This is a genomic window from Streptomyces musisoli (assembly GCF_016741855.1).
In the GTDB taxonomy this organism is placed as follows: Bacteria; Actinomycetota; Actinomycetes; order Streptomycetales; family Streptomycetaceae; genus Streptomyces; species Streptomyces musisoli.
In genome coordinates this window covers 1-206,343 of record NZ_JAERRH010000013.1, presented here as the reverse complement: position 1 = coordinate 206,343, position 206,343 = coordinate 1, and the positions used below count along the sequence as shown (strand labels likewise).

159 protein-coding genes, 1 tRNA gene and 6 pseudogenes are annotated in these 206,343 nt (G+C 73.5%); 85 read left to right on the top strand and 81 right to left on the bottom strand.

The genetic code is table 11. The features are described from left to right. From JK361_RS42870 to JK361_RS29050, 5 genes are all read right to left on the bottom strand, one after another. Nucleotides 1-897 (bottom strand): beta-ketoacyl synthase N-terminal-like domain-containing protein (locus tag JK361_RS42870; RefSeq protein WP_443732168.1); only part of this gene is annotated, 897 nt, incomplete at its 3' end. Then, complete coding sequence (locus JK361_RS41470; protein WP_236053723.1) at nt 894-16,619, bottom strand: SDR family NAD(P)-dependent oxidoreductase; 15,726 nt, start codon at nt 16,617-16,619, stop codon at nt 894-896. The genes JK361_RS42870 and JK361_RS41470, both read right to left, overlap by 4 nt. A gap of 67 nt (nt 16,620-16,686) precedes the next feature. Then, on the bottom strand, nt 16,687-21,441 hold the full coding sequence (locus JK361_RS29060) for a type I polyketide synthase (RefSeq protein ID WP_201823536.1): 4,755 nt from the start codon (nt 21,439-21,441) through the stop codon (nt 16,687-16,689). Beyond that, nucleotides 21,441-27,035: a type I polyketide synthase gene (locus JK361_RS29055; RefSeq protein WP_201823528.1), complete on the bottom strand. Its 5,595-nt coding sequence runs from the start codon at nt 27,033-27,035 to the stop codon at nt 21,441-21,443. The genes JK361_RS29060 and JK361_RS29055 overlap by 1 nt, the downstream gene beginning before the upstream one ends. 780 nt (nt 27,036-27,815) lie before the next feature. Continuing rightward, nucleotides 27,816-28,820, bottom strand: a complete 1,005-nt coding sequence (locus JK361_RS29050) for a 2-dehydropantoate 2-reductase (protein ID WP_201823515.1) — start codon at nt 28,818-28,820, stop codon at nt 27,816-27,818. Between the two features lie 62 nt (nt 28,821-28,882). On the opposite strand from JK361_RS29050, the pseudogene JK361_RS29045 reads away from it, so the two are divergent. Together JK361_RS29045 and JK361_RS29040 are read left to right on the top strand one after the other, a co-directional pair. Beyond that, nucleotides 28,883-29,154, top strand: a pseudogene (locus JK361_RS29045) (antitermination regulator); the annotation flags it as partial. 89 nt (nt 29,155-29,243) lie between these two features. Next, complete coding sequence (locus JK361_RS29040) at nt 29,244-29,768, top strand: GNAT family N-acetyltransferase (protein WP_201823513.1); 525 nt, start codon at nt 29,244-29,246, stop codon at nt 29,766-29,768. A 138-nt stretch (nt 29,769-29,906) separates the two neighbouring features. On the opposite strand, the gene JK361_RS29035 is transcribed toward JK361_RS29040, so the two are convergent. The 3 genes from JK361_RS29035 to JK361_RS29025 form a co-directional block, all read right to left on the bottom strand. After that, nucleotides 29,907-30,602, bottom strand: a complete 696-nt coding sequence (locus JK361_RS29035) for an NAD(P)-dependent oxidoreductase (RefSeq protein WP_201823511.1) — start codon at nt 30,600-30,602, stop codon at nt 29,907-29,909. Nucleotides 30,603-30,806: 204 nt separating this feature from the next. Beyond that, a complete protein-coding gene (locus tag JK361_RS29030) occupies nt 30,807-31,742 on the bottom strand; it encodes an RNA polymerase sigma-70 factor (protein ID WP_201823502.1) in 936 nt (311 codons plus the stop codon). Further along, on the bottom strand, nt 31,739-32,671 hold the full coding sequence (locus JK361_RS29025) for an NAD-dependent epimerase/dehydratase family protein (RefSeq protein ID WP_372448745.1): 933 nt from the start codon (nt 32,669-32,671) through the stop codon (nt 31,739-31,741). The genes JK361_RS29030 and JK361_RS29025 overlap by 4 nt, the downstream gene beginning before the upstream one ends. A gap of 233 nt (nt 32,672-32,904) precedes the next feature. Here JK361_RS29025 and JK361_RS29020 point away from each other — a divergent pair, with 233 nt between their 5' ends. Then, nucleotides 32,905-33,408: an NUDIX hydrolase gene (locus JK361_RS29020; protein WP_201823495.1), complete on the top strand. Its 504-nt coding sequence runs from the start codon at nt 32,905-32,907 to the stop codon at nt 33,406-33,408. A gap of 195 nt (nt 33,409-33,603) precedes the next feature. Here JK361_RS29020 and JK361_RS29015 read toward each other — a convergent pair whose 3' ends face one another. Beyond that, a complete protein-coding gene (locus JK361_RS29015; protein WP_201823492.1) occupies nt 33,604-34,047 on the bottom strand; it encodes an ester cyclase in 444 nt (147 codons plus the stop codon). A 309-nt stretch (nt 34,048-34,356) separates the two neighbouring features. Between JK361_RS29015 and JK361_RS29010 the strand changes: the two genes are divergently transcribed. The 3 genes from JK361_RS29010 (at nt 34,357) to JK361_RS29000 (ending at nt 37,175) form a co-directional block, all read left to right on the top strand. After that, nucleotides 34,357-35,013, top strand: coding sequence for a maleylpyruvate isomerase N-terminal domain-containing protein (locus tag JK361_RS29010; RefSeq protein WP_201823489.1), 657 nt, complete (start codon nt 34,357-34,359; stop codon nt 35,011-35,013). A gap of 295 nt (nt 35,014-35,308) precedes the next feature. Further along, complete coding sequence (locus JK361_RS29005) at nt 35,309-36,265, top strand: MerR family transcriptional regulator (protein ID WP_201823598.1); 957 nt, start codon at nt 35,309-35,311, stop codon at nt 36,263-36,265. A 250-nt stretch (nt 36,266-36,515) separates the two neighbouring features. Continuing rightward, the gene (locus tag JK361_RS29000) at nt 36,516-37,175 is read left to right on the top strand and encodes a hypothetical protein (protein ID WP_201823485.1); all 660 of its coding nucleotides are present in this window, start codon (nt 36,516-36,518) and stop codon (nt 37,173-37,175) included. Nucleotides 37,176-37,298: 123 nt separating this feature from the next. Here JK361_RS29000 and JK361_RS28995 read toward each other — a convergent pair whose 3' ends face one another. Continuing rightward, a complete protein-coding gene (locus JK361_RS28995) occupies nt 37,299-37,643 on the bottom strand; it encodes an ArsR/SmtB family transcription factor (RefSeq protein ID WP_201823481.1) in 345 nt (114 codons plus the stop codon). 135 nt (nt 37,644-37,778) lie between these two features. Between JK361_RS28995 and JK361_RS28990 the strand changes: the two genes are divergently transcribed. Beyond that, complete coding sequence (locus JK361_RS28990; RefSeq protein WP_201823597.1) at nt 37,779-38,756, top strand: quinone oxidoreductase family protein; 978 nt, start codon at nt 37,779-37,781, stop codon at nt 38,754-38,756. Between the two features lie 49 nt (nt 38,757-38,805). Here JK361_RS28990 and JK361_RS28985 read toward each other — a convergent pair whose 3' ends face one another. Next, complete coding sequence (locus tag JK361_RS28985; RefSeq protein WP_201823479.1) at nt 38,806-39,702, bottom strand: NAD(P)-dependent oxidoreductase; 897 nt, start codon at nt 39,700-39,702, stop codon at nt 38,806-38,808. Nucleotides 39,703-39,950: 248 nt separating this feature from the next. On the opposite strand from JK361_RS28985, the gene cpt reads away from it, so the two are divergent. Beyond that, nucleotides 39,951-40,484, top strand: coding sequence for a chloramphenicol phosphotransferase CPT (gene cpt / locus JK361_RS28980; protein ID WP_307787340.1), 534 nt, complete (start codon nt 39,951-39,953; stop codon nt 40,482-40,484). A gap of 34 nt (nt 40,485-40,518) precedes the next feature. Here cpt and JK361_RS28975 read toward each other — a convergent pair whose 3' ends face one another. Then, a complete protein-coding gene (locus JK361_RS28975) occupies nt 40,519-41,754 on the bottom strand; it encodes a CPBP family intramembrane glutamic endopeptidase (protein ID WP_201823477.1) in 1,236 nt (411 codons plus the stop codon). A gap of 413 nt (nt 41,755-42,167) precedes the next feature. Between JK361_RS28975 and JK361_RS42165 the strand changes: the two genes are divergently transcribed. From JK361_RS42165 to JK361_RS28960, 3 genes are all read left to right on the top strand, one after another. After that, entirely contained in the window at nt 42,168-44,519 is a 2,352-nt protein-coding gene (locus JK361_RS42165; protein ID WP_201823475.1) for a sensor histidine kinase, read from the top strand. After that, complete coding sequence (locus JK361_RS28965; protein WP_502961473.1) at nt 44,510-45,175, top strand: response regulator; 666 nt, start codon at nt 44,510-44,512, stop codon at nt 45,173-45,175. Before JK361_RS42165 ends, JK361_RS28965 begins: the two co-directional genes overlap by 10 nt. A gap of 122 nt (nt 45,176-45,297) precedes the next feature. Beyond that, nucleotides 45,298-46,047 (top strand): SDR family NAD(P)-dependent oxidoreductase, encoded by a 750-nt coding sequence (locus JK361_RS28960; RefSeq protein WP_201823471.1) that lies wholly within the window; start codon nt 45,298-45,300, stop codon nt 46,045-46,047. Nucleotides 46,048-46,068: 21 nt separating this feature from the next. On the opposite strand, the gene JK361_RS28955 is transcribed toward JK361_RS28960, so the two are convergent. The 4 genes from JK361_RS28955 to JK361_RS28940 form a co-directional block, all read right to left on the bottom strand. Then, a complete protein-coding gene (locus JK361_RS28955; RefSeq protein ID WP_201823469.1) occupies nt 46,069-47,136 on the bottom strand; it encodes a YihY/virulence factor BrkB family protein in 1,068 nt (355 codons plus the stop codon). Nucleotides 47,137-47,385: 249 nt separating this feature from the next. Then, a complete protein-coding gene (locus JK361_RS28950; protein ID WP_201823467.1) occupies nt 47,386-47,988 on the bottom strand; it encodes an Rv1733c family protein in 603 nt (200 codons plus the stop codon). Nucleotides 47,989-48,279: 291 nt separating this feature from the next. Continuing rightward, on the bottom strand, nt 48,280-49,116 hold the full coding sequence (locus JK361_RS28945; RefSeq protein WP_201823465.1) for a TIGR03943 family putative permease subunit: 837 nt from the start codon (nt 49,114-49,116) through the stop codon (nt 48,280-48,282). Beyond that, a complete protein-coding gene (locus tag JK361_RS28940) occupies nt 49,113-50,150 on the bottom strand; it encodes a permease (RefSeq protein ID WP_236053721.1) in 1,038 nt (345 codons plus the stop codon). The genes JK361_RS28945 and JK361_RS28940 overlap by 4 nt, the downstream gene beginning before the upstream one ends. Before the next feature lie 273 nt (nt 50,151-50,423). On the opposite strand from JK361_RS28940, the gene JK361_RS28935 reads away from it, so the two are divergent. From JK361_RS28935 to JK361_RS28925, 3 genes are all read left to right on the top strand, one after another. Continuing rightward, nucleotides 50,424-51,236, top strand: a complete 813-nt coding sequence (locus JK361_RS28935) for a serine hydrolase (RefSeq protein ID WP_201823463.1) — start codon at nt 50,424-50,426, stop codon at nt 51,234-51,236. Between the two features lie 246 nt (nt 51,237-51,482). Further along, nucleotides 51,483-51,707 carry a response regulator transcription factor gene (locus tag JK361_RS28930; RefSeq protein WP_201823461.1) on the top strand — a complete coding sequence of 75 codons (225 nt, stop codon included), beginning with the start codon at nt 51,483-51,485 and terminating at the stop codon, nt 51,705-51,707. A 127-nt stretch (nt 51,708-51,834) separates the two neighbouring features. Next, nucleotides 51,835-52,248, top strand: a complete 414-nt coding sequence (locus JK361_RS28925) for an SRPBCC family protein (protein ID WP_201823459.1) — start codon at nt 51,835-51,837, stop codon at nt 52,246-52,248. A gap of 284 nt (nt 52,249-52,532) precedes the next feature. On the opposite strand, the gene JK361_RS28920 is transcribed toward JK361_RS28925, so the two are convergent. Further along, nucleotides 52,533-54,071 (bottom strand): hypothetical protein, encoded by a 1,539-nt coding sequence (locus tag JK361_RS28920; protein ID WP_201823590.1) that lies wholly within the window; start codon nt 54,069-54,071, stop codon nt 52,533-52,535. Between the two features lie 563 nt (nt 54,072-54,634). Between JK361_RS28920 and JK361_RS28915 the strand changes: the two genes are divergently transcribed. The 8 genes from JK361_RS28915 to hypA all read left to right on the top strand — a co-directional run bounded on the left by JK361_RS28915 (nt 54,635) and on the right by hypA (nt 61,143). Continuing rightward, nucleotides 54,635-56,137, top strand: coding sequence for a hypothetical protein (locus tag JK361_RS28915; protein ID WP_201823458.1), 1,503 nt, complete (start codon nt 54,635-54,637; stop codon nt 56,135-56,137). Between the two features lie 123 nt (nt 56,138-56,260). Further along, nucleotides 56,261-57,349 (top strand): NADH-quinone oxidoreductase subunit B family protein, encoded by a 1,089-nt coding sequence (locus JK361_RS28910; protein WP_201823455.1) that lies wholly within the window; start codon nt 56,261-56,263, stop codon nt 57,347-57,349. A 76-nt stretch (nt 57,350-57,425) separates the two neighbouring features. Beyond that, a complete protein-coding gene (locus JK361_RS28905) occupies nt 57,426-59,219 on the top strand; it encodes a nickel-dependent hydrogenase large subunit (RefSeq protein ID WP_201823452.1) in 1,794 nt (597 codons plus the stop codon). After that, nucleotides 59,212-59,763, top strand: a complete 552-nt coding sequence (locus JK361_RS28900; RefSeq protein WP_201823449.1) for a NifU-related iron-sulfur-binding protein — start codon at nt 59,212-59,214, stop codon at nt 59,761-59,763. The genes JK361_RS28905 and JK361_RS28900 overlap by 8 nt, the downstream gene beginning before the upstream one ends. After that, a complete protein-coding gene (locus tag JK361_RS28895) occupies nt 59,760-60,356 on the top strand; it encodes a DUF5947 family protein (RefSeq protein WP_201823446.1) in 597 nt (198 codons plus the stop codon). Before JK361_RS28900 ends, JK361_RS28895 begins: the two co-directional genes overlap by 4 nt. 20 nt (nt 60,357-60,376) lie before the next feature. Beyond that, a complete protein-coding gene (locus JK361_RS28890; protein WP_201823443.1) occupies nt 60,377-60,583 on the top strand; it encodes a hypothetical protein in 207 nt (68 codons plus the stop codon). Between the two features lie 61 nt (nt 60,584-60,644). Continuing rightward, a complete protein-coding gene (locus JK361_RS28885) occupies nt 60,645-60,794 on the top strand; it encodes a hypothetical protein (protein ID WP_201823440.1) in 150 nt (49 codons plus the stop codon). A 7-nt stretch (nt 60,795-60,801) separates the two neighbouring features. After that, nucleotides 60,802-61,143, top strand: a complete 342-nt coding sequence (hypA, locus tag JK361_RS28880) for a hydrogenase maturation nickel metallochaperone HypA (protein WP_201823437.1) — start codon at nt 60,802-60,804, stop codon at nt 61,141-61,143. A 45-nt stretch (nt 61,144-61,188) separates the two neighbouring features. Here hypA and hypE read toward each other — a convergent pair whose 3' ends face one another. The 12 genes from hypE to JK361_RS28820 all read right to left on the bottom strand — a co-directional run bounded on the left by hypE (nt 61,189) and on the right by JK361_RS28820 (nt 76,095). Beyond that, nucleotides 61,189-62,283, bottom strand: a complete 1,095-nt coding sequence (gene hypE / locus JK361_RS28875; RefSeq protein ID WP_307787339.1) for a hydrogenase expression/formation protein HypE — start codon at nt 62,281-62,283, stop codon at nt 61,189-61,191. Beyond that, complete coding sequence (gene hypD, locus JK361_RS28870; protein ID WP_201823434.1) at nt 62,276-63,421, bottom strand: hydrogenase formation protein HypD; 1,146 nt, start codon at nt 63,419-63,421, stop codon at nt 62,276-62,278. Before hypD ends, hypE begins: the two co-directional genes overlap by 8 nt. Continuing rightward, nucleotides 63,418-63,708 (bottom strand): HypC/HybG/HupF family hydrogenase formation chaperone, encoded by a 291-nt coding sequence (locus JK361_RS28865; protein WP_184971967.1) that lies wholly within the window; start codon nt 63,706-63,708, stop codon nt 63,418-63,420. Before JK361_RS28865 ends, hypD begins: the two co-directional genes overlap by 4 nt. 3 nt (nt 63,709-63,711) lie before the next feature. Next, entirely contained in the window at nt 63,712-66,132 is a 2,421-nt protein-coding gene (gene hypF / locus JK361_RS28860) for a carbamoyltransferase HypF (RefSeq protein ID WP_201823432.1), read from the bottom strand. Then, entirely contained in the window at nt 66,129-66,854 is a 726-nt protein-coding gene (hypB, locus tag JK361_RS28855; RefSeq protein WP_201823424.1) for a hydrogenase nickel incorporation protein HypB, read from the bottom strand. Before hypB ends, hypF begins: the two co-directional genes overlap by 4 nt. 60 nt (nt 66,855-66,914) lie before the next feature. Beyond that, nucleotides 66,915-67,493, bottom strand: a complete 579-nt coding sequence (locus JK361_RS28850; protein WP_201823421.1) for a hydrogenase maturation protease — start codon at nt 67,491-67,493, stop codon at nt 66,915-66,917. After that, the gene (locus tag JK361_RS28845; RefSeq protein ID WP_201823418.1) at nt 67,490-69,199 is read right to left on the bottom strand and encodes a hydrogenase maturation protein; all 1,710 of its coding nucleotides are present in this window, start codon (nt 69,197-69,199) and stop codon (nt 67,490-67,492) included. Before JK361_RS28845 ends, JK361_RS28850 begins: the two co-directional genes overlap by 4 nt. Before the next feature lie 65 nt (nt 69,200-69,264). Further along, nucleotides 69,265-69,633 carry a hypothetical protein gene (locus JK361_RS28840; RefSeq protein ID WP_201823415.1) on the bottom strand — a complete coding sequence of 123 codons (369 nt, stop codon included), beginning with the start codon at nt 69,631-69,633 and terminating at the stop codon, nt 69,265-69,267. Between the two features lie 249 nt (nt 69,634-69,882). Next, nucleotides 69,883-70,410 carry a hypothetical protein gene (locus tag JK361_RS28835; RefSeq protein WP_201823412.1) on the bottom strand — a complete coding sequence of 176 codons (528 nt, stop codon included), beginning with the start codon at nt 70,408-70,410 and terminating at the stop codon, nt 69,883-69,885. 387 nt (nt 70,411-70,797) lie between these two features. After that, nucleotides 70,798-72,417 carry a type 1 periplasmic-binding domain-containing protein gene (locus JK361_RS28830; protein WP_201823409.1) on the bottom strand — a complete coding sequence of 540 codons (1,620 nt, stop codon included), beginning with the start codon at nt 72,415-72,417 and terminating at the stop codon, nt 70,798-70,800. A 5-nt stretch (nt 72,418-72,422) separates the two neighbouring features. Then, nucleotides 72,423-74,591, bottom strand: a complete 2,169-nt coding sequence (locus tag JK361_RS28825; protein WP_201823406.1) for an amino acid adenylation domain-containing protein — start codon at nt 74,589-74,591, stop codon at nt 72,423-72,425. 241 nt (nt 74,592-74,832) lie between these two features. Then, nucleotides 74,833-76,095, bottom strand: a complete 1,263-nt coding sequence (locus JK361_RS28820; protein ID WP_201823403.1) for an FAD-dependent oxidoreductase — start codon at nt 76,093-76,095, stop codon at nt 74,833-74,835. Between the two features lie 181 nt (nt 76,096-76,276). On the opposite strand from JK361_RS28820, the gene JK361_RS28815 reads away from it, so the two are divergent. The 4 genes from JK361_RS28815 (at nt 76,277) to JK361_RS28800 (ending at nt 80,388) form a co-directional block, all read left to right on the top strand. Further along, nucleotides 76,277-76,768, top strand: a complete 492-nt coding sequence (locus JK361_RS28815; protein ID WP_201823400.1) for a DUF1360 domain-containing protein — start codon at nt 76,277-76,279, stop codon at nt 76,766-76,768. A gap of 246 nt (nt 76,769-77,014) precedes the next feature. Further along, nucleotides 77,015-77,449: a DUF2267 domain-containing protein gene (locus JK361_RS28810; protein ID WP_201823396.1), complete on the top strand. Its 435-nt coding sequence runs from the start codon at nt 77,015-77,017 to the stop codon at nt 77,447-77,449. Between the two features lie 431 nt (nt 77,450-77,880). After that, complete coding sequence (locus JK361_RS28805; RefSeq protein ID WP_201823393.1) at nt 77,881-79,056, top strand: AI-2E family transporter; 1,176 nt, start codon at nt 77,881-77,883, stop codon at nt 79,054-79,056. 183 nt (nt 79,057-79,239) lie between these two features. Then, nucleotides 79,240-80,388, top strand: coding sequence for an FUSC family protein (locus JK361_RS28800; protein WP_372448744.1), 1,149 nt, complete (start codon nt 79,240-79,242; stop codon nt 80,386-80,388). A 22-nt stretch (nt 80,389-80,410) separates the two neighbouring features. Here the strand turns inward: JK361_RS28800 and JK361_RS28795 are convergent, their stop codons facing one another. The 3 genes from JK361_RS28795 to JK361_RS28785 form a co-directional block, all read right to left on the bottom strand. Next, on the bottom strand, nt 80,411-80,989 hold the full coding sequence (locus JK361_RS28795; protein ID WP_307787338.1) for a molybdenum cofactor biosysynthesis protein: 579 nt from the start codon (nt 80,987-80,989) through the stop codon (nt 80,411-80,413). A 42-nt stretch (nt 80,990-81,031) separates the two neighbouring features. Next, entirely contained in the window at nt 81,032-82,207 is a 1,176-nt protein-coding gene (locus JK361_RS28790) for a PP2C family protein-serine/threonine phosphatase (RefSeq protein ID WP_201823390.1), read from the bottom strand. Nucleotides 82,208-82,432: 225 nt separating this feature from the next. After that, nucleotides 82,433-83,260, bottom strand: coding sequence for an alpha/beta fold hydrolase (locus tag JK361_RS28785; RefSeq protein WP_201823381.1), 828 nt, complete (start codon nt 83,258-83,260; stop codon nt 82,433-82,435). Between the two features lie 69 nt (nt 83,261-83,329). Between JK361_RS28785 and JK361_RS28780 the strand changes: the two genes are divergently transcribed. Further along, on the top strand, nt 83,330-83,860 hold the full coding sequence (locus JK361_RS28780) for a MarR family winged helix-turn-helix transcriptional regulator (RefSeq protein WP_201823379.1): 531 nt from the start codon (nt 83,330-83,332) through the stop codon (nt 83,858-83,860). 15 nt (nt 83,861-83,875) lie between these two features. On the opposite strand, the gene JK361_RS28775 is transcribed toward JK361_RS28780, so the two are convergent. The 5 genes and pseudogenes from JK361_RS28775 to JK361_RS28760 form a co-directional block, all read right to left on the bottom strand. Next, nucleotides 83,876-84,718, bottom strand: a complete 843-nt coding sequence (locus JK361_RS28775) for a lysozyme (protein WP_201823375.1) — start codon at nt 84,716-84,718, stop codon at nt 83,876-83,878. Between the two features lie 85 nt (nt 84,719-84,803). Then, nucleotides 84,804-86,660, bottom strand: a complete 1,857-nt coding sequence (locus JK361_RS28770) for a M1 family aminopeptidase (RefSeq protein ID WP_201823372.1) — start codon at nt 86,658-86,660, stop codon at nt 84,804-84,806. Nucleotides 86,661-86,884: 224 nt separating this feature from the next. Beyond that, nucleotides 86,885-87,538 carry a maltokinase N-terminal cap-like domain-containing protein gene (locus JK361_RS28765; protein ID WP_201823370.1) on the bottom strand — a complete coding sequence of 218 codons (654 nt, stop codon included), beginning with the start codon at nt 87,536-87,538 and terminating at the stop codon, nt 86,885-86,887. Between the two features lie 38 nt (nt 87,539-87,576). After that, a pseudogene (locus JK361_RS41455) lies at nt 87,577-87,776 on the bottom strand (spherulation-specific family 4 protein); the annotation flags it as partial. Between the two features lie 30 nt (nt 87,777-87,806). Beyond that, the gene (locus JK361_RS28760; RefSeq protein ID WP_201823368.1) at nt 87,807-89,423 is read right to left on the bottom strand and encodes an adenosine deaminase family protein; all 1,617 of its coding nucleotides are present in this window, start codon (nt 89,421-89,423) and stop codon (nt 87,807-87,809) included. Between the two features lie 473 nt (nt 89,424-89,896). Between JK361_RS28760 and JK361_RS28755 the strand changes: the two genes are divergently transcribed. Both JK361_RS28755 and JK361_RS28750 read left to right on the top strand, forming a co-directional pair. Beyond that, the gene (locus tag JK361_RS28755; protein ID WP_201823366.1) at nt 89,897-90,184 is read left to right on the top strand and encodes a DUF5133 domain-containing protein; all 288 of its coding nucleotides are present in this window, start codon (nt 89,897-89,899) and stop codon (nt 90,182-90,184) included. Nucleotides 90,185-90,351: 167 nt separating this feature from the next. Continuing rightward, nucleotides 90,352-91,269: an SGNH/GDSL hydrolase family protein gene (locus JK361_RS28750; RefSeq protein ID WP_201823364.1), complete on the top strand. Its 918-nt coding sequence runs from the start codon at nt 90,352-90,354 to the stop codon at nt 91,267-91,269. A 138-nt stretch (nt 91,270-91,407) separates the two neighbouring features. On the opposite strand, the gene pgm is transcribed toward JK361_RS28750, so the two are convergent. From pgm to JK361_RS28735, 3 genes are all read right to left on the bottom strand, one after another. Next, nucleotides 91,408-93,048, bottom strand: coding sequence for a phosphoglucomutase (alpha-D-glucose-1,6-bisphosphate-dependent) (gene pgm / locus JK361_RS28745; RefSeq protein ID WP_201823362.1), 1,641 nt, complete (start codon nt 93,046-93,048; stop codon nt 91,408-91,410). 111 nt (nt 93,049-93,159) lie between these two features. After that, nucleotides 93,160-93,999, bottom strand: coding sequence for a chitosanase (locus JK361_RS28740; protein WP_201823359.1), 840 nt, complete (start codon nt 93,997-93,999; stop codon nt 93,160-93,162). 316 nt (nt 94,000-94,315) lie between these two features. Further along, nucleotides 94,316-95,848 (bottom strand): MFS transporter, encoded by a 1,533-nt coding sequence (locus JK361_RS28735; protein WP_201823578.1) that lies wholly within the window; start codon nt 95,846-95,848, stop codon nt 94,316-94,318. Between the two features lie 207 nt (nt 95,849-96,055). Here JK361_RS28735 and mgrA point away from each other — a divergent pair, with 207 nt between their 5' ends. From mgrA to JK361_RS41450, 5 genes are all read left to right on the top strand, one after another. After that, complete coding sequence (gene mgrA, locus JK361_RS28730) at nt 96,056-97,099, top strand: L-glyceraldehyde 3-phosphate reductase (protein WP_201823356.1); 1,044 nt, start codon at nt 96,056-96,058, stop codon at nt 97,097-97,099. Between the two features lie 126 nt (nt 97,100-97,225). After that, nucleotides 97,226-97,399, top strand: a complete 174-nt coding sequence (locus JK361_RS28725; RefSeq protein ID WP_201823354.1) for a hypothetical protein — start codon at nt 97,226-97,228, stop codon at nt 97,397-97,399. Nucleotides 97,400-97,631: 232 nt separating this feature from the next. Further along, nucleotides 97,632-98,117, top strand: coding sequence for a cation:proton antiporter regulatory subunit (locus tag JK361_RS28720; protein ID WP_201823352.1), 486 nt, complete (start codon nt 97,632-97,634; stop codon nt 98,115-98,117). Between the two features lie 5 nt (nt 98,118-98,122). Then, the gene (locus JK361_RS28715) at nt 98,123-99,358 is read left to right on the top strand and encodes a cation:proton antiporter (protein WP_201823350.1); all 1,236 of its coding nucleotides are present in this window, start codon (nt 98,123-98,125) and stop codon (nt 99,356-99,358) included. A 40-nt stretch (nt 99,359-99,398) separates the two neighbouring features. Further along, entirely contained in the window at nt 99,399-100,166 is a 768-nt protein-coding gene (locus JK361_RS41450) for a DedA family protein (protein ID WP_236053719.1), read from the top strand. A gap of 10 nt (nt 100,167-100,176) precedes the next feature. Here the strand turns inward: JK361_RS41450 and JK361_RS28710 are convergent. Both JK361_RS28710 and JK361_RS28705 read right to left on the bottom strand, forming a co-directional pair. Beyond that, nucleotides 100,177-101,178 (bottom strand): annotated as a pseudogene (locus JK361_RS28710) (ANTAR domain-containing protein); the annotation flags it as partial. Between the two features lie 518 nt (nt 101,179-101,696). Then, nucleotides 101,697-101,867, bottom strand: a complete 171-nt coding sequence (locus JK361_RS28705; RefSeq protein WP_201823346.1) for a hydrophobic protein — start codon at nt 101,865-101,867, stop codon at nt 101,697-101,699. 156 nt (nt 101,868-102,023) lie between these two features. On the opposite strand from JK361_RS28705, the gene JK361_RS28700 reads away from it, so the two are divergent. Together JK361_RS28700 and JK361_RS28695 are read left to right on the top strand one after the other, a co-directional pair. Beyond that, entirely contained in the window at nt 102,024-102,197 is a 174-nt protein-coding gene (locus tag JK361_RS28700) for a CsbD family protein (protein WP_201823344.1), read from the top strand. Between the two features lie 269 nt (nt 102,198-102,466). Continuing rightward, complete coding sequence (locus tag JK361_RS28695; protein WP_201823341.1) at nt 102,467-102,916, top strand: ATP-binding protein; 450 nt, start codon at nt 102,467-102,469, stop codon at nt 102,914-102,916. 18 nt (nt 102,917-102,934) lie between these two features. Here the strand turns inward: JK361_RS28695 and JK361_RS28690 are convergent, their stop codons facing one another. Both JK361_RS28690 and JK361_RS28685 read right to left on the bottom strand, forming a co-directional pair. Further along, a complete protein-coding gene (locus JK361_RS28690) occupies nt 102,935-105,367 on the bottom strand; it encodes a SpoIIE family protein phosphatase (RefSeq protein ID WP_372448747.1) in 2,433 nt (810 codons plus the stop codon). Between the two features lie 148 nt (nt 105,368-105,515). Further along, complete coding sequence (locus JK361_RS28685) at nt 105,516-109,781, bottom strand: HAMP domain-containing protein (RefSeq protein ID WP_201823338.1); 4,266 nt, start codon at nt 109,779-109,781, stop codon at nt 105,516-105,518. A 441-nt stretch (nt 109,782-110,222) separates the two neighbouring features. Here JK361_RS28685 and JK361_RS28680 point away from each other — a divergent pair, with 441 nt between their 5' ends. Further along, nucleotides 110,223-111,308, top strand: coding sequence for a 4Fe-4S dicluster domain-containing protein (locus tag JK361_RS28680; RefSeq protein ID WP_201823335.1), 1,086 nt, complete (start codon nt 110,223-110,225; stop codon nt 111,306-111,308). 127 nt (nt 111,309-111,435) lie between these two features. After that, complete coding sequence (gene nrfD / locus JK361_RS28675) at nt 111,436-112,434, top strand: NrfD/PsrC family molybdoenzyme membrane anchor subunit (protein WP_201823575.1); 999 nt, start codon at nt 111,436-111,438, stop codon at nt 112,432-112,434. An 87-nt stretch (nt 112,435-112,521) separates the two neighbouring features. Here the strand turns inward: nrfD and JK361_RS28670 are convergent, their stop codons facing one another. Next, nucleotides 112,522-113,106, bottom strand: a complete 585-nt coding sequence (locus JK361_RS28670) for a DUF4232 domain-containing protein (protein WP_201823333.1) — start codon at nt 113,104-113,106, stop codon at nt 112,522-112,524. Between the two features lie 325 nt (nt 113,107-113,431). On the opposite strand from JK361_RS28670, the gene fdh reads away from it, so the two are divergent. Then, complete coding sequence (gene fdh / locus JK361_RS28665; protein WP_201823330.1) at nt 113,432-116,695, top strand: formate dehydrogenase; 3,264 nt, start codon at nt 113,432-113,434, stop codon at nt 116,693-116,695. Nucleotides 116,696-116,910: 215 nt separating this feature from the next. On the opposite strand, the gene selD is transcribed toward fdh, so the two are convergent. After that, nucleotides 116,911-117,924: a selenide, water dikinase SelD gene (gene selD / locus JK361_RS28660; RefSeq protein ID WP_201823328.1), complete on the bottom strand. Its 1,014-nt coding sequence runs from the start codon at nt 117,922-117,924 to the stop codon at nt 116,911-116,913. A 37-nt stretch (nt 117,925-117,961) separates the two neighbouring features. Between selD and JK361_RS28655 the strand changes: the two genes are divergently transcribed. The 7 genes from JK361_RS28655 to JK361_RS28620 all read left to right on the top strand — a co-directional run bounded on the left by JK361_RS28655 (nt 117,962) and on the right by JK361_RS28620 (nt 123,579). Next, nucleotides 117,962-118,054 (top strand) — tRNA-Sec (locus tag JK361_RS28655). A gap of 261 nt (nt 118,055-118,315) precedes the next feature. Then, complete coding sequence (locus JK361_RS28650) at nt 118,316-119,344, top strand: tyrosine-type recombinase/integrase (protein ID WP_201823325.1); 1,029 nt, start codon at nt 118,316-118,318, stop codon at nt 119,342-119,344. Between the two features lie 568 nt (nt 119,345-119,912). Beyond that, nucleotides 119,913-120,551 carry an HAD family hydrolase gene (locus JK361_RS28640; RefSeq protein ID WP_201823321.1) on the top strand — a complete coding sequence of 213 codons (639 nt, stop codon included), beginning with the start codon at nt 119,913-119,915 and terminating at the stop codon, nt 120,549-120,551. Nucleotides 120,552-120,623: 72 nt separating this feature from the next. Further along, complete coding sequence (locus JK361_RS28635; RefSeq protein WP_201823319.1) at nt 120,624-121,805, top strand: helix-turn-helix domain-containing protein; 1,182 nt, start codon at nt 120,624-120,626, stop codon at nt 121,803-121,805. A 501-nt stretch (nt 121,806-122,306) separates the two neighbouring features. Next, nucleotides 122,307-122,549: a hypothetical protein gene (locus JK361_RS28630; protein WP_236053718.1), complete on the top strand. Its 243-nt coding sequence runs from the start codon at nt 122,307-122,309 to the stop codon at nt 122,547-122,549. Next, the gene (locus JK361_RS28625; RefSeq protein ID WP_201823317.1) at nt 122,546-122,884 is read left to right on the top strand and encodes a hypothetical protein; all 339 of its coding nucleotides are present in this window, start codon (nt 122,546-122,548) and stop codon (nt 122,882-122,884) included. Before JK361_RS28630 ends, JK361_RS28625 begins: the two co-directional genes overlap by 4 nt. Beyond that, on the top strand, nt 122,881-123,579 hold the full coding sequence (locus JK361_RS28620) for a hypothetical protein (RefSeq protein ID WP_201823315.1): 699 nt from the start codon (nt 122,881-122,883) through the stop codon (nt 123,577-123,579). The genes JK361_RS28625 and JK361_RS28620 overlap by 4 nt, the downstream gene beginning before the upstream one ends. A gap of 413 nt (nt 123,580-123,992) precedes the next feature. Here the strand turns inward: JK361_RS28620 and JK361_RS28615 are convergent, their stop codons facing one another. The 6 genes and pseudogenes from JK361_RS28615 to JK361_RS28590 form a co-directional block, all read right to left on the bottom strand. After that, nucleotides 123,993-126,230, bottom strand: a complete 2,238-nt coding sequence (locus JK361_RS28615; protein WP_201823312.1) for a SelB domain-containing protein — start codon at nt 126,228-126,230, stop codon at nt 123,993-123,995. Between the two features lie 398 nt (nt 126,231-126,628). Continuing rightward, nucleotides 126,629-127,996, bottom strand: a pseudogene (gene selA / locus JK361_RS28610) (L-seryl-tRNA(Sec) selenium transferase); the annotation flags it as partial. Between the two features lie 236 nt (nt 127,997-128,232). Continuing rightward, nucleotides 128,233-129,249, bottom strand: a complete 1,017-nt coding sequence (locus JK361_RS28605; protein WP_307787342.1) for an MASE1 domain-containing protein — start codon at nt 129,247-129,249, stop codon at nt 128,233-128,235. Nucleotides 129,250-129,552: 303 nt separating this feature from the next. Further along, nucleotides 129,553-130,383: a PP2C family protein-serine/threonine phosphatase gene (locus JK361_RS28600; RefSeq protein ID WP_201823302.1), complete on the bottom strand. Its 831-nt coding sequence runs from the start codon at nt 130,381-130,383 to the stop codon at nt 129,553-129,555. A 99-nt stretch (nt 130,384-130,482) separates the two neighbouring features. Then, nucleotides 130,483-130,803: a hypothetical protein gene (locus tag JK361_RS28595; RefSeq protein WP_201823299.1), complete on the bottom strand. Its 321-nt coding sequence runs from the start codon at nt 130,801-130,803 to the stop codon at nt 130,483-130,485. Between the two features lie 170 nt (nt 130,804-130,973). Continuing rightward, nucleotides 130,974-131,666, bottom strand: a complete 693-nt coding sequence (locus JK361_RS28590) for an alpha/beta fold hydrolase (RefSeq protein ID WP_201823296.1) — start codon at nt 131,664-131,666, stop codon at nt 130,974-130,976. A 213-nt stretch (nt 131,667-131,879) separates the two neighbouring features. Between JK361_RS28590 and JK361_RS28585 the strand changes: the two genes are divergently transcribed. Continuing rightward, the gene (locus JK361_RS28585) at nt 131,880-133,325 is read left to right on the top strand and encodes a glyceraldehyde-3-phosphate dehydrogenase (RefSeq protein WP_201823294.1); all 1,446 of its coding nucleotides are present in this window, start codon (nt 131,880-131,882) and stop codon (nt 133,323-133,325) included. A gap of 75 nt (nt 133,326-133,400) precedes the next feature. On the opposite strand, the gene JK361_RS28580 is transcribed toward JK361_RS28585, so the two are convergent. The 4 genes from JK361_RS28580 to JK361_RS28565 form a co-directional block, all read right to left on the bottom strand. Next, complete coding sequence (locus JK361_RS28580) at nt 133,401-135,347, bottom strand: collagenase (protein WP_201823292.1); 1,947 nt, start codon at nt 135,345-135,347, stop codon at nt 133,401-133,403. Nucleotides 135,348-135,536: 189 nt separating this feature from the next. Then, a complete protein-coding gene (locus tag JK361_RS28575) occupies nt 135,537-136,904 on the bottom strand; it encodes an alkaline phosphatase PhoX (protein ID WP_201823291.1) in 1,368 nt (455 codons plus the stop codon). Between the two features lie 231 nt (nt 136,905-137,135). Next, complete coding sequence (locus tag JK361_RS28570) at nt 137,136-138,089, bottom strand: LysR family transcriptional regulator (protein WP_201823289.1); 954 nt, start codon at nt 138,087-138,089, stop codon at nt 137,136-137,138. A 435-nt stretch (nt 138,090-138,524) separates the two neighbouring features. Further along, the gene (locus tag JK361_RS28565) at nt 138,525-139,412 is read right to left on the bottom strand and encodes an NAD(P)-dependent oxidoreductase (protein WP_201823287.1); all 888 of its coding nucleotides are present in this window, start codon (nt 139,410-139,412) and stop codon (nt 138,525-138,527) included. 78 nt (nt 139,413-139,490) lie between these two features. On the opposite strand from JK361_RS28565, the gene JK361_RS28560 reads away from it, so the two are divergent. The 3 genes from JK361_RS28560 to JK361_RS28550 all read left to right on the top strand — a co-directional run bounded on the left by JK361_RS28560 (nt 139,491) and on the right by JK361_RS28550 (nt 141,880). Further along, nucleotides 139,491-139,841, top strand: a complete 351-nt coding sequence (locus JK361_RS28560) for a winged helix-turn-helix transcriptional regulator (RefSeq protein WP_201823284.1) — start codon at nt 139,491-139,493, stop codon at nt 139,839-139,841. A 266-nt stretch (nt 139,842-140,107) separates the two neighbouring features. Further along, nucleotides 140,108-140,680 carry a TetR/AcrR family transcriptional regulator gene (locus JK361_RS28555; protein ID WP_201823281.1) on the top strand — a complete coding sequence of 191 codons (573 nt, stop codon included), beginning with the start codon at nt 140,108-140,110 and terminating at the stop codon, nt 140,678-140,680. A gap of 33 nt (nt 140,681-140,713) precedes the next feature. After that, on the top strand, nt 140,714-141,880 hold the full coding sequence (locus JK361_RS28550) for a GDSL-type esterase/lipase family protein (RefSeq protein ID WP_201823279.1): 1,167 nt from the start codon (nt 140,714-140,716) through the stop codon (nt 141,878-141,880). Nucleotides 141,881-141,893: 13 nt separating this feature from the next. Here the strand turns inward: JK361_RS28550 and JK361_RS28545 are convergent, their stop codons facing one another. Both JK361_RS28545 and JK361_RS28540 read right to left on the bottom strand, forming a co-directional pair. After that, nucleotides 141,894-142,544, bottom strand: coding sequence for a class F sortase (locus JK361_RS28545; protein WP_201823276.1), 651 nt, complete (start codon nt 142,542-142,544; stop codon nt 141,894-141,896). Nucleotides 142,545-142,697: 153 nt separating this feature from the next. Next, a complete protein-coding gene (locus JK361_RS28540) occupies nt 142,698-143,285 on the bottom strand; it encodes a hypothetical protein (RefSeq protein WP_201823274.1) in 588 nt (195 codons plus the stop codon). A 234-nt stretch (nt 143,286-143,519) separates the two neighbouring features. Here JK361_RS28540 and JK361_RS28535 point away from each other — a divergent pair, with 234 nt between their 5' ends. Both JK361_RS28535 and JK361_RS28530 read left to right on the top strand, forming a co-directional pair. Further along, on the top strand, nt 143,520-144,785 hold the full coding sequence (locus JK361_RS28535; RefSeq protein ID WP_236053717.1) for a Vgb family protein: 1,266 nt from the start codon (nt 143,520-143,522) through the stop codon (nt 144,783-144,785). Nucleotides 144,786-145,083: 298 nt separating this feature from the next. Continuing rightward, complete coding sequence (locus JK361_RS28530; protein ID WP_201823272.1) at nt 145,084-145,962, top strand: SCO6745 family protein; 879 nt, start codon at nt 145,084-145,086, stop codon at nt 145,960-145,962. 275 nt (nt 145,963-146,237) lie between these two features. On the opposite strand, the gene JK361_RS28525 is transcribed toward JK361_RS28530, so the two are convergent. Beyond that, nucleotides 146,238-147,449 (bottom strand): cytochrome P450, encoded by a 1,212-nt coding sequence (locus JK361_RS28525; protein ID WP_307787337.1) that lies wholly within the window; start codon nt 147,447-147,449, stop codon nt 146,238-146,240. Continuing rightward, nucleotides 147,446-148,156 (bottom strand): cyclodityrosine synthase, encoded by a 711-nt coding sequence (locus JK361_RS28520; protein WP_307787336.1) that lies wholly within the window; start codon nt 148,154-148,156, stop codon nt 147,446-147,448. Before JK361_RS28520 ends, JK361_RS28525 begins: the two co-directional genes overlap by 4 nt. 218 nt (nt 148,157-148,374) lie before the next feature. Here JK361_RS28520 and JK361_RS28515 point away from each other — a divergent pair, with 218 nt between their 5' ends. The 10 genes from JK361_RS28515 (at nt 148,375) to JK361_RS28470 (ending at nt 158,818) form a co-directional block, all read left to right on the top strand. Continuing rightward, nucleotides 148,375-149,211 carry a fructosamine kinase family protein gene (locus tag JK361_RS28515; protein WP_201823545.1) on the top strand — a complete coding sequence of 279 codons (837 nt, stop codon included), beginning with the start codon at nt 148,375-148,377 and terminating at the stop codon, nt 149,209-149,211. A gap of 155 nt (nt 149,212-149,366) precedes the next feature. Next, nucleotides 149,367-149,558, top strand: coding sequence for a putative ATP-grasp-modified RiPP (gene tgmA / locus JK361_RS28510; RefSeq protein ID WP_201823270.1), 192 nt, complete (start codon nt 149,367-149,369; stop codon nt 149,556-149,558). A gap of 17 nt (nt 149,559-149,575) precedes the next feature. Next, a complete protein-coding gene (tgmB, locus tag JK361_RS28505) occupies nt 149,576-150,559 on the top strand; it encodes an ATP-grasp ribosomal peptide maturase (RefSeq protein ID WP_201823268.1) in 984 nt (327 codons plus the stop codon). Between the two features lie 35 nt (nt 150,560-150,594). After that, on the top strand, nt 150,595-151,482 hold the full coding sequence (locus JK361_RS28500) for a Gfo/Idh/MocA family protein (RefSeq protein WP_201823266.1): 888 nt from the start codon (nt 150,595-150,597) through the stop codon (nt 151,480-151,482). Between the two features lie 474 nt (nt 151,483-151,956). Then, nucleotides 151,957-153,060, top strand: coding sequence for a PP2C family protein-serine/threonine phosphatase (locus JK361_RS28495; RefSeq protein WP_201823264.1), 1,104 nt, complete (start codon nt 151,957-151,959; stop codon nt 153,058-153,060). A gap of 340 nt (nt 153,061-153,400) precedes the next feature. Further along, entirely contained in the window at nt 153,401-153,868 is a 468-nt protein-coding gene (locus JK361_RS28490) for a hypothetical protein (RefSeq protein WP_201823261.1), read from the top strand. A gap of 399 nt (nt 153,869-154,267) precedes the next feature. Continuing rightward, nucleotides 154,268-155,509: a serine hydrolase domain-containing protein gene (locus JK361_RS28485; protein ID WP_201823259.1), complete on the top strand. Its 1,242-nt coding sequence runs from the start codon at nt 154,268-154,270 to the stop codon at nt 155,507-155,509. Nucleotides 155,510-155,951: 442 nt separating this feature from the next. After that, nucleotides 155,952-156,572, top strand: coding sequence for an L-threonylcarbamoyladenylate synthase (locus JK361_RS28480; protein ID WP_201823255.1), 621 nt, complete (start codon nt 155,952-155,954; stop codon nt 156,570-156,572). 142 nt (nt 156,573-156,714) lie between these two features. Then, nucleotides 156,715-157,470 carry a dienelactone hydrolase family protein gene (locus JK361_RS28475; RefSeq protein WP_201823246.1) on the top strand — a complete coding sequence of 252 codons (756 nt, stop codon included), beginning with the start codon at nt 156,715-156,717 and terminating at the stop codon, nt 157,468-157,470. A 148-nt stretch (nt 157,471-157,618) separates the two neighbouring features. Next, nucleotides 157,619-158,818 carry a glycoside hydrolase family 64 protein gene (locus JK361_RS28470; RefSeq protein ID WP_201823245.1) on the top strand — a complete coding sequence of 400 codons (1,200 nt, stop codon included), beginning with the start codon at nt 157,619-157,621 and terminating at the stop codon, nt 158,816-158,818. A gap of 60 nt (nt 158,819-158,878) precedes the next feature. Here the strand turns inward: JK361_RS28470 and JK361_RS28465 are convergent, their stop codons facing one another. Next, nucleotides 158,879-161,278, bottom strand: coding sequence for a M4 family metallopeptidase (locus JK361_RS28465; RefSeq protein WP_201823243.1), 2,400 nt, complete (start codon nt 161,276-161,278; stop codon nt 158,879-158,881). A 346-nt stretch (nt 161,279-161,624) separates the two neighbouring features. Here JK361_RS28465 and JK361_RS28460 point away from each other — a divergent pair, with 346 nt between their 5' ends. The 5 genes from JK361_RS28460 to JK361_RS28440 all read left to right on the top strand — a co-directional run bounded on the left by JK361_RS28460 (nt 161,625) and on the right by JK361_RS28440 (nt 166,245). After that, a complete protein-coding gene (locus tag JK361_RS28460; protein ID WP_201823241.1) occupies nt 161,625-162,440 on the top strand; it encodes an SAM-dependent methyltransferase in 816 nt (271 codons plus the stop codon). Then, nucleotides 162,440-162,637: a cupin domain-containing protein gene (locus JK361_RS42665; protein ID WP_372448743.1), complete on the top strand. Its 198-nt coding sequence runs from the start codon at nt 162,440-162,442 to the stop codon at nt 162,635-162,637. The genes JK361_RS28460 and JK361_RS42665 overlap by 1 nt, the downstream gene beginning before the upstream one ends. A gap of 162 nt (nt 162,638-162,799) precedes the next feature. Next, the gene (locus tag JK361_RS28450) at nt 162,800-164,317 is read left to right on the top strand and encodes a metallophosphoesterase family protein (RefSeq protein WP_201823239.1); all 1,518 of its coding nucleotides are present in this window, start codon (nt 162,800-162,802) and stop codon (nt 164,315-164,317) included. A gap of 67 nt (nt 164,318-164,384) precedes the next feature. Beyond that, nucleotides 164,385-165,437: an LLM class flavin-dependent oxidoreductase gene (locus JK361_RS28445; protein WP_201823237.1), complete on the top strand. Its 1,053-nt coding sequence runs from the start codon at nt 164,385-164,387 to the stop codon at nt 165,435-165,437. Between the two features lie 196 nt (nt 165,438-165,633). Continuing rightward, the gene (locus JK361_RS28440) at nt 165,634-166,245 is read left to right on the top strand and encodes a DNA polymerase ligase N-terminal domain-containing protein (protein WP_201823235.1); all 612 of its coding nucleotides are present in this window, start codon (nt 165,634-165,636) and stop codon (nt 166,243-166,245) included. Nucleotides 166,246-166,263: 18 nt separating this feature from the next. Here the strand turns inward: JK361_RS28440 and JK361_RS28435 are convergent, their stop codons facing one another. The 4 genes from JK361_RS28435 to JK361_RS28415 all read right to left on the bottom strand — a co-directional run bounded on the left by JK361_RS28435 (nt 166,264) and on the right by JK361_RS28415 (nt 170,744). Further along, nucleotides 166,264-168,591 carry a SpoIIE family protein phosphatase gene (locus JK361_RS28435; RefSeq protein WP_201823232.1) on the bottom strand — a complete coding sequence of 776 codons (2,328 nt, stop codon included), beginning with the start codon at nt 168,589-168,591 and terminating at the stop codon, nt 166,264-166,266. 52 nt (nt 168,592-168,643) lie between these two features. Beyond that, entirely contained in the window at nt 168,644-169,111 is a 468-nt protein-coding gene (locus JK361_RS28430) for a peroxiredoxin (RefSeq protein ID WP_285440290.1), read from the bottom strand. Then, the gene (locus tag JK361_RS28425; RefSeq protein ID WP_201823540.1) at nt 169,108-169,488 is read right to left on the bottom strand and encodes a DoxX family protein; all 381 of its coding nucleotides are present in this window, start codon (nt 169,486-169,488) and stop codon (nt 169,108-169,110) included. The genes JK361_RS28430 and JK361_RS28425 overlap by 4 nt, the downstream gene beginning before the upstream one ends. A 398-nt stretch (nt 169,489-169,886) precedes the next feature. Next, nucleotides 169,887-170,744, bottom strand: coding sequence for a LysR family transcriptional regulator (locus JK361_RS28415; protein WP_201823229.1), 858 nt, complete (start codon nt 170,742-170,744; stop codon nt 169,887-169,889). Nucleotides 170,745-170,897: 153 nt separating this feature from the next. Between JK361_RS28415 and JK361_RS28410 the strand changes: the two genes are divergently transcribed. The 3 genes from JK361_RS28410 to JK361_RS28400 all read left to right on the top strand — a co-directional run bounded on the left by JK361_RS28410 (nt 170,898) and on the right by JK361_RS28400 (nt 174,038). Continuing rightward, on the top strand, nt 170,898-171,710 hold the full coding sequence (locus JK361_RS28410; RefSeq protein ID WP_372448746.1) for an EamA family transporter: 813 nt from the start codon (nt 170,898-170,900) through the stop codon (nt 171,708-171,710). A gap of 262 nt (nt 171,711-171,972) precedes the next feature. Next, the gene (locus JK361_RS28405) at nt 171,973-172,731 is read left to right on the top strand and encodes an IclR family transcriptional regulator (protein ID WP_201823224.1); all 759 of its coding nucleotides are present in this window, start codon (nt 171,973-171,975) and stop codon (nt 172,729-172,731) included. A gap of 98 nt (nt 172,732-172,829) precedes the next feature. After that, complete coding sequence (locus tag JK361_RS28400) at nt 172,830-174,038, top strand: PP2C family protein-serine/threonine phosphatase (RefSeq protein ID WP_201823221.1); 1,209 nt, start codon at nt 172,830-172,832, stop codon at nt 174,036-174,038. Between the two features lie 446 nt (nt 174,039-174,484). On the opposite strand, the gene JK361_RS28395 is transcribed toward JK361_RS28400, so the two are convergent. After that, nucleotides 174,485-174,910 carry an ATP-binding protein gene (locus JK361_RS28395; RefSeq protein WP_201823217.1) on the bottom strand — a complete coding sequence of 142 codons (426 nt, stop codon included), beginning with the start codon at nt 174,908-174,910 and terminating at the stop codon, nt 174,485-174,487. Between the two features lie 189 nt (nt 174,911-175,099). On the opposite strand from JK361_RS28395, the gene JK361_RS28390 reads away from it, so the two are divergent. The 3 genes from JK361_RS28390 to JK361_RS28380 all read left to right on the top strand — a co-directional run bounded on the left by JK361_RS28390 (nt 175,100) and on the right by JK361_RS28380 (nt 178,562). Further along, entirely contained in the window at nt 175,100-175,867 is a 768-nt protein-coding gene (locus tag JK361_RS28390) for an IclR family transcriptional regulator (protein WP_201823214.1), read from the top strand. A gap of 44 nt (nt 175,868-175,911) precedes the next feature. Next, on the top strand, nt 175,912-177,420 hold the full coding sequence (gene glpK, locus JK361_RS28385) for a glycerol kinase GlpK (RefSeq protein WP_201823212.1): 1,509 nt from the start codon (nt 175,912-175,914) through the stop codon (nt 177,418-177,420). Between the two features lie 158 nt (nt 177,421-177,578). After that, nucleotides 177,579-178,562, top strand: a complete 984-nt coding sequence (locus JK361_RS28380; protein ID WP_201823538.1) for an ATP-dependent DNA ligase — start codon at nt 177,579-177,581, stop codon at nt 178,560-178,562. A 275-nt stretch (nt 178,563-178,837) separates the two neighbouring features. Here JK361_RS28380 and JK361_RS28375 read toward each other — a convergent pair whose 3' ends face one another. The 9 genes from JK361_RS28375 to JK361_RS28335 all read right to left on the bottom strand — a co-directional run bounded on the left by JK361_RS28375 (nt 178,838) and on the right by JK361_RS28335 (nt 189,290). After that, nucleotides 178,838-180,868, bottom strand: coding sequence for a TerD family protein (locus tag JK361_RS28375; RefSeq protein ID WP_201823197.1), 2,031 nt, complete (start codon nt 180,866-180,868; stop codon nt 178,838-178,840). A gap of 215 nt (nt 180,869-181,083) precedes the next feature. Then, nucleotides 181,084-181,698 carry a TetR/AcrR family transcriptional regulator gene (locus JK361_RS28370; RefSeq protein WP_307787334.1) on the bottom strand — a complete coding sequence of 205 codons (615 nt, stop codon included), beginning with the start codon at nt 181,696-181,698 and terminating at the stop codon, nt 181,084-181,086. 47 nt (nt 181,699-181,745) lie between these two features. Then, entirely contained in the window at nt 181,746-182,648 is a 903-nt protein-coding gene (locus tag JK361_RS28365; RefSeq protein ID WP_201823194.1) for a 3-hydroxybutyryl-CoA dehydrogenase, read from the bottom strand. 34 nt (nt 182,649-182,682) lie between these two features. Further along, nucleotides 182,683-183,855 (bottom strand): acyl-CoA dehydrogenase family protein, encoded by a 1,173-nt coding sequence (locus tag JK361_RS28360; protein WP_201823191.1) that lies wholly within the window; start codon nt 183,853-183,855, stop codon nt 182,683-182,685. Nucleotides 183,856-183,904: 49 nt separating this feature from the next. Further along, nucleotides 183,905-185,077 (bottom strand): acyl-CoA dehydrogenase family protein, encoded by a 1,173-nt coding sequence (locus JK361_RS28355; RefSeq protein WP_201823189.1) that lies wholly within the window; start codon nt 185,075-185,077, stop codon nt 183,905-183,907. A 102-nt stretch (nt 185,078-185,179) separates the two neighbouring features. Then, complete coding sequence (locus JK361_RS28350) at nt 185,180-187,234, bottom strand: acetate--CoA ligase family protein (protein ID WP_201823186.1); 2,055 nt, start codon at nt 187,232-187,234, stop codon at nt 185,180-185,182. Nucleotide 187,235: 1 nt separating this feature from the next. Further along, nucleotides 187,236-187,427, bottom strand: coding sequence for a ferredoxin (locus JK361_RS28345; protein ID WP_201823185.1), 192 nt, complete (start codon nt 187,425-187,427; stop codon nt 187,236-187,238). 91 nt (nt 187,428-187,518) lie between these two features. Then, nucleotides 187,519-188,793, bottom strand: a complete 1,275-nt coding sequence (locus tag JK361_RS28340; protein WP_201823183.1) for an NADH-ubiquinone oxidoreductase-F iron-sulfur binding region domain-containing protein — start codon at nt 188,791-188,793, stop codon at nt 187,519-187,521. After that, complete coding sequence (locus tag JK361_RS28335) at nt 188,790-189,290, bottom strand: hypothetical protein (RefSeq protein WP_201823182.1); 501 nt, start codon at nt 189,288-189,290, stop codon at nt 188,790-188,792. The genes JK361_RS28340 and JK361_RS28335 overlap by 4 nt, the downstream gene beginning before the upstream one ends. Before the next feature lie 353 nt (nt 189,291-189,643). Between JK361_RS28335 and JK361_RS28330 the strand changes: the two genes are divergently transcribed. The 8 genes from JK361_RS28330 (at nt 189,644) to hemC (ending at nt 198,737) form a co-directional block, all read left to right on the top strand. Then, nucleotides 189,644-190,819 carry an aromatic ring-hydroxylating oxygenase subunit alpha gene (locus JK361_RS28330; RefSeq protein WP_236053715.1) on the top strand — a complete coding sequence of 392 codons (1,176 nt, stop codon included), beginning with the start codon at nt 189,644-189,646 and terminating at the stop codon, nt 190,817-190,819. A 177-nt stretch (nt 190,820-190,996) separates the two neighbouring features. Next, the gene (locus JK361_RS28325) at nt 190,997-192,124 is read left to right on the top strand and encodes a polyamine ABC transporter substrate-binding protein (RefSeq protein ID WP_201823178.1); all 1,128 of its coding nucleotides are present in this window, start codon (nt 190,997-190,999) and stop codon (nt 192,122-192,124) included. Between the two features lie 3 nt (nt 192,125-192,127). Next, nucleotides 192,128-193,027 carry an ABC transporter permease gene (locus JK361_RS28320; RefSeq protein ID WP_201823176.1) on the top strand — a complete coding sequence of 300 codons (900 nt, stop codon included), beginning with the start codon at nt 192,128-192,130 and terminating at the stop codon, nt 193,025-193,027. Next, the gene (locus JK361_RS28315; RefSeq protein WP_236053714.1) at nt 193,024-193,905 is read left to right on the top strand and encodes an ABC transporter permease; all 882 of its coding nucleotides are present in this window, start codon (nt 193,024-193,026) and stop codon (nt 193,903-193,905) included. The genes JK361_RS28320 and JK361_RS28315 overlap by 4 nt, the downstream gene beginning before the upstream one ends. A 4-nt stretch (nt 193,906-193,909) precedes the next feature. Continuing rightward, nucleotides 193,910-194,989, top strand: coding sequence for an ABC transporter ATP-binding protein (locus tag JK361_RS28310; protein WP_201823175.1), 1,080 nt, complete (start codon nt 193,910-193,912; stop codon nt 194,987-194,989). Between the two features lie 24 nt (nt 194,990-195,013). Further along, a complete protein-coding gene (locus JK361_RS28305) occupies nt 195,014-196,333 on the top strand; it encodes a flavin monoamine oxidase family protein (protein WP_201823173.1) in 1,320 nt (439 codons plus the stop codon). Next, nucleotides 196,326-197,759 (top strand): aminobutyraldehyde dehydrogenase, encoded by a 1,434-nt coding sequence (locus JK361_RS28300; protein WP_201823171.1) that lies wholly within the window; start codon nt 196,326-196,328, stop codon nt 197,757-197,759. The genes JK361_RS28305 and JK361_RS28300 overlap by 8 nt, the downstream gene beginning before the upstream one ends. A 42-nt stretch (nt 197,760-197,801) precedes the next feature. Further along, nucleotides 197,802-198,737 carry a hydroxymethylbilane synthase gene (gene hemC, locus JK361_RS28295; protein WP_201823169.1) on the top strand — a complete coding sequence of 312 codons (936 nt, stop codon included), beginning with the start codon at nt 197,802-197,804 and terminating at the stop codon, nt 198,735-198,737. Nucleotides 198,738-198,906: 169 nt separating this feature from the next. Here hemC and JK361_RS28290 read toward each other — a convergent pair whose 3' ends face one another. The 3 genes and pseudogenes from JK361_RS28290 to JK361_RS41440 form a co-directional block, all read right to left on the bottom strand. Beyond that, nucleotides 198,907-199,431 carry a hypothetical protein gene (locus JK361_RS28290; RefSeq protein ID WP_201823168.1) on the bottom strand — a complete coding sequence of 175 codons (525 nt, stop codon included), beginning with the start codon at nt 199,429-199,431 and terminating at the stop codon, nt 198,907-198,909. A 190-nt stretch (nt 199,432-199,621) separates the two neighbouring features. Next, nucleotides 199,622-199,789 (bottom strand): annotated as a pseudogene (locus JK361_RS28285) (ABC transporter permease); the annotation flags it as partial. Between the two features lie 123 nt (nt 199,790-199,912). After that, a pseudogene (locus JK361_RS41440) lies at nt 199,913-200,055 on the bottom strand (MarR family transcriptional regulator); the annotation flags it as partial. Nucleotides 200,056-200,343: 288 nt separating this feature from the next. Here JK361_RS41440 and JK361_RS28280 point away from each other — a divergent pair. Then, nucleotides 200,344-201,141 carry an RNA polymerase sigma factor SigF gene (locus JK361_RS28280; protein ID WP_201823166.1) on the top strand — a complete coding sequence of 266 codons (798 nt, stop codon included), beginning with the start codon at nt 200,344-200,346 and terminating at the stop codon, nt 201,139-201,141. A gap of 2 nt (nt 201,142-201,143) precedes the next feature. Here JK361_RS28280 and JK361_RS28275 read toward each other — a convergent pair whose 3' ends face one another. Then, complete coding sequence (locus tag JK361_RS28275) at nt 201,144-201,458, bottom strand: ANTAR domain-containing protein (RefSeq protein ID WP_201823164.1); 315 nt, start codon at nt 201,456-201,458, stop codon at nt 201,144-201,146. A gap of 127 nt (nt 201,459-201,585) precedes the next feature. Here JK361_RS28275 and JK361_RS28270 point away from each other — a divergent pair, with 127 nt between their 5' ends. Next, nucleotides 201,586-202,395 carry a VOC family protein gene (locus JK361_RS28270; RefSeq protein WP_201823161.1) on the top strand — a complete coding sequence of 270 codons (810 nt, stop codon included), beginning with the start codon at nt 201,586-201,588 and terminating at the stop codon, nt 202,393-202,395. A gap of 59 nt (nt 202,396-202,454) precedes the next feature. Here the strand turns inward: JK361_RS28270 and glgX are convergent, their stop codons facing one another. Both glgX and JK361_RS28260 read right to left on the bottom strand, forming a co-directional pair. Next, the gene (glgX, locus tag JK361_RS28265) at nt 202,455-204,587 is read right to left on the bottom strand and encodes a glycogen debranching protein GlgX (protein ID WP_201823159.1); all 2,133 of its coding nucleotides are present in this window, start codon (nt 204,585-204,587) and stop codon (nt 202,455-202,457) included. A 23-nt stretch (nt 204,588-204,610) separates the two neighbouring features. Continuing rightward, complete coding sequence (locus JK361_RS28260) at nt 204,611-205,126, bottom strand: pep a2 (protein WP_201823156.1); 516 nt, start codon at nt 205,124-205,126, stop codon at nt 204,611-204,613. A 303-nt stretch (nt 205,127-205,429) separates the two neighbouring features. Between JK361_RS28260 and JK361_RS28255 the strand changes: the two genes are divergently transcribed. Together JK361_RS28255 and JK361_RS28250 are read left to right on the top strand one after the other, a co-directional pair. Further along, entirely contained in the window at nt 205,430-205,729 is a 300-nt protein-coding gene (locus JK361_RS28255) for a DUF5133 domain-containing protein (protein ID WP_201823154.1), read from the top strand. A gap of 108 nt (nt 205,730-205,837) precedes the next feature. Then, nucleotides 205,838-206,343 (top strand): maltotransferase domain-containing protein (locus tag JK361_RS28250; RefSeq protein WP_201823153.1); only part of this gene is annotated, 506 nt, incomplete at its 3' end.

The window sequence follows — 206,343 nt, the reverse complement described above, 5'->3', positions numbered from 1 at the left end:
CACCGCGGAACCACGCAGGACGGCCAGCACGTCGTGGCCGTTGCGGCGGGCGTCGCTCAGCCGCTCGAGGACGAGGACGCCCAGCCCCTCGGAGAAGCCGGTGCCGTCCGCGTCGTCGGCGAACGAGCGGCAGCGGCCGTCCGGGGACAGGGCGCCCTGCCGGCTGAACTCCACGTAGGTGCCGGGCGAGGCCATCACCGTCACTCCCCCGGCCAGCGCCAGGGTGCACTCGCCCTGCCGCAGCGACTGGGCGGCCAGGTGCAGCGTGACGAGCGAGGAGGAGCAGGCGGTGTCGACGCTGAGCGTCGGGCCCTCCAGGCCGAAGGTGTAGGCGACGCGTCCGGAGACGATGCTGCCGGAGCCGAAGCTGCCGAAGTAGTCGTGGTACATGACGCCCGCGAAGACACCGGTGCGGCTGCCGCGCAGCCCGGCGGGGTCGATGCCGGCGTTCTCCAGCGCCTCCCAGGAGCCTTCGAGCAGCAGCCGCTGCTGCGGGTCCATGACGAGGGCCTCGTGCGGGGCGATACCGAAGAACGCGGCGTCGAAGTCGCCCGCGTCGTGCAGGAATCCGCCCTCGCGGGTGTAGGAGCGGCCGGGTGTGCCCGGGGCCGGGTCGTGGAGGTCCGGGTCCCAGCCGCGGTCGTCGGGGAACCCGGTGATGCCCTCCCCGCCGTCCGCGACCAGCCGCCATAGATCCTCGGGGGACCGGACACCGCCCGGGTAGCGGCAGGCCATGCCGACGATCGCGATCGGTTCCCGGGCGGCCGCGGTCAGGGCGCGGTTGCGTTCCCGCAGCCGCTCGGTCTCCTTCAGCGAGGCGCGCAGCGCCTCGACCATCCTGGTGTCCGGCTTCTCGGACTCGGCCATGGTCCTCTTCCTTGTCGCGGGCGTCGTCACAGGGCGTCGTCGTCCTCGACGAGGTCGTCGAGCGCCATGCTGATCAGGCTTTCGGCGTCCATCGCGTCGATCGACGCGCGGGCGGGTCCGCCGGCCGGCGCCGGCTCCGTCGCGGGCCGCAGTCCGGCGAGTTCGAGCAGGCCGTCCAGCAGGCCGGCCTCGCGCAGCCGCCCCACGGGGATGGCGGCGAGCGCGGCGCGCACGGTGTCCTCCTCGTCGCGCGGGCCGTCGCCGGTGCGCGGGGCCAGTTCGGCGGCGAGGTGGCCGGCGAGGGCGAGCGGCGTCGGGTGGTCGAAGACGAGCGTGGCGGTGAGCCGCAGGCCGGTGGCCTCGTTGAGCCGGTTGCGGAACTCGACGGCGGTCAGCGAGTCGAAACCGAGGTCCTTGAAGGGCAGTTCGTTCTCGAACTCCTCCACGCCGAGGACCGACCTGGCCTCGTCCCGGACCAGCCGCAGCAGCCGTTCGGTGCGTTCTGCGGGGGCGGTGTCGGCCAGTTCGCGGCGCAGTGCCGAGGCGGCGGCGGGCGCCCCGGTCCCGGGACGGCGCGGCGTGCGCACCAGGGAGCGCAGCAGCGGGGCGACGCGGGCGGCCTCGCGGGGGGCGAGGTCGAGGCGGGCCGGCAGCAGGACCGGTTCGTCGCGGCCCACCGCCGTGTCGAACAGGGCGAGCCCGGCCGCCGCGTCGAGGGCCGGCACGCCGGCGGAGGCGATGCGGCGGGCGTCGGTCTCCCCGAGCCGGTCGGCCATGCCGCCGCTGCCCGCCCAGGCGCCCCAGGCGAGCGAGACCGCGGGCAGGCCGAGCGAGCGGCGGTGTGCGGCGAGGGCGTCGAGGAAGGTGTTGCCGGCGGCGTAGCCGCACTGGCCGGGGCCCCCGAGCAGTCCGGCCGCGGAGGAGAACAGCACGAACGCCGTCAGGGGCCGCTCCCGGGTCAGTTCGTGCAGGTTCCAGGCGGCGTCCAGCTTCGGCCGCAGCACGGCGTCCAGCCGCTCGGGGGTGAGCGAGGTGAGGACGGCGTCGGCGAGCACGCCCGCGGTGTGCACGACCGCGGAGACCGGGTGGTCGTCCAGGGTCCGGGCGAGGGCGGCGCGGTCGGCGGCGTCACAGGCGACGACGGTCACCTGCGCACCGAGCGCGGTGAGTTCCTCGCACAGCTCGGCGGCTCCGGGTGCCCCGGGCCCGCTGCGGCTGAGCAGCACCAGCCGCTCGGCGCCGTGCGCGACGACCAGGTGCCGGGCGACCAGCCGGCCCAGGGCGCCGGTGCCGCCGGTGACGAGGACGCCGCCGGAGAGGCCGGCCGGCCCGGGCTCGGCCAGGCGCGGGGCGCGCACCAGCCGGGGGATGCTCACCGCGCCGTCCCGCAGCGCCAGTTGGGGCTCGCCGGCGGCGACCGCGGACGGCAGCAGGCGCCGGGAGGCGTCCGTGTCGTCCAGGTCGGCGAGGACCAGGCGGTCGGGGTGCTCGGACTGGGCGGAGCGGACCAGGCCCCATGCGGCGGCGGCGCCGGGGTCGGTGACGTCGCCGGGGCCGGTCGCTCCGTGTGTCGCCACCACCAGGGCGGTGTCGGCGAACCGGGCGTCGGCCAGCCAGCCCTGCACCAGGGCGAGCAGCTCGCCGACGCCGGCCCGGACCGCGTCCGCGGTGTCGCCGCCGGCGTGCACGACGACCAGGGTGTCGGGGGCCTGCGCGGCGGCCTCGGTCAGGTCGGCGGCGACGTCGACCTCCGCGACCTCGCCGGCCAGGGCGGCCGCCAGCCGTGCGCGGCCGGGGCCGAGTACGGTCCACCGCCCGGCCTGCGGCACCGCGGACACCGGGACGGGCGGCCAGTCGAGGGCGAACAGGTCGTCGTGGCCGCCGGCCGCGGCCGCGGCGATCCGGTCCGGGTTCACCTCCCGCAGCGTCAGCGACGCCACCCGTGCCACCGGCCGGCCGGTTCCGTCGGCGGCCTCGATGCGCACCGCGCCGGTGCCGGCCGGCGCGATCCGCACCCGCAGGGTGGTCGCGCCCCGCTCGTACAGCTCCACGCCGTTCCAGGCGAAGGGCAGTGTCATGCGCTCCTCGGCGCCCGCGCGCAGCCCGATGGCGTGCAGGGCGGCGTCGAACAGGGCCGGGTGCAGGGCGAACGTGTCCGCGTCGGCGGGCAGTTCGACCTCGGCGAAGGTCTCGTCGCCGTGCCGCCAGGCCGCGCGCAGCCCCTGGAAGCGTGGGCCGTACTCGGCGCCCAGCTCCGCCAGCCGCTCGTAGACGCCGTCCAGGCCGACCGGTTCGGCGCCGGGCGGCGGCCAGGCGGTGAGGCCGGGGCCGGGCCTGTCCCCGGCGGGGCGCAGGACGCCGGTGGCGTGGGTGGTCCACGGGTCGCCGTCGGCCGCGGCGGCGTACACGCAGAAGGCGCGGGCGCCGGTCGCGTCGGGCTCGCCGACCGTGCACTGGAGGCGTACGGCGCCGTCCTCGGGCAGCACCAGTGGTTCGGTGACGGTCAGGTCCTCCACCGAGCCGCAGTCGACGCGGGCACCGGCGGCGAGGGCCATCTCGACGAAGGCGGTGCCGGGCAGCAGCGGCACGCCGCCCACACTGTGGTCGGCAAGCCACGGATGCCCGGCGAGGGAGAGCCAGCCCGTGTACAGGGTGCCGTCGGCCCCGGCGAGTTCGACGGCGGTGCCGAGCAGCGGGTGGTCGGCGGCGGGCCGCGGCAGGGCGAGGTCGCCGGTCATCCAGTAGCGGTCGCGCCGGAAGGCGTAGGTGGGCAGGTCCGATCCGTCGCGGTGGGGCAGCAGGGCCGTCCAGTCGACGGCACGGCCGTGCACGTGCAGGGCGGCGAGCCCGGTGAGCAGGGCCTCGGTCTCCGCGCGGTCCTTGCGCAGCAGCGGTACGACGGCCGTCCCGTCGGGCAGGCACTCGGCGGCCGCCACGGTCAGCGCGCTGCCCGGGCCCACCTCGGCGAAGTGCCGGGCGCCGGCCTCGTGCAGGGCGGTGACGGCGTCGGCGAAGCGGACGGCCTCACGGGCGTGCCGCACCCAGTAATCGGGCGTGGACAGCTCGCCGGGGGCGGCCGGAGCGCCGGTCAGGGTGGACACCAGCGGGATGCGCGGCGTTCCGTACGACACCGATGCGGCGATCGACCGGAACTCCTCCAGCATCGGCTCCATCAGGGCCGAGTGGAATGCGTGGCTGACGGTCAGCTCCCTGGTGCGCTCGAAGCGGGCGGCCAGCGCCCGGACCGGCCCGGCGGGGCCCGAGAGCACGACGGACGCGGGCCCGTTGACGGCGGCGATCCCCACGCCGTCGCCCAGCAGGGGCCGGACCTCGTCCTCGCCGGCGCGTACGGCGATCATCGCGCCGCCCCGGGGCAGGGCCTGCATCAGGCGGCCCCGGGCGGCGACGAGGGTGCAGGCGTCCTTCAGGCCGAGGACGCCGGCGGCATGGGCGGCGGCGAACTCGCCGACGGAGTGTCCGGCGAGCAGGTCGGGCCGGACGCCGAACGACTCCAGCAGCCGGTACAGGGCCACTTCCACGGCGAACAGCGCGGGCTGGGTGTACTCGGTGCGCTCCAGCAGCTCGGCGGAGTCGAGTACGTCGGCGAGCGGCCGGCCGAGCAGCGGGTCGAGGTGGGCGCGGACCTCGTCGAAGGCGGCGGCGAAGGCGGGGAACGCGGCGGCGAGGCGGGTGCCCATGCCCGGCAGCTGCGAGCCCTGGCCACAGAAGAGGAAGGCCAGCCGGCCGTCGGTGGCGGTGCCGAGGACGCCGGTCGGCGGGGTGCGGCCCTCCGCCACGGCCCGGACGCCCGCGGTCAGTTCGTCGCGGGTGCGGCCGAGGACGGCGGCGCGGTGGCCGAGCCGGGTGCGGGCGTGGGCGAGCGCGCCGGCGAGGCGGTGCGGGTCGGTGTCCGGGGCGGTGGACAGGTGCTCCAGCAGCCGGGCGGCCTGGGCGCGCAGGGCGTCCGGGGTGTGCCCGGAGAGCAGCCAGGGCACGGTCCCGGCCGCGGGGGCGCCGGCCGCTTCGGCGGGGGTTTCGGCGGGGCTCTCGGCGGGCGGCGCCTCGACGATCACGTGGGCGTTCGTGCCGGAGATGCCGAAGGAAGAGATGCCCGCGCGGCGCGGGCGGCCCGGGTCGGGCCAGGGGCGGTTCTCCGTGAGCAGCCGGACGTTGCCGCCCTCCCACTCGACGTGCCGGGACGGCCGGTCGATGCCGAGGCTGGCCGGGAGGGTCTCGTGGCGGAGGGCCTCGACCATCTTGATGACACCGGCGACACCGGCGGCGGCCTGGGTGTGGCCCAGGTTGGACTTGACCGAGCCGAGCCACAGCGGCTGGTCCTCGGTGTGCTCGGCGCCGTAGGTGGCGATGAGCGCCTGGGCCTCGATGGGGTCGCCGAGGGTGGTGCCGGTGCCGTGGGCCTCGACGACGTCGACCTCGGCCGCCGGGACACCGGCCGCCTCCAGGGCGCGGCGGATGACCCGCTGCTGTGCGGGACCGTTGGGGGCGCTGATGCCGTTGGAGGCGCCGTCCTGGTTGACGGCGGTGCCGCGCAGCACGGCGAGGATCCTCCGGCCGTTGCGGCGGGCGTCGGAGAGCCGTTCCAGCAGCAGGACTCCGGCGCCCTCGCCGAATCCGGTGCCGTCGGCGGCGTCCGCGAAGGGCTTGCAGCGGCCGTCGCGGGACAGGCCCCGGTGCCGGCTGAACTCCACGAAGGTGCCCGGGGTGGCCATGACGGTCACTCCGCCGGCCAGCGCCAGGGAGCAGTCCCCCTGCCGCAGCGACTGGGCGGCCAGGTGCAGCGCCACCAGCGAGGAGGAGCAGGCCGTGTCGACGGACAGGGTCGGTCCCTCCAGGCCCAGGGTGTAGGCGATCCGGCCGGAGACCACGCTGCCGGAGCCGAAGCTGCCGAAGTAGTCGTGGTACATGACGCCCGCGAACACGCCGGTGTCGGAGCCGCGCAGGCCGGCCGGGTCGATGGAGGCACGCTCCAGCGCCTCCCAGGAGGTCTCCAGGAGCAGGCGCTGCTGGGGGTCGGTGACCAGGGCCTCCTCGTCGTCCATGGCGAAGAAGCCGGGGTCGAAGTCGGCGGCGTCGTACAGGAAGGCGCCGTGCCGGGTGTAGCTGGTGCCGGGCCGGTCCAGTGTCGGGTCGTAGAGGTTCTCGACGTCCCAGCCGCGGTCGGCGGGGAACTCGCCGATGGCGTCCCGCCCTTCGGCCACCAGCCGCCACAGGTCCTCGGGCGAGGCGACGCCGCCGGGGAAGCGGCAGGCCATGCCGATGACGGCGATCGGTTCGTCGGCGGCGACGCCTCGCACAGCGGTGCGGGCGGGTGCCCCGGTGAGGCCGCCGGTGAGTTCGCCGAGCAGGTGGCGGGCGAGTTCGGCCGGGGTGGGGTGGTCGAACACCAGGGTGGCGGGCAGCCGCAGGCCGGTCGCGGAGGTGAGCCGGTTGCGCAGTTCCACGGCGGCCAGGGAGTCGAAGCCGAGTTCCCGGAAGGCCAGGGTGCGGCCGACGTCCTGCGCGGAGCGGTAGCCGAGGAGGGTGGCGACATGGTTTTGCACGAGTTCGGTGAGGAACGGTTCGCGCTCCGCCGGCAGCAGGCCGGCGAGCCGGTCCCGCAGGGCGTCGGCGCCGCCGGCCGCGCCCGGTCCGGTGGCCGCACCGGCCCGGCGTACGGGCACGAGGGCGCGGAACAGCGGGGCCAGGTCCTCGCCCTGGGCGCGCAGGGCGGCCAGGTCCAGTTTCACCGGCAGCACGGCGGGTTCGGCTCCGCGCACGGCGGCGTCGAAGAGGGCGACGCCTTCCTCGGTCTCCAGGGGGGCGACGCCGCCGCGGGCGATGCGTGTGCGGTCCGTCTCGTCGAGGGTGCCGGTCATGCCGCCGGTCTGCGCCCACAGCCCCCAGGCCAGGGAGTGCGCGGGCAGCCCGAGGGCCCGGCGGTGCACGGCGAGCGCGTCGAGGTAGGCGTTGGCGGCGGCGTAGTTGGCCTGGCCCGGCGAGCCGAGGGTGGCGGCGGACGACGAGAACAGCACGAACGCCGAGAGGTCCAGGTCCGCGGTGAGTTCGTGCAGGTTCCAGGCGGCGTCGGCCTTCGGCCGGAACACCGTGTCGATCCGGTCGGGGGTCAGGGAGGTGAGGACGCCGTCGGCGAGCACGCCGGCCGCGTGCAGCACGGCGGTCAGCGGCCGGTCGGCCGGTACGGCGTCCAGCACGGCGGCGAGCGCGGCGCGGTCGGCGACGTCGCAGGCGGCGCTCGTCACCTCGGCGCCGAGGGCGGTGAGTTCGGCGACGAGGTCGGCGGGGGCGCCGCCGCGGCTGAGCAGCAGCAGGTGCCGGACGTTGCGCTCGGCGGCCAGGTGGCGGGCGATGATCCGGCCCAGCGCGCCGGTGGCACCGGTGAGCAGGACGGTGCCGGAGCCGAGCCCGCCGCTCCGGACGCCGTCGCCGGCCCACGCGGAAGCGTCGGCCGCCGAATCGGCACCCTCCGTGGCACGCGCGGGCTCTCCAGCCCCCGAGCCGGTGCCTTCGGTGCCCGGCACAGGACCGTCGGCCGGCAGGGCGTCTCCTTCCGTGCCCCGCGCAGGCCCGGCGGCCCGCGATCCGGGCTCGGTGCCGCGCACAGGCCCGGCGGCCGGCAGGGCACCGCCCTGCGTGCCGGACACGGGCTCGGTGCCGCGCACAGGCCCGGCGGCCGGCAAGGCACCGCCCTGCGTGCCGGACACGGGCTCGGCAGCCTCCGAGCCGGTGCCCTCGATGTCCGCGGCCGGGCCCGGGGCCTCGGTGGTGACGCGGGTCAGCCGCGGGGCCAGCCAGGTGCCGTCGCGGAAGGCCAGGTGCGGCTCTCCGGTCGCCACCGCCTCGGCGAGGCGTTCGGCGTCCGGCTCCTCCCCGGCCTCGACCAGCACGATGCGGCCGGGGTTCTCCGACTGGGCCGAGCGGACCAGGCCGCCGGCCGCGGCCCCCGCCGGATCGGTGCCGGTGACGACGACGAGAGGGGTGTCGGCGAGGCGTTCGTCGGCCAGCCGGGAGCGCAGCGCGTCGAGCACCGTGCCGACGGCCGCCCGGGTCTCGGCCGCGCTCACGCCGGCCGGGGCTCGCAGCACCTGCGGCGCCGGAGCGGTCCCGGCCGCCGCCGGGGCCGGCACCCAGTCGACCCGGTACAGGGCGCCCGCGCGGGCCGGGCGGACCGCGACGGCCGCCGTCCCGGTCCGCAGGGGCCGCAGGGTGAGCGATTCGACGGCGGCGACGGGCGCGCCCGTGGGGTCGGCGAGCGTGAGGGCGACGGTGCCCTCGCCGGTCGGCCGGACCCGGACGCGCAGCGCGGTCGCGCCGGTGGCGTACAGCCGTACCCCGGACCAGGCGAACGGCAGCAGGGCCTCGTCGCCCGCGGCGTCGGTGAGGCCGACCGTGTGCAGGGCGGCGTCCGACAGGGCCGGGTGCAGCCCGAAGCCGTCGGGCGCCGCGTCGGTGGCGACCTCCGCGTACAGGCCGTCCTCGGTGCGCCAGGCGGCACGCAGCCCCTGGAACAGCGGCCCGTATCCGAGGCCGAGGGCGGCGAGTTCGTCGTACAGGCCGTCGAGCGGGACGGGTTCGGCGGCCTGCGGGGGCCAGGCGGTGAGCAGGTCGGCGGTTGCCGGGAGGGTTCCGGTCGGCGCGAGCAGGCCGTCGGCGTGCCGGATCCACGGCAGTTCCTCGTCGGGGCTCTCCGGACGCGACCAGATGGTGACCGGGCGCGTCTGCCCGTCGGGCGCCCCGACGACGACCTGGAGCTGGACGGCGCCGTGCTCGGGCAGCACCAGCGGGGCGTGCAGGGTGAGTTCCGCGATGTCGCCGCAGCCGACCTGGTCGCCCGCGCGCAGGGCCAGTTCCAGGTGCCCGGTGCCGGGGAAGAGCAGCCGTCCGCCGACGCGGTGGTCCTCCAGCCACGGCTGGGTGCCCGGGGACAGCCGGCCGGTGAGGACGGCGCCCTCGCTGTCGGCGCGCACCATCGCGGCGCCGAGCAGGGCGTGGTCGGTGGGGGCGAGGCCGGCGGAGGTGACGTCGGCGGCGCTCGCGGTGCTGTCGAGCCAGTACCACTCGTGCTGGAAGGCGTAGCCGGGCAGCGGAACCCGGCGCGGGCGGCGGCCCTCTGCGACGGCCGCCCAGTCGACGCCGGCCCCGTGGGTGAAGGCCTCGCCCAGCGCGGTCAGCAGCCGGTCCCGGCCGCCCTCGTCGCGGCGCAGGGAGCCGACGGCGGCCACGGCGTCGTCGGTCTCCTGGATGCCGACGGTCAGCACCGGGTGCGGGCTGGACTCGATGAACAGCTGGTGCCCGTCGGCGACGGCGGCGCGCACCGCCTGCTCGAACAGCACGGTGCCGCGCAGGTTGGTGTACCAGTAGCCGGCGTCGAGTTCCGTGGTGTCGAGCGGGCCGCCGGTGACGGTCGAGTAGAACGGCACCCGGGCGGCGCGCGGTTCGATGCCGTCGAGGGCCTCGGCGAGGCGCTCGCGCAGGGTCTCCACGTGGGCGCTGTGGGAGGCGTAGTCCACGGGCAGCCGCTTGGCGCGGACCTTTTCCGCGCGCAGCCGGGCGAGGAGTTCGTCGAGGGCGTCGGCGTCGCCGGAGACCACGGTGGAGGCGGCGCCGTTGACGGCGGCGACCGACAGCCGGCCGTCCCAGGCGGCGAGCCGGGCGCGGACCGCGTCGGCGCCCTCGCCCACGGACATCATGCCGCCCGAGCCGGACAGCAGCTCGGCGATGGCCCGGGAGCGCAGCGCGACGACGCGGGCGCCGTCCGCCAGGGACAGGGCACCGACCGCGCAGGCGGCGGCGATCTCGCCCTGGGAGTGGCCGATGACGGCGGCCGGGGTGACGCCGTACACGCTCCAGGTGTGCGCCAGGGACACCATGACGGCCCACAGCAGCGGCTGGACGACGTCCACGCGGTCCAGGCCGCCGCGCAGCTCGGTGTGGAAGTCCCAGTCGGTGTACGGCGACAGGGCGGTGGCGCACTCGGCCATGCGGGCGGTGAAGACCGGTGACTCGTCGAGGAGCCGGGTGGCCATGCCGGACCACTGGGAGCCCTGGCCGGGGAAGACGAACACGGGCCGGGCGCGGCCGGGCGCGGTGCCCTGGGCGAGGTTGCGGGCGGTGGTGCCGCCGGCCAGTGCGGCGAGGGCGCCGCGCAGTTCGGCGGTGTCGGTTCCGGTGATCGAGGCGCGGTGGGCGAAGCGGGCGCGGCCGGTGGCCAGCGACCATCCGATGTCGGAGGGGTCGAGCCGGGGGTGGGTGTCGAGGTGGCCGAGGAGGGCGGCGGCCTGGTCCGCGAGTGCGGCGGGGGTCTTGGCGCTGAGCAGCCAGGGGACGGCGGGGCCCCGGGGTGCGGTGTGCTCCGGCTCGGCGGGGGCGGGCGGCGCCTGTTCGAGGATGACGTGGGCGTTGGTGCCGGAGATGCCGAACGAGGACACACCGGCCCGGCGCGGCCGGCCCGTGGCCGGCCACTCCCGTTCCTCCGTCAGCAGCCGCACGTTCCCCGCGTCCCAGTCGACCTTCGTGGACGGCTCGTCCACATGCAGGGTCCTCGGCAGCACACCGTTGCGCATCGCCATGACCATCTTGATCACACCCGCCACACCCGCGGCGGCCTGCGTGTGCCCGATGTTCGACTTCACCGACCCCAGCCACAACGGCTCCGCACGACCCTGACCGTACGTCGCCAACAACGCCTGCGCCTCGATCGGATCACCCAGCGTCGTACCCGTACCGTGCGCCTCCACCACGTCGACATCCGCGGTGGTGAGGCGGGCGTTCTCCAGCGCTTCGAGGATGACGCGTTCCTGGGAGGGGCCGTTGGGGGCGGTGAGGCCGTTGGAGGCCCCGTCCTGGTTGACGGCGGTGCCGCGGACGACGGCGAGGACCTCGTGGCCGTTGCGGCGGGCGTCGGAGAGCCGTTCCACGACCAGGACGCCGACGCCCTCGCCCCACACGGTCCCGCCCGCCGCGTCGGCGAACGCGCGGGTCCGGGCGTCGGGGGCGAGCGCGCCCTGCCTGCTGAACTCGATGAACGTCTCCGGGGTGGCCATGACGGCGACACCGCCGACCAGCGCGAGGCCGGACTCGCCCTGCCGCAGCGACTGGGCGGCCAGGTGCAGCGCCACCAGGGAAGAGGAGCAGGCGGTGTCGACGGAGAGCGACGGGCCCTCCAGGCCGAGGGTGTAGGCGACGCGTCCGGAGACGATGCTGCCGGAGCCGAAGCTGCCGAAGTAGTCGTGGTACTGGACACCGGCGAACACGCCGCTGCGGCTGCCCTTGAGGCTGTGCGGGTCGATGCCGGCGCTCTCCAGCGCCTCCCAGGACGTCTCCAGCAGCAGCCGCTGCTGCGGGTCCATGACGAGGGATTCCCTCGGGCTGATCCCGAAGAACGCGGCGTCGAACCCGCCGGCGTCGTGCAGGAATCCGCCCTCGCCGACGTAGGAGGTGTCGGGCCGCTGCCGGGTGGGGTCGACGATGCGGTCCACGTCCCAGCCGCGGTTGGCGGGGAACGGTGTGATGGCGTCCGTGCCGTCGGCGACCAGCCGCCACAGGTCCTCGGGGGTGCGCACGTCGCCCGGGTAGCGGCACGCGAGGCCGACGATCGCCAGCGGCTCGTCCGCAGGGGGCTGCACCGCGCGGGGGCCACGGCGGGCTCCGGTGCGGGCGCCGTCGACGAGGGTGCCGAGGTGGGCGGCGAGCGCCTCCGGTGACGGGTGGTCGAAGACGAGGGTGGCGCTCAGGCGCCGGTCCAGCTCGGCGGAGAGCGCGTTGCGCAGCTCGATGGCGGCCAGCGAGTCGAAGCCGAGGTCCTTGAAGGCCCGGTCGGTCTCGACGGCGTCCGGGTCCGCGTGCCCGAGCACGGCGGCGACGTGGCCGCGGACGGTGTGCATCAGCGCCTCCGCCCGTTCCTCGTCCGCCAGGGCGGCCATGCGCTCGGCGAAACCGGCGTCGGCGCCCTCGGCGGCGGCCTCCCGCCGCACCGGGCGGCCCGCCAGCGCGTGGAAGACCGGTGCGAGGCCGCTGCCCTGGGCGCGCAGCGCGGGCAGGCTGAGCCGCACCGGTGCCAGGGCGGGCCGGCCGGCGCGCAGGGCCCGGTCGAACAGCTCGGTGCCTTCCTCGGCCGACAGCGCGGTCATGCCGCCGCGCGCCATACGGGCGCGGTCGGCCTCGTCGAGGGAGCTGGTCATGCCGCCGGAGGGGGCCCACGGCCCCCACGCCAGCGACAGCGCGTGCGCGCCCCGGCAGTGGCGGTGGACGGCGAGGGCGTCCAGGAGGGCGTTGGCGGCGGCGTAGTTGCCCTGGCCCGGGGCACCGACGGTGCCGGCGACGGACGAGAACAGTACGAACGGCACGCCTTCGGGGACCAGTTCGTGCAGATGGAGGGCGCCGAGCGCCTTCGGTGCGAGGACGGTGTCGAGCCGCTCGGGGGTGAGCGAGGAGACCACGCCGTCGTCGAGGACGCCGGCGGCGTGGACGACCGCGGTGAGCGGATGGCCGGCCGGGATGCCGGCCAGGACGGTGGCGAGGCCGTCCCGGTCGGCGACGTCGCACGCGTACGCGGTCGCCGTGGCGCCGAGGCCGGCGAGTTCGGCGACCAGTGCGTCGGCGGCGCCCGACCGGCTGACGAGCGCGAGGTGGCGGACCCCGTACGCGGTGACCAGGTGGCGGGCGAGCACCGGTCCGAGGCCGCCGGTGGCGCCGGTGAGCAGCACCGTGCCCTCGGGGCCGAGGGCGGGCTCGGTCGCGTCGGCGGGGATTTCGGCGCGTGTCAGCCGGGGGGCGTGGGCGGTGCCGGCGCGCACCGCGAGCTGCGGTTCGCCGGAGGCGAGGGCGGCGGGCAGTACGGCGTCGGCGTCCGTGCCCGGTGCGAGGTCGAGCAGCACGAACCGCTCCGGGTTCTCCGACTGCGCGGACCGCACCAGGCCCCATACGGCCGCTCCGGCCAGGTCCGGTACGTCCTCCCCCGCGACGCTCACCGCGCCCTCGGTGACGACGGTGAGCGGGCGGGGGTCGTCGTCCTGGAGGGCCGCGAGCGCGGTGTGCAGCGCCTCCCGTACGGCGGCGGCATCCGTCCCCGGCGCGGTGCGCAGCACCCGGTGGCCGGTGCCGGGGGCGTCGGCGGCCAGGGGCACCGGCCGCCAGTCGAGGGCGAACAGGGCGTCGGCACCGGTGCGGCGGGCCGCGCGCAGGCCGGCCAGGGGGCGGGAGGCGAGGGAGGTGACCGTGGCCACGGGGGCACCGGTGGCGTCGGCGAGGTCGACGGCGAAGGCGTGCGGGCCGGTGGGCACGAGCCGGGCGCGGAGCACGGAGGCGCCGGCGGCGTGCAGGGTGACGCCCGCGAACATGAAGGGCAGCCGGGCGGTGTCGTCGGCGGATCCGTCGCCGAGCAGGGCCAGGGAGTGCAGGGCCGCGTCGAAGGCGGCCGGGTGCAGACCGAAGCGGGGCGCGTCGGCGGCGGGCCGCTCGGGCAGCCGTACCTCGGCGAACACCTCTTCGCCGCGCCGCCAGGCGGCCGTCAGGGCCTGGAAGACGGGCCCGTACTCCAGACCGGCGGCGGCGTGCCGCTCGTACAGGCCGTCCGTGTCGAGGGGTTCGGCGTCCTCGGGGGGCCAGGCGTCCAGGCGGGTGCCCGGGGTGTCGCCGCGTGCGGCGAGGAGACCGGAGGCGTGCAGGGTCCAGGCCTCGTCGGCGGGCAGGCTCTCGGCGCGGGCGTGGATGTGCACCGTACGGGCGCCCGACGGGTCGGGTGCCCCGACGGCGACCTGGACGCGCACGCCGTCGTCCGGGGGCAGCACCAGCGGTACTTCCAGGGTGAGTTCCTCCAGGTGGCCGTAGCCGACCTGGTCGCCGGCGCGGACGGCCAGCTCGACCATGGCGGTGCCGGGGACGACGACCGAGCCGCCGACGACGTGGTCGGCGAGCCAGGGGTGGGTGCGCACCGACAGCCGGCCGGTGAGCACGGCGCCGTCGGAGCCGGCCAGAACGGTGACCGCGCCGAGCAGCGGGTGGTCGGCGGCGTCCAGGCCGGCGGAGCCGACGTCGGCGGCCGGTGCGTCCGCCTCGGGCCAGAACGGCTCGCGCCGGAAGACGGTGGTGGGCAGGTCGACGGTGCGGGCGCCGGTGAACAGCGCCGTCCAGTCCACTGCTGCCCCGCCGGTGTACAGCTGGGCGAGGGCGGTAAGCAGGGTCTCGGTCTCGTCGCGGTCGCGGCGGCCGGTGGCGGCCAGGACGGCGTCGGTGTCCGTGCCGGCGGCGGCCAGGCACTCGCGGGCCATGGCGGTCAGCACGGCGTCGGGGCCGACTTCGAGGAAGCGGGTGACGCCCTCGGCGGCGAGGGCGCGTATCCCGTCGTGGAAGCGGACCGCCTCGCGCACGTGCCGCACCCAGTGGTCGGGCGTGGTGATCTCCTGGCCGGCGAGGGCACCGGTGACGTTGGAGACCACGGGGACGGTGGCCCGGTGGAAGGTCAGGGACTCCACGACCGCCCGGAAGCCGGCCAGCATCGGCTCCATCAGCGGCGAGTGGAAGGCGTGCGACACCTTCAGCCGCCGGCTCCTGCCGAAGCGGGCGGCCACCGCCTCCGCCTCGTCGGCGTCGCCGGAGATCACCACGGAGGAGGGGCCGTTGACGGCGGCGATGCCGACCCGCTCGGTGAGCAGCGGCCGGACCTCGTCCTCGGCGGCGCGGACGGCGATCATCGCGCCGCCCTCGGGGAGTGCCTGCATGAGCCGGCCGCGCGCGGCCACCAGCGTGGCCGCGTCCTTCAGGTCCAGCACGCCCGCGACGTGGGCGGCGGCGATCTCTCCGACGGAGTGCCCGGCGAGGTAGTCGGGGATGAGGCCCCAGGACTCCAGCAACCGGTACAGGGCGACCTCGAAGGCGAACAGCGCGGTCTGGGTGCGGGCGGTGCGGTTCAGCGGCTCCGGGTCGTCGCCGAGGACGAGATCGCGCAGGTCGTCGTCGCCGTACAGCGCGCAGATCTCGTCGAACGTCCGGGCGAACACGGGGAAGTGTGCGTACAGCTCGCGGCCCATGCCGGCGCGCTGCGCTCCCTGCCCGGTGAACAGGAAGGCGGTCTGCCCCTTGCGGACGCGGCCGGTGGCCGCGCCCGGACCGCCCTCGGCGACCCGGGTCATGGCCGTGACCAGCGCGTCGCGGTCGGCGCCGAGGACGACGGCCCGGTACCGGTGGGCGGTGCGGGTGGCGGCGAGGGAGTGCGCCACGTCCACCGCGTCGAGTTCGCCGACGGCGGCGGCCAGGCGGGCGGCCTGTGCGCGCAGGGCGTGTTCCGTGCGGCCGGAGACCACCCACGGCACCAGCGGCGGCGCGGTGCGAGGTCCGGGTTCGGCCGGTTCCCCGGCGGGGGCCTCTTCCAGGATGGTGTGCGCGTTGGTGCCGCTGGCGCCGAAGGAGGATACGGCGGCCCGGCGCGGGCGGCCGGGGTCGGTCCAGGGCCGGTTCTCCGTCAGCAGCCGCACCCGGCCCTGGCTCCAGTCGACCTTGGTGGACGGCTCGTCGGCGTGCAGCGACCTGGGCAGCACGCGGTGCCGCATCGCCATGACCGCCTTGATGATGCCGGCGACGCCGGCCGCGGCCTGGGTGTGCCCGATGTTGGACTTCACCGACCCGAGCCACAGCGGGGCGTCCTCGGGCCGGTCCTGTCCGTAGGTGGCGAGCAGCGCCTGGGCCTCGATGGGGTCGCCCAGGGTGGTGCCGGTGCCGTGCGCCTCCAGCAGGTCCACGTCGGCCGGGCCGAGCCGGGCCCCGGCCAGCGCGGCCCGGATGACGCGTTGCTGGGACGGCCCGTTGGGGGCGGTCAGGCCGTTGGAGGCGCCGTCCTGGTTGACGGCGGAGCCGCGGACGACGGCGAGGACCTCGTGGCCGTTGCGGCGGGCGTCGCTGAGCCGTTCCAGCACCAGCATGCCGGCGCCCTCGCTCCAGCCGGTGCCGTCGGCGGCGTCGGCGAAGGACTTGCAGCGCCCGTCTTGGGCGAGGCCGCGCTGCCGGGAGAAGGCGATGAAGTTGCCCGGCGTGGACATCACGGTCGCGCCGCCCGCCAGGGCGAGGGTGCACTCCTCGTCGCGCAGTGCCTGGACGGCGAGGTGCACCGCGACGAGCGCCGAGGAGCAGGCCGTGTCGATGGTGACGGCCGGTCCCTCCAGGCCCAGGGTGTAGGAGATGCGGCCGGAGATCACGGCGGCCAGCACGCCGGTGCCGAGCGCGGCCTCGCTGTCCCGTGTCCGTGCCAGCAGGTCCTTGTAGTCCTGGCCGTTGGTGCCGGCGAACACCCCGATCCGGGCGCCGTGCACCGAGTCGGGGGCGATCCGGGCCCGTTCCAGGGCCTCCCACGACACCTCCAGCAGCAGTCGCTGCTGGGGGTCCATCGCGACCGCCTCGCGGGGGCTGACGCCGAAGAAGTCGGGCTCGAAGCCGGCCGCGCCGGTGAGGAACCCGCCGCGGGTGACGTAGGTCCTGCCGGTGGCGTCCGGGTCGGGGTCGTAGAGCGCGTCGACGTCCCAGCCCCGGTCGTCGGGGAAGTCACCGATGGCGTCGGTGCCGTCGTGGACGAGCCGCCAGAACTCCTCCGGCGTGGTCACGCCGCCGGGGAAGCGGCAGCCCATCCCGACGATGGCGATGGGTTCCCGGTCCTGGGTCTCCACCTCGCGCAGCCGCTGACGGGTCTGGGCCAGGTCGGCGGAGACCCGCTTGAGGTAGGAGAGCAGCTTTTCGTCGTTGGTCATCGGGTGTCGCCACTCCTGTGCGAAGAGGTGGACTGCGGTGGGGCCGGGGTGTCGTGGGAGGGTCGCCTCACGCCGAGCCGAGTTCGTTGTCGATGAAGGCGAAGACGTCGTCGGCGGAGGCGTCCTCCAGTCGGCCGGCGACGGCGGCGGCGTCCTGGCCGAGGGTCTTGTTCAGCTCGGTGAGCAGCGACTGGAGGCGGGTGGTGACGCGGCTCAGCTGGATGTCCTCGGCGGTGAGGTCGCCGAGCCGGGCCGCGACCCGGTCGAGTTCGGCGACGACGGAGTCGACGGAGGTGTCGGCGCCCGCGAGTTCGGTGCCCAGGTGCTTGGCGAGGGCGGCGGGGGTGGCGTAGTCGAAGATGAGCGTGGCCGGCAGCGGCACACCGGCGGCGCTGCTGATGCGGTTGCGCAGGTCGACGGAGGTGAGGGAGTCGAAGCCGAGGTCGCGGAAGGCGGTGGCCGGCTCGACGGCGTCGGCGTCCGCGTAGCCGAGGACGGCGGCGGCCTGGCCGCACACCAGCTCCTGGAGGGCGCGCTCGCGTTCGCCGCCGGTGAGACCGGCGAGTTTCCCGGCGAAGCCGTCGACCGCATCCGCTTCGGCGGACCCGCCGGTGCCGCGCCTCGCCTCGGGCAGCGAGGACAGCAGGGCGCTGGGCCGGGACGAGGTGAAGGCGGGCGCGAACACGGACCAGTCGACGTCGGCGACGGTGACGGTGGTGTCGCCGCCGTCCAGGGCCCGTTGCAGGGCGGTGAGCGCGCGGTCGGGGGCGAGGAGGGACATGCCCATCGCGCGGGCGGCCGACCGTACGGTGCCGTGGGCGGCCATGCCGTCGCCGCCCCAGGGGCCCCAGGCGACCGAGGTGGCGGGCAGCCCGGCCGCGTGCCGGTGTTCGGCGAGGGCGTCGAGGTAGGCGTTGGCGGCGGCGTAGTTGGCCTGTCCCGCGCCGCCGACGGTGGCGGTCAGGGAGGAGAACAGCACGAATGCCGACAGGTCCAGGTCGGCGGTGAGTTCGTGCAGATGGCGGGCGGCGTCGGCCTTCGGGGCGAGGACGCCGGCGAACCGTTCGGGGGTGAGCGCGTCCAGGACGCCGTCGTCGAGGACACCGGCCAGGTGCATGACGGCGGTGAGCGGGTGCTCCCGCGGTACGGAGTCCAGCAGCGCGGCGAGCGCCCGGCGGTCGGCGACGTCGCAGGCGGCGAGGGTCACCTCGGCGCCGGTGCCGGTGAGTTCGCGGACGAGGTCGGCGGCGCCGGGCGCGTCCATGCCGCGGCGGGAGGTCAGCAGCAGGTGGTCGGCGCCCTGGGCCGCGAGCCATCGGGCGACGGCCGCGCCGACGGCGCCGGTGGCCCCGGTGACCAGGACCGTGTCGGACGGCTTCCAGGGGGTGCCGGCGCGGGCCGGGGCGTGTTCGAGGCGCCGGCCGTAGGCGCCGGTCTCGCGGATGACGACCTGGTCCTCGCCGCCGGCGTCGCGGAGCAGCGCGGCCAGCCGGGCGACGGTGTGCGGGCCGGTCTCGGCGGGCAGGTCGACCAGGCCGCCCCAGCGGTCGGGGTGTTCCAGGGCGGCGACCCGGCCGAGGCCCCACACGCCGGCCTGGGCGAATCCGGTGACGGGGGCGGCGGTTCCGTGGGCGACGGCGTCGCGTGTGACGCACCAGAGGGGGGCGGTGATCCCGGCGTCGCCGAGGGCCTGCACCAGGGCGGCGGTGGCGGCCGGTTCGGTGCCGGGTGCCAGCAGGGACAGGACGCCGTCGACGCCGTCCCGGCCGGCGAGCAGGGCGGCCAGCTCGGCGCGGCCGGCGGCCTCGGGCACCGTGAGGGTGTCGACGCGCAGCCCCCGGTCGCCGAGGCCGGTCAGGACGTCGGTGGTCCACGGGTCGTCGCTGGCCGGGACGACGGCGAGCCAGTGGCCGCCGAGCGCCGGGGTGGCGGCGGGCGCCAGCGGCTCCCAGGCGACGCGGTGACGCCAGCCGTCGGCGGTGGCGTGGGCCTGCCGCTGCTCGTGCCAGGCCGCGAGGGCCGGTACGACGGCGGCGACGGACGTCTCGTCGGTGACGCCGAGCGTGGCGGCGACGGCGGTCACGTCCTGGTCCCGGACCAGCTCCCAGAACGGGTCGGCGGCGTCACCGCCCGCGCGGGCCGCCGCGGAGCGCTCGGCCTGAAGGATGGGGGCGTCCGCCCAGTGCCGGTCGCGGCGGAACGGGTAGGTGGGCAGGTCGACCTTGCGGCCCCCGGCGAACACGGCGGTCCAGTCGGGGCCGGTGCCGGTCAGGTGGAGGCGGCAGAGGGCCTCGACGAGGGCGGCGTCCTCGGCACGGTCGCGGCGCTGGGTGCCGATGACGTCGGGGACGACGTCCTGCGCCAGGTTGGTGAGGACCGAGTCGGGGCCGACCTCCAGGAAGCGGGTGGCGCCCTCGGCGGCCAGCGCGGTGAGCCCGTCGTGGAAGCGGACGGCCTCGCGGACGTGCCGTACCCAGTAGTCGGGCGAGGTGAGTTCGCCGGCCGGGCGCCCGGTGACGTTGGAGATCACCGGCAGGGCGGGCTCGTGGAAGGTGAGGCCCGCCAGCACCTCGCGGAACGCGTCGAGCATGGGGTCCATGCGGCGGGAGTGGAAGGCGTGCGACACCTTCAGCCGGGTCGTCTTCTCCACCTGGGCGGCGACGGCGAGGACGGCGTCCTCGTCGCCGGAGATCACCACCGCGTGCGGGCCGTTGACCGCGGCGATGTCGACGCCGTCGGTGAGCAGCGGCACGACCTCCGCCTCGGCGGCCCGCAGTGACACCATCGCGCCGCCCGCGGGCAGTTCCTGCATCAGCCGGCCGCGGGCGGCGACCAGGGCGACCGCGTCGTCCAGATCCAGGACTCCGGCGGCGTGCGCGGCGACGATCTCGCCGATGGAGTGTCCGGCGAGCAGGTCCGGGCGGACACCCCAGTGCTCCAGCAGCCGGTACAGGGCGGTCTCGAAGGTGAACAGGGCCGCCTGCGTGTACAGGGTCTGGTTCAGCGGCGCGGTGGCTGGGTCGGCGTCCTCGTCGAACATCACCTCGCGCAGCGGACGGTCCAGGTGTGCGTCGAAGGCGGCGCAGATCTTGTCGAAGGCGGCGGCGAACACCGGGAACGCGGCGTGCAGGGTGCGGCCCATGCCGGGCCGCTGGGAGCCCTGGCCGGAGAACAGCATGCCGAGCCGGCCCGGTTCGGGGGCCGCCACGGCGGCCTGGCTGCCGTCGGCGACGGTGCGCAGGGCGGCCAGCAGTTCGTCGCGGTCGCGGCCGGTGACGGCGGCGCGGTGGGGGAACAGGGCGCGCGTGGTGGCCAGCGAGTGGCCCACGTCGTACGGGTCGAGGTCGCCGGCGACGGCGAGGAGCCGTTCCGCCTGGCGCCGGACGGCGTCGGAGCCCTTGCCGGACAGCACCCACGGCAGGACGGGCAGCGCGGCGCGCTCCGGTGCGGCCGTGCCGGTCTCGGTGGGCGGCGCCTGCTCCAGGACGGTGTGGGCGTTGGTGCCGGAGATACCGAAGGAGGACACGCCGGCGCGCCGCGGGCGGCCGTCGGGGGTGTCCCAGGGCTGGGCCTCGGTGAGCAGCCGGACGTCGCCCGCGCTCCAGTCGACGGCGGTGGAGGGCTTCTCGACGTGCAGGGTGCGGGGCAGGGTGCCGTGGCGCATCGCCATGACCATCTTGATGACGGCGCCGACGCCGGCCGCGGCCTGCGGGTGGCCCATGTTGGACTTGATGGAGCCGAGCCAGATCGGCCGGTTCCCGGGCCGGTCCTGACCGTAGGCGGCGATGACGGCCTGGGCCTCGATGGGGTCGCCGAGGGTGGTGCCGGTGCCGTGCGCCTCGACGGCGTCGATGTGGTGCGGGGCGAGCCGCGCGTCGGCGAGGGCCTGCTGGATCACCCGGATCTGGGCGGGGCCGCTGGGCGCGGTGAGGCCGTTGGAGGCACCGTCCTGGTTGACGGCCGAGCCGCGGACGACGGCGAGCACCTCGTGGCCGTTGCGCAGCGCGTCGGACAGCCGCTCGACGAGCAGCATGCCGGCGCCCTCGGCCCAGGCGGCGCCCGCGGCGTCGTCGGAGAAGGAGTGACAGCGGCCGTCGGGGGACAGTGCGCGGCGCTCGCTGAACTCGACGAACATCTCGGGGCTGGCCATGACGGCGGCGCCGCCCGCGAGCGCCAGGGAGCACTCGCCCTTGCGCAGCGACTGGATGGCCGAGTGCAGCGCCACCAGGGAGGAGGAACAGGCCGTGTCCATGGTGACCGCGGGACCCTCCAGACCGAGGGTGTAGGCGATGCGGCCGGAGACGATGCTGCCGGAGATGGTGCCGCCGATGTAGTCGTGGTGCATCAGGCCGACGAAGACACCGGTCGGGGTGCCCTTCATGGTGGTGGGGTCGATGCCGGCCCGCTCGAAGGCCTCCCAGGTGACCTCCAGCAGCAGCCGCTGCTGCGGGTCGGTGCCGGGCGCGTCCTTGGGGCTGATGCCGAAGAACGCGGGATCGCACTCGGCGGCGTCGTGCAGGAAGCCGCCGTGGCGTACGTAGGTCTTGCCGGGGGCGCCGGGCTCGGGGTCGTAGATCGCCTCGACGTCCCAGCCGCGGTCGGTGGGGAACTCGGTGACGACGTCGATGCCCTCGTCGACGACGCGCCACAGGTCCTCGGGCGTGCGCACCCCGCCGGGGTAGCGGCAGCCCATGCCGATGATGGCGACGGGCTCGCGGTCCTGGTCCTCCAGCTCGCGTACGCGGCGGCGGCTGCGCTCCAGCTCGGTCGTGGCCCGCTTGAGGTAGTCGCGGAGCTTGCCGGCCGTGGCCGAGTCTTCCATCACAGGGCTCCCAGTTCGTTGTCGATCCTGGCGAAGAGTTCGTCGTCGCTGGCTTCCCGGAAGTCCTCCGGCGGTACGGGCGCGCCGGCGCGTCCGTGGGTGTCCTGCCAGCCGCGCAGCAGCGCTTCGAGGCGGGCGGCGACGCGTGCGTGGCTGCCGTCCTGGTCGGGCAGGGCGTGCAGGGCGGCTTCGAGGCGGTCCAGCTCGGCCAGCGCGGACCGGGTGAGGTCGGCCGGTCCGGGCACGAGGGCGGTCTTCAGGTGGGTGGCGAGGGTGAGGGGCGTGGGCTGGTCGAAGACGAGGGTCGCGGGCAGGGTCAGGCCGGTGGCACCCGCGAGGAGGTTGCGCAGTTCGACGGCGGCGAGCGAGTCGAAGCCCATCTCCTGGAAGGCGCGCCCGGGGTCGACCGACTCGGGCGAGGGGTGCCCGAGCACGCCGGCGACGTGGGTGCGGACCAACTCCAGCAGGGCGCGGTCGCGTTCGGGGTCGGGCAAACGCGCCAGCCGGTCGTGCCAGGAGTGGGCGGGGACGCCCGCGGCGGGATCGGTGCCGCGCCGCCGGGCGGGCCGGACCAGGCCGCGCAGCAGCGCGGGTACGCCGTCGGGCCGGGCGCGCACCGCGGCGGCGTCCAGGCGGACGGGCACCAGTACGGCGTCCTCGGCGCCGAGGCCGGCGTCGAAGGTGCGCAGTCCCTGGGCGGGGGTCAGCGGCGGCAGTCCGAGCCGGCGCAGCCGTTCCAGGTCGCCGGCGTCGATGCCGGCGCTCAGGCCGCCGGTGCCGGACCACAGGCCGTAGGCGAGGGAGACGGCCGGCAGGCCGAGGGAGCGGCGGTGGGCGGCGAGGCCGTCCAGGAAGGTGTTGGCGGCGGCGTAGTTGGCCTGGCCGCCGCCGACCAGCAGACCCGCGGTGGAGGACAGCAGGACGAACGCCGACAGGTCCTTGTCGCGGGTCAGTTCGTGGAGGTTCCAGGCGGCGTCCACCTTGGGCCGCAGCACCCGGTCGACCCTGTCCGCGTCGAGGGTGGCGAGGACGCCGTTGTCGACGACTCCGGCGGCGTGCACCACGGCCCGTACGTCGTGCTCGGCGAGCAGCGCGGCCAGTCCGGCCCGGTCGGCGGCGTCGCACCGGGCGAGGGTGACCTCGGCGCCCGACTCCGTGAGCCGGTCGCGCAGTTCGGTGGCGCCGGGGGCGTCCGCGCCGCGCCGGCCGGCCAGCAGCAGGCGCCGTACGCCGTGCTCGGTGACCAGGTGGCGGGCGATCAGGGCACCCAGTCCGCCGGTGCCGCCGGTGATCAGGACGGTGCCGTCCGGGTCCCAGGAGATCGGGCCGCCGGACTTGGCGCGGGCCAGCCGCGGCACCCGTACCTCGCCGTCCCGCACCGCGATCTCCGGTTCGCCGGAGGCGAGCGCGGTGGCGAGGGCGGGGCCCGTTCCGGTGCCGGTGCCGCTGTCGCTGTCGATCAGCAGGAACCGGCCGGGGTTCTCGGCCTGGGCGGCGCGTACGAGCCCGTGGAGTGGGGCGTGGCTGAGGTCGCCGGTCCGCAGCAGCACCGCGAGCCGGCGGTCGGCGTACCGCTCGTCGGCCGTCCAGGCGCGCAGGGCGTCCAGGGTGGCGTTGACCCGCTGCCGGACCAGGCCGGGCAGGTCCGCCACGGTGTCGGGGGCGGCCGGTACGGCCAGGACGACCAGGTCGGGCACCGGGCCCGCCGCGGTGAGGGCGGCCAGGTCGGCGTGGTGGGGCGCGTCGAGACCGGTGCCGGCCGGGACGGGGTGGCCGGGGTGGCCGATGTCGTCGGAGCGGCCGGTGTCGTCGTGGTCGCCGGTGTGGAAGTGGCCTGTGCGGTCGCGGTGAACGATGCCGTCGCGGTGGCCGGTGCCGTCTCGGTGAGCGGTGTCGTCGCGGTGAACGGTGCCGTCGCGGTGAGAGGTGTCGGTGCGGTGGCCGGTGTCGGTGAGGCCGCACACGGCCGGGGCGGGGGCGTCGGCGGTGGTCTCCGCGCCGGGTGCCGGGACGAGGTCCACCCGGTACAGCGGGTCGTCGCCGTCCCCGGCGAGCTGTTCGGCCGAGACGGGGCGGGCGACGAGGCTGCGCACGGTCGCGACGGGTGCTCCGGAGCCGTCGGCGAGGGCGAGGGTGACGGCGTCGGGGCCGGACGGGGACAGATGCAGGCGCAGGGTGCCGGTGCCCGCCGCGTGCAGCGTGACACCGCCCCAGGCGAACGGCAGCACCGCCTGACCGCCGGGCAGCTCCAGCAGGTTGACGTGCAGGGCCGCGTCCAGGAGGGCCGGGTGCACGCCGAACGCGGCGGCGGTGGCGCGGGCGCTCTCGGGCAGGGCCGCCTCGGCGAACAGTTCGTCACCGCGGCGCCACATGGCGCGCAGGCCCTGGAAGACCTCGCCGTAGCCGTACCCGGTGCGGGCGAGGGCGGGATACAGACCGGCCAGGTCGACGGGTTCGGCGTCCCGGGGCGGCCAGTCGGTCAGGCCGGCCGGGTTTCCCTCCTCGGCACCGGCCAGGACGCCGGCGGCGTTGCGGGTCCACGGAGCGTCGGGGGTGTCGGCGCGGCGGGACCAGACGGTCAGCTCCCGCCGTCCGTCGCGTTCGCCGCCGACGGCGACCTGTACGGAAAGCGCGCCCTGCTCCGGCAGGATCAGCGGTGCGTGCAGGGTGAGTTCGTCCACGGTGTCGCAGCCGGTGCGTTCCGCCGCCTGGAGTGCCATCTCGACAAAGGCGGTGCCGGGCAGCAGCACGGTGCCGTGCACGGCGTGGTCGGCGAGCCAGGGGTGGGAGGCGCGGGAGAGGCGGCCGGTGAGGACCGCTCCCCCGGTGTCGGGCAGGTCGGCCGCGGCGGTCAGCAGCGGGTGGCCGGTGGCGCTCTGCCCCAGGCCGTCGGCGTCGCCGCCGCCTGCGGTGGCCTCGAGCCAGAGGCGTTCGCGCTGGAAGGCGTAGGTGGGCAGGCCGGTGGGCCGGGCGGCGTGCGGGGCGAAGAACGCCGCCCAGTCCACGGCCGTGCCGGCCGCGTGCAGCCGGGCCACGGCCGCGACCAGGTCGCGTTCCTCGTCGCCGTCGCGGCGCAAGGCGGCGACGGTCACGCTGTCCTCGGGCACGCAGTCCACGGCCAGGGCGGTGAGGGCCGCGTCCGGGCCGACTTCGAGGTACTTCCGGACGCCCAGCTCGTGCAGGGCGGCCATGGCGGGGGCGAAGCGGACGGGCCGGCGCACGTGCTCGACCCAGTAGCCGGCGGTGGCCAGTCGGCCGGGGTCGGCGAGGGCTCCGGTGAGGGTGGAGACGATCGGGATCCGCGGCCGTTCGAAGGCGCACCGGGCGGCGGCCTCGGCGAAGCCGGCCAGCATCGGCTCCATCAGCGGTGAATGGAAGGCGTGCGAGACCGTCAGCCGCTTGCTCTTGCCGAAGCGGGCCGCGAGGGCCTCCACGGCGTCCTCGGCGCCGGAGACGACCACGGAGCGCGGGCCGTTGACGGCGGCGAGGCCGACCCGGTCGTCCAGGTGGGGGGTGACCTCCTCCTCCGTGGCGCGCAGCGCGGCCATGGCGCCGCCCGCGGGCAGGGCCGCCATCAGGGTGCCGCGTGCGAGCACGAGCCGGACGGCGTCCGGCAGGGACAGCACACCGGCGACATGGGCGGCGGCCAGTTCGCCGACGGAGTGTCCGGCCAGGTAGTCGGGGGTCACGCCCCAGGACTCCAGGAGCCGGTACAGGGCGACCTCGGTGGCGAAGAGGGCGGTCTGCGCGTAGTCGGTACGGGTGAGCAGGCCGGCGTCGGTGTCGATCACCTCGGCGAGCGGCCGTTCCAGACTCCGGTCGGCGAGCGCGCACACCGCGTCGAAGGCTTCGGCGTACACCGGGAAGGCCCGGCGCAGGTCCCGGCCCATGCCGAGCCGCTGCGCTCCCTGACCGGTGAACAGGAAGGCGGTCTTGCCGCCCATGCGGGTGAGCGGGGCCGCGGCGGCGAGCCGGTCGAGCAGTTCGCCGGTGTCCCGGCCGACCGCGACGGCGCGGTGCTCGAAGCGGGCGCGGGTGGTGGCCAGCGACAGTCCCAGGTCGGCGGGGCGGATGCCCGGGTGTGCGGCCAGGTGGTCGCGCAGGCGCTCGGTCTGTCCGGTGAGGGCCCGGCGGGTACGGCCGGAGACGATCCAGGGGAGCCAGGCGCCGTCCCGCACGGGCGGGTGGTCCGCGTCCTCGGCCGGGTCCGGCTCGGCGGGGGCCTGTTCGAGGATGACGTGGGCGTTGGTGCCGCTGATCCCGAAGGAGGAGACGGCGGCGCGGCGAGGCCGTCCGGTGGCGGGCCACGGGCGGCGCTCCAGGGCGAGTTCGACGGCGCCCGCGCTCCAGTCGACCTGGTCGGTGGGGGCGTCGACGTGGAGCGTCGGCGGCACCTCACCGTGCCGCATGGCCAGCACCGTCTTGATGATCCCGGCCACGCCCGCGGCGGCCTGGGTGTGCCCGAGGTTGGACTTGACCGAGCCCAGCAGCAGCGGCTCCGCGCGGTCCTGGCCGTAGGTGGCGAGCAGGGCCTGCGCCTCGATGGGGTCGCCGAGGGAGGTCCCGGTGCCGTGCGCCTCGACCACGTCGACGTCGGCGGCGGTGAGTCCCGCGCCGGCCAGCGCCTGCCGGATGACGCGCTGCTGTGACGGGCCGTTGGGCGCGGTCAGGCGGCTGCTGGCGCCGTCGGAGTTGACCGCGCTGCCCCGGACGACGGCGAGCACCGGGTGGCCGTTGCGCCGGGCGTCGGAGAGCCGTTCCAGCAGCAGCATGCCGGCGCCCTCGCCCCAGCCGGTGCCGTCGGCCGCCGCGGCGAACGCCTTGCAGCGGCCGTCCGGGGCGAGTCCGCGCTGCCGGCTGAAGTCGATGAACGTCTCCGGTGTGGACATGACGGTGACGCCGCCGGCGAGGGCGAGCGAGCACTCGCCCGACTGGAGCGCCCGTACCGCCCAGTGCACGGCGACCAGGGAGGAGGAGCACGCGGTGTCGACGGTCACCACCGGGCCTTCGAGGCCGAAGGTGTAGGCGACGCGTCCGGAGGCGATGCTGGCGGCGCTTCCGTTGGCGAGGTAGCCGTCGAGGTCGTCGGGTACGGAGGTGAGGCGGGTGGCGTAGTCGTTGTACATCACGCCGGCGAACACGCCGGTGCGGCTGCCGCGCAGGGAGGCCGGGAGGATGCCGGCCCGCTCGAACGCCTCGTGGGAGGTCTCCAGCAGCAGTCGCTGCTGCGGGTCCATGGCGAGGGCCTCGCGGGGGCTGATGCCGAAGAAGTCGTGGTCGAAGTCGGCGGCGTCGTGCAGGAATCCGCCGGTGCGGGAGTAGGTCCGGCCGGGCCGCGCCGGGTCGGGGTCGTAGAGGGCGTCCACGTCCCAGCCCCGGTCGGCGGGGAAGTCGGACACCGCGTCGGTGCCGGACGCGACCAGGTCCCACAGTTCCTCGGGAGTGGTGACGCCGCCCGGGTAGCGGCAGCCGATGCCGACGACGGCGACCGGGCCGTGTGCGCGTTGCTCGTTCTCGCGCAGCCGTCGCCGCGCCTCCCGCAGTTCCGCGGTCGTCCGCTTGAGATAGTCGAGCAGTTGCTCTTCGTTGTTCACCAGCGCGCCATCCGATCGAGATCGAAGTGAGGGCCTGGGCCGTGCGGATCGTCTCCGGACGGTTTCCGGTCCGCTTCCCCTCCGTTCTCGGAGGCTAGGCAGGCGGTGATGACGCAAGACACCCCTACGGCCCCCAGGACCCCTGTGGCCGGTAAGGGGTCCCTGGGGACGAGCCGTCTGTGACACGGTGGACGGCGTCCGGGCCCGTGCCGGGCGGCCCGTCCCGGCCGGTGTCAGACGGGCCGTTCGCGACGGTGCAGGACGGCGGTTCGCGACGCTGCAGGACGGGCCGTACGCGACGGTGTAAGACGGGCCGTTCGCGAGGGTGCTCGCCACGTTGCTCTCCGCGCGTCCGGCACGTCATGCCGGGCGGGGGCCGGTGACCTGCTGCTAGGGTGCGGCCGCCCGGTGCTCGGGGGACCGCGCCGCCGTGGTCGGCATGACACGCCGGATGCCGCGGCCGGGTTCCGGACCGGCCGCGGCATCCGCCACTCAGGGCACTCCCAAGGCCCGGCACACTGAGTGCCCGGCACGGGCGTGCGCATACGGAGCCGAACGGGTGATGTGCCGACGGCGGGCCGGGCACGGTCGCTCCTCCTGGCGCCGTACGACGCTTGGCGGTTTCTCACGGCCGAGCGTCCTGGCCGGTCGGCATGTGGTGATCCGTAGTCGCTCCCGAGGCCTGACCTCTCAAGACAGAGCCGGCCCCACATGCCTTCCCGCTCCGTGAAGCAGCACCGGTGCCGCCGAGGCCTCGGGATTCGCGGCCTCCGCGGGGGTTCAGCGCGCCGCGCGCAGTTCGGCGTGGAGTTCCGGTCCGGTCCAGGTGCGGGGCCTGGACTCCGCCTCGTGCACCAGGGCCGCGAGACGCGCGTTCGCGGGGGCGGTCCGTCCGTGGGCGGCGGCGAGGGCGACGATCTCGCCCTGCAGTGAATCGATCTCCGTGGGCCGGGAGCGCTGGAGGTCCTCCCACATCGAGGAGCGCGCGTGGGCGTCGATACGCAGGGCCGCTGCCGCCACCCGGCGGAAGAGGGCGTCGGGCAGCCCCAGCACGTGCGGGGTGACGCCGGGAGCGGTGGGGCCGAGGCGGGCGGGGGTGATCCCGGCGGCGCGGAAGGCGGCGAGGGCCTCGCGCTGGCAGAGGGCGAGGCAGCGGCGGTACGCCCGCCGGCCGAGCTGGTCGCGCAACGGCAGTCCCGAGAGGGCGTTGATCGCGTTGTTGAGGTTCATCAGCAGCTTGGCGTGCTGTACCTCGGACATGTCGGTGCGGGCCTCGATGGCCAGGCCCGCCTCGCGGAAGGCGGCGCCGAGCACGTCGTCGGGCTCGGTCATGAGCCTGCCCGGCATGCCCTGGTGCACGATGCCCGGCTCGGACTGCACCACGTTGTAGGGCACCATCCCGGCCAGGACGGTGTGGCCGGGGAGCACGGCGCGCAGGGTGGCGGGGTTGTGCAGTCCGTTCTGGAAGCTGACGACGACGGCACCGGGGGCGAGATGGGGGGCGAGGTCCTCGGCGGCGGCCTCGGTGCCGGCGCTCTTCACGGTGACCAGCACATAGTCGGCGCCGGCCGCTGCCTCGGGACCGGTGGCCGCCGTCAGCCGGTCCGGAGCGAGATGCACGGGCGGCCGGAGGGAGGTGCTGAGGGTGAGCCCCCGCTCGCGCAGCACGCCCATGGCGGCGGGCCGGCCGATGAAGGCCACGTCGTACCCGGCGGCGGCGAGGTGTCCGCCGAGGTGGCAGCCGATGCTGCCGGCGCCGAGGACGGCGAAGCGGGGCTTGGGCATGGGTGACTCCTGCGGGAGGGCCGGGCGGGCAGGGGTCAGCATGGACCAGGGGCATGCCGGCTGACCAGGCCCGGTCGCCGGGCGGTCGCCGGGATCCGGCTGCGCAACCTTGGCCCGCTTTCGCGCCCCGGGTCCGGGAACTGGGTGTGGGCAGCACGATGGGCTTCCTGCTTGTTCACCGAGGACGAGGATCCCGGCGCGCTGAACCTCTGCTCACGCCGGGCCGGCGCGCTCAACGACGCCAGCGAGACGACCGGCCGGCCGGCTGGCTGGCTGGCTGGCTGGCTGGCTGCTGGCCTCGCATGCCGCGGTGGCGTTCTTCAGCGCGAGCACCACATCAGGGCCGGCGGCGCGCGGTGATCTTTCCCTTCGCCCGGGCGGACGGCAGGATGGGGCGAAGGTGCCGCGCGACGGAGGGGAAACATGACCGATCAGTGGGTGAGGCTGGAACTGGATGTCGCCGCGTTCGACGCACCCCGGTTCGAGCAGTATCTGACCCGGTGTCAGGCGGCGGGCATTCGTCTGACCACCCTCGCCGAGCTGGGTGACACACCGGAACACCGCCGCGCACTGTACGAGTTGAACAAGGAGTGCTCCGCGGACATCCCCGAGCGGGGGGAGTTCTACTCGTACGAGGAGTACGCCGAACGGCGCTTCGCGTCCGCCGGTTACGACCCGCGGGGCGTCGTCGTCGCCCTGGACGGGGACGTGTGGATCGGCATGGCGGCCACGTCGGTCCACGAGGATTTCGTGTTCAACGAGATGACCGGCGTCCGGGCCGCCTACCGCGGCCGTGGCATCGCGATCGCCATGAAGACCTGGGGACTGCGCTTCGCCAGGGAGTACGGAGCGCCGAGGGTGCGCACGTTCCATCATCCGGCGAACGCGAACGCCATCGCCATGAACCGCAGGATGGGATTCGTGGACGCCGGCACCCTCGACGGATAGCACGCGTCCCGCCGGACGCGGTGGAGCGCACCCCGCCGGACGCGATGGAGCGCACCCCGCCGGACGCGATGGAGCGCACCCCGCCGGACGCGGTGGAGCGCACCGCGCCGGCGCCCCGGCGGGTCGGGGCCGGCCGGCTCACCTCCTGGCGAGTGCTTCGCGCCGGATCCACTGCATCAGGGTGGGGTTGTCCACGGTGGTGACGACGCCGACGGTGGTGCGCAGGTGCCTGTCGTCGTCGAGCAGGTCCAGCATGCTCGCGGCCAGGTCCACGCGCGCGGTGAACCTGCCGTCGGCGTGCCCCTCCACGAGGGAGTAGTCGGTGGCCGACGGCAGATGGTAGAGCCCGCTCGGGCGGACGATCGTCCAGTCCAGACCGCTGGCCCGGACCAGCGTTTCCATCCGCCGCATGTCGTCGTACAGCGTTCTGCCCAGCACCCGTGTCACATAGGGCAGGAGGACCCGGTTGAACAGGAAGCCGCCGTCGGAGTACGGGTGCGGGTCGACCCCGCTCGAACTGACGACGGTGAGCCGGCGGACCCGGTGCCGACGCATCGCGGCGACGATGTTGGCCACCCCCCGCGAATAGGTCCGGACGGGTTTCCTCCCCACGGGCACCCCGAGCGTCGACAGCACCGCGTCCCGTCCCGCCACGGCGGCGTCCACGGCCTCCGGATCGAACACGTCGGCGCCGAGTACGTCGAGTCTCCGGTCCCGCAGCGGAAAGGAGTCCGGCTGCCGGGTCACCGCGGTGACCCGGTGCCCGGCGGTGAGGGCCTGGTCCGTCAGCAGGCGGCCGGTGGGGCCGTTGGCCCCGAAGACGGTGATGCGCATGGCGGTTGTTCGTTCCCTCGTTGTCAGGCGTTCCGGTGGGTCGTCCGGGAGCGGCGCGGAACCGGCAGTATGCCCGCGCCGGTGTCAGGCGTTCCGGTGGGTCGTCCGGGAGCGGCGGGGTGTCCGCGCCGGTGTCAGGCGTTCCGGTGGGTCGTCCGGGAGCGGCGCGGAACCGGCGGGGTGTCCGCGCACCCCCGTGGGTGTTCAGTCCGGGGCGAAGCGAGCCCGCTGTGTTTCCCGCAGCACCGCCCAGGCGTCCGCGACGGGGCCCACGTGCCCGAGCTTGTCGGGGTTGCTCACCGTGCGGATCGTCTGGATCTGTCCGTCGAGGATGTCGAGGGTCCAGGTGTTGACGACCTTGCCGTCCCGGTCCCGGAAGATCGCGCCCGGCTGGCCGTTCACCTGGTGGGGCTCCACGACGCCGCCGATCCGGGCGAACGGCGGCAGGAGGGCGGCGAGCACCCGGGACACATCGTGGGCGCCGAAGAAGCCCTCGACCCACTGCGGGGCCTTGCCGCCGCTGTCCGCGACCAACCGTACGTCGGCGGCAAGCAGGTCCCGCACCCCGTCGACGTCCCCCTCACGGAAGGCGTCGAAGAACCGCGTGGCCAGTTCCTCCCGTTCGCGCCGGCCGGCCTCGAAGCGGGGCCGGTCCTCGGTCATGTGGCGCCGGGCGCGTACCACCAGCTGGCGGCAGGCCGCCTCCGAGCGTCCCACCGCCGAGGCGATCTCGGGGAAGCCGAAGTCGAACACCTCCCGCAGCACGAACACCGCCCGTTCCAGCGGGCTGAGGCGTTCGAGCAGCAGCAGGGCCGCCATGGACACCGAGTCGGCCAGCTCCGCCGACCGCTCCGGGTCCTCGTAGGGGTCGGCGAGCAGCGGTTCGGGGAACCACGGCCCGACGTACGCCTCCCGCCGGACCCGGGCCGAGCGCAGCACGTTGATGGAGATGCGCGTGACCACCGCCGACAGGAACGCCTTGGCCGAGACGGGGGACGTCGTGGACGCCTCGTAGCGCAGCCAGGTCTCCTGGACGGCGTCCTCGGCCTCGGTCACGCTGCCCAGGATGCGGTACGCGATCGAGAACAGCAGCGGCCGCAACTCCTCGAACTCCTCGGCCTTCTGCGCGGTCCGGGTCATGCCAGCTCCTCCTCGAAACCCTGCCGCCACGACGGGAAGCGCAACCGCCAGTCGAGTTCCCGCTTGGCCTTGGCGTTGGAGAAGCCCCGCCCTTCGGTCATCATCACGACCGCCTGGTCCCCGGCCAGCATCCGGGCCAGCCACACCGGGACCCGCATCGGCCGCTTCGCCCCCGCGCACGCCGCCAGATGGGGCAGCCACTCGTTCGCCGGGGCCGGTTCGTCGTCGACGATGTTGAACACGCCCCTCGCCTTCTTCTCCACGGCCAGCACGGTCGCGCTCGCCGCGTCGTCGAGATGCACCCACGAGCTGTAGCCGGTGCCCCGCCCGACCAGCGGGTACTGTCGCCTGCGCACCAGCTCGACCTGGTCGTCGACGGCACCCGGACCGTAGAACGCGCCGTAGCGCAGGACCGCGCCGCCGGCCGCGAGCACCACGTCCTCGACGTGGCCCAGCGCCTTCAGGCCCCTGTGTGCCGCCGTGCCCTCGAGGGTGTCCAGCGGATCCTCCTCGGTCTTCACCCAGCCGCCCTCGCGGATCCCGTTCCAGGAGGCGTAGCCCTGGGCGACGACATGGGACACACCGGTCGCCTCCGCCGCCGCCAGCAGATGGTCGGTCCCCTCGGTGCGCAGCCGGTTGGTGAGGGCGAACCAGCGGTCCGGATGCTTGATGTCCGGCTTGCCGGCGTGAACCATGGAGATCGCCGTCATCTGGTGCACGACGACGTCCGGCCGGGCCTTGGCCACCGCCTCGCCGACCGACGCCGCGTCGAGCCCGTCCATCACCGCCCCGTCCGCTCCCAGCCGGGCGATCGCGCCCAGCTTGGCGGCGCTCGTGGTGGTGGCCGTCACCTGATGGCCACGGGCCACCAGTTGCGGCACCAGCCGCCGCCCCAGCACCCCGGTCCCGCCTGCCACGAACACCCGCATGACCATCACCTTCCGTCGTGAGTAACTGTCTGCACCACCCGAGACAAGTCGGCCCCGCCGTCTGTGACATGCCGCGGGAAGAAGGCCGGGGCGAGCGGGCGGGACCGGTGCATGCGGCAGGCAACTCGGCTCCGGTACCTCCCCGTTGCGAAGAGCGTGGGCACCCTGGGACGCATGTTCCGGGGATCACGTGTCTCGTCGCCAGCGGGCCGCCCCGGCCTACGCTGTCCGTCATGCCCGCATACCACCAGCCGTTCGGCGTGGACCCCGACGTCGAGGTGCCTGTGCCCGCCCCTGGCGAGCTGTGGACCGTCGGTGCCGTCATCCTCAACCGCGACGGCGACGCCTTCGCCCAGAAGCGCAGCCCGCACCGCCGTCTCTTCCCCGACAGCTGGGACATCGTCGGCGGCCATGTCGAGCCCGGCGAGACCCTCCTCGAGGCTCTCGCGCGGGAGGTCGAGGAGGAAACCGGCTGGCGCCTGAGCCGTGTACGGCGGTTCCTGGGCGCCACGACCTGGAACGGGGACGACGGAGCCGGGCTCCGCCACGAGGCCGACTTCCTCGTCGAGGTGGAAGGCGACCTGGACCACCCCGTACTGGAGTGGTCCAAGCACTCGGCCTACGGCTGGTTCGGCCACGACACCCTCGAACGCCTCAAGGAGAACCGTGCGCCTGGCGAGTTCCTGATCCACGACCTCGTGGCACGAGCCCTGCGAGACCGTCCGTACGGGCCCTAGCAGACGGGCCCGTACGTGTCGTCCGCCTCGTGTCACCCGGCGAGCGTCCGCTCGGCCACGGGGAACTCACGGCTCCCGCACCACATGAGAGTCTTCACGGGCGACGCCGGCCGGCCCGCCGCGACGGCGGCGCGGGCGGGCGTGAGGGACCCGGATCCATGTGCCGTCACCGACCCGGCAGCCGCTCGGAGGAGGTCACTCCGGGCCGCCGGGGACCACGCCCAGCTGCCGCAGCTGCGCCTGGACGTCGACGACACCCCGGATCTCGACGATGCGGCCGTCCGCGAAGCGGATGATGAAGATCTCGCCGTACCGGACGGACCTGCCGGTGGGCGCGAGATCCCGGTACTCGCCACGATGCGTGCCCGTGACCGTGTTCCGGAAGACGACCTTGTCCCCTTCGGCGATGGTGTCCTCGACGTCGACCCGAAGGTCGGGGAACGCGCGGAACAGCACCTCCCACACCTGTTTCAGCGCCTGCGCCCCGGTCGTGCCCATCGGCACCGGCGCGTGGAAGAGCACGTCCGGATCGACGATCTCGTCGATGGTCTTGGAGACGATCTCCATGTCACCGGTGTTGACGGCGTCGTGCAGGCGGCCGAACACCGCCTTGTTGCGTGCTGCCTGGTCTGTCGGCATGTCGCTCCTTCTCGGGCCGGGGTACGGCATCGGGTGGCGGTCGCCGCCGGTGGCGATGCCCTCCCTCTACGACGGCGCGGCGCACCGGGATGTGACATCGGGCCGTCGCCCCGCGGGACTCGGGGACAACCCGGCACCGGCGCAGGCCCGGCTCCTCAGCCACCGGGGACGCGATGGCCGTCGTGACCCGGCGGGCCGTCGCGGCCGGACCCGGTGACGCCCTGCGGACCGTGGCCGGTATCGCGGCGAACACCTCGGGGCCGGGGGAAATGGGTCGAAGGGCCGGGCGGGCGCTGCTAGCTTGCGGCCGTGGATCTCTTCTCGCGCTCGTGGACGGCTTTGCGCACGGCGGTCGCCGAACTCCCCGACGAGGACTTCGCCCGGCCTTCCGGCTGCACCGGCTGGCTCGTCCGGGACCTGGTGTGTCACCTGGTCATCGACGCCCAGGACGTGCTGATCACCCTCGTGACGCCCGCGTCGGCGGAACCGACGCACGACGCGGTGACCTACTGGAACGTCACGGACACGCCGCCGGCCGGCGACGATCCCCTGGACGCGCTGACCGTCCGGCTGGCCGCCGCGTACGAGGAGCCGCGGCTGCTCAAGTTCCACCTGGACGACATCGGTTCCGCCGCGGGACGCGCGGCCGGGCTGGCCGAGCCGGGACTCCGGGTCGGCACCCAGGAGATGGTCCTCACCGTGGAGCACTACCTCTCCGCGTACGTGCTGGAGTGGACCCTGCACCACCTGGACCTGATCGCGCACCTCCCGGCTGCGGCGCAGCCACCCGCCGAGGGTCTCGCCCGCTCGCGCGCGATGCTGGAGGAGATCGCCGGGGCGGCCTTCCCCGCGGCGTGGTCAGACCAGGACGCGCTGCGGGTCGGCACGGGACGCCGCACCCCGACCGACGCCGAGCGGGCGGAACTCGGCCCGCTGGCCGGGAGGCTCCCACTCGTCCTCGGGTGAACGCGCGCGTGCGGACCTGCCGACGGTGGGGGCGGAGAGCCGACCCCGCCGATGAACGGCGGCCCACCGTGCGGGAGTCCCGCCACGAGCTGGAGAGGCACGTGTGCCACGGCAAGCGGAGCACCGTCCACCAGGCGTACGAGGACGGCGTGGAGGAGCGGCTCGGCGCGCTCGGCGAACGCTCCTGACACCTACTCGCCGGTCGTCCCGGGGTCTCCGCAGCAGCGCCCGGCTGGGGCCGGCTGCTTGACCTTGCCCCCAGGGGCAAGGTCTAGCGTGAGGCGACGTGAACGACATGACGATCAGCGAACTGGCACGCCGGGCCGAGGTGACGGTAAAGGCGGTGCGGTACTACGAATCCCTCGGGTTGATCACACCCGAGCGGCTCCCCAACGGCTACCGCACCTACACCGAGGACGACGTACGTCTCATCCGCGAGATCCGCACGCTGCACGGGCTGGGCATCCCCGTCGAGCGCACCCGGCCGTTCCTGGAATGTCTGGCGGCGGGCCGTGAGTACGCCGACGACTGCCCGGCCTCGCTGGCGAGCTACCGCGCGGCCATCGACGAACTGACCGAGCGCATCGAGGCGCTGACCGCCCGCCGCGCGACGCTGATCACCAGCCTGAACGCCGCCGCCCACCGGGGCAGCACGGCCGTACCGCCCGAGCGGACCGGAACCGGCGGCGAGAACCACCTGACGCTGCCCGCCGGTCTGCCCGTCCCCGAGGACGACGGCACCGCGGACCGTCTGCCCGGCACCCGGGTGCCACCGCTGACCCTGCTGACGACGGCGGGCAAGGAGGTCCGGCTGGAGGCGCTCGGGCCGGGGCGGACCGTGCTCTACATCTACCCGCTCACCGGCCGGCCCGGCACCGATCTGCCGGAAGGCTGGAACTCCATCCCCGGAGCCCGTGGCTGCACCGCGGAGACGTGCGGCTTCCGCGACCACTTCCAGGAACTGCTCGAGGCCGGTGCCGGGCGGGTTCACGGGCTGTCCAGCCAGGACACCGAGTACCAGCGGGAGGTCGTGGAGCGGCTCGGGCTGCCGTTCGACATGCTCTCCGACCCGGAACTCCGCCTGGCCGACACCCTGGGGCTGCCGACGTTCGAGGCGGGCGGGGCGCGGCTGTTCACACGGCTGACGCTGGTCGTGCGCGACGGGGTGATCGAGCACGCCTTCCACCCGGTGTTCCCACCGGACGCACATGCCGAGCAGGTTCTGACCTGGCTGCGCGAGAACCCCGTGTGAATCCCGTGGGTGACATGCCCCGCGACAGGCGGTGACCGCTCCCGCCCCCGCCTGTGGCTACGTCAGGCCGGCCGGAACGCGTCACCGTCGTGTGCGGAGGCACAGCCCGGCGCAGTGGTGCGCATGCCGACGGGCCGGGTACCAGGGCTGGAGCGGGCCGTCGGTCTGTCGTTCGCACCCCGACAACGGTGAAAACCGGTCGACCCGCCCGTATCATCCAGGTGTCGCACCGTCGGGAGCGGAGGAAAAGATGCCGGAAAGCGCTGGACCTGTCACCGAATTGGCCTCTCAGTACGTCAGCCAGGTGACCAACGACCTCGAGAACAACCTCAAGGAACAGGAACGGATCACGGCCGAAATCGCGGCCCTGCAGGCGCAGTTGGCCTCCTTGCAGCACGACCACGGCATTCTGCTGAACATGCAGCAGGCGCTCGGCGTCACCGCATCGGCCGGCAGCACGGTCGTACCTTCCCCCCGGAAGAAGAGCGGCGGTGCACGGCGCCCCGAGGCCAAGAAGCCGACGGCCAAGCAACCGGCGGTCAAGCAGCCGGCGGTCAAGAAGTCGACGGCCAAGAAGCCGACGGCCGCGCAGCCTGCGGCCTCTAAGGCGGCGGCGAAGAAGCCGGCGACTGCGAAGGCGACTTCCGAGCCCCAACAGCCCACGCTCATCGAACTCGTCCGCCGGCACCTGGCCGAGCAGAGCGAACCGCGCTCCGCCGCCGAGGTCACCGAGGCGCTGGGCCGGGCACATCCCGACCGCGGGGTTCAGACCAAGGTCGTGCGCACGACCCTGGAGAATCTCGTCGCCCGCAACCTCGCTCACCGCACCAAGCAGGGCTCGTCCGTCTTCTACACCCTCCCGGAGGAGTCCACGCAGGAGAAGACGGAGGGCACCGACACCGCCGAGTGACCCCGACCGCCTCTCGCACGCACCGGTGACCCTCGTGTCGTCGGCCCGGTGCCGGAAGTGGACGCACCCCGGCCGGCCGCCCCGCCGGGCGGCGATGCGGACACCGGTGCGTGAGGCGGTCGTTCAGTCGGCGGCGTCGTCGCCGAGGATCAACGCCAGCAGTCCGGGGAAGCGGGCGTCGAACTCCTCGCGGCGCAGCCGGTTGACCCGCCGCGGCCCCTCGTCGCGCTGCTCCACCAGCCCGGCACCGCGCAACACCGCGAAGTGGTGACTGAGCGCGGCCTTGCCCACCGGCACATCGAAGCTGCCGCAGCTGCGTGTCCACGCCGCGGATCCCGCCAGTTCGCGGATCAGCCGGATGCGCACGGGGTCGGCGACCGCGGACAGCGCGGTCAGCAGGGACACATCCACCGGATCCACGTGGACCGGCGCCGCACGGTGACCACTGCCCTCCGCCTGCTTCGGCATGCCCTTCTCCCCTCACTGCCCACACTCACCGGGACGCTCCGAGGTGTCCCGTCGCTTGCCGAGTGTTCGATGAACATCATACAGTCTCAGTGTTCGCTTTCCATTGAACACTCTGCGGAAGGGCGTGTGCTGCTCATGCGTGCGGTCGAGTTCCACGAGTACGGCGGTCCCGAGGTACTGAAGGTCGTGGACGCCGGGGTCCCCGAGCCGGGGCCCGGGCAGGTGACCATCGACGCCGCCTACACCGGCGTGAACTTCGCGGATCTCAAGGCACGCTCCGAGGGGTACCGGGTGTCGGCGCTGCCGTTCCGCCCGGGCCTGGAGGTGTCCGGACGGGTACGGGCCGTCGGCGCGGGAGTCGAGGGGCTGCGACCGGGCCAGGACGTCGTCGCGCTCGTCGGCAGCGGTGCCTACGCGGAGGTGGTGGCCGCCGACGCGGTGACCGTCTTCCCGCTCCCCGTGGGCCTGGACCTGCGCACCGCCGCCGCGCTGCCCACCGTCCTGCCGACGGCCCACGCCCTGCTCCACGAGGTGGGGCGGCTGAGCGCGGGCGAGACGGTCCTGGTGCACGGCGCGGCAGGCGGTGTGGGCACGGTGGCCGGACAGCTGGCCCGGGCGGCGGGCGCCGGTGCGGTGTACGGTGTCGCCTCCTCTCGGGACAAGGCTGACTACGCCCTGCGGCACGGCTACGACGAGGTGTTCACCGCCGACACGTTCGACGCCGACGTCCGCCGCGCCACCGGTGGGCGGGGCGTCGACCTGGTGCTCGATCCGGTCGGCGGCGAGACCCTGCGCCGGGGCCTCGACGCGCTGGCCGTCTTCGGCCGCCTGGTGTCCTTCGGCAACGCGAGCGGTGCCGAGCCGTGGCAGGTCGGACAGCCCGAGCTGTACGCACAGGGCCGTTCCGTCGCGGGCTTCTCCGTGCTGAACCTCGCGCAGTCCGCGCCCGGAGCGCTGCGCTCGCTCGCCGAACGTGCCTTCCGCACGGCCGTCGACGGCACGGTGCGGCTGCCCGTCACCGCCGAGTTCCCGTTGGCGGACGCGGCCGAGGCGCACCGGTTGATGGGCGGGCGCGCGTCGACGGGCAAGCTGCTGCTGCGGACGGCGGGCTGAGCCCGCGCCGCTGATGCGCGCCCCGGCCCCTGTCGCCCGCGGGGCGCGGTCACCGGGAGGGCCGGCCGTCGGCGTCGAAGCTGGCGAAGTAGGCGGCGGCCATGTCCTCGTCGGCGTGCCCCTGTGCGGCGGCCCGCTCCAGGCGTTCCGCGCTCGCGGCGGCCACGTCGAGGCGGACGCCGTGTTCTTCGCCCGCCCGGACGATGAGACGGGCGTCCTTGACGGCCGTGGCCACCGCAAACTGGGGCGGGGTGAGCCGGTCGCCGAGGATGAGTTCCGACTTGGCATGCAGGTATCCCATGTCGAGCGGGCCGCCGCCGATGGCGTCGAAGAAACCCTGCGGGTCCACGCCGAGCGCCTGCGCCAGGGCCAGCACCTCGCCGACCGCAGCCGTGGCCGCGATGACCCAGCTGTTGGCGACCAGCTTCAGCCGGGTCGCGGTACCGGCCGCGCCGTCGTCGCCGGTCCACACGGTGCGGGCACCGACCGCGTCGAAGACCGGACTCACGGCGGCGCGGTGCCCGGCCGGGCCCGCGGCGAGGACGAGGAGCCGGCCGTCCTCGGCCGGCTGACGGGTGCCCAGCACCGGCGCGTCGAAGAAGACCAGGCCGTGCTCGCGGGCGAAGGCGGCCAGGTCACCGATGCCCTCGATGCCGGCGGTGGTGGACTGCACCCAGGCGGCACCGGAGCGCAGCGCGGGGGCGGCCTCGCGCATGACCTCCAGCGCGGCCGGGCCGTCGTAGAGCATGGTCAGGACGACATCGGCGCCCTCCACGGCCTCGGCTGGGCTGCCGGCGACGTGCGCGCCGTCGGCGGCGAGCGGTTCGGCCTTGGCGCGGGTGCGGTTCCAGGCGCGGACGGTGTGTCCGGCGCGCAGCAGATTGCGGGCCATCGCGGCCCCCATGATGCCGGTGCCCAGGACGCTTACGGTGAGCTTGTCGGTCATGACGTGGCCTTCCTGAGGGGTGCCGGTTCGGCGGCCGGCCGGCCGATGTGTGTCTCGTGGCTGATGTGTGTCTCGTGGCCGAGGATAGGCGGCGCCGGGGCCGGGGCCGGGATCCCCGGCTCCGTGACACGCTCCGGCGCGCGGCGCGGCGCTGGTGACGCGCGGCGCGGGAGCGTGTCGGCCGCAGGGCCGGGGCGGGAGCGGGAAATGTGTTACCCCGCGGCCGAGGTGCTCCGTACCGTGGCACGGTGACGACTCAGGTGATCATTCTCAACGGGGGCTCCAGCGCGGGGAAGTCCGGCATCGTGCGCTGTCTCCAGGCCGTACTGCCGGACCCGTGGCTGGCGTTCGGGATCGACTCGCTCGTCGACGCGCTGCCGCCGAAGCTGCGCGGGCCGGACGGCGGCATCGAGTTCGCCGCGGACGGCGGAGTGCATGTCGGATCCGGTTTCCGCGCGCTGGAGGCGGCCTGGATGCGGGGCGTCGCGGCGACCGCCCGCGCGGGCGCCAAGGTCGTCGTCGACGATGTGTTCCTCGGTGGAGCGGCCTCCCAGCAGCGGTGGCGCGACGCCCTGGACGGGCTGGCCGTGCTGTGGGTCGGCGTCCGGTGTGAACCGGCGGTCGCCGCGGGACGTGAGATCGCCCGGGGAGACCGGGCCGAGGGCATGGCGGCGTCCCAGGCCGCCCTGGTGCACGAGGGGGTGTCGTACGACCTGGAGGTGGACACGACCAGCACCGAGTCCCTGGAGTGCGCGCGGACCATCGCCGCCCGCCTCGGCTGACCGGCGGACACCACTCGCCACGGCCGCGCACGGCTCACGAACGGTCCGTGCCGTCCTCCCCGGCGTGACGAGAGGCGGACGGAAGGCCGGCCGCAGGCGGAGATCCGGCCGCGGACGAAAGATGCGTGCCGGACGAAAGGTCCGTGCCGGGCGTCGGCTGCTCGGCCCAGGGCGTCGGTGCGGTCGTGGCCGCGCCGGGCCGGCCCGTCCACGGCGGGGCGACGGTCGTCGCCTGTCCCGGCCGGCCCGCCCAGGGCACGGGGGTGCCGGGGGCCGCCGGATGGCCCGCCCACTGCGCGGGCACCGGGACACCGCCGACGTACGGGTACCCCGGGGCGAACACCGGCGGCTGTGCGGGAGGCAGCGGGGCCGGGGCCGTGCGCTCCGTCCCGCGGCGGCGCAGCCACCAGGCCACGGCCACCGTGTACAGCGCGATGCTCAGCACGTCGAGCGCGACCACCTGCCAGTTCGCGTCGGCCGCGGTCTCGTCGCTCGCGAGCCCGTCGACGACCGCGGCCGAGACACCGAAGGCGAAGAGGTTGTTGACTGTGTGCAGGGCGATGGACGCCTCCAGACCGCCCGTCCGCCAGGTCAGCCAGCCCGCGCACGCCCCGAACACCACCAGGTCGGCGAAGCCCCAGGGGGTGCCCCAGCCGTGGGCGGCGGCGAACAGGACGGCCTGGGGCAGGAGAGCGGCCCACGGCGAGCGCAGGAACGCCCCGGCGGTCTGTGTCAGCCAGCCGCGGAAGACGTACTCCTCGGCGGCCGCCTGAAACGGCACCAGCACCAGCAGCATGGCGAGGGCCCGACCGAAGTCCGCCCATCCCGCCCACTGACTCTCCGGATCCCCGCCGTCCGCGGGCAGCAGGAGCATGCCGCCCATCGACAGAGCGACGATCGGTACGGCGGTCAGTACGCACAGCATGAGCCAGCGCCATCTCAGCCGTCCGGTCACGGACGAGACCGTGCCGGCCCGGCGTCCACCGATCCAGCGCACGGTCAGCAGCACGACGGGTATGCCCGCCGCGATCGTGAGCAGGTCCGTGGCGGTCCCGAGGACGGGTCCGAACTCCGGCCAGCCGTCGGCGTCCTCGCGGTAACCCATGCCGGAACCCAGGGCGGCGAAGAGGACCATGAGGACGACCAGGGTGACCAGGTACGCCCCGGCCAGGACCAGGGTGCCGACCAGTGGGCGCCACCATCCGTATCGCGGTGAGAGGCGGGCCAGGCGGTGGTACGGGAGCTGCTCGGCGAGCTGGGGCTGTGTCATGCCGTCAGCCTGCCCAAAGACCCCCGCGTACGCCATCGACCTGCGGCATGACCGGTGCCTCTATCTCTGGTTGGTGGCATCGCCGCCGGTGGGTGCCGCTGCCCGGCGGCCGGTGTCCGCGCCCCTGGCTGTCGCCGCTGCACGTGGTCGGTGTTCCACGCCCATGGCCGGTGCCCCGGACCGGGGCCGGTGTCTGCACACCTGGCCGGTGCCCCGGGCCATGGCCGGTGTGTGTTCCCGGCTGCTGCCGCTGCCCGCGGCCTGTGCCTACGCCTGTGGCTGGTGTCTCCACCCCGGCCGGTGTCTCCACCTCGTCTCCACCCCTGGTCGGTGTCTCTATCTCTGGTTGGGGACGGGCCTCCGCCTCCGGTCCGGTGTCTGCCGCGCGTCCGGCCTCTACGCTCGTCGGCGACATGGAGACGACACGCAACTGGCTTCTGCCCCTGCTGCTGGCCGCCGGGCAGGTCATCCTGCTGATGACGGGGGCGGGCCTGGACGACACCCCGGGCGCGCCCGCGCTCGCCGGCGCCCTGTGCGCGCTGGCCCTGGAGACCGCCGCGCTGGGGTGGCGACGCACCGCTCCCCTGCGGGCCCTCGCCTGCACCCTGGGGGCCGTGGTCCTCGGCACGCTCGCCTCGCCGGACGGCTATCTGGGGATCGGCCCGCTGATCGCCCTGTACTCCGTCGCCGTCCGCTGCCCCGTGCCGGTGACGGTGCGGGCCGTGGCCGCCGTCGTGGGCGTCGAGTGGGTGATGGCCGCCGTGCAGGAGGGTCCGCGGGCCGCGCTGCTGTCCGACATGGCCATCTCCCTGGGCGTGTACCTGGTGTGCGCGGGACTCGGCGAGGCACGGCGCCGGTTGCTCGCCGGCCGGATGACCGCCACCCTGCGGCTGGCCGGGGCGGAGCACGCACGCCGGCTGGCGGGCGACCACGAGCGCCGGCGTCTGGCCCGGGAACTGCACGATGTGAGTGCCCATCACCTCACCTCGGTCGTGGTGACCGTCGATGCCGCGCGCAGGCTCCGGGACGGCAGACCCGAACTGGCCGCCGAGGCGCTGTCGTTCGCGGAGCGCACCGGCACCGAGACCCTCACCGCGCTGCAACGGCTCGTGGGGCTGCTGCGGGACGCCGACCGCCCGGACCACCGGCCGATGAGCGGACGGATCGAGGAGCTGGTCGCGGGATTCGGCCGGCTGGGCCGTCCGGTGACCGCCCGGATTCCCGACGATCTGGCCGGTCCGGCGGCCGAGGCGGTCCACGGCATCGTCCGCGAGGCCCTCACCAACGCGCTGCGGTACGCGCCCGGCGCCGCCGCCCGGGTGCTCGTGCGGCGGGCGGACGGCCGGCTCGAACTGACCGTGGAGAACGCGCCGCCGCGCACCGCGCCGCAGGGTGCCGGGAGCCTCGGCGCGGGGCGCGGGATCTCCGGGATGCGGGAGCGGGCCGCCTCGGTGGGCGGCGAACTGACCGCCGGTCCCACGCGGGAGGGCGGCTGGCGGGTCCACGCCACCCTGCCCGACGGCGCGGCGCCGCGGCGGCCGTACGAGGACGGCTGGCGGCGTGACGTCCTGCGGGAGCAGCGGTTCGCCGACCCGGCTCTGGCGCTGGCCGCGATGGTCCTGCCGGTGTCCTGCGCGCTGGGCCTGTCGGAGGACTGGGCGGCGGCCGCCCGTCGCGCCGTCCTGCCGGCCCTCCTGGTCGTCTGCGGGCTGCTGGTGCTGCACGCGCTGCCCCTGCTGTGGCGCAGGCGAGCGCCCTGGGCCGGGTTCGTCGCCGTGCTCGCGACGGCCTGGCTGGGGCCGCCGGCCGTCGTCGTGGTGCCGCTGCCGTCTCAGGTCGCCCAGTTCCTCGTGGCCGGGACCCTCGTCGAGACGCTGGCCGTGTACGCGGTCGCCGCCTACGGGCAGGGGGCGGCCCGCACCTGGCCCGCCCCGGTCGCCGCGACACTCGGGGCCGGCGGGGCCGTCACGGCGGTGTCGTGGGCCGACGGCATGACGGGCGGCGAGCCGGTGAGCCCGGGCCTGGCCGTGCTGATGGCGTTCGTCCTGTACGTCGTGCTGGCCCCGGTGTTCGCCGCCGTGTGGGGCGCCGGTCTGCTCGTACGGCGTCGCAGGCTGCGGGCCGTGGCGTTCGACGACTTCGCGTTCGCCAGCTCGATGTGGCAGGCGGACCGGGCCGCGCAGGCCGAACGGCAGCGGCTGGCCGGGGCGTTGCGCGAGGCCGTGCTGGCGCACACGCGGGCGCTCGTCGGCGCGGCCCGGCGCGGGGACCTGGAGGAGGTGGCCGGCACGGCCAGGGAGGCGCTGGCCGCGATGCGGGAGATGCTGCACGGCCTCGGCGACGCCGGGGACGACGGGCCCGGCGGGCCGCTCTCACCGTCGCCGTCCGCCGCCGACCTCGACGCACTGTGCCAGGGGCTGCGTTCCGCGGGCCGTGACGTACGGCTGCGGGGTCTGCCGGAGGCGGCCCGGAAACTGCCGCCGTCGGTGCAGGTGTCGGTGTACCGGATCGTCGAGGCGGCGCTCGGCGCGGGTGACCCCGGACCGGCGCGGGTGACCCTGCGGCGGCGCCGCGGCACCCTGCGCATCACGGTGACCGGGGTACGACTCGCGGTCGCCGGCCCGGTCGCCGAGCGTCTTCGTGTGCAGGTCGCCGCGGGCGAGGGCCGGATGGTGTGCGAACCGGCCGGTACCCTACGGGTGTCGTTGCCGGCCGGAGTCGTTCCGGCCCCTGCCCAGGAGGTGTCCCCGTCGCCATACGCGTGATCGTCGTCGACGACCAGGCCGTGGTCCGGGCCGGGTTCGTCGCCATCGTGGACGCCGAACCCGATCTGACCGTGGTGGCGGAGGCCGGTGACGGAGCGACGGCGGTGTCGCTCGCTTCGGCGGAGAATGCCGACGTCGTCCTGATGGACATCCGGATGCCGGGCATGGACGGGCTCACCGCGACCCGTCTGGTCACCGCGCCGGCCGACGGGCCCCGGGTGCTGGTGCTCACCACGTTCGACCTGGACGAGTACGTCTACGAGGCACTGCGCGCCGGGGCCTCCGGGTTCCTGCTGAAGGACGCCCGGCCCGAGGAACTGCTGTCGGCCATCAGGGTCGTCGCGGCCGGCGACGGCATCCTGGCACCCGCCGTGACCCGCCGCCTCATCGACACGTTCGCACGTGGTGCCCCGCCCCCGACCGCCGCCGGCGGGCTCCTCGGCCGGCTCACCCAGCGGGAACGGGAAGTCCTGCTGAAGATCGCCACCGGTCTGTCCAACGCCGAGATCGGGGCCGAACTCGGCGTCACCACGGGCACGGTGAAGAGCCATGTGAACGCCCTGCTGTCCAAGCTGGGACTGCGCGACCGGGTCCAGGCCACGATCCTCGCCTATGAGACCGGCCTGATCAGTCCGGGCGGGATCCCGCGGGGCTGAGCGCGCGACCGCCCCGCCACGGCCGCCGAGATCGACGTCCGTGGCCGGGCGCGTGCCGGCCCGCCGAGGTCGACGTCCGATCCCCGCCGGTGCTTCCCGGGCGTGCCCGGTGGAATGAGGTCATGACTTCACGAGTGAACCTGAACGGCAAGAAGGTACTGGTCACCGGCGGCAGCCGGGGTATCGGCGCGGCGACGGCACGGCGCCTGGCCCAGGAGGGCGCGGACGTGGCCCTGACCTATGTGAACGGCAAGGACGCGGCCGAGGCCGTCGCACGGGACATCGAGGCGCTGGGGCGGCGAGCCGTCGCCCTGCGCGCGGACTCCGCGGACGCGGCCGAGGCGGCGGACGCGGTGCGCCTGGCGGCCGAGGAACTGGGCGGACTGGACGTGCTGGTGAACAACGCGGCCGTCGGTCTGATGGCCCCGCTGGACAGCCTGTCCACCGCCGACGTCGACCAGGTCCTCGCCGTCAATGTGCGCGGCGCGTTCCTGGCCGCCCGGTCCGCCGCCGCCCTCATGGCGGACGGCGGGCGGATCATCACCATCGGCAGCTGCGTCACCGCGCGGGTGCCGGGGCCCGGGGCCACGCTGTACGCGATGAGCAAGTCGGCCGTGGTCGGCCTGACGAAGGCACTGGCCCGGGAGCTGGCGGAGCGCGGTATCACGGCGAACGTGGTGCATCCGGGCCCGACCGACACCGACATGAACCCGGCGGACGGCCCGTACGCGGACGGCCAGGCGGCCATGACCTCGCTGGGCCGCTTCGGGACGGCCGACGAGGTGGCGTCCATGGTGACGTTCCTCGCGGGGCCGGAGGCCGAGTACGTGACGGGTGCCGAGTTCTCGGTGGACGGCGGCTACGCGGCCTGACGGGCGTGGAGGGCGTGCCCGTCAGGTTCCGTCCAGGCGGCGCACGTCCTCCTCGTTCCACTTCTTGGTGTCGCGCGGCTGGGTGTAGGGCTCGGCCGTGGGCGGGTGGCCGCCGGCGATGGCCCGCTGCCGTACGGTCTCCGCGTCGAACTCCAGGCCCAGCAGGATGGCCAGGTTGGTGATCCAGAGCCACACCAGGAAGACGATGACTCCGGCCATGGTGCCGTAAGTCTTGTTGTAGGAGGAGAAGTTGGCGACGTAGAAGGCGAACCCGGCGGAGGCGGCCATCCAGATCAGCAGGGCGAGGACACTGCCGGGGGTGATCCATCGGAAGCCCTTGACCTTGGCGTTGGGGGTCGCCCAGTACAGGATCGCGATCATCACGGTGACGAGCAGGACCAGTACCGGCCACTTCGCGATCGACCACACCGTCACCGCCGTGTCCCCGGCGCCGATGGCCTGCCCGGCACGCCGGGCCAGGCCGCCGGAGAAGACCACGATCAACGAGCTGGCCACGGCCAGGACCATCAGAGCGACCGTGACGCCGACGCGCACCGGCAGGATCTTCCACACGGGGCGGCCCTCGGGCATGTCGTAGACGGCGTTGGCGGCGCGGATGAAGGCGGCCACGTAGCCGGACGCCGACCACAGGGCCAGCACGATGCCGACCAGGGCCACGATCGATCCGGTCCCGGCGGTGCCCTGGAGCTGTTCCACGGCCCGGGTGACGATGTCCCGGACGGGGCCGGGGGCCAGGTTGCGCAGGTTGGCCAGCACTCGGTCGGTGACCGACCGGCCGGCGACGGCCAGCAGGGAGACCAGCACCAGCAGGGCCGGGAACAGGGCCAGGACGGCGTAGTAGGTGAGTGCCGCGGCCCGGTCGGTCAGCTCGTCGTCCCGGAACTCGCGCAGCGCGCCCCTGAAGACCGCGGCCCAGGCCTGCCGGGGCAGCTTCACCGGGGTGTCCGGCGCCCGCCGCTCGACCTCCTCGCCGGGACCGGCCTCCTCGGGCGCGGGAATCGGCGGCGCCTTGGTGTCGTCGGCGGCCTGCCGGTGGTGGTGTCGCAGTGGTACGTGCAGCTTCGCCATACCTGCCGGGTAACCCCGCGAGGCGACCTCAAGCCCCCGGCCGGCGGTTCTGCCTGTCCGGCCGGGGCGCATCAACCGGGCCTGGTGGAGGACACCGGCCGGGCCGCGCGGAGCGCGCCGTCCCGGCCGGTGGCAGGGCGCCGCACGGCGACGGATCGGTGCGCCCCCGACTGCGCCGTGGAGGTCGCGGAGGGGTCACCGGGAACCGGCGCCGCCGAAGCGGTGCCCGTCACGTCGCGTCGCCCGTGGTCAGCCCCTGCCTCCGCTGAAGTTCCCCCAGCGGGGGCCGATCTGCTTCCACTCCGCGTCCCACTCGGCCATGCGCCGCCGGATGAGCCGGTTGCGGACCAGCCATCCCGCGCCCCAGACCAGCGCGCCGGCCGCCGGGGCGACGAGGGCGCCGGTGAGGGCCGACTGGAGATCGGCCGCCGTGCCGGTGACGGGGGCGGGCACGACCCGGTGCGTCTGGTTCGTCCACACCGTCACCCGGCTTCCGGCCGGGGCGCCCGGGAAGACCTTGGCCCGGTCGGTGTGCACCGAGCCGTCCCTGTCCGTCCACCGCACGGCGGCCCACACCCGGCCGTCGTCGTAGCCGCCGCCGGTGGCCGGGGTCCGCGCCGCGCCGTCGGTGAGCACGGCGGACACGGGGTGCACCCGGGCCTGCCGCGCCGCGAACGCCGACTCGGAGGTCTGGACCGCCACCAGGCCCGCGACGACCCCGGCGACCAGGGCCAGCACCCAGCCGGCGAGGACGATCCACGCCTCGACGACATCGCTGTGCCGCCTGAGCGGGTTGCGCCGCCACCGCCACAGCCGCACCCGGGTGACCGTCGTGGGAGGTGTCCGTGTCATCGTCACCGCCTCCTCTCCCGCACCGGCGGCCCGCAACCGGGCACGGCCCCCGCGGTGTCCCGCACGCGGGTTCCCGGAGCGAGTGCCACGACACCATCCTGCACCTCTCGTCGCCGATCGTCCGCCGCAGGCGCGGACGCGTTCCCGGTCCGCGAGCCAGGGCCTCTCGTCCGGATCATGCCGGGCCCTCTGGCCCCGGCACCGCTCCCCCACTCCCGGCACCGCTCGAGCGGAAGGTGCCCCCCTCACCAGACCCCGCTCCCTGATCCGGCCTGGTCCGAGCGGAAGAGCCTAGGACGGGGTCAGCGGCAGGTCGTCGGTGAAGGCGTTCACCGGCCGGGCGATGGGTCTGGTGTCCCTGACGTCGAGTGCGGCCCGCGCGGTCCGCGTGCCCAGGGTGCCCCGCGGGTGCCAGGTGCCGGTCACCGCCAGCCAGGTGTCGGCGGGCGGCGTCTGCGTGCTGTACATGCGCACCTTGACCGTCTGCGAGTCCGCCGCACAGCAGGAGAAGATGATGCGGGTCAGGTACCAGGCACCGTCCTCACCGCCCGGGGTGACGAAACCGGTCAGCCGGACGCTGCGGCCTTTGACGGCCCGGCTGCGGTCCTGCTGGACGCGCTTGGTGAAGTCCGTGAGGGTCAGCGGCACGGGTGAGGTCGCGGGCAGGGGGGCGAACCCCTTCTGCACGGCGACCGGCTTGTCGTTGGCGCGGGCCGCGGTGTACGCGCCGAGTGCGGGTGGGGCGTACCAGAGCAGGCTGAGCGCGGGGACGAACAGCAGCCAGGCGACGCGCGGGGTGCCGGTGTGGTCGTGCCCGTGGGCGTGGTCGTACCCGTGGGAGTGCCCGTGCCCGAGCCCGTGCCCGTGCTCGTGCGGCCGGGCTTGGCCGTCGGCGTGATCGCTGTCGCTCCCGTGCATGTGCCCGGGGCCGTCGGGCGAGGGGTGCCGCCCCCCGCCGCGGGTGGCCGCGGCCGCCAGGCCGAGCAGCAGCAGGACGGCCCCGGAGACGATCAGCAGCGGACGCAGACCGGCCTTGACGTAGCGCAGGTAGATGTCGGTGAAGAGCGCCACGTGCAGCAGGCCGGTGCCGGTCAGCGCCAGGAGCAGGGTCTGGACGGGACGTCTCACAGCAGCGCGCCTCCGATCAGGACGCTCGCGGCGACCGCCACGACGGTGGTCGCCGTGGAGAACCGCCAGGCGAAGGCGCGGCCGAAGGTGCCCGCCTGGAGCGCGATCAGTTTGAGGTCGACCATCGGGCCGACCACCAGGAACGCGAGCCGGGCGGTCGGCGAGAACCCGGTGAGGGAGGCCGCGACGAACGCGTCGGCCTCCGAGCAGACGGCCAGCAGCACGGCGAGGCCCGCCAGGAAGAGCACCGACAGCCAGGGCGAGCCGGAGAAGGTGTCGAGGACGGAACCCGGCACGGTGACGTTGAAGGTGGCGGCGGCCATGGCACCGAGCACGAGGAAGCCGCCGGCGTGCAGGAAGTCGTGCTGGAAGCCGAGCCGGAACTCGGTCCAGCGGCTGTGGCCGTGCCGGTGGCCGGTGTGCCGGTGCCGCAGCAGGGGGCGCAGCCACTCCTCCCTGCCGAGCCAGAGCCACAGCCAGCCCATCACGGCGGCCGTGGCCAGGGAGGCGAGCAGCCGGGCGGCGACCATCGCGGGGCTGCCCGGGAAGGCGACGGCGGTGGCCGTGAGCACCACGGGGTTGATCGCCGGCGCGGAGAGCAGGAAGGCGAAGGCGGCCGCCGGTGTCACGCCCCGCCGGATCAGGCTGCTCGCGACGGGGACGGAGGCGCACTCGCAGCCCGGCAGGATCGCCCCGGCGGCACCGGCGACCGGCACGGCGAGGGCGGGCCGCTTCGGCAGCACCCGGGTGAACAGGTCGGCCGGTACGAAGGCGTTGATGGCGCCGGACAGGGCGGTGCCGAGGAGCAGGAAGGGGAGCGCCTGGACGGTGATGGCCAGGCTGACCGTGCGCCACGCCTGGACGGCCGGATGGCTCAGCCACTGGGTGCCGGTCAGGAGGAGCAGGGCCGTGGCAGCGCCGGTGAGCGCGAGGGCGGCGCCGAGCGGCCACGGCCGGATGCGGTGCACGGACGGACCGAGGGGTACGGCCGCCACGCCGTCCGCCACACCAACCAGTTCATCCGTTTTTTTCATGATCACTCCGGAAGTCGGTGTCTGGCCGACGATAAGCGAGGAGGAGGGCCCGGCCGCGCGTACACGCCACCGCGGAGCCGACCCGGCCGCACAATGCGCCCCATCGGCCGCCCGCCCCCGAGTCGTCTTCCATCGGACGCTCACCCGTGCTCCCCCGCCCGTGGGCCGCCCTGCGCTCATATCGGTGGCACTTCTCACAATCCGGGGCGAACCGGGGCCGGAGGTGACGGGCGCCACGTCGCCACGAGTACTTCTTGTCTACGTTCGTGACCCATGTCGTCCCGCATCTCCCGCACAGCACGGACCAGGACCGGCGCCCTCGCGGCCTCGGCCGCAGCCCTCCTGTCCGCCGGCCTCCTGCACCCGGCCCCGGCGGCCGCCGCCACGCCGCCCGCGAAGACCCCGGCACACGCCACGGCGGCGGTGCTCGACCTGGACGCGCCCGGCAGCACCCCCGTGGTGCGCGGCGCGGACCGGGCGTACGACACCGCCAGCATCGTCAAGGTCGACATCCTCGCGACGCTGCTGCTCCAGGCGCAGGACGAGGGACGGCGGCTCTCCGCGCGGGAACGGGACCTCGCCGAGCCGATGATCCGGCGCAGCGACAACGCGGCGGCCAACGCCCTGTGGCGGCAGATCGGCCGGGCCCCGGGGCTGGCGGCGGCCAACAAGCGGCTGGGTCTGACCGCGACGACGGGCGGGACCGGCACCAAGTGGGGTCTGACCCGGACGACCGCCGGTGACCAGATACGGCTGCTGCGAGCCGTGTTCGACTCCGGCGGCTCGGCACACAAGGGCTCCGGCGGGCTCGACGCGAAGTCCCGCGCCTATGTCCGCACCCTGATGGGCCGGGTCGTACCCGAGCAGACGTGGGGCGTCTCCGCGATCGGGGGCCCGGGATCCGGGAAGGCGCTGAAGAACGGCTGGCTTCAGCGCAACACGACGGGTCTCTGGGACGTCAACAGCGTCGGCCAGGTCACCGTCGCGGGGCACCGGTACCTCGTCGCGGTCCTGTCCGACGGCAGCGCGTCGATGAGCGACGGGGTGCGCCTGGTGGAACGGGCGGCACGCTCGGCGGTCGCCTGAGGGGCGCCGCCACCCACGGGGCCCGGGCCGGTGCCACACCGCGGCGGGGCTTCGGGCGGGGTGACGGTGACGCCCGCCCCGGCCGCCGCGGACCGCGGTGCGGCATGGACCGAAACCGCCTCCCGGCGCCCGTGACACGCCTGTGACAGTCGGCGGACAGTCCGATGAAGTCGGGCAAGCAATCTGGTGGAACAAGGGCAAATCGCCCTAAACGGACAGCCCCGAGCCGTTCCGCCGGAGGATCACATGAGCGCCACTCTCGCCCCGTCGCCCGCCGAGACCCCCGCCCTGGCTCCGCGTGAGCGCGAGACGCTCCGGCACATCGCGGCCGGCCGGACCTACCTGCAGACCGCCCGCCACATGGGACTGTCCACCCACACCGTGGACGCCTACCTGCGCCGCATCCGCGCCAAGTTCAACATCACCAACACGGCCGAGCTGACCCGCGTGGCGATCTCCCTGGGCCTGTGACGACGGGAGCCGCCGGCTGTTCGTGGCGGTCCGGCCGTCGCGGACGAGCCGGGGCCGGGGCTTTTCGGCCGACGCGGAAAGGGCACGCGGTCGGGGTACGACTTCCGACCGGAGGGCGGCACCCACGATGACCGAATACGAACGTTCCCGCACGATGCCCGCACAGCCCGAGCACGTCTTCGACCAGGCGGCGAACGTCGCCCAGCTCGACGAGTGGCTCCCGGACGCCCTGCACGTGGACGTCGAGACCCCGCCGGCCGTGACCGTGCACGCGGACCGCTCCGGCCAGGACATGCCGGCCCTGCTGCGTTCCCGGCCGGACCAGATGCGCATGGAGTGGGGCACCCGCGAGCAGGGCAGCTACACCGGCTGGCTCCAGGTGGCAGGCATCGGCAGCGGCGCCAGCGAGGTGACCGTGCACCTGTCCTTCTTCGACGACGGCCACGACCCGGGCGAGCAGGCGGTGTACGAGGCCCTGGACGGCAGCCTGCGGCGGCTGGAGGACCAGGTACGCATGCGGGTCGACCCCCCGGCCGGCTGACAGGCCGCGCAAGGCGCCCCGCCGTCCCCCGCCCCGCGGGGCGCCCGGTCGCTGAGTCGCACGTCGCACGGTCCCCCGGCGTCCGCCGCGCCCGGCCACGCCCGTCAAGCAGCACCGACGGCGTTCACGGGCGAGTACCCAGGCGCCGTGGCCCATCCCCGCGTCCGGTGGCGGTGGTCTGTCGCGGCGGGCGCCGGGCTGCCCCGGCGGTCACCCCGCGGCGGGCGCGGCCGCGTCTGCCGCGCGGGCGTGCCCTGCGCCGTGAGGCGCGTCCCGGTCGCCTGTCAGGTGCCGGATCCCAGTTGCCGCGTCGAGTAGGCGCACTCCGTGTAGACGTAGCCGGAGCGGAGCCTGGCGGTGTCCGAGGCCGGGGTCGCGGTACTGCCGCCGTTCGGCTTGTGCACGAAGTACGTGGTGCCCGTGGGCAGACTGACGGTCCGCTGCGGGTAGTGCCTGCCGCTGTCGTTGCAGGGCTTGAAGCCGGAGAACAGCGTGTCGGCGAGTGAGTACGACTTGCAGCCGGCGCAGCCCCGGAGGGTGAAACTGCCGGTGACCGGGCCGGTGTAGAGGACGGTGATGTCGTCCGGGCTGTCGTTCTTGACCGTGACGGAGATGCTCCCGCCGGAGGCCGTGGTGGGCAGCTTCCGGCCGGCCGCGGGGACCGTCCGGGCGACCTCGGCGGCGATCGCGATCTTCTGGGCGCGGGCCCGGTTCCTGTCGTGCACGTGGTCTGCGGCGAACCGCTCCATGGTCTCCTGCGCCGCGTCGAAATCGCCGTCCCGGTACTGGTCGACTCCGCAGGCGTACTCGCCGGCGTCGCCGCTGCGGCCGGCCCGGCTCGCGGCCTTCGCCAGGCGTCCGCCGGTGTCACCGGCCGACTCGGACAGGTCGCCGATCCGGGTGCCGAGCGTGCGCAACCGCTGGACGGCCGCGCAGGGTTCGCCGCCGCCGACGGCCTTCTCGGCCTTCTTCACCGCCGTGTCGACGGCGGGTGCCACCCCGGCCGCCGCCCCGGACCGCGGGAAGGTGTCCAGCAGGTCGCCGAAGCGGGTCACCCAGTCCGCCTCGCCCGCCGTCAGGTGCTCGGCGCCGCACTCGTACAGGGAGGTCGCGAGCCGGTCGTCGGGCCAGTCGGCCAGCGAGCCGAGCTGCTTCCTCGGCATGGTGCCGGGCACGGTGCGGAGGTACTTCAGCGGTGCTATGGCGTCGCAGTACTCGCGGTGGCCGTAGGCGGCGCCGACGGTCGTGTAGTAGGTCCGCAGGCTGGCGGGGACCTTGCGGGCCGCGCGGGAGCCGGGGTGCCGCACGGCGATGTCGCGGTAGACCTCCAGGGCCGTCCGGTAGTCCGGTGCGGCGGTGGCGAACGGCTGCCGCCCGCTCGTGGCGACCAGGTCGTCGGCGCGCTCCAGCCGGCCGAGGATCGCCTGCTCCACGGCCTCGTCGTGGGCGTCCTCGTACCAGAGGGCGCCACCGGCGGGAACGGCGAGCAGCAGCACGGCCACCAGCACCGCGAGGGGCGCTCTGCCGGGCCGGGCGAGCCGGGTACGCAGCCCGGCGAACCCGCCGTGGACGGCCGCCGCCGACAGGACCACGGCGTAGCCGGCGAGCGCGGCACCGGGGATGCCGTCGGCGTCCGCCGGGAGCGCGACGAACAGGAACGCGCCGGTCGCCGCCCAGCAGGCGGCCATCAGCACCGGGCGGCGCAGGAGGGCGTACCCGAGTCCGAGACCGCCGAGGTTGAGCAGGGCGGCCGCGGCGGCCCGCCAAGGGTCCGGCGGTGCGGGCGGCGGGCTCGCCGGCCCGGGTGGCGCATGCGGCGGCATGGGCGGCGGCACCGGTCCGTCGTACCCCTGGCCCGGACCGTACGGACCTCCGGACATGATGGCTCCCCCCGGTCAACTGCGCCCGCATGTCTGCGGATCCGCAGTGTACGGGCGCGGGCGCAAACCCGACAGACCGTGTGAAGAGCAGCAGACGGTCACCCGGGCCGAACGGTACGGTCCGGACGGCCGGTGCCGGCCCCGGCAGGTCACCGAGGCCGAGCGGGGCTCCGGGTCGGTCGGGGGCAGGGCGCGGACCCGGCCCGCGCGCACCAGGAAGGGCGCCCTGTTGCCACGCACACGGCGACCTGGGCGACGACGCGGCCCTGGTGGCACCGGAACGGCTGCCCGGGCCGCCGGTCGCGCGTCCCGGACACGGCCGCCCCCGCCCGTGACGGACCCGGCCCCGGACCTTTCTCCAGCCGGCCGCTTCCTCGTCGAGGGTTCCGGAACGCGGGGCCCGCCTCCCCTGTCCGGCCCAATGACGGTGCGCCGGAGGGGCGGGCCGGCGTGACCGGTGTGACCGTGGGGAGGGAAACGCGGACCACGAGTGACGAGGAGAGGGCGTGGTGAACGGAGTCGGCGAAGGCTGCGCGCGGCTGAGTGCCGTGGCGGACGCCGTGCTGTACGAGGGTTACCTGCTCTATCCGTACCGCCGGTCCTCGGCGAAGAACCGGGTCCGCTGGCAGTTCGGTGTACTGCTGCCCCGGAACTGGGTGGAGCGGGAGGAACCGGTCGCACCGGGGCTCTCCGGCTCCGCCGACTCCTGGTACCAGCAGACCGAGTGTCTGCTGCGGGTGCACCACGCCGAGGCTTCCGTACGGGTGCGGGTGCGGTATCTGCAACTCCAGCACAAGCAGGTGGAGGCGGCCGACGCGGACGGCGGGCATCGCCCGGTCGAGTCGTTGCGGACGGCCGACGGGATCACCCGGCTGTCCTTCGAGGAGGCCGTGCCCCGCGAGACCGAACTGGTGCTCACCCTGGAGGAGCTGCTGCGGGGCAGCACCACCGCCGTGGGAGCACCGGCCGGGGCGGAGTACGAGCCGCTGCCGGCCGGGGCGGGGCGGACGGTGCGGCGGCGCCGGGAGGTGCGGGCCGTGACGACGGCCGTGGCCGAGCCACTGGCCCCCGAGCTGTACCGGCTGCGGGTGCGCACCGAGAACTCCGGCGAGGCCCCGGACCCCGAGGCCCCGCGGGGTGCGGTGCTGGGGCAGGCGCTGCTCGCCACGCACACCCTCCTCGCCGGCGACGGCGTCGACTTCGTGTCGCTGATCGATCCCCCGGCCGGTCTCACGGAGCACGTACGCGGCTGCCGCAACGCGTTCACCTTTCCCGTGCTCGGCGGGGAACCTCCGAAGTCCGGCGGCGAGGACGGGGCGTCGGGCGCGTTCCTGCTCTCCGCGCCGATCATCCTCCCGGACCATCCGCAGGTGGCTCCGGAGAGCCCGGGTGACCTGCACGACGCGGCGGAGATCGACGAGATCCTCACGCTGCGCACCATGCTGCTGACCGACGAGGAGAAGGCCGAGGCGCGGGCCACCGATCCGCGGGCCGCCGAGATCGTCGACCGTGCCGACACCATGCCGCCCGAGGTGTTCGCGCGGCTGCACGGCACCATCCGCTCCCTGGCCCCCGCCCCGGCACCGGCCTCGGGCCGGCCCGCCTGGTGGCAGGAGGGCGGGGACGACGGGCTGACGCCCACGACGGACACCGTGCTGGTGGGCGGGGTGCCCGTGGGCGGCGGCAGCCGGGTGCGGCTGTGCCCGCGCGGCCGGGGCGCCGACGCCCAGGACATGTTCCTGGACGGGCGGTCCGCACAGGTCGCCGCCGTCTTCCACGACGTGGACGGCAGCGTCCACCTGGCCGTCACCGTCGACGACGATCCCGCCGCCGAACTGCACGGCTGGTACGGCCGGTTCCACTACTTCCGGCCCGACGAGGTCGAGCCGCTCGGCGTCGCGGACGCGCCGGATCCGCTGCGCCCGCCCCGCCCGCAGGCCCCGCAGGCCCCGCGGCCCGCGCGTCCGGCCGACCGCCCCGAGAAGGGACGGTCCGATGCGCACGCGTGAGAGGCCGGCCCGCCGCCACCGGGCGGTTCCCGCCCCCGACGAACCCCCCGCACCAACCCTCGCGGCCCCGCCGGCCGCGGCTTTGAACGGTTTTCGAGACCGGCTGCAACGGAGGCCCCAGACATGACCCCACAGAGCGGTTCCACCGAAGTCCGCGGCGAGCCCGGCGGGGCACAGGCGCGGGAAGGCTTCGACGAGATCACCATCCTCTGGATCTCGGAGGGCATGAGCTGCGACGGCGACACCGTGTCGCTGACCGCCGCGGGCCAGCCGTCCATCGAGGACGTGGTGCTCGGGCTGATCCCGGGCCTGCCGAAGGTGAACCTGGTCAACAAGGTGCTCTCGCCGAGCCTGGGCGGCGAGGACTTCCTCGCCCCGTACCGGGCCGCGGCACGTGGTGAGCTGGAGCCGTTCATCCTGGTCATCGAGGGCTCGATCCCGAACCAGAACATCATCGAGGGCGACGGCTACTGGACGTCGTTCGGCAACGACCCCGACACCGGTGAGCCGCAGACGCTCAACGACTGGATCGACCAGCTGGCGCCCAGGGCATGGGCGGTGGTCGCGGCCGGCACCTGTGCGACGTTCGGCGGCATCCACGCCATGGCCGGCAACCCGACCGGCTGCATGGGGCTCGCCGACTACCTGGGCTGGGAGTTCAAGGCGCGCTCGGGCCTCCCGGTCGTCAACGTGCCCGGCTGTCCGATCCAGCCGGAGAACTTCATGGAGACCCTGGTCTGGGTGCTCCAGCACGCGGCCGGTGCCGCTCCCCCGCCGCCGCTGGACCACATGCTGCGTCCGCAGTGGCTGTTCGGGAAGACCGTGCACGAGGGCTGCGACCGGGCCGCGTACTACGAGCAGGGCGACTTCGCGCGGGACTACAACTCGCCCAAGTGCCAGGTGAAGGTGGGCTGCTGGGGCCCGGTCGTCAACTGCAACGTGCCCAAGCGCGGCTGGATGGCCGGGATCGGCGGCTGCCCGAACGTCGGCGGCATCTGCATCGGCTGCACGATGCCGAGCTTCCCGGACGCCTTCATGCCGTTCATGGACGAACCCCCGGGCGGCACGCTGTCGACGATGGTGATCAGGCCCTACGGGGCGGTCATCCGACGGCTGCGCGGGCTGACCAACGACATGGTGAACCACGAGCCCAAGTGGCGCCACAACAAGCGCAAGCTGACCAGCGGCTACGACCCGCACTGGCGCGCGTGAACCCGCCGGTGACCGCGCCCGTCCCGCATCCCGCCATCACATCGCCGAACCCGAACAGCGAGGGGCAGTACCGCAGATGACCACCACCGAGTCCCGGCAAGCAGGACGCAAACCCGCCCAGATCGTGGACATGTCCTGGGATCCGATCACCCGGATCATCGGCAACCTGGGCATCTACACGAAGATCGACTTCGCCAACCGGGAAGTCGTGGAGTGCCACAGCACCTCGTCGCTGTTCCGCGGCTACTCGGTGTTCATGAAGGGCAAGGACCCGCGGGACGCCGGGTTCATCACCTCGCGGATCTGCGGCATCTGCGGCGACAACCACACCACCTGCTCCAACTACGCGCAGCAGATGGCCTACGGCGTCAAGCCGCCGAAGCTGGCCGAGCACATCACCAACCTGGGCGAGGCGGCGGAGTACATCTTCGACCACACGATCTTCCAGGACAACCTGGTCTTCGTGGACTTCTGCGAGGCGATGGTGAAGGCCACCAACCCGAGTGTGCTGGCCCGCGCCGAGCGCACCGACGCACCCCGCGGGGACGTGCACGGCTACCGCACCATCGCCGACATCATGAAGGCCTTCAACCCCTTCGAGGGCGAGGTCTACAAGGAGGCGCTCAAGGTCAGCCGGATCACCCGGGAGATGTTCTGCCTGATGGAGGGGCGGCACGTACACCCCTCCACGCTGTACCCGGGCGGCGTCGGCACGATGCCGCAGCCGAACACCTTCACCGACTACCTCAGCCGGCTGATGCGCGTCATCGACTTCATCAAGAAGGCGGTGGCGATGAACGACGACGTCTTCGACTTCTTCTACGAGGCCCTGCCGGGCTACGAGGAGGTCGGCAAGCGCCGCATCCTGCTGGGCTGCTGGGGCGCCTTCCAGAACCCGGACGTCGTCGACTACCGCTACGCGACGATGAACGAGTGGGGCCGGGCGATGTACGTCACCCCGGGCATCATCGTGGACGGCAAGCTGGTCACGAACAACCTCGTCGACATCAACCTCGGGCTGCGCATCATGCTGGGCAGCTCGTTCTACGAGGACTGGGTGAACGAGGACCCGTTCGTCACCCACGACCCCCTCGGCAACCCCGTCGACATGCGCCACCCGTGGAACCAGACCACGGTCCCGGTGCCGCAGAAGCGGGACTTCGAGGGCAACTACAGCTGGGTGATGAGCCCCCGCTGGCACCACCCGGAGACCGGCGACCGCCTCGCCCTCGACACCGGCGGCGGCCCCCTCGCCCGGCTCTGGTCGACCGCGCTGAGCGGCCTCGTCGACACGCCGTACGTCAAGGCGACCGGCGGCGCCATCCGCATCACCCTGCCCAAGGGCGAGAAGCTCCCGGAGACGACCCTGGAGTGGCGCATCCCCAAGTGGAGCAACACCCTGGAACGGGACCGCGCCCGGCCCTACTTCATCGCCTACGCCGCCGCCATGGCCCTTCACTTCCTGGAGGAGGCCATGGGCATGCTCAAGAGCGGCGACACGAAGGTGTACGAGAACTTCGAGGTACCGGACGAGGCGATCGGCTGCGGCTTCCACGAGGCGGTGCGCGGCGTCCTCTCCCACCACCTGGTGATCCGCGACAAGAAGATCGCCAACTACCACCCGTACCCGCCGACCCCGTGGAACGCCAGCCCCCGCGACATCTACGGCACGCCCGGCCCCTACGAGGACGCCGTCCAGGGCCAGCCGATCTTCGAGGAGAACGGCCCCGACGACTTCAAGGGCGTCGACATCATGCGCACCGTCCGCAGCTTCGACCCCTGTCTGCCGTGCGGCGTCCACATGTACATGGGCAAGGGCAGGACCCTGACCACCGTGCACTCGCCGACGTACGGAGCCGACCATGGCTGACGCCGCCGTGCGGCTGCCGGACCCGGTGGTGGAGGCGCGGCTCGCCCGCCTCGACGAGGTGCTGGCCGGGCTGGAGGCCATGCCCGGCCCCGCGCTGGAGGCGGTGCGGCTGCTGACCGAGGTCTACGGCGAGGCCCTAGCCCGGGTGCTGGACCACGCGGAGGAACCGCTGCGGGCGAAGCTGACGGAGGACGAGCTGCTCGGGCACCTGCTCGTGCTGCACGACATCCACCCCGAGCCCGTCGAGAGCCGGGCCGCCCGCGCCGTGGAGAGGCTGCGGCCGGCGGTGCGCGAGCGCGGCGGTGACCTGGTGTGGTCCGGCGTCGACGGGCAGGTGGCGCGGGTACGGCTGAGCGGCGGCGGATGCGGTTCCGGGTGCGGCGGCGGGTCGGCCGACGTCGTCGAGGCCGTACGGGCCGCCGTCCTCGCGGTGGCCCCGGAACTGGAGTCGGTCGAGGTGGTCACCGCGGAGCGCAAGGCGACCGCGGCGTTCGTACCGCTGAGCACGATCAAGCGCCGGGCCGTGGCCCAGGAGGCGCGGTGAGCGTGGACGGGGCCCTCGCCCGGGTGATCCGCTCCGCCGCCGGGCGCGCGGAGCGGGCGGAGGCCGAGGTGTGCGAGCTGTGCGCCGCGCCCGTGGCCGCGGAACACCCCCACCTGTACGACACCGGTGCCGCCGAGGTGCGGTGCGTGTGCCGGCCCTGCTCGGTGCTGTTCGCCGACGACGGGGCGGGCGAGGGCCGCTACCGGCTCGTGCCCCGGCGCCGGCTGCGGCTGCCGCCGGTCGACACGGCGGTGCTCGGGGTTCCGGTGGGGCTGGTGTTCTTCGTCCCGCGCGCCGACGGCACCGTCACCGCGCAGGGGCCGAGCCCGGCCGGTGCCATGCGCTGGGAGGTGGACGCGGCGGCCTGGCAGCGGCTGGCCGCCTCGGTCCCGCAGCTCGCGACGATGACACCGGATGTGGAGGCGCTGCTGGTGAACACCGTGCGCGGCCTCGACGCACACTGGATCGTGCCGGTCGACGACTGCTACCGGATGATCGCCCTGGTCCGCCGCGAGTGGCGGGGCCTGTCCGGTGGCGGCGAGGTCTGGCCGGCCGTAGAACAGTTCTTCAGGGAGCTGACCGAGCGGTCGTGAGACCCGGAAGGAGAACGGACATGGGCAGCATCCGAGTGGGCCGCCCCCAGGCCAAGCCCGACACGCCCTCCCACGTGCGTGGACTGCACCAGGGCAACAGGGGCCCCTACAAGCACCAGACCGGACACCACGCGGACGGCAGCTCCGACGCCCGCCGCTCCACCGGTGTCCACTGGAAACGGCATGACGCCCTGGTGGAGGACATGCCGAACATCTCGCCGGGATGAGAGAGCAGGAAGTGACGCCATGAACACGGCCATGCGAAGAAGAAGGAACGTGCGGACGGGGATGTCGGGACGGCAGCTGCTCGTGGCGCAGGCCGCGCTGGTCGGCGGCGTGCTCACGGCCCTCTTCGTCAAGGAGTTCCCGGGCATCGTGCGCGAGTTGCGGATCTACCGGATGACCGGAGGGCTGCGCGCCCACCGCCGGTACCCGTGAGGCCGGCGTGCACGAACTGTCGATCGCGACCGCGATCGTGGAGCAGGCCGGGGAGATCGCCCGGGCGGACGGCACCGGCGACGTGTCGTCGGTGACCGTCCGGGTCGGAGAACTGGCGGGGGTGGTGCCGGACGCGCTGCACTTCGCCTTCGAGGTGGCCCGCGACGGCACGGCCCTCGCGGCGGCCCGGCTCGTGGTCGAGCAGGTGCCCGCGCAGGCCTGGTGCGGGGAGTGCGCCGAGGAGTTCGCGGTCGGCATGCCCCCGTTCTTCTGGTGCCCGCGCTGCGACCGGCCGTCGCAGGAGCTGCGCAGCGGACGCGAACTGGAGATCACCGGCGTGGAGACGTGACCGGCCCCGCCTGCGCGGCGGGGCCGGTCACGGTCGGTGGGGCGGTCAGCAGATGCGGGGCAGCTGCTCCCCCAGCGGCAGATCCACCACCCGGGTGCCGCCGAGACCGGTGGCGACGACCACCATGCCCGGGTGCTCGGCCACGCACTCGCCGATGAGGGCCGCTCCGGCGCCCTGCGGGTGGGCGCGCATCGCCGCCAGCACGGCGTCGGCCTGCTCGGGGGGTACGAAGGTGACGAGCCGGCCCTCGTTGGCGACGTACAGCGGGTCCAGGCCGAGGAAGCCGCAGGCGTTGGCGACCTCGTCCGGTACCGGGATGGCCCGCTCGCGCAGCCGGACACCGGTGCCGGAGGCGCGGGCGATCTCGTTGAGGGACGCGCCGAGGCCGCCGCGAGTGGGGTCCCGCAGCACATGGACGTCCTTGGTGACCGCCAGCATCGCGGCCACGAGATCCGCCAGGGGCGCGGTGTCGGAGGCGATCTCGACCCCGAACTCCAGGCCCTCGCGGACGCTCATGATCGCCACCCCGTGCAGGCCGATCGGCCCGCTGACGATGACGGCGTCGCCCGGGCGGGCGCGCTGCGGGCGGATGTCCACCCCGTCGGGTACGAGGCCGATGCCGGCGGTGGTGACGTAGACACCGTCGCCGTGCCCGGACTCCACGACCTTGGTGTCGCCGGTGGCGACGGTGACACCCGCCGCCTCGGCCGCCGCGCCGACGGCCCACGCGACGCGCTCCACGACGGCCAGTTCCACGCCCTCTTCGAGGATGAAGGCGGTGGAGAGGTACGCGGGCCGGGCGCCGCTCATCGCGAGGTCGTTGACGGTGCCGTTGACGGCCAGGTCGCCGAGGCTGCCGCCGGGGAAGAACAGCGGGCGTACGACGTAGGAGTCGGTGGAGAAGGCCAGCCGGGCACCGCCCATTCCGAGGACGGCCGAGTCGGTGAGGGCGGCGAGCGTGGGGTTGCCGTAGGCGGGCGCGAAGACCTGCTCGATCAGTTCGGCGGACAGGGCGCCGCCTCCGCCGTGGCCCATGACGACGACCGGCTGGTCGCGCAGCGGCGCGGGGCAGGTCCAGTTCGCGGGGTCGACGGCCGGCTCTGCCGCCTCCGCCGTCGCTTCGGTGGCGAGGTCAGCCAACGGGGTTCATCTCCTCGCGCGGGATACGGGATCCCTGCCGGTCCGGGCCGCCGGTCATCCGGCGGTAGAGGTAGTAGGCGGCGCAGGCGCCCTCGCTGGAGACCATGGTGGCGCCGAGCGGGGTGCGCGGGGTGCAGGCCTTGCCGAACGCCTCGCACTCGGTCGGCTTGATCAGCCCCTGGAGGACCTCGCCGGCCCGGCACACGGCGGGCTCCTCGGTGCGGATGCCGGAGACGTCGAAGCGGTGCTCGGCGTCGTAGGCGCGGAAGGCGTCGGCCAGCCGCCAGCCGCTGGCCGGGATGCGGCCGATGCCGCGCCAGTTGCGGTCGGTGACCTCGAAGACCTCCTCGAGCATGCGCAGGGCCGCCGGGTTGCCCTGGTCGCGCACGGCGCGGGGGTAGGCGTTCTCCACCCGGTGCTCGCCGCGCTCCAGCTGGTGGACGGCGCGACGGATCCCTTCGAGGATGTCCAGCGGCTCGAAGCCGGTCACGACGACCGGCACGCGGTGCTTCTCGGCCAGGTCCGGGTATTCGGCGGTGCCCATGACGCTGCACACGTGTCCGGCGGCGAGGAAGCCCTGCACCCGGCAGGCGGGGGCCGTCATGATCGCCTCGATCGCCGGGGGGACCCGGACGTGGGACACCAGCAGGCTGAAGTTGTCCAGGCCGAGCCGGCGGGCCTGGTGCACGGCCATGGCGTTGGCGGGTGCGGTGGTCTCGAAGCCGATCGCGAAGAAGACGACCTGGCCGTCCGGGTTCCTGCGGGCGAGTTCGAGGGCGTCGAGCGGTGAGTACACCACGCGGACGTCCCCGCCCTCGCCCTTGACCCGGAACAGGTCTCGGTCGGTTCCCGGCACGCGCAGCATGTCCCCGAAGGAGCAGAAGATCACGTCGGGGCGGGCGGCGATCTCCAGGGCCTTGTCGATGACGTCGAGGGGTGTCACACAGACCGGGCAGCCGGGTCCGTGGATCAACTCCACCTGCTCCGGCAGGAGTTGGTCGATACCGTGGCGGATGATGGAGTGTGTCTGGCCACCGCAGACCTCCATCAGGGCCCAGGGCCGGGTGACGGTGGCCCGGATCTCGTCCAGCAGCCTGCGGGCCAGATCGGGGTCGTTGAACTCGTCGATGTACTTCACCGGGCCTCACTTCCGCTCTCCTGCCGGGCCGCCTGCTCCCAGGCGTCCCCGAACTCCTCCTCCAGCAGCCCCAGTTGCTCGAACAGCTCCAGAGACGCCCGGGCCGACTCCTCGTCGAGGCGCTGGAGCGCGAACCCGACGTGGACGATGACGTACTCCCCCACCCGGATGTCGGGCAGGTACTCCAGACACGCCTGTTTCTGCACTCCGCCGAAGTCGATCAGTCCGGTGAGCGGGTCGGCACGCTGGTCGATGGACACGACCTTGCCGGGCACTGCCAGACACATGGGTCACTCCGTCTCGTGGTTGTTTGCTGTTCCCGCGACCATCAGCTGGCCGAGAGCCAGTCCGCCGTCGCCCGCGGGGACCTCGCCGTGCCGCAGGACCGTGAATCCGTCCCGCGCGAGCAGGGCGGTGCACTCCTCCTCCAGCAGGGCGTTGACGAAGACGCCTCCGGTGAGGGCGACGGTGGCCAGGCCGGTCACCGCCCGGGCCCGGCGGCAGATCTCCGTGACGGCCCGGGCGACACCGCGGTGGAAGCGGGCCGCGAGGACCGGGGCGGGGAGGCCTCGGGCCTGGTCGTGGAGGAGGGCGGCCAGCATGGGGGCCGGGTCGATCTGCCATCCGCCCGCCCGGAACCGTGCGTCGAGGGGCTGACGGCGCACGGCTGGGCCGCGGACTGCGTGCGGTGGTGGTGCGGCCCTGAATCCGAAGGGATACGCGGCCGTGTCGTCGCCGGCCGCCTCCAGCGCCGCCGCCTCCAGTTCCATGGCGGCCTGCGCCTCGTACCCCGCCCGGTGGCACAGGCCGGCGAGCGAGGACACGGCGTCGAACAGCCGCCCCATGCCGGAGGTCGGCACGCAGGCCACCTGTCGTTCCAACTGCCTTCGCAGTACGGCGCGTTCGGTGTCCGAGCAGGCGGTGACGCTGGGCACCTCCGGCGCCCAGGGCAGCCCGGCGGCCCACAGCCGGGCCAGCGCCACCCGGCACGGGTTGGCCACACCGGCGTCCCCGCCGGGCAGCGGGGCGGGGGCAAGGTGTGCGAAGCGCCCGTAGCCGGTGTAGTCGGCGAGCAGGATCTCGCCGCCCCACACGGTGCCGTCGTCGCCGTACCCGGTGCCGTCGAAGGCGACGCCGATCACGGGTGTGCTGCCGTCGAGGCCGTGTCCGGCCATCGCGGAGGCGATGTGTGCGTGATGGTGCTGGACGAACACCGGTGCCCGCAGGCCGAGTTGGAGGGCACGGCCGCGCGCGCGCCGCGTCGAGCGGTAGCCGGGGTGCCGGTCCGCGGCCACCAGGCGCGGGGTGACGCCGGTGAGCCGGGCCAAGTGCCGTTCGGCCCGCTCGGCGGCTTCCAGGGTGGCCAGCTCGTCCATGTCGCCGATGTGCGGACCGAACCAGGCGTGCTCGCCCTCGCCCAGGCAGAGCACGTTCTTCAGGTCTCCGCCGACGGCGAGCGTGGGCCGGACCGGGACCGGCAGACGCAACGGGCGGGGGACGTATCCGCGGGAGCGGCGCAGTACCTGCTCGGTGCCGTCGGGGCGGACCCGGAGCAGGGAGTCGTCGCAGAACGCCGCGATGGGCCGGTCGTGGGCGAGCCAGGCGTCGGCGAGGCCGGCCAGCCGGGTCAGTGCCTCGGCGTCGTCGGTGACGATGGGCTCGCCGGAGCGGTTGCCGCTGGTCATGACCAGCACCCGGGGGCCGGGGGGATCACCGGGCAGCCCGAACAGCAGGGTGTGGACCGGTGTGTAGGGCAGCATGACGCCGACGTGCGGGCTGCCGGGGCAGACCTGGTCGGCCAGGCGCGGGCCGTGCGGGGGTGTGCGGCGGCGCAGCAGGACGATGGGGCGGCGGGCGCTGGTGAGGGCGGCCCGTTCCGCGTCGGTGACGACCGCGAAGCGCTCGGCGGTGGGCAGGTCCGCGCACATCACCGCGAAGGCCTTGCCGCCGCGCTCCTTGCGGTCGCGCAGGGTGGCGACGGCCCGGGCGTCGGTGGCGTCGCAGGCCAGGTGGTAGCCGCCGACGCCCTTGACGGCGACGATCCGCCCGGCGGCGAGCAGCGCCCGGGCCGTCGCGAGGGCCTCGGCGTCCCGGGCCGGGCGGACCCCGAGACCTTCGGCCGGGGTCAGCGCGAGGCGCGGGCCGCAGTCGGGACAGGCGACGGGCTGGGCGTGGAAGCGCCGGTCGGACGGGTCTGCGTACTCGCGGGCGCAGGCGGGGCACATCGGGAAGCCGGCCATGGTGGTGGCCGCCCGGTCGTAGGGCATGCCGGTGGCGATGGTGAAGCGGGGGCCGCAGTGGGTGCAGGTGGCGAAGGGGTGGCGGTGCCGGCGGTCGCCGGGGTCGGCCAGTTCGCGCAGGCAGTCGGCGCAGGTAGCGGTGTCGGGCGGGAGCTGGGTGCGTCCGGGGGCCCGTTCGGTGGAGCGGATGGTGAAGGGGCCCTTCTCGCCGGTGGCGGCCAGGTCGACGCCGTCGATGCCGGTCACGGTGGCGAGGGGCGGCGGCTGTTCGGCCAGCAGGGCGCAGAAGCGGTGCACCCCGTCCGCCGGGCCCTCGACCTCGATGAGCACACCGTCGCCGGTGTTGCCGACGAACCCGGCCAGGGAGAGCCCGGCGGCCAGGCGGTGCACATGCGGGCGGAAGCCGACGCCCTGGACGGTGCCGCGCACGGTGAGCCGGCGGCGGACCGGTCCGGTGGCCGGGGCGGTCATGCGACGGGTGCGGAGGGGGCGTGGTGGTGGCCGTGGGGGTGCGGGGCGAGGGGCGGCCGGTGCGCCGGCGCACCGTCGCGGGCGGCGAGGGCCCGCTCCAGCAGGGTGCCGACCCCGGCGCCGGTGCGGGCGCAGGACCGTACGATCTCCACGCCCGGGTTGACCCGGTGCACGTTCTCGTGGAACAGACTCTCGTCGAAGCCGGCCGGCCCGGCGAGGTCGGTCTTGGTGATCACGACCAGATGCGCGGAGCCGAACGCCGTCGGGTACTTCAGCGGCTTGTCCTCGCCCTCGGTCACCGCCATCAGCACGATCCGCAGGGTCTCCCCGAGGTCGTACGCGGCCGGGCAGACCAGGTTGCCGACGTTCTCCACGAAGAGCACGGAGGTGTCCGGCGGCAGCCAGCCCTCCAGCCGCGCGCGGACCTGCCGGGCCTCCAGATGGCACAGCCCGTCGGTGAGCAGCTGCTGGACCGGGGCGCCGGAGCGGGCCAGCCGGTCGGCGTCGTTCTCGGTGGCCAGATCCGCGGTGAGCGCGGCCACCGGGACGCCCTGCTCCACCGCCCGGGCCAGGACCCGGCCGAGCAGTTCGGTCTTGCCGCTGCCCGGGCTGGACAGCAGGTTGACCACGGTGACGCCCCTGCGGGCGAGGTCGCCGCGGAGATTCGCGGCCAGGTCGTCGTTCTTCGCCAGGACGGCCTGTCTGACGTCGGACCGGCACATGGGCGCTGCTCCTCGGATGCGGTGACGGAGGCCGGGCCGCGTCCCGTGCGGCCCGGGGGCTCACCGATCTTCGGGTCCGCCGGGCGCGATGCCGGGCAACGCAGCCGGGCGCGGGGTGCCGGATTCCATCGGGCGGCCCAACGGCGGCAGGGGCCCGGCGGGGTCGTCGAGCAGGGCGGCGACGATCGGGTGCAGCGCGTCCACGGCCCGGCCCACGGCTTCCCGCACCGGTGTGCTGAGGCCCGGGAGGAGGTCGTCGTCGCTCGGCAGGACGGCGGGTTCGCAGGCCAGGACGAGGACCCTGGGCAGCGGCTCGTCGCCCAGGTGCGTGGCCAGGGCCAGCACCTTGGCCGGGTCCATGCCGTGGGCCTCGGGCGGGACGGTGCCGTCGGGGGGTTCGGCCTCGACGAGGGAGAGGGTGCCGGGCCGGTGCCCGCGTGGGGCCGCGTCGACCAGGACGGCGGTGGCGAAGCCGGACAGCAGGTCGTAGGCGAGGTCCAGGCCGCGGATGCCGTAGTCGCGCACCCGTACCTCGGGCGGCAGGGGTCGGTCTTCGAGGGCGCGGATCACCTCGGGGCCGAAGGCGTCGTCGGCGAGGAAGATGTTCCCGACGCCGGCCACCAGCAGGCGCGGCGTCATCGGAGGTCTCCGGGGGCCGCGGCGAGGGGCCGGGGTGAGCCGCCGGGCGTCTTGCGGACGAAGGCCGAGCGCAGGGCGTGGTAGGGGGCCTCGGGGTCGAAGAAGACGGCGTGCATGCGGGCCAGTTCGTCCTCCCGGTAGCGGGCGAGGGGGCGCTCCCGCTCGTCCGCCGCGCGGGCCGCCGCCTTCTCGGCGAGCCGCCGGTCCAGGTCCGGGGCGGCGGCGAGTCCGGCCGCCAGCCGCTCGACCTCGGCCGCGAAGTCCCGCGGCGCGGCCGACACCAGCCGGTCCACGAGCCCGAGCCGTCCGGCGGTGGCGGCGCTGACCGGCAGCGCCTCGGTCGTCAGCCGGCCGGCCTGTTCGAAGCCGACGCGGCGCGGCAGGCTGTACGTCCAGAACTCCGAGCCGTACAGGCCCATGCGCCGGTAGTGCGGGTTGAGGACGACGCCCGTGCGGCACCAGACCTGGTCCGCGGCGAGGGCGAGCATGGCGCCGCCGGCCGCGGCGTTGCCGGCGAGGGCTGCCACCACCAGCCGGTCGGTGGTGCGCAGCACGGCCTCCACGAGGTCGTCGATGGCGTTGAGGTTGGTCCAGGACTCCTGGGCCGGGTCGGGGGCCGCTTCGACGACGTTGAGGTGGATGCCGTTGGAGAAGAAGTCGCGGGTTCCGCCGAGGACGAGGACGCGGGTGGGGCGGGTGAGCGCCTCGGTGTAGGCGGCCAGCAGCCTGCGGCACTGGTCGGTGCTCATCGCGCCGCCCGGGAAGGAGAAGGTGAGGAAGCCGACGTCGCCGTGCTGCCGGTAGCGGATGTCGGTCCAGGTGCGCCGGCCGGGCGGGAGTTCCAGCGGGGCGGGGTCCTCCGGCAGGTAGAGGCCGGGCGCGTACGAGGCGAGCACCGAGGCGGCGGGCCGGCGGAAGGGCGCGGGGTCGCCGGAGTTCTTGCGGGGACGCAGTTCCGGGATCCATACGGCGCCGTCCCGGGTGGCCCGGCAGACGGCGCCCGCGCGCCGGGCCAGCAGGGCGCCGGGCCGGCCGCGCAGCCGGTCCTCGGGGTGTCCGCCGTGCAGGAACACCTCGCGGCCGAGGAGGTCGTCCAGGACGCCCGGCTGGGAGTCGGCGCCGCGGAGTTTGAGCAGGACCGTCTCGGTGTCGTCGCGCTCCCAGTCGATCCGCCGCCGCTCCTGCCGGAAGCGGTCGCGCCAGACCACCGTGACCGAGTCGTCGGTCTGCGGGAGGGGCTTGTGGTCGCCCTCGGCGTAGCGCTGGACGGCCGTCAGGACGGCGGTGACCGCGGCGTCGGACGCCTCGTTGCGGTAGAGGTCGCTCTTGCCGACGGGCGGGACGGGGAACGGCTCGGCCGCCCAGATCGCCCCCGCGTCCATGGCCGCCTCGGCCTGGAGGACGGTCACGCCCCACTGCTCCGCCCGGCCGGCGATCGCCCAGTCCAGCGAGGAGGGGCCGCGGTCACCCGGCGGGCCGGGGTGGACGATCAGGCAGGTGTGCTCGCGCCACACGTCCTCGGGCAGGGCGGTCCTGAGCATAGGCGCGACGATCAGATCCGGGCACAGCTCGTGCGCGGCGGCCCGGACGAGGTCGGGGCCGTGCGCGGCCAGGACCACGTCCACCTGGTGTCCGTGGTCCGACAGTTCGGCGTACAGGCGCTGCGAGAGGCTGTTGAACGCGCTGGCGACGAGCAAAATGTTCATGTCATGGCATGGTCGTCGCTCGCGGGGATGCCGGGAAGGACCGCCGCGGCGTTTCGCCTGCCCGGTCAGGTCTCTTCCTCCATCCGGATCGCGTTGCGCAGATCCTCGAACGCCTGTCCCCGCTCGTCCTGGTGCGCCTCCAGCAGGGCCGCGGCGATCGCGTCCAGCTTGCGCTGGATGGCGTGCTCGGCGCGCATCTCGGCGTTCTTCAGCAGGGCCAGGAGCAGCAGGGTGACCGCCGTCATGGACTCGCCCGCGAGCAGCAGCAGCGGCAAGGGCAGGTGGGCGACGTGGGCGGCGACGAAGAAGCCGACGAACAGCAGGCAGAAGAGGAAGAACACCGGGGAGCTGGTGAAGTTCGAGGCGTACTCGGCGAACTGCTCGAACCGGCCGCGGCGGGCGCCGCCGCGGTGCACGGGATTCTTGAAGGTCATGACCGAGCCCTTCCCCGCAGCGGGCGAAGCCCGGTCACCGGCCGCCGCCCGGGGGCCGTCCGGCGGACGGCTCACGCGTCAGGTCCGCAGTACCCCCGCGGGGGCGTGCGACACCGGGGCCGGCCGGCGGTGGAGCGACGGAGCCGGACCGCCAGGGACCGCCCCGGAGCCGGACCGTCAGGGAGACCGCCCCGGGCTCAGGCCGCCAGGGACCCTCCCGGAGCCGGACCGCCAGGAACCGCCCCGGGCTCAGGCCGCCAGGGACCGTCCCGGGGTGAGGCGGACGAGGAGCTGATCGTGGTGCAGCCCGGCCACGGGGGCCATCAGGTCGGGGTGGCGGAGCAGGGCCGCGGCGCGGCGGTCGCCGTCGTCCGGGGAGAGCAGCCGGCGGAACTCGGCCGCGGTGTCCGCGGTGTGCTCGCCGTCGGCGAGTGCGGCGACGGCGAGAGAGGCCAGCTCGGCGTCGGTGAGCAGCACGGCGGCCCAGCTGGCCACGACCTCGTCCACCCAGGTGCGCCACGCCCACTCCTCGGCCGGGTGGTCGTCGGCGGGCTCCGCGCCGGTGATCCAGTCGAGGCGGGCCGCGCCGCCGGGACCCGCCATGGTGACCAGGCCGGCGTCGATCTCGGTGGGGTACCGCAGCCATGCGGCGGCCGTCACCGCCTGCCGGGCCTGCGCCTCGCACAGCGCGGTGGCGAGCGCGCCGCCGGAGGCCGGGTACGCGCCGGTCAGCCAGCGCGCCGTCGCGGCGATCAGGGGGGACAGATCAGTGAGCACAGCCGGGCCGTCCGAGGTGCGAAGGGGTACAGGGGCTCCACGCAACGGTAGCCCGGTGCCCGGCACGCCCGGGAGGGGATGCGAACCAGGTCATATGTGACCTGACCCACCCCGTCCGGCCGGCGGAAGCGCCGGTGGAACAAGGCCGAGGGGCAGAGGGCCACAGCCCACGAAGGAGTGCCGGGCCGGTGGCCGGGGGCGGTTGCTGCCAGGCAGCGGGGCCCGGGCCCACCGCGGTGCGCCGGGCCGGTCTCCGCCGCTGCCCGCCTCACGGGAGACGGGCAGCGCGAGCGGGCCCGCCGGCATGCGTGGCCGCCTGCTCACAGGGACAAGCCCAAGGGGCGGACCAGCGGGGAGCGCCGGGCCGGGGGCCGGGGGCGGCTGTTGTCAGGGGGTGCGGCTGGGGATGACGCAGTTCTTCGGCTGTTCCCGGCCCTCGGGCCAGCCGAGGCCGACGAACTTGAGCTTGCCCCGGCCCTGCCGGCCCGGGTCCAGCTCGACCACCGCGACCGGCTTGTCGTACGGGTTGCCTCCGCTCGTCAGGCAGATCAGGCCGCTCGTACCCGGTACCCGGTGCCGGGACTGGAGCTGCGACCACTCCCTGGCGACGTCCTCCAGCCCGGGCACCTTCGCGGCGCCGCCGCTCTGCACCTGGTGCAGTGCCGTGCCGATGGTGACCATGCCGTCGTACACGAGCATGGTCCGCGAGTCCTCCAGGTTCGGGACGGAGCCGAGATCCGTTCCGTCGCGGCGCGTGGTCTCGATCAGCTTCCGCAGGTTGCCCAGGGCCGCCTCGGGCTCGGTCAGGTACTGGGGCAGCTCGTCCGCGGTGGGCTCTCGATCGTGTCTCGCCGCCCACTTCTTCTTCCAGGCGGTGAGTCCGGTGCTCCAGGCGTCCGGGTGCGCGGGGGCGGCGTACTGCACCGTCACCCTCGCCTCGCCGTCCGTGCCGCGCAGCCGCTCCCAGTCCTTGGCCGTCATGTTCTGCCGCAGCGAGGCGGCGTCGGAGCCGCTGATGATGGTGTAGTGCCGGTTCTCGCAGCCCACCTGCGCGAGCTTGAGCGCGAAGAGCCGCAGGTGCAGCGTGCGGCCCGCGAAGTAGACGGTGTCGGCCTCGGTGTCGCAGATGTTGTTGGCTATCTGGGTGAACTGGTTGCCGGCCGAACCCGCCTCGTCGATCGAGGGGGACGCGAAGGACATCGCGGCGGGGCCGGGCGGCCCCTTCTCGTCGATGCCGCTGAACGCCTTGGCCAGCGACTCGTCGTAGCTGTCCGGACGGGTGTCGTAGACGAGCACGGTCCGGCGGTTCTCCCGGCCGCGTTCACCGTTGAAGTTGGCCAGCGCCTGGGCGACGTCGTGGTTGGTGGGGATGATCCGGGCCAGTCCGGGGAACCGCGACTTCGCCATCCCGTCCGCCCCGTCCTCGTTGGCGATCTGGTCGCCGGTGATCCGGGAGGCGAGCACGGGAATCCCGTTGTCCGTCAGCCGCCGGACGGCCTGCTCGGTGGCATCGAGGCTGAGGTTGAAGCCGGTGACGGCGCGCAGCCGGTCCGCCGACGAGCCGGCCATGCGCAGCAGGGTGTCCACGACCTTCGACTGATGCGCGTAGTCACGCCCCGGGTTGGCCAGCACCAGGCGGATCTTCGGCGGCTCCCCCTCGCCCCCGTTGGCCTGAAGCTGTCCCAGGTATGCCCCTTGCAGGTCGCTGCGTATCTGGCGCCGCAGCGCCGGCTTGTCCGACTGGAACGGCAGCATCATCGCCACCGTCACATGGGGCTGGTTCCCGATCTTCTTGTTCTCCTGCGCGATGGCCCGAACCACGGCGCCGATCTCCGGTGTGCCGAAGTCGTAGCCCGAGCCGTCGACGCCTATGCACTCGCCGCCGATCCGCTCGATCCCCTTGGCGCAGGTGTCGGGCCGCTGTAGGAAGGACCAGCCGGACAGGCCTCCCGCCACGAGCGCCGCGGCGATCAGCAGCGAGTAGAGGATCTTCTTCCACCTGGGCATCCCCGTTATCTCCTTCGCCCGAGCTGATCGGTGCAGGCGCAGCGCAGCAACGGCTGGTCGTTCTCGGCGAGGGCGCTCCAGTCGGTGGCCGTCCTGCCGAGTTGTCCGGCGCCGTCGAACTCCATGATCGAGAGGAGGTCCAGCAGCTTGGCGAGCGTGCGGGCCGTCTCCCTGCCGGTGGGCCTGGTGCGCTCCTCGCACAGCCACACCGCGTGCAGCAGCCGGCCGACGGTGCGGCGCAGCGCCGGGCCGTCCGCCGCCACCAGGCCCTGGGCGCGCTCCACCCGGGTGTCCGCCCCGCCCGGGTACGGTGCCTGGGCGATCTCCAGCAGCTCCGCGCACCATTCCCGCGGCCGGCCGGGCAGTGTGGCGGCCAGGTGGCGGACCACGTCGTCCACGCCGCCGGACACCAGGTGATGGTTCATCCGGTGTGCCATGACCGAACGGAACGCCCCTCCGCCGGGTGGCCCGTCGTCGGCCACGCGCCCGGTGTAGTGGTCCCGCAGCAGGTGGTGGTCGGCGTACCAGGCACCACCGTCGGGGAGCAGCCCGTACAGCCGGTGCACCAGCAGCTGGCGCAGCCCGAAGTCCCCGATGAAGTGCCGGTCGCAGCCGGGCCACCCGGTGTCGGTGAGCAGCTGCGACACATGATGTGCCGTCAGGCGGTGGACACGGCCGGACTGATGGTGGCGGAGCAGGACGTCGGCGCACTCCTTGTCGTGCGCCACGGACAGATGGGTGAGCAGATCGAGCCAGTGCTCGTGGTGCTCGGCCGGCAGCCGGACGGGCAGCTGCCCGAGGATCAGCTCCTCCAGCAGCACGTCGGCCACCGGCCGTTCGGGGGCGTTGTCTCCCGGGAGCCGCAGGGGGGCGTCCAGGATGGCCCGGTCGTTGGCGTCCGCCGGCATCCGGAAGGTGGCGGCAGCGGCGGCCAGCCGGATCACCGTGTGCGGTCGTCCGCCGCTCAGCCGTGCCACGGCGGCGTCGACGCGGCGGCGGTTCGTGCCGCCCTCCGGCTCCGCGCGCCGCTGTCTGCGCTCGGTCTCCGCGCGGATCTGGTCGCCGGTGAGAAAGGGCATGCGCAGCAGGAGCACCCCGTCGGCGAGCGGTGCCCGGTCCGGGGCCTGGTCGGTGCGCCGCGACCAGGCCGGCGGCGCTCCGTCGGCGGGCCTGAACTCCGCCGGGGCCGGCACCTCCCGGGGCGGCAGACCACCGTACAGGAAGGCGCCGCCGTCCGCCCGGCGCGCGGTGCCGACGATCACCACGCGGTCGCGCTGTCCGCTCCGCCGGTCGGTGAGTACGGCGCGCAACAGCTGCTCCCCCAGCGGGGTTTCGGCGCGGTCCAGCAGGATCCCCGGGCGGCCGACCCGGCGCAGCCAGCCCACCGCCCCCGCGTACGCGGCCTCCAGGTCCTCGCGCAGCGCCCGGAAGAGGAAACTCTCCGCCAGCTCCCGCTCCTCGCCGCCGGCCCCGAAGTCGGCGGCGAGGTCGCGCAGTCCGTGCTCGGGCTGGCCGGCCGCGCCGGGATACGCGCCGTAGATCCGCGCCAGTTCGGTCCGGCCCCGGGGCGGCAGGCTCGCGAAGAGGGCGTCCAGCAAGGCGGTGCTCACCGAGGCCGAGTAGGGGTCGAGCGCCTGCCCGGACAGGGTCGTCAGCAGGTTCCGCGTGGCTCCGCGGAGCGCGCCCCGCCAGAAGTCACCCGCCGCGAGGCCCCGGAGCCGCTGCCTCTGGGGTAACTCCTCGTACCGGTCGACCTCTGCCGCGACCGCCTCGGGGGTGCCCTCCGCGACACCGGTCGCGATCATCGCGAGGCCCGCGAAGAGCCGCGGGAAGGTGAACGAGCCGCCCGTTCCCTGCCAGGTGGACAGCCGCCGGGCGGCCTCGGCCAGCACCTCGGTCGCGGCCGAGCGGGCGCCCGGCTCCGGCTCCGCCCGGTCCGCGTAGACGGGCGAGCCGCAGTCCAGATAGATCACCGGCACCTTGGCGGCGAAGCGATCCCGCACCGCTCGCAGCAGCCGCCCCTTGCCCATGCCCGGTCCGCCGGTGAGCAGGACCACGGGAAGGTCGGCGCCGTACAACGGTTCGCGGCCGCCGCCCGATGGTGACCGGCCGAGCAGCCGCGCGAAGAAGGCTTCCTCACCGAGGAGTCTTTCGAGCCCCAGGTCATCACACACGGATCGGATCCCCCGTGGATACTCCCCCGCCCGGGAGCGGGTGATCGTTGTGGCGGAAGGAGATTAGTGGAACATAGAGCCTTCTGTTCGGACAATGGTGCTTACGCGCAAGAAAATTGGCGATGATGTGCGTAGCGGCCCCGGGGTTGTCCGTGCCCGTGTGCCTGGGGACGACAATGCCAGGACTGGAGGGGTGTGGGCCGATCTGACGGCAAATCAGGGCGCGGTCCCGGCGGATGCACTACGTTGAGGTCTTCGCATCCGGTGCCCGCCTGCGGACCGCCTCGGCGGGGGGACGCTCCCGGAGGGCGCCGTAGGCGACGAAGTAGGCGGGCAGGCGGCGCAGCCAGGGCGATCCGGCGACCAGGTCCGCGACCCGCCGGGCTCGTTCCGCGCTGCCCAGGGGCGGCCGGCCCCGCAGGACCGGGGCGATGAAGCGGGCGTGGGCCGTCCGTTGCAGTGCCTGTGTGACGACCGTGGTGGGGCGGCGGCGGCGCTGCACACCGCGTACGTCGCGCAGGCGCACGGTACCGCGGCGCAGGGGCCCGGCGAGATGGCGTGCGGCGGCCACGGCGTCCTGCACGGCGAGGTTGATCCCGATGCCGAAGACCGGGGACATGGCGTGCGCGGCGTCGCCGATGCACAGCAGGCCGGGGCGGTGCCAGCGGCGCAGGCGGTCCAGGTGGACGTCGAGGAGTTTGACGTCGTCCCACGAGCGCAGGGCGTCGGTGCGGCCGGCGAGCCAGGGGACGGCGGCGGCGTAGGCGGCCTGGAAGCGGTCCAGGCCGGCGGCGCGGCGCTCGGCGTCGGTGCCCTTGGGGATCAGTGCGGCGCACTGCCAGTAGTCACCGCGGTCGATCATGGCGGTCAGGAAGCCGTCTCCGGCGCCGCCGACGAGCCCGGACGGATCGTCGTCCCGCCGGGGCAGACGGAACCACCAGGCGTCCATCGGGCAGGTGAAGTGGCGCAGACCCAGTTCCGGCCGGGACCGGGCCAGTGATCCGCGCCCGTCGCAGGCGACGGTGAGGACGGCGCGCAGTGTGCCGGTGCGGCCGTCGGAGGTGCGGTAGCGCACCCCGGTCACCCGCCCCGACTCGATCAGGAAGGAGGTCGCCTCCGTGTTCATGCACAGCCGGAAGGACGGCTCGCGCCGCGCCTGCTCGGCGAGCAGGTCCAGCAGATCCCACTGGGGCACCATGGCCACGTAGTCGTAGGGCCCGGGCAGGACGGAGAGGTCCGCGACCGTGACGGCCGAGCGGCCGGCGCCGACCGGCAGCTGGACGGTGCGGACCCGGCGCTGCGGCAGCCGGGCGAAGGATTCGGCCAGCCCCAGGTCGTCCAGCAGCGCCAGGGTCGACGGGTGGACGGTGTCGCCGCGGAAGTCGCGCAGGAAGTCGCCGTGCTTCTCCAGCACGGTCACCGCGATCCCGGCCCGTGCCAGCAGCAGGGCGAGCACCATGCCCGCGGGGCCGCCTCCCACGACACAGCATGTGGTCTTCTCCATCGCAGGGCCGCCCTTTCGAGGAAGCAGTGGTTCGGGGTTGGCTCACCAATAATTCATCACGGGATGAATAATAGTCCCCGTCCGGCCCTCCGACAAGGTCACGTGTCGCCACCGCCCACGGGGGAACTCGTTGCGCGCCCGCGGCAGGGCCGGGCAACGCCGAGGAGGGCCGGGAGGTCTCATGACGACGGACGCCGCTCGCTACGACGACCGGGGCGAGGTCCCGCTGGGTGGCTATGCCGCCCTCGCTTCGGTGTTCGCGGCGGGCGCCGGCACCTTCGCGCTGCTGGCCCGGCGCCGTGGTGTGCGGCTGCCGCAGGATGTGCCGCCGTGGGACGTGGCACTGCTGGGCGCGGCGACGTACAAGACGTCACGGCTGCTGGCCAAGGACAAGATCACCAGCTTCGTCCGGGCGCCGTTCACCCGCCGCGCGGACGAGGGCGAGGCGAGCGAGGTCATGGACGAGCCCCGGGGCAGCGGGTTCCGGCGGGCCGTCGGCGACCTGGTCTCCTGCCCGTTCTGCGTCGCCGCCTGGACCGCGGGCGCGCTGGTGTGCTCCTATGCGGCGGCCCCACGGCTCACCCGGCTGGTCTGCGGTGGCTTCGGCGCGCTGACCGTGGCGGACTGGCTCCAGTACGCCTGGACGGCGACCCAGGAGACGGTGGAGGGCTGAGCGGGGCCCAGGACTGAGCCGACGACGGCCGCGGACCGAGCGGCGACGGCCGAGGACTGAGCCGGGGACGGCCCCGCACTGAGCCGGCGACGGCCGAGGACTGAGCCGGGGACGGCCGAGGACCGGCCGGTCGCGGCTTGGACGGCCTCGCCGGTGACCGGGAGCGGGCGCGGGGTACTCGGTGAGTGCCGCTAAGCCCGCGCGACGGGCTTACCGTCAGCACTCCGTGCGGAAGGGACCGGTCTCATGCGGCACGACGAGATGATCGGAAAAGTGCAGGCGCTGGCCCAGCTGCCCGACCGGGGAACGGCAGAGCGGGCCGCGCACGCGGTCGTGAGCACGCTGTCGGAGCGGCTGCCGGCCGGGCTGGCCCGGCACGTGGCCGCCCAGCTGCCGCCGGACATGGCGGCGGCCATGCGGGAGGCGGTCGACACGTCCGCCGGGCGGGACTCGGGGACCTCGTGCGAACGGTTCGGGCTGACGGCCTTCGCCGGACGCATCGCCGCCCGGGCCGGCACCGACGAGGACGCGGCACTGCGGGACGCCGCGGCGGTCATGGAGGTGCTGGACGCCGCCCTCGCCCCGGAGCTGACCGAGCGGATGGCGGGAGCGCTGCCCGCGGACATCCGCGAGCTGCTGCCGGTGGGCCGCGCGGCCCAGGACGCCGAGGGACCCGGCTGACGGAGCGGCCGGGCCGCTGCGTCGGACGCCCCGGCCGCACGCGGAGGCCGACGACGGGGCCGACGGCCGGCCGCGGCCGACCGGTGCCGCCAAGGGCCGTGTGTCTCGGGCCAGGGCGGTCGTGAGACCGGTGTCCCGGGCCTAGCCGTCATGTGTCTCGGGCCAGGCGGTCAGGTGTCCCGGGCCAAGCCGTCATGCGTCTCGGGTGAGGCCGCCGGCCCTCATGTGTCTCGGGTGAGACCGAGGGGTCGGGCGAGGCGGTCCTGCGCGTGGGGCAAGACCACCGAATCGGGCCAACAGGCCTGCGCGGGGGCAAGACCACCGGATCGGGGAGACGCGGCGCGTTCGGCGCGCCGCTGCCGCCCCCTGTGCTTACGGTGCTGTGGAGGTGACCGGCCGTCAGGCGGGGCGGCGGAGAGGAGGCCGGAGCGGTGGAGGGCGATGCGGGCGGGCCGGCGGCCGCGCGGGCCGGGCGGCGCCGGGCCGGCGGCGTGGTGCTGGGCAGCCGGCCGGCGTACTCCGTGCGGCTGCCGGCCCCGCCCCGGCCGGAACCGCCGGCAGGACCCGCCGAGCGGACGGTGCCCTGGCTCCGGGTGGCCGCGGCCTACTCCTGGCGGCTGATTCTCGTCGGCTCCGTGGTCTACGGCGTGTTCAGCGTCCTCGGCAGCTTCCAGCTCATCGCCGTCGCACTGTTCCTCGCCCTGGTCGTGACCTCCGTGCTGCGGCCTCCGACCGATCTGCTCGCCCGGCTCCTGCCGAGACCGCTGAGTGTGGCCGTGGCGCTGGTGGGCAGTCTGCTGCTCCTGCTGGCCCTGCTCGCGCTGGTGGGCAGCTCGGTGGCGAGCGAGTCGGCGCAACTGGAGGGTGAGTTCCGCGGCGGAGTCCACCGGATCGAGGAGTGGCTGCAACAGCCGCCGTTCCGGCTCGGTCCCGGGGCGCTCTCGGCACTCCAGCACCAGGTGGCGCACTATGTCTCCACGCACCGGGCGTCGCTGCTCAGCAGCGCGGTCGACGAGCTGGGCCGGGTGGTGGAGCTGGTCACGGGCGGCGCGCTGGCCCTGTTCGCCTCGGTCTTCTTCCTGCATTCCGGCGAGCACCTGTGGAGCTGGGTGCGTGACCGGCTGCTGCCTAGCGGCGCCCGCCCGGTGTGGGACCGGGCGGGGCGGGCGGCCTGGCGGACCTTCGCGGGGTACACGCGCGGCATCATCATCGTGGCCGCCACCAATGCCGTGCTCGTGGGCGTGGGCCTGCTCGTGCTGCGGGTACCGCTCGCGCTGCCGCTGACGCTGCTGGAGTTCTTCGCCGCGTTCGTGCCGCTGGTGGGTTCACCGGTGGCGCTCGGGGTCGCCACGATCGTCGCGCTCGCCGGACGGGGTCCGCTGACGGCGGTGGGTGTGCTGGTGCTGATCGTGGTGATCGGCCAGGTCGAGGGGCATGTGCTGCATCCTCTGGTGATGAGCTGGGCGGTGCGGCTGCATCCGCTCGTCGTGGCCGTGTCGGTCATCGCGGGCAGCATCGTGGCGGGGGTGATCGGCGCCGTCGTGGCGGTGCCGCTGGTCTCGGTCGTCTGGGCGGTGCTGAACGTGCTCCGGGCCATGCCACCGTGACGCCCCTCCCCGGGTCCCGGGCGCCACGACGCGATCGCGGCCCATGTCCCGGACGCGGGACTCCTTCCCCCGGAACGGGTGATCGTCACTGACACGGCTTTCCCGGTCCGCCCCCGTCACCCCGGGGACAGGGGACACGGACACCGGGCATGAGGTGGTGCCGCGGGTGGCACCCGGGTCGGCGTGCGTGGGATACGACTGACCTGGCAAGGCGTACGACAGGACCTGTCCGCCGCGGCGCACGCCGCGCGGCGGGCGTGGGCGGAACCCGGCCGTGAACGGGATCTGGCCGTGCAGGCGCTGAAGGCGGCGCTGGCCGCGTGGGTGGCCTGGGCGGTGGCGGGCTGGTGGCTGCGGGCGCCGGTGGCGTTCGTCGCGCCATGGGTCGCGGTGGTGCTGGTCGAGTCGACGGTGTACCGGTCGATCGCGCACGGCTTGCAGCAGCTCGGGGCGATCGCGGCCGGCACGGTCGCGGCCACCGCGGTGGGACTCCTGCTGCACGACACGGTGGCCGCGATGGCGGTCGTCCTCCCCCTCGCGATGCTGCTGGGACAGTGGCGGCGCCTGGGCAGTCAGGGCATCTACGCGGCCACCGGCGCCCTGTTCGTCCTGACCAACGGGACGGTCAGTGCCATGACCTCCGCGGCCCGGCTCGGCGAGGCCCTGTTCGGGGCGGCGGTGGGCATCGCGGTCAACGCGCTGGTCCGGCCGCCGCTGTATCTGCGCGACACCGAGGCCGTGCTGCGGGACGCGACCGAGGAGGCCCACGACATCCTGCGGGACGTGGCGGACGGACTGGCCGCGGGTCACTGGGACGCCGAGGAGGCCGGCGCCTGGCACGAGCGCGCCCTGCGGCTGCACCGGCTCGTGGGGCAGGCCCGCTCGACGGTCGAGTGGAGCCGGGAGAGCATGCGCGGCAATCTGCGCCGCCGCCGTACCGGTGCCGCACCCCTGCCCGAGAGGGGGTACGACGACGCTCTGGTCGTGCTGGACTACGCGGCCGTGCACACCGCGGGGGTGACCCGCACGGTGCTGGAGGCCGCCGCCGAGGACCGCTCGGCGCCCCGGCCGCACCCGGGGCTCGCCCGGCGGTACGCCGAGTTCCTGTGCCGGACGGCCCGCGCGCTGCGGCTGTACAGCCACAGCCGGTTCGGCGACGCGTGCGAGGACGAACTGCGCGAGGCCGTGCGGGACCTGCGCGGCACGCTCGCGGAACTGCGCCGGGACCTGGTCCGCTCCACGACGGACGATCCCGACGAGGTCGCCACCTACGGCACGCTGCTCGCCCAGGCCCACCGGCTGTCCGACCGGCTGCTGGCCTCCGCAACCTGAGCGCGGTCCCGGCCGGCCGTACTCATGCGCCGGGTGCCGCGTCCCTTGGCTCGCGGATCCCGAACACGGCCGGGCCCACGGTGAGCACGCCGTCCGTCAGCGGCCGGCAGCGCACTCCGCCGCCGCCGCGCAGGGCGCGCCGGGCGCCGGGGCCGAGGGTGGTGTCCAGCCAGGCACAGGGCCGGGCGGCGCTGCGGACCTCCAGTTCCACCGGTCCGAAACCGCTGTCGAGGAAGACCGTCGCGCCGACGCAGGCGTCGATGTCGACCCCGCGCAGCAGGACGTTGCGCCGGGTGCGGAGCAGGTCGGCCGGGTACGGCTCCGGGAGCCGCTCGGCCGCCATGAGGGTGATCGACGCGTTGCGGTGGGCGGGCCGGTTGAAGTACCGGTCGCCGACGATGCCGAGGCCCGCGCGCACCTCGGCCCGCGTCACTTGCTCCCCGGGCGGCAGCTCGGGCAGGCCGTCGCCCGGCCGGCCGGCGAGCCGGTGCACCGGGGAGACCAGCAGTTGGAGGATCTCGACGTGCGGCACGCGTCGAGCCTGACCGGCGTTCCCCGTCGCCTCGCCACCGGTGGCGCTGGTCAGCCGCGCATCAGCCATGGCGCCGACCGTACCGCCCCCACGGCTGCCGGGGAGAGCGCTTCAGCAGTCCGGCTGCCACTCGAACAACAGGATCGTGGCGTCGTCCCGGAGCCGGCTGTCCCGGGAGTCCAGCAGCGAGTGGATCAGGCGCCTGAGCGTCTCGGGCGCCAGCTCGCCGGTGGCGCTTGCCCGGATGACGTACTCCGCGAACCGTTCGAGGCCGAGGAGCCTGCCGTCGGTCATCCGCGCCTCGATGACGCCGTCGGTGTAGAGCAGCACCCGGTCCCCCGGCCGGAGCTGCATCTCGTGCACCCGGCGGTCCCGCATGGAGAGCAGGGAACGCAGCCCCATGGGCGGGTCGGCCTCCCGGGCCATCGCGTCCGCGATCAGTTGCTGGTCGCGGATCAGGAGCGGCGCGGGGTGGCCGCAGTTGCTCCATCGCAGGACCCCGGTGCAGAAGTCGAGCTGGGCGAGGACCCCGGTGCAGAACTGGTCCGGCAGCCACTGGCTGAGCGCATCGTCCACGTTGTCCACGAGGGCCCGCAGATCGGCGTCGCTCCGCCGGGCGTTGCGGCAGGCCGCCAGGGCGACGGCGCTGGTCAGCCCGGAGAGCAGGTTGTGGCCCATGGCGTCGAGGACGGCGGCGTGCAGGGACGTGGCGGTCAGGGAGTGGTCGAATGCGTCACCGCCGATGTCGTAGGCGGGTTCGAGGACCGCCGTGGAGACGACGTGACGGTTGCCGATGGTGCGCGGCGGCAGGAAGGCCCGCAGCATCTCGGCGGGCAGGTGCATCTGCGCGGTCCGGGTCCGCCGGACGAAGGAGTCCTTGTAGGCACGTTTCGAGGTCACCATGATCGCGAGCAGCGCGGCCAGCGCCCGGCCCCGCCGCAGGGCCTGTGCGCTGAGCGTCCAGGCGTGGACGGCGAGCACACCGAGCCGTTCGGCGCCGTCCAGCAGCGGGAACCACGCGGTCACCCCGTCCCGGTCGGACTCCTCGACGCGCAGGGACTGGGTGCGGTAGCACCACCCGGCGAGCGAGGAGTCGATGGGCGGGCTCGGGGCCACCTCGGTGAGCGGCACCAGGTGGCGCTGCTGGAGATCGGCGAGGTAGACCACGGCGTGCCGCAGGCCCAGCGCCTTCGCGCAGCGGGCGACGGCGGTGGCGAGGTCCAGCGTGCAGTGGTCGGGATCGGCGAGGAACTCCTCCAGCGGCGCCCCGTTCGGCTCTGCCGTCACCTCTCCATCACCCCCAGGACCGGTCGTCTTCCCAGCAGTCTCCCCTCGGGCAGCGCACCACGCAGTCCCGGTACACCCGCCCGGGTAGGGCCGCCGCGCCCCCTGAGTTCCCCTCGCCGACGGGGAAGGCGACGGTTCCGGGCCGGTGCGAGCCGTCAGGGACGCCAGGACGGTGCGCCGGGCCGAGACGCGCTGGGCCCGGATTTCGTGGTGGTCAGGTGTGTGCTACGGCAACTTCTCCAGGAAGGCGGCGAGTTCGGCGTTGAAGCGGGCCGGGTTCTCCATGTTCGGGTAGTGGGCGGCGTCCGGGATGCCGACGGTGCGGCCGTCCTGCACGAGGTCGACCAGGCGGGCGGCCATGGCCAGGTGGTCCGGGGTGTCCAGGGCGCCGTTGATGGCGATCAGGGGAACCTCGATGCCCGGGACGCGCTCCCAGGTGCCGGTGACGGGAACGTGGTGGTCGGGCTCGTCGGGCGTGTGCTTGTCCAGGGTGGCCAGGCCCGTCTCCCGCAGGAGGCGCACCACTTCGGGATCGACGTCGGACAGGTCCCGGTGCGGACCCGCGGCCCACCGCACATAGGCGTCGGCCCAGCCGGCCAGGTCACCCGCCGCCAGGGCTCCGTTCTGGGCGGCGATCACCTCCAGCACCCACGGGTTCTCGAAGACCGGTTCGCTGGTGCCGACCCCGCTGACGACGACCGCGCGGACCAACTCGGGGTATTCCAGGGCGCAGTCGACCGCGATCCCGCCGCCCATGCACAGCCCGACGAGCACGGCGGGGGCGGCGTCGAGTCCCCGGAGCAGCGCGGCGAGGTCGTCGACCTGCCGGAAGGGGGCGGTCGCGTTGTCGGAGGCACCGTGGCCACGGGTGTCCCACGCGATGACGCGGTGGCTCGGCGCGAAGGCCCGGATCTGCTCCTCCCACATCCGGTGGTCGGTGAAGCCGCCGTGCAGCAGGACGAGGGGGGTGCCGGAGCCCGCCTCGCGGTAGGCGAGGCAGCCGTCGGAGGTCTGGAACGAGCGGACGGGCAGGGATGCCAGATCGACAGTCATGACAACTAAGGTGTCATTCTTTGGCGATGTTGGCAACCAAGGTGTCATTCAAGGTGTCATCCTGGTCGCATGAAGGACGACCACACCGCACCCGCGCCCGGCTCCCCCGCCGCCCCCGCCGCCCCCGCCGCCCCCGCCGCCCCCGAACCGTCCCGGGACGAGCTGGCCGAACGCCTCACCGAGGTCTTCGACCTGGTCGGCCCGCTCTACCGGCGCGTGCAGCGCAAGGTGGAGGAGGCCGCGCCGATCGAGGGCCTGTCGGTCGGTGTCCGCGCGGTGCTCGATCTGCTGCGCGCCCGGGGGCCGATGACGGTCCCGCAGATGGGCCGTGCGCAGGCGCTCAGCCGGCAGTTCGTCCAGCGCATGGTGAACGACGCGGCGCGGCAGGACCTGGTGGAGAGCGTGCCGAACCCGGCGCACCGCCGGTCCTCGCTGATCCGGCTCACCGACCCCGGCCGGACGGCGATCGGGGCGGTGCGGGCCCGCGAGCACGAACTGCTGCGCCGGGTGGACGACGATGTCACCATGGCGGACGTCGACGCCTGCCTGCGGGTGCTCGGCGCGATGCACGCGCTGTTCGACGACGTCGACGTCGACTGAGGACGGCCATGGCAGTCACCCGGTGGCGAAGTCCCCGAGCTTCTCCTGGGAGCCGTTGAACCGGTCGTGGTCGCCGACCGCCGGGCCGGTGGAGGTGTACTGCCACATCGTGTACGACGACCAGCCCGCCGGCAGCGTGCCCACGGTCGAGGCGTAGCGGGCGACCCACAGCGGGTTCGTCGGGCCGAAGCCGGCGTGGTCGCCGGTGCACTCGTCCCACCAGTTGGTGGCCGTGTAGATGACCGCGTCCCGGCCGGTGCGGGACTTGTAACGGTCGAGGAAGTCGCGGATCCAGTCGACCATGGCGCTCTTGGACAAGCCGTAGCAGGCGTCGCCGTAGGGGTTCCACTCGATGTCGAGGACGCCGGGGAGGGTCTTGCCGTCCTTCGACCAGCCGCCGCCGTGCGCCAGGAAGTAGTCGGCCTGGGCGGCGCCGCCGGCCGTGTCGGGGGTGGCGAAGTGGTACGCGCCGCGGATCATGCCGCTGTCGTACGAGCCGTCGTACTGCTGGGTGAAGTAGGGGTTGGTGTAGTACGTCCCCTCCGTGGCCTTCGTGTACGCCCACCGGGTGCCGCTGTCCCAGAGCGAGGGCCAGTCGACGTCCTCCTGGTGGCTGGAGACGTCCACGCCCTCGGTCTGGGAGGCGCGGGGGGCGGGGGGCGGGGTGCCGGCGGTGCCGTCGTGGGCGAGGACACCGATGCCCATGTAGGCGCTGCCGCGCACGAGTGCGCCCCCGGTCGGGTCGGGCAGGGCCGGGGGGCTGGACAGGAGCAGGAGCAGGCCGGTCAGGGCGCCGGTGAACAGGCACCGGCGGGACCGGCCGCGGATACGGGCTATGGAGTTTCGCACGAAGTCCATCTGACCCGGGGCCGGGTCGTCGCGCACTCCGGGTTCCGCCCAACGAAGCCATCCGCGGCCGGTGTTTGACCCATGTGGGTGTCCGTCATCCCTCGATGCGGTGCTGGGTCCAGAAGGAGGTCAGGTCGGTGCTCGTGGCGGCCTGGGCCGCCGCCTTGAACTCGGCCGTGGTGGACACGCCGTACCAGTGGGCGGTGGCGTAGTCCTTCATCAGCTTGGCCATGGCGGTGTCGCCGAGGACGCGCCGCAGGTCGTGCAGGGCGCACTTGCCGTAGCCGTAGACGACGGTGGAGTACCGGGAGGAGTGCGCGTCCCAGTAGGCCATCGAGTTGGTGATCTTCTCGGCGCTGGAGGCCCAGGAGACGCTGCTCCAGCAGTTGCTGCCGGTCTTGCCGAGGGCGAGGTCGGTGGCGTAGTCGGTGAAGGCCTCGTCCAGCCAGGGGCCGTTGTACTCGTCGTCACCGACGATGCCGTACCACCACTGGTGGCCGATCTCGTGGGTGAGGGCGGTGGTGCTGACGAGGTCCAGGACGAATCCCGGGTACTCCATCCCGCCGAACCAGTAGTTGTTGTCGATGACGGCGTCCAGCTCGCCGTACGGGTAGGCGCCGAAGCGGGCCGCGTGGGCGTCGACGGCGGTCTTGGCGGTGCTGAGCATCGACTGGGCGCTGGAGGAGCTGATGCCGGTGACGGAGTAGATGTTCACCGGGACGCCCCCGGCCGAGGTGCCGGAGATCCTGGTGAAGGGCCCGGCCCCCCAGGCGAAGTCGCGGACCTTGCTCGCGGTTGCCGTGGTGACCGTACGGCCGCTGCCGCCGGGGGTGTCGGTGGAGGTGCCGGTGGCCGGGACGAGCAGGGTGCTCGGGTGGTCGAGGGTCACCTTGAAGTCGGCGGCCAGGGAGTAGAAGGACTCGCCGTTGTTCGTGTACGGGTCCAGGTGCCAGCCCGCGCCGTCGCGGACCGCGAGGACGGGCAGCGCGTTGCCGATGAAGCTGAACGCGCCGTCGTGGCCGAAGCGGTCGGCGCCGCTCGGCACGGTGATGCCGAGGTCGAAGCCGATCGTGGCGCTCTGGCCCTGGGCGAGCGGGGCCGGCAGGGTGATCTTCAGGGCGGTGCAGGCCACGGAGAGGTCGCCGGCGGTGCCACCGGTGACGTTGCCGACCTTGATCGGCATCGCGCCGCAGGTGCCGTGGTAGTTGTCCCACAGCCGCAGGTAGACCTCGCCGAGCGCGGTGGCGGAGGCGTTGGTGAAGGTCACGCTCTCGTGCCCGGTCCAGACGGTGCCGCTCGTGTCGCTGCTCAGGTTCACGGTGTACGCGGGTGCCGCCGGGGTGCGGGTTGAGTCGCCGGGCGGGGGCGTGGTGCCGCCGGAGGTGTCGAGGGCGACGTCGTCCAGGACGAAGCTCGTCTGGAGGCTGGAGTCCTCGGTACCGGTGAAGGAGAGGTCCACGGTCTGACCGGCGAACGACGACACGTCGAATGACTTCTGGACGTAGCCGGTGTTCTTGTCGAGGTTCGAGTAGGTGGCCAGCGTCGTGGAGCCGATCTCGGCCGTCAGCTTGTCGTAGGCGACGGACGTGGTCCGCTCGGCCGTGTCGATGTGCAGCCAGAAGGTGAGGGTGGCGGTGCTGCACCCGGCCGGGACGGTGACGCTTTGGGTGAGGGTGTCGGTGTGGGTGCCGCCGACTCCGTCCAGCCAGGCGTAGGAGCCGCCGCCGTGGGCGGTCTGGCCCGAGCGGCTGGTGATCACGGTGGACGAGGAGGCCGTCCACGGTGAAGTCCCGCTCTCGAAGCCGCCGTTGGTGACCACCTGGGCCGGTGTGCAGGCGGCGGGGGCGGTGGCCGGACGGGCTGCGGCGGGGGTGCTGGGGAGGACGAGCGCGGCCACCGCGGCGACGGTGAGCGCACCGGCGCCGAGGGCCTTGTGGGGGGTCGATCTCACACGCTACTCCTTTGCGGCGGCCGGGGTCCGGCCTGCTCGGCGACCGCCCGGCCGGCTGGGGTGCGCCGGGGCGGTCCTGGGCGGTGCTTGCGCGATCGCGGTGCGGAGGTGCGCCGCGCTCCTGTGGGTCGGAGCGCGGACTGCCGAAAGAGTGACAGATTTGTCCGGTCCATGCCAGACAGCTGTCCGCGTGGGCGGACGCCCGCTCAGGGCGCCTGCCCGGATCAGGCGGGACGCAGCGTCACGAAGACGGCCCGCAGCCGGCCGTCGTCCGCACCCGGCCAGCCGCCGGCGACATGGCCGAGGGCTCCCCGCGGCGCCGGCGGCGGGTTGTCGGCGACGGGGCTGAGGACGCGGTGGATCCGAAGGACCGTGCCGTCGGGTACGGGCAGGCGGGTGCCGTCCCGGTCGTCGGCCGGCTCCGGCGTGAACCCCGCCGGGATCTCGCCGGAGCCGGTGTGGGAGCGGGTCACCTCGTGGTCGGGTGTGTCGCTCACGCTCTGCGCCATCGCCTGCGCCCGGCCTGCGATCAGCGACAGCAACTCGTCGGTCAGCACCGGGTCGTGACAGCCGTCGTAGACCCAGCGCGTGCCCAGCACCCCGTGTTCCGTCGTGCCGACCAGGGCGTGCTCGGCACCGTCCAGCGGCGCTCCGCGGTAGGTGAGCGGTACCAGGTACGCGGTCCGCTCGGGGTCAGTGGTGTCGGTGGCCACCATGAACTCGATGCCGACCTCGCCCTCGGGGTCGTCCAGCCGGAAGCCGCCGGACTTCTCCAGGACCGGGTCGGGGCCGCCGCGGTACCACGGGCGGGTGGGGAGCCAGCCGGCGAGGAGTTCGACCTTGGTCGGCTTGAGGGTGGTGTGGTGGATGACGGCCATGCCGGTTGCTGCCTCCCGTGCCGCGGATGTGGATCTCCTCAGCCTTCCACAGCGTCCCCGCGGGTCAGCGCCGGGGTCAACGCGGCCCAGGGATCGGGCGGTTCGCCGTCACCGGCCCGCAGACCGCCGCACCCCGCTCGTGCGCGGTGCGGACGGTGAGCGGGACGAGGGCCTCCGGGACGCCGTGGACGAGGTGGCAGAACCGGTCGGGCGGATGCCGGGCGGTCCAGGTCGAACGCTGGTGTCGGTGCTGTCGCCGAACTCGGCGTCAGCGCGCCGAGCGGGCGTGTGCCTGTTCGAAGGCGGCGAAGGCGGCCTCCTGGCGCCATTCGAGGCGGGCCCTGGCGCTCGCCACGAGCAGGTGACGGCAGGTCGCGCCGCGCACGGGCAGACCGGGGTGTTCGGCACGGCAGGCGGCGACCGGGCGGTAGCCGGTGGCGGTGGGGTTCCCCTGCCACAGGCTCGCGCCGGGCAGGAAGCCGTACTCCAGGGAGGCGCGGGCGAGGTCCTTCAGCTCGGGGTACCGCAGGCCGTAGGTGTCGGCGGCGTACCGGTACTCGTGGCTGATGTCGATGCGGGACACGCCGGGGTCGTCCGTGGCGAGGACGACGGGGACGCCGTAGCGGCGGTAGGTGCCGAAGGGGTGGTCGGCGCCCTTGACACCGAGGATCTGGGCGTTGCTGGAGAAGGGCACCTCCACGGCCACCTCGCGGTCCGCCATGGTGCGGGCGGTGCGCTGCCAGCCGTCCTCGTGGACGAGGTCGACGCCGTGTCCGACGCGCTCGGTGCGGGCGACGTCCACGGCCTGCGCGATGTGGAACTTCAGGTCCTCGGGCTTGACCAGCCCGGGCCACAACTCGCCGGCGTGCAGGGTGACGTGGGCCCCCGGGTAACGACCGCGCAGATAGCCGACCATCCGCATCTGGAGGCTGTAGTCGCGCAGGGAGCTGTCCCAGTCCTCGGGCTGGACGAGGTTCACGGCGACGAACCGAGGATCGGCCTCGGCCAGCCGCATGCCGAGGGCGAGCTGGGTGAAGACCCGCTCCGGCGAGCTGCCCCGGGACGCCTGGGAGACCCAGCGCACGGTGAGACCGCAGGCGGGCCGGGCCTGCGGGGTTCCGCAGTGCTCGGCGGCGCGGAACTCGGCGTCGCCGTCGTCGGCCTCCCTGCGGGCCTCGGCGACCAGCCGGTCCAGCTTGCCGTCCGCGACCAGCCTGCGGTGCAGGGCGGCGAGGTCGTCGTCCCAGCCGACCTGGGCGGCGAGCTTCTTCGCTCCGTCGGAGGCGGGGGTGACCATCGTCTCCAGATAGAACTGGTTGTTGCCGACGACCGTGTCGGCGACCTCGGCGAGCAGCTTGCCCCGGTGCCGCCAGGTGACCTCGCCGAACTTGTCGAAGGTGGCGAAGAAGTGGTCGTGCCCGTTCCGGTCGGGCGGGAAGTCCTCCATCGACCAGGCGCGGATCACCGCGTCGCGGAAGGCCCGGTCGGTGCGCGCGTCGGCGGCCGGGCGGGTGCCGGGGCCGCACGGCGGGGTGACGGCGGCCAGCCTCGTGGTGTCGATGCACAGGCCGTCCTCGGCGGCCAGCTCGATCAGGTACTCCGTGGACACCGCGCCGGAGAGGTGGTTGTGCAGGTCTCCGCCCTTGGGCAGGTGCCGGAAGAAGTCGCGCAGGGCCGCGGGCCGGTCGCGCAGCGAGCGGAGGTAGGCGTCCGTGCGGGCCTCCGCCGCCGTGACCCGGCGGGGCGGCGGGGCGGCGGGCCGGTCGTCCTGGTGTGCCGGCTGGGCGGCGGCGGGCAGGGCGGACAGCAGGGACAGGACACTGAGGGTGCCGAGCGCGGCCGGAACCACCCGGCGGCTGACGGCACTTCGACGTTGCAGAGTCACAGGGGCATGATCACGGACGCATCACGACAACATGCCCGGATCGGGCGGACACCGGCGGGAGAGCACCCGACCGGGTGACCCGCCGGCGCTCGGCCGGGCGGCCCCACGCGCACCGGCCCGGGCCGCACGCCGGACGGGATGCCGGGCGGGATGCCGGGCGAGGTGCCGGACACGTGCCGAGCGAGGCACCGGACGGGGTGCCGGTCGGGGTGCCGGACGAGGTGACGGCCACGTGCCGGGCGAGGCACCGGACGGGGTGCCGGACGAGGTGCCGGTCGGGGTGCCTGGGGAGGCACCGGACGGGATGCCGGGCAAGGTGCCGGTCGGGGTGCCTGGGGAGGCACGGGACGGGATGCCGGGCGAGGTGACGGACGGGATGCCGGGGTGGTGGAACGGCCGGGCATGCCCGGCGTCCGCGCGGGTATTCGCGCTGCGACTTCGTACATCGGCGACGCACCAGGGAGGCGGAACGCATGCTCATGGCACACCCCGCGGTATTGAAGGACCTCATCGCCCAGTACGAGGCCCTCACCCTGCTCGGGGCCGAGGCCAGCACCCCCCAGGCCCGGCAGCGGCTCGCGGACATCTCCTACACCCTGTGCGTGGCCACCGGCACCAAGGACGTGGACATGGCCCTGATCGCCGGCCGCCACCGCCTCTCCGGGGCCCGCCCGGAGGACGACTCCCTGCTCCAGTCGTCCCTGCCGCAGGCGTCCGCGCTCCAGGCGCCGCTGCCGGCGGAGCGGACGTCCGCGGTCTGAACGGCGCCGCCCCGCACGGCGGTTGCCCGCCCCCCTCCCCCTGAACTCGTTGCTTCCCGCTTCTGGTCGGCGAGACCTACCGGACGGTATACAGGCCCAGTCGAACGCGCGAGGGCCGCTGACCGGCGCCGCCACCGCGCGATGCAACGGGCTCAGGGGGAGGATCCATGACGCACGAGACGCGTCCGGCGGACGGGGCGAGAGGCCGGCGACGGGCCGCCGTACTGGGGGCCGCGTTGGGCGGCTGCGCGCTGGTCGCGGCCGGCACGACACCGGCGGCGGCGCACCCCGCGGGGCACGGCCGCGAAGTCGCCTATGTCGCGCTCGGCGACTCGTACACCTCGGGCCCCGGCATACCGGCGCAGGTGGACGCCGACTGCGCCCGCTCGGACCACGACTACCCCTCGCTCGTGGCCGCCCGGCACCCGGCCACGGCGCTCACGGACGTGAGCTGCGGCGGGGCCACGACCGCCGAGATGTGGCGGGCCCAGGGCAGCAACCCGCCCCAGCTCGACGCCCTGGACCGGCACACCGACCTGGTGACCCTTCAGATCGGCGGCAACGACGTCGGTTTCGGCTCCATCATCGGCACCTGCGCCCGCCTCGCCGCCCAGGACCCGGCGGGCAATCCCTGCGAGCGCTCCTACACGGCGTCCGGCTACGACGGGTTGGCCCTCGCCGTCGTGCGGACGGCGCCGAAGGTCGACCGGGTGCTGCGGGAGGTGCACGCCCGGGCGCCGCACGCCCGGGTGGTCGTCGTCGGCTACCCGGACCTGCTGCCCGACGACGGCAGCGGCTGCTTCCCGCAGGTGCCGTTCGCCCGGAAGGACTTCCCCTACCTGCGGGACACCGAGAAGCGGCTGAACCTGATGCTGCGGCTGGTGGCCGCCGTGAACCGGGCCGAGTACGTGGACACCTACGGCCCCACGGTCGGCCACGACATGTGCAAGGCGCCCGCGGACCGCTGGATCGAGCCGCTCCAGCCGGCCTCGCCCGCGGCCCCGGCGCACCCCAACGCCAAGGGTGAGGCGGCCATGGCACAGGCCGTGCTGGACCGGTTGGAGCGGGGCCGCGGACGCGGCTGAGCCGAGGGCGGCCCCCGACCCGTAGGCCGGGGCCGCGGACGTGGTTGAGTCACGGGCGGCCCCTGACCCGTAGGCCGGGGTCGCGGACGCGGCTGAGCCACGGGCGACCCCCCTTCCGGGGGCCGCCCCGCGCTCCGGTCAGGCGCCGAGCGCTCCCAGCACCACCGCCTGGGCCTCCTCCTGCACCCGGGCGAGATGGCCGGCGCCGAGGAATGACTCGGCGTACACCTTGTAGACGTCCTCGGTGCCCGAAGGCCGGGCGGCGAACCAGGCGTTGTCGGTGGTGACCTTGATCCCGCCGATCGCGGCGCCGTTGCCGGGTGCCTCGGTCAGGACGGCGGTGACCGCCTCCCCGGCCAGCGTGTCCGCGGTGACCTGGGACGGCGACAACTTGGCCAGCAGCGCCTTCTGTTCGCGGGTGGCGGGGGCGTCGATGCGGGCGTAGGCCGGCGCGCCGAAACGGTCGGTCAGGCCGGCGTAGTGCTCCGAGGGCGTCTTGTCGGTGACGGCCGTGATCTCGGAGGCGAGGAGGGCCAGGATGATGCCGTCCTTGTCGGTGGTCCACACCGAGCCGTCGCGGCGCAGGAAGGACGCCCCGGCCGACTCCTCGCCGCCGAATCCCAGGTCGCCGCCGGCCAGTCCGTCCACGAACCACTTGAACCCGACCGGCACCTCGACCAGCCGGCGGCCCAGGTCGGAGGCGACACGGTCGATCATGGTGGAGGAGACGAGGGTCTTGCCGATGCCCGCGGCGGCCGGCCACCGGTCGCGGTGCCGGTACAGGTAGGAGATGGCGACCGCGAGGTAGTGGTTGGGGTTCATCAGGCCGGCGTCCGGGGTGACGATGCCGTGCCGGTCGGCGTCGGCGTCGTTGCCGGTGGCGATGCGGAAACGGTCGCGCTGCTCGATGAGGGAGGCCATCGCGTACGGCGAGGAGCAGTCCATGCGGATCTGGCCGTCCCAGTCCAGCGTCATGAATCGCCAGGTGGGGTCGGTGTGCGGGTTGACGACGGTCAGGTCGATGCCGTGCTGTTCGGCGATCCGGCCCCAGTAGGCGACGGAGGCGCCGCCGAGCGGGTCGGCGCCGATGCGCACGCCGGCCGCCCGGATGGCGTCCAGGTCCAGCACGCTCGGCAGATCGTCCACGTAGGCGCCGAGGAAGTCGTACCGCCCGGTGGTGTCCGCGGCGAGCGCGCGGGCGTACGGCAGTCGGCGTACGTCCTTCAGGCCGCCCGTGATGATCTGGTTGGCGCGGTCCTGGATCCACGAGGTGGCGTCGGAGGCCGCGGGGCCGCCGCTCGGCGGGTTGTACTTGAAGCCGCCGTCGGCGGGCGGGTTGTGCGAGGGGGTGACGACCACGCCGTCGGCGAGCCGGGAGGTGCGGTCCCGGTTGTGCGTCAGGATCGCGTGCGAGACGGCCGGGGTGGGCGTGTAGCCGTCCGCGGCGTCGATGAGCACGGTCACCTCGTTGGCGGCGAAGACCTCCAGTGCGGTGGCCTTCGCCGGTTCCGACAGGGCGTGGGTGTCGGCGCCGAGGAAGAGCGGGCCGTCCGTGCCCTGGGCCGCCCGGTACTCGCAGATGGCCTGGCTGGTGGCGGCGATGTGGTCCTCGTTGAAGGCGCCGGCCAGGGACGAACCGCGGTGCCCCGAGGTGCCGAACGCCACCCGCTGGCCCGGGTCGGCCGGATCGGGCTGCGTCGTGTAGTACGCCGTGACCAGCCGGGCCACGTCGACAAGGTCCTCGGGACCGGCCGGCCGGCCGGCTCGCTCGTGCGGCATGAGTCCGTTCCTCCGCATCGGTGGGATCGTTCGCTCACCGCCCATCTTTCCCCGCCGAGGGCGTGCCGTGCGAGTGCGCCCCACCTGCGGGGCGCACCGCGCGGCGGCGGTTCAGCCGATGTGGTAGCCGTCCCCGTACACCTTCCAGTCGAGCGGGGTGTTCAGGTCGAGGTTGCCCTTGCGCAGGAAGACCCGCTGCTCGGTGTCGACCCTGCTGGTGTCGCTGTGCGCCTCCTCCTGCTTCATGGCCCACACCCGGGCGTCCAGGAAGGCGTTGAGATAGGTCGTCTCGTTGCCGCCCTGGGCCGGCGGCTTGGCGGTGCGCAGGGCGCGCTTGCGTATGTTGCGGAAGCTGGTCGGGTCGTCGCCGTCGCCGTGCATGACGATGGCGTCATAGTAGGCGAACTGGCCGAGCGCACGCAGTCCGTCCGTCTTGCCCCGGGCGACGGCGGGATCGAAGTAGACGCGGTCGCGTTCGTCGTTCTGGGCCTGCTGGAAGGCGCCGTCCTGGGCGGCCTTGCGCCAGTCCTTGGGGAAGTTCGGGTCCAGGCCCTCGTGGGAGTCGGTGCCGTCGACCTCGCGCAGGGCGGGCAGGTACTTGGCGAGGGCGTTGCCGGGCTTGCGGGCGGTGTAGAGCTCGACGAGGTCGAGCATGTCGCCGGTGCCGGAGCAGAAGCCGATGATGCCGGCGGTGTAGCCGCGGCCGTCGCCGATGTCCTCTATGTACTTGTACTGGGCCTTCCAGTCGAGCGAGGAGTTCTCCGCGCTCGACACGAGCTTCATGGCGATCTCCTTCTTCGCCGGGTCGTCCAGGCCCGGCGCGGCGGCCCGCGCCGTGGCGGCGGGCGCGACGCCGAGCAGGGCGCCGGAGGCGACGGCGCCCAATGCGGCCACGACGGCCCGGCGGGAGAGGTGGGCGGGGGACGCTGCTGTGCGGTCTGCGAACACCACAGGGGCTCCAAGAGGGTGTGGGGGGTGGCGAGTTGGCCCGTTCCGGTTCTGGTAGGAAAGTTTCCTATCAAATATGGGGAGGCCCGGTAACCCGGCATGCGAGAAGTTCGTACGATCGGACAACTCCCCCGGGCTCCGCCGGCGGGCGGAGCCCGGCCGCCGGCACAGCCGCGCCGCGCCGCGCTCCTCCGCACGCCCACCCCCGCCGCGCCGCGCGACACCCCCCCCCCGCCGGTTCAGCACCTCCGCGCCGCGCGGCACTCCCCCGCCGGCTCCGGCTCAGCCCCTCCGCGCCGCGCCTCGCTCCCCCGCCGGCTCAGCCCCTCCGCGCCGCGTCCCGCCCCTCGGTGAGGGCGTACAGCTCCTGCGACGTGGCGATCAGCTCGCGCCGCTCCTCCCGTGAACCGACCATCGGCTGGGAGCCCTTGAGCGGCACCTGGGCGCTCTCCGGCAGGTACTTCACGGTGAGCAGTCCGATGGCACCGGCCAGCATCAGGTAGTAGGCGGGCATGAGGTCGTCGCCGCTGAGGTCGACCAGCGCGGCGGTGACCAGCGGCGTGGTGCCGCCGAACGCGGCGACGGCGACGTTGAAGCCGATGCCCATGGCCGCGTAGCGGACGGCGGTCGGGAAGAGGGCGGGCAGGGTGGCCGCGCTGGGTGCGGCGAAGCCCGCGAGCAGCGTGGCCAGGATCAGCACCCCGAGGATCGGCGGCCAGGTGCCGTGCGCCTTGATCAGCAGGAAGGCCGGCACGGCGAGGACGATCATCGCGGCGGCCGCGACGGCGTACAGCGGCCGCCGGCCCACCCGGTCGCTGAGCCGCCCGAGGAAGGTGATCAGCACGACGATCCACAGCATGCCGACGAGCACCAGGAGGTCCGCCGAGCCGCTGGAGCGGTTCAGCGTCTCGGTCTGATAGGTCGGCAGGTAGCCGGTGACCATGTAGTTGGTGACGTTGTAGAGGAGCACCACGCCCATGCAGACGAGCAGGGACCGCCAGTGGTTGCGGACGATGTCCTTGAACTCGCTGCCCGCCGACTCCTGCACCAGGGCCTTCTCGTGTTCGTCCAGTTGCTGCTGGAAGGCCGGGGACTCCTCCAGCCTCATCCGCATGTAGAGGCCGATCACGCCGAGCGGTCCGGCGACCAGGAACGGGACGCGCCAGCCCCAGGAGAGCATCTGGTCGTCCGTCAGGGCCAGGTTCAGCGCGGTGACGAGGGCGGACCCGAGGGCGTAGCCGACGAAGGTGCCGAAGTCGAGCCAGCTGGAGAGGAAGCCGCGCCGTCGGTCCGGGGAGTACTCGGCGACGAAGGTGGTGGCCCCGCCGTACTCGCCGCCGGTGGAGAAGCCCTGGACCATGCGGGCCAGCAGGAGCAGCACGGGGGCGGCGATGCCGATGGTGGCGTACCCGGGGATGACACCGATGGCGAAGGTGCCCACCGCCATCATGATCATGGTGGTGGCGAGCACCTTCTGCCGCCCGATCCGGTCGCCGAGCGGACCGAAGACCAGCCCGCCGAGGGGACGGACGACGAAGGCCGCGGCGAAGGTCGCGAAGGAGGAGATGACCTGGGCGGCCGGGGAGGCCCCCGGGAAGAACACCTTGCCGATGGTCGCGGCGAGGTAGCTGTAGACGCCGAAGTCGAACCACTCCATGCAGTTGCCGAGCGCGGAGGCGCCCACCGCGCGCCGGAGCAGCGGAGGCTCGACGACCTGGACGTCGTCCGCGCGGAAGGCCCGCCGGTTGCGGCGGAGCCTGCGGGTCAGCTCGTCACGGACCTGGCGCGGCAGCCCCGCCACGGCCTTCGGCACCCGCGGCCCGCCCGGGCCGTACCGTTCCCGGCCGGACATCGCGTCCCCGCCGGACATCGCACCGCTCACGGGCGCCTCCGTTCCTCGCTCCCTTGATCACCGGTTGCCCGCCTCCTCGATTCAGAAACGGAACCACTCAATCCCATCCGGGAAGGCGGTTGGACTTGCCGAGCGCCAGGGAGCAGGGTGGACGGGCCCCTGCGCGCACGCAGGGACACCCCTACGGCACCACCCGGAGAAGACCCGATGACGTACGTCGCGGACCCCGCTCGCTACGACGGCACCATGCGCTACCGGCGCACCGGCCGTTCCGGACTGGACCTGCCGGTCCTGTCCCTGGGCTACTGGCACAACTTCGGCGACGACCGCCCCTTCGAGGCCCAGCGCGAGATCGCGCTGCGCGCCTTCGACCTCGGGATCACCCACCACGACCTGGCCAACAACTACGGCCCGCCGTACGGCGCGGCCGAGAGCAACTTCGGACGGCTGCTCCGGCGGGACCTGGCGCCGTACCGCGACGAGCTGGTGATCTCCACCAAGGCCGGCTGGGACATGTGGCCCGGCCCCTACGGGCAAGGCGGCGGTTCCCGCAAGTACCTGCTCGCCTCGCTGGACCAGTCGCTCAGCCGGACGGGCCTGGACTACGTGGACATCTTCTACTCCCACCGGCTGGACGCGAGCACGCCGCTGGAGGAGACCATGGGCGCGCTCGACACCGCGGTCCGCCAGGGCAAGGCGCTCTACGTGGGCATCTCCTCGTACGACGCCGAGCGCACCCGGCAGGCCGCCGCGATCCTGCGCGACCTCGGCACCCCGCTGCTGATCCACCAGCCGTCGTACAGCATGCTCAACCGCTGGATCGAGACGGACGGCCTGCTGGACGCGGCACAGGAGGAGGGCTTCGGGGTCATCGGCTTCACGGCACTTGCCCAGGGCCTGCTCACCGGCCGCTACCTGGAGGGGGTTCCCGAGGACTCCCGGGCCGCCCGCGGGACCTCGCTGGACGCCTCCTGGCTGACGGACGAGCTGCGGGGCCGGCTGCGTGCCCTGAACGACGTGGCGGCCCGGCGCGGGCAGACCCTGGCCCAGCTGGCGCTGGCCTGGGCGCTGCGGGACGAGCGGGTGACGTCCCTCGTCATCGGCGCCTCGCGGGTCGAGCAGCTGGAGCAGAACGTCGCCGCGCTGGAGAACCTCGACTTCACCGACGAGGAACTGGCCGAGATCGACAAGCTCGCGACCGACGGCGGTGTGGACCTGTGGCGGGACGCCCGGCTGGGAAATCTCGGATGACAACCCCTCCAATGTGACCCACATCACAGACGTAAGGGAAAAGTAGGACATAATGGAGGGCATCCGGACAGCGTTGTCATCGCTTTCCCCGCGACATCCCAGCGACTTCGAGGAGCCGCTCACCGTATGGCGTACGGAGCCCAGCGCAGCCCCCTCCTGCCCCCTCACCCCGATCTGAGCCTCGCCCGCGACTGCGAGTTGTGCCTCGGCTGGGGCACAGTCGTCACGCGCGACGGCGAGCACGAGCTGTGCCACGAATGCCAGCCCGACCCCGCCGACGGCCGCGACGCCACCGGCTGACCCCGCCGACGGCCGGGACACCGGCCGACCCCGTCGACGACCGGGGTGCCGGCCGGTCTCGCCGAGAGCCGGGGGCCGGCCGGCGCCGTCGACGAAGGGCGCGCCGCCGGCATTCACTCATCACCTGCACCCCCTGCCCGACCGGGGTCCTCTCCGCGGTTGATCACTGCCTGGATAAGCTCCGGGTAATGGTTTCACCAAGAGATGTTCAAACCCGGGCAGGGGGGCAGTCATGAGCACCGCACGCACCAGCAGGACACCGTTGCCGGGAATCGGCGTCCGGTACGACCTGACGACACGCGAGCACCGCCACGTGTCGGTGGTGGCCCACCGGGACGGCTCACGCACGCTGAGCGCCTACCGGCACGACGATCCCGATGCCTGCGGGCTGTCGGTCCGCCTCACCGGACAGGAGGCGGAGGCCCTGGTGGACGCCCTGAAGCCGACCCATCACAGCCCCACTCTGCTGTCCACGACGGAACTCGGCCTGGTGGCCGAGCGGATCGAACTGTCCGGTACCTCCCACTGGAACGGACGGCTGCTCGGGGACACCCGGATGCGGACCGAGACCGGTGTGTCGATCGTGGCCGTACTGCGCCGCGCCGAGGCGATCCCCTCCCCCGGCCCCGGCTTCCGGCTGGCCGGCGGCGACACCCTGATCGTCATCGGGACCCGCGAGGGCGTCGACGCGGCCGCCGCGATAGTCGGGCGGGAGTGATCGGGGTGCATTCCTCCGCGGTCTTCCTGATCGAGTTCGGCGCGATCATCCTGGGCCTCGGGCTGCTGGGCCGGCTCGCCGCCCGGCTGCGCTTCTCGCCCATACCGCTGTACCTGCTGGCCGGACTGGCCTTCGGCGAGGGCGGGCTGCTGCCGCTCGGGACCAGCGAGGAGTTCGTGGCGATCGGCGCGGAGATCGGCGTGATCCTGCTGCTGCTCATGCTCGGCCTCGAATACACGGCCGGCGATCTGGTCTCCAACCTCAAGACCCAGTACCCGGCGGGGATCGTCGACGCCACCCTCAACGCCCTGCCCGGCGCGGCCATGGCGCTGCTGCTCGGCTGGGGCCCGATCGCCGCCGTCGTCCTGGCCGGCATCACCTGGATCTCCTCCTCCGGCGTCATCGCCAAGGTCCTCGGCGATCTGGGCCGGATCGGCAACCGGGAGACACCGGTGATCCTCAGCATCCTGGTGCTGGAGGACCTGTCCATGGCGGTCTACCTGCCCGTCGTCACGGCCCTGCTGGCCGGGACCGGCTTCGCCGCGGGCAGCCTCACCCTGGCCGTCGCGCTCGGGGTGGCGGGCGTGGTTCTGCTGGTGGCGGTGCGCTACGGCCGGCACATCTCCCGCTTCGTCTCCACCGACGACCCGGAGAAACTGCTGCTGGTGGTGCTCGGGCTGACACTGGTGGTGGCCGGTGTCGCCCAGCAGCTCCAGGTCTCGGCCGCGGTCGGCGCCTTCCTGGTGGGGATAGCCCTGTCCGGTGAGGTCGCCGAGGGCGCCCACCACCTCCTGGCACCGCTGCGGGACCTGTTCGCGGCGGTCTTCTTCGTCTTCTTCGGCCTGCACACCGATCCGGCGAGCATCCCGCCCGTCCTGGTGCCCGCGCTCGCCCTGGCCGTCGTCACCACCCTGACCAAGATCGCCACGGGCTACTGGGCCGCCCGCCGCGCCGGGATCTCGGCCAAGGGCCGGTGGCGGGCCGGCGGCACTCTGGTGGCCCGCGGCGAGTTCTCCATCGTCATAGCGGGGCTCGCCGTCACCTCCGGCATCGACTCCGACCTCGGCCCGCTGGCCACCGCCTACGTGCTGATCCTGGTCGTCCTCGGCCCGCTGACCGCCCGGTACACCGAGCCGCTCGCCCGGCGGCTGACCGGCCGCACCCAGCGGCCCACGGCACCGGAGGCCGGGGCCGGCCCGGACGCCGCCGCGCAGGACCAGTCCCCGGCCGCCCGGTCCTGACCCGGGCCGGCGCCCGGCGGCGCCGACGTACGGTGGAGGCATGCCCCCTCCCCTCCCGGGACCGCTGGCCCATCTGGAGCCGCTGCTCGGCCACTACGGCTACTGGGCCGTCGGGGCCGTGGTCTTCGTGGAGGACTTCGGTGTCCCCGCGCCCGGCGAGACGATCCTCCTCGCGGCGGGTGTGTACGCGGGCGCGGGACGCCTGGACGTCGTGGCCGTGGCGGTCATCGCGTTCGCCGCGGCCGTCGCAGGGGACAACCTCGGCTACCTGATCGGCCGGGCCGGCGGGCGGCCCTTCGTCGACCGGTGGGGCCGGTACGTCCTCCTGACGCCGAAGCGGTTCGAGGCGGCCGAGCAGTTCTTCACCCGGCACGGCGGCAAGATCGTGACGGTGGCCCGGTTCGTGGAGGGCCTGCGCCAGGCCAACGGCATCATCGCGGGCACGACCGGCATGCGCTGGCGCCGCTTCCTCGCCTTCAACGCCCTCGGCGCGGCCCTGTGGGTGGGCCTGTGGACGACCCTGGCCTACCTGGCGGGCAGCCACATCACCGAGGCCTACGACGAGATCAGGCGCTACCAGCTGTACGCCCTCGTCGCCGCGGCCCTCGTCGTCACGGGGTTCGCCGTACGGCACGTCGTACGGCGGCGCCGCGAGCGTCGGCCTCCCGGCCGCCGCCTCAGCCGCCCGTCGGTCCGTGGACGTGCAGATACTCCAGCGCGTCCTGCACCACCGTGCGCCGGTACCAGGACCGCCACGCGGCCAGATCCCGGGCGAGGGAGTCGAGAGCGGCCTCCTGGCCCGCGGTGAGCCAGGCACCGGGGTCGGTCCGGTGCACGCAGATCACACCGCTGCACACGCCGCCCTCCGTGAGCATGGGCGTCGCGTACAGGGCGCGGCTGCCCGCTGCGAGGGCCGCGCGGCCGACGGGATGGCGTGCCAGGTCCGGCTCCGCGGCCACGTCGGGGACGGTCACCGGCCGGCCCTCGGCCTGCGCCCGCGCGCAGACCGCGGGCGGCCCGTCGATCAGGGCGAGGCAGTCGCGGTAGGGCGCGTCCAGGCCGTGGTGGGCCTCCAGGACGAGCGCCTCGTCCTGCACGGTGTCGGTCAGGTGGATCTCGGCCGCGTCCGCGTCCGTCAGCGTCACCGCCGCGTACACGGCGGCCTTCAGCATCTGCCGGCGGTCGCGCGGATCCGCCGGTCCGGCGTACTCCAGCTCGCCGAAGGGCGGCGGGCTGTGCCGGCGCCCCGGGAACCACTCCTGGGCCGTCCGCGGCGGCGGAGCGGTCACCACCGCCGAGGCCAGCACCCGCAGCGGCACGTTGTGGTGCTGGGACCCGGCCCGCAGCAGGGCGAACGCGGCGGCGGGACCGGACAGAGCGTAACGGGCGATCAGGATGCCCTGGGCGATGCCGATGATGCCGCTGGTGCGGGCCTTGGCCCGCAGCCCGAACAATTCGGCGGAGGTCTCCTCCGCCCCCTCCTGCCGCACCTCCTCCTGCGGTGCGGGACCGCCGGCGCACACGGTGGCGAGAGCGCCCTCCAGGCTCGGGTAGAGCCGGATGCCCGGCAGGGACGTCGTCATGAGCGCCTCGCGGACCTGGGTCGTGGCACCGGTGACCAGGACGGGGCCGGCGGTGCGGTGCCGGACGTGGGCGGCCAGGGTGCCCACCGCCGTGCTGCTCAGCCGGCGCACACCGGACATGTCCAGGACGACCCGCAGACCGCGCTCGTCGGCCCGCCGCAGCCGCGGGCCCAGTTCGCGCCCGAGGACACCGGCACCGCGCGCGTCGATGTTCCCCGACAGTCGCAGCAGCATCACCCGGTCGGCCACCGGCTGCACGGTCGCCCTGCCACCCTGCTCCACACTCCCACCTTGTTCCCCGGCACCGCCGCAAGGCAAGCAACCACATCGGCGGGTTGGCACCCCCGGGGATGCCGGGTGGCGGGTCAGGGTGGTGGGCGCCTGTCCGGGAGGAGCAGACTGGAGGGCAGACCGGCCATGTCATGGCCTGGGTCCGGGGCTCCCCCGGTTCGGAGAAGTGCTGGGGGAGCTTCGACGCGCCCGGAACCCGGTGCTCCGCTGTACGCCATCAGATGCGCTCCCGGGTGTCACCTGCGGGTAATGCCGGATCGGCTGGCTCCGGGCTGCGGCTCACCAGCCCGCGGTGTGCGAGTCCGGCGGGCGTACTGGCCATCGCCTGCGGTCGCACCCGCTCCAGACCGGTGTTTATCAGTCTGAGCCGTTCAACCAGGGCTGGGTGATGCCGGCGCCCGCCGGGCACAGGCACGCGGGCCCCGGCCGTGCGGCCGGGGCCCGCGGAGTCGACGGGGGCGTGCCTACCAGCGGTACCAGCGGCCTCGCCGGCCTCCGGTCCCTGCCGGGCGGACGATGAAGCCCACCAGCCACAGCACGAGCACGATGACCGCGATCCACCACAGCGCCTTCAGGGCGAAGCCCGCTCCGAAAAGAATCAGGGCCAGCAGGAGAACCAGAAGCAAAGGAACCATGTTTATCCACCTCCACACCGGCGGGTTCCCAGAAATTCCGCGATCAGCCCTCGCGTTTCCCCCGGTACCGGATCCGGGATTTCTGGTTTGGGTGGCGGAGAAACGGCAATCCGAATACCGACCAGAGACCGCGTCGATGTTGGGATGTGACACGCGATGGCTGGCAGCAAGAAAGCCAAGGGCAAGGCGGAGCAGGCCAAGGGCAAGACCAAGGAAGCCATGGGCCGCGCCGTGGGGAACGAGCGCATGGAGGCCGAGGGCCGCATGGAAGGCGCTCGGGGAGACGCCCGGCAGGCCAAGGAGAAGACGAAGGACGTCTTCAAGCACTGAGGCCCCCGCCGAATCGAACCCGGAACGGGCCGGGAAATCCAGCGGAAGCGGATTTCCCGGCCCGTTCCGCTGTGTGTCCGGGCGCCCGGACGCCGCCCGGACCGCCCCCGGGTGGTCCGCACCACCGTCCAGCAGGAGTTCACGGGCATCCGGAGGATTCCTCGCGAACGTCCCCTTGTCCGGCGGTTAAGCGGGTAGCCGGGCAGGGACGGAACACCCCCCTGTACACGGGAAGGGACCCTGACCCCAGAGGAAAAGGGCAACGAGGTATGGACATCCCGCTCAGGACCCACGCGACGGTGCAAGGCCGCCCGACGCTCCTGCGCTACAGCCGCACCTGGGACACCGGCATATCCAGCATCGCGGAGGCGAGGGACGCCGTTGCCGCCCTGCTCGCCCGGGCACGGCCGGCACCGGGACGGCGCCCGGTGCAGGATGCCCAGCTCGTCGTCAGCGAACTCGTCACCAACGCGGCCAAGCACGCGCCCGGCCCGTGTGCGCTGGGCCTGGAACTGCTGCCCGACGCGACCGCGCTGCGCGTCACCGTCACGGACACCTCCCGTGAGCCGCCGCGCCGGCGTCCGCCCGACCCCGGACGGATCGGCGGGCACGGCCTGCAACTCGTGGCGATGCTCTCCCGCGGCCTGGAGGTGACCCGGCTGTCCCACGGCAAGCGGGTGACCGCGACCGTGCCGCTCGTCCCCGCGCCGGCCGGCTGAGCGGCCGGACGGGCCGGGTCAGGCGACCCTGATGCCGACGATGCAGGTGTCGTCGTCGGTGTCCGACCTGCTGTAGGTGAGCAGCCGGTCCAGTTGCTGGTCCAGGGTGCCGGGCACCGCCCGGGCGGTGTCCAGCAGATGGGTCAGCGACTCCTCCACCGAGCGGTCCCGGCGCTCGATCAGGCCGTCGGTGTACATCAGCAGGGTGTCCCCCGCGGCCAGCTGCACCTCCGTCTCCTCGTAGCGCGCCTCCGGCACGGCGCCCAGCAGCAGCCCCTTGACCGGGGGCAGCGCTGTGGCGTCCGGCCGGCGCACCAGCACCGGCGGCAGATGGCCGGCCCGCGCCCAGCGCAGGATCCGCCGCTCGCCGTCGTACAGACCGCACACGGCGGTCGCGGTGACGGCACCGGTCAGATGGTGGGCGACGATGTTCAGCCAGGACAGCAGCTGGGCCGGGCCGGCCCCGGTCACCGCGAGGCCGCGCAGGGCGTTGCGCAGCACGACCATGCTGGTCGCCGCCTCTATGCCGTGCCCGGCGACGTCGCCCACGCACAGCAGCACCAGTCCGGAGGGCAGGACGACGGCGTCGTACCAGTCGCCGCCGACCAGGTGTTCGGTCTCGGCGGGCCGGTAGCGCACCGCCACCTGGAGGCCGGGCACCCGCAGCGGGGCCTGGGCCGGCGGCATGATGGCGTGCTGGAGCTGGAGGGCCAGCCGGTTGCGCTCGATGGCCTGCTGCTCGGTGTGGGCGAGCTGGTCGCGGGTGGCGGCGAGGGCGACTTCGGTCCAGTGCTGGGCGGAGATGTCCTGGTAGGCGCCGCGGACGACGAAGAGCTGCCCGTCGGTGTCGAGGACGGGTTCGGCGACCACCCGCATGTGCCGGGTCACGCCGTCCGGACGCTGTAGCCGGAACGCGGCGGAGGCGGGCCTGTGGTGGTGCAGCAGCGTGCGCAGGAAGCGGCCGAGGGTGACGGCGTCGTCGGGGTGGCCGTGGGCCGGCAGGTCCTGGAGGGCGACCGGGGAGCTGCTGACCGGGCGGCCGTAGAGGCTGAACAGCTGGCCGTTCCAGGTGATCTCGCCGGTGAGCAGGTTCTCCTCGAAGCCGCCGATCCGGCCGAGCCGCTGGGCGTGCTGGAGGAGGCTGGCCAGGCGTGCCGTCTCGTCCTCGATGCGCCAGATCAGCAGCACCGCGGAGCCGTGCCGGCTGACGCTGATGTCGGCGACGGCGGACAGCGGCACCTGGTCGACCAAGGCGGTCAGCCGCATCCGGTGGGCACGGAAGGGCTCCCCGGTGGCATAGACCCGCTCCACGCGCTGGAACAGCTCGCCGGCGCCGGCCGCCATCGGGTAGGCCTCCAGCAGCAGGGCGCCGCCCACGACGGCCCGGGGCCGGCCCGCGGGGTCGAGGAAGCGGCTGTTGACGTGCTGGATGCGGAAGTCGACCAGCTGCCCGGCGTCGTCCAGGTGCGGCACGAGCACCAGGGCGGGGTCGTGCAGCCCGTCGGCCAGGTCCATCAGCTCGACGACGTCGGGCAGCAGGCCCGGCTCCGGCTCGGTGCCGGCCGGCGGAGCGAAGGTCTCCAGGGTGTGCGCGCACAGCTCGGCGAGGGCCTCCACCTGCCGGACGACCGGGCGCGGCAGCGGGCCCTCCGGCTTGGGCCAGGCGATCTCCAGGACGCCGTGGATCCGGCCGCCCGTCCCGGACGGTACGGCGATCCGGGCGCCGTCGGCGTACTCGCGCCGGCCGATCGTGGGCAGCCCGGACTCGGCGAGCGAGGGCAGCCACTGGCCGTCGGGCTCGGTCAGTCCGCGCCGGGCCACCGTGGCCACGTCGGGCGGTACATAGCGCCAGCGGGCCGCCTCGCCCGGCGGGAAGCCGGCGCTCCCGGCGAGGGTCAGCGAGCCGTCCGGGCCGGCCGACCAGATGGCTACGGCGACCGCGCCCAGCGGGCGCAGGGCGTGCTCGAGCAGCGAGTCGGCCATCGCCTGGGTGTCGGGCGCCGCCAGGACGCCGCTCTCGGCGGCGCGCAGCCGTACGGCGGCGGACTCCGCGACGGGCCCGGTCGGGTCCGCGGCGACGGACAGGAACGCCTCGGTGATCTCCGAGACGCGGTCCCGGGCCGCCTGGTTGATGACGTCGACCGCGAACTCCAGCGGCGTCACCTGCGCCTGCTCGGTCAGTTCGGCGAGCTGACGGGCGGCCTGGGCGGGGCCGCAGCCGAGGCGTTCGACCAGGATGCCCTTGGCCAGTTCGATCAGCGCGCGGCCCTCGGCCTCGGCCTGCGCCGTCCGTACCTCTCGGCGCAGCCGTTCCACGGTGGCGGCGAGCCGGCCCACCGGGGTGGTGGCGGGCACGTCGGGCAGCGCGGCCTCGACGGAGGGGAGCCGTCCGGTCGGGCCGGCCGGTGCGCCGAGTCCGGCGGGCGTGCCGAGTCCGGCGGGCGTGCCGATCTCGGCCGGTGCACCGAGTCCGGCCGATGCGTCGAGTCCGGCCGATGCGTCGAGTCCGGCCGGCGCATCGGGCCCGGCGGGCGGTTCGTGGGTGGTCACCGGATCCGTACTCCTCGGCCTGCGAAGGGGCGGGCGCGCCGTGCCGTGCTCATGCGGGGAGCCAGCGTCGGACACAGGCGATCAGGTCATGGGTGTCCACCGGCTTCGTGACGTAGTCGCTGGCGCCGGAGGCGAGGCTCTTCTCCCGGTCGCCCTGCATGGCCTTGGCCGTCACGGCGATGACCGGCAGGTCGGCGTACCGGGGCATCCTGCGGATCTCGGCCGTGGCCGTGTAGCCGTCCATCTCGGGCATCATCACATCCATCAGGACGAGTTCGACGTCCGGGTTGTTCACCAGCGTCTCGATTCCCTTGCGGCCGTTCTCCGCGTGCAGCACGCGGAAGCCGTGCAGTTCGAGGATGCCGCTGAGCGCGAACAGGTTCCGGGCGTCGTCGTCGACGACGAGGACGGTCCGGCCGCGGGTCTGCTCGTCGATCAGGTGCGGCGCGGTGCGCGGGTGTTCCTCGCCGCGGACCAGGGTGAGCACCTCTCCGGGCTCCTCGGCGGACAGGTGCAGCGCGATCCGCTCGCGGAGATCGTCCAGGCTGAACAGGTACTCCAGGGAACCGCCCGGGGTGTCCTCGGAGAGCGTCTCGGTGCGCTGCGAGCCGTGCACCAGCACCGGGACGCTGGTCAGGGCCGAGTCGCCGCGCAGGGCCTCGAGGAAGCGGGCCGACTCCCCGTCGGGCATGCCGAGTTCCACCACGACACAGTGGCAGGGTTCGGCGGCGAGGGCGCCGGCCGCCTCCTGGGCGCCGACCGCGGTGATGATGTCGACGGGCGTGCCGACGCCGTCGGCGCGGGCGTGCTCCAGATCCCGGACCACGCTCTCGGCGACCAGGGTCAGCAGCCCGCGCGGGCGCTCCTCGACGACGAGCAGGCGGCGCGGGCGTTCCCGTCTCGCGGTGACCGAGGGCAGCTCCTGGGGCAGGGCGTGCGCGAACGTGCCGTCCGTGCCGTCCCGTTCGGCCTTGAGGACGGCGGGGCGTCCACCGCGCATGTGTTCCTCGAAGTCCGGCCGGGCGACGGGCAGGTAGAGGGTGAAGGTGCTGCCCTTGCCGGGGGTGCTGTCCACGGTGACGGCGCCGCCGAGCAGGTGGGCGATCTCCCGGGTGATGGACAGGCCGAGCCCGGTGCCGCCGTACTTGCGGCTCGTGGTGCCGTCCGCCTGCTGGAACGCGCCGAAGATGGTCTCCAGTTGCTGCTCGGGGATGCCGATTCCGGTGTCCTTCACCCGGAACGCGACGATCGCGCCACCCCGCACCACGCCGGTGGGCACGTCGTCGTCGGCGGCGGGTTCGACGCGCAGTTCGACGCCGCCCTGCTCGGTGAACTTCACCGCGTTGGACAGCAGGTTGCGCAGGATCTGCCGGAGCCGGGAGTCGTCGGTGAGCAGGTCGGCGGGGGCGCCGGGTGCCGTGGCGACGGTGAACTCCAGGCTCTTCTGCGAGGTCATCGGCCGGAAGGTGGCCTCGACGTACTCGATCAGCTGCCGCAGCGGGACCCGCTCCGGCGTGACGTCCATCTTGCCGGCCTCGACCTTGGACAGGTCCAGGATGTCGTTGATGAGCTGGAGCAGGTCGGAGCCGGCCGAGTGGATGATGCCCGCGTACTCGACCTGCTTGGGGGTGAGGTTGCGGGATGGGTTCTGGGCCAGCAGCTGGGCGAGGATGAGCAGGCTGTTGAGCGGGGTGCGCAGCTCGTGGCTCATGTTGGCGAGGAACTCGGACTTGTACTTCGAGGCGAGCGACAACTGCTGGGCCCGCGCCTCCAGTTCCTGCCGGGCCTGCTCGATCTGCAGGTTCTTCGCCTCGATGTCCCGGTTCTGGTCGGCCAGCAGCGACGCCTTGTCCTCCAGTTCCGCGTTGGACTGCTGGAGTTCCTCCTGCCGGGCCTGCAACTCCGCCGAGCGGGACTGGAGTTCGCTGGTCAGGCGCTGCGACTCCTGGAGCAGCTCGTCGGTGCGGGCGTTGGCGACGATGGTGTTGACGTTGACGCCGATGGTGTCCACCAGCTGCTGGAGGAAGTCCCGCTGGACCTGGGTGAACGGGGTGACGGAGGCCAGCTCGATGACGCCGAGGACCTGGTCCTCGAAGACGATGGGCAGCAGCAGCAGCGCGGTCGGCTCGATCTGTCCGAGCCCGGAGGAGATGGTGACGTAGCCGCGCGGCAGCTCGTCGACGGCGATGGTACGGCGGCTGCGCGCGGTCTGGCCGACCAGCGAGCGGCCGAAGGGGATGCGGAGGGGCCGGGTGTCGTCCTCGGGCCTGCCGTAGGAGCCGACGAGCCGCAGTTCGGGCCCACTGGCGCCGTCCTCGGCGAGGTAGAAGGCGCCGTACTGGGCGGACACCTGCGGCACCAGCTCGTCCATGATGAGTTCGGCGACGACGGGCAGGTCGCGGTGGCCCTGCATCAGGCCCGAGATCCGGGCGAGGTTGGTCTTGAGCCAGTCCTGTTCCTGGTTGGCCCGGGTGGTCTCGCGCAGGGACTCCACCATGGAGTTGATGTTGTCCTTGAGGTCGGCGACCTCGCCGGAGGCGTCGACGGTGATGGACCGGGTCAGGTCGCCCTCGGCGACGGCGCTGGCCACGTCGGCGATGGCGCGAACCTGCCGGGTGAGGTTGCCGGCGAGTTCGTTGACGTTCTCGGTGAGCCGCTTCCAGGTGCCGGAGACGCCCTCGACCTCGGCCTGGCCGCCGAGCCGGCCCTCGGTGCCGACCTCGCGGGCGACGCGGGTGACCTCGTCGGCGAAGGCGGAGAGCTGGTCGACCATCGTGTTGATGGTCGTCTTCAGTTCGAGGATCTCGCCGCGGGCGTCGACGTCGATCTTCTTGGACAGGTCGCCCTTGGCCACGGCCGTCGTCACCAGCGCGATGTTGCGCACCTGGCCGGTGAGGTTGTTGGCCATGGAGTTGACGTTGTCGGTGAGGTCCTTCCAGGTGCCGGCCACGTTGGGCACGTGCGCCTGTCCGCCGAGCCGGCCCTCGGTGCCCACCTCGCGCGCCACCCGGGTCACCTCGTCGGCGAACGCCGACAGGGTGTCGACCATCGTGTTGATGACATCGGCGAGGGCGGCGACCTCGCCGGCGGCCTCCACGGTGATCTTCTGGGAGAGGTCGCCCTTGGCGACGGCGGTGGCGACCTGCGCGATGGAGCGGACCTGGCCGGTGAGGTTGGACGCCATCACGTTGACGTTGTCGGTGAGGTCCTTCCAGGTGCCGGCGACACCGCGGACCTGCGCCTGTCCGCCGAGCCGGCCCTCGGTACCCACCTCGCGCGCCACCCGGGTCACCTCGTCGGCGAACGCCGACAGCTGGTCCACCATCGTGTTGATGGTGTTCTTCAGCTCCAGGATCTCGCCGCGGGCGTCCACCGTGATCTTCTGCGACAGATCGCCCTGCGCCACCGCGGTGGCCACCTGGGCCACGTTGCGCACCTGCGCCGTCAGGTTCCCGGCCATGAAATTGACCGAGTCCGTCAGATCCCGCCAGGTGCCCTTCACGCCCTTGACGTCCGCCTGCCCCCCGAGCCGGCCCTCGGTACCCACTTCGCGCGCCACCCGGGTGACCTCGTCGGCGAACGCCGACAGCTGGCCGACCATCGTGTTGATGGTGCTCTTCAGCTCCAGGATCTCGCCGCGGGCGTCCACCGTGATCTTCTGCGACAGATCGCCCTGCGCCACCGCGGTCGTCACCTGGGCCACGTTGCGCACCTGCGCCGTCAGGTTCCCGGCCATGAAATTGACCGAGTCCGTCAGATCCCGCCAGACGCCGGCGACGCCGGGCACCTGCGCCTGACCCCCCAGGCGGCCCTCGGTGCCCACCTCGCGCGCCACCCGGGTGACCTCGTCGGCGAACGCCGACAGCTGGTCCACCATCGTGTTGACGGTTTCCTTCAGCTGGAGGATCTCGCCGCGCGCGGGCACGTCGATCTTCTGGGACAGGTCGCCCTTGGCCACGGCGGTGGCGACCTGCGCGATGTCGCGGACCTGTGTGGTGAGGTTGCCCGCCATCGCGTTGACCGAGTCGGTCAGGTCGGCCCAGGTGCCGGAGACGCCCGGAACCTGCGCCTGTCCGCCGAGGGTGCCCTCCGTGCCCACCTCGCGCGCCACGCGGGTGACTTCGGAGGTGAACACGGACAGCTGATCGACCATGCCGTTGAAGACGGTGGCGATGTCGCCCATGAGTCCGGTGGAGTCGTCCGGCAGCCGGGTGCCGAAGTCTCCGTCGCGCACCGCGGTCAGGCCCGCGAGCAGTCTTCTGAGTTCGTGGTCACCCGGGACGGCCTCGGTCGTCCCGGTCGCCTTGCCGGCCATGCGCACCCTCGATCCGCTCCCCAAGAGCCCCCGCTCCGGGGGCTCGGAACCGCGGCCGGGAGCAGACGGGCGCCCGACCGTTGGTGTGTGCATTTCCGCAGTTCACGGATTTGCATGATGAGAAAATACGCCGCAGGTTAACCCACCCTCATGGGCTTGGACAAAGCAACCGGCCAACCCGCGGTGATCATGGAATTCCCGTGTGCGAGTCCGGTGTGAGGCCGCGTCAGCCGGGTACCTGCTCTAGTTTGGCCGGGGAACGTTCCTTCTTCCGGGTGGGCCGGCGGGACCGTTTCGGACGCGCGGAGCGGGGGCACCCGTGCCAGGCTCGAAACAGAGCACCCAGGGTGAGGGGCCTGACACCGGGCGGAAGGCGAGCGGCGGTTCCACGCTCCGGGCGAGGTGCCCGACGGCCGTGCGGCCGTGAGCGAGGAGGACGGCATGAGGGACGCCGACGACAGGCACGGCAACGCGCTGTACGGCCCGCAGCCGGACGTGTCCGGGGCGTCCGGGTACCCGGACGCCCCGCCGCGGGTGGGCTTCTTCACCGACACCTCCGTGTGCATCGGCTGCAAGGCGTGCGAGGTGGCCTGCAAGGAGTGGAACGCGATCCCCGAGGACGGCCTCGAACTGACCGGCATGTCCTACGACAACACGCGCGGCCTCGGCGCCGACACCTGGCGGCACGTGGCCTTCGTCGAGCAGCGCAAGCCGCTGGGCGGGCAGGAGCCCGTCGCGCACGACGACGTGGACGTGTTCGCCGCCGCGTCCAGCCTGGGCACCGACGCCCCCTCCGCCGCGTCCAGCCTGGGCACCGATCCCCCCTCCGCCGGCTCCAGCCTCGGCACCGGCGCCCCCTCCGCCGCGTCCAGCCTGGGCACCGGCGCCCCCTCCGCCGCCCCCACGGCAGCCGGGGCACCCGCCGGGCCGATCTCCCCCGTCTCCCCCGACGGCCGTACCGAACTGCGCTGGCTGATGTCCTCGGACGTGTGCAAGCACTGCACGCACGCCGCCTGCCTTGACGTGTGTCCCACAGGGGCGCTGTTCCGCACCGAGTTCGGCACGGTCGTCGTCCAGGAGGACGTCTGCAACGGCTGCGGCTACTGCGTGCCCGCCTGCCCGTACGGCGTCATCGACCAGCGCAAGGACGACGGCCGGGTGTGGAAGTGCACCCTGTGCTACGACCGGCTCGGCGTCGGCCTGGAGCCGGCCTGCGCCAAGTCCTGCCCGACGGACTCCATCCAGTTCGGCCCGCTGGAGGAACTGCGCGAGCGGGCGCGGACGCGGGTGGCCCAGCTGCACGCGGCCGGCGTGACCGACGCCCGCCTCTACGGCGACAGCCCGGACGACGGGGTCGGCGGCGCCGGCGCGTTCTTCCTGCTCCTGGACGAGCCGGAGGTGTACGGCCTGCCCCCGGACCCGGTGGTCACCACCCGGGACCTGCCCGGCATGTGGCGGCACGCGGCCGTGGCCGCCGCCGCGCTGGCCGCCCTGGCCGTGGGCAGCTTCGCGAGGAGGCCGAGGTGATCCCCGGTGGTCCGGCGAGGAAGCCCCGGTGTCCGGCCGCGGTGATCCCCGGCGGTCCGGCGAGGAGGCCGCGGTGTCCGGCGAGGAGGGGTGCGATGACTTCCGGCACTTCCGCGACGAGGCCTCGATGAGCGGGTCGGACGCCGGCCGGGACGGCGTGCGGGGCGCGCGGCCCGGCCGGGAGGCGCTCACGGGTGCGCACGGGCGCCGGCGCGGCCGGGGCGAGCAGCCCATGGTGCCGGACGCCGAGTTCTCGTCGTACTACGGCACACCCGTGCTCAACAAGCCGACGTGGAAGCCGCTGGACATCGCGGGGTACCTGTACCTCGGCGGGCTGGCCGGGGCGTCCTCGCTGCTGGCGGCCGGGGGCCAGCTGACCGGCCGGCCGGGACTCGCGGCGCCGGCGAAACTAGGCGCGGCCGGCGCGATCTCGCTCTCGCTGGCGGCGCTCGTCCACGACCTGGGCCGGCCGGCCCGGTTCCTGAACATGCTCCGGGTGTTCAAGCCGACCTCTCCGATGAGCGTGGGCTCGTGGCTGCTGGCCGGGTACGCGCCGCTGACGCTGGCCGCCGCGGCCACCGAGGTGGCCGGGCGGTACCGGCTGCTGGGCTCGGCCGCCACGGTGGCCTCAGCCGTCCTCGGTCCGGCCGTGGCGACGTACACCGCCGTGCTGCTGTCGGACACGGCGGTGCCGTCCTGGCACGAGGGCTACCGCGAACTGCCGTTCGTCTTCGCGGGCTCGGCCGCCACCGCGGCGTCCGGGCTGGCGCTGGCCGCGGCTCCGCCCGCCCAGGCGGGGCCCGCCCGCCGGCTGGCCGTCCTCGGGGCAGCCCTGGAACTGGGCGCCTTCCGGGCGATGAAGCGGCGCATGGGCCTGGCCGCCGAGCCCTTCGGGCAGGGCGGGCCGCGGGTGCTGATGCGCGCCGCGGAGCTGCTGACGGCGGGCGGCGCGGTGCTCGCCGTGTCCCGTGGAGGGGACCGGCGCCTCGCCGTGGTGGCGGGGGCCGCCCTGCTCACCGGCTCGGCGGCCCTGCGTTTCGGCGTCTTCCAGGCCGGCGTGGCCTCCGCCGAGGACCCCCGCTACACCGTCGTACCGCAACGGGAAGGCCTGGCGCGGGACCACTGACCGTCCCGCGAGGGCGCTCGGGCACCTCGTGGGACGGCCGGAATTCCTGGTACGTGCCGACGGCCGGCCGCGTCCCGCGGCCGGCGCTCAGTGGGTGATGCTGATCCGGTACGCGAGCGCGGTGACGTGGAGGTCGCCGTGGTCCACCCACTCCGGGAACTTGAGCGTCTTGTGGCTGGTCGCCGCCGGCGGGGTGACCTGGAGGTAGGCGGCGTGGACGGCGTCCGAGGTGCCGGTGTTGGCGTGCGTCCACGCTATGACCGCCTCCGCGCTCTGGCCCTTGCGGAGCGTCAGGGTGGTCTTGGCGGGGCTCTTCGCGTACCAGGTGTCGCCCCAGTGGGTGGTCGAGGGCAGCGTCCGGTGAGCGGCGTTCTCCAGGCCGAGGCCCGGGTAACCGCGCAGCAGACAGGTGTGGGCGCTGGTGTTCTTGAGCTTCACCACCACGCCCTGATGGTTCATGCCGCCGCCCAGCGACTCGCCGAAGGAGGCGCTGAGCCCCGACACGGAGCAGGTCGGCGTCGAGGCCGCCGCCCCGCCGGCCCGTGCCACCCCCGCACCGGCGATCCCCAGTCCGGCCACGGTGGTCACGGCGAGTGCCGCCCGCACCAGGCGCCGGCCGGACCGCCGGACACCGTCGGTACCGGTCGTGTGGGTCTGGTTCTGATGGGTCATGGTGAGCGTTCTTCCCTTCGTCGTGGGCTCCGTGGTTCGTCCTGCACATCTGATGTGATGCGGCTTCCGCCGGAAAAGTTCACCGCTGGCGAGAATCGGGAGGTACCTGTCTCTTTCGCCGCCGTTCTGCCCGGAATGACTCGCCGCGCCCTTCCGATTCGCCCCCTCAGGAAGTGACTCGCCGCGCCCTTGGGCATGCGGGCTCTCACGCCCGCCGGAGCCGTTTGGCCGGGTCCGGCGGGGGTACTCCGCCGTCGGCCGCGGCAGGAGATGCCGTGATCGAGGGGTTGCGGGAAAATCGAGGGACCGAGCGGGAGGAGGCGGCGTGGGCGTACGTACCTGGATCGACTCCTGGCCGGTGTACCGCCAGCTCACGGGCACGGATCCGCTCGGCAGGGGAGCCGCCGCGAAGAGCGGGCGCAGCGAGCGGCTAACGCCCCGGGTGGCCACGGCGGACCGGGTGGTGAAGTCCGTCTGCCCCTACTGCGCGGTCGGCTGCGGGCAGAACGTCTACGTCCAGGACGGCAGGGTCACCCAGATCGAGGGTGACCCGGACTCCCCCGTCTCGCGCGGGCGGCTGTGCCCCAAGGGCGCGGCCAGCCTCCAGCTGACCACCGGGGACGCCCGCGAGCACCAGGTCCTGTACCGGCGCCCGCACGGCACCGAGTGGGAGCGGCTGGACCTGGACACGGCGATGGACATGATCGCCGACCGGGTGATCGAGGCCCGCCGGGCCGGCTGGCAGTGGGAGGTCGACGAGACCCGCACCCGGCGCACCCTGGGCATCGCGAGCCTCGGCGGAGCCACGCTCGACAACGAAGAGAACTACCTGCTCAAGAAGTTGTTCACCGCGATCGGAGCGATCCAGATCGAGAACCAGGCGCGCGTTTGACACTCCTCCACCGTTCCCGGTCTGGGAACCTCGTTCGGCCGCGGCGGCGCGACCACCTTCCAGCAGGACCTTCAGAACGCGGACTGCATCCTCATCGAGGGCTCGAACATGGCCGAGTGCCATCCGGTCGGGTTCCAGTGGGTGATGGAGGCCAAGGCCCGCGGCGCCAAGGTGATCCACGTCGACCCGCGCTTCACCCGCACCAGCGCCCTCGCCGACGTGCACGTGCCGCTGCGCGCGGGCACGGACATCGCGTTCCTGGGCGGGATCGTCAACTACGTGCTGGAGCACGAGAAGTACTTCCGCGAGTACATCGTGGCCTACACGAACGCGCCGGTCCTCCTGCGGGAGGACTTCCGGGACACGGAGGACCTGGCCGGCGTCTTCTCCGGCCTCGACACCGACACCCGCAGCTACGACAACGCCAGTTGGCAGTACGAGGGCACCGAGATGCAGGCGGCCTCGGGCGAACGCGACCAGGAGTACGAGGTGCGCACCGGCGGCGGCAAGTCACTGACCGAGGCCGCACGCGGCGAGGCCCACGGCTCCGGCGGGGCGGTGATCGGCGAGGGCGAGCCGGAGCGGGACGAGACGCTGACCCACCCGCGCTGTGTGTTCCAGGTGCTCAAGCGGCACTACGCCCGTTACACGCCGGAGCTGGTGGAGCAGGTCTGCGGGGTGCCGCGGGACCTGTTCCGGCAGGTGTGCGAGCTGGTCACGGAGAACTCCGGACGCGACCGGACGACGGCGTTCGCCTACGCGGTGGGCTGGACGCAGCACACGGTGGGGGTGCAGAACATCCGCGCGGCGTCCGTCCTGCAGACACTGCTCGGCAACATCGGCCGGCCGGGCGGCGGCATCCTGGCCCTGCGCGGGCACGCCTCCATCCAGGGGTCCACGGACATCCCCACGCTGTTCAACCTGCTGCCCGGCTACATCCCGATGCCGCACGCCCATCAGAACGAGGACCTGGACGCCTTCGTCGAGGCCGAGGCCGCGCACAAGGGCTACTGGGGCAACATGCGGGCGTACCTGGTGAGCCTGCTCAAGGCGTACTGGGGTGAGGCGGCGACGGCCGACAACGACTACTGCTTCGACTATCTGCCCCGGCTCACCGGCTCCCACTCGACCTACGAGACGACGATGGCCCAGCTGGACGGCGTCTGCAAGGGCTACTTCCTGATCGGCGAGAACCCCGCGGTGGGCAACGCCAACTCGAAGCTGATGCGGCTCGGCATGGCCAACCTGGACTGGCTCGTCGTCCGTGACTTCTCGCTCATCGAGTCGGCGACCTGGTGGCAGGACGGGCCCGAGATCGAGACCGGCGAGCTGCGCACCGAGGACATCCGCACCGAGGTGTTCTTCCTGCCGGCCGCCGCGCACACCGAGAAGGACGGCAGCTTCACCAACACCCAGCGGATGCTCCAGTGGCACCACCAGGCGGTCGAGCCGCCCGGCGAGGCCCGCAGCGACCTGTGGTTCGCCTACCACCTGGGACGCGTCATCCGGGAGAAGCTGGCCGGGTCCGGCGACGAGATGGACCGGCCGGTGCTCGACCTGGCCTGGGACTATCCCACGAAGGGCAGGATGTCCGAGCCGGACGCGGAGGCGGTCCTCGCCGAGATCAACGGCCGGAACGCCGAGGGCGAACCGCTGTCCTCGTACGAGGAGCTGAAGGCCGACGGCTCGACGGTCTGCGGCTGCTGGATCTACTGCGGGGTCTACGCGGACGGCGTCAACCAGGCGGCCCGCCGAAAGCCCGGCCGGGAGCAGGACTGGGTGGCGGCCGAGTGGGCGTGGGCCTGGCCGGCCAACCGGCGGATCCTGTACAACCGTGCCTCGGCCGACCCCGAAGGCAGGCCGTGGAGCGAGCGCAAGGCGCTGGTGTGGTGGGACGCGGAGAAGGGCGAGTGGACGGGGCACGACGTCCCGGACTTCAAGAAGGACAAGGCTCCGGACCACGAGCCGCCCGAGGACGCGAGGGGTCCGGAGGCCCTTTCCGGCACCGACGCGTTCATCATGCAGGCCGACGGCAAGGCCTGGCTGTACGTGCCGTCCGGGCTCACCGACGGGCCGCTGCCCGCGCACTACGAGCCGCAGGACTCCCCGTTCCCGAACCTCGTGTACGACCAGCAGCGCAACCCCGTGCGGCAGTTGCTGCAACCGCCGCACCCCGACAACCGCTACCAGCCGAGCGGCGACGAGCCCGGCTCCCGAGTGTTCCCGTACGTGGCCACCACGTACCGGCTCACCGAGCACCACACGGCGGGCGGTATGTCGCGCTGGCAGCCGTATCTGGCGGAGCTGCAACCGGAGTTCTTCTGCGAGGTGTCCCCGGAGCTGGCCACCGATCGGGGCCTGGCGCACACCGGGTGGGCGACGATCGTCAGCGCGCGCGGTGTGATCGAGGCGCGGGTGCTGGTCACCGACCGGATGACCCCGCTGACCGTGCACGGCCGGCGGCTCCACCAGGTGGGGCTGCCGTACCACTGGGGGCCGAACGGCTACACCACCGGGGACGCGGCCAACGAACTGCTGCATCTGGCCCTGGACCCGAACACGCACATCCAGGAGACGAAGGCGTTCGCCGTCGACATCCGCCCGGGTCGGCGTCCGCGGGGCCCGGCGGCCGTGGCGCTGGTGCGCGCGTACCGGGTCCGCGCGGGCATCGACGAGCACACCGGCACGGAGCCTTGAGCGGTCCCGCCTGTCGGGGAGCGAGCGGTGCACGGCCCGACCTGACCGGGAAGTCGCCGTGAGCGGCCCTGCCTGACGGGTCGGAGCCGAAAGCGGTCCCGTCTGAGAGGGAAGGAGCGGTCCTGGCTGCCGGGGAGGAGCGGTGCCGCCGCCTGACCGGGACGGAGCCGTGAGCGGTCGTAGTCGTACCGACCGGGAAGTTGCCGGGAGCGGTCCTACCTGAGTACGAGGGTGTGCGGGCCGCGCGGTACCAGCTCGCCCACCACCGGCGCTCCGGGCACCTCCCCGGCGACCAGCAGGCCGCCGGAGGTCTGCGCGTCGGCGAGCAGCAGCCGGGTGTCCTCGTCGGTGTCCCCGAAGTCGGTGTACGGCGCGACCCACTCCAGGTTGCGCCGGGTGCCGCCGCTGACGTATCCGTCGCGTACGGCCTCCCGGGCGCCCTCCAGCCAGGGGAGGGCGGCGGTGTCGACCACCGCGGTGACCCCGGAGGCGCGGGCCAGCTTGTACAGATGGCCGAGGAGGCCGAACCCGGTGACGTCGGTGGCGCAGACGGCCCCGGCGGCCAGCGCGGCCTGCGACGCCTCCCGGTTCAGGGCCGCCATCGTGGCGACGGCGTGCTCGAACCGCTCTCCGGTGGCCTTGTGGCGGTTGTTCAGCACGCCGGTGCCCAGCGGTTTGGTCAGCGACAGCGGCAGCCCGGGCCGGCCGGCGTCGTTGCGCAGCAGCCGCTCGGGATCGGCGATGCCGGTGACGGCCATGCCGTACTTGGGTTCCGGGTCGTCGACGCTGTGTCCTCCGCCCACGTGGCAGCCCGCCTCCGTGGCGATGTCCAGTCCGCCGCGCAGCACCTCGCGGGCGAGGTCGAACGGCAGCCGGTCGCGGGGCCAGGCGAGCAGGTTGACGGCGAGCACGGGCCGGCCGCCCATCGCGTAGACGTCGGACAGGGCGTTGGCGGCGGCGATCCGGCCCCAGTCGTAGGGGTCGTCCACGACCGGCGTGAAGAAGTCGGCCGTGCACACCACGGCGGTGCCCCGGTGCGTGACCACGGCCGCGTCGTCGCCGGTGGCGAGGCCGACGAGGAGGGGGGTGTCGCCGCCGGTGAGCGGCTGCGCGGCCAGCCCCGCGACCACGTCCTCCAGTTCGCCGGGCGGGATCTTGCAGGCGCAGCCGCCGCCGTGGGCGAACTGGGTGAGCCGTACGGACGCCTGTCGGGCCGGTGTCGATGTCATAGCGGTCGTCTCCTGGGGCAGTAGCCTGGCGAGCGGTGGAGGCGTGTGGGTGCCTGGTGGCCCTCCCGGTCTTCAAAACCGAGGTGCCCGAGGATCTCGGGCAGGCGGGTTCGATTCCCGTCCGCCTCCGTTCTCCACCTGTACCGATGTACATCTCGGCCAAACGCGGGCCTAACACTGGCACCGGCACCCCCCTACCCTGCCGTCATGGCGAGCGTCCGAAAGCGGAAACGCAAGGACGGCAGCGCGCTCTACCAGGTGCGCTGGATCCAGGGCGGACGTGGCGGCACCTGGGGGATGGAGAAGTTCGGCGACGAGACCGCGGCCGAGGAGTTCAAGAAGCTGGGTCAAGGGCCAGGGCTTCGTCAAGGAGCAGGCGGTCGACGGCGACATGCCGCTCGTAGACTGGGCGCACCGCTACGTCGACCGGCTCGCCGGCATCGACGAGCGCTCCCGCCGCGACGATAAGCGCGACGTCGACAACCTCTTCGCGATCATCCAGCACACTCAGCCGTCCGGCCGGGTCGCGCCCGCCACGATCGCCAACATCATCGCCGACGACGTCCAGGACTGGGTGCGCGCGCAAGGCGAACGCAACCCTGAAAACCCGGAGGCGTGGCTGCGGCGCGAGGCCAGCCCGAAGAGCATCGCGAACCGGCACGGCCTGCTGAGCGCCATCGTGCAGGCCTCGGTGGAGGCGGACCCACCACTGCGCGCGAAGAACTGTTGCCTCGGCACACGTCTGCCCCGGACGGACGACGGCATCGACGAAGAGATGACCTTCCTGGAGCACGACGAGTACGCCCGGATCGCCGCCGAGATCGAGGACTCGCACGCACGTGATCTGGCTGATTGGCTGGTGGGGACAGGCATGCGGTGGGGCGAAGCGACCGCGCTACAGGTTCGGGACGTCAGCCTGGCCCAGAACACGGTGAGCGTTCACCGGTCGTGGAAACGGGCGGCGCCGGGTGCTGGAAGGCCGGCGCACTTCCTGGGCCCGCCGAAGACCAAGAAGGCTCGCAGGATCATCGCTCTGACCGACGCGCAGATGGAGACGCTACGCCGTCGCATGTCCGGCAAGAGGCCGGAGGATCTGCTCTTCGAGACGCGGTTCGGGAAGAGCTGGCGGCATGACAACTTCTGGCGCCGCCGTTGGGTCCCGGCGGTGGATGCGGCGATCGCGAAGGGGCTGCCGAAGCGCCCTCGGATCCACGACCTGCGGCACACGCATGTTGCCTGGCTGATCGCGCAGCGCATTCCGCTGCCGGCCATTCAGGCGCGGCTGGGCCATGAGTCGATCACGACGACGGTGGACCGGTACGGGCATCTGGTGCAGGCACTGGATGGGGAGACCCGCGCGGCCGTGGATGCGGTGATGGGTGCCCCTACGGCCACCCCGGGGATCCGGAGGGTGGTGTGAGTCAGCGTCCGGGCCAGTTCTGGACCCAGAGCCCCTCGTGGACTATGCGAGTGAGTTGTTCCGCGAACTCGTCCCGGGCCTGCTCGCTTACGTGCTCCCTGGAGGCGAGCCACACGTTAAGTCGAAGCCATGGGCGGAACACCGACCGCCGGACCACCCGGCAGCCGTGGTGAGCCGGGGGCTTCGGTAACCGGCCCACCGGGACCGCCGGGCGAGCCCGGTGCGCCAGGGGAGCGCGGCGCGCCCGGTCCTCGAGGACCGTCCGGCTCGCCCGGGGAGACGGGTGCCGCCGGCACTCATGGAGTCAATGGAGCTGACGGCGCCGCAGGCACACCCGGACGGGTATAGCGTCCGGGCGCCCGCTTGGGACCCCGACGCGCTGGTCTGCCGCCGCAACACCGCGCCCTCACCCGACGACACGCCTACGTCCGCGCGGTCCGCCGGCATCCTCGGCCTGCCCGCCGAGCGGCGCCGCATCGCATGACGACCACCGCCTGCACCAACCCCGGCCCTCGTCCTCCTACGGGAGGGCGAGGGCCGTTTCGTCATGCCCGGATACGCTCGCCCCATGATTCGCGCTGTGATCTTCGACGTGGGCGAGACCCTCGTCCGCGACGACCGCTATTGGGCATCGTGGGCCGACTGGCTCGACGTCCCTCGGCACACACTGTCCGCGCTCGTCGGCGCAGTGGTCGCGCAGGGCCGTGACAACGCGGACGCTCTCCGTCTCCTCCGCCCGGGCATCGACGTCGCAGCCGAGTACCGGGCACGCGAGGCCGCTGGCCGCGGCGAGCATCTGGACGACAGCGACCTGTACGAGGACGTCCGGCCCGCACTGGCCGAGCTGCAACGGCTCGGGGTCCGGGTCGTCGTCGCCGGAAACCAGACCGCTCGCGCGGGTGAACTGCTGCGTGCCCTCAACCTGCCGGCCGACGTGGTCGCGACGTCCGGGGAGTGGGGCGTGGCCAAGCCGCGGCCCGAGTTCTTCCAGCGGGCCGTCGAGGCCGGGCAGGCAGATCCTGGTGAGACGCTGTACGTCGGCGACCATCCAGCCAACGACACGCTTCCCGCAGCATCGGCCGGGCTGCGGACAGCCCATCTACGGCGCGGCCCGTGGGGCCATCTATGGGCCCAGGACCCGGACGTTGTGGCGATAGCGGACTGGCAGATCGACCGCCTCACAGAACTACCCACCCTCGTGCGGTAGGCAGTCCGTTCGCATCCTCACAACGTCACGACACGGCTACTGTTCGAAGTGGACGTACCGAACGGAGCCCGTATGCCCGCCCCCACCGCGCGCGAGGTAGGCCAGCGCATCGCCACCATCCGCCGCGCCCGCCGGATGACACAGGCGGACCTCGCCCGCGCCGCCTTTGTCTCCCTGCCCATGATCAAAGCCATCGAGCGCGGCGCCAGGTCCCCGAGCGACGACACCCTCGACTCGATCTCAGCAGCGCTCACCGTCGACCCGAGCCGCATCATCGCTGGCAGCACGCGCACCGAGAGCCGCGTCCACGCGTCCATCCCTGCGATCTCCGCCGCGATCGCCGCGTACGACATCCCAGCCGACGCTCCAGCCCGCCCACTGCACGAACTCAGCGCTGCCGTCACGCAGCTGACCACGTGGAGACTGGGCGCGCAGTACGCCCAGATCGCCGAGCACACCCCACAGCTGCTGACCCACGTCCTGGCCGCGCTCCACCACAGCACCGGCACCGACCGGCTCCGCGCCGCCCAACTCCTCGCCGCAACGGCCCGATCAGCGGACGCAGTCGCCTACAAGTTCGGGCACGGGGACCTGTCAGCGCGCCTCATCGACCTCATGCGGTGGGCCGCCGACCAGACCGAGGACCGCATCGCGCGGTGCACCGCCGCCTACGTCCGCACCGAAACCTTCTTCGCCGCACGCGCGCACGCCCAAGGGCTCGCCGCCCTGGAACAAGCCATCGACGCCGCCCCCAGCCCCATCAGCCGGGATGCGACCGCGGCCCGGGGCGCCCTGCACATGCGGGCGGCAGTGATCGCCGGACGAGCAGACGACCCCGACGCCGCGGAGCACCACATGGCCGAGGCCCGACGGCTCGCCGACGGCCTGCGCGAGGGCGCGTACGACGGTACCCAGTTCGGCCCCGACTCCGTGCGCGCCCACGAGGTATCCGTCGCGGTCAGCCTCGGCCATGACCACGTCCGGGCGGCCCTGGACGTCGCGGAGGAGTGGACACCTCCAGACGACCTGCCGGCGGAGCGCCGATCCGGCTTCTGGATCGAGCGGGCGCGAGCGCAGGTGTGGGCGGGCCAGCCGGACAACGCATTCGAGTCGCTGAAGGTCGCTCGGTTCATCGCGCCGCAGCACACGCGAGAGCACCCGTGGGCACGGGAGGCGGCGGCCACGATCCGCCGGCTGAAGCGCGCAGACGCCGAGTCGCTGACCCACTTCGCCGAGTGGATCGGCGCGGTCTGAGGGGACACCCGCTGTATCCCTTGCGGCCCTTGCTGCGGCCCATGATCTGCCTGTCCGAGAGAGACGACAGGTGGAGGCCGGAATGCAGCAGTGCAGTGAGCCGCCGCTCCGAGTCGCTGGACCCGTAAGTATCGCTCGGCTCCATGGGCGAGCTTGCTGGTACTGCGGTGCGGTAGCGCGAGGGCTGGCGAAGGGCGGCCGCGTGCAGCTGGCGCCTCGCGCACGGGTGTGGGACATCGTGTCGTGCGGCTGCCACCTGAAGGCAGGTGCCGCCCGATGACCCAGGCCCCTCATATCCCCCTTGCTCCAGTGCGCGAGGGCCAGGAGTGGCTGCGGTCCTGCGCCACTGGCCCGGACACGGCGCAGCGCTTGTGGGACCTCGGGCTGCCGGTTGCGATCTCGTCGGGGGTCCACTGGCGCGTCACTGAAACGCGGATCTCCCACACCCTGGCAGCGCTCCGCTGGATGCACCACTGCCCGAGTGGACCCATCCTGGCCTGCATGTACAGCAGGCGCGCATGGTGGCTGCTGCCGGCCACGCTCGCCGACGAGCTTGACGGTATCGCTGGCGTCACCGTGCATCCGGCTGGCTGGGAGCTGCGCTGCCCGCCAGTCACCAATTGCATCGGCTCCCTGTGGTGGCTGTCGATCCCGGACGGCACCGGTTACCTCACCGACCCGTCCCTGCTCGCCAAGGCGTTCGCCGCCACCGGCCCAGGAGCTGAAGAAGGGACACCGGAATGACGGCCACCGACACCCGGCCCCCGGTCGACGTTCCGGCCGGGCTGCTGCCCTCTCTTCAGTTCCCGGACCTCGGCACGCTTCCCGATGAGCGAGGGCGAGGAGCCGCCTGCCTGTGGGGCGGCGAGCCGCTGTCCATCGCGACCGCCCTGGACCTCGGCGAGCACCCGCACGAGGGCACCACGCTGTTCCTCCGCGGCTGCCGCGTCTGCACCCTGCGCGCCGCCCTCGCCGCGCACAAAGCACACCCGGGAATGTGCGAGCAGTGCACCGACGACCCGAGTATCTGCGAGATCCGGCGCGGCCTGCGCCGCCTGGCCCTGGAGCTACGACGATGACGGACAGCAGCCCCATCCGCCCTGTCCAGTACCGGGACGGCCGCCCCGTCCCGCACATCACCGCTTGGTCCCGAGAGCAGGTCCCGCCCCAGCCGCTGGCCGTCATCCACGGCCACGGCGGTCGCGGACTCGGCTTCGAAGACGAGGTCAGCCACATCGACCGGCACTACGACGTCCCGTGGATGCGCATGCCGGCCACGCGCGGCGGCCACCCGCGGTACGAGAATGTCCACGCTCTTCGGCAACGGCAGGCGATGAGCCGCCTCCTGTGCCAGATGTGCGGCGGACCCACCCTCGGGACTCGGCGTGACGAGCGCTCGCTGTTCCTGGTCGCCTCCGCCGGCGGCCGGCCCATCGCCGACGGCGAGCTGACCACGTCTCCGCCTACCCATGCGGTCTGCGCCCGACTGGCGCTGGAGCACTGCCCGCCCCTGCGTCGGCGCGGGTGGGCTGCCGCCCTCGTCGAGCACACACCGGTCTGGGGCGTGAGCGGACTGCTGTACCACCCGCAGTCCCTGGAGCCCGTACCCACGGCCGATGTCAGCGGCATGCACCGTATCTCCTTCACGGACGACAGAAGTCTCCGCTGGACTCTCGCGGCCCGTCTGATCATCGCGCTTGAGGGCGTTACGGCTGTCACTGATCTCGACGTCCTTAGCGATGAGGGGACCGCAGTGGCACGGGGCTCCCGATGACTCCCGCTCCCGGCGTGCCGACGCGCCGGGAGCGGGCACAGACTCCAGCGCTCCCCCGACGCGATCACGGCGTAGAGGGCCGGCGCCGGAGAGGGCGGCCACCCCGCCACCCCCGTCGGGGTGGCCGCTCATTCACGACCTGATCACTCGCCCCTCGCTCCACGCTGAGGCGCAGCGAGTCAGGCTCCCGCAGCCGTGTTCACACGGACCGGCCGGCGCCGTACTGCCCCCCAGGCGATGGCGCGCGTTCGCAGGCCCCCCGAGCCGGACGCGGCTCGGGGGACTCTGCCGTGTGGCCCGATCTGCACTCATCCCTGGCGGGTCAAGGGCTACTCCCCACACACCGTTTAGCCCGGGCCAAACCGAACTGGCACGAGCCGGGTCGAGTGACATTCAGCGTCATCGAAAGACATCTATTTGTCCGGATTCCCCGCATCGTCGCAGGTCACATTAGGGTCAAGAAACGGGTCCGATTCCCGTCCGCCTCCGTTCTCCGCCGCCTTCGCGCGGCAGCGTCGGCGCTGGTCGTCGACGCGTTCCGTGTACCCCCGGGCGTCCAGGAACTCCAGCAGCGGTACGGCCACCCGGCGGGTGGTGTCCAGCGCGCGCCGGGCCTCGCTGAGCGTGAACGGCTGGGGCAGCGCGCGCAGGACGGCGGCCGCGTCGGCGTCCGCGCCGGGCAGCAGCACGATCCCGTCGGCGATCCGCAGCAGGGTTCCGGCGGCCGCCGCGGCGGCCAGCGCCCGGCGGTCGAGCCCCAGTTCGGCGAGGCGCCCGGCCTCCGGGGCGCGGAACGGGCTGCGGGTGAGGTCCCGGCGCAGGGCGTCCACGGCCGCGCGGACGGGTGCGGGCAGGGCGGGCGGCGGTGAGTCCGCGGGGTAGAGCCGGCCCTGGCGGGTGTGGAGCAGGGGCTGTGCCGCGGCCAGCGCGTCGACCAGGGCCCGGTCTGGCAGGCCGAGCAGCCGGCGGGCCGCCTCCGTGGGCAGGCCGGGCTCCAGCGGGTGGGCGCGGGCGTGCCGGCCGACCTCGGCGGCCAACCGGTCCTTCAGCGAGGTCCAGTACGCCCCGTCGACCAGCCAGTCCCCGGCGACGGGGCCGACAGGGCCGACGGGCCCGCCGGAGACGCGGCCGGCACCGTCCCCCGGCCCGGCGGTGCCCGCCGGACTCTCGGACCGGGCAGTACCCACCGGGCCTCCGCGCCTGGCGGTGCCCGCCGGGCTTTCGGGTCGGACGGTGCCCGCCGGGCCTCCGGGTCGGGCGGTATCCACGGAGCCCTCGTACCGGGCAGTGCCCGCCGGGCTTTCGGGTCGGGCAGTGCCCGCCGGGCCTTCGGGCCGGGCGGTATCCAGCGAGCCCTCGCATCGGGTCGGGCCCGCCGGGCTTTCGGGCCGGGCGGTGCCCACCGGGCCTTCGCGCCCGGCCGTGCCCGCCGGGCCTTCGGGGGCGGCCGTGCCCGCCGGGCCTTCGGGGGCGGGTGTGGGGCACAGGGGGACACCCATCGCCTGGAGGTCGGCGCGCCGCATGAGCCTGCGGCGGCGCAGTTCGGCGCCGGCGTCGGGGCGGCCGGTCATGTCCGCCAATTCGGCCGCGCGGGCCCGGCCGGCACCGCGCCGGGTCAGCCGCGGCGGTCGCACGTCGAGCACGGTGACGCCGCAGGGCATCCGGCTGCCGCCGGGTTCGCGCAGCACGGCGCGGTCGCCGACGCGCAGCGGCAGGGGCCGGCCGAGGGCGAGCCGCGCGGTGTCCTCACCGAGGGGGCGCACGGTCACCGGTACGGCGGCGGTGCCGATGTGCAGGGTGACGGAGCGGGGCAGGTCGGCCACCGGCTCCCCCGTGACCCGTACGTCGATCACCTCGCTGCTCAGCCAGCGGTCCGGCGTCAGCAGCACATGGCCGCGGCGCAGGGTGCCGTCCCCCTGCCCGTGCACGTTGACGGCCACGCGTGCCACCCCGCCGACGGCCGCCCGCTCCTCGTGCAGACTCTGCAGCCCGCGCACCCGCAGTACGGCCGCGCCGTCCCCGGTGACCAGCCGGTCGCCGACGCGCAGGGTGCCCGCGCCCAGCGTGCCGGTGACCACGGTGCCGTGTCCGCGTACGGTGAAGGCCCGGTCGAGCCACAGGCGGACGTCGGCGTCGGCATCGGCGGCTGGCAACTCCGCGGCCAGCCGGGCAAGTTCGCCGCGCAGTTCGTCCAGGCCCGCGCCGGTGACCGAGCTGACCGCGACCGAGGCCACCTTGCCCAGGGAGGTTCCGGCCAAGCGAGCCACGGCGTCGGCGCGTACGGGCTCCGGGTCCGCCAGGTCGCTCCGGGTCACCGCGAGGACGGCGTGCCGGACACCGAGCGCGTCCAGGATCGCCAGGTGCTCCTCCGACTGGGGCTGCCAGCCCTGGTCGGCGGCGACCACGAACAGGACGGCGGGCACGGGTCCGACCCCGGCCAGCATGGTCGCGACGAACCGCTCGTGTCCCGGTACGTCCACGAAGGCGAGAGGTTCGCCGTCCGGGTCGAGCCGGGTCCACACAAAGCCCAGGTCGAGGGTGAGGCCCCGGCGGCGCTCCTCGTCGTAGCGGTCGGGCTCCATGCCGGTGAGGGCACGGACCAGGGCGGACTTACCGTGGTCGACATGGCCGGCGGTCGCGAGCACACGCATCACGGCCGCCCTTCCGCGCGGGCCGGGGCCGGCCCCGCGTCCCGGGCGTGCCGTCCGCCGCCCTCCCCCGGCATGGCCCGCCCCGGCCGCCGCTCGCCCTCGGCCACCCCCGGGCGCACAGCCTCCACAGGCCCGGCACCGCCGACCGCGGCAGGCCGCTCAGCCTCCGCAAGCCCCTCGCCGTCACCTGCCGCAGACCTCACGGCCTCCGCGAGCCCGCCGCCGCCCCCCACCGACCGCACCGCTCCCGCATGCCTCCCGCCGCCACCCGCCGCAGACCGCACAGCCTCCGCAGGCCCGGCACCGCCGACCGCGGCAGGCCGCTCAGCCTCCGCAAGCCCCTCGCCGTCACCTGCCGCAGACCTCACGGCCTCCGCGAGCCCGCCGCCGCCCCCCACCGACCGCACCGCCTCCGCGAGCCTGTCGTCGTCCTCCGGTGGTACCGACCTCAGGTCCAGCAGGCAGCGTCCCGCCTCCAGGCGGCCCACTACCGGGACGCGGCCGGTGCGCAGGGCGGCGGCGTACTGCTCGGGCAGGGACAGCGCCGCGCTGGGCAGGGTGACCCCGGGTGCTCCCCCGCCGCCGACGGTCGCCGCGCTCTCGACGGCCCGTACGTCGGTCCCGTCGGCGGCCAGCGTGGCGGCGAGCCGCTCGGCGCGGGCCCTGAGCCCGTCCGCGCCCGCGCCGAGGGCGAAAGCGGTCGGCGTGGGCGGGCCGGTGAGGGTGGCCTCCAGCGCGGCCAGGGTCAGTTTGTCGACACGCAGGGCGCGGGCGAGCGGGTGCCGCGCCAGGGCGTGGACCAGGTCCTCGCGGCCCAGCAGGAGTCCGCACTGGGGCCCGCCGAGCAGTTTGTCGCCGCTCGCGGTGACGAGCGCGGCACCGGCCCGCAGCTGGCTGTCGGCATCGGGCTCCTCGGGCAGCGCCGGATGCGGCAAGAGCAACCCGGAGCCGATGTCGACGACGACCGGGACGCCGAGGCCGGTGAGGTCGGCGACCTCGGCGGAACGGGTGAAACCGGTGATACGGAAGTTGGACGGGTGGACCTTCAGCACGAACCCGGTGTCCGGTCCGATCACGGCCGCGTAGTCGGCGGCGGTCGTCCGGTTGGTCGTACCGACCTCACGGAGCCGGGCGCCGGTCGAGACGAGCAGGTCGGGCAGGCGGAAGCCGTCGCCGATCTCCACCATCTCGCCCCGGCTGACGACGATCTCCTTGCCGGCCGCGAGGGCGGTGGCGGCCAGGACGAGCGCGGCGGCCCCGTTGTTCACGACGTGCACGGCGCCGGCGGCCGGCACCCGCTCGTGCAGCGCGGCGAGCGCGGAGCGTCCCCTGCGTGCCCGTACGCCGGTCGTCAGGTCGAGTTCGACGTCCGTGGGACCGGCCGCCTCCCGGACCGCGTCCCGGGCGGCGGCGGACAGCGGAGCCCGGCCGAGGTTGGTGTGCAGCAGCACCCCGGTGGCGTTGATCACCGGGTGCAGGCCGCTCGCGGTGCCGGGGAGCAGGCTCAGGGCCGTCTGCGGTACCTGTTCCGGCGGGATGCCGCCCGCGCGGGCCCGTTCCTGCGCCTGCCGTACGGCGGCCTTCACCCGGGGCGCACCGAGCCGGTCCACGGCGGCGGACAGCCGGGGGTCGCGCAGCAGCGCGTCGGTGCGCGGGATGCGGCGGCGCGCGCCGGCGGCGTCCCGTGGCCGGGGCGGGTCCCGGGGCACGGCCGTGCTCCCCGTCCTGTCCTCGGCTGTCCGTCCTGGTACCGGCCGCTGTTCCATGGCGCCCCGTCCCTCCCGGTCCGGCCTGTGCCCGTGCGGGTCGGCCCATCGTCTCCCAGTGCCCCCGGCGCGCCGTCCGACACGCCGAAACGGCACGTCGGCGGCGGCACTTCGGCGGCAGCACGCCGACGGCAGCACGCCGACGGCAGCACGCCGACGGCGCCACGTCGACGGCAGCACGTCGGCGGCGGCACGTCGGCGGCGCGCCCGGATCGGGATTGCCCCCCGCGGGCGGCTCACGGGGCACCGGTCGACCGCGGCCGGCCGTCGGCCCCGTCGTCGGCCTCCGGGTGCGGCCGGGGCGGCGGGCCCTCACCCGCGGTGAGGTGTTCCAGCACCTCCACCAGTTCCTGGCACGCCTTCTCCACCGAGCGCCGGGTGTTGCGCTGCTCGGTGATCACGGCGGACAGCAGCAGTGCGGTCAGGGCCATGGCGCCGTTGAACGCCTGGAGCTTCGCCATGACCTCGATCCGGTTCAGGTCCGCGAACGCCCCGGCACCGTCCGTGGCGGCGATCGTGGCCACCACGGAGGTGAACAGCGCGCACAGCGCGGCGCCCGCCAGCTGGAAGCGCAGGGCCGCCCAGATGATGAGCGGGTAGACGAAGAAGAGCGTGCTGAGCGCGCTGTAGACGGCCAGCGGCACGAGCACGCAGGTGACGACGGCCAGCGCGGTCGCCTCCTTCCAGCGGCCGAGGGGCAGCGGCCGGCGGGCCTGGTGCAGTATCAGCAGCAGCGGGGTGACGAGCAGGACCCCCATCGCGTCGCCCACCCACCAGGCGAGCCAGACGGGCCAGAAGCTGTGGGCGGCCAAACCGTCCGCGAGGACCAGGAGGCCGACGCCCGTGGTCGCGCTGATCAGCGTGGCGGTCAGTGCGGCCAGGAACACCAGCGCCACGCCGTCGCGCAACCGGCTGAGGTCGGTGCGGAAACCGGCCCGGCGCAGCAGGAGGACCGCACACAGGGGTGCGGCGGTGTTGCCGAGGAGGACGCCGATCACCGAGAGGTCGGGCGTGGTGAGGTACAGGACGGAGAAGAAGGCGCCGAGCGTGATGCCGGGCCAGACGCGCAGTCCGAGGATCAGCAGGGCGGTGAGGGCTACGCCGGTCGCCGGCCAGAGGGGCGTGACCACGGCTCCCTCGACGGTCAGCTCGCGGAGGAGGCCGAGCCGGGCCGCCGCGTAGTAGCAGGCGGCGACGGCCAGCACCTGGACGACGTAGCCGCCCGGCCGGCGCAGCTCCTCGATAGCCACCACAGGAGTCATCTCACACCGATGGCCGCGGGTCGGCGAGGCGAGGCACGCTCCCGTCCGGCCCTCCGGCTGACGCCGGGCCGCTGCGGCGGGGACCGTAACCGGCGGATCCTAGGCACTGTGCGGCACCAAGACCGTGACGTAACGGTTCAGGGCGGGTGCACGGGCCGTGAGAGCGGGGTGCACGGGCGTGCCCGCCAGGTGCTCGGCACCGTGCGGCACCAAGACCGTGACGGGGCGGTTCAGAGCGGGGCGCACGGACCGTCGAGGCCCGCGACCGGGACGGCGGCGCCGTAGCCGTGCCTGTCAGAACAGGGCGCACGGGCCGTCGAGGCCCACGACCAGGACGGCGGCGTCGTCGTCGTGCCCTACGCTCTCCGCGCCCTTGATCACGGCCGCCGCGAGCGCGTGGGTCGCCAGACCGGCGACGGCGGCGATGCCAGCGAGCCGCACCACCTGGTCGAGGCCGTCCTCGATGTACAACGACGGCCCCTCCACCACGCCGTCGGTGAGCAGGACGAAGACCCCGCCGGTGGTGAGCCGGTGCCGGGTCACCGGGTACTCGATGCCGGGCTCGATGCCGAGCGGTGGTCCTCCCTCGTCGTCGGCGACGCCGGACTTTCCGTCCGCCGTGGCCCACACGAAGGGGATGTGGCCGGCCCGGGCGCTCTCCAGCACCCCGGTGGCCGGGTCGAGCCGCATGAACGTACAGGTGGCGAACAGGTCGCTGCCGAGGGAGAGCAGCAGGTCGTTGGTGCGGGCCAGCAGCTCGCCCGGCTCGCCGGTGACCGAGGCGAGCGCGCGCAGCCCGGCCCGGACCTGGCCCATGAAGGCGGCGGCCTCGATGTTGTGTCCCTGCACGTCACCGATGGCCAGCCCGATCCGGCCGTCCGGCAGGGTGAAGGCGTCGTACCAGTCGCCGCCCACGTTGAGGCCGAGGTTGGCGGGCGTGTACCGCACCGCCAGGTGGAGGCCGGGGGCGGCGGGCAGGTCCCTCGGGAGCATGCCGCGCTGTAGGGCGATGGCCAGTTCGACCTGGGTGCGCTGGAGCTCCGCGCGCCGGCGCGCCTGGGCGGTGAGCGAACCGAGACGGGCCAGCAGCTCGTCGCCTTCGTCCGTGGAGCGCTTGCGGGCCATCGATCACTTCCGGCGGGGCGATGGCTCTCGGAGGGCCGGTCGCCTGAATGTTCGGCAAACGCCTCGATTTTACCTATATCGGGTGATCGCGCCCCACGGTCAGCGGATCTCGGAGTCGATGCCGGTGATCACCGCGGGCCCGAGCGGTGCGCTGCCTTCGTCCAGTCCCACGTCGCGGAGTGCGGAGTCGGCGAGCCGGCGCGCCTCCTCCTCGGCGTGCGGGCCGGTGTCCGCGTCGACGGTCAGGCGGAGGGTGAAGGTGTTGTCCTCGTTGACGCTGAGCACGTCCAGGTCCTCGGCACTGCCCATCCGCGTGCCGTGCGGATCGGCGGGCCGCAGCGCCCGGGCCAGCCGGGTGCGGGTGCCGGCCTCGATCCCGGTCGTGAAGGTGCCGGGGACGCTGATCACATAGGTCGTCATGAGACGGTCCTTTCCTCGGGCGTCCCCCCGTCTACCCCGTTTCCCGGCCTTCGCACAGCGGGCAGCGGCACACCCGCCCCCGTGCGCCCACCGCCGTTCCGGGCGGCCGGCACCGTCGTGGTCCTCGCCGCGCACCGCCCGTCGTCGCGTCGCGCAAAGGGGGCGGCCCCTCAGATCCAGCCGTCGAGCGCGCGCATGAATCCGTCGAAGTCGTCCCGGAAGAGGCTGTGCCCGGCCCCTTCGACCGTACGGACCTCGAAGCCCCGCCGCTTCACCTCGTCGCCCATGCCGGGCCGGACGAGTTCGCCGGCGCCGGCCAGCACCACCAGCGAGGGCACCACCGCGCGGGCCGGTGTCCGGCTGACCGCGTAGATGCCCGGAAGGACGCGGGCCGTGGCGGGGTCCCAGGCGGCGAGCGTGGCCAGCTCGAGGTCCACGTCGGCCTCGTCCCAGCGGGGGTTGAGGCCGCTGATCATGCCGCGCGGCGCGGTCTTGAAGACGGCGAAGTACGCGGACCCCTCGACCAGTTTCTCGCTGAGGTCCCAGGCCGGGTCGCAGTAGACCGCCCGGGCGGGCGCCAGCCGTTCGACGGCGCCGGCCAGCGCCATCGCCCCGAGTGAATGGCCGATCGCGAGTTCCGGCCGCTGCGGCAGGGTCTCGACGAGGTCGTCCGCCCAGGTCTCGGGGGTGTACTCGCCCCGGCCGCTCGCGCCGTGTCCACGCAGGTCCACGCCGATGACCCGGTATCCCCTGTCCACCAGGACGGGTGCGACCCGGTGCCAGGTGCGGTGGTCGGACATGATTCCGTGCACGAGGACGGCGATCCGGTCGCCGGTACCCCACTCGTGTGTGTGCAGCCTCATGGACAGTCTCTCCCCCCACCGGACTCCGTCCGATCATGGCATCGCGCCCGGATCCGGATCCACTCCCCGCGGCCGGCGGGTCCGTCCATTCGTCCCGCGGGCGCGGCGTGACGCCGTCGGCGAAGGCCGCGCCGGCCCTGCCGGAAGGCGCTGCGAACCCACCAAACCGGTGTGGTTATCATATGAGCGCTGCCTAGCTCGAAAGATGGACCTGTGACTGTCAACGACGACTCGTTCACCAACTGGAAGATCCGCGAGGAGATCGCGGAGTCGATGATCCCGCTCATCGGGAAGCTGCACCGCGAGCGGGACGTGACCGTCCTGCTGCACAGCCGCTCCCTGGTGAACAAGTCGGTGGTCAGCATCCTCAAGACCCACCGCTTCGCCCGGCAGATCGCCGGCGCCGAGCTGTCGGTCACCGAGACCATGCCGTTCCTCCAGGCCCTGACCGCCCTCGACCTCGGGCCGTCCCAGATCGACCTCGGCATGCTGGCCACGATGTACAAGGCCGACGAGCGCGGCCTGAGCGTGGAGCAGTTCACGGCCGAGGCCGTCGCCGGTGCCACGGGTGCCGAGAAGACCGAGCGCCGCGAGCCGCGCGACGTCGTGCTCTACGGCTTCGGCCGCATCGGCCGCCTCGTCGCCCGTCTGCTGATCGAGAAGGCCGGCTCCGGCAACGGACTGCGGCTGCGTGCCATCGTCGTCCGCGGTGGCGGTGAGGCGGACCTCGTCAAGCGCGCCTCGCTGCTGCGCCGCGACTCGATCCACGGCCAGTTCAACGGCACCATCACCGTCGACGAGGCGACCAGCACCATCATCGCCAACGGCAACGCGATCAAGGTGATCTACGCCAACGACCCCTCCGAGGTCGACTACACGGCGCACGGCGTCAAGGACGCCATCCTCATCGACAACACCGGCAAGTGGCGCGACCGCGAGGGCCTCTCCCAGCACCTGCGCCCCGGCATCGACAAGGTCGTCCTGACCGCCCCGGGCAAGGGCGACGTCCCGAACATCGTCCACGGCGTCAACCACGACACCGTCAAGCCGGACGAGCAGATCCTGTCCTGCGCGTCCTGCACCACCAACGCGATCGTCCCGCCGCTGAAGGCGATGGACGACGAGTTCGGCGTCCTGCGTGGTCACGTGGAGACCGTCCACTCGTTCACGAACGACCAGAACCTGCTGGACAACTACCACAAGGCCGACCGCCGGGGCCGCTCCGCGCCGCTCAACATGGTCATCACCGAGACCGGTGCCGCCTCCGCCGTCGCCAAGGCGCTGCCGGACCTCAAAGCCCCGATCACCGGCAGCTCGATCCGCGTCCCGGTCCCGGACGTCTCCATCGCCATCCTGAGCCTGCGCCTGGGCCGTGAGACCACCCGCGACGAGGTCCTCGACTACCTCCGCGACGTCTCGCTGAACTCGCCGCTGAAGCGCCAGATCGACTTCACCACCGCTCCCGACGCCGTCTCCATGGACTTCGTCGGCTCGCGCCACGCCTCGATCGTCGACGCCGGCGCGACCAAGGTCGACGGCGACAACGCGATCCTCTACCTCTGGTACGACAACGAGTTCGGCTACTCCTGCCAGGTCGTCCGGGTCGTCCAGCACGTCTCGGGCGTGGAGTACCCGACGTACCCGGCGACGGCGGTCTGATCCGACCGGCCCCGCGTACGCGTACGGCCGCCGACCGGGATCCCGGTCGGCGGCCGTCGTGTCGAGGCGCTTGGGTCAGGCCGCGGCCGGCCGGGCGCAGGCGCCCGCGGCGCACACCGTGAGCCACTGGTCGAAGTCGGCGTCGTAGCGGGTGCCGATGCCGTCGTGGTAGACGGCGTATCCGCCGGTGTAGTCACCGGTGCGGAAGCGGGCGAGCATGCGCTGGACGTCGTCCGGGTGCCGCTCGATCATGTAGCGCGCGGCAAGGTAGCCCCACGGGTAGGTGCGGGTCACGTCGCTGTTGTCGTAGGTGTTCTCGAACAGGGTGCTCAGCCGGTACGTGTGCTTGCCGGCCTCCTGGACCGCCTGGTCGTCGGCGAGCCCGCGGTAGCCGTAGGACACGTACTCGGCGACGCCCTCGATCCACCACACGTCCGGTACGGAGATCTGCCGGCCGAAGTCGCCCTTCATGTCGTCGCGGCCGTCGAGGAAGTGCGTGTACTCGTGGTTGAGGTTCCAGATGCGGGCCGGGAAGCCGTCGTCGTATGCCTTCTGGTACATGACGGACATCGGCTGGTTGGCGGGGTCCGACGGGTCGCCGCCGAGGGTCATGCCGCCGTTGTCGGTGCTGATGCCGTACATCGCGCCGGCGTACATCTGGTAGTCGGCGCGGCCGGCGAAGACCACCAACCGGAGCGTGGAGGCGTACTGGCCGGGTATCGCGCCGCCGGCCCGTACGACCGAGCGGAAGAAGGCGTCCTGGCGGAGCACACTGGCGCAGGCGGCGTCGAGGTCGGCGGCGGTCAGCGCCTGGGCGCGGATCGTGACGTTCGCGTCGCAGCGGTGCGTGACGGGCAGGACGGCCCTGTCGAGCTTCTCCGGCAGGCCGCAGACGTCGTAGTACGCGCAGTCGGCGCTGTCGTAGTAGGCGGCCTGTGTGGCCACCGCCACCCACAGGCCGGCCGTGGGCCCGGTGATGTGCGTCCGGTCCAGCAGGTCCTTGGTCAACGGCTTCACGGTCTCGCGCAGTTCGGGGTGCTCGACGTAACGGGCCACGTTCATCCCGGCGTTGGAGTCCAGGAAGGCCAGGTCGGTGCCGAGCTGGTCGGTGTTGGCCAGCGCGAAGTCGTACAGGGTGTCGATGATGCGCGGGTCGGCCGCCACCGCCTGGACGTACGCCGGGTTCCAGTTGCCGCGCCACAGCGGCGTGTAGACGTCGTTGACCGCCCTGATCATGCTGTCCACGGAGTCGTACGAGCTGTCGTAGTCGTTCAGCAGCCGCCGGTAGACGTACAGGTAGCGGCCCTGCTGGTCGGCGCTGTCGGTGAGGATCACGGTCTCGCCCAGGATGTCGCCGTTGGCCGCCGTGACGTCCCGCGAGTGGGAGCGGGCGAAGAAGGTGTCCGTGCCGCTCGTGACGGCGGTGGTCAGCCGGGAGGTGTACGGGCCCACGTCGCCGGGGTGGTTGAACTGCACGTAGTAGCCGGCGCGCAGGAAGAGGACCAGTTGCAGCAGGCTGCCGGAGTTGTCTCCGCGGTACTGCCGGGCGGTGCGGGTGAACGCGTCCGCGACGGTCACCATCTGGGCCTGGCGGAAGATGTCGCGCGCGTCGGTGCCGGTGACCGAGAAGAGGGTGTTGACGCAGTCCGGGGTCGCGGCCTTGAGGTAGGTGACGAGGGCGGTGCCGGTGCGGCTGCCGAAGTCGGCCGGGGTGCAGGCGGCCGCCTTCGCGAGGGTCTCGGCCGACCGGGTGGACTCCGCTTGACGCGGCGGGAGTTGGGCCGGACTGAGCGGCTCGGCCTGGGTGGCGGGGCGCTCGGTGGCGGCGGTGGACGCGCCCGCCGGCGAGGGCGCGGGGAGGGGCGTGCGGGGTGCGGCGGCCGTGCCGGTGCGCGGCCGGGGTGCCGCCAGGGCGGGCGTCGACAGCAGACCGGCCAGGGTGACGCAGACGGCGGCGGCGCCGGCGATGCGGCCGGCCGTGCCTCTCGGCACGCGTCCGGGCAGCGCGAAGCGATAGCGCATCGGGATTCCTCCAAGGGATGCGCCTCTGTGGGGTGTTGAGGCGTGTGAGGCACTGTCTCAGCGACCGCCCGCCCCAACAATGCCGTGTGACATAGCACATGGCACTGGCCGCTCATAACATCCCCGCCGCTTCACCCGCCGTGCCGGGGCGCGGGCGTGCGCCCCGGCACGGTCACGGACGACCGCCGGCTACCTGCGCCAGGGGCCCGTCACCGCGAACGTGGTACCGGGCGTGTAGCAGTTGACGAACATCGTCTCCCCGTCGGGCGAGAAGGTGACCCCGGCGAACTCCCCCCACTCGGGCTTCTCCGCCGTCCCGATGTTCTGGCGGCCCCGGGCCATCGCGTACACCTCGCCCTTGCGGGTCACGCCGAAGACGTGCTGGGCGCCGTTGCCGTCCTCGCACACCATCAGGCCCCCGCTGGGAGCGAGGCAGATGTTGTCCGGGGATTCGCCGGGCAGTTGCACGTCGGTGTCCGGGCCGAACACGACGACCAGGGTCAGCCGGCGGCGCGTCGGGTCGTAGCGCCAGATCTGGCCGTAGTGGTCGGCCGCCGAGCCGTCCTTGCTCCGGGCGAAGGACGACACGAAGTACACGCAGCTGCCGCCCCAGTAGCAGCCCTCCAGCTTCTGCGCGTGCGTGATGCCGCCCGTGCCGTAGTCCTGGAGCCGGGTCGGGGTGGAGGCTGCCGACGGGTCGGGGACGTCCACCCACCCGACGCCGTCGAAGCGGGATCCGGGCTCCTGGATCCGCGACAGGTCAGGTACGCCGGGCACCCGCATCGCCTGGAGCCGGCCGCCGGCGCGCAGCGAACCGACGCCGCCCAGCGGCTTGTCCGGCAGGAACCGGTAGAAGAGGCCGAACGGCTTCTCGAAGGCGTCCTCCGTCTCGTAGACGACGCCGTGCCGCGGGTCCACGGCGATCGCCTCGTGCTGGAAACGGCCCATCGCGGTCAGCGGGACGGCGCCGGTGCGGTGCGGTTCGGTGGGGTGCACCTCGAAGATGAAGCCGTGGTCCTTGGTGTAGCCGTTGGTCCCCGCCCTGTCCTCGGTCTCCTCGCAGGTCAGCCAGGTCCCCCAAGGGGTCCTGCCGCCCGCGCAGTTGACGGCCGTCCCGGCGATGGCGACCCGCTCGGAGAGCACGTGGTGGTGCGCGTCGAGCGTCAGGGCCGTACAGCCGCCCTTGCCCTGCGGATCGTAGGTGAGCCCGCTGACGACCGGGACCGGGATCTTGGCGGTGACCCGGTTCTCGTGGTTGCGCACGAGGTGCGTACGGCCCCTGCCGCCGGCGAAGGCGGCCATGCCGTCGTGGTTGGAGGGCACGCGGCCCTCGCCCGAGCGGAGCTGGTCGCCCTCGCGGGAGAGCACGGTGTAACGGAAACCTTTCGGCAGGTCGAGCAGGCCGTTCGGGTCGGGGACGAGCGGGCCGTGACCGGCGTGCCCCAGGTTCTGGGCGGCGGCGGTACCCGCGAAGAGTTCGGACAGGGCCCCGGTGAAGGCGATGCCCGCTCCCAGGGCACTCGCGGTGGACAGGACCTGACGGCGCGTTGCAGACATGCGGCAACAACCTTCCTGCTGGCGGACAGGAACTGTGACCCGCCGTGTCTATCACCTGGTACGGGCCTCGGGAACCACGCGCGGAGCACGTGTCACCCTGCGGTGACGTGCCCACCCGCGTCCCCGCCCGCCCGTTCCGCACCTCCGGGCCCGCGCACCGGCGTTCCGGGCCGTCGCGCCGTCCCGCGCCCGGCACGGGATCCCGTGCGCTCGGGGCCCGTTGCGGTCCCCCTACGCCCCCGCGACGCTCCAGGTGCGCGACGCCCAGGTGCGCAGGTGCGGGGCCTGGGCGACGAGATCGCGGTACGCGTCCGTGGCGGACCGGACCACCGTCTCCACGACGTCGTCGGTGACGGTGTCCGGCCGCCAGGCCAGCACATAGCGGCACCACAGCGGGGAGCCCGCCAGCGGCTTGACCACGACGTGCGGGATCGGCCGCAGCGTCGGCTGCACGAGGGACACCCCGAGACCGTCGGCGATCATGCTCTGGAGCTGGGTCTGGTCGCCGAGCCACTCGTGCACGGTGACCGGCGTGAACCCGGCCGCCGCGCAGGCGTCGTAGAACACCCCGGGCCAGCCGGCTCCGTCGTCCGGGGTCACGAACCAGGCGTCCTCGGCCAGGTCGGCGAGCTGCACCTGGGGGCTCTGCCGCAGCCGGTGCCGGGAGGGAAGGGCGACGAACGTGGGCTCGGTGACGATTCCCCGGTGCCGTACGGCGGCCGAGTGCCGCAGCTCCATGCCCGGGTAGTCGGCGGCGATGGCGACGTCCACCATGCCCTCCTCCAGCAGTTCCACGATCCGCGAGGAGGAGTAGACACTGGTGACCGCGATCGTCAGTTCCGGCAGCCGTGCGCGGACACGGGAGACGGTGCCGGACAGCATGGGCGAGTTGGTCGCGGCCACCCGCAGGGTACGGCGGGGGCGGGCGGCGGGCTGGCGGTGGCCGATCGCGGCGGCCCGCGCGAGGACGTCGCGGGCCTGCTCGACGACCTCGGCGCCGTACCGGGTCGGCCGGACCCCGCTCGGCCCGCGCTCGAAGAGCGGCTCGCCGAGATGCCGCTCGATGCGCCGCAGCTGGGTGCTCACGGCGGGCTGCGAGTAGCCGAGCTGGGCGGCGGCACGGCCCACACTGCCCGCGTCGGCGATCGCGCACAGCACCCGCAGATGCCGCAGCTCCAGCTCCATCGGTCCACTCCCGTTCGTTCCCGCGGCCGCCCGGCACCCTGGCCCGCACCCCGTCCGAAACACCCTGGTCCGCACCACGCCCGACACCCTGGCCCGCACCCCGTCCGACACCCTGGTCAGCGCCCCGTCCGGGCTCGGCCGTCGCCGCCCGCGCCGGCCGTGGCCACGACCGGCGGACCGAAGCGTTCCACGGCGTTCTGTCCGGCACAAGTCGCAGGTCCGCCAGGGTGCGGCCGGTCCTGTCTGCCGTGGGAACGGGTGCCTGTCCGCCGGGACGGGTGACTGTGCCCGGGCGCGCGGAGAGGACGGGCCGCCCCGGACCCCGGCTCACACGGAGGACAACGAGCCGCCCCGGACCCCGGCTCACACAGAGGACAACGAGCCGCCCCAGGCCCCGGCTCACACAGAGGACAACGAGCCGCCCCGGGCCCCGGCTCAGTGGCGGCCGAGCATCTCCGCCACCCGGATGAACCCGTCCGTGCCGTGTCCGAGGCCGATGACGCGGCGGGCCATGCCCTCCACGGCCCGCATCACGCCCGCGTCGATGCCGTGGGACTCGGACACCTCCACGACATGGGCCATGGTGGAGACGGCCGAGGTGATGGGGTTGATCTCCCCGGAGTAGGTGCCGCTGTCGGCGTCCTCGGCGAACTCCGCGAACAACGGCGGCAGGATCGCGCCGATGCCCTGGGCGAAGGGGGCCAGTTCCCGGGCGGTGACGCCCTCCGCCCGGGCGATCGCCACGGCGTGTGCGTAGCCCGCCATCGCGGTCCAGAAGATGTCGAGCAGCGCGACGTCGAAGGTGGCGGCGCGCCCGGTCTCCTCGCCCAGGTGGGTGTGCGTCCCGCCGAGCAGTTCCAGCACCGGGAGGTGCCGTTCGTAGAGGTCGCTCGGACCGCTGTGCAGGAAGACGGCCTCCGGGGTGCCGATGCTGGGGGCCGGCGTCATGATCGCCCCGTCCAGGTAACCGATGCCGTGGGCCGCCGCCCACTGTGCGGTGTCCCGCGCACGGACCGGGGTGTCGGCGGTCAGGTTCACGACGGTACGGCCCTTCAGCGCGCGGGTGACGTCGTCATCGCGCAGGATCGCGTCCGCGGCGTCGTAGTTGACCACGCAGACGACGGTCAGCTCCGACGCGGACACCGCCTCCTCGGCCGTCGCGGCGCCGGCCGCCCCCTGTGCGATCAGCTCCCGGTCCTTGCCGGGCGTGCGGTTCCACACCGTGGTCCGCACGCCGGCCACGCGGAACGCGTGCGCCAGCGAGCGGCCCATGGGACCGAGTCCGAGCACGGTGACGGCAGGAAGATTCAGCGCTGTGGACATGTTGCAACTCCCGTATGTGATCAATGTGTGCCGATGAAGCGCGGCCGGCCGGCCGCGGGGAAACCGAAGAGGTCGACGATGACGCGTAGCCGTGCCCAGGACCCGAACGTCTGCGGAGTGACCGCCGCGATCGCCGTGATCGAGGGCAAGTGGAAGACGTCGCTGCTGTGGCTGCTGGAGTCCGGCCCACAGCGGCCCGCCGAACTGCGCCGCCGGCTGCCCGGGTTGAGCGAGAAGGTGCTGACCCAGGCGCTGCGCGAGATGGCGGAGGACGGCGTGGTGCACCGGGAGGCGCACGACGTGCTGCCGCCGAAGACCGTCTACTCGCTGACCGAGTTCGGCCGTGACCTGGCGACGGCACTGGACCCCGTGGCCGAGTGGGGCCACCGCCGCCTGGACCTGCTCCGCGAACGCGAAGCGGCATCCTGACGCGGGGCCGCCGTCACCTCCCGTCCGTTCCCCGGCAGCCCCTGACCTCGACAAACAGCCTCTCCCGCCGCGGCTGAGCTGCCAAGTACCCACAAATAAGTGGGTGTTCGGCACAGCGACACGGCACCACCGGAACGGTCACCGGCCGCCCCTCCCCCACCACTCCGCCTATGACGTCCGGGAACAGCGACCCCTAATTACCTCATCGATTTGCCTAAAGTCTTTAGGAAGTTCCATAATCGACTACGGCAGACGGGAGGAGAACCATGGTGCGAGCGGGACTGACCACCGAGCGCCTGGTCCGGGCCGGTGCGGAGCTGGCCGACGAGGTCGGCTTCGACCAGGTCACGGCCTCCGCGCTGGCCCGGCGGTTCGACGTCAAGGTGGCGAGCCTGTACTCGCACCTGAGGAACTCCCAGGACCTGAAGACGCGGATCGCGCTGCTCGCCCTGGAGGAGCTGGCCGACCGGGCTGCCGAGGCACTGGCCGGCCGGTCCGGCAAGGACGCCCTGGGCGCCTTCGCGAACGTCTACCGGGACTACGCCCGCGCACACCCCGGCCGCTACGCGGCGGCCCGGCACCCTCTGGACCCCGAGACGGCCGCCGGCAGCGCGGGAGTCCGGATCGCCCAGCTGACCCGGGCGATCCTGCGCGGCTACGACCTGTCCGAACCGGACCAGACCCACGCGGTCCGCCTGCTCGGCAGTGTCTTCCACGGCTACGTCAGCCTGGAGACGGCCGGCGGCTTCAGCCACAGCGCGCCCGACTCACAGGAGTCGTGGACCCGGATCCTGGACGCCCTCGACTCCCTGCTGCGCAACTGGCCCGCCCATCCATGAGACGCACCTTCCCCGGAAGCACGGACGGACACGATGCACAGCACACCCCTCACCGCCGACCTGATCCGCGGCGCCCTCGAACTGGAACGCACCGCGCACGGCCTGCTGCCGCACCGGCTGCCCGCCCGGGCCCGCGCCCAGTGCGCCGACCCGCAACTGGCCCTGGTGGAGGCCCAGCCCTCCGGCGTACGGCTGGTCTTCCGCACCCGCGCCACCGCCGTCGAGCTGGACACCCTGCCGACCAAGCGGGTCTACCCCGGCGTGCCGCCCCGCCCGGACGGCGTGTACGACCTGCTGGTCGACGGACGTCCGGCCGGCAGCGCCTCACTCTCCGACGGCAGCACCCTCACCATCGACCTGGCCACGGGTGCCGCCGAGCACCGGCTCGGCCCGGTCGGCACCGTGCGCTTCACCGGCCTGCCGGACACCGTCAAGGACGTGGAGATCTGGCTGCCGCACAACGAGACGACCGAACTCGTCGCGCTGCGCACCGACGCCCCCGTCGAGCCCGTCCCGGACCGGGGCCGCAGGGTTTGGCTGCACCACGGCAGTTCGCTCAGCCACGGCTCCGACGCGGCCACCCCCACCACCACCTGGCCTGCGCTCGCGGCGTCGCTGGGCCGGGTGGAGCTGATCAACCTCGGGCTGGGCGGCAGCGCGCTGCTCGACCCGTTCACCGCCCGCGCCCTGCGCGACACGCCCGCCGACCTGATCAGCGTCAAGCTCGGCATCAACCTGGTCAACAACGACCTGATGCGGCTGCGCGCCTTCGGCCCCGCCGTGCACGGCTTCCTCGACACCGTCCGCGAGGGCCATCCCGGCACCCCGCTGCTCGTCGTCTCACCGGTGCTGTGCCCGATGCACGAGGACACACCCGGCCCCACCACGATGGACCTGACCGCCCTGGGCGAGGGCCGCGTGCGGTACCGGGCGGCCGGGGATCCGGCCGAGCGTGCGGGCGGGAAGCTCACCCTGGAGGTCGTCCGGGAGGAGCTGGCCCGGATCGTACGCGAGCGGTCGGCCGAGGACCCGGCCCTGCACTACCTCGACGGCCGTGAGTTGTACGGCGAGGCCGACTACGCCGAACTGCCGCTGCCCGACGGCCTCCACCCGGACACCGCCGGACACCGCCGGATCGGCGAGCGGTTCGCGGCGCTGGCGTTCGCGGCGGGCGGCCCCTTCGGGGACCGCGCCGCCTGACCGGCCCGTCGGCTCACACCAGGTGGGCGAAGACGACCAGGTTGTCGGTGTAGTCCCGCACCGTGCGGTCGTAGTCCCCGGCACAGGTGATGAGCCGGACCTCGGGACGCGAGGCGTCCTCGTACACCCGCTCGCTGGGGAAGTCGTCCTTGGCGAAGGTGTCGGCGTCGTCCACGACGAATTCCGCCGTGCTCCCGTCGGACCGCTCCACCGAGAAACGGTCGCCGGGTTCCAGCCGGTCGAGGTTGGCGAAGACGGCCGCGGAGGTCACCGTGTCGACGTGCCCGGCGATGATCGCGGTGCCCTTCTCGCCGGGCGAGACGCCGTCGGCGTACCAGCCCACGAGATTGGTGTCGCCGGCGGGCGGGGGCTCCAGCTGGCCCGAGGCGCCGATGGTCAGAGTGGTGAACGGGGCGTCCACGGCGATCTCGGGAATGCGCAGGCGGATCGGTGCGGACCGGGGCAGCGCCCCGCCGGCCGGCTCCCGCGGGTCGGCCGACGTACCGGCGCCGGCGCCCGAGGCCCGGTGCGTCTGCGGCTCGTCGTCCGGCTGGTGGTGACCGCCGAACAAGCTGACGGCCAGGAAGACGGCCGCCACGCCCCACAGCGTCAGCCGCCCGCCACGGGCGGAGCCCGCGGGGGCCGAAGAGGGATCTGCTGCCATCGGACACCACCTCATTCGGTCACGGCAGCACGGGGATCGGGGCAGGGAGGGGACGGAGCGGGATCCGGCGTCCCCGGGGGGCGCAGGGGGCGCGGGCCGCCGACACGGCCGGCGCGTCGGCGACGTCCGCAGCCCCTGCGACACAGCGGCCCGTCAGGACGCCGGCACCCCGGCCTTCTTGCGACGCAGCATGTACGCGCCGCCGGCGCCTACGGCGAGCACGGCCAGGCCGCCCGCGGTGACCCCGGGCGTGGCGAGCGCGCCACCACCGGTGTGCATGCCGCCGCGCGGCTTGTCGTGCTCGTCCTCCTCACCCCACTCGCTCTTGTCACCCTTGTCTCCCTTCTCCCCCTTGTCCCCCTTGTCGCCCTTGCCGCCGCCCTTCTCCTGGCCGCCGCCGTCCCGTTCCTTGTCGCGGTAGCTCTCGGGGTCGAACCGGCTGTCGTCCTCCCCGCCCCAGTCGTCGCTGCGGACCGCGGCGAGCGCTCCGCCACCCGTGTGCATTCCGCCACGCGGCCCGTCGTGTTCCCCCCCGCCGTCGCGCTTGCTGCCGTAGTCATTGTCGTGGTCGCTGTCGGAACCCTTGTCGCGGCCGGAGTCGCTGTCGTGCTCCTTGCTGTACGAGGAGTCGTCACGGCCGCCGTCGTGCTCGGCCGGAACTGCGAACGCGGCGGCGGGCGTCGCAAAGGCGAGGGCGGCCGCGGCAGCCGCCGTCGCCAGGAGTGTGCGGGCAGAGCGCATAGTGATGTCCTTCCGCCGTGACCGGGCAGCGGATACCTCATCAGCTGGATGGACCCGGCCTCGACATGAACCACCGTCAGTGAGGCCCCTGTCTCCCACCATCCGGGCCGCCCAGCCGGGTCACCACGCCACCCGTCTGCCCCAGCGCGTCCGCTTCGCGACCCCCCGTCCGGGTCAATCGCCGACGCGGCCGCGCACTGCCCCAGCGATCGAGTCGTAGGCGAGGAGTGCCCCATGCCCGCGAACACCACCCCCTGCGGACCGGTGACCCGGCGGCCGGCGGCCGCGCGGGCCGGTGCCCTGGTCGCCGCCGCCGTCGCCATCGCCGCGGTCGCCGTCACCGTCACCGTGCCGGCCGGCGCCGGGGCGTCCCGTGTGGGGGCGGACCGTGTCCGGACAGCCCCTGCCGAGGCGGCTCACGTCCGGGTGGCCCGTGTCCAGGCGGACCGTGCCCAGGCAGCCCCTGTCGAGGCGGGCCGCGTCCGGGTGGCCCGTGTCCAGGCGGACCGTGCCCAAGCAGCCCCTGTCGAGGCGGACCGTGCCCGGGTGGCCCGTGTCCAGGCGGACCGTGTCCGGGTGGCCCCTGTCGGGGCGGACCGTGTGGGGGCGGAGGAGGTGACGGAGTATCCGGTGACCACGGCGGCGGGTGCCGCCCCCGCGGGCATCACCGGCGGGCCGGACGGCGCGCTGTGGTTCGCGGAGCACGGTGCCGGGCGCATCGGGCGGATGACGGCCGACGGCACGGTCACCGACTTCCCGACCTCCGGCCCGGACACCGGACCGGCCGCGATCGTCCAGGGGCCGGACGGGGCCCTGTGGTTCACCGAGACCACCGCCGGGCGGATCGGCCGCATCACGCCCGCCGGCCTGCTCACCGAGTTCCCGCTGCCGACGCCCGACAGCGGCCCGCTGGGAATCACGCCAGGCCCGGACCGGGCCCTGTGGTTCACCGAGGCGACCGGCAACCGGATCGGCCGGATCACGGCCACGGGCCGGATCACCGAGTACCCGGTGCCCACCCGGGACGCCTCTCCCCACTCGGTCGCGGCGGGCGGGGACGGCGCCCTGTGGTTCACCGAACTGGGCGGCGGCAAGGTCGGGCGGATCACCACCGCCGGACGGATCACCGAGTTCCCCCTGCCCGGCAAGGCCGGCTTCCCGAGCGGCATCGCCGCCGGGCCGGGCGGCATGTGGCTCACCGCGTCCGGCGGGCACGCGGCCTTCCGGATCGACCGCCTCGGACACCTCACCCGGTTCCCGCTGCCCGGTGCGGACAGTCTGCCGGGCGGCATCACGCGCGGGCCGGACGGGCACGTCTGGTACACCGACCAGGCCGGCCGCATCGGCCGGATCAACGCGACCGGAACGGTCACCCTCTTCCCGGTGCCGGACGGCGCCGACAAGGTGCCCCTGGGTCTGACGGCCGGGCCCGGCCGGTCGGTGTGGTTCACCGAACTGCTCGGCAACGCCGTCGGCCGCGTCCGGGCCGGCACCGGGTGAGCCCGCAACCGTCAAGACCGGCCGCCCGGCGCCGGGACAGCGCCCGCTCGGCCGTCGGCCGCGTGTGAGTCGGCGCCGGAGAAGGCCGCGACCGCCGCCCTCCCGCCACGACAGCGCCCGCTCGGTCCTCGGCCGGGTCCGCGACGGCGCCGAGGGAAGACCGCGACCCCGCGACCGGCTGCCGTAGCCCCCCCAGCACGGTGCCCCCTCGCCGCCACCTCGCCCCCCTTGTTATGACGGCCGTCATAAAGCAGGCTGGTGCCGACGGCACGACAGGCGGACGCGGTGGGAGGAACCGGTGGCGGACACGATGGCACGGGCCCTGTGGGAGCGGTACGAGCCGGTGCACGATCTCGTCTACTTCGCGCCCGAGGCACGCCGGGCGGCGGACGGCCTCGGGATGCGCGGGTTCTGGATGGGCTACTTCGCGCTGCGCGCCGCCCCGGTCGGCGCCGTGCACCCCGCCGTGGTGACGAGCTGTTTCTACGTCTTCCACCCCTCGCGCGTGGCCCGCGCCCTGCCGGACGCCTGGGCGTACGCCGCTCCGGCGGACGTGCTGGCGGCCCGGTGGGAGGCGATGGACGCGGCGATGACGCGGCTGTTCGGCGCGGACACCGTCGGCTCCGCCGCGTTCGCAAAGGCCGCGGACCTCGCCTGGGAGGCCGCCGCGGCCGCGGACACCACGGGCCGGGTGCTGGCCGCCGCCAACCAGGCGCTGGAGCGCCCGGACCGGCCGGCCGCACGACTGTGGCAGGGGCTGACGACCCTGCGTGAGCACCGCGGGGACTCCCATGTGGCGGTGCTGGTGAGCCTGGGGCTCGGGCCGGTCGAGGCCATGGTGCTCAAGGCGGCGGCCGGCGAGTCCGACGGGCCCTTCCTGCGTGAGACCCGCAAGTGGGCGGAGGCGGACTGGGCGGCGGCCGTGGCGCGGCTGCGCGCGGACGGCCGGCTCGCGGCGGACGGATCGCTCACGGCCGCGGGGCTGGCCGTGCGTGCGGAGGCCGAGGCGCTGACCGACGCGGCGGCCGAGGGGCCGTGGGCCGCGCTGGGTGCCGAGCGCAGCGAGCGGCTGGCCGCACTGCTGGAGCCGCTGGCCCGCTCGGTGGAGGAGGCGGAGCTGCTGCCGCCGGGGAATCCGGTGGGACTGACCCGGGGGCCGTACCCGGCCGCCCGCTGAGGACGCGCCGCCCGCCGCGGGGGTTCCGGCCGCTGAGGACTCGCGGCCCCTGAGGGGCTCCCGCTATTTCCGCCGGTGAAGGGTTCCCGGAGCTGAAGGTTCCCGGAGCAGAAAGGCTCTCGGCCACTGAAGGGGTTCCCGGAGGCTGGACGGCTCCGGAGGCTGGACGGCTCCGGACGCTGGGGGGCTTTCGGCCGTCGCGGAGGCGTCGGCCGGCGGCGGCCCCGCCCGGGGTGCCGGGCCGGGGCGCCGTACGGATGGCGGGGTGCCGCGGGTTACCAGGTCACCGGGAGCCGCTCGGGGATGCGCTTCATGAACCCGGTGCGCCAGACCAGTTGGCCCGGCGGGACGGCGAGCGCGACGTCCGGCAGGCGGTCGAGCAGGACCTCGAGGGCGATGCGGGCGTGGGTACGGCCGAGCGCGGTCGCGGGGCAGTAGTGGGCCCCGCCGCCGAAGGAGAGGTGGTCGGCGGTGTTGTCACGGTGGACGTCGAAGCGGTGCGGGTCCGCGAACTTCTCCGGGTCGAGGTTGGCGCCCTCCACCAGGACGAGGACGAGTTCGCCCGCGCGTACGTCGACGTCGCCGAGCCGGAGGTCTTCGAGGGCGAGGCGGGGCAGGGCGTCGCCGATGGAGAGGTTGACCCGCAGCAGCTCCTCCACACCGGGGCCGATCAGCTCGGGGCGGTCCCTCAGCAGGTCGCGGGCGATGGGGTGGGTGAGCAGGTAGACCAGGGCCATGGTGAGGAAGCCCGAGGTGGAGATGACGCCGGCGCCGAACAGGGTGACGCCGACGGTGGCCAGCATCTCGTCGGTGAGGTGCGCGTACTCGGGGTCGTCGCGCAGGGCGGCCAGTTCGCCCATCAGCCCGTGCGTGGCCGGGTCGTCGAGCAGGGCCGCCATCCGGGAGATGTCCCGGTCCCAGTTGAGGCGCGCGCCGGTGATCGGGCACGGGGAGTTCATGAAGGCGATGTCCAGGCTGCGCAGGAAGGCCGGGGCCTCGGTCTGCGGGATGCCGAGGATGCGGCAGTGCATCCCGGCCGAGTACGGCTCGCAGAACGCCCCGCGCAGGTCGGCCGTCGGCCCCTCGGCGACGATGAGGTCGACCAGCCGGTGGGCCTCTCTGCGCAGCCAGTCCGTCAGGCCCGGCGCCTTGGGGTTGAGCGCCTTCATCACCGCGCGGCGCAGTCCCGCCCCGGTGATGTTGCCCATGTTGTTCACGACCTCGGGCGGGATCGTGAGCGCGTACTGCCGGGGAACGCCGGGCGCGGAGGTGTCCTTGAGGGAGAACCGGTCGTCCTTGAGGACCTGCGCGCACAGCTCGTACGACGACACCAGCCAGGCCTCGTCGCCGGCGATGGTCCGCACCCGCCGCACGGGGGTGGCGGCGCGCAGCTCCCCGACCTCGGCGGGCACCCGGGTGCCGTCCCAGGAGAACGGGAAGTCGAGCAAAGGGGGGTGGTCGGTGCGGGTGTCGGGGATGGTGATCACGGCGCGGCTCCTTCGAGGGCGGCGGGGGTGACGATGGCGTGGCCCTGGTTGCGGGAGGCGCGCAGGCCGGCGCCGCGGGAGTAGAGCAGTTCGGCCATCGGCAGGAGTTGGTGGTAGCAGTTGAGCGAGGAGGGCACCCCGAGAATGGCCGGGGTGTCCAGGAACAGCGGCGCCTCGGCGCACACGTACTCCAGGCACACGGCGCGCCGCCGCTCGTTCGGGGTCTCTCCGCGTGCTGCGAGGAAACGATTCACCAGAGCCTCGCACACGGCACGGAAGGCGCCGTCGGAGACCAGCCGCCCCTTCAGGTGCTGGTGTATCTCCTGGTAGGCGGGGTTGGTGCGGAACTCCGACATCGGATGCCAGTCCAGCCTGGTGCCGTCCGGGTCGGCCGCCGACACGGCGTCACGGACCTTGGCGCGCACTCCGCGGAGGTTCTTGACGGCCTTGCGGCGGGCCTCGTCCGGTGGATAGCCGGAGGCCTCGTACATCTCGGCGACGTACAGGTCGGTGTACACGAAGTCGACCCGGTCGAAGTGGTCCAGCCCCCAGCGGGCGAGGTCGTGCAGGCGCCGGGCGGAGAAGTAACTGTTGCCCGGGGACACCCCGATGACGGCGTGTGCGCCCTCATCGAGGATGACCTCGCAGTGGGAGGTGTACGGCTGGACTTCGAAGACGTCGGCCATCAGCACGGATGCTGTGGTCACGGGGGGAATCCTCCGCCGCGCGCTAGTCCCTGCGGGGCCCTGTGCCCCTGGTGTGGCGACGCGGCGCCCTCACGCTAGCCGTACCGGATCACCACGGGTAGTAACTGCCTGGGTTTGGCTGAAATCCGTCGTATCAATGGTTGAAGTGCCCGCAGTGGAGCCCTACTTGTGGGCCGTACCCTGGGGCCGTGGTCAACCGAGACGAGGATCCAGGACGGGTGGCGTCCCGGCTCACCGGGCGCCCGGTCACCGGCGCCCGGCGGTCGTCGGGCTCGCCCGCGGAAGTACGGCTGGACGACGGAACCCTGGTGATGGTCAAGCGTGGCGACGGCCCGGGGGCGGTGCGCGCCGAGGTGGCGGGGCTGCGCTGGCTGGCCGCCGCGGACGCGGTCAGGGTGCCGGCGGTACTCGGGCACGATGAGCGCTGGATGGTGACGGAGCGGGTGCCGACGGGGTCTCCCGACCCCGACGCGGCGCTTAGTTTCGGCCAGGCCCTGGCCCGCTTGCACGCGGCCGGCGCGGCCCGTTTCGGGTCACCACCGCCCGACGGCCCCGAGGACGCCTACATCGGTCTCGCCCCCATGCGCAACGCGCCGGGCGCCGACTGGCCCCGCTGGTACGCCGAGCACCGCGTACTGCCCTATGTGCGCGGCGCGGTCGACCGCGGCACGCTCCGCCCGGCCGAGGCGACCGTGTTCGAGCGGGTCTGCGCGCGGCTGCCCGAGCTGGCGGGGCCGGCCGAGCCACCCGCCCGGCTGCACGGCGACCTGTGGAACGGAAACGTGCTGTGGGGCGCCGACGGCGAGGTCCGGCTCATCGACCCGGCCGCGCACGGCGGGCACCGCGAGACCGACCTGGCGATGCTCCGGCTGTTCGGCTGCCCCCATCTCGACCGGGTGCTCGCCGGCTACCGGCAGGTGACACCCCTGGCCGACGGCTGGCGGGACCGGGTGGCGCTGCACCAGCTCTTCCCGCTACTGGTGCACGTGGTGCTGTTCGGACGCGGGTACGCCGAACAGGCTCTCGCCGCCGCCCGGGAGGCGCTCACGGGTTGAGACGGCGGCGGCGGGGCGCAGCCTCGCGGCCTCTTCCCGCGTCCTACTGGCCGACGCACGAACGGCCCCGCCGCGGACGATGGTTACGCAGCGTAAGGAAACCAATCACCCGTTCGATTCGTATAAGGACGTGAAAGCCTAATCAGGGAGAGAGCATGCAACCGTTCACGCTCAACTATGCGCGGCCCGCTGTGCAGTTGGAGGACACCACTCCGTACGCGTACGACTCCGGACTGCAGTTGAACGTCCTCCCGGACGGGCGCATCGCCGCCACCGACCACGCGACCCTGAAAGCACTCGGAACCACGACCTCCACCGCCGGTTCCAAGACGCACTTCGACGACTGAACCGCGGACTCTGAAAGATGACCGTGCTCATCCTGACCAATCAGGAAGACGTGACGGCGGACATGGTGGTCCTCCGGCTGGGCGAGGCCGGCGTGCCCGTCGTCCGGCTCGACCCCGCCGACCTCACCAACGGGGTGGCGCTGTCGGGCGAGTACATACACGGCGCCGGCCGGGGACATCTGTCCGTCGGCGGGCGCCTGGTGAGCATGAACGGCCTGCGCTCCGTCTGGGTGCGCCGGCCGGGAGCGCCGGCCGCCCGCGCCGCCCAGCCGTCGGCCTGGCTGACGGAAGAATCCTCGCAGGCGCTGTACGGCATGCTGCGTTGCAGTGACGCACGCTGGATGAACGATCCCGACGCCGCCCGCCGCGCCCGGCACAAGCCCTGGCAGCTGCGGCTGGCCCAGCGCAGCGGCCTCGCGGTGCCGGCCACCCTCATCACGACGTTCCCGCAGGCGGCACGGGAGTTCGCGGAGCGCTTCCCGGACCTGGTCGTCAAGCCGGTCTCCGGGGCGCATCCGCAGGAGCCGCCCCGGGCGGTGCCGACCAGCCGGGTCGCACCGGACGCCGACTTCGCCGCGGTGGCCTTCGGGCCGACCCTGCTGCAACGGCGGGTCCCCAAGCGGGCCGACATCCGGCTGACCGTCGTCGGCGGCACGCTGCTGGCCGCACGCAAGCCGGCCGACCCGGACGCCGACCCGGACGACGTGGACGTCCGCTTCGCCCCGTCGGCCTCCCCCTGGCTGCCCACGGACGTGCCGCCACGCGTCGCCGAGGGCGTACTGCGCTACATGGCGGGGGCGGAACTGGCCTACGGGGCCTTCGACTTCGCTGAGGACGCCGACGGGATCTGGTGGTTCCTGGAGTGCAACCAGTCCGGCCAGTTCGGGTTCGTCGAGATGGACACCGGCCAGCCGATCGCCGCCACCATCGCCGACTGGCTCGCCGGACCGGGTGATTCTGGCCACACGTGTGCGGAGGGTAACCGGGGCGCGGCATCGTGAGGGTGCGGGGAACGGCTCTGAGAAAGGAACGCGACATGCGCATCGGACTGCTGGGAACGGGCCCGTGGGCGAGAGCGGCGTACGCCCCCGCCCTCGCCGGGCACACCGGCCTGGAGTTCGCCGGGGTGTGGGGGCGCCGGCCGGAGGCGGCCACGGAGCTGGCCGGGCAGTACGACGTCGCCGCGTACGCCGACGTGGACGCCCTGCTGGCCGACGTGGACGCGGTGGCGGTGGCCCTGCCGCCGTCCGCGCAGGCCGAGTTGGCGGTGCGGGCGGCCGCCGCGGGCCGTCATCTGCTGCTGGACAAGCCGCTGGCGGTGTCGGTCGCCGGGGGGCGGGCCGTGGTGGACGCGGTGGAGCGGGCCGGGGTGTCGTCGGTGGTGTTCTTCACCGCGCGCTTCCAGAAGGAGCCGGAGGCCTGGATCGAGGAACAGGCCGCCGTGACGGGCTGGTTCACGGCACGGGCGCAGTGGCTGGGATCGGTGTTCACGAGCGACAGCCCGTTCGCCGCCTCGCCGTGGCGGCGGGAGAAGGGCGCGCTGTGGGACGTCGGTCCGCACGCCCTGTCGGTCCTGCTGCCGGTCCTGGGCGACGTACGGCAGGTCGTGGCGGCGGCGCACGGTCCGGCGGACACCGTCCATCTGGTGCTCGACCACGCCACGGGCGCGTCGAGCACGCTCACGCTGAGCCTGACGGCTCCCCCGGCGGCGGCCGGCGCCGACGTGGAGCTGCGCGGCGAGGCGGGGGTGTCGGTCCTGCCGGGGAGTTCGGAGGGTGCGGTCCCGGCGCTCTCCCGGGCCGCCGACGCGCTGGTGCGGGCCGCCCGCACGGGCCGCCCGCACTCGTGCGACGCCGCGTTCGGCCTCCGGGTCACCGAGATCCTGGCGACGGCGGAGGCCCGCCTGGCCGGCAGCACCGAGTAGCCGGGCCGGGGCCGCGGCCGGGAGACCGGGCGGCCGGCCACCGGGCTTTACAGGGTCGGCAGCCACCTTTTTCCGCGGGGTGAGCCACCGGCATTTCCCCGGGGTGAGCCGCCGCCGTTTCCCCGGGGTGGGCCACCGGCATTTCCCCGGGGCGAGCCGCCGCCGTTTCCCCGGGGTGAGCCGCCGGCATTTCCCCGGGGCGAGCCGCCACCGTTTCCCCGGGGTGAGCCGCCGCCGTTTCCCCGGAGTGGGCCACCGGCATTTTCCCCGGGGCGAGCCGTCACCGTTTCCCCGGAGTGGGCCGCCGCCGTTTCCGCGGAGTGCGCCGCCGCCTTTTCCGCGGGGACGGCAGCCGGCTTTCCCGCGGGACCGGCCGCCGCCTTTTCCGTGGGGTCGGCCACCGGCTGTTCCGTGGGGTCGGCCACCGGCTGTTCCGTGGGGTGCGCGGCCTCGGCGGCGGCGTAGCTTGGGGATGTGGGATCGGTGCGCGACTGGCCGTCGCGCGGGCACCGGGAGCATCGCGGCTGGCTGCGGGGCGCGCCGCCGCCGTGGTGGGTACGCGTGCTGCCCGTGTTCCTGCTCGTGGCCGTCGGCACGGCCACGCTGATCACGCCCCATGCGCACGACCTCGGTTTCCTGCTGGGCGCGATCCCGCCGCTGGCGGTCCTGTCGTACGGTCCGCTGACGACCGGGCTCCTCGGCCTGGGCGTGGTCGTCGTGCTGAACGTGCCGGCCGCGCATCTGAACCGCCCCGGGAACACCGACCTGCTCACCATCGTGTTCGTGGTCGCGCTGAGCGTGTTCGTGTCCTATGTGCGCAGTCACCGGGACGCCCAGCTGCACACGGAGCGGGCGATCGGCGAGGCGGTGCAGCGGGCCGTGCTGCCGCCGCTGCCGGACCGGGTCGGGCGGGTCCGATGCGCGACCTACTACCGGGCCGCGCAGGACGGGACTCTGGTGGGCGGGGACTTCTTCGACGTACGGGCGGGGCCGTACGGCGTGCGCGCGGTGATGGGCGATGTGCAGGGGCACGGTCTGCGGACGGTCGCCACGGTGGTGTCGCTGCTGGGGGCGTTCCGGGAGGCCGCCCTGGACCAGCCGGACCTGGAGTCGGTCGCGGCCCGGCTCGACCGCCGGCTGGCGGTGGACTCGGTGGACGCACGGCACGCGGAGCTGTTCGCGACGGCCCTGCTGGTGGAGTTCGCCGACGCGGCCACGGTGCGGGTACTGGCCTGCGGTCATCCCGCGCCTGTCCTGCTGGGCGAGAACGAGGCCCGGGAGGTGCCCGTCGCGCCCGGTCCGCCGCTGGGTATCGGGCTCGTCGGTGTGGAACCACCGAAGGAGGTCACGGTGGCGCTCGGTCCGGGCGACCGGCTGTTCCTCGCCTCCGACGGGGTGTGGGAGGCGCGGGACGACGGCGACGCCTTCTATCCGCTCCCGCGGCGGCTGGCCACCCTGGCGGCCACCCCGTCCGCCGAGCTGCCCGCCGCCGTGTGGGAGGACCTGCTGCGGCTGCACTACAAGGTCCGCGACGACGCCACCATGCTGGTGCTGGCCCCCGAGCCGCCCGGCGCCTGAGCCGGCTCCGCAGGGCGCGCCGCGCTCACGCCGTGCTCCGGCATACACACCCACCGTTTCCGGGGGGATGCGGGCCGGCCGGGGCGGTCAGGACGCTCGCCACCAGCGCCCGCGGCTCCGGGCGATCACGTACGGGTGATGTGTCCCCCCTGCCCCAAGTGACGAACCGTTAGCCGGAGTTCGAACGTCCCGCCAGAAACGCCAGGGTGCGCCACCCCTTCCGCCGCGTAGAAATATCTACAACCATGCATATGCCGGGTTGCTGTGCGCACGCACGAAGTGCCCGGACACGGCCGTTCCCTGCGCTCGGGCAGGCGAGCGAGGACACCCGGAGCAGTGCATGACGAACACGATGTGGATGCGGGGCGTGGAGTGGCTGGCCGCGGCGTCGGCCGACCCGCGCGCGTGCAAATGGGAGTGGGATCACGGTGAGGGCATCGCACTGCTGGAGGCGGGCCGGTTCTGGGACGTGCTGAGCGTCCCCGACCGCCTCGGACTGCTCACCCTGGACCTGCTGTGGCGGCCGGCCCTGCCGGTGCCCGGGCCGACGCTGGTGGACACGGCGGCGGAGCGGGTCGGGTTCCTGCTGCCGCCGGACCCGTCGGGTGGCTGGGTGGGCGCCGGCCTGCGGTACGCGACGAAGGGGTCCTGGGTCGCCGTACCGCCCCCGTACCGGCCCGCCCGCTCCCTGGAGTGGCTCGTGCCGCCCGACGGCACCGGCACGCTCCACAAGCCCGGTGCCCTGGAGGAGGCGTTGCAACAGGCCAACGGCACGCTGGCGGTACTCACACCGCTGTGCGGCCGGTAGCACGGAACGCAGGAGCGGGGCGGAGGCGGGGGCCGGACGGAGGCAGGAGCCGGGCGGAGCCCAGGAGCCGGTCCGGGAGGGCAGGTACCCGGGAGCCCAGGAGCCGGACGGGCAGGGCAGGTACCCGGGAGCCCAGGAGCCGGACGGGCAGGGCAGGTACCCGGGGGCGCAGGAGCCGGGCGGGCAGAGCGGGTACCGGGGAGCCCAGGAGCCGGACGGGCAGGGCACGTACCCGGGGGCGCAGGAGCCGGGCGGGCAGGGCGGGGACCGGGCCGGGGGCCGCCTGGTGCCCTTCGTCCGGCGCGCGGTGCCTGACCGGCGCTCCTATCCTTGGAACGTCCCCGGGCCCCGACGTCCCGCCCAGCGCACGGTCGTCCCTCATGTGCTTGGAGTCAGCCCATGCCGCCTGTGTCCGTACGCCTGCGCCGGGGGTCCATGGTCGCCGTGCTCACGGGATCCCTGCTGGTACCGCTGACGGCGGGGGCGGCCCCGGCCGTCGGGCCGGCCCCGTACGTCTCCGCTACGCCGAGCCCGTCGCCGTCGGGGCCGGACGTCCGCCCCCTGACCCCCGATGTGGCGCGTCGACTCGACACGGCCGTACTGCGGGTCATGCGCACGGCGAACGTGCCGGGCGTGACCGTCGGCGTCTGGACGCCGGGCCAGGAGAGCTACGTCCGCTCGTTCGGGGTCGCCGACCGGGCGACCGGGCGGAGGATGACGCCCGACCTGTACACGCGGATCGGCAGCGAGACGAAGACGTTCACCGTCACCGCGCTGCTGCAACTCGTCGACCAGGGCAAGGTCGGCCTGGACGATCCGATCGGCAAGTACGTCGACGGCGTGCCGAACGGCGACAGGATCACGCTGCGGCAGCTGGCCGGGATGCGCAGCGGACTGTTCAACTACTCCGAGGACGACGGCTTCTTCAAGGCCCTGACGTCCGATCCGCAGCGGTCCTTCACTCCGCAACAGCTGCTCGACTACGCCTTCGGACATCCGGTGATGTTCCAGCCCGGCCAGAAGTTCTTCTACTCCAACACCAATCTGATCCTGCTCGGTCTGGTCGTGGAGAAGGAGAGCGGTCAGCGCCTCGGGGACTACATCGAGCAGCACATCCTCGTCCCGGCCGGTATGAAGGACACGCTCTTTCCGGACGGCAGCGAGTTCCCCCGGCCGCACGCGCAGGGTTACACCGACCAGACGGCGAACGGCAAGGTCGCCGAGACCGCGGGCTGGAACCCGTCCTGGGGCTGGGCCGCGGGAGCGATGATCTCCACCCTCGACGACCTGCACATCTGGGCGCCCACGGTCGCCACCGGCGAACTGCCCGACGGCCGGCGGATGATCAGCACCGCCACGCAGAGGCAGCGCCTCATCACCCCGGCGACGCCGATCCCGGGCGCCGGCTACGGGCTGGGCATCTTCAATGTGCAGGGATGGATCGGCCACAACGGTTCCCTGCCCGGCTACGAGTCGCTGACCATCTACCTCCCGGCGACCCGGACGACCGTCGTGGTCCTGCTCAACACCGACATCGACCACGGCCGGAACGAACCCAGCACGCTGTTCGGCGAGGCCATCACGGAGATCATCTCCCCCCGGCACGTGTTCAACCTGCCCGCCGCGCCCGCGGCCCGGTGACGGCCCGGCCCGGTGACGACGCGGCCCGGCCGGCTCCCCGCCGTTCCCGCGCCGGTGCGCGCGTCCGGTGACGCCCTGGCCCGGTGACGCCCGGTCCCGGTGGCGCCTGGATCCGGTCGCGTCCGCGGGCCGGAGCCGCCGGACAGGGCTCCGCCGGCGGCCTGGGGGGGTGTGGCCGCCGGCGGAGACGCCGCGCCCGGGACGGGGGGACGGCCCCGGGCGGCTCAGAGGTCGGATGCCCCGGAATCCATGACGTACGCACGCCGGATTCGCGCGATCCGGGGAGCGGGCGATCAGACCGCGACCGGGGCGGAGCGCCCGGCCGGCGGACCGCACGGTGCCCGGCCGATACCGGCGGGGCGCGTGCGCCGCTTCGGGCTCGCAGGGGGGTACGGGCGCGTGCGGTGCGCGTGCGGCGCGCGGGACGGCATAAGCTCGACGGGTGGCGAAGTACTTCGACGTGCATCCCGAGAACCCGCAAGCGCGCAGCATCGCGCAGATCGCCGACGCCGTGCGTGCGGAGGCGCTCATCGCATACCCGACCGACTCCTGCTACGCGCTCGGCTGCCGACTGGGCAGCCGGGACGGCATGGACCGGATCCGCTCCATCCGACGGCTGGACGACCGGCACCACTTCACGCTGATGTGCCGTGACTTCGCGCAGCTCGGCCAGTTCGTACGCGTGGACAACGACGTGTTCCGCGCGGTGAAGGCGTCGACGCCCGGCAGCTTCACGTTCATCCTGCCCGCCACCCGCGAGGTGCCGCGCAAGCTGCTGCATCCGAAGAAGAAGACCGTGGGCGTGCGGATCCCCGACCATGTGGTCACCCAGGCGCTGCTGGCGGAGCTGGGCGAGCCGCTGCTGTCCAGCACGCTGCTGCTGCCGGACGAGGGTGAGCCGCTGACCCAGGGCTGGGAGATCAAGGACCGGCTCGACCACGTGGTGGACGCCGTCGTCGACTCGGGCGACTGCGGCACGGAGCCCACGACGGTGGTCGACTTCTCCGGCGGGGAGGCGGAGATCGTCCGGCGGGGCGCCGGGGACACCACCCGCTTCGAGTGAACAACCGGCCCACCGGCGCTTCGAGTGAGCGAACGGCCCACCGGGTGCGGGGTTCCTGATCTTGCGTGAAAGCATGGACCGCAGCCGCGGCGCCCCTGACCATCGCCCGTCGGCGTCCATTCCCCGAGGGAGGGCTTTCACCATGAGCGATGTCCAGGGAAACGTTGTCGACATCCCCACCGAGGACGGTGTCGCCGACGCCTACCTCGTCCACCCGGCCGACGGACGGCCCCGTCCGGGCGTACTGCTCTACCAGGACGCCTACGGGCTGCGGCCGCACCTGCGTTCGATGGCCGACCGGCTCGCCGGCGCCGGTTACACCGTGCTGGTACCGAACGTGTTCTACCGGCTCGGCCGGGCGCCGGTCGTGGACCTGCCCGAGTTCATCGACCCGGACTCCGACCCGACCGTCTGGGAGCGGCTCGGGCCGATCCTCGCCGGACTGACGCCGGACCTGGTCAAGCGGGACGCGGGCGCCTATCTGCGGTGGCTGGCCGACAGCTCCCTCGTCACCGCCGGCGGGGTCGCGCTGACCGGCTACTGCATGGGCGCCCGGCTCGCGCTGTGGACCGCGGGCGCGCATCCGGACCGGGTCGCGGCGGCGGCCGGTTTCCACGGCGGACAGCTCGCCACCGACGCGCCGAGCAGCCCGCACCTGGAGGCCCCGCGCATCACGGCGGAACTGTACTTCGGGCACGCCGACGAGGACCCGTCGCTGACCCCGGAGCAGATGGCGCGGTTCGAGGAGGCCCTGAGCGCCGCCGGCGTGCGGCACACCTGCGAGGTCTACACCGGCGCCCACCACGGCTACACCCAGGCGGACACCTCCGCCTACGACCGGGTGGCCACCGAACGGCACTGGGCCGCGCTGCTCGCCCTGCTCGAGCGCACGTTCTGAGCAAGGCCCCGGCGTCCGCCCGACGGTGAACGCCGGGCCGATCCCGTCGCCGCCATTGACATGCACGCGTCCTGGCCCGACGCTGAGAGCGCTCTCAGACAGGTACGGACCAATTCCGTACAGCCCCGACCCCACACGGAGGTGGAGAGTGCCTCACAGGTTCACACGCCGCGCGCTGCCCCCGGCCGCAGCCGCGGCCCTGCTCGGCGGAGTGCTCGTACTCGGCGCACCGGAACAGGCCGGTGCCGCGGTGCCCGACACCATCCCCCTGAAGATCACCAACAACTCGGGCCGGTCCGAACCGGTCTACGTCTACGACCTCGGCACCCAGCTGTCCTCGGGACGCCAGGGCTGGGCCGACGCGAACGGCGCCTTCCATGCCTGGCCGGCGGGCGGGAATCCGCCGACTCCGGCGCCGGACGCCGCGATACCCGGCCCGGCCGCCGGCCAGTCCAAGACCATCCGCATCCCGAAGTTCTCCGGCCGGATCTACTTCTCCTACGGCCGGAAGCTCGACTTCAGGCTCACCACCGGCGGCCTGGTGCAGCCCGCCGTCCAGAACCCCTCCGATCCCAACCGGGACATCCTCTTCAACTGGTCGGAGTACACGCTGAACGACTCCGGGCTGTGGCTCAACAGCACCCAGGTGGACATGTTCTCGGCGCCGTACGCGGTCGGGGTGCAGCGTGCCGACGGCAGCGTGAGCAGCACCGGGCATCTGAAGTCAGGCGGCTGGTCCGGCTTCTTCAGCGCACTGCGCGGACAGCCCGGCGGCTGGGCCGGCCTGGTCCAGACGCGCTCCGACGGCACCGTGCTGCGCGCACTGTCACCGCTGTACGGCGTGGAGACGGGAGCCCTGCCCGCGAACGTGATGGACGACTACGTCGACCGCGTCTGGCGGAAGTACACGACGTCGACCCTGACGGTCACACCGTTCGCCGACCAGCCGAACACCAAGTACTACGGCCGGGTCTCGGGCAACGTCATGAACTTCACCAACTCCTCCGGCGCCGTCGTCACGAGCTTCCAGAAACCGGACGCCGCCAGCATCTTCGGCTGCCACAAGCTGCTGGACGCGCCCAACGACCAGGTACGCGGCCCCATCTCCCGTACGCTGTGCGCCGGTTTCAACCGCTCGACCCTGCTGGTCAACGCGAACCAGCCGGACACCACGACGGCGAACTTCTACCGGGACGCGGTGACCAACCAGTACGCGCGCGAGATCCATGCCCGGACCGCGGACGGGAAGGCGTACGCGTTCGCCTTCGACGACGTCGGCAACCAGGAGTCGCTGGTGCACGACGGCGGCCCGCAGCAGGCGTATCTGACGCTGGATCCGCTGAGCTGACACCACACACGACGGTCCCGCACCCCGGGAACGGGGTGCGGGACCGCGCGCCGCAAGGGCTCAGCTGGTCGTCAGGGCCGTGTCGTCCACGACGAAGCTGGTCTGGAGCGAGGAGTCCTCCACGCCGTTGAACTTCAGCGTGACCGTCGAGCCCGCCAGCGAGGACAGGTCGAAGGTCTTCTGGCTGTAGCCGGAGGCCTTGTCGAGGTTCGAGTAGGTTGCGAGCGTCTTCGAACCCGCGGTCACCGTCAGCTTGTCGTACTGGACGCTGGAAGTGGTCTCCGCGGAGTCGATGTGCAGGTAGAAGGTCAGGCTGGCCTTGCAGTTCGCGGGGATCGTCACCGACTGGGACAGCGTGTCGGTGTGCGAGGAGCCGTAGCCGTCCAGCCAGGCCTTGTAGGAGCCGCTGTGCGCAGCCTCACCGCTGTCGGTGGTGATGACGCCGCTGGTGGCGGTCCACCCGGTGTTGCCGGACTCGAAGCCCTGGTTGCTGAGCAGCTGCCTGGAGGTGCAGCCGCCGGTCGTGCTGACCGTCCAGGAGAAGGTCGCGGTGCCGGTCGCGCCGGTGGAGTCGGTCACCGTCACGGTGGTGCTGGACGTGCCCGCCGTGGTGGGCGTGCCGGAGATCAGACCGGTCGAGCTGTTGATCGACAGACCGGCGGGCAGGCCGGAGGCGCTGTAGCTCAGCGCGCCGCTGTTGGTGCTGGTCGCCTGGATCTGCAGGTTCACGGCGGTGCCGACGGTGGAGGACTGGCTGCCCGGGTTGGTGACCGTCACCCCGTTGGCCGGCGGGTTGATGTGGCTTCCGACGTTGATGCCGGCGAAGGCGTTGCCCACCCCGGCGTACTGCGTCGAGTTGGCGCCGTACAGGTCCGAGGCCGCGCGCAGGGCGGCGGCGCGGGCGTCGGCGTAGTTGGTGCTGGACGTCATGTACGTCGTCAGCGCCTTGTACCAGACCTGAAGCGCGGCGGCCCGGCCGATGCCGGTGACGGCGACGCCGTCGGAGGTCGGGCTGTTGTAGGTCACGCCGTTGATGACCTTGGTGCCGCTGCCCTCGGACAGCAGGTAGAACATGTGGTTCGCCGGGCCCGAGGAGTAGTGCACGTCGAGGTTGCCGACGCCGCTGTACCAGCTGTCCGCCGAACCGCCGTCCTTGCTCGGCTTGTCCATGTAACGCAGCGGCGATCCGTCGCCGTTGATGTCGATCTTCTCGCCGACGAGGTAGTCACCGACGTCGTTGGAGTTGTTCGCGTAGAACTCCACTCCGGTGCCGAAGATATCCGAGGTGGCCTCGTTCAGGCCGCCGGACTCGTCGCTGTACTCCAGGCCCGCCGTGTTGGAGGTGACGCCGTGCGTCATCTCGTGGCCGGCCACGTCCAGCGAGGTCAGGGCGTGGGTGTTGCCCGAGCCATCGCCGTAGGTCATGCAGAAGCAGCTGTCGTCCCAGAAGGCGTTGACGTAGCCGCTGCTGTAGTGGACACGGCTGTAGGCGGCGACACCGTCGTTGCGGATGCCGCTGCGGCCGAAGGTGTTCTTGTAGAAGTCCCAGGTCTCCTGCGCGCCGTAGGCGGCGTCGGCGCCGGCGGTCTGGGTGTTGGAGCCGGTCCCGTCACCCCAGACGTCGTCCGCGTCCGTCATCAGGGTGCCGGTGCCGGAGGTGCCCCGGTTGAGGTTGTAGGTCTTGTGACCACCGCGCGTGGTGTCGTTCAGCTGGTACGTCGAGCCGGACAGCGAGGTGCCCAGTGTGACGGTGCCGCTGTACTGGGTGTTGCCGGTGCCGGTCTTGATCGCCTGGTACCGGTACAGCTCCTTGCCGGTGGTGGCGTCGGTGATGACGTGCAGCTGGCTGGGGGTGCCGTCGTCCTGGAAGCCGCCGACCACCGTCTCCCAGGCGAGCTTCGGGGTGCCGGCGCCGGCCCAGATCACCTTGCGGGCGCTGTCGGTGGTGGGCGTCTTGGCGTCCAGGGCCTTCGCGGCCTTCAGCGCCTTGGTCTGGGCGGCCGACTTGGTGAAGGTCGCGGCGGTGGAACGCACCTGTATCTTGCGCTTGTTGTTGAAGGTGGTGCTCACGGTCCCCTTGGCCAGGGAGGCCGGCGGGGTGTGCACGACGAGGTCGCCGCCGAGGACGGGCAGACCGGCGTAGGTGCGCTCGTAGCGCGTGTGCACGGTGCCGTCGTTGTCCTTCACGACGCCCTTGACGACCAGCTTCTCCTGCGCGCCGAGGCCGAGGCTGCGGGCGGTCGTGGCGGTCTTCTCCTGGGCGCTCTTCATCAGCGCCTGTTGCTGGGCCGGGCTGAGCTTGGCCTCCAGACCGCCGGTGCGCAGCGTGCCGGCGTGGGGGGCGGCCGGGGCGGCGGTCGACGGGACCGCCTGGAGGCCGACGGCGAGGAAGGCCGCGGTGGAGACCAGGGCGGCTCCGACCGTGGCGCGCTTGTGGGGAAGGGGTCTGTGGGGTCTCACTCGTACTCCTCCTGCTGCGGCCGCCGGTCGGCGGCCGGTGACAGACGGGCAGACGGGTCTGTCGCCCGGGTGAGCTGAGCTGTGCGAGGCGTGATCCGTGAACCGGTGGGGTGGATCAGCATGCGGAGGGAGGATGACAGTATTGACCGAGCCATGTCACCCAATGACGGGTCAATCGAGGGTTTTCCCTACCGGCCCCTCACACCCGCGACCACCGCGTCCCGGCAGTCCCGGCCGGGTCCGCACGCGGCCGCCGGAAACACGAACCGGGAGGTGGTGGAAGGGTGTTCGGACGTAGGTTGTGCCATGGCTGACCCACGTCTTGGCTGAAAGAGGGACACGACCCATGACCGATCCGGCGACGACGCCCGAGCCGGCGACGCACCAGAAGATCGACACCTCGGTGCCGCACTCGGCCCGCATCTGGAACTACTGGCTCGGCGGCAAGGACAACTACCCGGTCGACGAGGCGGCCGGCGACGCCTACACCGCCGTCTTCCCCGGCATCGTCACCATCGCCCGCGGCAGCCGCGCCTTCCTGCGCCGCAGCATCGCGTACCTCGTCTCCGAGGCGGGCATCCGGCAGTTCCTGGACATCGGCACGGGCCTGCCGACCGCCGAGAACACCCACGAGGTGGCCCAGCGGCTCGCTCCCGAGGCACGGATCGTCTACGTCGACAACGACCCGATGGTTCTGGCCCACGCCCGCGCGCTGCTGTACTCCTCCCCCGAGGGCGCCACCTCCTACATCGACGCCGACGTCACGGACCCCGACCGCATCCTCGCGATCGCCGCCGAGACGCTGGACCTCACCCGGCCCACCGCGCTGGTCCTCAGCAACATCCTGGGCCACGTCGCCGACTACGACCGGGCCCGCTCGATCGTGGACCGGCTCATGGACGCCCTGCCGCCGGGCAGTTACCTGTCCGTCAACGACGGGTCGCGCGGCATCGATCCGGTCTTCGAGCAGGCCCAGGACGCCTACAACAGCAGCGGCGCGATCCCGTACAACCTGCGCACGGTCGACGCGATCACCGGGTACTTCGACGGCCTGGAACTCGTCGAACCCGGCGTCGTCTCCGTCACCCGGTGGCGCCCCGAGCCCGGTTCACCCGTCCCGGAGGTCGTCGCCGAGCACGGGGGACTCGCCCGTAAACCGTGATGCCCCGTTCCGCGCGCCGAGGCAGCCCGAGCGCCGCCGCCGCGGTGTACATCGCGGCGGCGGGACACGCAGTGCTCGTGGCCGACGGCGTCGACGTCGACGTACGGGCCGGGGAGATGTACCTCGTCCCGGCCGGGGTGGAACATGCCGTGCGCCCGGGCAGCCGGGGCACGCTCGTCATCGTCGAGCAGGTCTAGGCAGACCGGTCCGGCGGCCGGTCACGGGCGCGCGATCCCCGCCGCGACGGGGACCGCGCCCCCGGCCGTGGGTGCCCGGCCCGGAACGCCCCATGCCCGTGAGGGCGTTGGGCGCGACCCCGGGCTCCCGGCCCTGACCGGGGCGTTGTTACCGTGCACCGCGTGTCTGACTCCTCACGCGATACCGCACAGGGCGCCGGCTGGGGCGCGGCCGAACCCGGCACCTACCAGCGGCTGATGCCGGACCACGTCGCGAAGCTGTCGTGGCTGAACCCCCGGACCCTGTGGGCCGCCCGCAACGGCGTCCTGGCGTCCTGGTTCGGCGATCCGACCGGCGCCACCCGCAGCCGCTGGGTGGCCAGGCGGGTGGCGGCGGGAGCACCCGCCGACAAGCTGGTCCGCCGGGAGGTACCGGAACGGTTCTCCTTCATGGTCATCGGGGACACCGGCGAGGGGGACGACTCCCAGTACGCCGTCGTCCCCGGCTTTCTGAAAGCGAGTCGGGGCACGGACTTCGCGGTGATCGCCAGCGATGTCATCTACCCCGTCGGCAGCGCCGACGACTACGGCGACAAGTTCTTCCGGCCCTACCAGGACTACCCCGCGCCGATCTACGCGATACCGGGGAACCACGACTGGTACGAGGACCTCGGGGCCTTCATGCGTGTGTTCTGCGCCGACACGCCGCCGCTCGACCCGGAGCCCCGGCCCCGCCCGCTGACCCGCGCCTGGTGGCGTTCCCTGCTGTGGCACCGGGCACGGCCCGCCGACGGACAACGGCTCGCCGCGGCGCGGGCGTTGCGGTCGGCACCGGGTCAGCAGGCGGTACAGCCGGGCCCGTACTGGGCGATCGACGCGGGACCGGTGCGGATCATCGGCATCGACACCGGCCTGCTGGGCACGGTCGACGCGGAACAGGGCGCCTGGCTGCGGGAGATGTCCGAGGGCCCCCGGCCGAAGATCCTCGTCACCGGGTCGCCGTTGTACGTCGACGGCGAGCACCACCCGTGCCCCATCGAGGGCGGGGGCACGGTGGACGACATCGTCCGGGCCCCGGAGCACCACTACGTGGCCGCGATCGGCGGCGACATCCACAACTACCAGCGCTACCCGGTCACGGTGGACGGCCGCACCATCCAGTACGTCGTGGCGGGCGGCGGCGGCGCGTTCATGCACGCCACGCACACCATCCCGCGGGTGTCGGTCGGCGGCGTCACCGAGCGCGACTTCCGCTGCTACCCGCTGCGCGGCGACTCGCTCGCCTTCTACAGCCGCCTGTACGGCCGCCGGCTCCGGCTGCGCCGCTTCTTCCGCCTGTCCGAGACGGAGGCGACGGCCGTGATCGCCGAGCGGCTGGGCATCGAGCCGGGCCGTGCCCCCGGCCCCGGCGCCCGGATCACCCGCCGCACCCGCCTGGTCGCGAGCCTGCTGGGCACCGGTCGCCGTCCCGACCGGCCGGCCCGGTTCCGGCTGCCCGTGCGGAAGATCTACACCCAGTTGTTCTCGCCGTCGTCCGCCACCTACAGCCCGCCGTTCTTCAAGTGTTTCCTGCGGCTGGACGTCGCTCCGGACGCGGTCCGGCTGCGCTGCTTCGCCGCGACGGGCAACCGGGCGCAGGAAGTCGATCCGCCGGTCGAGGACGAGGTCGTGATCCCCCTGCCGCCGGCCGGGGCGAACTGATCACACGGTTGTCACACTCGCCTGCCAGAATCGGGGAAGAGCCGACACACGACCGCTGGAGGACCCGGTGCCGTCCACCTCTCGCCCCCTGCGCAGCCTGGGCTTCCTCACCATCGGCCTGTTCGACGCGGCGGACCCGGGCCGGGGCCACGAGTCCACGCTGGAGATCATCGAGTTGGGCGAGCGGCTCGGTTTCGACACCGCCTGGGTCCGTCACCGGCATCTGCAGTACGGCATCTCGTCCCCGGTCGCCGTCCTGGCCGCCGCCTCGCAGCGGACCCGCCGGATCGGCCTGGGCACCGCGGTGACACCGCTCGGCTGGGAGAACCCGCTGCGGCTCGCCGAGGACCTGGCGACCGTCGACGTCCTGTCCGGCGGCAGGCTCAACCCGGGCGTCAGCGTGGGCCCGCCGATGCACTACGCACACGTCAAGGACGCCCTCTACCCGGACACCGCCGACGCGGAGGACTTTGGTTACGGACGGGTACGACGGCTGCTGGACCTGGTGCGCGGCAAGCCCGCCACCGACTTCAGCGGTACCGAGGGGTTCGAGACGTTCTCGGACGTCGTCCAGCCGCATTCCCCCGGCCTCGGGCGGAGACTGTGGTACGGCGGTGGCAGCCTGGGCTCGGCGCGCTGGGCCGGCGAGCACGGGATGAACTTCCTGACCAGCAGCGTCGTCAAGGCGGAGCAGCCGGAGGGGCCGCCGGACTTCGCCGAGATCCAGCTGTCCCACATCCGGGAGTTCCGCGCGCACCACCCCGACGGCGAGGCGGCCCGGGTCTCGCAGGGGCTGGTCGTGATCCCGACGGACTCCGCGAGCGCCGAGCAGCGGGCCCGGTACGCGCGGTACGCGGCCGAGCGGCTGCCCCGTACGGCCTCCCCCCAGGGCCCGGCGCGACTGCTGTTCGCGCCGGACCTGGTCGGCACCTCGGCGGAACTGGCCGAGCGGCTGCGGGCGCACGCCGCTTTCCGCGAGGTCGAGGAGGTGGCGTTCGCGCTGCCGTTCACCTTCGGGCACGAGGACTACGAGCAGATCCTCACGGACATGGCCGAGCGACTGGGCCCGGCCCTGGGGTGGCGGCCCGGCGGCGGAAAACTCCAGGTCACCACTCGGTAGGCGGCGGCCGGGTTGGCCCAGGTGGTGTCACCGCCGCAGGGCGGAACGGTCTCGGCGCGCCTTCGGTCCGCCGTGGGGCCGGGCCGGGCGGGTCGCGGTGCTGCGCGCGGCGGCGGACCGGACGGCGTCGCGGGCTGAACCGGCCGGGTCCGGGTACCCGGGGGCGCGTGAGGCGGACGCAGGGAAGGAGCCGCACGTGGCAGCGGAGGACCGGCTGCGGACGTACCGCGGCAAGCGCGATTTCGGGCGGACCCGCGAGCCCTCGGGGCAGGCGCCCGCGGCCGGCGGCGACCGGCCACGGTTCGTGGTGCAGATCCACGACGCGCGCCGGATGCACTTCGACTTCCGGCTCCAGGTCGACGACGTCCTGAAGTCCTGGTCGGTCCCCAAGGGCCCGTCCGGCGATCCGGCGGACAAGCGGCTGGCGGTGCCGACGGAGGACCATCCGCTGGAGTACGAGGACTTCGAGGGCACCATCCCGAAGGGCGAGTACGGCGGCGGCACCGTGATCGTCTGGGACCGCGGCACGTACGAGCCGCTCAGCCATGACCGCAGGGGGCGCCCGGTGGACTTCGCCGAGTCCCTGGAGCGCGGGCATGCCACGTTCCGGCTGCACGGCACCAAGCTGCACGGTGAGTACGCCCTCACGCGCTTCCGCGGCGGCTCGGACGAGGAGGACGCCTGGCTGCTGGTGCGCAAGGGGCCGGCGCGGTCGGCCGGGCACGGCACACCCGATCCCCGGCGGGCCCGCTCGGTGCGCACCGGGCGCACGCTGGCGCAGGCCGCCGCCGACGCCGGACAGGGGTGACACCGCCCGTTTCGGTGGTCAGGCGCCGGGCAGCGGCTGTTCGGCCCAGATGGTCTTGCCCGCTGCGGTCTGCCGGCTTCCCCAGCGCTGGGTGAGCTGGGCGACGAGGAGCAGTCCCCGGCCGCCCTCGTCGTAGACGTGCGCCCGGCGCAGGTGCGGGGAGGTGGAACTGGCGTCGGACACCTCGCAGATGAGGGCCCGGTCGCGGATCAGGCGCAGCTGGATGGGCGGTTCGCCGTAGCGGATGGCGTTGGTGACGAGTTCGCTGACGACGAGTTCGGTGACGAAGGAGGTCTCCGCCAGTCCCCAGGCGGCCAGTTGCTCGGTGGCCGCCTGCCGGACGACGGCGACCCGGGCGGGGTCGGGCGGGACGTCCCAGGTGGCGACGCGGTCGGCGCCGAGGGCCCGGGTGCGGGCGAGGAGCAGCGCGACGTCGTCGCAGGGCTGGGCGGGCAGGACGGCCTTCAGGACGTTGTCGCAGAGGGCTTCGAGGGAGTCGGCGGGGGCGGCGAAGACCCGGAGCAGTTCCTCGGCGGCGCCGTCCAGGTCCCGGTCGCGGTAGTCCATCAGGCCGTCGGTGAAGAGGGCGACGACGGTGCCCTCGGGCAGTTCGAGTTCCAGGGCCTCGAACGGCAGCCCGCCGACGCCGAGCGGCGGCCCGGCGGTCATGGGAAGGAGTTCGGCGGTGCCGCCGGGCAGGATGACGGCGGGGGCCGGATGACCGGCGCCGGCCACGGAGAGGCGGCGGGCGACGGGATCGTAGACGGTGTACAGGCAGGTCGCGCCGAGTTCGGCGACCTCCTCTCCGCTGCCGTCGGCGGCGAGGTGCGTGACCAGGTCGTCGAGGTGGGTGAGGAGTTCGTCGGGGGCCAGGTCGACGTCGGCGAGGGTGCGCACGGCCGTCCGCAGCCGGCCCATGGTCGCCGAGGACTGGATGCCGTGGCCCACCACGTCGCCGACGACCAGGGCGACCCGGCCGCCGGAGAGCGGGATGACGTCGAACCAGTCGCCGCCGATGCCGGCCAGTGATCCGCACGGCAGATAGCGGTGGGCCACCTCGACCGCGGCCTGTCCGGGCAGTCCGCGCGGGAGCAGGCTGTGCTGGAGGGCCAGGGCGGTGGAGCGTTCGCGGGCGAAGCGGCGGGCGTTGTCGACGCAGACGGCGGCGCGGCTGGCGAGTTCCTCCGCGAAGGCGGCGTCGTCGGGGCCGTAGTCGTCTGGGTGGGCCATGCGGACGCAGACCGCGACGCCCAGGGTGGTGCCGCGGGCCCGGAGCGGCACCGCGATCATGGAGTGGGCGCCCTCCCGGTGGGAGCTTCCCCCGGGCGAGCGCACGTTGCGTTCCGCGAGCCACTCGACGAACTCGGGCTCACCGGCCTGGCAGACCACCGCGTGCCCTTCGTGCAGGGCACGGGCCGGCGGCAGGGTCGGCTTGTAGACGTGTGTCTCGCCGATGCTCACGGCCGAGCCGGGGTCGCCGGCCCGGGTGGAGCCGTGGGCGACACGGCGCATCTCGACGCCGTCCGGGAGGGCCGGCGGCTCCTCCGCGCCGAGCACCCAGTCCAGCAGGTCGATGCTGGCGAAGTCGGCGTACCTAGGGACGAGGAGTCCGATCAGTTCCTCGGCGGTGCGAACGACGTCCAGCGTGGTGCCGATGCGGGTGGTGGCCTCGTTGAGCAGGGCGAGACGGCGCCGGGCCCAGTACTGCTCGGTGTTGTCGAAGGCGGCGATTCCGACCGCGGTCAGCTCCCCGGAGCCGGCGCGCAGCGGCCACATCTCGATGCTCCAGAGGTGTTCGCGGTTCAGGGTGGGGGCCCCGGCGAAGCTCTCGTAGCGTACGGGCCGGCCGGTCTCGGCGACCTCGCGCAGATGGCGCAGGAAGCCCTGGTGGTAGTCGGCCTCGCCCACGGTGTCGGGGAAGAAGCGGCCGCTCAGCGAGGCCTCGGAGACGCCCATCACCTTGCAGGCGGCGTCGTTCACGCGGAGGTAGCGCTGCCGGAGGTCGAAGACGGACATGGACATGGACGCCTGCTCGAAGGCCTGGGCGGCCAGGGTGCAGCCGGGCGGGTCGGCCGTGACGACATAGCCGGCGGGGATCCCGTCGGCGTCGGTGACCGCGCAGGCGGTGACGGCCAGCTCGATCCGGTGGCCGTCACGGTGGCGCAGGGCGATGGTCCCGGAGCGCGCGAGGAGCGTGCCGTCGGCCGGCTCCTCCGCCAGCAGGTCCGCCGCCGGCCGGCCCACGACGTCCCCGGCCGCGTGACCGGTGAGCAGCCGGGCGCCGTCGCTCCACCCGGTCACCCTGCCCAGCGCATCGAGGACCGCCACGGCGGCGTCAGGCTCCATATGCCCCAGGATGTTCCGATTGACTCGGCGCATCAACCCGCGGGACCCCCGCTCACCCCCGGTGCGCGCGGAGAGCGGCGAGGGCCCGGTCGGCGTGGGTGTTCATGCGCAGCTCACTGCGGACGATCTCCAGGACGGTCCGGTCCTGGGCGATCACGAAGGTGACGCGCTTGGTCGGGACCAGGGTGAAGCCGCGCTTGACCCCGAACCGTTCCCGGACCGTGCCGTCGGGGTCGGAGAGCAGCGGCATGCCGAGGCCGTGCCGGCCGGCGAACTCCTGCTGCTTGTCGACGGTGTCCCCGCTGATCCCGACGGGCCGGGCGCCGACGGCGGCGAACTCGGCGGCGAGATCGCGGAAATGACAGGCCTCGGCGGTGCAGCCGGGACTGAGGGCCGCGGGGTAGAAGAAGAGGACGACCGGACCGTCGGCCAGCAGGTCGGTGAGCCGGCGGGTGGTGCCGGTCTCGTCGGCCAGCGCGAAGTCCTCGATCTTGTCCCCGGGAGCGATCCGCTCGGTCACGACAGTCCCTTTCCGTTCCGCGCCACTCCGCGCGCCCACAGCACGAGGGGCAGCTGGAGGGGCAGCCGGGCGAGGGCCGCCGCCCGGAGCGGGGCCGGCCGGTGGCGCCAGTCCGCGGCCATCTGGACGTTCGCCGGGAACACGCCGACGAAGAAGGCGGCTGCCGCCTTCGCTGCCGACGCACGTGTGCGCGGGGCCGCGATCCCGGCTGCCAGGGCCAGCTCGACGGCGCCGCTGGCGTACGTCCAGGCGCGGGGCGAACCGGGCAGCCGGCGGGGGATGATCGCGTCGAAGGGCCGGGGGGCGGCGAAGTGGGCGACCCCCATACCGGCCAGTAAGCCGGCGAGCAGCAGGGGTGAGCGTTCGGACCGGGGCACGGTTCCTCCTCTGGTGGCCTGGCGCCGGATATTACTTGACGGTTGCGCGGCCGCGGCCGTCCGCACCGAATCCACCGGGCCGCCCGCGGGGCGGCCGGGCCACAACCCCCGCTCGACGACGAACGGGCCCACCCGGCGGAGACGTTGCCCCCCGTTCTGCCGGCCGCTCACCTCGGGCCGGTCGACGGCGGCCTGGAGGAACAGGTGGTCGACGTCGGCCTCCGGGGCGACGTCGGCCTCCGGTCCGACGTCGGCCTCCGGTCCGACGGAGGCGGAGCCCGCCCGGTGGCTCGGCCTCCCGGTCGGGGATGCGGAGCCCACCCGGTGGGCGGCGGTGGGGTGGTCGTCGTTGTACGGGTCCTTGCGGGGTGTGCGAGAGTCCCCTGCCGAGCGCTGTGTCAGCTCGTCCGGTACAGCTCGGTGAGCAGTTCGCGCACCGCCCGGAGCGCCGGATGCGGGTCGTCGCGCCACCAGGCGAGGCGGACGGCGACGGGTTCGGCGTCACGGACCGGCCGGTAGACGACGCCGGGCCGCGGGTACTGGTACGCGGTCGCCTCGGCCGTCACCCCGAAACCGCGGCCGGCGGCGATGACCGTCAGCCAGTCGTCGACGTCGTGCGTCTCCTCGACGGCCGGACGGGCGTCCGCCGGCCACAGTTCCGGGGTGGCCGTGCCGGTCCGGCGGTCCACGAACAGGACCCGGTCGGTGAGGTCGGCGAGCCGTACGGAGCGGCGCCGGGCGAGGGGGTCGTCGGCCGCGAGCGCGCACAGCCGCCGCTCCAGCCCGACGATGGCGGTGCCGAAACGCCGGTCGTCCGGCGGCCTGCGCACGACGGCGAGATCGCAGGCGCCCTCGGCGAGCCCGGCGGACGGCGAGTTGACCCGGACCAGGTACAGATCGGTGTCCCCGTGCGCCGCGCTCCAGCGCCGCTGGAAGGCGACCGTATGCCGGCCCAGCGCCGACCAGGCGTAGCCCACGCGCAGCCGGGTGTGCCCCGAGGCGGCCTCCAGGACCAGGTCGGACACGTCCGCGAGCACCCGCCGGGCCTGGGCCAGCACGCGCACACCGGTCGCGGTGAGGGTCACCTCGCGGGAGGTGCGCCGCAGGAGCCGTACCCCGAGGGCCCCCTCCAGGGAGGCGAGGCCGCGGGAGACGGCGGCCTGGGAGACGCCGAGCGCGATCGCCGCGTCGGTGAACGTGCCCTCGTCCACGATGGCCACGAGACAGCGCAGCTGCCGGAGATCGATGTCGTCCATACGCTGATCGTATAGATCGACTGCCGTATGCATTTTCCGCAAGAGCGGAGCGGGCGCACGATGTCTCGCATGCGACGAGTTCTCGAGCGCCCGGCCGCGGCCGGGACCGCGGCGGCCACCACGCCGGCGCGCTCGCCCCGGCGGCGGGCCGCGGTGGCCGCCATGGCCGGCAGCGGCCTGTCCAACCAGACCGGCGCCGCCGTCGGCGCACTGGCCTTCCCCGTCCTCGGCCCGCTCGGCGTGGTGGCGGTACGGCAGTACGTCGCCGCACTCGTCCTGCTCATCGTCGCCCGGCCCAGGCTGCGGGCCTTCGCGTGGCCGCAGTGGTGGCCGGTGCTGCTGCTCGGCGGGGTGTTCGGCACGATGAACCTCACCCTGTACAGCGCCGTCGCCCGGATCGGGCTGGGGCTCGCCGTCACCCTGGAGTTCCTGGGGCCGCTCACGATCGCGCTGGCCGCCTCACGGCGCCGGCTGGACGCCGGGTGCGCGGTGCTGGCCGCCGTCGGGGTCGTCGTCCTGATGCGTCCGCGGCCCTCCGCCGACTACGCCGGGATGGCCCTCGGCCTGGTCGCCGCCTGCTGCTGGGCCTCGTACATCCTGCTCAACCGGGTCGTCGGGCGGCGCATCCCCGGGGCGCAGGGCGCGGCGGCCGCCTCGGCCGTGTCCGCCCTGGCCTTCCTGCCCGCCGGCGTCGCCGTCGCGCTCGCCCATCCCCCGACGGCCGGGGCCGTCCTGTGTGCCGTGGCCGCCGGTCTCCTCTCCTCCGCCGTGCCGTACCTGACCGACCTGCTGACGCTGCGGCATGTGCCGGCCCAGACGTTCGGCCTGTTCATGAGCGTCAACCCGGTGCTGGCGGCCGTCGTCGGCTGGGTGATCCTCGGGCAGGGCCTCGGCGGCGCGGAGTGGGCGGGCATCGGGGCGGTGGTGGTGGCCAACGCGGTGAGCATCGCCACCACGCGCCACTGACGACGGCCGGGCCGCCCGGCCCGGCCGGCACCTTTCGACCCGGCCCCTCTCGGCCCCGCACCTCTCGGCCCCGCACTCTCTTCGGCCGGGCACCCTGCGGCCCGGCACCTTTCGGCCGGGCACTCTTCGGCCGGGCACACCGCGGCCGGGCACCCTGCGGCCGACGTGCCCCGCCGTGCGCCGGCGCGACTCCCCCGCCCGTGGCCGGAAACGCGCCCGTCCCTGCCTTGCCGGGGCCAGCCGCCCGGGGCAACCTGGTCTCATGGGCGCTCAGGAAGGCCCCACCCTCATCACATCCGTGCAGCGGGCCCTCCGGTTGCTGGAGGCGGTGAGTGCGCACGAGAACGGCGCGCCGGCGAAACAGCTCGCGCGTGAGACGGAGCTGCCCCTGGCCACCGCCTACCACCTGCTGCGCACCCTGCTGCACGACGGATACGTGCGGAAGCTGGACGACGGCGGCTTCATCCTGGGCGACCGCGTGAACTCCCTGCACACGGCGGGACACGCGCAGACGCTGCTCAGCCGGATACGCCCGGCGCTGGCCGCCCTGCGGGACGAACTGTCCACCGCCACCTACCTCACCTTCTACGAGGACGGCGAGATCAGGGTCGCCGATATCGTCGACGGCCCCCGTACGCCACGGGTGGATCTCTGGGTGGGCTTCGAGGACGCCGGACACGCCACCGCGCTGGGCAAGTCCGTGCTGCGCGAGCTGCACGAGGACGCCCGCCGGGACTACCTCTCCAGGCACCACCTGGCCGACCTCACGCCCCGGACCATCACGAGCCTTCCGGAACTGCTCCGCAGGCTCGACGCGCCGCCCCTGGCACCGGCCGTCACGGATCTGGAGGAGTACTCGCTCGGAACCGTCTGCGTCGCCGTGCCCGTCTACCGCGGGGACACGCCCGGCGCACTCGGCGTCTCCCTGCCGGTGGAGCGGCGGGACCGGCTGCCGGAGATCCGGGCCCGGCTCCTGCCGATCGCCGACCGAGTGACCAGGGGGCTCTCGCTCACTATCTGAAAATCCGCTCCTTGTGGCCACCTTCACCCGGCCCGTTTCCTGGATGAAACAGACATTCCGGGTGTGCACCCCCTACAGGCGAGGACAGCGGACGAGACATGACCCAGGCTCGACACCAGGGTGGCGACCACGCGCCCATGCGGCTGTCCAGGAAGCGGATCGCGAGCGCCCTCGAGCAGGCCTGCCGACGTGTCACCGCACGGCTGACCGCGGGGATGCCGCTGCTGCCCGTTCTGGTCGTCGCCGTCGTCGTCTTCGTCGACGTCGCCACGCAGGCGGGGGTGCCCTGGCTGCCGCTGCTGGCGGCCGGCCCCGCGCTGGCCGCCGCCACCAACGGGCCGCGCGGTGTCATCTGCGCCGGTCTCCTCGCCGCGCTGATGGGCACGGCGCTGAGCATCGGGCACGCGGTTCCCGCACGCGAGCCGACGGCCGTGGTGTCCGCCCTGCTGGCCGTCACCGCGGCGAGCTGCCTGGCCAGCGCGATGCGGGGCCGTCGTGAACGGGTTCTCGCCGCCGTACGCTCGGTCGCCGAGGCGGCCCAGCAGGCGCTGCTCCAGCCCGTCCCGGAGACCGTCGGACCGTTCCAGGTGGCCGTCCGCTACAGCGCCGCCGCCGCGGAGGCCCGGATCGGCGGGGACCTGTACGCCCTGGTGCCCACCCCGCACGGCGTCCGGCTGATCGTCGGCGATGTGCGCGGCAAGGGGCTGCCCGCCGTGGGGACCGCCGCACTCGTGCTCGGCGTGTTCCGCGAGGCCGCCTACGACGAGCCCGATCTGCTCGCCGTCGTCGGGAGGATCGAGCGGAGCCTGGCGCGCAATCTCGGCCCGGACGACTTCGTCACGGCCGTGGTGGCCGGACACACCGAGGCGGGGCACCTGGAGATCGTCAACTGCGGACACGCGCCTCCGCTGCTGATCTCCGCGTCCGGAGAGGTCCGGCCGGTGGAGCCGGCGCAGCACACTCCGCCCCTCGGGCTGCGGGCCCTTTCGGGGCAGTCTCCCGGCCTCCAGCGTCTGCCGCTCGCGGCGGGAGACCAGCTGCTGCTCTACACCGACGGGGTCATCGAGGCCCGCGACCGCGCGCGGGAGTTCTATCCACTGGCCGACGGCGTGGCTCGCCATGCGTCCGACGAGCCGGCCCGCACGCTCACCGCGCTCCATGACGAACTGCTGGCGCACGTGGGCGGCCGCCTGCATGACGACGCCGCCCTGCTCCTGCTGCGCAAGCGGACCGAGGAGGAGCGGGTCGCCGTTCCGTCCGGACGGAAGACAGCGGCACAGACCGCGACGACGGCGCCGCGGGCCTGACTCCCGACCACGACACCTGGACACCTGGGCCACGGGCCTGACTGGCGGAGACGTGGCCTCTCACCACGGCGCCAGAGCGGGAAGCATGGCTCGGACCACTGCGCAAAGGCCGGAGGCGTGGCATCGCATCACGGCGTAAAGGGCGCAGGCATGGCATCGGAGCACAGCGTCCGGGCTGAGGACCCTGGCTTCGGATTGACGACGGTCAGGCCGCGCGCCTCGGCTCACAGAGGCGTGGCTTCACACCCCGTACAAGAGCGGGAAGCACATGGCTTCGGACCACTGCGCAAAGGCCGGAGGCGTGGCATCGCATCACGGCGTAAGGGTGGGAGGAGTGGCTTCGGACCACGGCGTCAGAGGCGGAGGCGTGGCTTGGGGGCACGGTCTTCGGGGTGACGGTCCGGGGTCGGCCCGGGTACCGGCTGCGTTCGGGTTCAGGCCCCGTCTCAGATCGTGCCCAGTTCGGCCCAGCGGGTGACCCCACCGGGGTGGACGTGTATGCCGTGCCGCACCGCCAGGGCGTGCACGATCGCCTCGCCCCGGCCGTGCTCGTCGGGGTCGATCCCGACCAGCGACGCACCCGCCGCCAGCGCCGCCCCCGCGTCGGTCACCTCGATGCGCAGATTGCGGCAGCCGTCGCCACGCACCCACGACAGCCGCAGCTCGGCCGGCGGCCGAGCGTGCACGATCGCGTTGGTGACGAGCTCCGACACCACGAGCATCGCGTCCTCGGCGATGTCCGGGCACACGCTCCAGTCGGCCAGGAGCGCCGCCACCCGCCGGCGCACGGCCGAGACGGCACCGGCGACGGGCGGCACCGGACACACGTGTTCGTATGCCGTCCGAAGCAGCGTGTTGAGCTGTGCCACCATGTTTCTCTCCCGATGGTGTGTACCGCCGAGTCCGGCATCGGTCTCGGCGCGTTCCGGGCCTTAGAGCAAGTTATGGAGACATATCGGGGCGGGTCAATGAACAGCGGTCGGCATTGTCGAACGCTCCGGCGCCAAGACGTCCTCCGGCCCCGCAGGGCGAACAGTCCGTACCGGTAATAGGCTCGCTTCATGGCCGGCCCAGTCCAGTCGATCGAACGGGCGGCGGCGATTCTGCGTCTGCTCGCCGGCGGGCCCCGCCGACTCGGGCTCGGCGAGGTGGCGGCCTCGCTCGGGCTGGCGAAGGGCACCGCCCACGGCATCCTGCGCACGCTCCAGCACGTGGACTTCGTGGAGCAGGACGCGGCGACCGGAAAGTACCAGCTCGGCGCCGCCCTGCTGCATCTCGGCACCAGCTACCTGGACGTGAACGAGCTGCGCTCGCGGTCCCTCAACTGGGCCGACGCGCTGGCCGCCCGCAGCGGGGAGGCGGTACGCCTGGGCACGCCGCTGGAGGGCAGCGTCCTCATCGTCCACCACGTGTTCCGGCCCGACGACACCTTCCAGACCCTGGACGTGGGCTCGCTGCTGCCCCTGCACGCCTCCTCGCTCGGCAAGGTGCTCCTGGCCTACGGGACCGCGGCCACGGAACCGGACCGGGAACCGGGGCTGGAGGCGTACACCCGGCACACCCTGGTCGACCCCGAGCGGCTCGCCCGGGCGCTCGCCGCGGTCCGGGAGGTCGGGTGGGCCGCCGAGGTCCAGGAGATGAGCATGGGCGAGGCCGGGCTCGCCGCGCCGATCCGGGGGCACGGCGGCCTCGTCGTCGGCGCCATCGGGCTGTCCGGGCCGGTCGAGCGGATCTGCGACAGCCAGAACCATCCCCGTACCGGTCTGATCAGCCTGATCCGTGAAGCCGCCCGGGCGATCTCCAGAGACCTGGGAGCCGCCCGCTGGTAGGTCAGGACAGCCGCCCCTCGATCCGACGGAAGGCAGACCCGATCATGGTTGAAAGGTACGTGATGTCCGTCGATCAGGGCACCAACTCGACCCGATGCATCCTGTTCGACCACCGCGGGCGGCTCGTCTCGGTCGCGCAGAGGGAGCACCAGCAGCATTTCCCCCGGCCCGGCTGGGTCGAACACGACGCCGTCGAGATCTGGCAGAACCTGCGGCGCGTCCTGCCCGAGGCCCTGTCCGACGCCGGTGTCGACTCGGGGAAGGTCGCCGCCATCGGCATGGCCAACCAGCGCGAGACGACCGTGCTCTGGGACCGGCGGACCGGCGTCCCGCTGGGCCGCGCGATCGTCTGGCAGGACACCCGCACGGCGCCGCTGGTCGAGGACCTCATGGAACGCCCCGGGGAGGAGTTCTTTTTGGAGCGGTGCGCACTGCCGCCCTCGACCTACTTCTCCGCGCTGCGGATCCGGTGGCTGTTCGACCACGTCAAGGGGGTCGAGCAGCGCGCCAAGGACGGCGAGGTGCTGTTCGGCACGATGGAGAGCTGGCTGATCTGGAACCTCACCGGGGGCGCCGACAGCGGGCTGCACATCACCGACGCCACCAACGCCAGCCGCACGATGCTGATGAACATCCACACGCTCGCCTGGGACGACGAGCTGCTGGACTTCTTCGGGGTGCCCCGCTCGATGCTGCCCGAGATCCGGTCGTCCGCGGAGCTGTACGGCGAGGCCCGGTCGCTGCTGCCGGGCGTCTCCATCACGGCCGCCCTCGGCGACCAGCAGGCCGCCCTCTTCGGCCAGACCTGCTTCTCCCCGGGCGAGGCCAAGTGCACCTATGGAACGGGCAGCTTCCTGCTGCTGAACACGGGCACCGACGTCGTACGGTCCCGGCACGGACTGCTCACGACCGTCGCCTACAAGATCGGCGACCAGCCGCCGGCCTACGCCCTGGAGGGGTCGATCGCCATCACCGGCGCCCTCGTCCAGTGGTTCCGTGACCGCCTCGGCCTGATCAACAGCGCCCCGGAGATCGAGACGCTCGCGCGCACGGTCGAGGACAACGGCGGCTGCTACATCGTCCCCGCCTTCTCGGGCCTGTTCGCGCCACGCTGGCGCAGTGACGCACGCGGGGTCATCGTCGGCCTCACCTCGTACATCACCAAGGGGCATCTGGCACGTGCCGTCCTGGAGGCCACGGGGTGGCAGACCAGGGAGGTCGTCGACGCGATGAACGCCGACTCCTCGGTCTCCCTCCAGCAGCTCAAGGTGGACGGGGGCATGACCGCGGACAACCTGCTCATGCAGTTCGTCGCCGACGTGCTCGACGTGCCCGTGGTGCGTCCCATGGTCGCCGAGACGGTCTCCCTCGGCGCCGCCTACGCGGCCGGGCTCGCCGCCGGCTACTGGCCCGACCTGGAGGTGCTGCGCCGCAACTGGCACCGGGCCGCCCAGTGGTTGCCCGACATGGACCCCGAGCGGCGGGCGGCGGAGTACGACAACTGGCAGCGGGCCGTCGAACGGTCCCTGGGATGGGTCAGACCGCCCCGCTGACCTCGATCGGACGCGCCCTCTCCCGGCGGACGCGCGCTCCCCTGTGACCGGACGTGCCCCCGTAGATCCCCTCCGTCCCGCGGGCCCGTTCAGGGGAACCGGGGGTGAAAGGCGCGTGAGGGCGGCGGTGCCGGTCGAGACCTTCTGCCGTGACCGCCGTGCCCCTGCCCCTCATCGCGCCGATGCTCGCCACCCCCGGCAGCCTGCCGCCCGCCACCCAGGACGCGCGGTGGGCGTACGAGACCAAGCAGGACGGCCAGCGGGTGATGGCCTATCTGCCGGGCGACGGGACCGTCCTGCTGCGCGCCCGCTCCGGTGAGGTGATCACCGCGGCGTATCCGGAACTCCGGCCGCTGGGCGCCGCCCTGGGGGCGACGCCCGCCGTGCTGGACGGCGAGGTGCTGGCCCTGGACCGGCACGGACGGGCCGACTTCCAGCTGCTGCAGAGCCGCATGGGCCTCGCGCACGCCCCCGCGCGGGCGGCACGCCGGGCCGCCCAGGTGCCGGTGCATCTGGTGCTGTTCGACGTGCCGTACCTCGCGGAGTCGCTGGTGAGGCTGCCGTATGTGCGGCGACGGGCCCGGCTGGAGGAGCTGGACCTGGCCGGGCCGTACTGGTCGACGCCGGGCGCCGTGACCGGACACGGCGCCGAGGCGCTGCGCGCCACCCGAGAGCACGGCCTGGAGGGCCTCGTGTGCAAGCGGCTGGACTCGGTGTACGAGCCCGGGGTCCGCTCCCGCGCCTGGATCAAGATCCGGAACATGCGCGCCGAGGACGTGATCGTCGGCGGCTGGCTGCCCGGCAAGGGCAGGCTGACCGGGCTGCCCGGAGCGGTACTGGTCGGCCAGCGCGACGCGGAGGGCCGGCTGCGGTACGTCGGCGGGGTCGGCACCGGCTGGAGCGAGGCGGAACGCACCCGGCTGGCGGGGCTGCTCCGGGACGCGGCGAGCGACCGGTGCCCCTTCGAGCCGGTGCCGCGGATCGCGGAGGCGCGCTGGGTCCTGCCCCGGCTGGTGGGCGAGGTCGGTTACAGCACCCGGACCCGCAACGGAATGCTCCGCCAGCCGTCCTGGCTCCGCCTGCGACCGGACCTCACCCCAAAGGAGTCGGCGGCGGACCTGCCGGAGGACAGCGGCCCATGAGAACGGGCCGGCCGCATCCGGCGACACCGACACCCCCGGCAAACCCGAACGCCATGCCTCACCCCCAATCGCCCCGGCATACCGCACGGCCCCGGCCCACGGCAGCCCAGGCCGGCCGGATTCCCGCTCGGCTCCCCACCATGAGCGCGTGGGACCGAGCGGGAGCCGGTTCGGGGACACGATGAACGCCGCCGGCTACGGCCGGCCGGTCGGCCACTCTCCCGGGGCGGCGTTCCGCCCGCCCGCGGCCCTGCCGCGAAGGTGATCGGCGATGCTCATCCGGTCGCCGCGGCGCCTTCCTTCGCAGGTGTCCGGCGGGGTGTCACCCGGTCCACGTGGGCCACCACGGTCGTGTAAAAGCGGAGGACCGCGTGGTCGACGCTGCGGATGAAGCCGGATTCGGCGTTGCCGCGGCTGCTGCCCATTCCCTTGAGCAAGGAAAGGCGGAAACCGGTGATGCGCGCGCCGTCCCTGGGCAGCATGTCCGCCGGTTCGGGCCGCAGCCGTTCCAGCGTGCCCCGGGGACCAGCCGACTCCCCCTCGACAAGGGTCTCGATGTGGAGGTCGGCCGGTGCCTCCGCCAGGCGACGCACGAGCCGCTTGGCCCAGGAGAGGGGGTAGCCCTGTTCGGGGGCCGGTACCTCGATGGAGGTGCGCAGTCGTCCCGTGCGCAGATCCGCGCCGACCGCCAGGATGCCGGGCGTTCCCTCGATCCGCAGCTCGGCCTGCAGCTTTCCGTCCAGGCAGAGCTGATCGGCGAGACGGCTCCGGAGCTCTCCCGGATCCGTTCCCCGCTTGACGCGCTGCACGGGCAGTACCTTCTGCCCCAGCTCCCCGCCGAGCCCGAGGCACACCTGCCGGATGAGCCGCTCCCAGCTCTCGACGACCTCCAGGGCGCGCGGGTCTCCCTGGCACAGGGTTTCGTCGTCGATCCCGTTGCGCACCGGAACCCAGGCGCGGCCCATGTTCTGGAAGCCGTGGCAGCCGGAGTTCTCGTGTTGCAGATAGTGGAGCAGTTCCTGGAGGAGCCAGGCGTGCGCACCGTTGCCGACACCCTCGTGCCGGATCAGCATCTGCGCCTGGTGGGCGACCTCCGCCCACGAGAGGTGCCGGAGCGCCACCTTGTGCTTGCGACGCCCGTCGATCTTGACGTCGACCAGCGGGCTGCCCTCCAGAGCGACGTCGTTGGACAGCGTGATCACGGCTTCGTACCCACGGCGCGCGGCGATGTCCATGTACGCCTGCACCTGGTCGGACTTCAGCGCGTTGCCGTTGGTCTTCGTCTCGACGAGGGCCGTCCACAGCTTTCCGGCGCGCTCGACACGGATCACACCGTCGGGACGTCGCGGTGTGTCCCCGTGGGGCAGCGAGACCTCGGTGAAGGTCTCCATGCGGCCGGCCGGCGCCCCGAAGGCCGCGGTCAGTCTCCTGCCGAATTCGGGCACCTGCGCCATCACCGCCAGCAGGACGGACGTCGCACGCATCTCACGGTCCCGGTCGCTCTTCAGGGCGGACACCGGGAAGAGCCGGGCCGCCTTCCAGGACTCGTTCTCCGCCAGGGTCCTTCCGGCCTCCTTGGGCAGCGTGACCTTCTTCTTCGCGGTACGCGGCCGCGTGGCGGCCTTGCGCGGGCCGCCCTCGTCGCCCGGGCGACGGGGGGACGGAACGGCCCGCAGCGTTCCCTGCGGAACCGGCTCGTCCGCAGCGGCGGCCGCCGCGTCCGTCCGCTCGTCGTCCGCCGAGTCGTCCTGCGCCTCGACGGCCGCCGCGTCATCCTCGATGTCGACGCCGAAATCCGTCGCCAGACCGACGAGACCGGTGTCGTAGCCCTGGCCGACAGCGCGGAACTTCCACTCCTCTCCACGCCGGTACAGCTCGCCGAAGATGACCGCGCTGACGGAGTCCGCATCCTCGATGACGAAGCGGAGCAGGTTCTCGCCGGCGCCGTCGGCCAACGACAGCCGCACGTGCTCCAGTTCTCCGAAGCGCGCCCCCTCGTACCGGCTGGCGGCCACGACCATCCGGTCGACGTCGTCCGGGACGACGGTCAGGTCGAAGCTGATCCGGTCCTCGTTCCCGTCCGCCGTAGGCGTCTTACCCAGCAACTGCACGCTTCCGTCGGCGGCCACCGGATTGTTGTAGAAGTAGAAGTCGCCGTCGCTGCGCACTTTGCCGTCGGCGTTCAGCAGCAGGACGGACACGTCCGCGTCGCCCTCGCCGGTCGGACTCCCCCAGCCCAGACCGACGATGACGGATCCGACGTTGTCGCTCAGGGCTGCCAGCGTCACGTTGGAGCCCTTGATCATTTCTTGCACGTAACCCCCCACAGGCATACTCAAGCGGCACGTACACGCTTCCGCCCCCTCTGCCTGTCGCACGACGGAGTGTGACGCACCGCACAGCGGTAACTGTAGTACGCATTGAAGCCTCGGGCGCCGCGTGCGGAAATCTCGGGGTGGCCGACCGCGAGGCGTAGCCGCGGCAGGTCGCGCCCCGGGGGGAGTTCCGGTCCGCTGCGCTGCTACGGCTCCGGCAACGCCTCCGGCAGGCCGAGGGTGCCGGCGACATGGCGCCAGATCGAGGTGAGGGCCGTGTCCAGGGTGACGGTGGGGTCGCGGAGCATCAGGCGGATGCCGTAGCCGTCGCTGAGGGAGAGCACGAGGGTGCTCAGGTCGTCCACGTCGGTCGGGGTGAACTCGCCCGACTCGATGCCGCGCCGTACCGCGCCGGCCACCCAGGCGTGGAGCTGGGCGTACAGGTCGACGGCGAAGGCGCGGGTCGTCTCGTCGCGCAGGGCGCGGGCCCACAGTTCCTGCCACAGCCGCCAGTCCTGCTGGAGTTCGGGGTCGGTGGGCAGCAGGTTGCGCAGGATGCGGGCGAGGACGACCGCCGCGGGCGCGGTGTCGGCGTCGCGTTCGGCGTCCAGCGCGGTGTGGGCGAAGGAGTGGGTCATCGCCTCGGTGAACAGCTTCTCGCGCGTGTCGAAGTGGTAGTGCAGCAGCGCGGTCGACACCCCGGCCTTCTCGGCGACCATGCGCATCCGGATCTTCTCGAAGCCGGTCTCGGCGATCACCTCGCACGCCGCGGTCAGGATGCGCTCGCGCGTCTCCGCCGTGCTGCGCACCTTGGTCGACACCCTGCGGCTCCCCTCGTCCGGTGATCGTACGCCGAGACCATTTTCCCTCACGACCGCTCCGCGGGTACGGCCGTCTCGTTCCGTGGCCGCGCCGGGTACGCGTGGAAGCCGCGCCCGGACTTCCGCCCCAGCAGGCCCGCCTCCACCATGCGGGACAGCAGGGGCGGCGGCGCGTACAGCGGCTCGCGGAACTCTGCGTACAGCGATTCGGCGATGGCCCGCGTGGTGTCGAGGCCGATCAGGTCCGTCAGGGCGAGCGGGCCGAGGGGGTGCGCGCAGCCGAGGACCATGCCCCGGTCGATGTCCTCGACGCTCGCGCTGCCCGCCTCCACCATGCGGATGGCGGCCAGCAGGTACGGGACGAGCAGCGCGTTGACGACGAATCCGGCCCGGTCCCGGGTGCGTACGACGTCCTTGCCGAGCCTGCCGGTCACGAAGGTCTCCGCCCGGCTCAGGGTGTCGGCCGAGGTGAGCAGGGAGGGGACGAGTTCGACCAGGCGCAGGACCGGTACGGGGTTGAAGAAGTGGACGCCGACGACGTGTTCGGGGCGGCCGGTCGCGGCGGCGAGCCGGATCACCGGGATGGAGGAGGTGTTGGTCGCCAGGAGGGCGTGGTCGCCGGTGAGGACGGCGTCCAGGCGGGTGAAGACGTCGGTCTTGAGGCGCTCGTCCTCCGCCACGGCCTCGACCACCAGGTCGCGGTCGTGCAGCGCCTCCAGCTGGTCGGTCACCGTGATCAGGCCGGCGGCGGCGTCACGCCGCTGCGCCGTGAGCCGGCCGTGCGCGGTGGCCCGGTCGAGCGAACGGGTGATGCGCAGGCGGCCCGACCGGGCCGCCTCCGCGTCGCGTTCCACCACGGTCACCGGCAAGCCGGCCCGGGCACAGACCTCCGCGATGCCCGCACCCATCAGGCCGCAGCCGACGACTCCGACGCGTTCGATGCCGGTCATCCGAGCTTCCCTTCGATCTGTGTCGGCCGTTGTGTCAGGCGGTGGGCAGGTCCAGGACCCCGGTGCCGCGCCGGACGAGTTCGTTGGCGATGATCAGCCGCTGGATCTCGGAGGTGCCCTCCCAGATGCGGTCCACGCGCAGCTCGCGGTAGAGCCGCTCGACGGCGTACGAGCGGTCGTAGCCACGGCCGCCGTGGATCTGGAGGCACCGGTCGATCACCCGGCCCGAGGCCTCGCTCGCCGACAGCTTGGCGATGGCCGCCTTGGCGTGCAGCCGCTTGCGGTCCTCGGCCGGCGCCTGGTCGATCTCCCAGGCGACCTGGTGGGTGTAGGCGCGGTTGACGGCGATGTCCACGGCGCAGTCCGCGAGCATGCCCTGGATCAGCTGGTACGACGCGATGGGCGCCCCGAACTGCTCCCGCTCCACGGCCCAGTCCCGGGACAGTTCCAGCGCCCGCTCGGCCGCGCCGGTGGTACGGGCCGCGATCATCAGGCGCTCCTCGGTGAACCAGGAGCGGGTGATGTCGTACCCCTCGCCGATGCCGCCGAGCACGGCGTCCTCGTCGACCTGGACGTCGGTGAAGGTGAACTCGGGGTGCTCGTAGACGAAGGTGTGCATGAAGCGGGGGACGCGTGTCATCTCGATGCCCGGGGTGTCCTTGTCGACCAGGAACAGGGTCGGGGCGCGCTCCGGGCCGGCGGCGGCGAGGACGATCATGAAGTCGGCGTGGTCGCCGACGGTGACGAACCACTTCTCGCCGTTGAGGACCCAGCCCCGGTCGTTCCTGGTGGCGGTGGTGGCCAGGTTCTGCGGGTCCGAGCCGGCGCCGGGTTCGGTGACGGCGTAGCAGTCGCGGCGCTCGCCGCGGATCACCGGGATCAGGAAGCGCTCGCGCTGCTCGGGGGTGCAGAAGCGCAGGGCGTTGGCGGGGCGCCACACCATGTCCCACAGGGCGCCCGTCAGCCGGCCCAGCTCCTCCTGCACGGTGACCTGTTCGGCGATGGTGAGACCGGCGCCGCCCCACTCGGCCGGCATGTTGACGGCCTGGAGTCCGGCGTCGAGGACGGCGTCCCGGATCTTGGCGTGAGTGTCGGCGGGCAGGCCGTTGTTCTCCTCGCACTCCAGCTCGTGGGCGGCGATGAGGTCGGTGAGGGCACGCGCGTCGGCCTTGAGCTGTACCTGGCGCGGGGTGAGGCGGAAGTCCATGGAAGTCCTCGCTGTGAAGGTGGTGGGGTGCGACGGGGCTCGGAAGGGGTCAGTGCGTGGGCAGGGCCAGGGCGCTGGTGCCGCGCTTGATCAGCTCGTTGGCGATGATCAGTCGCTGGATCTCGGAGGTGCCCTCCCAGATCCGGTCGACGCGCAGCTCGCGGTACATACGCTCGACGGGATAGGTGCGGTCGTAGCCGCGGCCTCCGAAGATCTGGAGGCAGCGGTCGGCGACGCGGCCGGCCGCCTCGCTGGCGGCGAGCTTGGCGGTGGAGGCCTTGGCGTGCAGTGTCTTGCGGTCGGTGCCGGGCTGGTCCGCCTCCCAGGCGACCTGGTGGGTGTAGGCGCGGTTGACGGCGATGTCCACGGCGCAGTCCGCGAGCATGCCCTGGATCAGCTGGTACGACGCGATGGGCGCCCCGAACTGCTGCCGCTCCACGGCCCAGTCCCGGGCCAGCTCCAGGGCCCGTTCGGCCGCGCCGACCGTACGCGCCGCGATCATCAGGCGCTCGTCGGTGAACCACTCCTTCGTCAGCTCGTAGCCCTTGCCGACGCCGCCGAGCACGTCCTCGTCGGCCACGAAGACATCGGTGAAGGTGAACTCGGGGTGCCCGTTGACCGCGGAGTGCATGAAGTGGGGCAGCCGGGTCATCTCGACGCCGGGCGCGGCCTTGTCGACGAAGAACAGGGTGGGCAGCCGCTCGGGGCCCGCGTCGGCCTGCACCAGCAGGAAGTCGGCTATGTCCCCGCAGGTGACGAACCACTTCTCGCCGTTGAGCAGCCAGCCGCCCTCGGTACGGGTGGCGGTGGAGGTACCGGAGGAGGGGTCGGAACCGGCGCCCGGCTCCGTGACGGCGAACGCGTCGAACTTCTCGGCCCGGATCACGGGCAGCAGGTACTTCTCGCGCTGCCGCTCGTCGCCGTAGGCGAGGACGTTGGCGGGCCGCCAGGGGATGTCCCACAGGCAGTTGGTGACCTTGCCGAACTCCTCCTCGACGATGACCTGGTCGAGCAGGCTCAGTCCGGCACCGCCCCACTCGGCGGGCATGTTGATGGCGTAGACGCCGGCGTCCATCGCCGCCCGGGTCAGTTCGGTGACGAGCTGCTGCGGCAGCGGTCCGCCGGCCTGCTCGGACTGGTCCTCGTACCGCATCAGCAGCCGGGCGTACTCGGCGGCGCGGCGCTTGAGGTCGGCCTGTTCGGAGGTGTAGCGCAGGTCCATGGGTGCCTCTTGGATTCCGGGAGACGGGGTGCGGGGAGACGGGGTGCGGGGGCGGGCGGGCCGGCGGGGGTCCGGTCCGGTGGTCCGGCGGGGCCGGGCCGGTCAGGCGAGCACGGCGCGGGAGTCCAGGGCGAGGACCCCCCGGGGCCGTACGAGGAGGGGGTTGACCTCGATCTCGGCGATCTCGGGGTGCTCGGCGGCGAACGTGGTGATCGTCTCGACGGCGGCCGCGGCCGCGGCGACGTCCACGGCCGGCCTGCCGCGCACGCCGTCCAGCAGGGCGGCGGTGCGCAGGCCGCGCAGCAGCGACTCGGCGCGGTCCGCGGGTACGGGCGCCAGGGAGAAGGCGACGTCGCGCAGCGCCTCCGCCAGGACTCCGCCGAGGCCGACCATGGCCACCGGCCCGAAGCGCGGATCGCGGTTGACGCCGACGATCAGCTCGATGCCGTCCGACAGGTCCGCCATGGCCTCCACGGAGTATGAGGGGGCGCCCAGACGGGCGTGCATCTGACGGAAGGCGGCGAGGAGTTCGGCGGGGCCGGACAGGTTCAAGGCCACTCCGCCCGCATCGGACTTGTGCAGCAGGTGCAGGGCCTTGAGCACGTACGGTCCGGTGAACTCGGCTGCTGCGGAGAGCAGTTGGGTCTCGTCTCGGACCTCCCGGGCGGCGGGGAAGGCCAGTCCGGCCGCTTCGAGTGCCCTGCGGGTCTCCAGGTAGCCGGTCTCCCGCAGGGGTGCGGCGGGCACGGGCAGGGGGGTGACACCCGTGTGCGCCGTCCCGGGTGCCGTGGCGAGGAGCGCGCGGGCGGCGTCCTCGGTGGCGGCGAAGACCGGGACGCCCGCCGCGGCGAGGGTGCGGCAACTGGGCGACTCGGGGTACATCGACTGCACCACGAGCGGCTTCGCGGTGGCCCGGTGCCGTGCCGCGATGAGCCGGGCGGCCTCCTGCTCACCGTCCGCGAGCGCCCTGCCGCCCCCGCCGAGTCCGCCTTCGGCCGCGGCGTAGCCGCCGAAGTAACCGGTCATCAGGACGGCGTCGGTCTCCTCGGCCGCGAGCAGTGCGGCCACGGTCGCCGCGTACGAGCCGGGGTCCTGCTCCCCCATGCCGGCGAGGTCGACCGGGTTGGCGACGGCCGACTGCTCCCACAGGGCCTCGCGCAGCCGCTGCCGGGTCGGCTCGGCGAGTTCGGGCACGGCCAGACCCGCCGTCTCGACGGAGTCGGCCGCGATGACACCGTGGCCGCCGCCGTCCGTGAGGACCGCGACCCGCCGGCCCGACGCGCGTCGTGCGCCGTCCAACGCGGCGAGCACGACGGTGAGTTCGCGTGGTGTGGCGACGAGTTCCACGCCGGCGTCGCGGCAGGCCGCGCTCACCACGTCGGCGGAGGTGGTGAGCGCTCCGGTGTGCGACTGGGCGCTGCGCGCGGAGGCGTCGCCGCGGCCGGCGGTCAGCAGCACCACGGGCTTGCCCGCGTCGGCGGCGGCCTCGGCGAAGGCGCGCCCGTCGCCGAAGTCCTCCGCGTAGACGGCGATCGCCCGGGTGCCCTCGTGCCGGGCGCAGTCGGCGAGCAGGTCCACGAGGGTGACGTCGGCCTGGTTGCCGAGCGAGACGAAGCGGGAGAAGCCGAGGCCGTGCGGGTGGAAGCGGAGCTGGAGTTCGAGGGCGAGGTTGCCGCTCTGACTGAGCAGGGCGACTCCGCCGGGGGTGAAGGAGTCGGAGGCCAGGAAGAGGTCGGTGGTGTTGTCGGCGATGCCGAGGCAGTTGGGGCCGACCATGACGGCTCCGGCGGCGCGCACGCGTTCGGCGACGGCGTACTGGCGGGCCCGGCCGGCGGCGCCGGTCTCGGCGAAGCCGGCGGTGATGGCGACGATCGCCCGGGCCCCGCACCGCAGGGCCTCGTCGACTGCGTCCTCGAAGCCGGCGGCGGGCACCGAGACCACGGCGAGGTCGACCGGTTCGCCGAGCGCGCTCAGGCTGAGTGCCGCGGTGCGGCCGAGCACCGTACCGCCGCGCCGGTTGACCAGGTGGACGGGGCGGCGCCCGTCGGCGCGCAGGGCCTGGGCCGCGATGGCGTGGCCGTACTTGGCGGGGTCGTCGCTGGCGCCGACGACCGCGACGGAGACCGGGTCGAAGAGGGCGGAGAGGTCGCGTCCCATCTCACTTCACCAGCCGCAGCGCGGAGTTGGGGCACGCGGCGACGGCCGCCGCGGCGGCCTCCTCGCCGCCCTCGGGCACGGTGGTCCCGCGCGGCTGCGCGTAACCCCACTCGTCGAGGTCGATCAGTTCGGGAGCGGGTTCCTGGCACAGGCCGTAGCCCTGGCAGCGGGTGGCGTCCAGCAGCAGTTTCATTACGCGGTCCTTTCGGTGCGCGCGGGGGCGATGAGGGGGCGGTGAGGATGCGAGGGGGTGCGGGGGTGCGGAGGGACGGCCGGACGCGGTTTCAGGGGACCGGGACGGTGAACCGGCGTCCGTCCTCGGGTGCCGGGCCCGCGCAGGCGGGGCAGGCGGCGTTTCGGTGGCCGTCGACGCGGTCGGGGAAGTGGGCGAGCAGGGTGCCGACGACGCGGGCGGCGGCATCGAGCAGTCCGCAGGCCCCGCGTCCGGGCAGCCCGCGCGACCAGCGGTGCAGCTTGTCTGACGTGCCGGCGTCCGCCGCGCCGCGTGCGACGTCCGTGAGGGTGCCCGCCAGGGCCCTGGTGCCGGAGACGCACACCCCGCACTGCCGGGCGCTCTGCGCGGCCAGGTAGGCGGTGGCCTCGGTGGCCACGGCGACCGGGCAGTCCTCGGGGTGCAGGAAGTACAGCGCCCCGCAGCCCAGGGCGCCGCCGGCCGCGCTCAGCCGGTCGTGGTCGAGGGGCAGGTCCGGCCAGCCGGCTCCGTGCAGACCGCCGAACAGGCCGCCCAGCAGCACGGAGTCCGCCCCGCCGTGGCCGCACAGGTCGGCGAGGACCTTCAGATGGGTGCCGACGGGCACCTCGGCCAGCGCCGCCCCGCCCCCGACGGTGGGCCCCTCACGGTTCGTGCCGGAGAGTGTCACCAGATGGGCACCGGCGACGGCTTCCGCGGCCTCGGGGCGGGCGTGCGTCAGCGCGATCCGGGCCAGCGTCTCGACGTTGGCGACGAGGGTGGGCGCGCCGCCGACACCGCTCTCGAAGGGGCGCGGCGGTTTCGCCGTGGGCAGGGCGGGGCCGCCGTCGATGCGCCGTACGACCGCGGTCTCCTCGCCCGCGACGTAGGTGTGCTCCGTCCGTACGACGTCGATGCGCAGCTCGGTGGGGCGCTCGGCGAGCGACCGTCGCACGGCCCGCTCGGCGGGGGCGTCGGAGAGGTAGACGCAGCCGTGGCCGGCGCCGGTCATGGCCGCGACCAGCCGCAGGCCGTCGAGTACCGCGTGGGGCCGGTGGCGCAGGAGCCAGCGGTCCTTCACGGAGCCCGGCTCGCCCTCCTCGCCGTTGGCGACGACGACGGGCAGGCCCGGGGCGTCCCGCACGGCGCGCAGTTTGACGGCCGCGGGGAATCCGGCGCCGCCCCGGCCGCGCAGGCCCGCGGCGGCGATCCGGTCGAGCAGCCGGCCCGGTTCCGGCAGGGGGGCGTATCCCCCGGCGGCCAGGTACCGGGGCAGATCCTCGCCGCTCCCGGACAGCCAGGCGCCGGACAGCAGCGGTTCGAGAAGGCCGGGCCGTCCTTCGGGGAGGAGGGAGAAGACGCCGGTCATGCGGTGCTCCTGGGCTCGGGGGGTCCGGAGGGGGCGGAGGCGAGGAAGGGATCGGGTCCGCAGGGGGCGGGGGATCCGGGAGGGCGGGGGGTGGTGGAGGGACCCGTTCCGTCGTCGCCGGTTCTCAGGTGGGACAGGGCGCGTTCCAGGTCCCGCCGCTGGGCGGCGGTGCGGGCGTAGCCGGCCCCGGGCAGGCCGATCAGCATGCGGTGGTGATCGAGGACGACCTCCCCGGCCACCAGCGCCGGGCGCGGATCGGTCGTCGCGGGATTCACGGCGGCGGCCACCACCAGGTCGGTGACCTCGGCGAGGTAGCGCAGCCAGCCGCGCTGGGTGCCGCGCAGCACCAGTCTCTCGACGCGGCGCCGTTCCGCGGCGACCAGGCCGGGCGGCGGGGTTTCGTCCGTGGGGGCCCGCAGGGCGGCCACGGCGGCGGGCAGCTCCTGTTCGGGTTCGGGGGTGAGGCCGAGCCAGACCAGACTTCGGCGAGCGCTCATGCGTGCCTCCGGGGGCGCACGTCCCGGTCGTCTTCCGGGAACGGGGGTGGCGCGGCGACGGCGGGCGGGGGGCTCCGGTGCTCACGGGGAGGCGGGGAGCGGGGCGGCGCACAGGGGCCGCAGCATCACGGGACGCGCCCGGGCAGCCCTCTGCTGGAGCCGACGCGTCCGACCTGCCACCGACACTAACTAACTAATTAGTCAGCCCACAAGTCTTGACTTGGACCCGGCACGGTCCCACTCTGACTAACCAATTAGTCAGCCAGGACCCGGCGGCCTTTCCCCCGGAAACCGCCGTCCCGCCCGCAGCCTCACCGCCCATACGCCGCCGCCGCGGCGCGGAGGAGGACTCCATGCACCCCTCGACCACCCGGGCAGACACCCCGACCGTGGCCCCGCCCCAGCCGTCGCCCGACGATCCCGGGCAAGCGCTCCCCGCGCGCTTCTACACCGACCCGGCCGTCGCCGAGGCCGAAACCGAACGCATCTTCGCCAAATCCTGGCAGCTCGTGTGCCACGAGTCCGACCTCCCCGGACCGGGCGCCCGCCTGACCGCCACGGTCGCCGGCCGGGAGGTCCTGGTCGTCCGCACCGAGGACGGCGGCCTGGCCGCCCATCTCAACGTCTGCCGCCACCGCGGCACCCGCCTGGTCACCGGCCCGGAACCGTCGGGCAAGGCGATCCGCTGCCCGTACCACGGCTGGACCTACAAGCTGGACGGACGGCTCGTCGGCGCGCCCGAGGCCCGCCGGATCCCCTGCCTGGACAAGCCCCGGCTCGGACTGCACCCGGTCAACGTCGAGTCCTTCCTCGGCTTCGTCTTCGTCAACCTCGACCTGGAGGCGACCCCCCTCACCGAGTCGTGCAAGGGACTCGCGGAGGCCGTCGGCCGGTACGCCGGGGCGGACCTCGTCCCGGTCGGCAGGCACCGCATCCACGACCTGGCCGGCGGCGAGGAGCAGAAGGCCAACTGGAAGGTGATCGTCGACAACTACCTGGAGGGCTACCACGTCCCCGTGGCCCACCCGGCGCTGATGCGGCTGCTGGACTACCAGGCGTACACGGTGGACGTGCAGGAGAACTACGTCCTGTTCGAGTCGCCCCTGCGCGACAAGCCGTCCTCGAACTGGACCGAGCGGCTCTACCAGCGCCTCGCCAGCCCGATGCCGGGGCTGACCGAGGCCGACCGGCGGGTGTGGCGGTACGCCGTGATCTATCCGAACACGCTCATCGACTTCTACCCTGACCACGTGCTCGCGTGGACCGCCCTGCCCACCGCCCAGGACCGGGCGGCGATCCCCGGCGCCTTCTACACGAAGCACGGCGAGAGCGTCCGCACGCGGCTGGCCCGCCGGCTCAACATCCACATCGGCTGGGTCACCAACGACGAGGACGCCGAGCTGGTGGAGCGCGTCCAGGCCGGTCTGACGACACCCGGCTTCGAGCCGGGTCCGCTCTCCCGCCGCGAGGCCGCCGTCGGCTGGTTCGCCCGCCGGGTCCGGGACGACCTGGACGGGGACGCCCGGTGACGCCCACCGGACCGCACCACCTGCGTGCCGTGTGCCCGCCGTCGGGCTTACCCCTCCCCCGCTGACCGCGTTCGCACTCTCCCCAGACCGGTCTTCGCCGCGGAGTCAGGGCCCGTGGCGAGCCGACCAGCCGGTCCGCCCTGGACTTGTGCCGTTCCTCGACGGAGAGGACGCTTCATGTCCCCCGCCCCACCCACCCCACCGACCCGCCGCGCCCTTCTGCGCGCCGGCGCCTGCGGCCTGCTCGGCGCGGCGGCGGCCGGCTGCGGGTTCATGCCCGCGCAGCGGCCCGACGCCGGGGCGCTCGCCCCGGTCCCGCCCCGCGTCGACGGCGATCTCGTCTACTTCAACTGGGCCGACTACGTGGACCCGGCCGTCTTCAAGGGCTTCGAGAAGGAGTACGGCGTCAGGGTCGTCCAGTCGAACTTCGACTCGATGGAGGGCATGGTCGCCAAGCTCAACGCCGGCAACCGCTACGACATCGTCTTCCCCACCGCCAAATGGGCCCAGCGCCTGGTCCGCGGCGGCCGGCTGCGCCGCATCGACCACTCCCACCTGACCAACGCCCACGCCATATTCGGCACCTACACCTATTTCGCCGACCCCTGGTACGACCCGGGCTCCGCGCACACCGTCCCGTTCACCGCGTACAAGACGGGCATCGGCTGGCGGCGGGACAGGATCGGCGAACTGACCGGCTCCTGGAAGGACCTGTGGAGCGACAAGGCCCGCGGCAAGGTCTTCCTGCTCGACGACCGCGACGAGGTCCTCGGCATGGGCGCCCTGCAGCTCGGCCTCGACGTCAGCACCGGCGACGGCCGTGATCTCGACCGCATCGCCTCCCTGCTGGGCACCCTCCGCCCCCGGCTGCGCGGCTTCTCCAGCGACAGCTACAACAACCTCCTCAACGGCAACGCGGTCATGACCCAGGCGTGGAGCGGCGACATGGCCGCCATGCTCAACCAGGCCAAGGACCCCTCCGTCTTCGGCTTCCAGGCACCCAAGGAGGGCACCCCGATCAACTCCGACTGCTACGCCATCCCCTGGAACGCCCCGCACCCGGGCACCGCGATGCTCTTCATCGACTACATGCTCCGGCCGGAGAACGTGAAGAAGAACATCGAGTACATCGGCTACCCGATGCCGGTGGCCGGCACCGAGAAGACCTACGCCGACCTCGTCCGGCCCTTCCCCGAATGCCTCGTCACCCAGGACGACCTCAAGGCGGACCTGTTCTTCCGCAACGGGGGCCGCGCGGCGGAGGACGCCCGCGACACCGCCTGGACCCATGTGAAGGCGGGCTGAGCCATGGCACTGCTCCGCCCCTCCTCCCGCTCCCGGCGCCGCAAGGCGGACAGCGGCGGCAACCGCATGTGGATCTGGTTCATGCTGCCCGGCACCCTGTGGATGACCGGGTTCCTGATCGCCTCGCTGATCCTCGTCGCCGTCCTCGCCGTCGGCACCACCGACGAACTCGGCAACCCGCGCTTCGGCTTCGACCTCACCGGCGTCCGCGCCCTCGCCGACCCCGCCTACACCGAGGTCCTGGTCCGCTCCCTCGGCTACGCCCTGCTGACCTGCCTGATCTGCCTGCTGATCGCCTACCCGGTGGCGTACACCATCGCCCTGCACGGCGGCCGGTACAAGAACGCGCTGATCGCCGCGATCGTCGTACCCTTCTTCGCCAACTACCTGGTGCGCATGTACGGCTGGTCGGTGGTCCTCTCCGACGACGGACCCGTGCTGCGCGCCCTGCGCGCGATCGGCCTGGCCGACGGCGACACGAAGATCCTCAACACCGGCGTCGGCGTGATCGCCGGACTCGTCTACGGCTTCGTCGTCTTCATGATCATCCCGCTGTACGCGGCCCTGGAGCGGCTGGACGTCTCCCTCATCGAGGCCGGCCGCGACCTGTACGGCGGCCCGGTGCGGACCTTCCTCTTCGTCACCCTGCCCGCCACCCGGCAGGGCGCCGCCGCCGGGCTGGTCCTGGTGTTCCTGCCCGCGATGGGCGACTTCGTCAGCGCACAGCTCATGGGAGGACCGGACCAGATCATGATCGGCAACCTCATCCAGGACAAGTTCTTCCAGGGCCAGAACTGGCCGCTCGGCTCGGCGCTCACCATGCTCCTGATGCTGGTGCTGCTGGTCGGGATGTTCGGCTATCTGCGGCGCACCCGCAAGGACGAGGCGGAGGCCCGCCGATGACCCTGGTCCGTGAGTCCTCGGCCGCCGCCCCCGCCCGGCCCGCCGTACGCCCCCGCAGGCGCCGTGGCCGCGCCGACCGCAGGCCCCGCGTCCTCGTCGCCGTCACGGCGCTGTTCTTCGCGCTGCTCTACCTGCCCATCGGCGTCGTCGCCCTGTTCTCCTTCAACTCCGAGAAGTCCCTGACCGTCTTCGGCGGGTTCAGCCTGCGCTGGTACCGCGCCTTCGCCCACGACGACGTCCTCATCTCCTCGCTCGGCACCAGCCTGCGCATCTCCCTGGTGGCGATGGCCGGTTCGGTGGTCCTCGGCGTGGCCCTGGCGCTCGGCCTGGTGCGCTGCCGCACCCGGCTCGGCTCTCTCGCCGGCCTCGTCATGCTCGTACCGCTGATCACCCCGGAGATCGTCACCGGGGTCGCGTCGATGCTCTTGTTCAAGGGCCTGGGCGTGGCCCTGTCGACGGGCACGGTGATGCTGTCGGAGATCACCTTCTCCATCTCCTACGTCACCGTCATCCTCCGCTCCCGGGTCGCCGCGCTGAACCCCGAGGTGGAGGAGGCCGCGATGGACCTGGGCGCCACCCGCTGGCAGGCGGTCCGCCTGGTCACCCTGCCGGCCCTGCTGCCCGCCGTGCTCGCCAGTGCCGTCCTGATCTTCGCGCTCGTCTTCGACGACTTCGTGCTCGCCTACTTCACCACCGGCGTGGACCCCCAGCCGCTGTCGGTGCGGATCTACTCCGCGATCCGCTTCGGGGTGCAGCCCACCATCAACGCCGTCGGGACCCTGATGCTCGCCGGCTCCGTCTGCCTGATCGCCCTGGCCCTTTTCATCCCGCGCCTCTTCGGCCGCCGCGGCGGCCTCGACATCCTCTCCGGAGAGTGACTCCATGGACGCGACCGACGCGACCCCGGCCGTCCGGCTCGACGGCGTCTCCAAGCAGTTCGCGGACTCCTACGCCGTCCGCGACCTCGACCTCGACATCGAGGCCGGCCAGTTCTTCTCGCTGCTGGGCCCCTCCGGCTGCGGGAAGACGACCTCGCTGCGCATGATCGGCGGTTTCACGGACCCCACCGAGGGCTCGGTGCTGCTCGCCGGCGAGGACGTGACCGGGCTGCCGCCCGACAAGCGCAACGTCAACACCGTCTTCCAGAGCTACGCCCTGTTCGACCACCTGAGCATCGCCGACAACATCGCCTTCGGCCTGAAGCGCAAGGGCGTGGACCGGGCCGAGATACGCAAGCGGGTGGCCGAGATGCTGGAGCTGGTCCAGCTCGGCGGGCTCGCCGACCGCAGGCCCCGTACCCTCTCCGGCGGCCAGCGCCAGCGGGTCGCCCTGGCCCGCGCCCTCGTCAACCGGCCCGCCGTCCTGCTCCTCGACGAGCCGCTGGCCGCCCTCGACCTGAAGCTGCGCCGGCAGATGCAGGTGGAGCTGAAGCAGATCCAGCGCGAGGTCGGCATCACCTTCGTCTTCGTCACCCACGACCAGGACGAGGCGCTCACCATGTCCGACCGCATCGCCGTGCTGAACGCCGGCCGCGTCGAGCAGTGCGGCACCCCCGAGGACGTCTACGAGCATCCGGCGAGCAGCTTCGTGGCCTCCTTCATGGGCACCTCCAACCTGATGACCGGCACCTACCGCGGCGGCGAGGTCGCCCTCGACCAAGGGCCGGCCCTGCCGGTCGGCAGCCGCCCCGGCATCACCGACGGCACCGCCGTCAGCGTCTCCGTGCGTCCCGAGAAGATCTGGCTTTCCGACTTCGAACCGGGCATGTCGAAGCTGTCCGGGGTGATCCGCGAGACCGTCTACAGCGGCCCGACGACCACCTACCTCATCGAACTCGCCCCCGGCGTCACGCTGTCCGTGCTGGAGCAGAACACGGCCCGCGCGCGCATGGAGGACCGCTGGAGCGGCGGCGAGACCGTCGAGTTCGGCTGGCGGCCCGAGCACTGCCTGGTCCTCGCCTGACCGCCCCCGACGAAAGCGAAACTGATGCATCACGACGTGATCGTGCTCGGCGCCGGACTGGCCGGGCTCGCCGCCGCCCGGGACCTGGCGGCCGCCGGCACCGACGTACTCGTCCTGGAGGCCCGTGACCGCGTCGGCGGCCGGGTCGAGCAGACCCGGACGCCCGACGGCCGCACCGTCCAGCTGGGCGGCGAGGTGGTGGGCCGCGGCCACACCGCCTATCTCCGGCTGGCCGACGAGCTGGGCCTGAAGCTGGTCCCGAGCTACGTGGACGAGCCGGGCGGCATGACCCGGGCCACCCCGGAGGGGTGCTCGGCCGGTGAACCCCCGCACTGGTTCGGCCCCGGCGACGCGGCCGTGCACGAGCGGCTCGGCGCCGAGTTCACGGCCCTGGCCGCCACCGTCGACCCGGACGACCCCTGGTCGCATCCGGAGGCGGCCGCCCTGGACCGGCTGTCCGTGGCCGGCTGGCTGCGCTCCCGGCACGCCACGCCCGCCGTCGTACGCCTGTGGGACATCGGCCAGCTCGCCCTGGCCGGCGGCTCCTACGAACGTATCTCGCTGCTGGCCGCGCTGCGCAAGAACGCGGCCGTCCCGGGCGCCGGCTCGGGCGACTACGACTACGAGGACTGGGAGGGGCTGCGGCTCGCCGACGGCTCGGCGACCCTGGCCGACGTCCTGGCCCGCGGGCTCGACGGGCGCGTCCGCCTCGGCTCGCCGGTGACCGCGGTCGACATCCGGCCCGGCCGTTGTTCCGTGCGCCTGGTCACCGGGGAGGTCCTCACCGCGGCCGCCGTGGTGAGCGCGCTGCCCGTGGGACCCCTGCGGTCCGTCTCCGTCACCGGGGTCGGCGAGGCCCGGCTCGCCTCCCTGCACCGCCAACGCCAGGCCGTCGCCGCCAAGTTCGCCGCCGTGTACGAGCGTCCGTTCTGGCGCGCGGCCGGACTGAACGGCCTGTCGGAGGCCGAGGGGGTGCTGGGCAGCACCTGGCCGCAGAGCGAGGGCGTCCTGTCCGCGCTGATCCCGCCCGAGCGGTTCGGCGTCCTGCTGGGCATACCGGGCCCGCTGCGCGGCCCCGAGCTGCTCGCCGAGATGGCCGGCATGTTCGGCGCAAAGGCCCACCGGCCGCTCGCGTGCCATCTGCGGCTGTGGGGCACCGACCCGTGGACCCAGGGCTACGTCACCCAGTGGCCGCCGGGCGAGGTCATGGCGGTCGGCCCGCTGCACGGCACCCACGAACCCCCGTTCTACGTCTGCGGCTCCGACCAGTGGGTCGCCGGATACATGGAGGGCGCCGTCCGCACCGGCCGCGCCGCCGCCGAGGAGGCCCTGCGCCGTGGCTGACACCGCCCGCTCGACGACCGTCCTCAACCACATCGGCGGCAAGGACGTACCGGCGGCCTCCGGGGCCACCCTGCGGCTGGTCGACCCGGCCACCGGACGCGTCCACGGCACGGCACCGCTCTCCGGCGCCGCGGACGTCGACGCCGCGCAACGGGCGGCGCAGGACGCCTTCCCCCGCTGGGCGGCCACCACCCCGGCGCAGCGCCAGTCGGCGCTGCTGCGGATCGCCGACGCCCTGGAGCGCGACGCCGACGCCCTGGCGGCCGCGGAGGTCACCGACACGGGCAAACCGCGCGCCCTGTTCCTCGGGGACGAACTGCCCGCGATCGTCGACGTGCTGCGCTACTTCGCCGGGGCCGCCCGGAACCTGCCGGGCGCGGCCGCCGCCGAGTACACGCCGGGCCGCACCTCCCTGCTGCGCCGCGAACCGGTCGGCGTCTGCGCGCAGATCACTCCCTGGAACTATCCGCTGATGATGGCGGTGTGGAAGGTCGCGCCCGCGCTGGCGGCCGGCAACACGGTCGTGCTGAAACCCTCCGACACCACCCCGGCCTCCGCCACGCTCCTCGCCCGGATCGCCGCCCGGCATCTGCCGCCCGGCGTGCTCAACGTGGTGTGCGGCGACCGCGACACCGGACGCCTGCTGGTCGCCCATCCCGGCGTCCGGCTGGTGGCGGTCACCGGCAGCGTCCGGGCCGGGCGGGAGATCGCCGCGGCGGCGGCCGCGGATCTCAAGCGGGTGCACCTCGAACTCGGCGGAAACGCCCCGGTGCTGGTCCACGACGACGCCGATCTGGACGACGCGGTCGAGCAGTTGGCGTCCCTGGCCTTCTACAACGCGGGCCAGGACTGCACGGCCGCCACCCGGCTGCTGGTGCACCGGCGGATCCACGACGCGTTCGTCGCCGCCTTCGCGGACCGGGCCGCCCGGCTGCGGACGGGCTCCCCGGACGCGCCCGGCACCGACTTCGGCCCCCTCGCCCACGCGGCCCAACTCGCCGCGGTGCGCGGGGTGCTGGACTCCTTGCCGGACCACGCCGAGGTCGTCACGGGCGGTGCCGCCCTGGACCGCCCCGGCTTCTTCCACCAGCCGACGGTGGTGACCGGGGTGCGGCAGGAGGACGAGATCGTGCGCGGCGAGATCTTCGGCCCGGTCGTCACCGTCCAGCCGTTCACCGACGAGGCGGAGGCCCTTCACCTGGCCAACGCCGTTCCGCAGGGGCTCGCGGCGAGTGTCTGGACCCGGGACCACGACCGTGCGATGCGCGCGAGCCGGGCGCTGCACACCGGCATCGTCTGGGTCAACACCCACGGCACCACGGTGTCCGAGATGCCGCACGGGGGCGTACGGCACTCCGGTTACGGCAGCGATCTGTCGCTCACCGGTCTGCTCGACTACACCCAGGTCAAACACGTCATGCTGTGACCGGTCCGAGGGTGCCCGGTGCCAGGGTCTATCGTGTCCCCCATGTCTGTGCCGGAACTGATCCGTATCGTGTCCCGCGACTCGCCCATGGCCCTGGCTCAGGTCGAGCGCGTCCGCGCCGAGTTGGCCGTCCTGCACCCCGGTGTGCGGACCGAGGTCGTACCGGTGAAGACGACCGGTGACAGGTGGATGGGTGACCTGTCCAAGGTCGAGGGCAAGGGAGCGTTCACCAAGGAGGTGGACGCGGCCCTGCTGGCCGGCGAGGCGGATCTCGCGGTGCACTGCGTCAAGGACGTGCCCGCCGACCGGCCGCTGCCCGCCGGGACGGTGTTCGCCGCGTTCCTGAAGCGGGACGACATCCGGGACGCGCTGGTGCACCCGGGCGGGCTGACCCTGGACGAGCTGCCGGCCGGTACCCGGATCGGCACCTCCTCGGTGCGCCGGGTGGCCCAGCTGGCCGCCACGCATCCGCATCTGGAGTGCGTGCCGTTCCGCGGCAACGCCAACCGCCGGCTGGAGAAGCTGGCCGCGGGCGAGGCGGACGCGCTGCTGCTGGCGGTGTCCGGGCTGGAGCGGATCGGCCGGACCGACGTGATCAGCGAGGTGCTGTCGACGGAGGAGATGATGCCGCCGATCGGCGCGGGCATCCTCGCCCTCCAGTGCCGGCAGGGCGACACCGCGCTGATCGACGCCGTCAGCGGGCTCGGGGACCCGGACACGTATCGCGAGGCGACGGCCGAACGGATGTTCCTGCATGTGCTCCAGGGGCACTGCAACAGCCCGATCGCCGGGTTCGCGCGCGTGGACCGCAGCGGGGAACTCTCCCTGCGGGCCTGTGTGTTCACCCCGGACGGCAAGACCCGGCTGAACGCCCACGAGTGGGCGGGCCGGCTCGACCCGGCCACGCTCGGCACCTCGGTCGCGGTGGCCCTGCTCCGGCAGGGCGCACGGGAGATCATCGACGGCATCCCGCACTGAGTCCCGCAGGGGATCCGCACGCGGCTCCGTACGGCATCCCGTGGCGGGCGTACGGCCTTCCCGGACCCGGGCGCGTACGGCATCCCGCGCTCGGCCCTGTGCGGCACCCCGCGCAGGGGTGCGCTCGGCCTTCCCGGACCTGTACCGCCGCGGTGGGCCCCCGCCCGCCTCAGGCGGTGCCCGGCTCCGTCTGGTCCCTCAGGAAGGCGGACACCTGATGGGCCAGGCTGCCCTGTCCGGGGGCCGCGGGGGTGGGGGCCGTGGTGGCCTCCAGGACGCCGATGCCGCCGGCCCACAGCCGGCGGTCGCTCCACTCTTCGTCCACCCTCAGCTGCACCTGTACGTCCACGTGAGTGAGGGCGCCCTCGGGCGCGGCGGCGTACAGCACGGCGGTGGCCCGGCGCAGCGGGTAGACGTCGAAGCCCTCGATGAACTGGGAGTTGCGCCAGTCGATGAAGGCGCCCTCGCCGTCCGGTCCGACGCGGACGTCGATCTGACCGTCCTCCAGGTGGATGCCGAAGTGCCGCGCGCCCCGGTTCTCGACGGTCACCCGGACACTGAAATACGTCAGCCCGGCGGCGGCGTCGTCCCGTCCGCGCGGCGGCTCGGCAGCCTCCAGGCGGTGGACGCGGACCCGCAGACCGGCATGCTCCTCGTACTCGTGCCAGTCACCGACCACGTTCGGCTCGTACACAGTGCCCCTCTCGACCTTCGAGAGTTGCTGTCTATCTGTGTGCTCAGCGCACTGTCAAATGAGCAGAATGCGCTGTGGCCAGGGAATTCACCCGCTTTGATCAGTGATCAAGCGCTGCCCAGGAAGAACACGTCGGGGACCCGTTCCGGGCGGGTGCGGGTGCGTGCCGCACATCACGTCCGCGGCAAGATCACCGGGCCGGGCCGCCGAGCAGCGCGGAGGCCGCGGTGATGCCGGGCGCGGCGGCCACCGCCAGGACGGCGAAGCCGGCGCCGAGATGCGCGGGCGCGCCCAGCAGGAGACCGCGCGGGGCGTCGACTTGACAGCTGAGCGGGTCGACCTCGCCGACGGCCTGGACCAGCGGCTTCACCCCGGCCGCGAACGCCTTGCCGGGAGATCGTTCGTCATGATTCCCCGGCCTGCTCGTGCAGCGTGCGGGCCAGCCTGCGCAGGGCCGGCAGGGCCGCGCGCAGCGCCTCCCGGCCGCCTCCGAGACACCGATGCCGGGCCGGGACTCGACCAGCCGCAGCAGTTCGACCTCGGCGCCACGCAGGCGGGGCCCGGTGATCCGCCGCGCAGCCGGCGCCGGATCAGCCGCTGGACCCCCACGAGCACGTCGGCCAGATCCTCCGGAAAGGTGTCGGCCTCCCCGCCCGGAGATTACCTCTCATACAGAGGTATTTCTCCCCAAGGCGGGGCCAGGAGCGGCCGGCGGAGCCCACAGCGACCCACTAGATCCCATATGTACTTATTTGTTTTGAGATGTCCATCAGCGGGAAAGCGAACCATGTGCTTCGGACAGGAGGCACGTCCGTGGGAGCCGGCCCCGCCGGGCGCCCCGATGCCCCAAACGTCCGAGCGCACCTCCCACGGTGTCTGTTCACCCAGCACCTGCTGAGAGAGGTGCGCGCAATGCCTGTCACCGGCAGCATCAAGCCCCACCCCCACGACGACGCCCCGGACACCGGCGAGTCCTTCGAGCGGCTCGCGGGGATGCCGGACGGCCCCGAGCGCCAGGCGCTCAGGGACGAGCTGGTCCGGTTGTGGCTTCCCATGGCCGAGCGGATCGCCGTACGGTTCCGCGGCCGCGGTGAGGCCCTGGAGGACCTCTACCAGGTGGCCGCGCTGGGCCTGGTCAAGGCCGTCGACCACTACGACCCGGAGCGGGGCCGCGCCTTCGAGGCGTACGCGGTGCCCACCATCACCGGGGAGATCAAGCGCCACTTCCGCGACCACATGTGGACCCTGCACGTGCCCCGCCGGGTACAGGACCTGCGCAACCGGGTCCGCTCAGCGACGAAGGAGCTGGCGCAGTCCACGTCGGGCCGGACGCCCTCCGTCGCCGAGATCGCCGCGTACACGCGGCTCAGCGAGGACGAGGTGTGCGCCGGGATGGAGGCGCTGGAGTGCTTCTCCGCGCTGTCCCTGGACGCCGAGGTGGCCGGCACGGACGGCTACGCCCTCGGCGACTCGCTGGGCGGCCCGGACCCGGGGTACGACCTCGTCGTGGACCGGGCCTCGGTCAAGCCCTGCCTGGCGACGCTGCCCGAGCGCGAGCGCACCATCCTCTATCTGCGATTCTTCCGCGGTATGACCCAGAGCCGGATCGCCGAACAGCTCGGCATCTCGCAGATGCACGTCTCCCGGCTGCTGAGCGGCTGCTTCGACCGGCTGCGTGAGGAACTGCTCTCGGAAGCGCGCGCCCGCTGACCTCACTCCCCCTCGGTCCCGGGCACCTGCGTGGGGCCGTACCGGTCCAGGGCGTCCTCCAGCTCGGCGCGGATGCCGGCCGGTATGTCGCCACGCCGGCCCCAGATCAGGATCAGCTCCGCGACATTGCGCAGCTTGATGTTGGTGTGCTGGGAGATGTCCTTGAGCACCTGCCACCCCTGGTCCGGGGTGACCCGGCCGAGGGCCACGATCATCCCGATCGCCTGATCCACGACCGCGTGCGAGGCCATGGCCTCCTTCAGCTGGCCGACTTCCGCCTCCAGCTCGGTCACCCGGTCCGGCTCACTGTGTCCCATCCCTCCATCGTCGCAGGGGCCTGCCCCTCTGCCACCTGGGGTACTCGACAGGCACTTCACCCCCCTCCGGTTGGACACTGGAGCCAGACCGGTGGCCGCCCGGCCCCGAGAGCAGGACGCGACTGCCATGAATCACGACAGCCCCGCCGGCGGCGGGCCGCGCAGGAGAGACATCATGTCCACCCACGCCGTCTTCGGCGCGCCGTGCTGGGTGAGCCTCACCAGCCGCGATCTCCAGGCCACCCAGGACTTCTACTCGGCCGTCCTCGGCTGGCGCTGGCGTGGCGCCAAACTCGGCGAGCACTTCCGGATCGCCCTGGCGAACGGCGTCCCGGTGGCCGGTATCGCGGCCGTCGCCTCCATGTGGCAGATGGCGGTGGCCTGGACGCCGTACTTCGCCGTGCCGGACGCGGACGTGGCCGTGGCCCGGGTGCGGGAGCGCGGCGGTACGGCGGCGGTGGGGCCGCTGTCGTTCCCGCCCGGCCGGGCGGCGCTGCTGGCCGACCGGGACGGCGCCACGTTCGGCATCTGGCAGGGGGAACTGGTCACCAACTGGGAGACCTGGCGGCAGGCGGCGCCGACCTTCATACGGCTGCACACCCGGGACGCCTTCGACGCCGCGATCTTCTACGGCGAGATCCTGGACTGGGCGACCGGGTCGCCGGGCTGCTGCGAGGTCGAGTACGACGGTGACGAGGTGGTGCTGCGCAGCCGGGGCGACGCGGTGGCGCGCATCGACTCGGGCGCGGTGGAGGCCGCCCCGGACCCCGAGGTGCGTCCCCACTGGCAGGTCCACTTCACGGTGGCGGACGTGCCGGGCTGCACACGCGCGGCGGAGAAGCACGGCGGCAGCGTGCTGCGCGAGGGCGAGACCGAGGCGATCCTGCGGGACGCCGACGGTGCGCAGTTCACGGTGACGTCCCGCCCCGCCCGCTGAGCCGCCCGCGCGCCGCGCCGACAAGGGTCCGCCGCGTCCGTGCGGCGGACCCGGGGGGCCTAGGCCTTGCGCCCCCGGGGTGCGGCTCGGGACGGGCGGGACAGGAGAACCAGGCTGCGCGCCTCCACGCGGAGCCTCGTGCCGGCCTTGCGTTCGCGTTCGTCGGGGATCCCGTCGGGCTCGGCGGTGTCGATCAACGTGGTCCAGCGCTCGCCGAAGGAGTCGTCGGGCAGGCGGAAGTCGACCGTCTCCCAGTAGCCGTTGACGAGGAGCAGGAAGGAGTCGTCGACCATCCGGCGGCCGTACGGGTCGCGTTCGGCGATGGCGTCGCCGTTGAGGAACACGCCGACCGAGTGCGCGTCACCGCGCTGCCAGTCCCGGCCGGTCATCTCGCGGGCGTCGGGCCTGAGCCACATCAGGTCGGGCAGCGGCTGTTCGGCGTTGGTCGCGGTCTCGCCGCGGAAGAAACGGCGGCGGCGCAGTACCGGGTGTGCGGCGCGCAGGGCGATCAGGCGCCGGGTGAACTCCACCAGGGACCGCTGCTCCTCGGCCAGCCCCCAGTCGATCCAGGAGATCTCGTCGTCCTGGCAGTAGGCGTTGTTGTTGCCCCGCTGGGTGCGGCCGAGTTCGTCACCGTGGCAGAGCATCGGGATGCCCTGCGAGAGCAGCAGCGTGGCGAGCAGGTTGCGCTGCTGGCGGGCGCGCAGTTCGAGGACGGCCGGGTCGTCGGTGTCGCCCTCCGCCCCGCAGTTCCAGGACCGGTTGTGGCTCTCGCCGTCCCGGTTGTCCTCGCCGTTGGCCTCGTTGTGCTTTTCGTTGTAGGACACGAGGTCGCGCAGCGTGAAACCGTCGTGCGCGGTGACGAAGTTGACGCTCGCGCGCGGTCGGCGCCGGCTGTGCTGGTAGATGTCGGAGGAGCCGGTCAGCCGGGAGGCGAACTCGCCGAGCGAGCCCGGCTCGGCCCGCCAGAAGTCCCGTACGGCGTCGCGGTACTTGCCGTTCCACTCCGACCACAGCGGCGGGAAGTTGCCGACCTGGTAGCCGCCCTCGCCCACGTCCCACGGCTCGGCGATGAGCTTGACCCGGCTGATCACCGGGTCCTGCTGGATCAGGTCGAAGAACGCCGAGAGCCGGTCCACCTCGTGGAACTGCCGGGCGAGCGTGGCCGCGAGGTCGAAGCGGAAGCCGTCGACGTGCATCTCGGTGACCCAGTACCGCAGCGAGTCCATGATCAGCTGCAGCACGTAGGGATGCCGCATCAGCAGGCTGTTGCCGGTGCCGGTGGTGTCGTAGTAGTGCGCCCAGTCGCCGTCGACCAGACGGTAGTAGGAGGCGTTGTCGATGCCCCGGAAGGAGAGCGTGGGCCCCATCTCGTTGCCCTCGGCGGTGTGGTTGTAGACCACGTCGAGGATGACTTCGAGGCCGGCCGCGTGCAGCGCCTTCACCATGTCCTTGAACTCGTTGACCTGCTGGCCCCGGGTGCCGAAGGCGGCGTAGGCGTTGTGCGGGGCGAAGAAACCGATGGTGTTGTAGCCCCAGTAGTTGGACAGGCCCCGGTCCTGGAGGACACCGTCCTGCACGAACTGGTGCACCGGCATCAGCTCCACCGCGGTGACGCCGAGCGAGGTGAGGTGCTCGAGCACGGCGGGGTGCGCGAGGCCGGCGTACGTGCCGCGCAGCCGCGCCGGGACGTCCGGGTGGGTGCGGGTGAGGCCGCGGACGTGGGCCTCGTAGATCACCGACTCCGCGTACGGCGTCCGGGGCGGGCGGTCGTCGCCCCAGTCGAAGAACGGGTCGGTGACCACGCCCAGCATGGAGTGGCCGGCGCTGTCGGCCGGGGCGGGTCCCTCCGGGGCGCGCTCGTACAGGGAGGGGTGGTTGTCGATCTGGCCGTCCACGGCACGGGCGTACGGGTCGAGCAGCAGTTTCGCCGGATTGCAGCGGTGGCCGAGCGCGGGCTGCCAGGGACCGTGCACCCGGTAGCCGTAGCGCTGGCCGGGGCCGATGCCGGGGAGGTAGGCGTGCCACACGAACCCGTCGACCTCGTGCAGCCGGACCGGGGTCCTGGAGCCTGCGTCGTCGACGAGGATCAGCTCGACGCGCTCGGCGACCTCGCTGAACAGTGCGAAGTTGGTGCCCCGTCCGTCGAACGCGGCACCCAACGGGTAGGGGTGCCCGCTCCAGACGGACACCCCTGCGCGCTTCTTGCGGGCGGTCACCGGCTGCCCGCAAGGACGGCGTCGTCACCGGCGGGCGCCGGCGCGGCCAGCGCGGCCATGCGCTCCGTACGCGGCACTTGGAGCCCGGTGCGCAACGCCGGTTCGGGGGCGACGGGCACCAGGGGTACGCGCTCGCCGGCGCGGGCCCGCTGCGAGAACCAGATGATCTTGCTGCCGGTGTCCGAGGCGCAGCAGCCCCAGCCGTCGCTCATGGCCGCGATGTCCGCCAGGCAGGACCGCAGGTCCTGGTCCGGGCGCAGATCCGGGTCGTCGTCGCCGAAGGCGGTGATGAGGTGCTGGCCGTTCCACCACATCTCGATCGATGTGTGCTTGTCCGTCGCGTGCGCGTCGATCGCCCGCAGCAGCAGTTCGGCGCCGCGGCAGACGGGGTCCACGAGGTTCTCGAGGTCCCAGTAGTGGAGATGGGCGGCCAGGATGCGGCTGACCTGTCCCACCCGTTCCGGGCTGACTTCCACGTCGAGGTGGTAGTAGCAGGGCACTGCGGTCTTCATCGTCGCTTGCTCCTCACCGGCGAAGCTCTCGCTCCCCTTGCCCCGTCCGGGAGGGATCCCGGACACAAAGCGTGAGCGTTGATCGCGTCTGAGTCACCTCCACGGTGAGGGCACTACGCCATTCGTGCAACACGAGCACCCGACACCCGTAATGATTGAAGCTCCAACAAGACGCTGCGTCGCCGCGCGTGCACCATAAGTGAAAGCCTCGATCGCCGTAACGGTGCCGTGCCTCCCCGTGCCCGGACACCACCCGACCGTCGGGAACGCGCCCAGTCGAGAGCGTGAAAGGTGAAGAGGGCCATGCTGCTACCCGCCAAGGCCGAAGTGGCCCGGCAGTTGCGGCGTTACCGGGCGTGGGAGCGCGTGATGCTCGCCTCGCCGCACGACCGCACGGTCCGGGCCACCTTCGAGGACTCGGGGTACACGCTGTGCGTGCTGATGGGCAAACGCTGCGCCCGCGAGGCCGCGGACGCAGCCGAGCGCTATCTCCGCACGAATCTGGTCACCTACCTGCGCGAGCAGGACGGACGGCCGCAGCCTCGTCGGGCGGCCAGAAGAGCGCCGCCGTCGGAGCGGCGTTCCACGGCGCCAAGCTCCTGACCTGGCACCGTACAAGGCGTTCCACTCGGGACGGCACACGCCGGCCCGACTATCGGATCGCGAAGCCGGGCCGGGTGCCCGGCTTCGCGCACGGCGGAGGTGAGATACATGCGCAGGACCCCGGCCATCGGCCGTGTCCCGGTACGTGACGTCCGGCCGGCCGTGGAGTGCGGCAGGCGCCCGGCGAAAGCGGTGGTCGGGGAGACCTTCGAGGTCTCGGCCACCGTCTTCCGCGAAGGCCATGACGCCGTGGGTGCGAATGTGGTCCTGCGCGATCCGAAGGGCCGCCGCGGCCCCTGGACGCCGATGCGGGAGCTGTCCGAGGGAAGCGACCGCTGGGGCGCGGAGATCACTGCGGACTCGACCGGCCGCTGGACCTTCCGGGTGGAGGCGTGGAGCCATCCGCTGGCGACCTGGCGGCACATCGCGTCCGTGAAGGTGCCGGCCGGGATCGACACCGGCCTGGTCCTGGAGGAGGGCGCCGCGCTGTACGAGCGTGCCGCCGCCGGAGTGCCCAAGGGCCCGGAGCGGGGCCTCGTGCTGGCCGCCGCGCGGGCCCTCGGCGACGACTCCCTGTCGGTGCACCACCGCCTCGAGGTCGCGCTGTCGCCGAT

Bases quoted from the DNA above. Each gene is read 5' to 3' on its own strand.
- JK361_RS41470 (WP_236053723.1), bottom strand. From the start codon at position 16,619: ATGACCAACGACGAAAAGCTGCTCTCCTACCTCAAGCGGGTCTCCGCC.
- JK361_RS29060 (WP_201823536.1), bottom strand. From the start codon at position 21,441: ATGGAAGACTCGGCCACGGCCGGCAAGCTCCGCGACTACCTCAAGCGG.
- JK361_RS29050 (WP_201823515.1), bottom strand. From the start codon at position 28,820: ATGCCCAAGCCCCGCTTCGCCGTCCTCGGCGCCGGCAGCATCGGCTGC.
- JK361_RS29040 (WP_201823513.1), top strand. From the start codon at position 29,244: ATGACCGATCAGTGGGTGAGGCTGGAACTGGATGTCGCCGCGTTCGAC.
- JK361_RS29035 (WP_201823511.1), bottom strand. From the start codon at position 30,602: ATGCGCATCACCGTCTTCGGGGCCAACGGCCCCACCGGCCGCCTGCTG.
- JK361_RS29030 (WP_201823502.1), bottom strand. From the start codon at position 31,742: ATGACCCGGACCGCGCAGAAGGCCGAGGAGTTCGAGGAGTTGCGGCCG.
- JK361_RS29025 (WP_372448745.1), bottom strand. From the start codon at position 32,671: ATGCGGGTGTTCGTGGCAGGCGGGACCGGGGTGCTGGGGCGGCGGCTG.
- JK361_RS29020 (WP_201823495.1), top strand. From the start codon at position 32,905: ATGCCCGCATACCACCAGCCGTTCGGCGTGGACCCCGACGTCGAGGTG.
- JK361_RS29015 (WP_201823492.1), bottom strand. From the start codon at position 34,047: ATGCCGACAGACCAGGCAGCACGCAACAAGGCGGTGTTCGGCCGCCTG.
- JK361_RS29005 (WP_201823598.1), top strand. From the start codon at position 35,309: ATGACGATCAGCGAACTGGCACGCCGGGCCGAGGTGACGGTAAAGGCG.
- JK361_RS29000 (WP_201823485.1), top strand. From the start codon at position 36,516: ATGCCGGAAAGCGCTGGACCTGTCACCGAATTGGCCTCTCAGTACGTC.
- JK361_RS28995 (WP_201823481.1), bottom strand. From the start codon at position 37,643: ATGCCGAAGCAGGCGGAGGGCAGTGGTCACCGTGCGGCGCCGGTCCAC.
- JK361_RS28990 (WP_201823597.1), top strand. From the start codon at position 37,779: ATGCGTGCGGTCGAGTTCCACGAGTACGGCGGTCCCGAGGTACTGAAG.
- JK361_RS28985 (WP_201823479.1), bottom strand. From the start codon at position 39,702: ATGACCGACAAGCTCACCGTAAGCGTCCTGGGCACCGGCATCATGGGG.
- JK361_RS28975 (WP_201823477.1), bottom strand. From the start codon at position 41,754: ATGACACAGCCCCAGCTCGCCGAGCAGCTCCCGTACCACCGCCTGGCC.
- JK361_RS42165 (WP_201823475.1), top strand. From the start codon at position 42,168: ATGGAGACGACACGCAACTGGCTTCTGCCCCTGCTGCTGGCCGCCGGG.
- JK361_RS28960 (WP_201823471.1), top strand. From the start codon at position 45,298: ATGACTTCACGAGTGAACCTGAACGGCAAGAAGGTACTGGTCACCGGC.
- JK361_RS28955 (WP_201823469.1), bottom strand. From the start codon at position 47,136: ATGGCGAAGCTGCACGTACCACTGCGACACCACCACCGGCAGGCCGCC.
- JK361_RS28950 (WP_201823467.1), bottom strand. From the start codon at position 47,988: ATGACACGGACACCTCCCACGACGGTCACCCGGGTGCGGCTGTGGCGG.
- JK361_RS28940 (WP_236053721.1), bottom strand. From the start codon at position 50,150: ATGAAAAAAACGGATGAACTGGTTGGTGTGGCGGACGGCGTGGCGGCC.
- JK361_RS28935 (WP_201823463.1), top strand. From the start codon at position 50,424: ATGTCGTCCCGCATCTCCCGCACAGCACGGACCAGGACCGGCGCCCTC.
- JK361_RS28930 (WP_201823461.1), top strand. From the start codon at position 51,483: ATGAGCGCCACTCTCGCCCCGTCGCCCGCCGAGACCCCCGCCCTGGCT.
- JK361_RS28925 (WP_201823459.1), top strand. From the start codon at position 51,835: ATGACCGAATACGAACGTTCCCGCACGATGCCCGCACAGCCCGAGCAC.
- JK361_RS28920 (WP_201823590.1), bottom strand. From the start codon at position 54,071: ATGCCGCCGCATGCGCCACCCGGGCCGGCGAGCCCGCCGCCCGCACCG.
- JK361_RS28910 (WP_201823455.1), top strand. From the start codon at position 56,261: ATGACCCCACAGAGCGGTTCCACCGAAGTCCGCGGCGAGCCCGGCGGG.
- JK361_RS28905 (WP_201823452.1), top strand. From the start codon at position 57,426: ATGACCACCACCGAGTCCCGGCAAGCAGGACGCAAACCCGCCCAGATC.
- JK361_RS28900 (WP_201823449.1), top strand. From the start codon at position 59,212: ATGGCTGACGCCGCCGTGCGGCTGCCGGACCCGGTGGTGGAGGCGCGG.
- JK361_RS28890 (WP_201823443.1), top strand. From the start codon at position 60,377: ATGGGCAGCATCCGAGTGGGCCGCCCCCAGGCCAAGCCCGACACGCCC.
- JK361_RS28885 (WP_201823440.1), top strand. From the start codon at position 60,645: ATGTCGGGACGGCAGCTGCTCGTGGCGCAGGCCGCGCTGGTCGGCGGC.
- JK361_RS28865 (WP_184971967.1), bottom strand. From the start codon at position 63,708: ATGTGTCTGGCAGTGCCCGGCAAGGTCGTGTCCATCGACCAGCGTGCC.
- hypF (WP_201823432.1), bottom strand. From the start codon at position 66,132: ATGACCGCCCCGGCCACCGGACCGGTCCGCCGCCGGCTCACCGTGCGC.
- hypB (WP_201823424.1), bottom strand. From the start codon at position 66,854: ATGTGCCGGTCCGACGTCAGACAGGCCGTCCTGGCGAAGAACGACGAC.
- JK361_RS28850 (WP_201823421.1), bottom strand. From the start codon at position 67,493: ATGACGCCGCGCCTGCTGGTGGCCGGCGTCGGGAACATCTTCCTCGCC.
- JK361_RS28845 (WP_201823418.1), bottom strand. From the start codon at position 69,199: ATGAACATTTTGCTCGTCGCCAGCGCGTTCAACAGCCTCTCGCAGCGC.
- JK361_RS28840 (WP_201823415.1), bottom strand. From the start codon at position 69,633: ATGACCTTCAAGAATCCCGTGCACCGCGGCGGCGCCCGCCGCGGCCGG.
- JK361_RS28830 (WP_201823409.1), bottom strand. From the start codon at position 72,417: ATGCCCAGGTGGAAGAAGATCCTCTACTCGCTGCTGATCGCCGCGGCG.
- JK361_RS28820 (WP_201823403.1), bottom strand. From the start codon at position 76,095: ATGGAGAAGACCACATGCTGTGTCGTGGGAGGCGGCCCCGCGGGCATG.
- JK361_RS28815 (WP_201823400.1), top strand. From the start codon at position 76,277: ATGACGACGGACGCCGCTCGCTACGACGACCGGGGCGAGGTCCCGCTG.
- JK361_RS28810 (WP_201823396.1), top strand. From the start codon at position 77,015: ATGCGGCACGACGAGATGATCGGAAAAGTGCAGGCGCTGGCCCAGCTG.
- JK361_RS28795 (WP_307787338.1), bottom strand. From the start codon at position 80,989: ATGGCTGATGCGCGGCTGACCAGCGCCACCGGTGGCGAGGCGACGGGG.
- JK361_RS28785 (WP_201823381.1), bottom strand. From the start codon at position 83,260: ATGACTGTCGATCTGGCATCCCTGCCCGTCCGCTCGTTCCAGACCTCC.
- JK361_RS28780 (WP_201823379.1), top strand. From the start codon at position 83,330: ATGAAGGACGACCACACCGCACCCGCGCCCGGCTCCCCCGCCGCCCCC.
- JK361_RS28775 (WP_201823375.1), bottom strand. From the start codon at position 84,718: ATGGACTTCGTGCGAAACTCCATAGCCCGTATCCGCGGCCGGTCCCGC.
- JK361_RS28765 (WP_201823370.1), bottom strand. From the start codon at position 87,538: ATGGCCGTCATCCACCACACCACCCTCAAGCCGACCAAGGTCGAACTC.
- JK361_RS28755 (WP_201823366.1), top strand. From the start codon at position 89,897: ATGCTCATGGCACACCCCGCGGTATTGAAGGACCTCATCGCCCAGTAC.
- JK361_RS28750 (WP_201823364.1), top strand. From the start codon at position 90,352: ATGACGCACGAGACGCGTCCGGCGGACGGGGCGAGAGGCCGGCGACGG.
- pgm (WP_201823362.1), bottom strand. From the start codon at position 93,048: ATGCCGCACGAGCGAGCCGGCCGGCCGGCCGGTCCCGAGGACCTTGTC.
- JK361_RS28735 (WP_201823578.1), bottom strand. From the start codon at position 95,848: ATGTCCGGCCGGGAACGGTACGGCCCGGGCGGGCCGCGGGTGCCGAAG.
- mgrA (WP_201823356.1), top strand. From the start codon at position 96,056: ATGACGTACGTCGCGGACCCCGCTCGCTACGACGGCACCATGCGCTAC.
- JK361_RS28725 (WP_201823354.1), top strand. From the start codon at position 97,226: ATGGCGTACGGAGCCCAGCGCAGCCCCCTCCTGCCCCCTCACCCCGAT.
- JK361_RS28720 (WP_201823352.1), top strand. From the start codon at position 97,632: ATGAGCACCGCACGCACCAGCAGGACACCGTTGCCGGGAATCGGCGTC.
- JK361_RS41450 (WP_236053719.1), top strand. From the start codon at position 99,399: ATGCCCCCTCCCCTCCCGGGACCGCTGGCCCATCTGGAGCCGCTGCTC.
- JK361_RS28705 (WP_201823346.1), bottom strand. From the start codon at position 101,867: ATGGTTCCTTTGCTTCTGGTTCTCCTGCTGGCCCTGATTCTTTTCGGA.
- JK361_RS28700 (WP_201823344.1), top strand. From the start codon at position 102,024: ATGGCTGGCAGCAAGAAAGCCAAGGGCAAGGCGGAGCAGGCCAAGGGC.
- JK361_RS28695 (WP_201823341.1), top strand. From the start codon at position 102,467: ATGGACATCCCGCTCAGGACCCACGCGACGGTGCAAGGCCGCCCGACG.
- JK361_RS28685 (WP_201823338.1), bottom strand. From the start codon at position 109,781: ATGGCCGGCAAGGCGACCGGGACGACCGAGGCCGTCCCGGGTGACCAC.
- JK361_RS28680 (WP_201823335.1), top strand. From the start codon at position 110,223: ATGAGGGACGCCGACGACAGGCACGGCAACGCGCTGTACGGCCCGCAG.
- nrfD (WP_201823575.1), top strand. From the start codon at position 111,436: ATGAGCGGGTCGGACGCCGGCCGGGACGGCGTGCGGGGCGCGCGGCCC.
- JK361_RS28670 (WP_201823333.1), bottom strand. From the start codon at position 113,106: ATGACCCATCAGAACCAGACCCACACGACCGGTACCGACGGTGTCCGG.
- selD (WP_201823328.1), bottom strand. From the start codon at position 117,924: ATGACATCGACACCGGCCCGACAGGCGTCCGTACGGCTCACCCAGTTC.
- JK361_RS28650 (WP_201823325.1), top strand. From the start codon at position 118,316: ATGCCGCTCGTAGACTGGGCGCACCGCTACGTCGACCGGCTCGCCGGC.
- JK361_RS28640 (WP_201823321.1), top strand. From the start codon at position 119,913: ATGATTCGCGCTGTGATCTTCGACGTGGGCGAGACCCTCGTCCGCGAC.
- JK361_RS28635 (WP_201823319.1), top strand. From the start codon at position 120,624: ATGCCCGCCCCCACCGCGCGCGAGGTAGGCCAGCGCATCGCCACCATC.
- JK361_RS28630 (WP_236053718.1), top strand. From the start codon at position 122,307: ATGTACAGCAGGCGCGCATGGTGGCTGCTGCCGGCCACGCTCGCCGAC.
- JK361_RS28625 (WP_201823317.1), top strand. From the start codon at position 122,546: ATGACGGCCACCGACACCCGGCCCCCGGTCGACGTTCCGGCCGGGCTG.
- JK361_RS28620 (WP_201823315.1), top strand. From the start codon at position 122,881: ATGACGGACAGCAGCCCCATCCGCCCTGTCCAGTACCGGGACGGCCGC.
- JK361_RS28615 (WP_201823312.1), bottom strand. From the start codon at position 126,230: ATGCGTGTGCTCGCGACCGCCGGCCATGTCGACCACGGTAAGTCCGCC.
- JK361_RS28600 (WP_201823302.1), bottom strand. From the start codon at position 130,383: ATGGCCCGCAAGCGCTCCACGGACGAAGGCGACGAGCTGCTGGCCCGT.
- JK361_RS28595 (WP_201823299.1), bottom strand. From the start codon at position 130,803: ATGACGACCTATGTGATCAGCGTCCCCGGCACCTTCACGACCGGGATC.
- JK361_RS28590 (WP_201823296.1), bottom strand. From the start codon at position 131,666: ATGAGGCTGCACACACACGAGTGGGGTACCGGCGACCGGATCGCCGTC.
- JK361_RS28580 (WP_201823292.1), bottom strand. From the start codon at position 135,347: ATGCGCTATCGCTTCGCGCTGCCCGGACGCGTGCCGAGAGGCACGGCC.
- JK361_RS28575 (WP_201823291.1), bottom strand. From the start codon at position 136,904: ATGTCTGCAACGCGCCGTCAGGTCCTGTCCACCGCGAGTGCCCTGGGA.
- JK361_RS28570 (WP_201823289.1), bottom strand. From the start codon at position 138,089: ATGGAGCTGGAGCTGCGGCATCTGCGGGTGCTGTGCGCGATCGCCGAC.
- JK361_RS28565 (WP_201823287.1), bottom strand. From the start codon at position 139,412: ATGTCCACAGCGCTGAATCTTCCTGCCGTCACCGTGCTCGGACTCGGT.
- JK361_RS28560 (WP_201823284.1), top strand. From the start codon at position 139,491: ATGACGCGTAGCCGTGCCCAGGACCCGAACGTCTGCGGAGTGACCGCC.
- JK361_RS28555 (WP_201823281.1), top strand. From the start codon at position 140,108: ATGGTGCGAGCGGGACTGACCACCGAGCGCCTGGTCCGGGCCGGTGCG.
- JK361_RS28550 (WP_201823279.1), top strand. From the start codon at position 140,714: ATGCACAGCACACCCCTCACCGCCGACCTGATCCGCGGCGCCCTCGAA.
- JK361_RS28545 (WP_201823276.1), bottom strand. From the start codon at position 142,544: ATGGCAGCAGATCCCTCTTCGGCCCCCGCGGGCTCCGCCCGTGGCGGG.
- JK361_RS28540 (WP_201823274.1), bottom strand. From the start codon at position 143,285: ATGCGCTCTGCCCGCACACTCCTGGCGACGGCGGCTGCCGCGGCCGCC.
- JK361_RS28535 (WP_236053717.1), top strand. From the start codon at position 143,520: ATGCCCGCGAACACCACCCCCTGCGGACCGGTGACCCGGCGGCCGGCG.
- tgmA (WP_201823270.1), top strand. From the start codon at position 149,367: ATGCAACCGTTCACGCTCAACTATGCGCGGCCCGCTGTGCAGTTGGAG.
- tgmB (WP_201823268.1), top strand. From the start codon at position 149,576: ATGACCGTGCTCATCCTGACCAATCAGGAAGACGTGACGGCGGACATG.
- JK361_RS28500 (WP_201823266.1), top strand. From the start codon at position 150,595: ATGCGCATCGGACTGCTGGGAACGGGCCCGTGGGCGAGAGCGGCGTAC.
- JK361_RS28490 (WP_201823261.1), top strand. From the start codon at position 153,401: ATGACGAACACGATGTGGATGCGGGGCGTGGAGTGGCTGGCCGCGGCG.
- JK361_RS28485 (WP_201823259.1), top strand. From the start codon at position 154,268: ATGCCGCCTGTGTCCGTACGCCTGCGCCGGGGGTCCATGGTCGCCGTG.
- JK361_RS28475 (WP_201823246.1), top strand. From the start codon at position 156,715: ATGAGCGATGTCCAGGGAAACGTTGTCGACATCCCCACCGAGGACGGT.
- JK361_RS28460 (WP_201823241.1), top strand. From the start codon at position 161,625: ATGACCGATCCGGCGACGACGCCCGAGCCGGCGACGCACCAGAAGATC.
- JK361_RS42665 (WP_372448743.1), top strand. From the start codon at position 162,440: ATGCCCCGTTCCGCGCGCCGAGGCAGCCCGAGCGCCGCCGCCGCGGTG.
- JK361_RS28435 (WP_201823232.1), bottom strand. From the start codon at position 168,591: ATGGAGCCTGACGCCGCCGTGGCGGTCCTCGATGCGCTGGGCAGGGTG.
- JK361_RS28415 (WP_201823229.1), bottom strand. From the start codon at position 170,744: ATGGACGACATCGATCTCCGGCAGCTGCGCTGTCTCGTGGCCATCGTG.
- JK361_RS28405 (WP_201823224.1), top strand. From the start codon at position 171,973: ATGGGCGCTCAGGAAGGCCCCACCCTCATCACATCCGTGCAGCGGGCC.
- JK361_RS28400 (WP_201823221.1), top strand. From the start codon at position 172,830: ATGACCCAGGCTCGACACCAGGGTGGCGACCACGCGCCCATGCGGCTG.
- JK361_RS28395 (WP_201823217.1), bottom strand. From the start codon at position 174,910: ATGGTGGCACAGCTCAACACGCTGCTTCGGACGGCATACGAACACGTG.
- JK361_RS28390 (WP_201823214.1), top strand. From the start codon at position 175,100: ATGGCCGGCCCAGTCCAGTCGATCGAACGGGCGGCGGCGATTCTGCGT.
- glpK (WP_201823212.1), top strand. From the start codon at position 175,912: ATGGTTGAAAGGTACGTGATGTCCGTCGATCAGGGCACCAACTCGACC.
- JK361_RS28375 (WP_201823197.1), bottom strand. From the start codon at position 180,868: ATGATCAAGGGCTCCAACGTGACGCTGGCAGCCCTGAGCGACAACGTC.
- JK361_RS28365 (WP_201823194.1), bottom strand. From the start codon at position 182,648: ATGACCGGCATCGAACGCGTCGGAGTCGTCGGCTGCGGCCTGATGGGT.
- JK361_RS28360 (WP_201823191.1), bottom strand. From the start codon at position 183,855: ATGGACTTCCGCCTCACCCCGCGCCAGGTACAGCTCAAGGCCGACGCG.
- JK361_RS28355 (WP_201823189.1), bottom strand. From the start codon at position 185,077: ATGGACCTGCGCTACACCTCCGAACAGGCCGACCTCAAGCGCCGCGCC.
- JK361_RS28350 (WP_201823186.1), bottom strand. From the start codon at position 187,234: ATGGGACGCGACCTCTCCGCCCTCTTCGACCCGGTCTCCGTCGCGGTC.
- JK361_RS28345 (WP_201823185.1), bottom strand. From the start codon at position 187,427: ATGAAACTGCTGCTGGACGCCACCCGCTGCCAGGGCTACGGCCTGTGC.
- JK361_RS28340 (WP_201823183.1), bottom strand. From the start codon at position 188,793: ATGACCGGCGTCTTCTCCCTCCTCCCCGAAGGACGGCCCGGCCTTCTC.
- JK361_RS28335 (WP_201823182.1), bottom strand. From the start codon at position 189,290: ATGAGCGCTCGCCGAAGTCTGGTCTGGCTCGGCCTCACCCCCGAACCC.
- JK361_RS28330 (WP_236053715.1), top strand. From the start codon at position 189,644: ATGCACCCCTCGACCACCCGGGCAGACACCCCGACCGTGGCCCCGCCC.
- JK361_RS28325 (WP_201823178.1), top strand. From the start codon at position 190,997: ATGTCCCCCGCCCCACCCACCCCACCGACCCGCCGCGCCCTTCTGCGC.
- JK361_RS28320 (WP_201823176.1), top strand. From the start codon at position 192,128: ATGGCACTGCTCCGCCCCTCCTCCCGCTCCCGGCGCCGCAAGGCGGAC.
- JK361_RS28315 (WP_236053714.1), top strand. From the start codon at position 193,024: ATGACCCTGGTCCGTGAGTCCTCGGCCGCCGCCCCCGCCCGGCCCGCC.
- JK361_RS28310 (WP_201823175.1), top strand. From the start codon at position 193,910: ATGGACGCGACCGACGCGACCCCGGCCGTCCGGCTCGACGGCGTCTCC.
- JK361_RS28305 (WP_201823173.1), top strand. From the start codon at position 195,014: ATGCATCACGACGTGATCGTGCTCGGCGCCGGACTGGCCGGGCTCGCC.
- hemC (WP_201823169.1), top strand. From the start codon at position 197,802: ATGTCTGTGCCGGAACTGATCCGTATCGTGTCCCGCGACTCGCCCATG.
- JK361_RS28280 (WP_201823166.1), top strand. From the start codon at position 200,344: ATGCCTGTCACCGGCAGCATCAAGCCCCACCCCCACGACGACGCCCCG.
- JK361_RS28275 (WP_201823164.1), bottom strand. From the start codon at position 201,458: ATGGGACACAGTGAGCCGGACCGGGTGACCGAGCTGGAGGCGGAAGTC.
- JK361_RS28270 (WP_201823161.1), top strand. From the start codon at position 201,586: ATGAATCACGACAGCCCCGCCGGCGGCGGGCCGCGCAGGAGAGACATC.
- JK361_RS28260 (WP_201823156.1), bottom strand. From the start codon at position 205,126: ATGAAGACCGCAGTGCCCTGCTACTACCACCTCGACGTGGAAGTCAGC.
- JK361_RS28255 (WP_201823154.1), top strand. From the start codon at position 205,430: ATGCTGCTACCCGCCAAGGCCGAAGTGGCCCGGCAGTTGCGGCGTTAC.